General features: G+C 51.2%; 194 protein-coding genes, 1 tRNA gene, 4 pseudogenes and 2 riboswitches. Of the genes and pseudogenes, 111 read left to right on the top strand and 88 right to left on the bottom strand.

Annotated features, from left to right (window positions below; all coding sequences use genetic code 11):
* The first annotated feature begins 159 nt into the window (after positions 1 to 159).
* The 12 genes from tsaA to Dvar_RS05140 all read left to right on the top strand — a co-directional run bounded on the left by tsaA (position 160) and on the right by Dvar_RS05140 (position 11,160).
* Positions 160 to 702: a tRNA (N6-threonylcarbamoyladenosine(37)-N6)-methyltransferase TrmO gene (gene tsaA, locus Dvar_RS05085; RefSeq protein ID WP_419660621.1), complete on the top strand. Its 543-nt coding sequence runs from the start codon at positions 160 to 162 to the stop codon at positions 700 to 702.
* A 13-nt stretch (positions 703 to 715) separates the two neighbouring features.
* Positions 716 to 1,315 (top strand): FmdE family protein, encoded by a 600-nt coding sequence (locus tag Dvar_RS05090; protein WP_419660622.1) that lies wholly within the window; start codon positions 716 to 718, stop codon positions 1,313 to 1,315.
* Between the two features lie 632 nt (positions 1,316 to 1,947).
* Positions 1,948 to 3,102 (top strand): LbtU family siderophore porin, encoded by a 1,155-nt coding sequence (locus tag Dvar_RS05095; protein ID WP_419660623.1) that lies wholly within the window; start codon positions 1,948 to 1,950, stop codon positions 3,100 to 3,102.
* A 35-nt stretch (positions 3,103 to 3,137) separates the two neighbouring features.
* Entirely contained in the window at positions 3,138 to 3,944 is an 807-nt protein-coding gene (locus Dvar_RS05100; RefSeq protein ID WP_419660624.1) for a DUF4198 domain-containing protein, read from the top strand.
* 105 nt (positions 3,945 to 4,049) lie between these two features.
* Complete coding sequence (locus tag Dvar_RS05105; RefSeq protein WP_419660625.1) at positions 4,050 to 4,388, top strand: carboxypeptidase regulatory-like domain-containing protein; 339 nt, start codon at positions 4,050 to 4,052, stop codon at positions 4,386 to 4,388.
* Complete coding sequence (locus Dvar_RS05110; protein WP_419660626.1) at positions 4,385 to 4,702, top strand: hypothetical protein; 318 nt, start codon at positions 4,385 to 4,387, stop codon at positions 4,700 to 4,702. Before Dvar_RS05105 ends, Dvar_RS05110 begins: the two co-directional genes overlap by 4 nt.
* Before the next feature lie 45 nt (positions 4,703 to 4,747).
* The gene (cbiM, locus tag Dvar_RS05115; protein ID WP_419660627.1) at positions 4,748 to 5,365 is read left to right on the top strand and encodes a cobalt transporter CbiM; all 618 of its coding nucleotides are present in this window, start codon (positions 4,748 to 4,750) and stop codon (positions 5,363 to 5,365) included.
* Complete coding sequence (gene cbiQ / locus Dvar_RS05120; RefSeq protein WP_419660628.1) at positions 5,358 to 6,278, top strand: cobalt ECF transporter T component CbiQ; 921 nt, start codon at positions 5,358 to 5,360, stop codon at positions 6,276 to 6,278. Before cbiM ends, cbiQ begins: the two co-directional genes overlap by 8 nt.
* A gap of 10 nt (positions 6,279 to 6,288) precedes the next feature.
* Positions 6,289 to 8,160, top strand: coding sequence for an energy-coupling factor transporter ATPase (locus tag Dvar_RS05125; RefSeq protein ID WP_419660629.1), 1,872 nt, complete (start codon positions 6,289 to 6,291; stop codon positions 8,158 to 8,160).
* A gap of 185 nt (positions 8,161 to 8,345) precedes the next feature.
* On the top strand, positions 8,346 to 9,233 hold the full coding sequence (locus Dvar_RS05130) for a nicotianamine synthase family protein (protein WP_419660630.1): 888 nt from the start codon (positions 8,346 to 8,348) through the stop codon (positions 9,231 to 9,233).
* 3 nt (positions 9,234 to 9,236) lie between these two features.
* Positions 9,237 to 10,046 carry a nicotianamine synthase family protein gene (locus tag Dvar_RS05135; RefSeq protein WP_419660631.1) on the top strand — a complete coding sequence of 270 codons (810 nt, stop codon included), beginning with the start codon at positions 9,237 to 9,239 and terminating at the stop codon, positions 10,044 to 10,046.
* A gap of 1 nt (position 10,047) precedes the next feature.
* A complete protein-coding gene (locus Dvar_RS05140) occupies positions 10,048 to 11,160 on the top strand; it encodes an alanine racemase (protein ID WP_419660632.1) in 1,113 nt (370 codons plus the stop codon).
* A gap of 434 nt (positions 11,161 to 11,594) precedes the next feature.
* Here the strand turns inward: Dvar_RS05140 and Dvar_RS05145 are convergent, their stop codons facing one another.
* The 3 genes and pseudogenes from Dvar_RS05145 to Dvar_RS05155 all read right to left on the bottom strand — a co-directional run bounded on the left by Dvar_RS05145 (position 11,595) and on the right by Dvar_RS05155 (position 13,636).
* A complete protein-coding gene (locus Dvar_RS05145; protein WP_419664070.1) occupies positions 11,595 to 12,005 on the bottom strand; it encodes a transposase in 411 nt (136 codons plus the stop codon).
* Complete coding sequence (locus Dvar_RS05150; RefSeq protein ID WP_419660633.1) at positions 11,903 to 12,283, bottom strand: IS5 family transposase; 381 nt, start codon at positions 12,281 to 12,283, stop codon at positions 11,903 to 11,905. Before Dvar_RS05150 ends, Dvar_RS05145 begins: the two co-directional genes overlap by 103 nt.
* Before the next feature lie 164 nt (positions 12,284 to 12,447).
* Positions 12,448 to 13,636 (bottom strand): annotated as a pseudogene (locus tag Dvar_RS05155) (ISAzo13 family transposase).
* A gap of 596 nt (positions 13,637 to 14,232) precedes the next feature.
* On the opposite strand from Dvar_RS05155, the gene Dvar_RS05160 reads away from it, so the two are divergent.
* Positions 14,233 to 15,636: an IS1380 family transposase gene (locus Dvar_RS05160; protein ID WP_419660634.1), complete on the top strand. Its 1,404-nt coding sequence runs from the start codon at positions 14,233 to 14,235 to the stop codon at positions 15,634 to 15,636.
* A gap of 237 nt (positions 15,637 to 15,873) precedes the next feature.
* Here Dvar_RS05160 and Dvar_RS05165 read toward each other — a convergent pair whose 3' ends face one another.
* The 7 genes and pseudogenes from Dvar_RS05165 to Dvar_RS05195 form a co-directional block, all read right to left on the bottom strand.
* Positions 15,874 to 16,404: a hypothetical protein gene (locus Dvar_RS05165; protein WP_419660635.1), complete on the bottom strand. Its 531-nt coding sequence runs from the start codon at positions 16,402 to 16,404 to the stop codon at positions 15,874 to 15,876.
* A gap of 430 nt (positions 16,405 to 16,834) precedes the next feature.
* Complete coding sequence (locus Dvar_RS05170) at positions 16,835 to 17,161, bottom strand: hypothetical protein (protein ID WP_419660636.1); 327 nt, start codon at positions 17,159 to 17,161, stop codon at positions 16,835 to 16,837.
* Between the two features lie 144 nt (positions 17,162 to 17,305).
* Positions 17,306 to 18,475, bottom strand: coding sequence for a type II CAAX prenyl endopeptidase Rce1 family protein (locus Dvar_RS05175; protein ID WP_419660637.1), 1,170 nt, complete (start codon positions 18,473 to 18,475; stop codon positions 17,306 to 17,308).
* A 13-nt stretch (positions 18,476 to 18,488) separates the two neighbouring features.
* A complete protein-coding gene (locus tag Dvar_RS05180) occupies positions 18,489 to 19,733 on the bottom strand; it encodes a hypothetical protein (RefSeq protein ID WP_419660638.1) in 1,245 nt (414 codons plus the stop codon).
* Between the two features lie 755 nt (positions 19,734 to 20,488).
* Positions 20,489 to 20,719, bottom strand: a pseudogene (locus Dvar_RS05185) (hypothetical protein); the annotation flags it as partial.
* Positions 20,720 to 21,107: 388 nt separating this feature from the next.
* Positions 21,108 to 21,292: riboswitch (cobalamin riboswitch) on the bottom strand.
* 135 nt (positions 21,293 to 21,427) lie between these two features.
* Complete coding sequence (locus Dvar_RS05190; protein WP_419660639.1) at positions 21,428 to 23,089, bottom strand: IS1634 family transposase; 1,662 nt, start codon at positions 23,087 to 23,089, stop codon at positions 21,428 to 21,430.
* Positions 23,090 to 23,675: 586 nt separating this feature from the next.
* On the bottom strand, positions 23,676 to 24,497 hold the full coding sequence (locus Dvar_RS05195) for a CPBP family intramembrane glutamic endopeptidase (RefSeq protein ID WP_419660640.1): 822 nt from the start codon (positions 24,495 to 24,497) through the stop codon (positions 23,676 to 23,678).
* A gap of 368 nt (positions 24,498 to 24,865) precedes the next feature.
* Here Dvar_RS05195 and Dvar_RS05200 point away from each other — a divergent pair, with 368 nt between their 5' ends.
* The 10 genes from Dvar_RS05200 to Dvar_RS05245 all read left to right on the top strand — a co-directional run bounded on the left by Dvar_RS05200 (position 24,866) and on the right by Dvar_RS05245 (position 31,120).
* Entirely contained in the window at positions 24,866 to 25,486 is a 621-nt protein-coding gene (locus Dvar_RS05200) for a DUF3786 domain-containing protein (protein WP_419660641.1), read from the top strand.
* A 272-nt stretch (positions 25,487 to 25,758) separates the two neighbouring features.
* The gene (locus Dvar_RS05205; protein WP_419660642.1) at positions 25,759 to 26,553 is read left to right on the top strand and encodes a hypothetical protein; all 795 of its coding nucleotides are present in this window, start codon (positions 25,759 to 25,761) and stop codon (positions 26,551 to 26,553) included.
* A gap of 30 nt (positions 26,554 to 26,583) precedes the next feature.
* Positions 26,584 to 27,114 (top strand): hypothetical protein, encoded by a 531-nt coding sequence (locus Dvar_RS05210; protein ID WP_419660643.1) that lies wholly within the window; start codon positions 26,584 to 26,586, stop codon positions 27,112 to 27,114.
* A 73-nt stretch (positions 27,115 to 27,187) separates the two neighbouring features.
* Positions 27,188 to 27,376, top strand: a complete 189-nt coding sequence (locus Dvar_RS05215) for a CooT family nickel-binding protein (protein WP_419660644.1) — start codon at positions 27,188 to 27,190, stop codon at positions 27,374 to 27,376.
* Between the two features lie 12 nt (positions 27,377 to 27,388).
* Positions 27,389 to 27,733, top strand: a complete 345-nt coding sequence (locus Dvar_RS05220; RefSeq protein ID WP_419660645.1) for a hypothetical protein — start codon at positions 27,389 to 27,391, stop codon at positions 27,731 to 27,733.
* Between the two features lie 26 nt (positions 27,734 to 27,759).
* Complete coding sequence (locus Dvar_RS05225) at positions 27,760 to 28,383, top strand: FmdE family protein (protein WP_419660646.1); 624 nt, start codon at positions 27,760 to 27,762, stop codon at positions 28,381 to 28,383.
* 39 nt (positions 28,384 to 28,422) lie between these two features.
* Complete coding sequence (locus Dvar_RS05230) at positions 28,423 to 29,493, top strand: FmdE family protein (RefSeq protein WP_419660647.1); 1,071 nt, start codon at positions 28,423 to 28,425, stop codon at positions 29,491 to 29,493.
* 90 nt (positions 29,494 to 29,583) lie between these two features.
* Complete coding sequence (locus Dvar_RS05235) at positions 29,584 to 30,156, top strand: flavin reductase family protein (RefSeq protein WP_419660648.1); 573 nt, start codon at positions 29,584 to 29,586, stop codon at positions 30,154 to 30,156.
* Positions 30,157 to 30,181: 25 nt separating this feature from the next.
* Entirely contained in the window at positions 30,182 to 30,460 is a 279-nt protein-coding gene (locus Dvar_RS05240) for an HU family DNA-binding protein (RefSeq protein WP_419660649.1), read from the top strand.
* 108 nt (positions 30,461 to 30,568) lie between these two features.
* Complete coding sequence (locus Dvar_RS05245; RefSeq protein WP_419660650.1) at positions 30,569 to 31,120, top strand: DUF4136 domain-containing protein; 552 nt, start codon at positions 30,569 to 30,571, stop codon at positions 31,118 to 31,120.
* Between the two features lie 57 nt (positions 31,121 to 31,177).
* On the opposite strand, the gene Dvar_RS05250 is transcribed toward Dvar_RS05245, so the two are convergent.
* Together Dvar_RS05250 and Dvar_RS05255 are read right to left on the bottom strand one after the other, a co-directional pair.
* Positions 31,178 to 31,807: a class I SAM-dependent methyltransferase gene (locus Dvar_RS05250; RefSeq protein ID WP_419660651.1), complete on the bottom strand. Its 630-nt coding sequence runs from the start codon at positions 31,805 to 31,807 to the stop codon at positions 31,178 to 31,180.
* A 214-nt stretch (positions 31,808 to 32,021) separates the two neighbouring features.
* Positions 32,022 to 33,113: an ABC transporter substrate-binding protein gene (locus Dvar_RS05255; RefSeq protein WP_419660652.1), complete on the bottom strand. Its 1,092-nt coding sequence runs from the start codon at positions 33,111 to 33,113 to the stop codon at positions 32,022 to 32,024.
* Between the two features lie 689 nt (positions 33,114 to 33,802).
* On the opposite strand from Dvar_RS05255, the gene Dvar_RS05260 reads away from it, so the two are divergent.
* Positions 33,803 to 34,438 carry a class I SAM-dependent methyltransferase gene (locus tag Dvar_RS05260; RefSeq protein WP_419660653.1) on the top strand — a complete coding sequence of 212 codons (636 nt, stop codon included), beginning with the start codon at positions 33,803 to 33,805 and terminating at the stop codon, positions 34,436 to 34,438.
* Positions 34,439 to 34,699: 261 nt separating this feature from the next.
* Here Dvar_RS05260 and Dvar_RS05265 read toward each other — a convergent pair whose 3' ends face one another.
* Together Dvar_RS05265 and Dvar_RS05270 are read right to left on the bottom strand one after the other, a co-directional pair.
* The gene (locus Dvar_RS05265; RefSeq protein WP_419660654.1) at positions 34,700 to 35,185 is read right to left on the bottom strand and encodes a hypothetical protein; all 486 of its coding nucleotides are present in this window, start codon (positions 35,183 to 35,185) and stop codon (positions 34,700 to 34,702) included.
* Between the two features lie 392 nt (positions 35,186 to 35,577).
* Positions 35,578 to 36,420 carry a hypothetical protein gene (locus Dvar_RS05270; protein WP_419660655.1) on the bottom strand — a complete coding sequence of 281 codons (843 nt, stop codon included), beginning with the start codon at positions 36,418 to 36,420 and terminating at the stop codon, positions 35,578 to 35,580.
* Positions 36,421 to 36,941: 521 nt separating this feature from the next.
* On the opposite strand from Dvar_RS05270, the gene Dvar_RS05275 reads away from it, so the two are divergent.
* The 5 genes from Dvar_RS05275 (at position 36,942) to Dvar_RS05295 (ending at position 43,598) form a co-directional block, all read left to right on the top strand.
* Positions 36,942 to 38,033, top strand: a complete 1,092-nt coding sequence (locus Dvar_RS05275) for a class I SAM-dependent methyltransferase (protein ID WP_419660656.1) — start codon at positions 36,942 to 36,944, stop codon at positions 38,031 to 38,033.
* 161 nt (positions 38,034 to 38,194) lie between these two features.
* A complete protein-coding gene (locus Dvar_RS05280) occupies positions 38,195 to 38,389 on the top strand; it encodes a hypothetical protein (RefSeq protein ID WP_419660657.1) in 195 nt (64 codons plus the stop codon).
* Positions 38,390 to 38,484: 95 nt separating this feature from the next.
* Positions 38,485 to 39,102: a TetR/AcrR family transcriptional regulator gene (locus Dvar_RS05285; RefSeq protein WP_419660658.1), complete on the top strand. Its 618-nt coding sequence runs from the start codon at positions 38,485 to 38,487 to the stop codon at positions 39,100 to 39,102.
* Between the two features lie 330 nt (positions 39,103 to 39,432).
* Entirely contained in the window at positions 39,433 to 40,536 is a 1,104-nt protein-coding gene (locus tag Dvar_RS05290) for an efflux RND transporter periplasmic adaptor subunit (RefSeq protein ID WP_419660659.1), read from the top strand.
* 5 nt (positions 40,537 to 40,541) lie between these two features.
* Positions 40,542 to 43,598, top strand: a complete 3,057-nt coding sequence (locus tag Dvar_RS05295; RefSeq protein WP_419660660.1) for an efflux RND transporter permease subunit — start codon at positions 40,542 to 40,544, stop codon at positions 43,596 to 43,598.
* Here Dvar_RS05295 and ribB read toward each other — a convergent pair.
* Complete coding sequence (gene ribB / locus Dvar_RS05300; RefSeq protein WP_419660661.1) at positions 43,539 to 44,777, bottom strand: 3,4-dihydroxy-2-butanone-4-phosphate synthase; 1,239 nt, start codon at positions 44,775 to 44,777, stop codon at positions 43,539 to 43,541. The genes Dvar_RS05295 and ribB overlap by 60 nt on opposite strands.
* Positions 44,778 to 45,266: 489 nt before the next feature.
* A riboswitch (FMN riboswitch) is annotated at positions 45,267 to 45,451 on the bottom strand.
* A 361-nt stretch (positions 45,452 to 45,812) separates the two neighbouring features.
* On the opposite strand from ribB, the gene Dvar_RS05305 reads away from it, so the two are divergent.
* The 8 genes from Dvar_RS05305 to Dvar_RS05340 are packed head-to-tail and all read left to right on the top strand — an operon-like array spanning position 45,813 to position 55,143.
* Positions 45,813 to 47,663: a TonB-dependent receptor gene (locus Dvar_RS05305; RefSeq protein ID WP_419660662.1), complete on the top strand. Its 1,851-nt coding sequence runs from the start codon at positions 45,813 to 45,815 to the stop codon at positions 47,661 to 47,663.
* Between the two features lie 27 nt (positions 47,664 to 47,690).
* Positions 47,691 to 48,488, top strand: coding sequence for a DUF4198 domain-containing protein (locus Dvar_RS05310; protein ID WP_419660663.1), 798 nt, complete (start codon positions 47,691 to 47,693; stop codon positions 48,486 to 48,488).
* Positions 48,489 to 48,517: 29 nt separating this feature from the next.
* Positions 48,518 to 50,107: a nickel ABC transporter substrate-binding protein gene (nikA, locus tag Dvar_RS05315; RefSeq protein WP_419660664.1), complete on the top strand. Its 1,590-nt coding sequence runs from the start codon at positions 48,518 to 48,520 to the stop codon at positions 50,105 to 50,107.
* Positions 50,108 to 50,138: 31 nt separating this feature from the next.
* Positions 50,139 to 51,740: a nickel ABC transporter substrate-binding protein gene (gene nikA / locus Dvar_RS05320; protein WP_419660665.1), complete on the top strand. Its 1,602-nt coding sequence runs from the start codon at positions 50,139 to 50,141 to the stop codon at positions 51,738 to 51,740.
* Between the two features lie 8 nt (positions 51,741 to 51,748).
* Positions 51,749 to 52,687 (top strand): nickel ABC transporter permease subunit NikB, encoded by a 939-nt coding sequence (gene nikB / locus Dvar_RS05325; protein ID WP_419660666.1) that lies wholly within the window; start codon positions 51,749 to 51,751, stop codon positions 52,685 to 52,687.
* A gap of 1 nt (position 52,688) precedes the next feature.
* Positions 52,689 to 53,525 (top strand): nickel ABC transporter permease subunit NikC, encoded by an 837-nt coding sequence (nikC, locus tag Dvar_RS05330; RefSeq protein WP_419660667.1) that lies wholly within the window; start codon positions 52,689 to 52,691, stop codon positions 53,523 to 53,525.
* 1 nt (position 53,526) lies between these two features.
* Positions 53,527 to 54,345 (top strand): ABC transporter ATP-binding protein, encoded by an 819-nt coding sequence (locus tag Dvar_RS05335; protein WP_419660668.1) that lies wholly within the window; start codon positions 53,527 to 53,529, stop codon positions 54,343 to 54,345.
* A gap of 3 nt (positions 54,346 to 54,348) precedes the next feature.
* The gene (locus Dvar_RS05340) at positions 54,349 to 55,143 is read left to right on the top strand and encodes an ABC transporter ATP-binding protein (RefSeq protein WP_419660669.1); all 795 of its coding nucleotides are present in this window, start codon (positions 54,349 to 54,351) and stop codon (positions 55,141 to 55,143) included.
* On the opposite strand, the gene Dvar_RS05345 is transcribed toward Dvar_RS05340, so the two are convergent.
* The 3 genes from Dvar_RS05345 to Dvar_RS05355 all read right to left on the bottom strand — a co-directional run bounded on the left by Dvar_RS05345 (position 55,080) and on the right by Dvar_RS05355 (position 59,587).
* The gene (locus tag Dvar_RS05345) at positions 55,080 to 56,000 is read right to left on the bottom strand and encodes a hypothetical protein (protein ID WP_419660670.1); all 921 of its coding nucleotides are present in this window, start codon (positions 55,998 to 56,000) and stop codon (positions 55,080 to 55,082) included. The genes Dvar_RS05340 and Dvar_RS05345 overlap by 64 nt on opposite strands.
* A gap of 1,006 nt (positions 56,001 to 57,006) precedes the next feature.
* Positions 57,007 to 58,599, bottom strand: a complete 1,593-nt coding sequence (locus tag Dvar_RS05350) for a BTAD domain-containing putative transcriptional regulator (RefSeq protein ID WP_419660671.1) — start codon at positions 58,597 to 58,599, stop codon at positions 57,007 to 57,009.
* Positions 58,592 to 59,587 (bottom strand): hypothetical protein, encoded by a 996-nt coding sequence (locus tag Dvar_RS05355; protein WP_419660672.1) that lies wholly within the window; start codon positions 59,585 to 59,587, stop codon positions 58,592 to 58,594. The genes Dvar_RS05350 and Dvar_RS05355 overlap by 8 nt, the downstream gene beginning before the upstream one ends.
* Before the next feature lie 689 nt (positions 59,588 to 60,276).
* Between Dvar_RS05355 and Dvar_RS05360 the strand changes: the two genes are divergently transcribed.
* The gene (locus tag Dvar_RS05360) at positions 60,277 to 61,182 is read left to right on the top strand and encodes an alpha/beta hydrolase family protein (protein WP_419660673.1); all 906 of its coding nucleotides are present in this window, start codon (positions 60,277 to 60,279) and stop codon (positions 61,180 to 61,182) included.
* A 71-nt stretch (positions 61,183 to 61,253) separates the two neighbouring features.
* Here the strand turns inward: Dvar_RS05360 and Dvar_RS05365 are convergent, their stop codons facing one another.
* The 4 genes from Dvar_RS05365 to Dvar_RS05380 are packed head-to-tail and all read right to left on the bottom strand — an operon-like array spanning position 61,254 to position 65,559.
* Positions 61,254 to 62,075: a DUF2334 domain-containing protein gene (locus tag Dvar_RS05365; protein ID WP_419660674.1), complete on the bottom strand. Its 822-nt coding sequence runs from the start codon at positions 62,073 to 62,075 to the stop codon at positions 61,254 to 61,256.
* A gap of 27 nt (positions 62,076 to 62,102) precedes the next feature.
* The gene (locus Dvar_RS05370) at positions 62,103 to 62,858 is read right to left on the bottom strand and encodes an enoyl-CoA hydratase-related protein (RefSeq protein WP_419660675.1); all 756 of its coding nucleotides are present in this window, start codon (positions 62,856 to 62,858) and stop codon (positions 62,103 to 62,105) included.
* 11 nt (positions 62,859 to 62,869) lie between these two features.
* The gene (locus tag Dvar_RS05375) at positions 62,870 to 63,979 is read right to left on the bottom strand and encodes a zinc-dependent alcohol dehydrogenase (RefSeq protein ID WP_419660676.1); all 1,110 of its coding nucleotides are present in this window, start codon (positions 63,977 to 63,979) and stop codon (positions 62,870 to 62,872) included.
* Positions 63,973 to 65,559 (bottom strand): AMP-binding protein, encoded by a 1,587-nt coding sequence (locus tag Dvar_RS05380; RefSeq protein WP_419660677.1) that lies wholly within the window; start codon positions 65,557 to 65,559, stop codon positions 63,973 to 63,975. The genes Dvar_RS05375 and Dvar_RS05380 overlap by 7 nt, the downstream gene beginning before the upstream one ends.
* A gap of 141 nt (positions 65,560 to 65,700) precedes the next feature.
* Between Dvar_RS05380 and Dvar_RS05385 the strand changes: the two genes are divergently transcribed.
* The 8 genes from Dvar_RS05385 to Dvar_RS05420 all read left to right on the top strand — a co-directional run bounded on the left by Dvar_RS05385 (position 65,701) and on the right by Dvar_RS05420 (position 81,875).
* Complete coding sequence (locus Dvar_RS05385) at positions 65,701 to 66,291, top strand: methyltransferase domain-containing protein (protein ID WP_419660678.1); 591 nt, start codon at positions 65,701 to 65,703, stop codon at positions 66,289 to 66,291.
* A gap of 182 nt (positions 66,292 to 66,473) precedes the next feature.
* Positions 66,474 to 68,309, top strand: coding sequence for a MutS family DNA mismatch repair protein (locus Dvar_RS05390; protein WP_419660679.1), 1,836 nt, complete (start codon positions 66,474 to 66,476; stop codon positions 68,307 to 68,309).
* 710 nt (positions 68,310 to 69,019) lie between these two features.
* The gene (locus Dvar_RS05395) at positions 69,020 to 72,181 is read left to right on the top strand and encodes a S8 family serine peptidase (RefSeq protein WP_419660680.1); all 3,162 of its coding nucleotides are present in this window, start codon (positions 69,020 to 69,022) and stop codon (positions 72,179 to 72,181) included.
* Positions 72,182 to 72,430: 249 nt separating this feature from the next.
* Positions 72,431 to 73,015, top strand: a complete 585-nt coding sequence (locus Dvar_RS05400; protein ID WP_419660681.1) for a hypothetical protein — start codon at positions 72,431 to 72,433, stop codon at positions 73,013 to 73,015.
* Between the two features lie 118 nt (positions 73,016 to 73,133).
* Positions 73,134 to 73,868: a hypothetical protein gene (locus Dvar_RS05405; protein ID WP_419660682.1), complete on the top strand. Its 735-nt coding sequence runs from the start codon at positions 73,134 to 73,136 to the stop codon at positions 73,866 to 73,868.
* 20 nt (positions 73,869 to 73,888) lie between these two features.
* The gene (locus Dvar_RS05410) at positions 73,889 to 76,477 is read left to right on the top strand and encodes a hypothetical protein (RefSeq protein ID WP_419660683.1); all 2,589 of its coding nucleotides are present in this window, start codon (positions 73,889 to 73,891) and stop codon (positions 76,475 to 76,477) included.
* Between the two features lie 1,082 nt (positions 76,478 to 77,559).
* A complete protein-coding gene (locus Dvar_RS05415) occupies positions 77,560 to 79,629 on the top strand; it encodes a hypothetical protein (RefSeq protein WP_419660684.1) in 2,070 nt (689 codons plus the stop codon).
* Positions 79,630 to 80,315: 686 nt separating this feature from the next.
* The gene (locus Dvar_RS05420; RefSeq protein WP_419660685.1) at positions 80,316 to 81,875 is read left to right on the top strand and encodes a hypothetical protein; all 1,560 of its coding nucleotides are present in this window, start codon (positions 80,316 to 80,318) and stop codon (positions 81,873 to 81,875) included.
* Here Dvar_RS05420 and ercA read toward each other — a convergent pair.
* Entirely contained in the window at positions 81,866 to 84,772 is a 2,907-nt protein-coding gene (gene ercA, locus Dvar_RS05425; protein ID WP_419660686.1) for an alcohol dehydrogenase-like regulatory protein ErcA, read from the bottom strand. The two genes, Dvar_RS05420 and ercA, sit on opposite strands and share 10 nt — an antisense overlap.
* A gap of 997 nt (positions 84,773 to 85,769) precedes the next feature.
* Here ercA and Dvar_RS05430 point away from each other — a divergent pair.
* From Dvar_RS05430 to Dvar_RS05465, 8 genes are all read left to right on the top strand, one after another.
* The gene (locus Dvar_RS05430; RefSeq protein ID WP_419660687.1) at positions 85,770 to 87,779 is read left to right on the top strand and encodes a TonB-dependent receptor; all 2,010 of its coding nucleotides are present in this window, start codon (positions 85,770 to 85,772) and stop codon (positions 87,777 to 87,779) included.
* 16 nt (positions 87,780 to 87,795) lie between these two features.
* Entirely contained in the window at positions 87,796 to 89,487 is a 1,692-nt protein-coding gene (locus Dvar_RS05435) for an ABC transporter substrate-binding protein (protein ID WP_419660688.1), read from the top strand.
* Positions 89,488 to 89,571: 84 nt separating this feature from the next.
* Positions 89,572 to 90,537: an ABC transporter permease gene (locus tag Dvar_RS05440; protein ID WP_419660689.1), complete on the top strand. Its 966-nt coding sequence runs from the start codon at positions 89,572 to 89,574 to the stop codon at positions 90,535 to 90,537.
* Complete coding sequence (locus Dvar_RS05445; protein WP_419660690.1) at positions 90,530 to 92,332, top strand: oligopeptide/dipeptide ABC transporter ATP-binding protein; 1,803 nt, start codon at positions 90,530 to 90,532, stop codon at positions 92,330 to 92,332. The genes Dvar_RS05440 and Dvar_RS05445 overlap by 8 nt, the downstream gene beginning before the upstream one ends.
* The gene (locus tag Dvar_RS05450) at positions 92,322 to 93,017 is read left to right on the top strand and encodes an ABC transporter ATP-binding protein (protein ID WP_419660691.1); all 696 of its coding nucleotides are present in this window, start codon (positions 92,322 to 92,324) and stop codon (positions 93,015 to 93,017) included. Before Dvar_RS05445 ends, Dvar_RS05450 begins: the two co-directional genes overlap by 11 nt.
* A 169-nt stretch (positions 93,018 to 93,186) precedes the next feature.
* Positions 93,187 to 93,501, top strand: coding sequence for a helix-turn-helix domain-containing protein (locus Dvar_RS05455; protein WP_419660692.1), 315 nt, complete (start codon positions 93,187 to 93,189; stop codon positions 93,499 to 93,501).
* Complete coding sequence (locus Dvar_RS05460) at positions 93,494 to 94,720, top strand: type II toxin-antitoxin system HipA family toxin (RefSeq protein ID WP_419660693.1); 1,227 nt, start codon at positions 93,494 to 93,496, stop codon at positions 94,718 to 94,720. Before Dvar_RS05455 ends, Dvar_RS05460 begins: the two co-directional genes overlap by 8 nt.
* 132 nt (positions 94,721 to 94,852) lie before the next feature.
* Positions 94,853 to 95,512 (top strand): MBL fold metallo-hydrolase, encoded by a 660-nt coding sequence (locus Dvar_RS05465; RefSeq protein WP_419660694.1) that lies wholly within the window; start codon positions 94,853 to 94,855, stop codon positions 95,510 to 95,512.
* 2 nt (positions 95,513 to 95,514) lie between these two features.
* Here Dvar_RS05465 and Dvar_RS05470 read toward each other — a convergent pair whose 3' ends face one another.
* Positions 95,515 to 95,886 carry a hypothetical protein gene (locus tag Dvar_RS05470; RefSeq protein WP_419660695.1) on the bottom strand — a complete coding sequence of 124 codons (372 nt, stop codon included), beginning with the start codon at positions 95,884 to 95,886 and terminating at the stop codon, positions 95,515 to 95,517.
* A gap of 14 nt (positions 95,887 to 95,900) precedes the next feature.
* Positions 95,901 to 96,104 (bottom strand): hypothetical protein, encoded by a 204-nt coding sequence (locus tag Dvar_RS05475; RefSeq protein ID WP_419660696.1) that lies wholly within the window; start codon positions 96,102 to 96,104, stop codon positions 95,901 to 95,903.
* 381 nt (positions 96,105 to 96,485) lie between these two features.
* Between Dvar_RS05475 and Dvar_RS05480 the strand changes: the two genes are divergently transcribed.
* The 5 genes and pseudogenes from Dvar_RS05480 (at position 96,486) to Dvar_RS05500 (ending at position 101,992) form a co-directional block, all read left to right on the top strand.
* Positions 96,486 to 97,319, top strand: coding sequence for a hypothetical protein (locus Dvar_RS05480; RefSeq protein WP_419660697.1), 834 nt, complete (start codon positions 96,486 to 96,488; stop codon positions 97,317 to 97,319).
* A 2-nt stretch (positions 97,320 to 97,321) separates the two neighbouring features.
* Positions 97,322 to 97,528: a hypothetical protein gene (locus Dvar_RS05485; protein ID WP_419660698.1), complete on the top strand. Its 207-nt coding sequence runs from the start codon at positions 97,322 to 97,324 to the stop codon at positions 97,526 to 97,528.
* 391 nt (positions 97,529 to 97,919) lie between these two features.
* Positions 97,920 to 98,321, top strand: a complete 402-nt coding sequence (locus Dvar_RS05490; protein WP_419660699.1) for a hypothetical protein — start codon at positions 97,920 to 97,922, stop codon at positions 98,319 to 98,321.
* A 364-nt stretch (positions 98,322 to 98,685) separates the two neighbouring features.
* Positions 98,686 to 100,797, top strand: a pseudogene (locus Dvar_RS05495) (TonB-dependent receptor).
* 403 nt (positions 100,798 to 101,200) lie between these two features.
* Complete coding sequence (locus Dvar_RS05500; protein ID WP_419660700.1) at positions 101,201 to 101,992, top strand: SHOCT domain-containing protein; 792 nt, start codon at positions 101,201 to 101,203, stop codon at positions 101,990 to 101,992.
* Between the two features lie 21 nt (positions 101,993 to 102,013).
* On the opposite strand, the gene Dvar_RS05505 is transcribed toward Dvar_RS05500, so the two are convergent.
* Positions 102,014 to 102,463, bottom strand: coding sequence for a MarR family winged helix-turn-helix transcriptional regulator (locus tag Dvar_RS05505; protein WP_419660701.1), 450 nt, complete (start codon positions 102,461 to 102,463; stop codon positions 102,014 to 102,016).
* A gap of 292 nt (positions 102,464 to 102,755) precedes the next feature.
* Between Dvar_RS05505 and Dvar_RS05510 the strand changes: the two genes are divergently transcribed.
* The 4 genes from Dvar_RS05510 to Dvar_RS05525 all read left to right on the top strand — a co-directional run bounded on the left by Dvar_RS05510 (position 102,756) and on the right by Dvar_RS05525 (position 109,971).
* Entirely contained in the window at positions 102,756 to 104,291 is a 1,536-nt protein-coding gene (locus Dvar_RS05510; protein WP_419660702.1) for a YifB family Mg chelatase-like AAA ATPase, read from the top strand.
* A 137-nt stretch (positions 104,292 to 104,428) separates the two neighbouring features.
* A complete protein-coding gene (locus Dvar_RS05515; RefSeq protein WP_419660703.1) occupies positions 104,429 to 106,063 on the top strand; it encodes an ABC transporter substrate-binding protein in 1,635 nt (544 codons plus the stop codon).
* A 49-nt stretch (positions 106,064 to 106,112) separates the two neighbouring features.
* The gene (locus Dvar_RS05520) at positions 106,113 to 108,521 is read left to right on the top strand and encodes a PAS domain S-box protein (protein ID WP_419660704.1); all 2,409 of its coding nucleotides are present in this window, start codon (positions 106,113 to 106,115) and stop codon (positions 108,519 to 108,521) included.
* A gap of 40 nt (positions 108,522 to 108,561) precedes the next feature.
* Positions 108,562 to 109,971, top strand: coding sequence for an NAD(P)/FAD-dependent oxidoreductase (locus Dvar_RS05525; RefSeq protein ID WP_419660705.1), 1,410 nt, complete (start codon positions 108,562 to 108,564; stop codon positions 109,969 to 109,971).
* Positions 109,972 to 110,511: 540 nt separating this feature from the next.
* On the opposite strand, the gene Dvar_RS05530 is transcribed toward Dvar_RS05525, so the two are convergent.
* The 3 genes from Dvar_RS05530 to Dvar_RS05540 all read right to left on the bottom strand — a co-directional run bounded on the left by Dvar_RS05530 (position 110,512) and on the right by Dvar_RS05540 (position 114,661).
* Positions 110,512 to 110,952, bottom strand: coding sequence for a hypothetical protein (locus Dvar_RS05530; protein WP_419660706.1), 441 nt, complete (start codon positions 110,950 to 110,952; stop codon positions 110,512 to 110,514).
* 135 nt (positions 110,953 to 111,087) lie between these two features.
* Positions 111,088 to 113,847 (bottom strand): nitric oxide reductase activation protein NorD, encoded by a 2,760-nt coding sequence (locus Dvar_RS05535; protein WP_419660707.1) that lies wholly within the window; start codon positions 113,845 to 113,847, stop codon positions 111,088 to 111,090.
* 1 nt (position 113,848) lies between these two features.
* The gene (locus tag Dvar_RS05540) at positions 113,849 to 114,661 is read right to left on the bottom strand and encodes a CbbQ/NirQ/NorQ/GpvN family protein (RefSeq protein ID WP_419660708.1); all 813 of its coding nucleotides are present in this window, start codon (positions 114,659 to 114,661) and stop codon (positions 113,849 to 113,851) included.
* A gap of 181 nt (positions 114,662 to 114,842) precedes the next feature.
* On the opposite strand from Dvar_RS05540, the gene Dvar_RS05545 reads away from it, so the two are divergent.
* Positions 114,843 to 116,012 (top strand): TraB/GumN family protein, encoded by a 1,170-nt coding sequence (locus tag Dvar_RS05545; protein ID WP_419660709.1) that lies wholly within the window; start codon positions 114,843 to 114,845, stop codon positions 116,010 to 116,012.
* Between the two features lie 91 nt (positions 116,013 to 116,103).
* On the opposite strand, the gene purN is transcribed toward Dvar_RS05545, so the two are convergent.
* The gene (gene purN, locus Dvar_RS05550) at positions 116,104 to 116,904 is read right to left on the bottom strand and encodes a phosphoribosylglycinamide formyltransferase (protein ID WP_419660710.1); all 801 of its coding nucleotides are present in this window, start codon (positions 116,902 to 116,904) and stop codon (positions 116,104 to 116,106) included.
* Positions 116,905 to 117,149: 245 nt separating this feature from the next.
* On the opposite strand from purN, the gene Dvar_RS05555 reads away from it, so the two are divergent.
* From Dvar_RS05555 to rpmB, 4 genes are all read left to right on the top strand, one after another.
* Positions 117,150 to 118,367: an EAL and HDOD domain-containing protein gene (locus Dvar_RS05555; protein WP_419660711.1), complete on the top strand. Its 1,218-nt coding sequence runs from the start codon at positions 117,150 to 117,152 to the stop codon at positions 118,365 to 118,367.
* A gap of 186 nt (positions 118,368 to 118,553) precedes the next feature.
* Positions 118,554 to 118,883, top strand: a complete 330-nt coding sequence (trxA, locus tag Dvar_RS05560) for a thioredoxin (RefSeq protein WP_419660712.1) — start codon at positions 118,554 to 118,556, stop codon at positions 118,881 to 118,883.
* Between the two features lie 221 nt (positions 118,884 to 119,104).
* The gene (locus Dvar_RS05565; RefSeq protein WP_419660713.1) at positions 119,105 to 119,779 is read left to right on the top strand and encodes an outer membrane protein assembly factor BamD; all 675 of its coding nucleotides are present in this window, start codon (positions 119,105 to 119,107) and stop codon (positions 119,777 to 119,779) included.
* Between the two features lie 129 nt (positions 119,780 to 119,908).
* The gene (gene rpmB, locus Dvar_RS05570) at positions 119,909 to 120,100 is read left to right on the top strand and encodes a 50S ribosomal protein L28 (protein WP_419660714.1); all 192 of its coding nucleotides are present in this window, start codon (positions 119,909 to 119,911) and stop codon (positions 120,098 to 120,100) included.
* A 9-nt stretch (positions 120,101 to 120,109) separates the two neighbouring features.
* On the opposite strand, the gene Dvar_RS05575 is transcribed toward rpmB, so the two are convergent.
* The 18 genes from Dvar_RS05575 to rpmF form a co-directional block, all read right to left on the bottom strand.
* Positions 120,110 to 122,251: a RelA/SpoT family protein gene (locus tag Dvar_RS05575; protein ID WP_419660715.1), complete on the bottom strand. Its 2,142-nt coding sequence runs from the start codon at positions 122,249 to 122,251 to the stop codon at positions 120,110 to 120,112.
* 2 nt (positions 122,252 to 122,253) lie between these two features.
* The gene (gene proS, locus Dvar_RS05580) at positions 122,254 to 123,774 is read right to left on the bottom strand and encodes a proline--tRNA ligase (RefSeq protein WP_419660716.1); all 1,521 of its coding nucleotides are present in this window, start codon (positions 123,772 to 123,774) and stop codon (positions 122,254 to 122,256) included.
* Between the two features lie 93 nt (positions 123,775 to 123,867).
* Entirely contained in the window at positions 123,868 to 124,941 is a 1,074-nt protein-coding gene (ispG, locus tag Dvar_RS05585) for a flavodoxin-dependent (E)-4-hydroxy-3-methylbut-2-enyl-diphosphate synthase (protein ID WP_419660717.1), read from the bottom strand.
* Between the two features lie 24 nt (positions 124,942 to 124,965).
* Positions 124,966 to 125,619, bottom strand: coding sequence for an MBL fold metallo-hydrolase (locus Dvar_RS05590; protein ID WP_419660718.1), 654 nt, complete (start codon positions 125,617 to 125,619; stop codon positions 124,966 to 124,968).
* 161 nt (positions 125,620 to 125,780) lie between these two features.
* Entirely contained in the window at positions 125,781 to 126,221 is a 441-nt protein-coding gene (gene nusB, locus Dvar_RS05595) for a transcription antitermination factor NusB (protein WP_419660719.1), read from the bottom strand.
* Entirely contained in the window at positions 126,221 to 126,694 is a 474-nt protein-coding gene (ribE, locus tag Dvar_RS05600; RefSeq protein WP_419660720.1) for a 6,7-dimethyl-8-ribityllumazine synthase, read from the bottom strand. Before ribE ends, nusB begins: the two co-directional genes overlap by 1 nt.
* Positions 126,695 to 126,712: 18 nt before the next feature.
* Entirely contained in the window at positions 126,713 to 127,939 is a 1,227-nt protein-coding gene (locus tag Dvar_RS05605) for a bifunctional 3,4-dihydroxy-2-butanone-4-phosphate synthase/GTP cyclohydrolase II (RefSeq protein ID WP_419660721.1), read from the bottom strand.
* A 123-nt stretch (positions 127,940 to 128,062) separates the two neighbouring features.
* On the bottom strand, positions 128,063 to 128,728 hold the full coding sequence (locus Dvar_RS05610) for a riboflavin synthase (RefSeq protein WP_419660722.1): 666 nt from the start codon (positions 128,726 to 128,728) through the stop codon (positions 128,063 to 128,065).
* A 39-nt stretch (positions 128,729 to 128,767) separates the two neighbouring features.
* On the bottom strand, positions 128,768 to 129,871 hold the full coding sequence (gene ribD, locus Dvar_RS05615; RefSeq protein ID WP_419660723.1) for a bifunctional diaminohydroxyphosphoribosylaminopyrimidine deaminase/5-amino-6-(5-phosphoribosylamino)uracil reductase RibD: 1,104 nt from the start codon (positions 129,869 to 129,871) through the stop codon (positions 128,768 to 128,770).
* Between the two features lie 77 nt (positions 129,872 to 129,948).
* Positions 129,949 to 130,410, bottom strand: a complete 462-nt coding sequence (nrdR, locus tag Dvar_RS05620) for a transcriptional regulator NrdR (RefSeq protein WP_419660724.1) — start codon at positions 130,408 to 130,410, stop codon at positions 129,949 to 129,951.
* 51 nt (positions 130,411 to 130,461) lie between these two features.
* On the bottom strand, positions 130,462 to 130,971 hold the full coding sequence (locus Dvar_RS05625) for a deoxycytidylate deaminase (protein WP_419660725.1): 510 nt from the start codon (positions 130,969 to 130,971) through the stop codon (positions 130,462 to 130,464).
* 21 nt (positions 130,972 to 130,992) lie between these two features.
* A complete protein-coding gene (gene glyA, locus Dvar_RS05630; protein ID WP_419660726.1) occupies positions 130,993 to 132,246 on the bottom strand; it encodes a serine hydroxymethyltransferase in 1,254 nt (417 codons plus the stop codon).
* 67 nt (positions 132,247 to 132,313) lie between these two features.
* The gene (rpiB, locus tag Dvar_RS05635) at positions 132,314 to 132,766 is read right to left on the bottom strand and encodes a ribose 5-phosphate isomerase B (RefSeq protein WP_419660727.1); all 453 of its coding nucleotides are present in this window, start codon (positions 132,764 to 132,766) and stop codon (positions 132,314 to 132,316) included.
* 514 nt (positions 132,767 to 133,280) lie between these two features.
* Positions 133,281 to 134,522 carry a beta-ketoacyl-ACP synthase II gene (gene fabF / locus Dvar_RS05640; protein WP_419660728.1) on the bottom strand — a complete coding sequence of 414 codons (1,242 nt, stop codon included), beginning with the start codon at positions 134,520 to 134,522 and terminating at the stop codon, positions 133,281 to 133,283.
* A gap of 119 nt (positions 134,523 to 134,641) precedes the next feature.
* Positions 134,642 to 134,869 carry an acyl carrier protein gene (gene acpP, locus Dvar_RS05645; RefSeq protein WP_419660729.1) on the bottom strand — a complete coding sequence of 76 codons (228 nt, stop codon included), beginning with the start codon at positions 134,867 to 134,869 and terminating at the stop codon, positions 134,642 to 134,644.
* Positions 134,870 to 134,979: 110 nt separating this feature from the next.
* Positions 134,980 to 135,726: a 3-oxoacyl-[acyl-carrier-protein] reductase gene (gene fabG, locus Dvar_RS05650; protein ID WP_419660730.1), complete on the bottom strand. Its 747-nt coding sequence runs from the start codon at positions 135,724 to 135,726 to the stop codon at positions 134,980 to 134,982.
* On the bottom strand, positions 135,723 to 137,375 hold the full coding sequence (locus tag Dvar_RS05655; protein ID WP_419660731.1) for an acyl-CoA dehydrogenase: 1,653 nt from the start codon (positions 137,373 to 137,375) through the stop codon (positions 135,723 to 135,725). Before Dvar_RS05655 ends, fabG begins: the two co-directional genes overlap by 4 nt.
* A 185-nt stretch (positions 137,376 to 137,560) precedes the next feature.
* Entirely contained in the window at positions 137,561 to 137,743 is a 183-nt protein-coding gene (gene rpmF / locus Dvar_RS05660; protein WP_419660732.1) for a 50S ribosomal protein L32, read from the bottom strand.
* Positions 137,744 to 138,158: 415 nt separating this feature from the next.
* On the opposite strand from rpmF, the gene gltX reads away from it, so the two are divergent.
* The 7 genes from gltX to Dvar_RS05695 all read left to right on the top strand — a co-directional run bounded on the left by gltX (position 138,159) and on the right by Dvar_RS05695 (position 143,321).
* Positions 138,159 to 139,568, top strand: a complete 1,410-nt coding sequence (gene gltX, locus Dvar_RS05665) for a glutamate--tRNA ligase (protein WP_419664071.1) — start codon at positions 138,159 to 138,161, stop codon at positions 139,566 to 139,568.
* A 68-nt stretch (positions 139,569 to 139,636) separates the two neighbouring features.
* Positions 139,637 to 139,710: transfer RNA gene (locus tag Dvar_RS05670), tRNA-Gln, on the top strand.
* A gap of 358 nt (positions 139,711 to 140,068) precedes the next feature.
* A complete protein-coding gene (locus tag Dvar_RS05675; RefSeq protein ID WP_419660733.1) occupies positions 140,069 to 140,452 on the top strand; it encodes a type II toxin-antitoxin system RelE/ParE family toxin in 384 nt (127 codons plus the stop codon).
* The gene (locus Dvar_RS05680) at positions 140,445 to 140,873 is read left to right on the top strand and encodes a helix-turn-helix domain-containing protein (RefSeq protein ID WP_419660734.1); all 429 of its coding nucleotides are present in this window, start codon (positions 140,445 to 140,447) and stop codon (positions 140,871 to 140,873) included. The genes Dvar_RS05675 and Dvar_RS05680 overlap by 8 nt, the downstream gene beginning before the upstream one ends.
* Position 140,874: 1 nt before the next feature.
* Entirely contained in the window at positions 140,875 to 141,402 is a 528-nt protein-coding gene (locus tag Dvar_RS05685) for a hypothetical protein (RefSeq protein ID WP_419660735.1), read from the top strand.
* A 421-nt stretch (positions 141,403 to 141,823) separates the two neighbouring features.
* Positions 141,824 to 142,516, top strand: coding sequence for a hypothetical protein (locus tag Dvar_RS05690; protein ID WP_419660736.1), 693 nt, complete (start codon positions 141,824 to 141,826; stop codon positions 142,514 to 142,516).
* A 565-nt stretch (positions 142,517 to 143,081) separates the two neighbouring features.
* A complete protein-coding gene (locus tag Dvar_RS05695) occupies positions 143,082 to 143,321 on the top strand; it encodes a hypothetical protein (protein WP_419660737.1) in 240 nt (79 codons plus the stop codon).
* Between the two features lie 102 nt (positions 143,322 to 143,423).
* On the opposite strand, the gene Dvar_RS05700 is transcribed toward Dvar_RS05695, so the two are convergent.
* The 15 genes and pseudogenes from Dvar_RS05700 to Dvar_RS05770 all read right to left on the bottom strand — a co-directional run bounded on the left by Dvar_RS05700 (position 143,424) and on the right by Dvar_RS05770 (position 154,323).
* Positions 143,424 to 143,597 (bottom strand): hypothetical protein, encoded by a 174-nt coding sequence (locus tag Dvar_RS05700; RefSeq protein WP_419660738.1) that lies wholly within the window; start codon positions 143,595 to 143,597, stop codon positions 143,424 to 143,426.
* Positions 143,598 to 143,674: 77 nt separating this feature from the next.
* Positions 143,675 to 144,034: a hypothetical protein gene (locus Dvar_RS05705; RefSeq protein WP_419660739.1), complete on the bottom strand. Its 360-nt coding sequence runs from the start codon at positions 144,032 to 144,034 to the stop codon at positions 143,675 to 143,677.
* A complete protein-coding gene (locus Dvar_RS05710) occupies positions 144,031 to 144,408 on the bottom strand; it encodes a hypothetical protein (RefSeq protein WP_419660740.1) in 378 nt (125 codons plus the stop codon). Before Dvar_RS05710 ends, Dvar_RS05705 begins: the two co-directional genes overlap by 4 nt.
* Positions 144,398 to 144,685 (bottom strand): hypothetical protein, encoded by a 288-nt coding sequence (locus Dvar_RS05715; protein WP_419660741.1) that lies wholly within the window; start codon positions 144,683 to 144,685, stop codon positions 144,398 to 144,400. The genes Dvar_RS05710 and Dvar_RS05715 overlap by 11 nt, the downstream gene beginning before the upstream one ends.
* 478 nt (positions 144,686 to 145,163) lie before the next feature.
* Positions 145,164 to 146,312, bottom strand: a complete 1,149-nt coding sequence (locus Dvar_RS05720) for a hypothetical protein (protein ID WP_419660742.1) — start codon at positions 146,310 to 146,312, stop codon at positions 145,164 to 145,166.
* 13 nt (positions 146,313 to 146,325) lie between these two features.
* The gene (locus tag Dvar_RS05725; protein ID WP_419660743.1) at positions 146,326 to 146,877 is read right to left on the bottom strand and encodes a hypothetical protein; all 552 of its coding nucleotides are present in this window, start codon (positions 146,875 to 146,877) and stop codon (positions 146,326 to 146,328) included.
* Positions 146,878 to 147,012: 135 nt separating this feature from the next.
* Complete coding sequence (locus Dvar_RS05730; protein ID WP_419660744.1) at positions 147,013 to 147,846, bottom strand: hypothetical protein; 834 nt, start codon at positions 147,844 to 147,846, stop codon at positions 147,013 to 147,015.
* 55 nt (positions 147,847 to 147,901) lie between these two features.
* Entirely contained in the window at positions 147,902 to 148,717 is an 816-nt protein-coding gene (locus Dvar_RS05735; protein WP_419660745.1) for a hypothetical protein, read from the bottom strand.
* A 23-nt stretch (positions 148,718 to 148,740) separates the two neighbouring features.
* The gene (locus Dvar_RS05740) at positions 148,741 to 149,052 is read right to left on the bottom strand and encodes a hypothetical protein (RefSeq protein WP_419660746.1); all 312 of its coding nucleotides are present in this window, start codon (positions 149,050 to 149,052) and stop codon (positions 148,741 to 148,743) included.
* Positions 149,053 to 149,082: 30 nt separating this feature from the next.
* Positions 149,083 to 149,706, bottom strand: a complete 624-nt coding sequence (locus tag Dvar_RS05745; protein ID WP_419660747.1) for a hypothetical protein — start codon at positions 149,704 to 149,706, stop codon at positions 149,083 to 149,085.
* Between the two features lie 17 nt (positions 149,707 to 149,723).
* Positions 149,724 to 150,113 (bottom strand): hypothetical protein, encoded by a 390-nt coding sequence (locus Dvar_RS05750; RefSeq protein WP_419660748.1) that lies wholly within the window; start codon positions 150,111 to 150,113, stop codon positions 149,724 to 149,726.
* A gap of 447 nt (positions 150,114 to 150,560) precedes the next feature.
* Positions 150,561 to 152,078 carry a hypothetical protein gene (locus Dvar_RS05755; protein ID WP_419664255.1) on the bottom strand — a complete coding sequence of 506 codons (1,518 nt, stop codon included), beginning with the start codon at positions 152,076 to 152,078 and terminating at the stop codon, positions 150,561 to 150,563.
* Positions 152,079 to 152,252: 174 nt separating this feature from the next.
* Positions 152,253 to 152,441: pseudogene (locus Dvar_RS05760) on the bottom strand (CHC2 zinc finger domain-containing protein); the annotation flags it as partial.
* 20 nt (positions 152,442 to 152,461) lie between these two features.
* Positions 152,462 to 152,662, bottom strand: coding sequence for a hypothetical protein (locus Dvar_RS05765; RefSeq protein WP_419660749.1), 201 nt, complete (start codon positions 152,660 to 152,662; stop codon positions 152,462 to 152,464).
* A gap of 341 nt (positions 152,663 to 153,003) precedes the next feature.
* Positions 153,004 to 154,323 (bottom strand): tyrosine-type recombinase/integrase, encoded by a 1,320-nt coding sequence (locus Dvar_RS05770; protein WP_419660750.1) that lies wholly within the window; start codon positions 154,321 to 154,323, stop codon positions 153,004 to 153,006.
* Positions 154,324 to 154,784: 461 nt separating this feature from the next.
* Here Dvar_RS05770 and Dvar_RS05775 point away from each other — a divergent pair, with 461 nt between their 5' ends.
* From Dvar_RS05775 to Dvar_RS05785, 3 genes are all read left to right on the top strand, one after another.
* On the top strand, positions 154,785 to 155,237 hold the full coding sequence (locus Dvar_RS05775; protein WP_419660751.1) for a hypothetical protein: 453 nt from the start codon (positions 154,785 to 154,787) through the stop codon (positions 155,235 to 155,237).
* Positions 155,218 to 157,224: a B12-binding domain-containing radical SAM protein gene (locus tag Dvar_RS05780; RefSeq protein WP_419660752.1), complete on the top strand. Its 2,007-nt coding sequence runs from the start codon at positions 155,218 to 155,220 to the stop codon at positions 157,222 to 157,224. The genes Dvar_RS05775 and Dvar_RS05780 overlap by 20 nt, the downstream gene beginning before the upstream one ends.
* A gap of 679 nt (positions 157,225 to 157,903) precedes the next feature.
* Entirely contained in the window at positions 157,904 to 158,995 is a 1,092-nt protein-coding gene (locus Dvar_RS05785) for a hypothetical protein (protein ID WP_419660753.1), read from the top strand.
* 359 nt (positions 158,996 to 159,354) lie between these two features.
* On the opposite strand, the gene Dvar_RS05790 is transcribed toward Dvar_RS05785, so the two are convergent.
* Positions 159,355 to 161,094: an FG-GAP-like repeat-containing protein gene (locus Dvar_RS05790; protein ID WP_419660754.1), complete on the bottom strand. Its 1,740-nt coding sequence runs from the start codon at positions 161,092 to 161,094 to the stop codon at positions 159,355 to 159,357.
* Positions 161,095 to 161,257: 163 nt separating this feature from the next.
* On the bottom strand, positions 161,258 to 162,685 hold the full coding sequence (gatB, locus tag Dvar_RS05795) for an Asp-tRNA(Asn)/Glu-tRNA(Gln) amidotransferase subunit GatB (RefSeq protein WP_419660755.1): 1,428 nt from the start codon (positions 162,683 to 162,685) through the stop codon (positions 161,258 to 161,260).
* 555 nt (positions 162,686 to 163,240) lie between these two features.
* Here gatB and Dvar_RS05800 point away from each other — a divergent pair.
* The 15 genes from Dvar_RS05800 (at position 163,241) to Dvar_RS05870 (ending at position 176,277) form a co-directional block, all read left to right on the top strand.
* Positions 163,241 to 164,017, top strand: coding sequence for an enoyl-CoA hydratase/isomerase family protein (locus tag Dvar_RS05800; RefSeq protein ID WP_419660756.1), 777 nt, complete (start codon positions 163,241 to 163,243; stop codon positions 164,015 to 164,017).
* Positions 164,018 to 164,035: 18 nt separating this feature from the next.
* Complete coding sequence (locus Dvar_RS05805) at positions 164,036 to 164,320, top strand: antibiotic biosynthesis monooxygenase family protein (protein ID WP_419660757.1); 285 nt, start codon at positions 164,036 to 164,038, stop codon at positions 164,318 to 164,320.
* Positions 164,321 to 164,632: 312 nt separating this feature from the next.
* A complete protein-coding gene (locus tag Dvar_RS05810; RefSeq protein WP_419660758.1) occupies positions 164,633 to 165,016 on the top strand; it encodes an acyl-CoA thioesterase in 384 nt (127 codons plus the stop codon).
* Between the two features lies 1 nt (position 165,017).
* Complete coding sequence (locus Dvar_RS05815; RefSeq protein WP_419660759.1) at positions 165,018 to 166,736, top strand: DegV family protein; 1,719 nt, start codon at positions 165,018 to 165,020, stop codon at positions 166,734 to 166,736.
* A gap of 42 nt (positions 166,737 to 166,778) precedes the next feature.
* The gene (locus Dvar_RS05820; protein ID WP_419660760.1) at positions 166,779 to 167,081 is read left to right on the top strand and encodes a TRL-like family protein; all 303 of its coding nucleotides are present in this window, start codon (positions 166,779 to 166,781) and stop codon (positions 167,079 to 167,081) included.
* Positions 167,071 to 167,484, top strand: coding sequence for a hypothetical protein (locus tag Dvar_RS05825; RefSeq protein ID WP_419660761.1), 414 nt, complete (start codon positions 167,071 to 167,073; stop codon positions 167,482 to 167,484). Before Dvar_RS05820 ends, Dvar_RS05825 begins: the two co-directional genes overlap by 11 nt.
* Complete coding sequence (locus tag Dvar_RS05830; protein WP_419660762.1) at positions 167,481 to 168,218, top strand: glycosyltransferase family 2 protein; 738 nt, start codon at positions 167,481 to 167,483, stop codon at positions 168,216 to 168,218. The genes Dvar_RS05825 and Dvar_RS05830 overlap by 4 nt, the downstream gene beginning before the upstream one ends.
* 5 nt (positions 168,219 to 168,223) lie before the next feature.
* Positions 168,224 to 169,102 (top strand): lauroyl acyltransferase, encoded by an 879-nt coding sequence (locus tag Dvar_RS05835; RefSeq protein ID WP_419660763.1) that lies wholly within the window; start codon positions 168,224 to 168,226, stop codon positions 169,100 to 169,102.
* An 83-nt stretch (positions 169,103 to 169,185) separates the two neighbouring features.
* On the top strand, positions 169,186 to 169,446 hold the full coding sequence (locus tag Dvar_RS05840) for a phosphopantetheine-binding protein (RefSeq protein WP_419660764.1): 261 nt from the start codon (positions 169,186 to 169,188) through the stop codon (positions 169,444 to 169,446).
* Between the two features lie 120 nt (positions 169,447 to 169,566).
* Positions 169,567 to 170,805: a beta-ketoacyl synthase N-terminal-like domain-containing protein gene (locus Dvar_RS05845; protein WP_419660765.1), complete on the top strand. Its 1,239-nt coding sequence runs from the start codon at positions 169,567 to 169,569 to the stop codon at positions 170,803 to 170,805.
* Between the two features lie 60 nt (positions 170,806 to 170,865).
* Positions 170,866 to 171,645 carry a lysophospholipid acyltransferase family protein gene (locus Dvar_RS05850; RefSeq protein WP_419660766.1) on the top strand — a complete coding sequence of 260 codons (780 nt, stop codon included), beginning with the start codon at positions 170,866 to 170,868 and terminating at the stop codon, positions 171,643 to 171,645.
* Between the two features lie 184 nt (positions 171,646 to 171,829).
* Positions 171,830 to 173,320, top strand: a complete 1,491-nt coding sequence (locus Dvar_RS05855) for a B12-binding domain-containing radical SAM protein (RefSeq protein WP_419660767.1) — start codon at positions 171,830 to 171,832, stop codon at positions 173,318 to 173,320.
* A 96-nt stretch (positions 173,321 to 173,416) separates the two neighbouring features.
* A complete protein-coding gene (locus tag Dvar_RS05860) occupies positions 173,417 to 174,973 on the top strand; it encodes a class I adenylate-forming enzyme family protein (protein ID WP_419660768.1) in 1,557 nt (518 codons plus the stop codon).
* A gap of 38 nt (positions 174,974 to 175,011) precedes the next feature.
* The gene (locus tag Dvar_RS05865; protein ID WP_419660769.1) at positions 175,012 to 175,917 is read left to right on the top strand and encodes a DUF1186 domain-containing protein; all 906 of its coding nucleotides are present in this window, start codon (positions 175,012 to 175,014) and stop codon (positions 175,915 to 175,917) included.
* Positions 175,918 to 176,004: 87 nt separating this feature from the next.
* On the top strand, positions 176,005 to 176,277 hold the full coding sequence (locus Dvar_RS05870) for an antitoxin Xre-like helix-turn-helix domain-containing protein (RefSeq protein ID WP_419660770.1): 273 nt from the start codon (positions 176,005 to 176,007) through the stop codon (positions 176,275 to 176,277).
* Positions 176,278 to 177,020: 743 nt separating this feature from the next.
* Here the strand turns inward: Dvar_RS05870 and Dvar_RS05875 are convergent.
* Both Dvar_RS05875 and Dvar_RS05880 read right to left on the bottom strand, forming a co-directional pair.
* Complete coding sequence (locus tag Dvar_RS05875; protein ID WP_419660771.1) at positions 177,021 to 177,296, bottom strand: type II toxin-antitoxin system RelE/ParE family toxin; 276 nt, start codon at positions 177,294 to 177,296, stop codon at positions 177,021 to 177,023.
* Entirely contained in the window at positions 177,293 to 177,562 is a 270-nt protein-coding gene (locus Dvar_RS05880) for a hypothetical protein (RefSeq protein ID WP_419660772.1), read from the bottom strand. The genes Dvar_RS05875 and Dvar_RS05880 overlap by 4 nt, the downstream gene beginning before the upstream one ends.
* A 199-nt stretch (positions 177,563 to 177,761) precedes the next feature.
* Between Dvar_RS05880 and dnaK the strand changes: the two genes are divergently transcribed.
* Positions 177,762 to 179,666, top strand: coding sequence for a molecular chaperone DnaK (gene dnaK / locus Dvar_RS05885; RefSeq protein ID WP_419660773.1), 1,905 nt, complete (start codon positions 177,762 to 177,764; stop codon positions 179,664 to 179,666).
* Between the two features lie 458 nt (positions 179,667 to 180,124).
* Here the strand turns inward: dnaK and Dvar_RS05890 are convergent, their stop codons facing one another.
* The gene (locus Dvar_RS05890; protein WP_419660774.1) at positions 180,125 to 180,940 is read right to left on the bottom strand and encodes an ABC transporter permease; all 816 of its coding nucleotides are present in this window, start codon (positions 180,938 to 180,940) and stop codon (positions 180,125 to 180,127) included.
* Positions 180,933 to 181,634, bottom strand: a complete 702-nt coding sequence (locus Dvar_RS05895) for an ABC transporter ATP-binding protein (RefSeq protein ID WP_419660775.1) — start codon at positions 181,632 to 181,634, stop codon at positions 180,933 to 180,935. The genes Dvar_RS05890 and Dvar_RS05895 overlap by 8 nt, the downstream gene beginning before the upstream one ends.
* A 331-nt stretch (positions 181,635 to 181,965) precedes the next feature.
* Between Dvar_RS05895 and Dvar_RS05900 the strand changes: the two genes are divergently transcribed.
* From Dvar_RS05900 to Dvar_RS05925, 6 genes are all read left to right on the top strand, one after another.
* A complete protein-coding gene (locus Dvar_RS05900; RefSeq protein WP_419660776.1) occupies positions 181,966 to 184,017 on the top strand; it encodes a TonB-dependent receptor domain-containing protein in 2,052 nt (683 codons plus the stop codon).
* Positions 184,018 to 184,174: 157 nt separating this feature from the next.
* On the top strand, positions 184,175 to 185,272 hold the full coding sequence (locus Dvar_RS05905; RefSeq protein WP_419660777.1) for an ABC transporter substrate-binding protein: 1,098 nt from the start codon (positions 184,175 to 184,177) through the stop codon (positions 185,270 to 185,272).
* 2 nt (positions 185,273 to 185,274) lie between these two features.
* The gene (locus tag Dvar_RS05910; protein WP_419660778.1) at positions 185,275 to 187,431 is read left to right on the top strand and encodes a tetratricopeptide repeat protein; all 2,157 of its coding nucleotides are present in this window, start codon (positions 185,275 to 185,277) and stop codon (positions 187,429 to 187,431) included.
* A 16-nt stretch (positions 187,432 to 187,447) separates the two neighbouring features.
* On the top strand, positions 187,448 to 187,672 hold the full coding sequence (locus Dvar_RS05915; RefSeq protein WP_419660779.1) for a hypothetical protein: 225 nt from the start codon (positions 187,448 to 187,450) through the stop codon (positions 187,670 to 187,672).
* Positions 187,673 to 188,212 (top strand): peroxiredoxin family protein, encoded by a 540-nt coding sequence (locus Dvar_RS05920; protein ID WP_419660780.1) that lies wholly within the window; start codon positions 187,673 to 187,675, stop codon positions 188,210 to 188,212. It abuts the gene before it with no gap.
* Between the two features lie 17 nt (positions 188,213 to 188,229).
* On the top strand, positions 188,230 to 190,539 hold the full coding sequence (locus Dvar_RS05925; RefSeq protein ID WP_419660781.1) for a cytochrome c biogenesis protein CcdA: 2,310 nt from the start codon (positions 188,230 to 188,232) through the stop codon (positions 190,537 to 190,539).
* Between the two features lie 13 nt (positions 190,540 to 190,552).
* On the opposite strand, the gene Dvar_RS05930 is transcribed toward Dvar_RS05925, so the two are convergent.
* The 14 genes from Dvar_RS05930 to Dvar_RS05995 all read right to left on the bottom strand — a co-directional run bounded on the left by Dvar_RS05930 (position 190,553) and on the right by Dvar_RS05995 (position 213,776).
* Positions 190,553 to 191,173 (bottom strand): hypothetical protein, encoded by a 621-nt coding sequence (locus Dvar_RS05930; protein ID WP_419660782.1) that lies wholly within the window; start codon positions 191,171 to 191,173, stop codon positions 190,553 to 190,555.
* Between the two features lie 3 nt (positions 191,174 to 191,176).
* The gene (locus Dvar_RS05935; protein ID WP_419660783.1) at positions 191,177 to 192,484 is read right to left on the bottom strand and encodes a tetratricopeptide repeat protein; all 1,308 of its coding nucleotides are present in this window, start codon (positions 192,482 to 192,484) and stop codon (positions 191,177 to 191,179) included.
* Between the two features lie 3 nt (positions 192,485 to 192,487).
* The gene (locus Dvar_RS05940) at positions 192,488 to 192,700 is read right to left on the bottom strand and encodes a hypothetical protein (RefSeq protein WP_419660784.1); all 213 of its coding nucleotides are present in this window, start codon (positions 192,698 to 192,700) and stop codon (positions 192,488 to 192,490) included.
* Between the two features lie 113 nt (positions 192,701 to 192,813).
* Positions 192,814 to 196,368: a DNRLRE domain-containing protein gene (locus Dvar_RS05945; RefSeq protein WP_419660785.1), complete on the bottom strand. Its 3,555-nt coding sequence runs from the start codon at positions 196,366 to 196,368 to the stop codon at positions 192,814 to 192,816.
* A gap of 85 nt (positions 196,369 to 196,453) precedes the next feature.
* Complete coding sequence (locus tag Dvar_RS05950; protein WP_419660786.1) at positions 196,454 to 199,444, bottom strand: choice-of-anchor I family protein; 2,991 nt, start codon at positions 199,442 to 199,444, stop codon at positions 196,454 to 196,456.
* Positions 199,445 to 199,462: 18 nt separating this feature from the next.
* Positions 199,463 to 200,008 carry a hypothetical protein gene (locus Dvar_RS05955; protein ID WP_419660787.1) on the bottom strand — a complete coding sequence of 182 codons (546 nt, stop codon included), beginning with the start codon at positions 200,006 to 200,008 and terminating at the stop codon, positions 199,463 to 199,465.
* A 115-nt stretch (positions 200,009 to 200,123) separates the two neighbouring features.
* On the bottom strand, positions 200,124 to 205,307 hold the full coding sequence (locus Dvar_RS05960; protein WP_419660788.1) for a choice-of-anchor J domain-containing protein: 5,184 nt from the start codon (positions 205,305 to 205,307) through the stop codon (positions 200,124 to 200,126).
* A 465-nt stretch (positions 205,308 to 205,772) separates the two neighbouring features.
* Positions 205,773 to 206,414: a hypothetical protein gene (locus tag Dvar_RS05965; protein WP_419660789.1), complete on the bottom strand. Its 642-nt coding sequence runs from the start codon at positions 206,412 to 206,414 to the stop codon at positions 205,773 to 205,775.
* Entirely contained in the window at positions 206,407 to 207,585 is a 1,179-nt protein-coding gene (locus Dvar_RS05970; protein WP_419660790.1) for a radical SAM protein, read from the bottom strand. The genes Dvar_RS05965 and Dvar_RS05970 overlap by 8 nt, the downstream gene beginning before the upstream one ends.
* On the bottom strand, positions 207,582 to 208,733 hold the full coding sequence (locus tag Dvar_RS05975) for a hypothetical protein (protein ID WP_419660791.1): 1,152 nt from the start codon (positions 208,731 to 208,733) through the stop codon (positions 207,582 to 207,584). The genes Dvar_RS05970 and Dvar_RS05975 overlap by 4 nt, the downstream gene beginning before the upstream one ends.
* A gap of 229 nt (positions 208,734 to 208,962) precedes the next feature.
* Positions 208,963 to 209,217, bottom strand: a complete 255-nt coding sequence (locus tag Dvar_RS05980; protein WP_419660792.1) for a VPLPA-CTERM sorting domain-containing protein — start codon at positions 209,215 to 209,217, stop codon at positions 208,963 to 208,965.
* A gap of 243 nt (positions 209,218 to 209,460) precedes the next feature.
* The gene (locus tag Dvar_RS05985; RefSeq protein WP_419660793.1) at positions 209,461 to 209,763 is read right to left on the bottom strand and encodes a hypothetical protein; all 303 of its coding nucleotides are present in this window, start codon (positions 209,761 to 209,763) and stop codon (positions 209,461 to 209,463) included.
* 127 nt (positions 209,764 to 209,890) lie between these two features.
* Positions 209,891 to 212,335: a glycosyltransferase gene (locus tag Dvar_RS05990; protein ID WP_419660794.1), complete on the bottom strand. Its 2,445-nt coding sequence runs from the start codon at positions 212,333 to 212,335 to the stop codon at positions 209,891 to 209,893.
* A gap of 67 nt (positions 212,336 to 212,402) precedes the next feature.
* Positions 212,403 to 213,776 (bottom strand): radical SAM protein, encoded by a 1,374-nt coding sequence (locus Dvar_RS05995; protein WP_419664072.1) that lies wholly within the window; start codon positions 213,774 to 213,776, stop codon positions 212,403 to 212,405.
* 365 nt (positions 213,777 to 214,141) lie between these two features.
* Here Dvar_RS05995 and Dvar_RS06000 point away from each other — a divergent pair, with 365 nt between their 5' ends.
* The 4 genes from Dvar_RS06000 to Dvar_RS06015 all read left to right on the top strand — a co-directional run bounded on the left by Dvar_RS06000 (position 214,142) and on the right by Dvar_RS06015 (position 219,495).
* Positions 214,142 to 216,580 carry a hypothetical protein gene (locus Dvar_RS06000; protein WP_419660795.1) on the top strand — a complete coding sequence of 813 codons (2,439 nt, stop codon included), beginning with the start codon at positions 214,142 to 214,144 and terminating at the stop codon, positions 216,578 to 216,580.
* A 2-nt stretch (positions 216,581 to 216,582) separates the two neighbouring features.
* Positions 216,583 to 217,608, top strand: coding sequence for a phosphatidylserine decarboxylase (locus Dvar_RS06005; protein ID WP_419660796.1), 1,026 nt, complete (start codon positions 216,583 to 216,585; stop codon positions 217,606 to 217,608).
* 300 nt (positions 217,609 to 217,908) lie between these two features.
* Complete coding sequence (locus tag Dvar_RS06010; protein ID WP_419660797.1) at positions 217,909 to 218,958, top strand: prolipoprotein diacylglyceryl transferase family protein; 1,050 nt, start codon at positions 217,909 to 217,911, stop codon at positions 218,956 to 218,958.
* A gap of 24 nt (positions 218,959 to 218,982) precedes the next feature.
* The gene (locus tag Dvar_RS06015; RefSeq protein WP_419660798.1) at positions 218,983 to 219,495 is read left to right on the top strand and encodes a DUF2062 domain-containing protein; all 513 of its coding nucleotides are present in this window, start codon (positions 218,983 to 218,985) and stop codon (positions 219,493 to 219,495) included.
* On the opposite strand, the gene Dvar_RS06020 is transcribed toward Dvar_RS06015, so the two are convergent.
* Entirely contained in the window at positions 219,496 to 221,364 is a 1,869-nt protein-coding gene (locus tag Dvar_RS06020) for a lysophospholipid acyltransferase family protein (RefSeq protein ID WP_419660799.1), read from the bottom strand. It lies immediately after the preceding gene.
* Positions 221,365 to 221,774: 410 nt separating this feature from the next.
* Here Dvar_RS06020 and Dvar_RS06025 point away from each other — a divergent pair, with 410 nt between their 5' ends.
* Complete coding sequence (locus Dvar_RS06025; protein WP_419660800.1) at positions 221,775 to 222,839, top strand: 3-oxoacyl-ACP synthase III family protein; 1,065 nt, start codon at positions 221,775 to 221,777, stop codon at positions 222,837 to 222,839.
* On the opposite strand, the gene Dvar_RS06030 is transcribed toward Dvar_RS06025, so the two are convergent.
* Positions 222,836 to 224,950 carry an SDR family NAD(P)-dependent oxidoreductase gene (locus Dvar_RS06030; protein ID WP_419660801.1) on the bottom strand — a complete coding sequence of 705 codons (2,115 nt, stop codon included), beginning with the start codon at positions 224,948 to 224,950 and terminating at the stop codon, positions 222,836 to 222,838. The two genes, Dvar_RS06025 and Dvar_RS06030, sit on opposite strands and share 4 nt — an antisense overlap.
* 210 nt (positions 224,951 to 225,160) lie before the next feature.
* Between Dvar_RS06030 and Dvar_RS06035 the strand changes: the two genes are divergently transcribed.
* Both Dvar_RS06035 and Dvar_RS06040 read left to right on the top strand, forming a co-directional pair.
* Positions 225,161 to 225,490 (top strand): hypothetical protein, encoded by a 330-nt coding sequence (locus Dvar_RS06035; protein ID WP_419660802.1) that lies wholly within the window; start codon positions 225,161 to 225,163, stop codon positions 225,488 to 225,490.
* A gap of 126 nt (positions 225,491 to 225,616) precedes the next feature.
* The gene (locus Dvar_RS06040) at positions 225,617 to 226,483 is read left to right on the top strand and encodes a rhomboid family intramembrane serine protease (RefSeq protein WP_419660803.1); all 867 of its coding nucleotides are present in this window, start codon (positions 225,617 to 225,619) and stop codon (positions 226,481 to 226,483) included.
* 39 nt (positions 226,484 to 226,522) lie between these two features.
* On the opposite strand, the gene map is transcribed toward Dvar_RS06040, so the two are convergent.
* Positions 226,523 to 227,410, bottom strand: a complete 888-nt coding sequence (gene map / locus Dvar_RS06045; RefSeq protein WP_419664073.1) for a type I methionyl aminopeptidase — start codon at positions 227,408 to 227,410, stop codon at positions 226,523 to 226,525.
* Positions 227,411 to 227,824: 414 nt separating this feature from the next.
* Between map and Dvar_RS06050 the strand changes: the two genes are divergently transcribed.
* On the top strand, positions 227,825 to 228,193 hold the full coding sequence (locus Dvar_RS06050) for a hypothetical protein (protein WP_419660804.1): 369 nt from the start codon (positions 227,825 to 227,827) through the stop codon (positions 228,191 to 228,193).
* A 101-nt stretch (positions 228,194 to 228,294) separates the two neighbouring features.
* On the opposite strand, the gene Dvar_RS06055 is transcribed toward Dvar_RS06050, so the two are convergent.
* Complete coding sequence (locus Dvar_RS06055) at positions 228,295 to 228,690, bottom strand: phage holin family protein (RefSeq protein WP_419660805.1); 396 nt, start codon at positions 228,688 to 228,690, stop codon at positions 228,295 to 228,297.
* A gap of 46 nt (positions 228,691 to 228,736) precedes the next feature.
* Positions 228,737 to 229,015, bottom strand: a complete 279-nt coding sequence (locus Dvar_RS06060) for an integration host factor subunit alpha (protein ID WP_419660806.1) — start codon at positions 229,013 to 229,015, stop codon at positions 228,737 to 228,739.
* A 252-nt stretch (positions 229,016 to 229,267) separates the two neighbouring features.
* Here Dvar_RS06060 and Dvar_RS06065 point away from each other — a divergent pair, with 252 nt between their 5' ends.
* Genes Dvar_RS06065 through Dvar_RS06075 form a run of 3 tightly spaced genes read left to right on the top strand, consistent with a single transcriptional unit; the run spans position 229,268 to position 230,680 of the window.
* Positions 229,268 to 229,735 (top strand): RNA polymerase sigma factor, encoded by a 468-nt coding sequence (locus Dvar_RS06065; protein ID WP_419660807.1) that lies wholly within the window; start codon positions 229,268 to 229,270, stop codon positions 229,733 to 229,735.
* A 55-nt stretch (positions 229,736 to 229,790) separates the two neighbouring features.
* Positions 229,791 to 230,357: a glycogen-binding domain-containing protein gene (locus Dvar_RS06070; RefSeq protein ID WP_419660808.1), complete on the top strand. Its 567-nt coding sequence runs from the start codon at positions 229,791 to 229,793 to the stop codon at positions 230,355 to 230,357.
* On the top strand, positions 230,354 to 230,680 hold the full coding sequence (locus Dvar_RS06075) for a hypothetical protein (protein ID WP_419660809.1): 327 nt from the start codon (positions 230,354 to 230,356) through the stop codon (positions 230,678 to 230,680). The genes Dvar_RS06070 and Dvar_RS06075 overlap by 4 nt, the downstream gene beginning before the upstream one ends.
* Positions 230,681 to 230,686 lie beyond the last annotated feature (6 nt).

The raw sequence follows: 230,686 nt of genomic DNA on the forward strand, positions 1-230,686 counted from the left end.
ATAGACTATTGCACGTGTCGTTAACTTTAAGGAGCAAGGGGTATTTTTTTAATCGATCATCTTCCTTTTGGCCCTTCAGCCTTCAGACTAAAAACCTAAACACCTTGCAGTCGTTGTGGACAATCGGCACTTACGCTAACTGGATATTTGGAGATCATTATGGAAAACGATACAACTAAGACCATACCGATGCAATTGAACCCCGTAGGCGTTGTTAGAAGCGAGATCAAAACGCCCATGCTGTTGGCAGGGGAATCGGACCTATCTTTGGAAATGCGTATGGAAAAGGTCAAGGCGCATCACCGCGAGGTGGAATCCTCGATCAGCGAGCTGGTCATCGATCCCGACTGGGAGGAACTGCTCGATGGCATCGAAGGGTTTTCCCATGTGCTGGTGCTCTACTGGCCGCACCTGCTCGATCCGGCCCGGAGAAACCTAAGAAAAGTGCACCCCATGGGGCGCAAGGATATGCCCATGCAGGGTATTTTTGCCACCTGCAGTCCGGCCCGGCCCAATCCGGTGCTGGTATCGGCGGTTTCGCTGGTGGCCCGTAAAGGCAACATTCTCGAAGTCAAGGGGCTTGAAGCGGTGGACGGAAGTCCTATTGTTGATGTAAAGCCCTATTCCAGAAGCTACCTCCAAGTGGACGGAATGAAGATGCCGGACTGGATGGAGCAGCTTCACCGGGAAATGGAAATATAAAGAGGAGACCAACATGGACGCACAACAGATCATGCAAAGTGAGGATTTCAAACGCTGTGAAACGTTTCACGGCCACATTTGCGGCGGACTGGCCATCGGATATCTGGCCGCCACGGCCGGACTCGACTGGCTCAGGGAAAAAAGGGCCCTGGACGAAGAACTGGTGGCCATCGTGGAAACCGACGCCTGCTGCGTGGACGCCATTCAGGTGCTTACCGGGTGCACCTTTGGAAAAGGCAACCTTATCTACAAGGACTATGGCAAGATGGGGTTTACTTTTTTCAATCGCCGGTCCGGTCAGGGAGTACGGTTGTCCATGAATCCCGAGACATTTAGAGTCAATGAGCGCCAGATCGAATTGTTCAAAAAAACGCGGGATGGCAGTATCACCGAGGCCGAACAGGAGGAGCTGAAAACCTTGGGGTTGCAGCGAACCGTGGAAGTGTTGGATATCCGTCCCGAAGATCTGTTTTCCATGACTCCGGTAACCGCCGGTATGCCAGACAAGGCGCGTATCGAACCCTCCAAACCCTGCAGCCGTTGTGGTGAGCCCACCATGGCCTCCAAATTGGAAACCGTGGATGGATCGCTGGTGTGTCGGGGATGCGTGTGACAATAGGTTTATAGCAGTTTAGACTGAAGGCTGAAGGGCGGGTGGAATGATATCGGTTCCAGACCTTCCTCCATGCCCGAATTGTAGGAGCTGGCCATGCCTGCGACAAACACCCATCGATGTTTTTCCTCAGGTCGCGGCCATGGACCGCTCCTACAAAGAACAGTGCATGGACAAGCTGTTGCCGATATTTAAGATCGGGCCATGCCCGTGAAAAAAGGAAATCAATCCAAATGGGTTTGCCCTGACGCATTGAAAAATAACTTTGTACCATTTTATTTTGTGTGTTAAGCCTCGGCGTCAATGGGTGGGTCGAAACCTGCTATGCATTTCTACGAATGCGGTTGTATTGAGTCTGAATGTAAGCTGTTGGCACCTGTGGATCCATACCGCTAAAAAGTGCGGAAAAGTATCCATGGTATATTTGTGCTGTAATACCTGATTACAATTCCGGAACAACAAGGCCACGAAGGTCGCGTCAGGAATAGAATGCGACGTCGTGGCCTTTTTTATTGAACCGCGGGCGGCGGATTTGCCCGGGTATGACGGGTACCACGGTAAAGATGAATTATTAGGGGTGTGGCACCCGTAGAGCAATATTCCATTTAAGTAGTGATAGGAGGAAAGAAAAGATGAAGGTTAGGAAACTCAGAACGGCAATTCTTGTTGTGCTGACACTTGCTTGGGTGAGTGGGGCGGGTCTGCTTTACGCTGCCGAAACACAAGATCCAACAGAACCAAAGGCAGGTGGGGTCATCAGTATCCCGGACCGCATGGAAGCTGAGGAGCAGGCTGTGACCCGGACGGTGGAGGGGGACGCCTGGTATGACCGGTTGCAGTTCAGTGGCGTGGTCGAAGTTGAGGCGGCCCACCAAAAGGTCGAGTATGACGACCCCGAGCAGGAAAACACCAAGGAGAACGATGTAGACCTGGCTACCGTGGAGTTGGCGGTGGATGCCCGGATCATCGATCACGTGGACGGCCATGTACTGTTCAAGTATGAAGATGATGAGGTTTTTGTGGACGAAGGCTTTATTACGCTTTCCGGCACCGAAGCCTTTCCCGGTTACCTGATCGCTGGTCGCCATTACATCCCGTTCGGTTATTTTGACAGTCATTTTGTTTCTGACCCCACCACCCTGGTGCTGGGTGAAACCTGCGAAGGGTCGGTTGTGGCCGGTTACCGCATCGGCGATGACCTGGTCGATATTTCCGTGGGCGCGTTCAACGGCCGCGTCAATAAAGCCGGGGATGACGACACCGTCGACAGTTTCGTGGCTGCCGTTGTGGCCCAGCCAATATCCTTTCTCACGCTCGGCGCTTCCTTTACCTCCAACCTGACCTCCTCGGATGCGTTGTCCGAGGTTGTTGTCGATGCCGATGAAGATGAAGAGGTGGATCCCATCGCCGATCGGGTCGGCGGCTGGAGCGCGTTTGTCACGCTTGAAATCATGGAACGCTTCAAACTGATCGGTGAGTATTTGGCCGCGTTCGACTCGTTCAATGCCGGTGAAATTTACGATGTTGAGGACACCAAAGAACGAAAACCGTCGGCCTGGAACATCGAATTCGGCGCAGTGGTTGTCGACAGCCTGGAACTGGCCGTGCGGTACGGTGGATCCGATGATGGGGGCGCAGACTTCCTGCCGGAAACCCAATATGGCGCTGTGGCGAATTGGGGATTTTTCGATAACACCAATTTGGCCTTTGAATATCTGCACGATGAGTATGAAGACGATGCCATGGAGGCGGATACGTTTACCGCTCAGTTGGCCGTTGAATTCTAAAAAAACTTGTTACCATGTGAGAGGAGACAACGACGATGCAGACCAAACGTTTTATGCTGTTTATTATGATGGTGGCAGTGATGATGATGGCGGCCAGTCCGGTGTCGGCCCATTTCGGTGCAGTCATTCCATCCGATGATATCGTGACCCAGGATGACGACAAAACGCTGAACGTCGAACTCAAGTTTATTCATCCCCTGGAAGGCCATTACATGGAGATGGTCAAGCCCAAACAGTTCGGCGTCATGCATGGCGGGAAAAAGACCGACCTGCTGGGCAGCCTTCAGGAAGCAAAACACGAAAGCCCGGATCAGAACGAATCGTTTACCTTTTGGAAAACCGACTATAAGATTCGCCGCCCTGGCGACTATACCTTTTTTGTCGAGCCCACGCCGTATTGGGAACCTGCCGAGGACTGTTTTATCATCCATTACACCAAGGTTTGCGTGGATGCGCTGGGCATGGAGGAAGGCTGGGACCAGCATGTGGGACTGGAAACCGAGATCATCCCCTTCACGCGGCCCTACGGCTTGTGGACCGGCAATCTCTTTACCGGTCAGGTGCTGCTCAAGGGCAAACCGGTGCCCTTTGCCGAGGTGGAGGTCGAGTACCTGAACGATTCGCCCGGCAACACCAGCAAGGTTGTCCCGCCGGCCGATCCTTACGTGACCCAGGTGGTCAAGGCCGATGCCAATGGGGTATTCAGCTATGCCATGCCCAAGGCGGGCTGGTGGGGATTTGCCGCCCTCAACGAAGCAGATTGGACGATCAAGCACGATGGCCAGGAAAAAGGTGTGGAAATCGGTGCGGTTTATTGGGTGCATACTCGTGACATGAAATAGCGCCAATACAGAAATGGCCAAGCAAACTTCAGGATGTAGGGGCGAAAAATTTTTTGCCCTTACACAATCATTACGATTTTGTCAGATGATGATAGGGAAATCCATATGAAAACTATGAAACTCACGGTATTTTTGTTTGTGGCGGCTGCGATACTGCTGGTTGGCGGACCTGCGCTAGCCCACAAAGTCAACCTGTTTGCCTATGCCGAGGGCGGTAAAATTTACACGGAAAGTTATTTTTCAGACGGAAAAGCCGTAGCCGGTGGCAAGGTAATGGTGTATGACAGCCAGGAGCAGCTGATTTTGGAAGGCACTACCGACAGCGAGGGGCTCTTCAGCTTCGACATCCCCAAGATCGATGATCTTAAGATCGTGATCAATGCGAGCATGGGACACAAGAATAGTTTCAAGCTGAAAAAGACCGAGGTGGAGGAAGGCAAATGAAAACCCTTCGAAGGGGCCTTATGGTCGGTGTCGTGGGCTTTTTCCTGCTCATTCCGCCCGTTGGAAGTTGGGCGCAGGAAAAGGTCGAAGCGGACCCTCAGGCGGTGATCACCCTGCTGAAGGAACAAAACAGGAAAATGTCCAGCGATCTCAGGCGGATTCATCGCGAAATCGCGGCGTTGCGGTCGGATTTGGGCGAGCCTGGCATCAAAGATGTGGCTGCCGGTGTCGGCTATATTTTCGGACTGTTCGGGGTGGCGGCGTATGTTGCTTCACGAAAAAAGAATTCCGATTCTCCGGAAAGTTCCAGCTGACATCTGTTCCAGCATAGTAACATGAAAAAGAATTAAGGAGTAAATATGCATATATCCGACGGTGTTCTACCCGTTTCCGTGGCCGTCGGTGGATACGCGGTCAGTTTAGGCCTGACCGTGTGGAGCGCACGCAAGACCCGCAATGAGGACATGCCCAAGCTGGCGGTCATGACCGCTGCGTTCTTTGTGGCCTCCCTGATCCACGTTCCCTTTGGTCCAACCAGCGTTCATCTGATCATCCCCGGGTTGACCGGTGCGCTTTTAGGGCCGTCGGCCTTTCTCTCCATCGGCCTCGGCCTGCTGTTGCAGAGTCTGCTGTTCCAATTCGGCGGGCTGACGGCCCTGGGCGTCAACGCCTTGATGATGGGGGTGCCGGCAATCGCGTGTGGCTGGGTTTTCCAGACCTTCAAGGGGCAGACCCCCTCGCGTCAGGCTTTGGTCGGCGGGGTGGTCGGTGCCGTGGGAACGGTTCTGGCCGCCATCATCCTGGCCGGCTTTTTGATGACCGGCGGGGAGGATTTTTTGGGTGTGGCCAAGATCGCTCTGGCGGCCCATGTGCCGGTGATTATCATCGAAGGGGCGGTGAGTGCCCTGACGGTCGGTTTTTTAGCGAGGGTCAAACCGGCCTTGTTGCTGCATCCCTCGAGGCAGGCCCATGGATAACATTACCTTCATCCAGATGCCGCTGTGGCAATTGGCCGCCGTGGTGATTCTGCCGCTTGGGGTGCTGGGCGCCGGGGTGGTGCTGTTGCGGCGGCTGGCCCGGGCGCGCAGTATTGGAAAGGACGAGCCGGACTGGTCGGTGCCGCAACTGGAAGGCAGTGCCGGCAACTCGCCGCTGCACCGCTGGGATGTGCGCTGCAAGATTGTCACCATCCTGGTTTACAGCTTCATGATTACGGCCATCCAGCAGATGACGACAGCGTTCGTGGCCATCGGTCTGTCGTGCCTGGTGCTGGTGGTGGCGCGGGTGTCACTCGTCAAAGTACTCATGCGGCTTTTGGCCATCGTCGGATTCATTACCATGTTCTTGCTGGTCATGCCCTTTACCGTACCGCTTAAAGCTGGTGACACCGTGATTGTTTTCGGCGGGCTGGAATGGCTGCATTTCAGCATGCGCGGATTCTACTTGGCGGGGACCATTGCCGCCAAGGCCGTGGCCATCACCCTGCTCATGGAACCGCTTCTTGCCACTGCACCGTTGCCGACGACCCTGCAGGGGCTCTCCCGTCTCGGCGTGCCGGAGATGGCCGGCCAGATGGTGCTGCTCAGCTATCGATATCTGAACGTATTTCGCCACGAGGCCCGGCGTATGTCGACGGGCATGCAGGTGCGCGGTTTTCGCAAACGCACCGGCCTGGCCACCGTCCAGGCTGTGGCCAATTTTCTGGGCATGTTGTTTGTGCGCAGCTTCGAGCGAACCGAACGCGTATTTGACGCCATGCGCGCACGCGGCTACAAAGGGCGTTTTCCACAGCAGGCCGAGTTGCACCTGCGCACCGTGGATCTTGTGGGTGCCGGTCTGTGGTTGATTGTCGGCGTGGTCCTGCTCGTTTACGATCGCCTGGCTTTTTAGGAGAGGTTCAATGCAGGACGCTGCAGCTACTCAAATACCGTCACCTGAGCTGGAAGGCCCGTTGTTTCAGCTAACGGATCTGAATTATCGGTATGTGAACGGCTCCCGTGCCTTAAATGGGGTCAACCTTGAGATTGCCGCGGGCGATCGTATCGCCCTGGTCGGGCAAAACGGGTCGGGCAAGACCACCCTGATCAAACAGCTCTGCGGGCTGCTGTTGCCTGAAAAAGGAGAAGTATGTTTCAAGGGCGAGCCTTTAAGCGGCGACCACCTGGACCGCAGCCGGCTGGAAATCGGCCTGCTGTTTCAGGATCCCGACGATCAGCTTTTCGGGCATACCCTGATTGATGATGTGGCCTTTGGTCCCTCCAATCAAGGCCTTTCCCGTGACCAGGCCCGCAAGGCCTCACTCCGGGCGCTGGATCGGGTCCATCTGGTGGACAGGGCCTATAAGCCGCCCCATCATCTCAGTTTCGGCCAGAAAAAGCGGGCCGCCCTGGCCGGGTTGCTGGCCATGCAGCCGGCCGTGCTGCTGCTCGACGAACCCACCGCCAACCTGGATCCCAGCCAGGAGCAGGTTTTCCTCGATCTGCTCATGGACTACAAGGGAACCCTGGTGTGCATCAGCCATGACCTGCTTTTTCTCTATGAGTTGTGCCAGCGGGCCGTGGTCGTGAAGAAAGGGCGGATTGCCCACGACTACACCATGAACGATCTGGTGGCCCAGCGCAATGAATTACGGGCCCATGGCCTGGATTTCTCCTTTCGCCTGGAGTCCGGCACCAAAGGTATGGATAAAGGGCCGTCGGCATCTGTTTGCCAGGTTGAGGCGCCGTCAGAGACCGCCGGCCAGCCGCTTATGCTTGAAATGCGTGACTATGATTTCCGCTATGCGGATGGCACCCAGGCATTGTCCGGGGTGGATTTTTGTGTGGCGCCCGGCGAACGGATGGCATTGGTCGGTGAAAACGGGGCCGGTAAAACCACGCTGCTCTCGTGCCTGCTCGGGCTGCAGCAAGGAGAGGGAACTTACCTTTTCGAAGATAAACCCGTCACCCGGCGACTGCGCAAACACTTATGGCGCAACATCGGCATGGTATTTCAGGATAGCGCCGATCAGCTGTTTTGCCCGAGTGTCGGTGAGGAAATCGCCTTTGGCTTGAAGCAGATGGGCGCTCCCAAAAAAGAAATTCAACAGCGTACCGCAGAAGCGCTTTCCCTGGTTCGATTGGAAGGGTTTGAACCGCGCGTTCCCCTGCACATGTCCGGCGGCGAGCGCAAGCGCCTGGCCCTGGCTTGCGTGCTGGCCATGTCCCCCAAACTGCTGATTCTGGACGAACCCTCGGCCGGGCTTGATCCCCAGGGGGAGGAATTGCTCTTGTCCATCTTGAGTGAACTGGACGTGACCCTGCTGCTGGTCAGCCATGACATGTTTTTTGTCAGTGCCCTTACCCACCGGACGGTAGTCATGCATCAGGGCTCGATTTGCCAAAACCTTTCCACCGACGCTTTTTTCGATGATCCCGGGCTGGGTAATCTCAACGGCTTGGCCTATACGTTCCGTCAGCGCTGCGGTGAGGCCATCCAGACCTTGCAGCATGAACACGAGCACAGCCATTTTCACCGGCATGTTCACAGCCATCCCCATGCACACGAGCAAGGGGCGCACGACCATGCGCACGAGTACATCCACGGGCATCCTCATGGTTTTGCGCACAACCATCCCGGTGGAGACCAACCGCACCACCATGCAAGGCGGCGATATCACGACCATGCGCATGACGGTGAGCATGGCTCCCATGACCATGGGCACGCGCTGCCGGACGATCACTCCATACCCCCTGCCAAGGGACGTGGCTCAAGAACAGAAAAAGGAAGCTAACACTGATGAACTCGTAAAAAGAAACTGACTCGTCATGCCGGACTTGATAAGCCTGCCCCGGGCTCGATCCGGGGGCATCCAGAAAATATTGAAAAGACTGGATTCCTGCCTACGCCGGAATGACGCCAAATTGGAATTCTCGACATTTTACGGAACTGTCAACATTCAAGTCAGGCAACCATCCCATGCATGATGTAAACTACCATCACCATCACGAATTGAATCAACATGAGTTTTTGGGCTGCTGCAAAGATTGCCGGCGGAGCCTGGAAATCATCAAACCCCATATCATGGCCTTTGCCAGAAAAATAAAAGAATATGACGACGCAGCGCTAAGGGCCCTTCATCCTGACGATCTTTACCGGCTTTTCCTGATTCTCGACGATCTGGCCCACATGGATGCCGGCGAGCACCTGGCCGGGCTGATTCTGGACGAGCCCGAGATAAAAGAGACGCTGCCGATGATTCGCGGCTATTACGACACCTTTTTCAGCATCCATGAAGTCCATCTGGCTGAGAAATTACTCCAGACCAGTGCGCCCTGGGCGACCTTGAAGTCCTTTCCGCTTTATCCGCGTTACGAAGCCCTGGTGAAGAATCAGATCGAACTCAACAAACTCAAGCGCGGCAGCCGGCTGGCATTCATCGGCTGTGGGCCTGTGCCGTCGAGCATTATTCTCCTTAATCACCTGGCCGGTATCCGGGCCGTTGGGCTGGACATTTCCCGGGATTCGGTTGCCCTGTCCCGGCAGGTGGTTCGCCGGCTCGGACTAGAGAAGGAAATAGAGATCGTCCATGGCGATGAAACCCTTCTTACGGAGATGGACTGGGACACGATCCTGGTGGCGGCCATGGCCATGCCCAAAAAGAGGATTTTCGGCAACTTGCGGCGTATCATGCAGGAAAAGGGAAAAACCGATGCAAGGGTGTTTTACCGAACTTACACCGGCATGCGGGCCATCCTCCATGCACCGGTGACCGACGACGAGATCGAAGGGTTTACTATTGTCGGGCGGTTTTTCCCCATGGGGCGGGTCAATAACACCGTCGTCGTTGCTAAACTGGAAGAATAAGCGATGCTGAAAAACATCAAAGAACAGTTGCTGGCGATCTTCGCGGATTGCCGGGAGATTTCCGAACAGCAGATTCTCGACCTGCCGGAAGACCCGTTTTATCGGCAGATGGAAACATTGAACCAAATGGCCACCCTGGATGTCGATGACAATCAGGTCGATGCGCTCGTTGCCGATACGTCCCTGCAGCCGGCCATCGCGCACATCGCCCGGCTCAAGCGGATTCACGGGCTGCGCCTGGAACGGCAGCGGGCCAGGACCATTATCGACAGCCCTGACCCCTGGAAAGAACTCAAGGGATTCGTCTATTACCCCAACTATCTCCAGCTGGCACAAATGGAGTCCGAGGGCGCCGAATTGAAAACCGATGACCGGGTGGTGTTTCTGGGCAGCGGCCCGGTGCCCCTGAGCCTGATTGCCCTGGTCAAGCGATGCGGGATTCAGGGGGTGGGCATTGAAAAAGACCCCACCAACGCCGATCTGGCACGCCGGATGCTGGCGGCCCTGGCCCTGGACAAAGAGATCGAGGTCATTCTCGGCGATCATTTTTCGTTGCCGTTATCCGGGGATTGCCAATTGGTCATGGTGGGCGCCGATGCTGTTCCCAAGGAAGAAATTTTCTCTCATCTGGCCGCAACGCTGCCCGGCGGGACAAGGCTTTCCTACCGCATCTACGAAAAAGGATGGAGGCGGCTTTTCGAAATGGATCATCAAGTCGGCGAGCTTCCGCGGCCCTTGAAAGAGTACCGGCGCATCCGTCCCCAGCCGCCGGTGAATAATACCTCGGTTTTCCTATTCAAGGAGCGCACCTGACATGCCTGACGACCTGGACAATCTCACCGAATCGATACCAACGCCTTTTCTCATGGTTGACGAGGCCATTGCTGAGAAAAATATCCGCCGGATCCAGGATTATGCCGACCGTAACGGATTTGCCGTGCGCCCCCATATCAAGACCCACAAATCCCTGCGCCTGACCCGTATGCAACTTTCCGCCGGTGCCGTTGGCGTGTCCGTGGCCAAAGTCGGGGAAGCCGAGGTCATGGCCGCCATCGACGGCCTTGATATTCTGGTGGCCTATCCGGCCGTGGGGGCGGCACGTGCCGACGCTCTGGCCAGGCTGGCAGCCAGCCACAATATCCGTGTGGCCGTCGACACGACCTATCTGATCGATCAGCTGGCCCATGCCATCAGTGAGCATGACACCACCATCGGCATTCTGGTCATGTTTGACGCGGGCCTTCACCGCTGCGGTGTGTCCGATCCCGAAAGTCTCACCCGGCTTGCCGAATATGCCGCCGGCCGCAAGGGCCTTCGCTATGACGGCGTTCAAATTTATCTGGGCCATTTGTATGGCGATGCGGCCAATTCAGCCGAGAGTTTCGAGACGGTCAACCGCCTGTGGGAGCCCGCCTATGAAGCATTGGTTAAGGCCGGTTTCAAGCCAACCCTGGTTTCCTCCGGCTCGACCCCGTCGATCTTCAATTCCCACCGGGTTCGGCACGTAAACGAGATCCGGGTCGGAACAGCGGTCTACCAGGACTATTTCAGTTTGAAATTTGGCCATTGCACACTTGAAGAATGTGCAGCACGGGTGGTGGTCACCGTTGTTTCGGACGTCGTTCCGGGGCAGGTGATTATCGATGCCGGTGCCAAGGCCCTGTCCGCCAAGCAGCTATTGCGCAGCGAGGCTCTCGAGATGGGTTTTATTCCCGAATACCCCGAGGCCCGTATTTTCCGTCTCCACGAGGAACACGGCTGGGTCGACGTCAGCCGTTGCAAGCAGCCCCCCCGGATCGGACAACGACTCAGCATCGTTCCTGTGGCCGTGAGTCATTGTGTCAACCAGTATGATGACTTCTATTTGCTTACTAAAAACGGGACACTGGAAAAAGAGCGCGTGGATGCCAGGGGGTGTTATGTATAATTCTTTCAGTCACTAATTCTGTACCATTTCGGTTCTATCTTTCTTACTTTTGGCCGCCTGTTAATGTGGCTCCATTCCAATGGGTTGTCATCGCTTCGATAAAGAAATCCGGAATGCTTTACCGGAAAACCTCTTCCAGTCAAAAATTCTACCATTCAAGATTTTGTAATGAATGGGGCTGTTTCTGTAAAAATCACTCTAACCAAACCAAGAAATCAGCTATCATGACAACGGCCTTAAATGTTAGGGTCAATTTTTCATAACGAGTGGCAACACGACGGCATTGTTTAATCCATGCCTATCCGGATGTTGCCCATACAAGGTTAAAAATGCTGTTATCATACATGAATTTTATAGTATACCATTTGGACATCAATCCTATTAATGCCTGTATTTACAGTAAATTATTACCTATTCAAGAATCGCTTTGTGCGTTAAGCGGATAGGCATGGTTTAATCTTGGCAAAAAAGCATTCCACCAGATGCCGATTTTTGTAAATATGGCGGTCGTAATTCCTCAATTCACGTCTGTTGCTTTTGGGCGGAATTACAACCTCTATCCCCTGAGAGTGCACCTGAGCAATGAACTGATCTGCGTCATAGGCTTTGTCCCCAAGAAGATTATCAGCCGATTGACTGGAAACCAAATCCGGAGCTGGAACAATGTCGTGAACGTTTCCACCGGTCAAACCAATACGCAAAGGATTGCCCAATGCGTCTACCAAAGCATGGACTTTAGTTGTCAGGCCACCCGCGCTTCGGCCGATCTCCTGATTGAAGTGCCCCCTTTTGCGCCGGTCCCATGCTGGTGGACCTTTACATAAGAAGCGTCGATCATGATCGATTCTAAGTCGGCATCCTTCGATACCACCAAGAGGATGTCATCCCAAATGGCCAATTTGGCCCACATGGCAAACCGTTTGTAAACGGTCTGCCATGGGCCGAACGATTCAGGCAAATCGCGCCAAGGAGCTCCTGTTTTCATGATCCAAAGAATTCCGTTAAACCTTAATCGGTCGTCTTTAGGCGGTCTGCCACGCGGATCCTTTTTTTCACGAACCAGCAAAGGGCCTATAATTTTCCACTTCTCATCTGATATCTCATTTCTTCTAATCCTCAGCATATCAGAATAACTGGTTAAAAATGTTAGGGCTTTTTTTAGAAACAGCCCCTAATCATATTGTCTGTATCCTGGAAATTTGAACAATTTTTTCTTGGACAAAAATGGGGTAAATCGGTATTTACTAAGGCTCATAGAAAAAATAAAATACACCAACAGTTAGCGATTCAGTAATGTGGAATTTCTACGGCCCATTTTTCAATTCCAGGTAATCGATCAATCACGTTTTTTATTTTCTGAATCGCTTTTTGGGTTAACTTAATGCCGGTTTCATAAGCTTGACTGACTAATTTTACCACAGGATGTTTGCCTTTGTATGTCATGGTTCTGGCCAGACCTAATGTCTTTTCCACGGTATCCAGCTGTTGGCCTTTCCAGTGATTTTCGAGTACACCCCAGACTCTTTCAATGGGATTGTACTTGCTGTGATAAGGAGGATAATAGATCAGACTCAGACTGACTTTGTGTTCAGCGGCAAACTCGACCAACCGCTTCATGAGCTGTGTCCGGCGGCTATGGGTTTCAGGACCATTGTCGGCATTGATGGCGATCGTATGAGGATTGAACCTGGCTTTTATAACCGGCCATAGATCTTCCAGTGCATCGGCCATAAAGTCAGCGGTCACATTGCTGTTGGAAAAGTAAAAGTAGATTTCATCAACAGCGGGCAGATAAATTCCAAAGGGTTTAAGTACGGTGTCAGGTTTAAAATCATGATCGCAGGCAAGGACCTCCTGACGACTGTATCCTCCCCGGGAGAAAGGTCCAACGTTGACATTTGCCTTGGTATCAATGGAAAGGCGTAGGACGCCGTCGAATTCATCGGCAACCCGATTGGCCAGATGTACATGTGAAGAGATAGCGTCTGTTTCAGCTATTTTTTTTGAGGCTTGCATTTGCTTACTTTTGTGAGACGAAAATCCAGCTGTTTGAGTTTGGTACTGATGGTGCGTTCGGTTGGCAACTGCTCATCAGTGTATTTTTTGGTTTCAATTAACCGGCGTAGGACCTCTTTTGCGGTAATTGGCGAATACAAAGCGGTTGAACGAAAAGTTGGGTCACACTGGCTGATGGGGCTGACAATCTTTTTGATATCGTCCAGTAAATCCGTCAAGATAGACTCGATAGGGCGTCGTCCCTGGCCGGAAAGGTTGTCGACGCAGTCGAAGCCGGAGATCAGTTCTTTAGTTCCTTTAATAATGGTTTTGCGGTTCCATCCTAATTCTCGTTCTGCCTTTTTTTGACCACCTTTTTCCAAGAGACGAACGACATTGGCCATAAATTTCTCCGTTTAGAACCCTGGAGATTAGATCGAGTTTCGTTGAGAAATGTTTTCATTTCGGGTGTTAACTCAATTGCATCTGGCATATTTGACGGATCAATCATGGAGCCTCCTTTTTTCCATGTCGACCCTAAATGATGTGAGAACATTTGTCATGGGTAAAAATGTAAAGTATGTGACGACACCTCATTAATGGTGTATTTTAATTTTTCCGGCGGCCTAAACTCATGGTTTCCTCAGAGGTTTGAAATTTCAGGTTGGAGAACCTGAATCTTTTGCCTCAAGAAACCGCTTAAACGAAGACCTCCATTATTTTTTAGGCATTTTACCCGGAAGCGAGTAACCGCCTCCGGCCTCATGGTATATTATTGTTGAGGCTACTTTCTATTTTTTAGTGGATTTGTAAAAATTAAATAGTTCTCTTACCTAATCAAGAGAATCCCAAGTCCAACGAATTTATAATTTTTGATTATCATACAACTTAAATTGCCAGATGGGCAATAATCGTAATCCAAACGATGGAATCTATTGTGAAGATGTTCTTTATTACCTAAAGTAGGCGATTTAAATAAAAAAAGAGTCCTCAAAAGTTTGATAACATGCTATAATGATTGCTAAAAATCACCAAATTGACAACAAGCCAAAGCGCACCCAACAGGTGGGGCACGCTATGAGTAAACATAGCAAAAACTACCGGCAAAATGAACTCAAAATCCGACGTATCGAAGCCACCACTGACCGATTGACCGGCAGGGCAGGATTGTCCCTGTTCGTAGCCTATATGCACGGTATCCAAGTTTTCAGTTGGTTGGATCGCTGGTTCGGTTCCATCCAGAAGAGCAAAAAAGGCCTCAATATTAAAGAGCTTTTCAAGCAAGTGCTCTGTTTCTTTGTTGACGCTACCAGTCGACGACTGACCTACTTTGATCAGATTTCTCACGATGAAGGTTATGCTGGTAGCATCGAGACGCCAATAGAAAACATGGCTTCTTCGGATCAAATGAAGCGTTTCTTCAAAGCATTTGCCTGGACACGGGTATTTTTGTTCCGGCGTCTTCTGCAGACCCTTTTTATCTGGCGTTTGCGGATCAAGCAACCCGATGTCATCGAATTGGGCATCGACACGATGGTCATGGACAATGATGATGCAAAATGCCGGCATGGCGTCAAACCCACCTACAAAAAGAAAAAAGGTTTCCAACCGCTGCAGATGAATTGGGGGCGCTTCATCGTTGATGCGGTATTTCGAAGTGGTAACAAGCATTCCAATCATGGTGATGAAGTGCAGAATATGATCAAGCACATGGTCTTGAAAATCAGATTCGAGTATCGGGGTGACGTTCCGATCATTATCCGAATGGACAGCGGGTTTTTCGACCAGAAAATCTTTACGCTTTGTGAATTGCTTCACATCGGCTACATCTGTGGCGGTAAAGTCTACAAAGACATCAAACAAATGGCAGACAACTGGGACAAGTCCAAATGGAAACGGTTTGAATGCGGTAAGAACAAGGCATGGCAATATGTTGAGTTCGGTTGCAAACAGGGCAACTGGCATAAATTCCGCCGAGCGATCTTTTGCCGGTTGATGCATGACGACAGCAAGCAACTCTATCTTCCCGGGTTCCGGCCTGATATCGTCATTATCACCAATATCGGTCTGGGCCAGGCAATTGATGGTATGCTGAAAAAGGCCAGGGCGATGGATTACATGGCGACCCAAGGGCTCGTTGCCTGCTATCATGAACGCGGCAGCGATGAATTGGCCAACCGGGCGTTGAAGGACTTTGAGCACGAGCAATTGCCCTTCAAACGATATGCCCCCAACGCTGCCTGGTATTATACAATGCTGGTTGGACATTTTCTGCTTGAATTCTTTAAAGAGGACGTTAGCACTCCTGTTTTACCGATTGGTTCCTATGCCTCCACAGTACGCCGGCGCCTAATCGATATAGCCGGCAAGATTGTCTTTCACGGTAAAGAAACAGTCCTGAAAGTATCCAAGGCCTACTTGGAAAGCCTTCGCTTACCGGAGTTCTTCAGGAGGTGTGAAGAAGTTCCGATTATCGCATAACTGTTAAACAAGGCAGAGTGCATAGCAGAACCGATGGTGAGGTCCGTGCGAAATCTGGATTAAAAAGCATATGATCATATGCTTTGAGTTCGTCAACGGTTCCAGTGAGAATTTAAGCCCGGAAATTGCTTGTTCTCACTTTTCTGCCATGTTTTTTCTTGAGATACGGCTATTAAAAAACAGAATCGCCTACTTTAGGTATTATTGTTTTAGAAAATGAAGAAGCAAAATAATATATTATATTTGGTCAGAATACCCTTCAAAATTTTCAAGATACCAATTTGAAAATTCATATTCAATGTCCAAATCAAGGTCCAAATCAAGGTCAAATTGAAGATCAATGCCGAGATCGAGATCAAGGCCAGTATTCATATCAAGGCTGGTGTCGGGGGGATCAAGGCTGATGTCGAGGTTGGGTTGAACGTCAGCGGCACAATTGACGTCTCCGCTGTTATCCACCGAGGTGCTTTCTCCAGCGCCTGAATTATTCACATCATTATCAAATAGTCCGCTCATGCCGTTATCGTATGGAACTTGGCAAGGATTATCAGGCGAACAATTACCCTCATAAAAGTTAATCCCAGTATAATTAGTCATTATTACATCTTCCATAGAACTACCTGCCTCGCCGGGACTAACAATATCTGTAACAACGTCCCAAATACCATCTACAATACCGCCTACCGGCCCTCCTAAAAGTACTGGAGCTTGAGCATTAACAATATGTTCCATTTCCATAATTTCCAAATTCAACGTTTTCTTTTGCATATTCATTTATTCCTTTCGATTTTTATGGACTAAAATTGCCAATACTTATTAATCTGACTATATCATTATTACCGGAGCTTCATTCCCTGTTGTATCGATTAAGGAAAATTGTTCATTGGAATCACCCCCGCTAAAGGGCTTGGTTCTAGCTTCGTCCACTTACCACTCGTTCCCGCGCTCTGCGTGGGAACGAGTGGTAAATTCGATCTTTAATGCTCTTTGCATTGTATAGATCAACATTTTGAATCTTCTTCCGGAAGAGTTTAAACACTCAATTCGAAAGAAGATTCAAAATGCATTTTTTATCTCTATGTTACGCTATTTATTGAAATAACTTTCGACTCATGAGTTAACTAACAAGTGTCGTAATCCAGTTATAAAAAATTTTTTAATGATATATTAAAGTCCCCAAATATATTGATGCATGTATTCAGTTTCCTCCTCCTCCCCAAACATATTGTTGCATGTATTCAGTATCCTCTTCCATATCAAATAGTCCGCTCATGCCATTATCGTATGGAACTTGGCAAGGATTATCAGGCGAACAATTACCCTCATAAAAGGTATACCCAGTATAATTAGTCATTATTACATCTTCCATAGAACATCCTGCTTCGCCAGGACTAACAAAATCTGTAACAACGTCCCAAATACCATCTACAATACCGCCTACCGGCCCTCCTAAAAGTACTGGAGCTTGAGCATTAACAATATGTTCCATTTCCATAATTTCCAAATTCAACGTTTTCTTTTGCATATTCATTTATTCCTTTCGATTTTTATGGACTAAAATTGCCAATACTTATTAATCTGACTATATCATTATTACCGGAGCTTCATTCCCTGTTGTATCGATTAAGGGAAACTGTTCATTGGAATCACCCCCTTTCTTCAATTATTATTAAAGAACAAATAGTGATCTAATGATTAGATTATGCATTGTATGAATAATGGTCGGAAGCCAAATTGTACCTGATTTATAAAAAAGGAAGCCAAAAAGCATGCCGAGTACAGTACGCTGAATAAAGAAACCTAAATTAGAATTATGATGGCCTAAGGAAAAGATAATTGAGCTTATAAAAATGCCTATTAAATTTGGATATTTTTTTATAATTGGTATTTTTTTTCCAATGCGGCAAAAATAATTTTGTATTATTTCGCGATAGGTGATTTCTTCATATATTGATCCCATAAAACAATCGTAGAACACTCTTATCATTTGAATAACTGGTGGAAACGTCGTTTTATCAAATAAATATGCTTTTAGTATGTATCCTCCGTCCAAGGCTAATAACGATATTGTTATCCATACAATAGCTTTTTCTTTCTTGATTTTTAAATCGCCAAATCCTATTTCTTTTCTATAAATGATACACGGCAATATAAAAACAATAGGTAAAAGATATAGCCAATTGTACAGTATGAAGTTTATTTTATTATAACCAATTGTTGTTTTAATGCACGCTACTTTTTCAAAACCAAAAGCGTGGCCATAATTAGGAAACAATATATGGTATAGTTTTAAAAAAAAGTGACTCACGGTGGGAATAGTATAAAATTCTAGCCACCGTAGAAACCTGCAAATGATCAGCGCCAAAACCATCAAACCGTTTGGTGAATTTATCCTTTTTTCGGTGCGCAATAATAAAATTTTTAAAACCAATAATGTCAGCAGAGGAATGAAGGCGATATCAAGGATGAAAACGATATATACCACAAGCACATTAATTGATTTAATAAAACCGTAATCGACTTTTGAAAAAGTGAATCTAATATGGTAAAAACAATATAAGGCCGTTACAAATACAATGTAGAATAGTGTTTTAAGTGTGTTTTTGTTTGTGCAAGAAAATTTGCGAAAATAATCAAACCCTCTACGTGATATAAAAAGTAGTAAAGGAATAAAAACTAAATACATTATTATTAATTTGCCAAGCGTCCATAGACAGATATTGTAGTGCGTTGCATCCAACCAAAACAAAGTTATACTGAAAATGATAATTACAATAAGATAGTCTTCGAATGAGAGTTCGAATATTCTTTTTAATCGGCAATTACCTATTAAGTTCATGCTTTAAAAAACCTTAATCAATTAATGATATAAGCTGTGAAAACCATGCCTGTTCCATTTCATCCAGTTTTTTCCCGAACATTTCGTAAAATTTTTCCGAGGTCTCTGAATTTATCCCTATACTGTCAATCCATCCAATAAACGCAGGCTCTCCAATAGCGCTACAAAGATAGCGAACGAAACTATGCGCCTGATGGTAACAAATATTGTCATCGGTTATTGAATTATCGATATCCAGCAAGGTGTGGATCGCTTTAGTCTCCAATTCTTTATACGTGAGCAGTTCTTTTTTCTTTATCAAATTCAGTAATTTCCTGTTCGGGTCGGGTCTGGAAAAATATTCGCATACTCCCTCCTCAAGCCATAGAGGAAGACAAATATTGTGATTGCTCAAAAGCATATGTACGATTTCGTGAGCCATTCCGGCCTTGAACCGAAGACTTTCCCAGTTCTCATACCTTATCTGGTTATGATCAATGACGAGGACACGACGCAAAGCCACGAAGCAACTTATCCAGGGTGGGCAAAAAGAGTTGAACCAAAATTGAGTAAGCTCATCTCTTTTATCAGCAACATAAACTATCATTTTTTGACGTAGCGGTTTGAACTTCTCTTTAAGCTTTGTTGAATAGAGATTTTGACTCATTTGGGCTAATTTTTTCGCCGGCTTGCGGTTTTTAGGTGAGCATAAGCATATAAAATTTTCGGTCTCGTATCTTTCTTTGAGAGATACGGATATATTTTGATTGAGATATTCGAGCTCTTCATCTCTTGTTGCCGGAATTAGGATATAATTTCTCTGTAATTTTTGTATAATCTGCAAAATATTTGAAATATGGTAATCTTTTAAAAGTGAAATTGGTTTGGTAACATGTCTGAATGCGTCAATAAACTCTATCATATCCGGCGATACTTCAGCAGTCTTACCAGATAAAAAATGAATAATCCTGTGTCTATTTGAATTTCTTTCAACCTTAAGTTGCCGCGAATGGATAAGTGGTTTTTCAAGAATTTTTTTGTCAGACGTTGAAATGTTGGAAACTGTATGCGTTGACTTTTGTATTGCAAGAGTTCGTAAATACTTATCAAATGCTGATTTTGCTACCTTATATTCTATTTCAGGACTGCACAATGCCCCGTTATCATAAGGTTTTATCCCTTTTAAATTTCCTGCAAAAGCACTTTTCAATTTGCCTTTGCGGTAACTTGGTTGAACAAAATTTAACTTTTCTTTCATATCAATAATATGCTGGGACATTCTATAATCCTCATTTCAACAAAGATAATATGGTAGTCCTTCGCATGTAGAGGTCATACCTGCGAAACCTTATTTCTAAGCTCATTGTTATAGTGGTGAATAAATTCCAGGATCGCCCCAATGTGATTCTCTTTATTTTGAAAATAAAAACGTTTTTCGGAAGAGACGTGAGGCATGTTACCTCCCGGTACAATTGAATCTTTCGATAGAACTCGTTTTTCCACTATTTATGCTAACGGGTTGATGCCTTTTATCAATGACAATTTCTTCTAAAGGCATCTCACAAGAGCTGTTGGTTTAGGCTTAGTTTAATAGAATAGTAACTTCGAAGAACTAATCTATAGAACAGACGGCCGTTTAATGAAAATAACACACGAAAGTAAGGAAAACGCAGTATTGAGGACAAGTCAGAAAGTAGAAAGCAAGACAATACTTAAAAAAGTATACTGCTAATGTTTAGTTTCTCATTTACAAATAATTCATTTTCTCAAGAAGAGCTAAATAACAAGAACCCCGAACTACTATAATTATGAAGTGGTTTGAGATCTTTTTCTTCTTTAGAAGCTATCCATTAAATGTTAGGAATTCAGAAATCCTGGTCATTTCCTATATCGATCAGGCAGGTTTTCTGACTTTTGGATCATTATGCCGGTTGACTGGAAACCAAATCCGGAGCTAGAACAAGATCATGAACATTTCCTTCGGTCAGACAAATACGCAAAGGATTTCCCAATGCGTCTACAAAAGCATGGACTTTAGCTGTCAGGCACCCGCGCTTCGACCGAATTCCTGATTGAAGTGCCACCTTTTGCCCCGGTCCCATCCTGGTGGACCTTTGCATGGGAATCGTCGATCATGATCGATTCTAAGTCGGCATCCTTCGATACCACCAAGAGGATGTCATCCCAAATGGCCAATTTGGCCCACATGGCAAACCGTTTGTAAACGGTCTGCCATGGACCGAACGATTCAGGCCAATCGCCCCAAAAAGCTCCTTTTTTTTACGCACCAGCAAGGGGGCCTATAATTTTCAATTTCTCATCTGATATCTCATGACTACTCATGCTGAGAATATCAACATAACTGATTAAAAATGTTAAGGCTTTTTTAGAAATAGCCCCTATATTTATGGATAAAACATTAAAAATGCAGTATTGAAGACGGCTCAGAGGAAATAAAACTAATAGAATGTCATTTAAGAGATACTGCAATTTAACTTCTTTGTTAGCTTTTCACCTATCAATTCTCTATGAAAAATGAGACAAACCAAAAAAATCTCGAACTACAATAATTATAATTATAAATAGTACGAGATATCCAGCACTCCTCAATAATAAAATAGTGAAAATGAGGAATGAAGACATCCACGCGAGACATTCCCTATATCGATCAGGCAGGTCTTCTGACTTTCGGATCATCCTACCGGCTGCGCCTTCCCAGCCTTAACGACCAGTGGCGTCCTGCAGCTTTCGTCCCCGATCACAGCGGCGGGTCCATCCCCGATTCTCACAGGGTTCTCTTTTATGCTTTAAAAAAGCGCCTGATCAAATATTGTTAGATAAGAGACAAATGTTAAAATGTTAAGAGACGATTTTGAAAATTACCTTAATACGAAATTAAATGAGAAGAAAAATTTATTGATAACGTACATTCAGCACCCCAACGGACACCTATTTGACTAATTTTTATGTTCTTTAGGGGGCGGTAAACACGTCTGCAGTGACGCCCAGCGCCTTCAAATACTCCAGCTGGAATGATTTTAAAGGTTTTGCCAACTGCCTGTGGTTGCCGATGGTGATGACCATGATGGAAGTAAACTTGGTAGTCATCATGAAAGCGGTCGGTTTTCGGGTTTTCCGGCGAACCCAGCCGGGCAGTTCACAATCGTTGGTTTCGACATATTGGCGCATGGAACGCTCCATCAAGCGCCAAATCAAAAGAGAGATCAACAACACCAGACCCAATACTTCGATCCTACGGGCCTTCTTCAAAAAGATACTGTTTACGATGGCAGGATCTTTCAGAAAGCTGAAGTTTTGCTCAATACCAATTTGGCTTTTGTACAACGAAAGCAGCGCTTCGGCGGGCCAAGCCGCCTGCTGATCCAAAAGGTTGGTCAACAGGACAAAACAACCGGCTTCTTCCCTGATAGGGGCGACCTTGTCCGGGGCTTCGGTAACGGTTGTTGTCACACAATATTCATAGCGCAAGACCTTTCTGGGTTTGTCGAGGGCAGGCCGGCCGCGACCATATTTGGGCATTTCTTGAACATCCGTCTGAAGGTGGTGGTAACTGGGGTCGGATTGCCGGATCAGTCTGTCTGCCGCGGCCTGAGCATCTGCTCGGCAATAGTACACGGTATCCGTGACTTTCTTGCAGTCGGTGTCGAGTTTTTTGCGGTCCTGCTTAAGCATGCGGTCGATACGTTTGTGACGCCTTTTGTCATGAGCGCTGGAATGGACGACGATTGCCCGGTAGGGTTTCCCATAAAGCTCCACGGTACCGTCATAGGCCCGGTAGTGAGCAACGGGTCGATTGGGACGATCGTGTTCTTCAGCCAGAGGACCGATATCGATCCAGTCATCTTCGAGCACGGCTTCACGAATGATTCGGCTGCATTCGTTGTAGGTCGCCGGCAACCGGGATAAAAACCAAGTCTGGTCACTGCATTTGGCAAGATTGTTCTCGGTGACGAAGGCTGAATCGGCCACATAAACATAGGCTCCCGGCTCAAGCCCATGCTTGGCCATGTATTTCGAGATGTTGGTCAATAGTTCATTGTTCAAGGTCTTGTCCGAGGCGTTGCCGTGGGTGGTGGTACCCAAAATAGGGATGTTGCGGTCGACACACAGCATCGACACTAAAAACTGTTTGAGATCTGGACGTTTATCCTTGCTATAACCGTAGGTAATGTCAAAGGGCGGACCCGCCAGAACGAAATCACCGTAAACACTAACGGAAGTGGTGTCGAAGTGAAGCCGACGAGGATCGACGGCAAAGACGGTTAGGGCATTCTGTGCAATCTGAGAAAAGATCTTCTGGGTGCCGGTCTCGAAAATTTGATCCATGGATCGCCCAAGATTGTAATCGCAGAACCGTTCCGGTTCGATGTCACTGCCCAGGAGCAATGCCGTGTCTTTTTCTTCGAAGAACTCTGTCAATCGGTAAAGCGGGGTACGACCAGACAGCGTGTCGAGGACCATGGCGAATACCGCCATGCCTGGGCTCAATTCCATCTGTGAGTCGACCATTTGATCGATGGTTTCAACCAAACCGATTTTCTGAGCATATGCTTTGACGATGGGCAAATGCCTGGCATCGGTGATGGTCATATTTTCGGTATCGAACGGTGGCATCTGCCCCTCCTTTTTGAGCGCGATGGTAAAGGTTCGGGCAGTGTAGCAGCAACTACTTGAAATGTCTAGATATTTTTTATTTCATGTAAATACAATACGTTATATTTGATATGGTGTTGTTTTTGCTGAGTAATAAATTGTTTAAAACCTATGCGTAATGGGTGCGGAATGTAAGTGATAAGACGAGAAATTAAATTTTTTTGAGAATTATTCAGTTGCTGTATTCCAGGACAATCTGCAGGCAAAGTAAGTGATCTTTGGCGACGGTGCTAACGAATAACGATACATCCTGTATCTCAATCCCAAGGAGGGAATCCAAGCGCCGGCGAAAGAACCGAGAGGAAGTCGTAACATGCCTTGAACATGAGTTGGCCAAGTATCCCAAAGACGATACCATCAGCCTGGAGGACGGCGCCAAAGGCTGCAAAGGGTTGATGGTCATCGAGCGCTGATTTTGATCTTTCAAAAGGCCCAGATCAAAATTTCAACGATGTATCACTGGCTATCCCGCCGGATCAAGGCACATCTCATACATTACTCCAACTCGGATGGTCGATCTTTTAGATCAACTTGAACTCCATCCATTTTACCAAGAAAGTACAATTGTTATAAGAATACTGCTATTCCAGACAATGTGCATGAACATCGATGGGAAAAGACTTTTCGAATGCCTTCGTAGGTAGACCAAGGCAATTGCGCCAATTAAGGGAATAAAAAAACTTATTGGTAAATGTAAGACGGCAAAAAATAGGCACACAGAAGCATCTAACGTGTACCGTACCCATTTTTTTCTGAGTTGATCGTGAGCTTCTTCCAATAAAAGACCGCGAAAAATAATTTCTTCAAAAATTGGTCCCAAAAAACCAATCGTAAGAAACCCGGCGAATATACATAGAAAATCGCGATTTTTCAATGAGGCAGTAAAAGCAATGACCAAAGGATGTATCTTTTCGCCGGAATCACTTAAGCAAGTTTCAGGAATAAAAAATAGAACAAGAGGCATAAAGGATAGCAACAATATTAAGGTGATGGTTTTATCTAACCTAAATGGACGCAGTGGGATAAATGAATTTGGCCAATCCTGGTTTCTGAAAACCAAGATAATTAAACCTAAACCACCGGTGGTTAAAAATAACTGAAAAAATAAAACAAGGCCGCAAAATGCCTGATTCTTTAAGGCATCAGCAATTGTACTTATCAAACCTAAAGGGAAATTAAGACCCGTACTAAAGAGAAGAAGGCCCAAAATCCATAAGATATAATCGGTCGAGGTTGGCACGACACCTTTAATTGCAGGCTTTATGATTGAATATGTCAAGACTAAAAATATTGCAGGAGGAAAAAATCCCCAAAATAAAGCCAAGATAATTATTTTTGATCTGCCGCACCATTTTTGAGGATAATTCATTTAATACTATTTTTTCTGGTTTTTTACTGCCCACTTAAAAGTAGGGGACCGGCCGGCCGCCCCTACACACCATGCCTGCTACCATATTTTTACATAACTCGGTTCCAAATGCGGTTGCCCTGATCAAAACAATCCGAACCATTGACAGATAACGCATTTTGTTTTACATAAAGCAAGTCCTTTCATTAGGAAAATGATCGGATTAAAAGAATCAAAAAATTAAATCACACAATAATACAATAACTTAAGCCATGAAGGCCTTCCTCACATTGTTAACGGTTGGTCATTATGGCTTTTTTTATGGCGGTATATAAGGAAGTTGCATGGTAACCATTTTTTAAGAAAGGGAACCGAAATATCGGATGTGAATGACACAACACGAATCGGTATATGAAAAAAATTATGAGATTTACCGTTCCCGCATTGGCGCTGTCGATTTTGCATCCGCCGCTTCCACGCTCGGATTGTTATCAGCGGGAGACGGCTACAAAATAGACTTTTTCGGTCAGACCTATTTCGTTTCTCAGGACGGCATTCAGGATGAATGTGGAAAGACGCCGGATTACATGCTCTGCGTAATTCTTGCCAAATATCTGATTCTGTGTCCTGATCAAGTATATCTGGATGAGGCTTGGTGTGCCTTCAGGGATTTCAAGAAGGAATCCCATTTTTTAAACGTCAATTATTTTAGAAGTGACACAGAAAAAGTCATTGCTGATACATTTTCCGGGAAAATTGATAAACTGGAACGCATCTGCGAGCAATTGGACGGTCAAAAAGAGAATGAAGGGTTTAGCTATGATCTGGTGATGCGATTCAAGGTATTGCCACGCATTTCGTTGCTTTTGCTGTTCAATGATGGCGACGATGATTTCGAGGCTTACGGCACGGTTCTTTTCCAGAAACAGGCCGAGTACTATCTGGATCCGGAAAGCCTGGCCATGACAAGCGCCTATTTGGCGCAACAGCTGAGAGCATTCGAAAAGTAACAAAAAAGGTATTTACAGCTTACGCATTTTAATCTAAAAGAAATGTGCTCTGCCATTAGAAAATGGCATTTCACTTAACACCCATATTTTCTCTATTTTCAAGTAAAGCCACGAAGGCCCAACGATCAATTATCAAGCGGCCGTCGTGGCTTTTTTAATCCTCTCGGCTGTATTCGATATTAGAAACGTTCCATTGATTTAAGATAATGACGCTATATTTCCGTGGCCTGCGGGAAGGATTCGTTCTGAACCATAAATATAAAGAGAAAAAAATGAGAATTCCTGAAAGCTTTTTTGTGATCTACCAACCCAAATACACGGTTCCTTGTGTTTTTGATCTTAATGAACGCGGCACATTCCCAAATCATCCATCCGTAACCGGAACCTGGGGATTCCGTGTGCTTGCTGACACCGATTTAAAAGCCAGTGTCCAGTTCGCTCATCTGGTTCACCGTCCCGGAAAAGATCCGCAAACTGGAAAAGCCTATGAGTGGATGGTGGAAGAAACGTCGATCGATCTGGATGATCAATTGACTCTGGATTCAGCTGCGGTTGAAAAGAAAATCACGGATTCGGAAATTCGTTCGGCATTGATGGACGCATTTAACGAATGGCATGACAACTTTGTCCCCATGAAGAAAAAAAAGGTGGATATTGAAGAGTTGAAACAAAAGCTCGGCAATGTGGTAGATGAGTGTAAAGAGCGCATTCGTAAGGAACTGGTGCGTAAAAACCAGCATTGGGTTTCTTCCAACATTCCCCGTCGTATCCATGATTTCAAGTATGGGCTGTACAACCACGTCAAGGAAAGGCTTTATCAGGAATACCAGAGCAATGGAGGGGAAGATTCGGAGCCGAACCTATTAAAAAAGATCGCCTTGTTTAATCGCGTGCTGGATAATTTTGATCATGAGGACCTGATGAAACCGGATGGGACTGTCTGGAGAAACGAAGACGAAATATGGCAATGCTGGATCGGATTCGCAGGTTCCGAAGATGAGGCATATCGGATTTGTCGAACAATGGATGCCGTATTTAAAGACCTTGAATTGGATGAGGTCGGTTGAAATGCATAAATTAACAGATAGGTGAAGATAATGAAAAAGGTTGTCATCCTCGGACTGGGTGATGTGCTTCAAGGGGATCGTGGCGCGGCCTGCCGTGTTTTGGAATCCGTGGCCAAGGAGACAGCCGGCAAATCTGTTCATATCTCCTACCTGGGTGGCAACCCCAGTTTTGCTGGCGGATTGATGTACAAAGCGGATTTGGCCATAATTGTCGGTACACTCAGCCTGTCCGGTGTCCCCGGCGGATTGCATGTGTGGAATGGTAGTGTTTTCAAACAGCATGCGGATTGGATTGCCGAAGAAGATCCGGCCGTCTATCGTTTACTTACTGCTTTGGCAAGGGCTGATCTGGCCGACGGCTTTCCCGAAAAGCTGATTTTCATCTGGATCGAGCCCAAGTCGATGCAAGGTTACCAAATTTCTAAGCCGGTCCGTGGGGCGATTGACATGGCTGCCCGAAGAATCCGTAGAGAACTCTTGGTGCTGGGGTGGGAGGAAATGGAACAACAGCAAGAATCGTCAAATGCACCCTTGGCGGTGGCTTGTATGGATTCCTGGTAGGTGACCGCGGCGTCAAATAATGCATTCCATTTTTTAATTTATTGAGAACGCATGACATAAGGAGGTCCCATATATGTGCGAAGCCAATGCATATCTGATCGTTAATGGTAAGGAGCACCTGATCATGGAGGCCGTAGACTTGGTAGAACCAATAGGAAAGAACGAGTGGGTTCTGGTCAGCATGTTCGGAGAGAAAAAGACGGTAAGCGGGCGTATCAAGAGCATGGAGCTTGTGGATCATCGTGTGTTGTTCGAACACTGATGCAGGTGGAATATGGAAACCCAGACCCAGCAAAAAATGGTCAAACGGGCCGCCCCGCGCAGCCCCACCGAAACGGCCATTACCTGCCGGCCCTACGTTAGCCACCGTACGGTGCAAACAGCAGATGGTGTCATGCGCAATTTTTCGAGTTATGGATCCTATGTGGAAACCTCTGGTCAGTATAAATCCGGAACCATTCTGATTGTGCGGATGCTCCGGTATCCATCGGTGATTTCCACGATGCAATGCGATAGTCAACCACGCACCATTTGTCTGGCGGAAGTAAAATGGTGCCGTAAGTTGATAGAGGGAAATAGTAATCGTCGGTATGGCATGGGATTGAAGTATCTGGACTGATGGCCTTTTACAGGAGGGAACGCAAAATGATCGTAAACATGGCCCTCAAGCGAATTGCAGATTTTCACGGACACCTGTGCCCGGATCTCGTTATCGGCGGCAAGTTGTGCGAGTACATTCAGCAGACGCTGCCAACCGACGAGCCGGCCAATGGTATTTCAACGATTATCGCTGAAAACTGCACGTCCGCCTTGGATGCGATTCAGGTTATTCTTGGCACGACCATGGGCAACCAGCGCTTGAAAGTCATGGATCTTGGCAAACACAGTTATACCATTATCCCAAAATCGATTTCTAATAGCTTCCGGTTGGTGCTGAACAATCAGGAATATAAAGATGAAGACGCTTTCAAGCACTTGTCGCAGAAAGTGCTGAAGAATACCATTTTGATGGATGAAGTGGTGAACCTGCAAATGATGATTGATGAGCGAGTGAAATATTTGCTCAAGCAGCCGCCGGAAAGCCTTTTCAAAACCGAGATGATTGAGCGGGAACAAGAACTGCCGGAAGTACCCAGCATTTTTCTGACCTGCTGCCAATGTAACGAACAGGTGCTTAGCAGCCATGCCGTTGAGTACGGAAATCAGATCTATTGCTTATCATGTTTGCGACTCATGAAATCCGGGAATCAGTGTTATCGACTACAATGAGAACTTGATTCGTTGAACAATGCGAAAAGGAGTCGGAAAATGAAAGAAAAAAGAAAGTGGATTATCGTCTGGTGCATGGTCTGTCTGGTCTTTTCGGTCACGCATACATGGGCTGGCATAGATTCACTGCGAAGCGAAACTGCAAAAGCACTGAAGCAGGCCATGGCCAAATTGCAATATCCGAAGGACACTGAAAATCTGGTATGTTTGACCAATGCAGGCTACGCCTTGGTCCAAGGTGAAGGCACCCGGGGGTTTTGCAAAACGGTTCGTGATATTTGCGGTGTTTCGGCGGATACCGGCACGATCCTGTGCGTGCACACGGACCTGGACGCTCCCTTGTATTTTGCCCTGGCCCACAAAACCAGCCCTGATACCCTGCCTCTGGTACTCATTTCTCAAACGGGCGACACCTTTGATGTTTCCGGGCCCATAGACGTCTACGTAAAGAAAGGCAAATCCTTCGAGGAATTCAAATCCCTTGGCCGACGTGCCTTTTCCGTGGTGAGTATTGTAAACGGCTGGGCCAATGATTTCCCGGAAGATCTGATTCAGGGCGCATTGTATCATGACCATTTATGCGGTGGTGTGTCCACGGGGTTTTTGACGGTAAGTTACATTAAAAAACACCTGCCACTGTCGGAAAACCAGCGCTATACCTACATTGGTGCACCCGCATGGTGCCAGGACGATTACATCGTAACAGCCATGAATCTGACACCGGGTAAAAGAGGTTATCTTTCCATGCAGTTTCAATGGGATGACGTTTGGAAAACCGCAAAAAAGGAATATGCCGGTATGGGGGGGCTGGTGATCCGCTACGATGAAAAAGCGCAAAAAGGTGATGCAACACTGCTTAAATTTGACTGGCGTCGTGATGATTTACTCAAGTTTATCAATGATCCGGAGTTTGATTTAAAGGACAGAAGCAACCCCCTGATGCATGTTTACTTTTCACGATTTTTTTTGGCGAACAAAGCACATCCCGAGAAATTTCTTTCCGTGATGGCCAGAAAAGCGATTAACAATAAGGCTGATTTGGCCCGTTTGGTGGCCATGGGTGCAAACCCACTTGAGGAGATGCTGGGGAAACGGGTTGCCCAACCTTGAATGGCAAAAAATGAAGACCTTGATTATCTGTTTTTCTCAGACCGGCAATACCTGGAAAATTGCTGAGTTAAAATAAAAAAGGAAGCGACAGTGGAACTGAAAAGTGCACAATTTAAAATGTTTCTGCCAATTCCCGTTACCCTGATTACGACCGTAAATTCGCAAGGTGTCTATAACGGCGCGCCATACAGTTGCGTAATGCCTGTGCTTGGGCCGTTGAATCTTATTTCGATTGCATCCGCATTGCCGCGCGACACTCTGAAAAACATTCGTGAAACCAATGAATTCGTGGTCAACGTGATCGGAAAGCCGGAGTTTCGCAAAGCCATGTCCTGCGCCAAGACCTACCCGCCTGATGTGAACGAGATGAAAGAAGTCGGCCTTGAAACCATATCGTCCAAGAAGGTTGCGCCACCTCGGATTGTGGATGCTGTGGGATGGATCGAAGCGGTGGTGGAAAAAGAAGTTGTCGGCGAAAATTATTCGGTCATTATCGGGCGGGTCTTGTGTTCGGAAGTTAGTGACATTTACTGGGAGAAAGGAAGACTCACAGAGGATCCACTAATCTTACTCGCTCCTCACTTCAGAACATTAGGCGATAGAATCGCCAAGGGTGAGGAGTTTATCGATCATTCGACCCACCCGGAGATGAAACCCTCCTGAACCTGCCCTCGGAAAGGTGTTTGGAATGAACAAACTTGAATTAATTGATAAATTGCGAATGTCTACCAGCATTGCCAAACCCCAGGCTAAAAAGGTGGTAGACGTTTTTTTTAACTCGATGACCAATGCGCTTGCTGAAGGGGAACGGGTCGAGATCCGGGGCTTGTGCACTTTCTTCCCAAAAAGTTATCCAAGCTATGTTGGCAGAAATCCGAAAACAGGCCAACGTGTGACCATTAAGCCGAAGAAACTGCCATTTTTCAAATCCGGTAAAGCGCTTAGAGACCGGATCAATGAAGAATAAGGTTTTACAAGTCATCCTTGAAATGCATCCATGGTTGATTGACAGCTTTGTTAAATGTGCATAATTTGCACTCATTAAAACAACAGACGGAAAATAGGAGGTTAGTATATGAAGAAAAAGATGACAATTTTCTGTTTGCTTGTTTGTTGCCTTGGCATCATCGCCGGCTGCTCGCCAATTTATGGTGTCAAATACGACTACAACCGGCAGATAGACTTCAGCATGTACAATACGGATGACTGGATGCCAGCACCCGATAAAGCCGTCATCAATGATCTCGTTATCGATCGAATAAAAAAGGCCGTTGATTCAGAACTCAGTGCCAAAGGCCTGAAGAAAACCTCACAAGACCCGGACTTCCTGATTGCCGAGCATATTGGCAAAAAGGATAAAAACGAGGCTGATCGCTGGGGCTATGGCTACTATGGTCCGATACTGGTTTATCGAGGTGGATTCTGGGGGGTGGATGATGTTTCAGCTTACCATTATGAAGAAGGCGTGCTTATTCTGGATTTTATCGATGCCGGAACGAAAAAGCTGTTTTGGCGGGGGATCGCCAAGGCGCATGTACAAAATATCGACACGCCGGAGAAAAGCGAGAAGCTGATTAATGAAGCGGTTAAAAAAATCCTGGAGAAATATCCACCGCCTATAAAATAGCAGGCAGGCATCACAAGCTTCCAAAATCCTGGAATCTGAGAATGCTCTAAAATATCTTCAGATCAGATTGGCCTTGAGCAAGTATCCATCGGAGTCATCCGCCCAATATTCGATTTCGAAGCCGCATTGCTCAATCATCGTTTGCATGGTTTGCGGCGGCGGCATCAAATCGTTTGCCACGGCTGAACCGGCCCTGCTGTGCATTTTCTTGATCTCGGCAGAGGAAATAAAATTTGAGATTACTATCCGTCCCCCTGGTTTGAGCATGTTGCTGATTTTGGTGAGGGCGTTTTCCTGATCCTCAAAATGTGGAAAAACCTGATGACAAATCACCACGTCAAAATAATTTTCAAACCCGATTATTTCTTCTACTGGACCCAAATGGATTTCCACCTTTTCATAATCCGAAAGGTTAATGCGGGCATGGGCAACCATGCGCGGGCTGATGTCCACTGCCACAATATACCCGAGCCGGCCGACTTCCGCCACAAGCCGTTCGGTCAACCTTCCGGTACCGCAACCCGGTTCCAGCACCCTTAAGCCTGCCAGTGGACCGGTCACGGCAAATAATCGATCGAACTTTTTCATTTCATCGGGGCCAGAATTCTTGACGGCCCAAGCCTCTCTGGCTTGGGCATCAAAAAAAGCCGCTTTTATGGCATAAGGATCATTTTTTTGTCGTAACATATCTTAGTATTCAAACCGGGTCGGAGGAATTAAAAAAGCCACGTCGGCCGCCTGGTAATCAATGGGTTGGCCTTCATGGCTTTCTTGGAAATGGTATGAACGAGAGTAATGCTGTTTGGCAACTATAGAGTGAAAATGCCATTTTCATAATGGCAAGACATCTTCTTTTTAGAGGAAAACAAATTGGCTGTAAAGACTTTTTTAGATAACTGCATCAGTCAACAAACGGCACCACTCGGCCGATGGGTCCATAGTCAGCCTTCATCTTTTCGTATACCGGCCTGCCGACCAGTTCGCTGTAAATTTCATCTGCCTTATGTTCCGGATCGATGTCCTTAAAGCAGTCTGGGTAGAGGATTTTTCCCATGGCATATGCATCCGTCAATGCCGTATCGATATTGGTGGTGTACCAGTTGAAAGGGTGCAGGACGTAAAACCGATGGTTGGCAAAAGCGGTCAATGCTTTGTAGAATTCTGGTTTTTTCGCCGCATCGGCGGCAACTAATTCTATCCCACCGCCATCGATGAAAATGAATGGTGGATCGAGTTTGAGCAGCATTTCTCTTGCCATGACAACATGACTGCCCGCACGGGTTGCGATCCGCTGGGCCAGATTTTCGGCATGAATCCATTCCAGCGGTGGATAGTGGTGTTGGGTGCTTTCGATGCCTTGTACTTTTCTAAAGCCGATTCCGCCGACATAAGCTTTCGGGCATTTTTTCTCAGCAGTACTCATGGTCCGCCGGGAAAGGTCTGCGCGCCAGGTCTCGATCGAATGGATCACGGCCTCGGCCCGGTCTATCCGGTCCAAAATGGTTCCGGCAATGCGCATGGCATCGTAGACCACCTCGTCGAAAGTGGAAAAATCGCCGTAGCTTAGGACTACCACCGGTACGTTCAACAAGGCCTCGACATCATTGGCCAAAGCCGCATCCATATAGGTAACGAAGATGACCTGGGGCGACAGTTTCAGCACTGTTTCCAGGTCAGGCTTCTGGTTGATCGACGCAACCCCTCCAGGACCACAGGTGGGAAGTTTCGACAGCTCCGGATGGGCCAGCCAGTAAGGTCGGCCGCCGGGATAGTTTTTTTCTAAATTCTCGACACCAACAACTTTATTTTCAGCTTGAAGATAGACGATCAACCGCAGTGTTCCAGGACCAAGGCATATGATGCGTTGCGGATTTGCGGAAAGGCTTACCTGTCGTCCAGCCATATCGGTGATAGTCATGGATTGGGCGATGGTCGTAACAGAGCCGGATAAGAGCATGATCAAAACGATCCACAGTGACCTTTTTCCTCTCATTTTAATATCCTTGATTAATGGAAGATAATGTTTTTCATGCAAGACTCAGCCAATAAAAAAGGCCACAACTCCGCAGGGGGCAACCCTGCAGCCTTCGTGGCCTTACTCACATTCAAATATTATCTATACCGCCAAGGTCTCATTGTCAATGGATAAACAAGCCTGCTGCAGGGCGGGCATGGTTGGGTCGATCATCATCCCCATGTTGCGGCCATGGAGCGCACCTGCAAGAAAGGCAGCATTGTGGGGCGGTTTGAACGTAGGGTAACCCGACAATAGGCGGTAATTCCGATTGTTGGGTATAGTTCCACAACCCAACATACAATCCAAGCCTCAAACAAACCTCGATTTGTAGGAGCTGGCCATGCCTGCGACCAACCGCAACCGCAATCTATTCTCGTGTCGCGGCCATGGACCGCTCCTAAAAGTAAACTGGGTAGCTATGCCGTCGTTTGGAAAAGAGATTGACAATCAGAGATCCAAAAGCTATTGAAACTATATCTTCAATAGCCGGTTAGAAAATTGGCGAATCAAATCCTTTGTTAAAATCTATAATCTCGTAAGACGAGCCACGAAGGCCTTGACCCGCTCTTGGTAAGACAGGGAAGGGGCATGGCCTCTTTCTCTTTTTCAAGTCGCGAAAAAAAACTTTTCGAGCACGGCGCCTTGGGCGCCGATGGAACAGGCATATGATAACCAGCCATCAAAACGATCCCTATTGGGCTAAAGCAGCCTTTTTTGATGCCCAGGTTCAGGCGGATTGGGCTGCCGAGACCTATGGCCCGGATGAAAAAGAAAAACTGGAACAGCTATTTGCCGCCACCGGACCCCTTACCGGGTTAAGGCTGCTGGAACCCGGATGCGGCACCGGTCGGCTAACCGAGGTGCTGGCCGAGAAAGTCGGTCCCAGCGGCCGAGTGGTGGCCATGGACATCAGTCCACGCATGGTGGCGGCAGCACTTCAGCGTCTGGTCCGGTTTGCCAATGTGGATCTTCATCTTGGCTCAGTGGAGGCAATGGCTAAGCGATTGGGCGTATTTGATCAAATTATCTGTCACCAGGTGTTTCCCCACTTTGTTGACCGGGCTGCGGCCTTGGAAATCCTCGTGCGTTTGCTCAAACCCGGTGGTCGGTTAATTATTTCCCATTTTATACCCGTTGCCGAAATCAACGATGTTCACCGCAAGGCAGGCACTGCTGTTGAAAATGATCTGATGCCGCCTTCAGATATCATGAGATCCTGGTGTAGGCGTTTCCGGCTGACCATCGAGCAATACAAGGATGATGCGAATGGATATCTGTTGAGTGCCAATTTCAATGGATGAACTCTACTCCACAGAGTGAATTGTTCTCCATGTTAAATTTAGAATGCACAAAAAAAAATGTCCGTTGTTTATGCCCCCGATGCGGTGCATTCCACAAGGTGCAAATGCTATGGACCGGCCGAGGAATACCTCGTAAATACTGCCCATTGTGCAGACCCGTAATTGCCGTCTATGATGATACGGTCTGCCATGATGCACCCAACCCCTATTCCCCAGCCCAGAATAAAAAAACAGGTCAGCAGTAGAGCCTTTATTGAAGAATTAGTTCCCATCGATTAGTTCTCTCACCTCACCAACAGTGGTAGGTTTGTTCGTTGGCTTGTTGTGTCTACGTTTAAGCCAAAAAATATCCCAGCCTTTGATTGAAAAATTGTTTTTAATCGAAGGTGGCGAATCAATCGTTTCCCAGATCCCTTTAATCTTATAATCTATATTTTTTACATTGTTCCGTTGAATATCAAAATTAAAATTCATATCATAAAAAAAGTAATTTTCTTTTATCTTTTTTATACTGGCGTCTAATTCCCATGAAGGTCCAAAAAGTCCGGAAGATCTCATTGTCGCTACCTTTATTCCATGATTTTTTCCCTTTATTACAACATTATTCATAGAGGAAGTCGCTAAAGGCCTATTAGGGAACGCCTGTTCCAGTAATGAATAAACCACTTGAAACATAAGAACCGGGCGATCAAGATAGTCAATCCAGTGACGTTTATCAATTTTATGACCTTTTGTCTTTGTTAGCATCGCAGCCCCGAATATTAAAAGGATAGAGACTGAATAATCTCGGCCTTCGACTTCTGAAGAAACATCGATTCGCGCTTCTTTGTTATTGGTGAATTTGAATAGGTAGTTGTCTATCTTTTTGGCTTTAGGAACGTTAATTTCAAATTTTACTATATTTGCTTTTGCCCATTTGGATGTAGCAGCGCAAATTTCTTTATCAGTATTGTAGGCGTTGACTTGGCCTAATGAAATAAAAAGAAAATAGGTTAAGGGCAGGGCTGTTAGAAACTTTTTTGGGTGGGTAAGTTACATTTTCCAAATCCTTCGTATAATGTAAGCTTTTACCTTTAGGTTAAAATCCTAGTGTTGCATGTTGAACAATATTACGGGATGTAACTATGTCGGGGAGTCCATCATTTTGTATGACTGAGTTCAGTATTTACTGATTGAATGATTTCTTTCAGTTCATCTGCAATTTCTACTGGTTGTTCGTCGATTTGTTCAATACAAATTTTTAAGACTCTCTCATGCTGTTTAGAATTTGAAATAAGAGACCATTTAGCTGCAGCTGCTATCTTTAAAAGTTTTCGATGTAGTCGTATATCAAACAAAGACAAGGCCGTTATAATTCTTGCTACAGGTTGTGAACTACCCGTGGCCATAAAATTCCCCCATAGTGTATCTAACACCCACGGTCCCTGCTCAAGTGGAATTTGAGTAATTGAACATGGAAAACATTTTGACAAGATACAATCTTTGTAGGTTTGTTTAAGGACATTGTCTCGGTCAAATATTGAAAATACTTTCTGTTTTGCATCAGGTAGTTCTGAATACCAGACACCCATAATCAATATTCTCTTATGTTTGACCGGAAGGTCGGATAAAACCTCAATCCAGGATTCCGCTTTATCGGGGTTGTTTTTTAATACGCCGGCAAGAAAGCCCGCAAAGGGTGGTATATCGCTATCTTTATTGATTTCTCCACTCTGGCTCATGTATATGAAAGCCTCTGGAATTTTAACAGGTTCTGGGTCGTTGTAATAGTATGTCACCCATTTCGCGACTTCTTCAACTGATAGGAATGATATGATTTCTTTGTTTAGGGTGGTAGTATTAAAAGTAGCTGTATTTTTACTATGTTTTGGGATATCATGATAGTAGGCCATCCACTTCGAGACTTCTTCGACTGATTGGAATGAGGCGATACCATCATCACTGAATATAATAAGCAAGATGAGACTTAATAAGAAATGCATAAGTACTCCTCAAAGATAAAAGCATCTTTCATGATAAATCAGAAAAGGCAGACAAATGTCAACCTTTCATTCTATTATTGGGCCAGGGATGCTTATTTTCTTGTTGGAATTGCAGGTTGTCAACACTATGACGGAGAAATTGAAAAGTGTTTGACAATTCCGGGTTCAATCGCTATTGAGATTATACTCTAAAGCGCCGGTTAGAAAATCGGCAAACCATTGTTACAATCAATGATTCCACAACATGAGCCACGAAGGCCTTGAATCGTTTCTATAGCATTCAAGATAATGTTTTTGGTCTGCGTTATCGGTCGAGAGCGGTATTGATTACAGCTTCCTCCCTATAGCCTTGCGAAAAACATTATCTTAAAAACCAACTATGGAAGAGACAGGGGGTGTGGCTTGTTGTCTCTCCACGTTAGATCTTAAAAAATATTCGTATAGTCAAAAGGTTATATGGGGAACGATGTGATTAAAACCATTGCTTCGTTGAAGCTACTTTCCATTGGAGTGCAAACCGGATGACTGGAAAGCCATATGATTTCAATAGAAAAGCCCTTTCACAGCTGCCTCACATGGCTGCTGAGCCGCTTTATGGTCCTTGGGAACAGGTGGTGCGTGGCTACAAGCAATTCTGCGCCATGGCTGCAGCCGTTCGATTGAGGATCTTCGATCATCTGGTTGAATTGCGACAACCGATGGATCTGGCGGATCAATTAAATGCCGATCCGAAGATGATCACGGATCTCTGCGATTTGTTGGCGGATATGGAATTATTGGTTCGTTATCAGGACGGGTTTTTAGTGTCGGCGCTTAGTCGAACCTATCTGTGCAGTGATTCAGCCTGGTTCCAGGAAGAAGTGATAAAAAATATCTTCTCGGGATTTGGTCTATGGCAGCAATTGGATCGGATCTGCATCGAGGGGCCGGTAAAGGTCGACGAGGCCGATTTTTTTGAAAATAATCTTATCGACAGCCTGGCTTCTGAAATCCTGACCGGTGAGCTTCAGCAGACCGTGGCGGCGGTCACCCGTCAACCGGAGTTTGCAGCGGCGCAGAGAATGCTTGATCTTGGCGGGGGGCATGGATTGTATGCCATGGCGCTTGCAGCCCAAAAACAGGATCTCGAGGCCATCGTCTATGATTTCAATCCGGTTGAAAAGGATTTCAAACGCTATAAAGAAAAGTTTAAGGCCAATGGCGTGCGATTTGTTGCGGGGAATTTATTTGCCGATGATTTAGGAAATGGTTTTGATCTGGTGCTTTTCTCCTACAATCCCGGCGGGAAGAATGAACGCATCCTCGAGAAAATTCACCAATGCCTCAACCCAGGCGGGCTGTTTGTCACCAAACATGCCTTATACAGGGAAGCGGAAGCGGCAAAAAGTACACTGCTCGACATCGAATGGCAGCTTACTGCTTTTCGCGGCGTGGCAAAGGGCCGCAATGTGTATGCCTTTGAGCAGGATCTGAGCGAGGAGGCCTATATGGAACGGCTGCAGCAGGATTTTGAAATCATCGAAACCATTGATGCAAAGGAATTCGCCACACCGCCGCTGGCAAAATTCGGCGACCGGTTGGACTCAATAATCATTATTAGCCGTAAGCGGTGACAGCAAGGTCAGTCGCTTTTTATATAAGATAGCAGAGAACAATCCGTTATTGTTTTTGATATCTGAATCACTTGTGGGAAGGTTGTGGATCATGAAAATCATGTGGATGAGGTTGATCTTACATGTTCATGATTTCAGGAAAAAAACATGGAGAATGAGGCATGGAAACATGTAAACAATGCAAAAAGCGTCTTCAAGATAAAGAGAAGCAGGTACTCCATGGAAAGGTATTATGCGATGATTGTTATATCGATGCGGTTATGCCGAAAATGCCCAAGGCGCACTATGATAATGATGCAGAATTTATGAACAGACTAAAAGATTCCTATTCGGTTCGAAAACAACAGTTCCATTGATATCCGCTATTGACAGTCAAACCTGTTCAGTTTAATTAATTGATCGGTCGGCCAATTAATTAATTTCAACGGGTCGATCTTGAAAGGACTGTTCAATGGCACCAAAGCAACAAAGGGACCCCGAAGCTACGCGTGCCGCCCTTTTGGAGGCTGCGGAAACGCTTTTTCTGGAAAAAGGCTTCGGCAATACCTCACTCAGTGAAATTGGCCGACAGGCGGGGATCACCAAAAGCCTGATTCATCACTATTTCGGCTCAAAAGAAGGGCTTTGGCGGGAAGTTAAAACACGCCGGTTCATGCAATATGCCCAAGAGCAGATGAATATGATCAACGGGGCGGAGCCGACGGCAGAGCTGCTGAAAGAGTCGATTACGCTGTATTTCAATTTTCTGCATCGCAACCCGCAAATTGTAAAGATGTTGGCCTGGATGTTTCTGGAGCAGGACCAGAATGAATGTTTGGATATGGATCGCGAGCTGATCCATTCGGGGGTCGAGAAAGTCAGGGCTTCCCAGGGTGAAGGGCAGCTGCGTGACGATATTGATGCGCGTTTTATTCTTTTTGTTTTTATCGGGCTTTGCGAGCATTGGTTCCACAATAAGGATCATTTCCTGAACAGTTTCGGTCTTGACGATATCCCTGGAAATTTAGACCAGGCGTACCTTGAGGCAATAACCAAAATTTTTTTCGAGGGTGTTCGTCCAGCGTCTTAAAAAAAAGCGACCTGTGCAGTTAGCTTTTAGCCGTTAGCAATTTTTTTTTGAATAAAGCGACTAAAGTAGGTTTTTTCACTGGTTTATGGATTCAATACGCTAAAAATGTAATATTTCCGTAATTTTTTTTAGGCTAACAGCTAACAGCTAAATGCTAATGGCTAATGGCACAGCTTGAAAAAAAGGACATAGTAGTCTAGTGTCCATCCGGAAATAGCCAAATTAACATCACTTGGTGTGGGTTCAGAAACAGAGTTAATTGTGATTATTAGTTGATCGGTCGACCAATTAATTGGGCGGCGATAGGAGCGTTTAAGCGCGGGAGGGGCCATGCAAAAGGTCAGACGATATATCAATTTCATTGTTGGATTTTCCTTGTTGGGCGTTGCCGTTGGTCTATGGGCCATGCCGACCGACCCTGATTCCACCGCTTCTGGACAACAATTGCGTGATAACAACCTGCGCGTTGTTCTTGATTCAGTTCAGAGGATCAACGGTCAACGCAGTGTGCGTTTTGCGGGAACCACTCAGGCCAAAGATCGGGCGGTTTTGTCTTTTGCCGTCCCTGCGCGGGTGGCGGCGCGTGATGTTGAATCCGGCTCCAGGGTTCATGCCGGTGATGTGCTGGCCCGCCTGGATGATCGGGAATACCGCAATGCCCGCAAACTGGCTCAGGCGTCGCTCAACGAACTCATAGCCAATTGGCAACAGGCCCGCCGTGACCGGCGGCGCATCAAAAAGCTCACCACCGAACAGGTCGCCACGGTCGCGGATCTTGAAAAAGCCACAACGCAGGAAGATGCCTTGCAAGCGTCCGTCCAGGCGGCCGAGGCCCGTCTTGCAGAAGCGGATCGGCTGTTGCAGGAGACGGTGCTAAAAGCCCCCTTTGACGGTACCGTAACCGATCTTAACATCCAAGCCGGTGAATGGGCGGTGCCGGGGCAACCGGCTGTGGAGCTGACCGGCGACGGTCCGGTGGAACTGGTGGTGGAAGTACCCGAATCCGTGGTTTTTCATATGGAGCCCGGACAACAGGTGATAGTGGTGCTGCCGTTTGAAGACAACCGCAAGGTCTCCGGACGAATCGTTACCGTGGCCAAGGCAGCCATTTCCGCGGGCCGGCTGTTTCCGGTCAAGGCCCTGCTGGATGAGACTCAACCCGCTGTGCGGGCCGGCATGACGGCTCAATTGCTGGTCGACCTGCCCATGGAAAATGCCTTGACTGTGCCCCTTGCCGCGGTCGTCAATCCGGGCGCCAGCCGGCCTTTTCTTTTCACTTACAAGGATGGTCAGATCACGAAAAAAAAGGTCCGTGTGGATCGCATTGTCGGGGATCGGGTTGTGGTCAACGGTGCGCTGGTGGAAGGCGAGAAAGTGGTGATTTCCGGTCAGAGTCAGCTATCTGATGGTGATGGGGTGGAGGTGGCCCTGTGAGCATCATGGCGTGGATTTTAGGCAACCGGCGCTTGGTTTTGACCGCGGCCTTGTTGCTCTCGGCCACCGGCGCAATTCTCTGGATGACCATGGTACGTCAGGAAGATCCCCGTCTGCCGGATTTCTGGGGTCAGGTGGTGGCGCCCTATCCGGGTGCGGATGCGCTGACCGTGGAGCGGCTGGTGCTTGAGCCCATCGAAGATGCCCTGGCAGAGGTCAGTGAAATCAAATCCGTCGAAGCCACGGCTTTTGAAGAGGTGGCCGTGATGCAGATCGAACTGCGCGACGGGATCAGGGATTTCAATGCTGCCTGGGATGAGGTCCGCGAGGCGTTGGAAGACGCCCGCCAGGAGTTTCCCGCAGGTGCCGGCCAACCGGTCCTGGACGAAAACCTGGTGGACCAGGATGCCGTTGTGCTGGCGATCACCGGTAGTGCCGACAACCAGCGCCTTCTGGCTGGTGCGCGCAAAATTAAAGACCATTTGCAGAGCATGCCCACAGTCAAACGCGCCCATCTGATTGCCGATCCAGGCGAACAGGTCACCATCGCCTTGAATGATGCCGCGGCCCGCCGTTTGGGCCTGACCACCCAGCAGATTGTCAATCAGCTTAGTGCCCGAAACGCCATCTTGTCGGGCGGCTCGCTATTGCTGGCGGGAAAATCCGTGCGCTTGCGGCCGTTATCCGAATTCGCCTCGGTCGAGGAAATAGCCCGGACCACACTGACCCTGGCAGACGGCGGATCGGTTCCGCTCAAAGAGGTGGCCAGCATCCGCCTGGGGCCCACCGAACCGGTCGAGGCCCGCATGCGTCTCAACAAACAGATGGCTGTCGGCATTGCCGTGGTACCGCGTGAAGCGATCAACCTGGTCACTTTTGGCCGGGACGTGAAGGATGAGATCGACTTTCTGTCCCGTGAGATCGCCCCCTTGAAGATCCAGGTGGTCACCTTCCAGCCGGACCGTACCCATGCCCGACTGAACGAGTTGAATTTGTCGCTGCTGTTCGGTGTTCTGATCGTGGCCGGAATTCTGATTATGGTGATGGGCATGCGTTTGGGGCTGGTTGTCGCCTCGGTGGTGCCGCTGGTCACCATGTCCAGTGTGACGATTTTTGCCTGGGGCGGGGGGGTGTTGCACCAGATATCCATTGCCGCCCTGGTGCTGGCGCTGGGCATGCTGGTGGATAACGCCATTGTAATGGCTGAAAATGTTCAATGGCGCCTGGAGCGAAAAGAAACTTCTCGTCAGGCTGCCTTGGGCGCCGTGGGAGAATTGCGTACCCCATTGCTGGCCGCGACTTTGACCACCATGGCGGCATTCGTGCCCATGTTGATCGCCTCAGGGCCCACGGCTGATTTCACGCGCAGCATTCCCGTGATCATCATGCTGACGCTTCTCGTCAGCTACCTGTATGCCCTGGCTGTAACGCCGACCCTGTCGCAACTGTTTTTAAAACCCGGAGATTCGCGGAACCTCAAGTGGCTGGAACAGATCGGCCGCAATCTTGCCGGTTTCGCCGTGCGTCATGCCGCCCTGGTGCTGGTGCTTGCCGGCGGACTGCTGGTGGCTTCCGTGTTGCTGGCCAAGAATATCCAGCAGCAGTTTTTCCCGTCTGCAGACCGTAATCAGGTACTGGTGGATGTTAAATTGGCCGAAGGCGCGCATCTGGATGCCACGGACATCATCGTGCGCCAGGTTGAGAAGACGCTTCTGGATCGGCCGGAAGTGACTCAGGTGGCCAGTTTCATCGGTCGCAGTGCGCCTAAATTTTATTATAACGTGCCGAATGTTCCTTTCAGCCCCCATTTTGCCCAGTTGATTGTCGAGACCCGCAGCGTGGCCGATACGATATCCGTCATCGCTTATATCCGCGAGAAATTGCAGCCCAATCTTCCCCTGGCCGAGTTGGTGACCCGCAAACTGGAGCAGGGGCCGCCGGTTCAGGCACCCGTGGAAATACGCCTGCGATCCCATGCTTTGGATGACCTCAATCAGGCGGCCGCCCTCATGAGCACCGCCATCAAAGCGATTCCCGGTACGCTCGATGTGCGTCATGATATGAGTCCGGGAGCGCCGACCTTACGTTTTCGCATCGACGATGCCGTGGCGGCCCGCTACGGCATTTCCCGAGTAGACATCGCCCGTGCCATATACGGTCGCACCCGAGGGCAATCGATTGGTGAGCTTTATACCGGTGAAGATCCCATTCCCGTGCTGGTTCGATCGGAAGCAGGAGAAACCATGGCGGTGTCCGAGCTGGAGGCGGTCGATGTGCCCACGTCCGATGGCCGCATGATTCCCCTGGGCCAGGTGGCGCACGTCGAACCGGTATGGCAGCCGGCGGCCATTAAACACCGCAATGGACAACGATTGACGACCGTCTCGGCTCAATTGCAGGAGGGTGCCAGTTTTTCTCAGGTGCTGCCGGTGCTCAAGGCGAAACTGGCAATCCTGAAACTGCCCGAAAGTGTTAAGGTAGACTTTGGCGGTGATGCCGAAGGCTCGGGTGAGGCCAACAGCGCGATCATGCGTAATCTGCCCATCGGTATTTTACTTCTGCTGGGGGTCCTTTTGGCCGAGTTCAACTCCTTTCGCCGGGTGATGATTATCCTGACCACGGTTCCCCTGGCCGCCGCCGGGGTCGTGCCTGGACTGCTGATCGGCAATCAGCCCTTTGGGTTCATGTCGCTATTAGGAGTGATCGCCCTGGTCGGAATTGTGGTCAACAACGCCATCGTGCTGCTGGAGGTGGTTGAAAACCGCCGAACAGATGGCGCGGACGTGCCCACGGCGCTTGAAGAGGCCGTGGCCCGGCGCATCCGCCCCATTTTGCTGACCACGGCCACCACGGTTGCCGGGCTGCTGCCGCTGGCCGTGTCGTCTTCCACCCTGTGGCCGCCACTGGCATCGGCCATGATTTCCGGCCTGATCTCATCCACGCTGTTGACCCTGGTGGTGGTGCCGGCGTTGTACCGGGTGCTTCTGCATTCTGCAAATACCTCACCCTGCATACGACAGCATATGATTCAGCCGCCGGGCCTTGGTGCGAAGATACTTTAGATTGTCCGCCTGCGGGCGAATTTCATGGGGAACGCGTTCAACAATATCGATTCCCAGATTCGACAGCGACTCGACCTTGTGAGGGTTGTTGGTCATCAAACGCAGGCGCGTGATGCCAAGATCTCTTAAAATGGCCGCTGCCTGGTTGTAGGTACGATCGTCGGCCGGAAAGCCCAGTTTGAGATTGGCGTCAACCGTATCATGCCCCTGATCCTGAAGTGCATAAGCGCGAATTTTATTGGCCAGCCCGATACCCCGTCCTTCCTGTTTCAGGTAAATCAAAACTCCGCGTTGTTCTTCTGAAATACGCCGTAGCGCCAATTCTAATTGTTTTCCACAATCGCACCGGTGGGATCCAAAAAGATCGCCGGTCAAACAGGCGGAATGCATACGTACCAGGGGCGGCTGGCCGCTTAGGTCTCCCATGGTCAGCACCAGATGATCGTTGTTGAATTGCAGGTCACGGTAGGCAATCGTGGAAAATTCTCCATAGTCGGTGGGCAGTACTGATTCGCCTCCCCGGACAATGCCGGCGTTCAGGGGGGATTGTTTTTCTCCATAGGGAATGATCTTCTGCCGGTATTCCACCAATGCTTCCACGGAAACAATCTTGATACCGTGCTCGCGACCGAATACAGCCAGCTCAGGTAGCCGGGCCATGGAGCCGTCGGCGGACATGATTTCGCAGATCACGCCGGACGGTGTCAACCCGGCCAGACGCGCCAGATCCACGCTGGCCTCGGTTTGGCCGCCTCGGACCAGTACTCCGCCGGGCTGGGCGCGCAAAGGGAAAATATGGCCGGGCATCACCAGGTCATCCGGCCGGCTGTTGGGATCGGCCAGCACCTGGATCGTTCGGGCACGGTCAAAGGCGGAAATCCCAGTGGTAACGCCCTCCCGAGCCTCTACCGATATGGTGAATCCGGTGCCAAATCCGGATTTGTTGCGGCTGGGCGGGACCATCATCGGCAGTTCGAGCCGGTCGACCATGCGGTGGTCCATGGATACGCAGATCAACCCCCTGGCATGCTGGGTCATGAAATTAATCGACTCAGGGGTTGCAAATTGAGAAGCAATAACCAGATCGCCTTCATTTTCGCGATCTTCATCATCCACGATAATAACGAATTTTCCGGCTTTGAGATCTTCAACGGCTTGGTTCACACTGCACAGGCACATATGCTCTCCTTCATCAGTAGATCAAATAGATAGTATCGAGAGAGTATTCGTGCACGCAACGGTAACTGCCGTTTAGAGCCTCATAGAGAAAAGGCAGAGCAGCCCTTTATTGTCTCCTAAACTGGGCGATTGCCGAGCTTGCCGCATATACAGGGCAGATGTCTTTGCGCTATAGTCGCCTATGCGGGAAGACATCTAACGCCGTAGATGCGGTGAGATCGGCAACCCCGCCAGGGGTTCAAATTTTGGGAGGTAATAATGACCTGTCGTATTACCCTGTTTGCCCATTTTCATGTATGCCAAAATTTGAGTCGCCCAGTTTAGGTGTCCATAAACAAAAACACCCCTGCAAATAAATGCAGGGGTGTGTGCTGTCATGGAAAACAATAAACAGAATCAATGGTAATCCGCACTACGCTAATGCACCAAAAAAACCGGTAGCACCAAGCTAGTGCATGGTTCAATAACCATCGACCGTTAATCGCAGCACCGAATTTTCTCCCATCCGGACTATACCGTCGGCTTCGGCTTTGCACCGAATCAGCGTTGTCGCCAATCACTTTACGTCTTCGTGGCAACGCAGCTCGCGGGCTCATGCATTATTTGCACTTACCGCCGGTCGGGAATTGGTCGGGCCTTATCCAGCCTGACCTCACCACACCCCGAAAATTTGGTTGCTAAATTTTCTCCTTTGGTAATAGCCTTAAGAATAAATGTCAAGACAAAAAAATACTACCGGTCTGATCGACCATAATTTTATGACTATGATTTATCTATATTCTCAAAAGCCAATCGCTTCATACTATCTGTGGAATGCGCCGGCATACATAAGGCAAAGTAAAAAACTTGACATACAAAGCAGCAGTATGACACATAGCCAGCCTAAGCAGGTGTCAGAAGACGCGCGGTGATGAGTTTCTCATCAACAAATTCTCTATCAGTCACACAATCAGAAAACAAATGCCGCTGGGTTTGGCGGTATGCAATAAATCAAGGCCATGAAGGTCTCTATCTCTGCAAAGAGAGGGATCCCTTATGGCCTTTTTCATTTATATGGAAATGCTGAAAAAGGTGCCCGGCGCCTATTATGGTGACTGGAACCAGGGCGTTGTCTCAGGAACCATTTCATTGCGGGGTTTCGATGCGAATCACGATGCTCCTTTAACCTTGATTGTAGACGGCATTCCGCACAATTTTGGCTACGGCAAGATGGATATCCAGCCTTTCTTCCCGCTGGAAATTGATCGTATTGAGGTTGTCAAGGGAACCAGTGACCCACGGTATGGGCTGCTCAATATTGCCGGAAACGTCAATCTGCATACCAAACAAGGCGGCAACTTTTCCGATACACGCCTTTTGGCAGGCAGTTACAGTACCTATGACGCAGGGTTGGCGGCCGGTCACGATGATGGCAATTTCAGTCAGAGCTACTTTGCCGGTTACCGGCAGACCGATGGATATCGAGAACATTCGGACCTGAAAAAGGGCGCTGCATCGGGAAAATGGTTTTACACCACCAATGACCAGAAGCTTTCCATTGGGGCCATTGCCCGCTTTTTCGGCATGGACGCCAATGCACCGGGCTACCTGAGCAAGGCCGAGGCGGACACGGATCCCCAGCAGGCCGCTGCATTCGCCTTTTCAGACGGCGGGGAACAGGAAAACCAGCACATCAGCGGCCACGTGGATTACGCCTTTACGGATCGGCTGACGTGGTCCGTTAAGTCCTATTATCAGCATCTGGAACGTACTCGCTGGTGTCGGTGGAGCCTCGGCGGCGACCAGCAGGAGCGTGTCAACGATGATGACCAGTATGGCGCCATTTCCACACTGACCTATGAAATAAGCGATGGCTTCATTCCCCGTTTGAAATTTGATTGGGGGGTCGACTATCAGCATCAGGATAATCTGACACAGCGGTGGAAGACCGATAACCGGGTCCATGACGGAAACCCAACTCGTGATTGGGACTCATCCTATCATTACTGGGGAAGTTATGTGCAGGCCGATGGCGATGTTACCGAATGGCTGCGCCTGATTGCAGCAATGCGCGTTGATACTTTTGATGGAGACATGACCAGCCGGGTGTACGATGACGAGGCCGGAACCATCAGCACCTTGACCACCGATATGGTCGATATGGATTATATCTGGCAACCCAAGGCAGGGATTATTATCGCGCCATGGGACGGCTATAATCTTTACGGAAATTACGGCCGTACCTTTCAAACACCAGCATCACCGACACTTTACGGCCAGAATTCAAGTGGCAGTGCGATTTCCAGCGATATTGACTACTCAAAAAACGATGGATGGGAACTGGGCCTCAAGGCGTCGCCCTATAACTGGGTGTCTGCACGCGTCGATTATTGGCAGATGATCGCCACCGATGAGGTCAGGGAAAAAAATGATGGCTCAGGCGATTACATCAACGCTGGTGAAACGACCCGTAAAGGGTGGGATTTCTCGCTGAGCGTTCGTCCCCATGATTGGATATCGCTTTGGGGCTCTTACTCCGTGATCGATGCCAAGTACACGGATCCCGGTCCGGGATTGGAAAGTCGGAAGGATAACGACATCGAGAATATTCCCGAGTTTGCATCAAAGGCGGGAATCGATTTTTCCCATCCCATCGGTCTTTATTCAAACCTTTGGGTTGAAATTCAGGGGGATTACGAAATTGATCCGGACAACATCAGAGAACGTGATGGCGCCTATACGGTCTGGAACTGGTCGTTGGGATACAAATGGGAAACGGCGACATTAGGGTTCGAAATAAAGAACCTTTTTGATGAATCTTACTACAGTTTCATCTGGGATAGTGACCAGGGATTCAATCCTGGTGATGAAAGAAGTTATTACGTCTGGGTTTCATTGAATTACTGATTCATTTCAACGTTAAGGAGAAAGAAAATGCGTGTATTTTCGAGTAAAATGGGTTCGGGTGTGATGGGCGGCCTTTGTCTTTTTGTTTTTTGTTTGTCAATGATACCCGCAGTGTATGCCCATGAATTGTGGATAAATGCCGAAGCGCCTAAAAACGGATTGTTCAGAGCGGATATCGGTTACGGCCATGCCTTTCCCAAACCGGAGCCTATCGCCGCCGACAGAGTTCATATTTTCGAGCCACTTCAATTGGTTACTCCCGATGGGGTGACGACCCTTGAGCAGTCTGGAGAAAATTACGCCTACCAGAAAAAAGGGAACCTGAAAAAGGGCAGCTATATGGTTATCGGCTTTTACAAACCCACATTCTGGTCCAACGGCCCTGATGGATGGGCTCAGACCGACCGTACCCAGCGTCCCGATGCGGTCTATGTGGAGGAAGCAATCATGTGTGCCAAGACGATCGTCAATGTTCAAGGCGGTACGGACGACAACCTGATTACCAAGCCGGTCGGGCAGCGGCTCGAGATCGTTCCCATGATCAACCCCGCCAAGGTAAAGGCCGAAGAAAAATTTCCCATGCAGGTGCTGTGTGACGGCAAGCCGGCCAAGGCCGTAAACATCGTGGCAACCTTTGCCGGCTTTTCCGACAAGAATTACAACGCATTTCAAGGACAAACCGATCTGAAAGGTCATGTCGACTTTATCCCGCTGAAAGACGGCTACTGGGTCGTCAAAGCAAAACATGCTTTTGAGCATCCGGACAAAGCCAAAGCCGATGAGGTTGTGCTGATGTCAACGTTTACCTTCCAGATAAACGGATAGATACAACGCTGCGTAAGAAAGAAATAAAAATGCCTGAACGAAAGCCTTTTTGGGGAAACAGATGTGTGCTGATTGCTTTGATGATCATTTTTATGCTCACAGCAGCGTCAGCTTCTGCAAAACCGGAAATATTAACTTATTCCTGGCCTGGTAATGTCGGCCCGCTGAACCCGCATCTTTACTCACCGAACCAGATGTTTGCCCAGGCCATGGTTTATGAGCCGCTGGTTCGTTATATGGGGAAGGGAAAAGTAGCGCCGTGGTTGGCCGAGTCCTGGGATATTTCTTCTGATCAGCTCACATATACGTTTCATCTGAGAAAGAACGTTGTCTTTTCCGACGGTACGCCTTTTGATGCACGGGCGGTCAAACTCAATTTTGATGCGATTCTTGCAAATGCCGAGCGACATGCCTGGTTGGGGCTGATTTCTTTGATCCAAGGTATCCAGGTGGTTGATGATTATACGATTGCCGTAGTACTGAAGGAACCGTACTATGCCATACTCCAGGATTTAACGCTGGTCCGGCCTTTCCGTTTCCTGTCTCCGAAGGCTTTCCCTGCCGGTGGAAATACTGCCAAGGGATTGACGGCTGCGATTGGAACGGGTCCATGGAAACTGGTCGAGTCAAAGCTGGGAGAGCATGACTTTTTTGAGCGAAACGAGAAGTACTGGGGACGACAGCCGCTGCTGCAAGGCATCGATGTTAAGGTAATTTCCGATCCCAATACTCGCGCCGTAGCTTTGGAGACCGGTGAGATTGATCTGATTTATGGAGATGATCAGATCAGTCCGGATCTGTTTCAACGGTTTCGTGGCAACCCGGCCTTTACGTCAGGGCGCTCAGCCCCGTTGGCGACACGAGCGGTGGCTGTAAACAGCAACCGCGGCGCAACAAAGGAAATCGAGGTTCGCCAGGCAATTTTGCATGCCGTCAACAAGGATGCCATCATCAAAGGCATTTTTTGGGAAACGGAAGAAAAAGCGGATACATTGCTTCATCCTGACAATCCATACTGTGATTTGGCCCTGCCACCGTATTCATACAACCCGCAAAAGGCAAATGCGATTCTTGATCGGGCCGGCTGGAAACGTCCGACCAACAGCCAGTATCGGAGTAAAAATGGGCAAAGGCTGATTGTGGAATTCCTTTATGTCGGCAATCATTCCATCGAAAAATCCATGGCCGAGGTGATTCAATCCGATCTGTTGAAGATCGGAATCCAGGTGCAGTTGAAGGGACTTGAAGAGGATATGTTTATTAATGAGCAAAAAACGGGTGGCTTTCATTTAACGTTCAATAACACTTGGGGACCTCCTTATGAACCTCATGCGTACTTGGGTTCCATGCGTAAGCCTTCCCATGCCGATTACCAGGCTCAAGCAGGTTTAACAATGAAAAGCGATATCGATGATGCAATCTCCAAAGTACTCAAATCTGTGGATGAAGAGCGCAGAATCGAACTTTATCGATATATTTTAAACACGCTTCACGATCAGGCGATTTACCTGCCGATAAGCTATGCTTGCGGGGTTTTTATTCATGGCTCAGGGCTAAAGAATGTTACCTATGGAACCACTAAAAATGAGATCCCGTTTGAGACCATAAGCAAACCTTAAACTGCGTCCTGCAGTTGATTTGGATTACTTTATGAAACGTCCTATTCTCGCCACCATTAAGGCGATGGCTATTTTATCATTAATCTTTTGGGCAACGGATGGAAGTGACCTTTCGGTCGGCAATGTCTGGGCATTGTCCAAAACGCTCAATTACTCGTGGATGTGCAATGTCGGCCCGCTCAATCCGCATGACTATTCGCCAAACCAGATGTTTGCCCAGGCCATGGTTTACGATCCATTGGTCAAGTACGGTGGCAATGGTGAGATTTTGCCGTGTCTGGCCGAAAGCTGGGATATTTCACCCGATGGGCGGGAATATTTGTTTCATCTCAGAAAAGATGTTTTTTTTTCGGATGGGACACCGTTCAACGCCGGTGTTATCAAGAAAAACCATGATGCCATTTTCAAAAATACAAAAGCGCATAGCTGGCTTGGTCTGATTCACCAATTAAAGGATACGGTTGTTGTCGACGACCATACCGTCAAACTGGTGTTGAAGACGCCTTATTATCCGGTACTTGAGGACCTGACACTGGTCCGGCCATTTCGCTACCTGAGTCCAGCTGCCTTTCCTGAAAGTGGCAACACTTCTGACGGAATCGTCGACCCCATCGGTACCGGGCCTTGGAAGCTGGTTGAATCCAAATTGGGCGAGTATGAGATCTTTGATCGAAACGAACGGTACTGGGGACCAAAGCCGGATATCGACAGGATTGTTGTTAAGATTATCTCCGATCCAAACACAAGAGCTGTGGCGTTCGAAACCGGAGATATCGATCTCATCTATGGCGATGACCAAGTCAATCTGGACACCTTTGATCGGTTGCGCGCCAATCGCCGCTATACCACTAAAATGTCCGCTCCCCTCTCCACGCGGGCCATCGCTCTAAATAGCAATCGCGGCCCCACCCGGGACATTGCGGTGCGTCGCGCCATTTTGCACGCCGTCAACAAAGATGCCATCGTCAAGGGTATTTTTCTCAACACGGAGCTTAAAGCAGATTCTATTTTTTCTTCCCAGGTGCCTTATTGTGATCTAAAGCTTGTGCCATACGCCTATGATCCGAAGACGGCGGATGCCATTTTAACCGCTGCCGGATGGACGAAGACTATGAATTCCCCATTCAGAAAAAAGAGCGGCAAGCTGTTGAGCGTTGATCTTTGCTTTGTCGGCAACAACATCATCGAAAAATCCATCGCCGAGGTGGTGCAGGCCGACCTGCGCAAAATCGGCATATGGGTCAGGCTGAACGGCGTGGAAGAGGATATGTACTATCACAAACGCAAAGAAGGCGATTTTGACCTGATCTTCAACGATACCTGGGGACCGCCTTATGAGCCCCATGCCTATTGCAGCGCCATGTGCTCGTCCTCAATTGCCGATTATCAGGCCCAGGCTGGTTTGCTGATGAAAAAGGACATCGATGCCAAGATCCGCCGTGCGATTGTCAGTGTCGATAAGAACGAGCGCCGTGATTTATTTCACGATGTCATCACCACGCTGCATGATCAGGCCGTTTATCTGGCCATCAGTCATACGACCGGGCTGCTGGCCCATGGTCCGCATTTGTCCGGTGTGGTCTATGGCCCAACGAAATATGAAATACCGTTTGAGAAAATAAATATTCAATAGGCAAAATTATGCTTAAATTTGTTTTTCGACGCTTATTGACGTTGATTCCATTGTTGCTGGTGGTTTCTATTCTCGTTTTCCTGATCCTGCGTCTCGGTGAGAATGATCCGGCCATGGCCTACCTGCGGTTGTCACAGATTCCGCCCACAGACGATGCCCTTGCCACGGCAAGGGAGACCCTGGGGCTTAACCGCCCGTGGACGGTACAATATTTCGATTGGCTGTGGCGGGCGTTTCATCTTGATTTCGGGAATTCCTATGTCACCGGTACACCGGTGCTTGAGCGGATTCTCTATTACCTTCCCAATACGCTGTATCTTGCCAGCGTAGCGTTTTTGATTACCATCGTTTTAAGCCTGCCCCTGGGCGTTCTGGCGGCGCTGAAAAAAGATCGAATCCCCGATCATCTGACACGGGTGCTGGCCTTTATCGGCGTGTCCACACCCAACTTCTGGCTGGGCTTTATGTTGGTATTTCTCTTTTCAGTGCATTTGGGCTGGCTGCCGCCCATGGGCAAAGGCGGCATCGCCCATGTGATCATGCCGGCCTTTTCACTGGCCTTGATGTCTCTTTGTATCAACATCCGTTTGGTGCGAGCCAGCATGCTGGAGCAGATGAACAGCCGTTCGGTGCTGTACGCCAGGGTCCGGGGAATTTTCGAGAAATGGGTGGTCGGCCGCCATATTTTTAAAAATTCGATGATTCCGGTAATTACGGCCATTGGTATGCATATTGGTGAGATGCTGGGCGGTGCGGTTGTTGTGGAGATGATTTTTGCCTGGCCGGGCGTTGGTCGATTTGCCGTTTCATCCATTTACAACCGCGATTTTCCGGTCATGCAATGTTTTATTCTGATGATGACCGTGATTTTTGTCTGCTCCAACCTGGCCGTCGACATTGTCAATGCATGGATTGATCCACGCATTCGCTACGAGGGGAACAACTGATATGAAGGTAATCAAAACCATACTCAAACGCAAACTAAACTGGGTGGCATTACCACTGGTGGTGCTGTTTTTGATTACGGCTACCTTTGCCCCGCTGTTGGCGCCGGCCGACCCCAGCACCGTGGATCTTGAACAAAAATTATCACCGCCCAGCCATAGTCACCTTTTAGGTACGGATCACCTGGGGCGGGATATTCTTTCCCGGCTGATTTGGGGTGCGCGCACGTCTATGGGATCAGTATTTTTGATCATCAACCTGGTGATGATCACCAGCCTGGTCGTGGGTAGCATATCAGGCTATATCGGTGGCAAGGTGGATTCGCTATTTATGCGGATTTGTGAAATATTTCTCACGTTTCCGACATTTATCCTGGCCATGTTTTTGATTGGTGTGCTGGGAACCGGGATGACCAATGTGGTATTGGCCATCGCCCTGACCCACTGGGCCTGGTATGCGCGGATAATTCGCTCGTTGGTGCTCAGCATGAAAAACCGGGAGTATATCCTGGCGGCCCGGGTCGTCGGCACGAGTCATTGGCAGATTTTCGTGAAACACCTGGCTCCACCGGTTCTGGCCCAGCTTGTCATCCTGGCCACCCTGGATATCGGCCATATGATGCTGCACGTTTCCGGGCTGTCGTTTCTGGGATTGGGGGTTCAACCGCCCATGCCTGAATGGGGCGTCATGATCAACGATGCCCGGCAGTATATATGGACCCAGCCGGAGCTGATCATGTATCCGGGACTCATGATATTTCTCGCTGTGCTGGCCTTCAATATCCTCGGCGACACCTTTCGGGACAGCCTGGATCCGGATATCCTGGCCGAGGAGGCGTAACGTGAAAGACACACATCTGTTAAAAGTCGATGGCCTGTCGCTTTGTCTTAAAACTGGTCAGCAAGCGCGTCAAGTCGTGGATAACCTGAGTTTTACCCTCCAGGCAAACCGAATTTTAGGGCTGATCGGAGAGAGCGGGTGTGGGAAGTCCCTCACATGCCTGGCCGTAATGAGGCTTTTGCCACGGGCCATCCAACAGACCTGTGGGACGATTGAGTTCGATGAGCAATCCATCGATGCATTGCCATTTTCGCGCATGCGCACGATCAGGGGCAGGGCCTTGGCCATGATCATGCAAAACCCCATGAGCTGTTTTGATGCGGTATTTACCGTTGGTGAGCATTTCAAGGAAACCCTGGCTTCTCATCCAGACAAAGACTCCCGTGGTGATGAGGAGAGAATCCATGATTCCCTTCACGCCGTGGGATTTAATGACCCACAGAGCATTTTGGGCCTCTATCCCTTCCAGATGAGTGGGGGCATGCTTCAGCGGGCGATGGTGGCGCTGGCCCTGATGATGAATGTCAAACTGCTGATTGCCGATGAGCCCACCACCGACCTGGACGTGATCGCCCAGGCAAAGGTGCTGGACCTGTTGGATACAATAAGGGATGCCCATGGCATGGCCATCCTTCTGGTTACCCACGATCTGGGAGTTATCGCACGGCTGGCCGACGATGTGGCGGTGATGCAGGAAGGGCAAATTATTGAAACCGGGATTGCAGCGGAAATTTTCGAAACGAGTCGTCATCCCTACACAAGGGAACTGATTAACGCCCATCTTGAATTATACGATCATCGGTTGAATACTATAAGGTGATGCATGACGCTATTATCGTTAAAAGGAATCGGAAAGAGCTACCAGCGTGGTAGTATGTGGGACTCGTCAAACCGGGTCGATGTACTTAAAAATGTCAACCTGAGCATTGCGCCGGGGGCCTGCCTGGGCCTCATCGGCCGCAGCGGAGCCGGTAAAAGCACGCTGAGCCGAATCGTGTTGGGATTGGAGCGTCCGGATACAGGTGAAGTTGATTATGATGGCGTTTCACTAACAAAGATGACACGTGAGCAGTCAAGGGGCTATCGGCGAAATTGCCAGGTGGTCTTCCAAAATTCCCTGGGCTCGGTGAACCCGCGTTTCACAGCCGGCCAGGTGATTGCCGAGCCGCTGCACAATTTTGAATCCATGGAAAGGAAACAAGTCAAACAAAGGATCGACGATTTGCTGGAAAAGGTTGGCCTGCATCCATCCGATGCCGATAAATATCCACACCAATTCAGTGGCGGAGAACTTCAGCGGGTTTGCATCGCGCGGGCAATTGCCTTGAATCCGCGTCTGATTGTTTTGGATGAAGCAGTCAGCAGCCTGGACATGGTTATCCAATCCAAAATTATCACCCTGCTAAAATCACTGCAAAAGACAATGGGGATCGCCTACCTATTTATTTCCCATGACATCCGGGTTCTTTTGAAAATGGCCGATACGCTGGCGGTGCTGCATGAGGGCACAGTGGTTGAGACCGTCGACTTGAAAAAGAGTGAGAAGCGCAGCTATCATCCGGCGCTTACTGAATTGGTGGCCGCGGTGCTGCCGCCGGTGCCGGTTGTCTGTAACTGACTTAACGGCAATTCAGAAACAATCAGATCGAAAAACCGGTTGGTGCTCATCTCGTTCTCCGCGTCAGGCATAATACTGGCGCTAAAGCTCAATGAACCATCATAGCTACTGCACCCAAAAAAGAACAGCGGTAAATTACACCCCGGCGGCAAGAGCAAGGCGCGAGACGGTTTGCCGCCGAAGTTGACTTGTTCCACGGAGATATTTCCCATATTGGTGAACCAGTCAAAGGCATTGGGAGAATTGGCCTTGGATTCCCAGCCTTTTTTTGTCATTAGCGTTAGCCCTGCATAGGGAAACGCCCAAAGAACCAAGTATAGCGATATAAAAGCGCTCAGGCCCAACCACGATGATTTTCTTTTATTCACCATTTCAACGATACGCGCCAATGTCGCTTCAAAGTCATCTTCCATAGCGGTTCCATAAGTCAAAATTTCCATGGATGAAAAATTGGAAATGGATTCTGCTTTCTTTTCCGGCAGATATCTGCGCAAATCAATGGTCATGGCCATTCTCAACGCCGCTTTTCCGTCCCATCCTCCCATCCTTGAATACGCGCGGAAAATGGCGGCAAGCAGGACATCGTTAATGGTTGCATTACGATTTTTTGCATATTGAATCATATTTGTGAGTTCTTCTTTTTCAATATGCCTTGTGATATATTTCCCGGCATTTTCCGATGTGTTTTTAACCGGGACACCATGAGTTTTGTTAGGAATAACACTTTTAATCGTTTCATGCAGATAATTAAAAACGATTCGCGGCCGGACAGCCCAGGGAACATGCTTGGTGATCTGCCGAAAACTCCTGGAATCGCAGTGATTGGGATCTGGGTGAAAACCCGGTTCTTCATCCAACCGGTTATAAATGGTTGACAATGTGGCCGTAATGTCCTTGACACCGGCCGCATCGGAAACCAGATGAGATATTTTTATTGTCAGTCTGTCTGCCGATTCCGAGCGATAAAGACATGCAAGAATCTGAGGCGCGGAAAGAAAATCAATCCCTTTTTTCTTGAATGCTTCGTATTCAATTTCATTTTTTGTCAGCGTAAAAACGTTTGATTTATCTTTTTCAACGCTTTTCCAGTACGGCCTTAATATACGGCGGACAAACCTGCAGCCCAATATGGGTTCGGCTTCCAGGAGCAAGGAGACAGCCTTGGCCAATCGGTGTTCATCCAATAGAAAATCAAACTCCATTTCGAGTTGAATGATTGGAATAAACAGAGCATCCATGGCTGCAAGCGCCCGATCCATTGTCCTTGTTGGAAATTTTTGCGCTGTGTAATTCATGAGCAATTTTTTCCTCCACCATGTTTCAATTTGCCCTATTAACCAACTCAAGCATAGTTTTGGTTGTTATATTTGACGATTCCGTAAAAATTCGAGAATTCCAATTTGGCGTCATTCCGGCGCAGGCCGGAATCCAGTGTTTCCAATAATTTCTGGATGCCGGATCAAGTCCGGCATGACGAGCCTGGTGCCTTTTTACAAGGTTATCAAATTCCGGGGAAATATAATTCCGGGGACTAAATTTTGACTAAGGGCTCGCGCAAAAATAACTTCACATTTTCAGCGCCCATCCATCCCGCTCAGCGGCGTTGCGAAAACACGGAATATGCCTGATATTCCTTTGTCTTCGCGCCTTGCTGAGCGGGCGCCTGAACACTGACAATTTGTGAATTTATTTTTGCGCGAACCCTAAATTGGACCTTGGAGCCTGTTTGAGAAGTCTGGATCAGGCCCGATAACAAGGCGGAAAGTGGCTCGAAAGGGGAGCATATATGTAATATGTGAGCATTTTGAGACAGTTTCCAACGCCGGTAGCGGGCCTTAGACGGGTTTATCAAACAGGCTCTCATTATGTCAACCGCTTATACATCTCTGTTATTTCAGCACTCACAGGGCAATCCATCTCTTCAGCCGCCTTGATATGGTGCATATACATTTTCTTTAATTCCGTCAGGTTGCCGGACCCGGCATGCAAGGTCATCAGCTTTCTTAAGGAATTTTCATCAAACGGATCTGCCTTTAATATCTTTTGGCTGTAAAGCGCGGTGCTTTCATTATCTTTTTGTTCATCGTAAATAGCCTCGATCGCTTTGAGTATCATCAGATAGTCTGATGCAAAGCGCGCTCTTTTTTCCATACACCACTCCTCGTATGGGGCTTCTTCAAGAAACGGCCCCTGATAAAAGGATTCTGCCAAAAGATATCGTTCAAGCGCTTTTTGCAAATTGTTTTTTACCACCTTTGCAGATTTGAGGCTCTCGGAAAAGTGTTCCGCATCGATACTGATGGTTATGTCGCCATTGAGTCTGTACGTATCTTTTTTCCGCTCAATGTAGGCGGACGCTTTTTTGGGTGCAAGCTGCGGCTGCAGTGTTTTGCGCAAAACGCTCATGGCCATATTGAAACGGCTTCCGGTTTTTCGGATATCATCATCGGGCCAGAGCATTTCGATGAGCACCTCGCGCGGGATAAATCCTTTTTGCCTGTTTGCGGCAAGATATTTTAAAATCATCAGGGCTTTTGAACTTTTCCATCTGGAAGAGGGGATATCTTGGTTGCCGATTGTTAATTTGAACCGGCCTAAGAGAGAGATTTTCAGTCCTGGCGGCTTTTTGGGGATCTCCTTTTTAAAAAGCCTTTCCAGGCAGTCCAACGCTTTTGAGAAATATTTTTCAATCATCAAAAGGCCGGCAAGGCTGTTTCCAAGGGTGCCTTCGGTGGACAGCAATCCACAGCCGTCAATGACATGGATCGCTCTGTTCAAAAGCCGCCTGGCGGGTTCAATTTTTCCCTGTGCCAGATAAACCTTGTGCAAACAATCCCAGGCATTGGCAAGCCCCCAGCGGTTTCCCGGATCTTCAAAGTGCTCGACGGCGCGGTGGATCAATTCAGCGGCCTTATCCAGTTTTTCAAGGCCCAGACAGTTTTGCGCCCAGGCCAGGTAAACCCACCCCTTCTGATTGTCTGAAAGAAACATTTTATCACAGATTTCAATCCCCTTTGCAGCATATTCAACACCTTTGTCATATCCACCTGAAAAGAAACTGAGAACGCTGCGTTGGGAATAGACCATGGGCAGGCTGATTTTAATATTGAGTTCAATCAGGGTTTTGAGTACTTTTTCATTCAACCGCCGCGCCTGTTCAAGCTCTCCTTTGATAAAAAGGGTATAGGTGTAGGGGATGTCGATCAATGCCCCGGCGGCTTGGCGCCTATAATCAGACGAACCGTCGATCACCTCCCGGGCCGTTCGATAGTATCTCTCCGCAGTTTCAAATTCACACAAGGCCGTAGACAGCAGGGTCAGATAGTTCATGGCAATGATAAAGGTCGGCGCGTTTTCATCAACCTCATCAAGCACCTGTTCCATCAACAGCTTTGCCTCTTTGATATATCCTGTGGAGTAATACTGGGAGCCCAGCTCAACCAGGCATTTAATCATGTTTGCATCTGAATAAATGATGGAAATAAAAAATGGTTTCAGATTCATCGACCGGGAAGATCATCAAATGGTTTTCGACCATTCTTTTTAAAATAAGACCGGCGTTATCCACACCAAAAATCTGCTCGCAGCGACTCGTGTCTATTTCAGCAAAAAGGGCGGCTTTCATCATGAATGTTTGAATGGGGGCCGGCTGCACGTCAAAAAAATTTTCCTTCAGGTATGAGAAAATATAGCGGGGTGTTTGCTTGAACGATTCCAGGGCTCTGGCAATTGACGCCGGTTCTTTTTCATGGAGCGTGTATCGCAGAAGAACCAGGCTGGCTGCCCATCCCCCGGTACTTGAATGAATCTTTTTTATATGCGTGTCTGACGGCAAACGGGTATCAGCAAAAAACCGTTTGACTTCATCGGCCGTAAAAGCCAGATCCTTTTCACTGAATTCAATTAGTTGCTCTCTTGCCCGAATTGTCGACAGACGCAGGTCCGGGTCATGCCGGCCGATGATGACCAAGTGGATATATGCTGCCAGACGCTCAAGCATAAATTCAATCGCATTGTTGATTGGCCTGCTTTTCTGAACCAGATGATAGTCATCCAGAACGAGAACAGTCTCATGTGTGGTCGCTTTTTCCAAAAAAGCCAACCATTCAAGCAGGATGTCGGTCCGGCTTTTTAAATTCGTTTTTGGAATTACAGGCCTCTTCTCAAACGCATCGGGCTTGAGGAAATGCTGGCTGACGGCAGCGTAAAGATAGGCAACAAACACCTGGAAATCGCTATCCTGTTCATCCAGCCGACACCATACGGAAGCGGCATCGATGGCTTCCAGCGAATCAATTACAAGCGTGGTTTTACCGTATCCTGCTCCGGCAATGACAGTAACCAGTCTTTTTTGACGTACCTTTCCAAACAGTCGAACAAGCCGTCTGCGATGAAGGGGTTGATAGTACCTTGGGGGCTGGAGTTTGGACTGCAGCAGATTCATGATGTCATATCCTTTCTGGTCGAAACGTGCAAATTTCGAAAAGGCTGAGTGTAATTTATGTAAACGTGAGGTAACAAATTCTCAAGCTCTAATTGTGGAATGGAAAAAATTGAAGGATATTCTGACTCCTTATCTTTGATGCTCATAGAGCGATGAGGTTTGCATAATATTTGCAGATCGCCTTCCTTATTTACGAATTTATCAATTATCGCGTTTGCATTTTTTTTTCATCTCTTGGATGGTGAATGCATCGAGAGACATCTCCAGCGACGTTCCACTTACCAGTTGAGAAGGCTTAATGGCGTAGGGATAAAATAATTACTCCATTTTGCTTGTCCTTGTGCTCGTCTACGACGTTCCATCCGCCGGCACAAATTCCAACTATGCTCCGGCGGATGCGCCTTGCCTGATTGCATCACAATACGGGGCAATGCGGCCGGCTTTTCGGTATTTTGATGGCTTTTGCCCTCTGCAACGTGTAGTTCCTGCTTTCGGCAGACTGGTGCACCGATAGTTCCACAAGTACCAAATCAACAATGAAATAAATTGTGCAGAAACCAGAATTTGATCTGCTCGGCTTTTTAAAAAAACGTTGTTTACATGAAAGGACATAGTCCGTCTTGCTGAAGTGCGGTTCGCTTCATTATGCAAATTGCTATTTTAAATCTAACACTCAAAAAGGAGGAGAAATGAGGAGAATTTCAAGTCGACCGCTGGCAGCCATGATTTTGATCACTTTTGTACTCTTTGCATGCAAGGCAGTGGCAGTAGCTGCGGAACCTGATCAAGAAAATGACACGAGCGGCATGACCATTACGGCCTCGGACGATGATATGACCGAATCCAGTTGCCTGGATGGGATCACCGAATACGCCGAAACGGGACCATTTTCCTACGAGAGAAAAACAAGTGGTAGAGTAAAAATGTGGGTACCCGATGTGTCGGAAGGCTGTAAAGTTCCCGTCATTCATTTTGCCAATGGCACGGGGGCACGTTGCATCGCATATGCTGGTATTCTTCGTCATCTGGCCAGTCACGGTTTCCTGACGACCTGTTATGAAAGCACGAGCACAGGTAACGGAACGCAGTGTATCGAAGCGGTTGAAACAGCCATGGAGCAATATCCGGACATCGCCGATAACAAGTTGGGATTCACGGGGCATTCGCAGGGCGGTGGTGCGGCGTTTATCTGCACTTATCGTGCTGAACAGCAGTGGGGGGACGAAATGAGCATTGCTGGTCATGCCATTGAACCGGCCAGCGGCTTTGGCCAAGCGCCGATGAATTGGTCAAGCATGTACGCGCAGATTACATCGCCAATGTTCATGTTCAACGGCTCTGTGGACACCTTGGTTTCGGCGTTTTATGTCGGGATGGCCTTTATGCGACTCAGTGACGATGTAGAGGCCTATTGGTATGAAGCTCAGGGGGCTGCCCATATTCCGATTCCAACAAAGTGGTCCAAGGAATCGGCCGTTGCTTGGTTCAGATGGAAACTGTTGGGGGATTCCAATGCCTGCGAATACTTCAAGAGTATGCCCGATACATTTGACTGGCATTTTCAAAACTCGAAAAATGAAACATCATGTGATTAAGCAAGCCCGATTCGCTTTGGAAGGAAAACAAGAGGCCGATGGGATGACCATCGGCCTCTTCTTTTAAACGATTAGGGTAATTCGGACACTTGACGAATCGACCGCAGGCGAACATCCGGCTGGTTATCGATCCAAGCCACCAATGCTGAAAATTCCTGAAATGTGGTGCGTCCCCGACGCTCATCGATCTCCTTGAAATCATACTCATGAAACAGCATAACAACCACCGGTTGCCGGTCCAGGTCAGCCCGGGCCGTGTCAACGCAATCTCGAACTTGAGCAATGCTGCATGTGGCCGGAAGAAAATCAAGATTCGACTTTTCAGTCGAAATTCCCTTTAATTCAGCCGAAATGGTGGTAAAACCCGCCGTTTCAAGTGCCTTTAGGGTATTCAGATCGTATCGGTTCCACGGCGGCACAACAGTGGATACCGGCGCGTCCAGTATCTCTTCCAAATATGCCTTGCCTTTGTTCAGCTTGGCCAACTGACGGTCGTAATCCAGCCCTTCGAATTCCGAGTAATAATCCTTGCTGATGGTCTGGTGAGAATAGCCGTGCAGCCCCACATCCAGGATGCCATCGTCGTATGCGCTTTTAAGAAGGTCTATTTTGCTTGGATCCAGTGGGATCGTCTCCTGGGGAGCGGGATCATGAATATCATCCGCGCAGGCAAACGGAATAACCCCAAAGGTGATGGGTGCCTGATACCGGCTGAACAGATCGATGATGCGTCGTTCGAGAGCGGTCGCACTCGTGGAAGAATAATCATCAAACCGAAAGACCACAGTGACATAGTTTTGCGGAGCCGGTCTAAGTGCGCAACCGGCAATGGTGAGCGTAACGAAAAGAAAAAGGATGATCAGCGCTGTTCGATGAAATGAAATGGTTCGCATGTTCTTTCTTGGTTTGGAAAAGGGAGCTTATCGGCCGACAAAATTCGGCTTGCGTTTTTCCTTGAAGGCGGCAAACCCTTCCTTGCGATCCTCGGTTTGCCTCACAGTGGCGGCGCCCTGGGCCTCACACATAAGGCCCGGATCAAGCCCCTCGTAAAGGCCGGTAGCAAATGCGTCCAGCACGCAGCGCACGGCCACCGGCGGGCGAGCGGCCAACCGGCGCGCCATGTCCATGGCATCGTCAATAAGCTGATCCGGCGGGATCAGGCGATCAACCAGGCCGCAGGTAAACGCTTCACGAGCGCTCAATGTCCGGCTGTACAGGATCATATCCAGGGCTTTGGCCCGTCCCACCAGCCTGGGCAGACGCTGGGTGCCGCCCCAGCCTGGAATGATGCCGAGATTGAGCTCGGTCAGCCCCACTTTAAGTTTCGGATTATCGGCCAGCAGCCGAAAGTGGCAGGCCAGGGCCAGTTCCAGCCCGCCGCCCAGGGCGTAACCATTGATCGCCGCAATGGTGGGTTTGGGAAAACGATCGATCTGTCGCCACAGGTCCCGGCCCAGATTGCTGATGGCTTCGGTATTGGCGGCATCACTGACATCGAATCCGGCGGAAAAGAATTTCTCACCGGCACCGGTAATAATGACCACACGGACAGCTGGATCTGATTTTACTTGGTCGACAGCACGGCCAAAGGCCTGCATGGTCGTCAGGTCCCAGGCATTGGCCGGTGGGTGGTCGATGCGGATCAGGGCAATATGGTCTTTGATTTCTGGTTGCATTGGCTTCTCCTTCAAGCGGACATCGATGGATCAAGAACAACCTTCATGCAGGTTTCCCCGGGCAAATCACCACCCACCAGCGCCAGGGCGTGCCTGGCCTTCTCCAGGGGCAATCGGTGGCTGATCATGTCTTTGAATGGGTATCCTTTGCGTTTGACCATCTCGATGGCGGCGGTTACGGCGCGGCAGTCATGGGAGAAAACACCGATCAGGCGAATCTCGCGAAACACGGCCCGGTCCAAGAGCAGGGGAACTTCCGTCTGTGCGCCGTATAATCCCGGCAGGATCACCGACGCGCCCACGCCGGCCAGATCAAGGGCCAGCCGGGCGCCGTCCGGGTGGCCGCTGGCATCCATCACCAGGTCGGCCATGGTGCCGTGAGTGACGGCGGCAACCGTCTGCTGCGGATCATCCTGATCCATGTTGATGGTCACATCCGCGCCAAACTGCCTGGCCATTTCCAGTCGCTCGGTGTCAGACGCTCGCCCGACGACCACGATTGGTCCGGCACCGGCTTCCTTGGCCACGGCCACAGCCGCCAGCCCCTGCTGGCCCGGACCGACAATGGCCACCGGCTGGCCGATGGTCACCCCACCGATATGCCGCAGCCAGCGAACCCCGTTGCCCACCACTGCACAGATCAGCACCCCTTCTTCGGGCGAGAGGTCTTCGCCGATTTTATGCACCATGGCGCGTGGATGGATGTACAGATAATCCGCATACGCACCGAAAAGATGCGGCGGCGAAGCGCAGGAAATCATCGAACCATAATTGTAAAATCGTTCACACAGGGTGTAGCGACCCGTCAGGCAGGGTTTGCACATGCCGCAACCAAAAGCGTACTCGATGATGACCCGGTCGCCTTCCTTGACGCCGTGGCGTTGCTGGGCTGCTTTGCCCATGCGGTGGACGCGGCCCACAATTTCATGTCCGAGGATGATCGGCCAGGGGCGCGGCGCACGGGCTGACTTGCCCTTGAAGATGCCAGGGTCGCTGCCGCACACGCCGGCCAGTTCGACCTTCAGAATCCCGTCTTCATCACCGATTTCCGGCAGGGGATAGGTGCGCATTTCCAGCTTTCCGGGGCCGGTGGCCACAACGGCGCGGGTGCTGGTCAACATATGATATCCTTATCCCGATCATAGGTGCCTGGTGATAATTCGGGCGGATCGCCATCGATGAGGCGTTTTTTGATCACGCGATTCATCGCGTTTTTAGGCAGGCTGCGGATGCATTTCCAAAAACGGGGAACCTTGAATTCAGCCAGTTGATCCATGCAATGGGCGATAAGGGATTGCCAGTCAGGGGCTGAATTATCGACCGAAACGACAAAGGCCATGACTTCTTCCTCGCCGACTGCGCCAGCCGGGCGCACACCCACGACCGCGGTTTCGGCCACGGCCGGGTGAAGGGTGATCACCTGTTCAACCTGGACGGCACTAATGTTTTCGCCTTTTTTACGGATGACATCCTTGGCGCGCCCCAAAAACCGAATCCATCCGTCGGCATCCATGGTGCCCTGGTCGCCCGTCCGTAGCCAGCCGTCCACAATGGTTTTTGCCGTGGCTTCCGGATTCTTCAGGTAGGCCTTCATCAGCGCTGGATTGCGAATCACAATTTCTCCGGTTTTGCCGGCGGGAACCGTTTTAAAGCGCTTATCCACGATTCGGATCTCATTTGGCACATGATCGTCCGTGATCATGGGCAGGCCCACCGCACCAGGCCGGCAAGGCACATCCGGCGGGCTCATCACGGCCAGGGGGGCTTCGGTCAGGCTATACAGGGTTTGCAGCTTGACGCCAAAGCGATCTTGAAAATCCTCATAACACCCGGCTGGAACTCCGCCGGCCACCACCAGTTCCACCGGATTGTTGGCGTCATCGGGAAGGGGCGGGCGGTTGTAGAGGATCGTGGCCAGTGGCAGGAGCAGCACCAGCTTGTTGACCTGGTAAAGGCGGGTCCATGACCACAGTTGCGAGGCGCTGAATTTATCGGCCAGAATGAAGGTGGCGCCGGCAACCAGCGTTCCCATGCAAGAATAAAACTGGGCATTGACGTGAAAAAGGGCATTGGCGGTCAGCAACCGGTCCTTTTCAGACAGGCGGATCGTGCGGGCGAAGCTGTCGGCCGTGAGCAGATAGTCGCCATGGGTATGGATGACGCCTTTGGGGAAACCGGTCGTTCCCGATGTGTAAAGAACCAGGGCAGGATCGCCTGAAAGGATCGGGACATCGATATCGGACGGGTCGTCCCAACGCTCGAAAAATGTTTCTATTGATGCTTCATCATCGTTTTTACGAGCGCGCAGCCAATGCTCGACCATTGGACACTGGGGCTTGAGCATCTGTATGCTCTGGCCGAACAATTCTCCCAGGACAACGGCCTTGGCTTCGGCGTGGTTAATGATGTCGGCAATCTCTTTGCCGGTGAGTTTGAGGTTGATGGGAACCATGACGGCACCGATTCGAAGCAGCCCCCACCAGACAAAAATAAAGGCCGGGCGGTTGCCGATAACAACGGCGACCCGGTCCCCTTTTTTTATGCCAAGTTGGGTAAAGCCGCGGGCCACCTGGCGCGAGCGTCGGTCCAGCTTGGCGAAACTGAACGCTTCATCTTTCACCACCAGATATTCTCGATCACCGTATTTTGCCGCCTGCATCAGGATCAAATCACGAACATTGTGTACGGATGTCTTCCACATAACATTTAAATTTGCTACATATCGCTGGGTTACAGCCGAAAATATTAATCAATAGGAAAATATTGATTTCGAGTACGCCCATCCCAAAACGCTGTCAAGCTAAAAATGCAGGGTAACCGCTGTAAACGGATGAATACGATTTTGCCTATTCCTTCAATATTCAACCACCGTCGATGGAAATATTACTGGAGATACCTGCGTGGGCACACGCCTTGGGAAACAGGCCGGACGCCAGTCGAGGTGATCGAGTTCATCAACGCCCATCCGCCGGGCCGGGCCATTGACCTGGGGTGTGGAACCGGAACCAACGCCCTGACCCTGGCGCGGCGTGGATGGGAGGTCGTGGGGATTGATTTTGTTACCCATGCTGTTCGCCGTGCCCGTAAAAGAGCCGGCGCAAAAGGATTGACGGCCACCTTTGTGCAGGACGACATCGCCCGGCCAAACAACCTTCATGGGCGCTTTGATTATGCCTTGGATATCGGTTGTCTGTTTGCCTTGCGTGACCATGAACGTGAATGTTATGCCGCCAATTTGGCGTGTCTTTTAAAACCCGGTGCGTGGTATATGCTCTGCGCCTGGCTGCCATGGATGAAAAATGGAAAGCCGTGTGGAATCTCCTCCGATGCGGTCCAGCGGCTGCTTGGCGATTGTTTTACCCGATACCGCGTTGCCGTGGGTGAGGAAAAAGGGCATGCCATGGCTTGGTATTGGTACAGGCGCAAGGAATAGGTCGTGTTGATCCAGAAATGGCCAATTTGCCCGATATCGGCGTTGCGCGAAAAATTTAATCCTCGGAATATCAACTATATGCCTGTGGTTAAATTTTTCGGGCGCCTTGATCTCGACCAAATTTTCCTATTTCTGGACAAACACTCGTCCGTGTTGATTATCAAACAGGCTCGAAAGGAAACATGCACTCCGAATCCACATCCCGCCAAACCAAACGCACCCGCGCACTGCGCCGGACCATTGATCGCCTGGCGCGTCGCCTGCAGTGGATGCAGACCCGGAATCAACAAATTTCCAATGCCCGCCTGGTTGTTTTTATAGTAGCCATCGGACTTCTCTTTATCCCGCCGGCGACGATAAAATGGGTTTTTCTTTTTCTCGTTGGTGTCTTGTTTTTCTACCTGGTCATCCGTCATCATTTCCACGATCAGCGGATGAAGCGATACCAGGCATTGCACCACATTAAAAAAACGAATCTGGCACGGGCAACAGTAAAATGGGATGCGTTACCCCCACCGGCAATCAATAAAAAAGATGGTTACAGCGATATCGGGGATGCTCTGAATCTCGTTGGTGAAAAATCCTTGCATCACCTGATGGATATTTCGATTTCCGATCGGGGCAGCCTGCGGCTTGCCCAATGGCTTACGGCCGATGATCCCGAAATCGCGACCACCCTGGATCGACAGCGGATTGTTGAGGCACTGGCCGCGCAACCGCGTTTCCGCGAGCGATTGCTTCTCGAGTTTTATCAGACATCCAAAAAGAAGATGGATTCGAAACGGTTGGTCGAATGGCTGAGCATACCGATGCCGGAACGCCATGTTGCCATCGCAATGGGGGTGTCCTTTTTGCTGATCATTTTTTCCATTGCATTGTTTGGCGCCGGCCATGTTTATCCGTTGGCAAACCTTTGGCTGGTTCCCTACGCTTTGTACGGCATTCTTTTCCTTTCCAGAATCAGCTCACTTGTACCACTTCTCGATGCGGCGCAACACCTGGATGACGAGCTTGGCGTATTCAGGCGTGTGCTCCTGTTTATAGAGCGATACACTTTTCATCACCAGCCTCGGTTGACCGAACTGCTGGCGGTCTTCCAAGCACCGGGTAAAAGACCATCCAAAAGCATACGGCTTTTGAAAATCGGTGCGTTTTGTATCGGCCTGCGCAACAATCCCATCACTGCGTTGCTGTTAAACATGGTTTTTCCATGGGACATGGTTTTTGCCTGGTGGACGCTCAGACAGCGGAGCAGCCTCAGAAAAGCGTTTCCCATCTGGCTGGATACCCTGAGTACATTGGAATCCCTGAATTCTCTGGCTAATTTTGCATATCTGAATCCAGATTACCATTTTCCTCATCTGGTCGAGCAGCCGGTACCTGGATCGGCGGTTTTCAAGGCAAGGTCCCTGGGCCATCCGCTGATTGCCCCGAAAAATAAAGTGACCAACGATTTTGCCATCGAAAATATAGGCGACATTTGCCTGATCACCGGGTCCAATATGGCCGGGAAAAGCACGTTTTTGAAAACCGTCGGTATTAACTTGATGCTGGCCTATGCTGGTGCTCCGGTAAGCGCGAGCAGCCTGACAACAGGCTTTTTCAAAATTCGTACCTGTATTAATGTCGGGGATTCATTAACAGATGGTGTTTCCGCTTTCTATGCAGAGGTAAAACGCCTCAAAGAAATAATGAAACAAATCGAGCAGTCCGATGCCGTGCCCGTGCTGTATTTAATCGACGAAATCCTGCGGGGGACCAACAACCGTGAACGTTTGATCGGCAGCCAGGCCATGGTCGAGTGGCTGACCCAAACCCGATCCGTCGGCCTGATCTCGACCCACGATCTGGAACTTACCGCCCTTGAATCTGCATACGAACGAATTTTCAATTATCATTTTTCCGAAACGATTCAAGACGGCAAGATGCATTTTCTCTTTAAACTTCAGCATGGCCCCTGCCCAACGACCAATGCACTGGAAATTATGAAAGGCGAGGGTCTGCCTGTTTTTATTTAGTGCCTATCCAGAAATGGCCAATTTGTCCAATATCGGCGTTACACCAAAAATTTTATCCTCGGAATATCAACTATATATCTTTGGAGCCGATGAGATTAAATCCCGGCAATATGTGATCACACGTTGAATTCTTCACCCTTGTGGCTAACTGAAATTCGATATACTCAAATAAATTAGTGAGCGATGAGCATTGATTTATTTTCAAGCACTATGTTACAGACACGGAAAAAAACGTAACTCTCAATCTATAACTTTGTAAGTATTTGAAATTATAACCTTGAAAATTGTAAAAATAGTATTTTGCAGACTTCTCACGTATTCCTCACCCAGCGGATTGCATCATTTTAGTTCAAAAATAATTATCAGCAAAAATAACACATGATTACGCATTTTTCTCTTTTCAGACTGCTTCATTTTGAAGCAGCTTTTTATTTGGAAAAAAAATCTCATGATATATATCTGACTGCTATTGTAGGCAGAATTGGCTTTGGCGTTAAAATTGTACAGCCTTCTGGTGAAAAAAAATGTAACAATTGTGAGCACAAATAGGGCAAGATTCTTTGTCGGCAGCACTTTGCGGGTACACCTCCTTCATGACTTGAGCACTTTCACACTAGACTCTGAGTAAATACCTTGTATTTCCGTATAAGCAATCCAGCCGCAGGAAAGAATGGTGCGTGGTTAAGAAACCTATTAATTGAGGAATTTGAATGAATGTTAAATGCAGGAAAAAACTGGTTCCAGCCATTTTGTTCACTTTAATTTTCTATGCCAATTCGAACCAGCAAATATGGGCCAACGATGAAAGGCTGCAAGAGATCGATTCCATCGCAATGGAAACCAAAAATCAAGAATCAGAGAATATTAGTACGCATCAGGAAATAAATGAACCGAGTATCATGCTCCACATCGGAGCGTCCAGTTTTGATCCGCTTTGCAGCGATTCGCGCCTAACCGTAAAATCAATTGAACGCTATGAGGAAGGAGAACAAGGATATTACATCGTTCAATTCGATGGCCCCATTCAACCGGATTGGAAAACCGCGTTACAGGGTGTCGGGGCAGAGATATTTGATTATGTGCCGGATTTTTCCTTCATCTTGCGGATGTCCGCGGAAAATGAACAGATGGTGAGAGGATTGCCGCACGTCCGCTGGCTGGGTATCTATCAGTCGTCTTTTCGGGTCAGCAAGTCCGTTATGAGCAAGTTCTACAGCCAGGGGAAAAAATCAGGAAGTGCAATGGCAGGCCTGCGAATCAATTTGTTTCCCGGTAGCGATGTAGAGTCGGTTGAAGCCCGTATTGCCGCATTAGGTGGAATCGTAGAAGAAAGGCATGATACAGATCAGAAGACCACATTAAAAGTGACTGTCCCAGCCAGTGGCATACAGGATCTTCCTGCTATCGAAGGGATTAAATGGATTGAGCAGGCTCCGAAATGGCAGCTGTTTAACGATGTCTCAACCGATATTATGAACGTGCGATCGCCGCGTAACACATACGGACTGTACGGCTGGGGGCAGACCGTGGGGGTGGCCGATACGGGGTTGGACCAGGGGGATATATGCCCGGCCAATCTGCACGACGATTTTGAAGACGGTAACGGCACCTCCCGGGTATTGGAAATCATTGATCGTGTGGATGCGGACGAAACCGGCGTCGATGCAAGTGACGTGAATGGACATGGTACCCATGTGGCCGGATCGGTGCTGGGAAATGGCATCTTGTCCGGCAGTGATCCAGCCAATGAAATTTTTCCCTTTGATGCACACACCGGCATCGCGCCTGAGGCAAATCTAGTTTTTCAGGCCCTTCAAGACAACGATACTGGTGAGATGACCGGCATCCCAGCCGATTTGACCGAGCTGTTTGCCGATGCAGAAACCGCCGGTGCCGATCTGCATACCAATAGCTGGGGGGGGAGGACAGCAAGCATGTATACTGCAAGCTCACAAGATATAGATGAATACATGTGGAGCCATCCTGATTTTTTAATTCTATTTGCCGCTGGTAACGAAGGCGTTGATCTGGATGCCGATGGCGTGATCGATCTATACAGCATCGGCTCGCCAGCAACGGCAAAAAACTGTTTAACGGTGGGGGCCAGCGAAGGTGAACAACCCGCTGAGGCCGGGTATGACTATTCATGGGGGGAAATAGGAGAATTTATATTCCCGGTTGATCCAATAAGTAGTGATCACATTTCCGATAACGACCGTGGGATCGCCGCTTTCAGCAGCCGCGGCCCCGTATTGGATGGACGCTACAAGCCCGATATTGTGGCCCCTGGAACCAATATCCTTTCCACTCGAACGCAGGCGCTTAACGCCAGTGTGGATGTCGGCTGGGGCAATTATAACGAAAATTATGCCTGGTCTGGCGGCACCAGCATGGCGACCCCTCTGGCGGCTGGTGCGTCGGCTCTGATGCGTGAGTATCTGATGGCTGAGAAAGGATTTGAAAATCCATCGGCTGCCCTGATTAAAGCCGCACTACTCAACAGTGCCGAGGATATCAGTCCAGGGCAGTACTCCATCGATACAGCCCAGGAAATTCCGGATTCACCCGTGCCCAACAACATTGAAGGCTGGGGGCGGTTAAACCTGGGTGCCGGCTTATATCCGTCCGCACCATTTGATGTCCTTTTCCATGATCAAACAACGGGACTTGAAACCGGCGCTTACAAAGATTATGCAATTCATGTGACCGATGCCGGCTCACCTTTGAGAATAAACCTCACCTGGACCGATTACCCAGGTGCCCCTTTGGCCCATGGAGGGTTGGTCAACGATCTTGATCTACAGCTGACAAGTCCGTCAAACGATATCTATTACCCCGACCAGGCACTTCAAAAAACAACCATCAGTACCGTGTCTTATGATTCTGGTGATGTCTCTGGCTATGCTGCAAGCAATTACGCTGTCAGATTTACTCCTGAAAGTTTCCCCGCATACCTGGATAGTACAACTTTTTATTATGTGAACGAAGGTGCCACAACAGATGTTGATGTCGTGGTATACGGTGATAACGCAGGGCTTCCGGATACAGGCAATGAGCTGTTGCGAAAAACGCTGACTTTTATCCCCACTTCCCATAGGTTAATAACCATTCCATTAAATCTGACCATTAATAGTGGAGATGTCCATATTGCACTCGAACGTGCTGCGAACGACCAGATCGGAATGGCTGTCGCGGATGACGGGAACCCCGCCGGCCGAACATCTGTGAGACGACCATTTGATGGGGCGGATTGGGTGACATCAGGCTACACGGCGATTATCAGAGCCAATATTCGTTATTTGCCTGATATTACAACCTCCTTCGACCGTGTCAATAACGCTGTGGGCGTGACCATTGACACGCCGACCACTGGTACTTACACCGTCCGGGTAGCAGGCTACAATGTTCCTCACGGCCCGCAACCCTATGCATTGGTTGCAAGTGGCAACATCGAACCAACAACTTCCGGCGTCATCCAATTCGATAAAAGCACATACAGTTTAGATGAAAACAGCGGTGTAATAACGATTGCTGTTACGCGCAGTGGTAGCAGTGATGGTGCAGTCAGTGTGAAATTTTCGACTGTTAATGGAACCGCTTACGCAATGAGCGATTATATTCCTACCAACGGGAGGCTTTCTTGGGCCGACGGGGACAGCGGCGCAAAAACAATTTCCGTGACCGCCATGGACGATACGACAGCAGAGGCATCGGAAACGTTCAACCTGTCGTTGAGCAACGCCATGGGTGCCTCCCTTGGAACAACCGCAAACACGACTGTGACCATTGTCGACGACGACGATGACGACGACGACAATGTAAATGTTAGTGGCAGCGGTGGTGGGTGTTTCCTTTCTACCATAATTGAATAGTCCACTACGATTTACCCCCCTCACCCTGCCCCTCTCCCCCAAGGGGGCGAGGGGACGCTGTGATGCGAGGTCGGAGCGTATTGGAATTGAGGCGTGTTCTTTCACCAACTGTTAGGAACTTGCTGTTGGAATCGGGCTGTTATTGCCTCTCGTTCCCGCGCTCTGCGTGGGAACGTATAAGGTCGGGCGATAAACTACAGGATTAAAAGATCCCACTCTCATCCCAAACTCGGCCTGTAGGAGCTGGCCATGCCTGCGACCAATCAAATCGATCCTTTGTTGTTGGATTTTAGAGGAATTGTTATGAAAAGTATGCTTTCGAAGTGCTCTAATGGATTCATCAGGCTTTCCCTGATGCTCGTATTCATAGCGTTGCTCACGGCTTTTACAGCTTGTGGTAGTGATGATGATGCAATCAATAAAAATTATGATGATACTCAAGAAATCCAATATCATTATGGGGACAGCTCTGTGCCACCTCAGTATCATCGAAGCTACACGATAACTATATATAGAGATATGGTAAATATTGTTGTCGATAGCTATGGAAATATACTGGCAGAAGAAAATTATGAGATTTCAAACGAACAATTCGATGACATAATAAGTTCGATGAAAAACAATGAAATCAGGAACTGTGAGCTTGGTGAAGATGCAGGCTGCGATGGTGGGAATTCTGAAAGTGTTACTTACATAAACACAGGAGAAATAATATTAGACGGTGAGATTTATCATTGCGGCGGTGAGGATTATGGTGATCTCTGTGGCGATGTAACTACTTTCGCTAATGACGTTAAGAGGTTGATTCCAAATTTAACCGAATTGCTACAGTAAGTACGGGGTCAGAATCTCTCAAACAGGCTCTGAATACCGGAAAATATAATTTATGTTAATGTGTAGGTTCACCACCTTCCCCTTTTTTGTTTAAAAATCAATCATGGATATTAAATACATGAACGTAAAAATTACGATCATAATAATCTTTTTTTCCCTTTATTTTTTTATCCCAAATAAGGCCATTGCAGATGCAGGGCCTAAATTTGATTCTTTTAATTCTCACTATAAAGTTGCCGGCGGTATTGCGGCTGGCGCATTGCTTGGTTTTTGTGGTTATTTACTTTTTCGACACCTTAAGAAGGAAGAAAAGGTTGAGGTCACTACAATCCATTTTGAAAAGGAACATGTTGATATCATTTTGTCTGAAAATAAAATGCGTGTAGAGGCAACCTTTGAGTATATCAACACATCAGACAAAGAAATAATAATGGATCTCTATTTCCCATTTTCTTCTCCAATAGATACCTCCGTCAGCGACATAGCGTTGACTTTAAATTGCCCTGACAGACCGCATCCAAAACAAACCGATATAGATTATAAAAAACAGGACTGCGAGATTCTATTTAAATTCAAAATATTACCCTATGAAAGGGTTGAGCTTTCAGTTGGTTATGCTGAAAATATACAAAATAAGGCCACGTACATACTATCAAGCATAAAACAATGGAAAAGGCCTGTAGCCAAAGCAACATTTAAAGTAAGCCTTCCAGCATATATGGAAAAAACAAAATTTTCTTTTGAAGAAAATTTGACAGATAAAACAATTAATCCAACCAATCAATCGCTGGAATATTATTTTTCTCTCAATGATTTATATCCAGATAAAGATTTTGAGATTGAATGGGAATAAAAGAGACTATAGGAGAAGCTATGAGCAAAATCAAATCAGCCATACTATCTTTAATTGCGCTGCTCCTTTTTACAACAATCGCATCGGGTGCGGTATCCAAAAAGACCGACCCGGAGGTAATGACCAAAGCCAATCGGATAACGATTCCGTTCGTGGAAAACAAAGGTCAACTCGAGGATTCGAACGTATTATTTTACTCGAATACCTTTGTTGGCCGAGTGTCGGTAAACAAGGATGCAAGCATCGGCTATGATCTTGGGCCGGCCAGTGCCGCAAAAACGAAAAAGCACCAACAAATACGGGAAATGCTTCGCGGTGCATTGAAACCGTTACCCTCGGGCGGGCAAAAGGCAATCGCCAAGGTCAGTCATTTCAGGGGCAAGTATCCTGAAAAGTGGGTCAAGGATCTTTCCACCTTCAACACTGTTGATATGGGAGAAATCTACAAGGGAATCCGGCTGAACCTGCAGGCCCATGGCAACAATGTGGAGAAAATATTCCATGTTCAACCGGGTGCGGACCCGAAATCGATACAGTTGACCATCCAGGGAGCCGATTCTCTGAAACTGACGCCGCAAGGAGAACTGGAGGTCAACGCGGATACCCGTTCGATTCGTTTTACCCGGCCGGTGGCCTATCAACAGATTGATGGGGAAAAAACAGCGGTGGATGTGGCCTACACGGTCAACGGTAAGTCATATGGATTCAAGGTGGCCGCATACGATCAAACAAAGGAACTGATTATCGATCCGCTGATCAATGCGTATTTCATTGGCGAAACACTGGAAGCGACCCGACCGACCTGCATGGCTACGGACAGCGAAGGCAATGTTTATGTCGCTGGATTCTATGCTAACAGTTATACCGTGTTTAAACTTGATAGCCGTGTTGAGTCGGTACTAGGACAAGTGTCTTTCGGATCTTTATATTGGTTTAAGGATGGAGATCCCAATGTTTATGATATTGCTGTTGACAGCCAGAATAATATCTATCTTGTCGGAATTACAGACGATAGAGACTTCCCTGTTACAGATAACAGCTTTGACACGGTTTTTCATCAGAATTGGGGAGATGATGAAGGGTTTGTTATTAAATTCAATTGCGATCTGAATCAGATCCTGGCGTCCTCGTTTATCGGAGCGAGCAGCAATGATGGGGCCTATGGGGTGGCAATTAGCCAGGACGACACAGTGTATGTGATAGGTGAAACCTCGAACCCAGTTTCTAGTAGCACACCTGATCTACCCCCCTTTCCCACTACAACCGATGCGTACGACACGACTCCAGGACCATTTTTAAAAACAAAAGCATTTGTCATTCGACTGGACAGCGAATTGCAGACAATGTTGGCCGGCACTTTGCTCGGCTATGACGGTGATCTGGATGAAGACGACTATTTGCTGGATGACTGTGCCTATGGCGTAGCTATTGACGTCAGCGGGAATGTTGTTGTTACCGGAGTGACGGAATCCGAGCATTTCCCGGTGAGCGGCAACTGCGCTGATGAAGAATTTGAAGGTGAATCAGAAGTCTTCATATCAAAATTCGATCCGAATCTCCAGAGGCTTCTGGCGTCAACCTTTCTTGGAGGTTTCAATGATGAAAAGGCGAATGCGCTTGCAATTGACGCCGATAATGAGATTTTTGTTGTTGGGTGGACCATGTCCTCTAACTTTCCGGTTGTCCAGGGCAACTACGATGCCGAATATAACCAGTCTGAAGACGGTTTTGTCTGCAGATTGAACAGTGACCTCACTGAAATCACGGCTTCCACATTCATTGGCGGAGAAAGCCATGATCAGGTCAGCGATGTCGTGATCCATGAAGACGGTAGGGTCTTTCTTGCTGGAGGAACAGCGTCAGTAAATTTTCCCACCACTCCAGGTAGTTATGACGAGATTTTTAATGGGGGGAAGCTAAGCAATTTTAATAATGGAGATGGCTTTTTCATGGATTTAGACAATTCCCTGACCGCTTGTAATTCGTCTACTTTTTTAGGCGGGGAGGATAATGATTACATCAGTTCGATTTTGGTGAATGGTGACGACATCCTTGTCGCCGGAGCAACGTTTTCATCGAATTTTCCTTATGTAATAGAAAACAAGGGCGCTCCAGACGCTTTTATTTGCCGGTTCAATGAAAATGAAGACCCTTCTCCTCTACCTATAGCAGGTCCCGGGCATTGGAAATCGAACGGCACCGGCTCTTCATCCACTATTTATCTTGATATCAATATTTGTGCTGATGGTCCCTTCAGTGGAGTCTGGAGGATATACTATTGCAGTACTATTGACTGCCGTATTGATGACAGTTTTCCGCCAGAACCAATTTCCGGTAATATCGATTTTGAGAATAGTAGCGGAACAATGGATTTCAATGAAGAGTGTCAAGATATTCCTTTTAGGATTACAAAGCAGACACCGGAAAGAATGATTATTGACATCAACCCGGGAGATCAAATAGCCGGCAATTGTCTGGGATCGGTAAGATCCTATATCGACAGCAAAGGAGAATGTGAAGCCGGCACATGTGAAAATGATGATGTCGATGACGATAATGATGATGATGATGGTGGTGGTGGTGGATGTTTTATTTCAGCTTTATTTTGATCGGTACTCTTCCATTTTTACCCCCTCACCCTGTCCCTCTCCCCCAGGGGCGAGGGTACGCAATGATGCGAGATTTGAGTGGGTTGAAATTATGGTGGTGTCCTGGGAGGAATGAAATAATGTTCTCAGGTCAACTATCCAAAGCCAATAGCTGCCGGCTGGCGCTCCCTCGCCCTCGAGGGGAGAGGGTCGGGGTAGGGGCATAAGAGTTCGCGCCGACTTTGCCTCTCGTTTCCACGCTCTGCGCGGGAATGTATAAGGGATGACAGTAAACTACAGGATTTAAAGATCCCACCCCTCATCCAAACCTCGGCCTGTAGGAGCTGGCCATGCCTGCGACCTTTCCAGATCGATCCTCATCCCTATATCGCGTTCATGGACCACTCCTACAAGAAACGCAGTAAGCAGAGCCCTGCTGAGAAGGCTGAAAGGAAAACATATATCATTATCAATCTATAGCTCCAGCGACCCGTGAATAGAGGAGAAAATTGATGAGCCAACTGAAAGCAACAATCCTATTTGTTATTGCGTTATTTCTTTTTACAACAATGGCATCGGGAGCGGTATCAAGGAAAAACGACCCGGAGATAATGACCAAAGCCAATCGCATAACGATTCCGTTCGTGGAAAACAAAGGTCAGCTCGAGGATTCGAACGTTTTATTTTACTCGAACACGTTTGTTGGCCGAGTGTCGGTAAACAAGGATGCAAGCATCGGATATGAACTTGGGTCATCCAAGGCCGGCAAGGAGAAGCAACACCAGCAAATACAAGAAACGCTTGTCGGTGCATTGAAACCGTTGCCTTCGGGCGGGCAGAAGGCAACCGTCAAGGTCAGCCATTTCAGGGGTAAAGATCCTGCAAAATGGGTCAAGGATAGTTCCACCTTCAACACTGTAGATATGGGAGAAGTCTACAAGGGAATCGGGCTCAGCCTGCAAGCCCATGGCAACAATGTGGAGAAAATATTCAAAGTTCAACCAGGCGCGGACCCGCAATCGATCCAGTTGACCATCCAGGGGGCCGATTCTCTGAAACTGACGCCGCAAGGAGAGCTGGAGGTCAAAACCGGAAACGGTTCGATGCGTTTTACCCGGCCAGTGGCTTATCAACATGTCGATGGGAAAAAAGCACCGGTGGATGTGGCTTACTCAGTCAACGGCAAATCATATGGCTTCCAGGTGGCCGCGTACGATCGAACAAAGGAACTGATCATCGATCCGCTGATTACGGCGATTTTTCAGGGCACCACGGATAGATACACGAGGCCGAAATGCATGGCTGCCGACAGCCAGGGCAATATTTACGTGGCAGGAAACTCGGCCGAACAGTTGGCTGTTTTCAAGTTTGACAGCCATCTTGAGACATTGCTGGTTTCGGCGCTTATCGGTTCCGGAGGCTGGTCGAGGGATGATGATCCCAGTGTCTACGACATCAAAATTGACAGTCAGGATGCCGTTTATCTTGTCGGCAGCACTAATAATGAGGATTTTCCTGTTACCGAAGGAGCCTTTGACACTGTTTTCAACGGAGATGGATCTTTCTTCAATGGAGATGGATTTATCATCAAGTATAATACTGATTTAAACACGATCCTGGCATCGACGTTCATTGGTGAGGATGGGAATGACGTCGCCTATGGACTGGCAATTGACTCCAACAACGATGTATATGTGGTGGGAGGAACGATAAATCCGGTGATGAATACTCTTAGTGACAATATCCCTTTCCCAACCACACCTGGTGCCTATGATACCAACCCCGGTCCGTTTCAAAAATCGAAAGTATTTATAGCTCAATTGGACAGTGGGTTGCAGACCCTGCTGGCCTCGACCTTGCTTGGCGGTAATGGTGATGAGAATGGAGAGAACTATCACATAAATGACTGCGCCTATGACGTTGCCATCGATGCTGTTGGCAGCATCGTTGTGACGGGTAGAACCCATTCATCAGACTTCCCTGTAACCGATAACTGCGTGGACGCCGGTTTCCAGGGAAAATCAGAGGCCTTTGTTTCCAAATTTGATCCAAACCTTCAGCAACTGCTGGCATCGACCTTTCTTGGCGGCGCAAATGAGGAAAAGGCCAATGTACTGGCGATCGATGGGAACAACGAGATCGTTGTCGCCGGATGGACAAAGTCCTCTGATTTTCCGGTTGTCCAGGGCAATTACGATACAAGCTATAGTGCGTATGAAGACGGTTTCGTGAGTCGGCTGAACAGCGAGCTTACCGCAATCACGGCGTCCACCTTTATTGGGGGAAGCGGCACCGAACAAGTTCGCGATATGGTGATTCAGAGTGATGGCACGGTGCTTTTGTGCGGCGGCACAGGATCTTCCGATTTTCCGGTGACCGAGGACAGTCATAGTGGCATTTTCAATGGTGGCAATACGGATAGTTTTTATCAGGGTGATGGGTTTGTAACCCTTATGGATAAGGCGCTTACTACCTTAATCGAATCTACATATCTCGGCGGAAGCTGGCATGATCACGCCGCCGCAATTCTGGAAAACAATAATGATATTATCGTTGCCGGAGAAACCAACTCCGGCACTTTCCCTTATGTGATCGAAATCACCGGTTATTCCGATGCCTTTGTCTGCCGATTCAATGCCGATGAAACGCCGGAGCCCCTGCCATCTGGAGGGCCTGGGCATTGGTTGTCAAATGAGGTGGGCAGTGCATCTAAAATTTACCTAGATGTTAATTTCTGTAATGATGGCACTTTCAAGGGCATATGGCGAATGTACCTTTGCATTTCATCGACTATCTGCGGCATTGTAGAAGAAGACGCGCCAAACCCGGTAACCGGTACGATTGATTTTGAAAATTATATTGGAACCATTACTCTGGGCGATAACTGTATTGACACCCCCTTTGTTATTTATAAGCAAACAGCAGATCGATTAATTATTGATATTAATCAGGATGGGGTAGACGGTAATTGTAACATGGAGGATTTTAGATCATTTCTCTATTATCAAGGAGAATGCGAAGCTGGCACATGTGAAGATTCGGTTGATCCTGTTGACGATGATCCTGATCCAGGCGGTGAGGATGATCCCGACCCTGGTGATGAAGATGATCAGAGTGACGACGGTGGGGGCGGGGGGTGTTTTGTCTCGACTTCTGCAGCTTTTTGCCGTTAGAGGTTAGCTTTTAGATTGAAAGCGGAAAAATCCTATTTTTACCCCCTCACCCTGTCCCTCTCCCCCAGGAGCGAGGGGACGTAATGATGCGAGAATTGAGTAAGGTAGTGCCCATCCAGAAATAGGAAAATTTGGTTGAGATCAAGGCGCCTGAAAAATTTAACCACAGGCATATAGTTGATATTCCGACTTTCATCCAAACCTCGATCTGTAGGAGCTGGCCATGCCTGCGACCTTTTCTATATTGGTTCTCATCCCTATGTCGCGGTCATGGACCGCTCCTCCAAGAAACAGAGCTTCGTAGGTCGGGTTGAGTATAGCGATACCCGACAATAGACCGGAATTCCGATGATATCCGTCTCCAGGCGTTTACAATCCGTTGTTGGGTTTCGTTCCTCAACCCAACCTACGATCTGAGTTGATGCCAATATCGAACAATAATCTCTCACAGAGCCGCAGAGCACACAGAGAGGAACATCAGATTACAGGGGGGATAAACACCATATGATTCCCCATTGGGAAATCAACATTCTCTGTGTCTCTGCGCCCTCGAGCGAAGCGGGCGTGAGATAAATTTGTTTTTCATGAAAAATTTTCGCCTTGATCTCGTCTAAATATAAAACAGGCTCCAGGACTCTGGAACCTGTTTCGAAAATTTAAAATCCGATAAATAAAAGGAGAGGGATATGGAGACGAGAACGAGAAACATTAAAAAAAATTTGATAACAGGGATTGGATTTTTGATGACGGCGGCCCTGCTGAGCGGTTGTGGCGGCGGCGGTGGAGATGCGATTGATGACCCGGACGTGGGCGCCAGCGTCTCTACCGAAAGCCGCAGGATTTTTCTCCCTGACAGCGTGGAGGTCAACAAACAAGCCAGCGGCGATTTTGACGGCGCGATGGTCGCCGCCGGCCGAGCGGCGCTGGCAAGTGAGCCTGACGATGAGGTGGTGTTGGGGGACAGAGACGTAACCGGTTTTGTGGCCCAGGTGAACGCCCAAAATGAGGCGACCACCGTTGATGCCGTGGCCGAGGATGTCGACGACAGACTCAATGGCGGTTACGGCGATTTCAATCCCAGCCGAGTGACCTTGATTTCGCGTGAGGAACAGGACGGCGGCGACGCGATCTTTACCATCTACCGGCTTGACCTCTACAATGCCTTGACACCCACGGATTTGGGCAACGCCCTGGTGCAGTTATTAGGCGTCCGGACAGCGGAGGGTGTCCTCGAGAACCTGCCTGACTCTTTGGACAACGAAACCGCCCATGCCACCTATATGCTCTATCTGACCCTTGCCTATTGCTCAACGACAGACGTGTACATCAGCGCCGCGGTGAGTGCCAATGAATTGGCGGACAGTTATCAGCCGGTGCTGACCGGGGTTACCAGCTATACCAACCAGGGGGACGTGAACGCCCAGGTCCACAGCCACGAGATGTCAAAGACTGCCGAAGGCGGGGGCGGCCAGGCCGATTTTCTTTTCGTTATCGACAACTCCGGCTCCATGTCCGACGAACAGGAAGCCATCAGCCAGGCATCTACCGATTTTGAGACCGCCATGGCCGGCTCGGGCCTCGACTATTCAATGGCGGTGATCACCACGGACAGTGACGAGCTGCGCGACAGCAATGCGGACGGCGGGTTCACCAGCAGCATCGAAGAGTTTCAGACGGATGTGGTCGTTGGCTCACGGGGGAACGGCTATAGCGAGTCAGGCATCTGGTTCGGAGAGCAGGCCCTGTTGCCCGAGGGGAGCGTAGCCGAAGATGGGTTTCCACGCCAAGGGGCGAGCCTCAGCGTGGTGATCATGAGTGATGAGGTGGACCAGTATGCCAGCCACAGCTCGGAGGGAGATTTTGACGTAAACTACAACCTTTTTTATGAAAACGGTTATCGCGTTTACACCATCGTGGATACCGATCCCACATCGTGGAATTATGGTCAGACCTATATCGACCTGGCCAAGGCCACCGGTGGCAGCTACGCCTCCATCGATGATTTGAGCGCCTTTGAGGAGATCATGACCCAGATTGCCAACAACGCCGGTGGAGCCTCGAGTATCTATCAACTGGACTACTATCCCCTCACCGGTTCTATCGTTGTGACGGTGAATGGCACACCAGTACAAAACCATGCACACAATGGGTGGACCTATAACATCGGCAGCAACGCCATCGTCTTTCATGGCGAAGCCATTCCAGCGGACGGACAAACGGTGACCATCGCGTACAATTATTTATAGTGGGGCTTGGGCAAACGAACAACAAAACAGGTCCCGCCGCCTTCGACGGTGTGAACGCGCATTTCTCCCTTATGGTCTTCCGTGACGATGAAATAGGAAACCGACAGGCCCAGCCCCGTGCCTTTGCCCACGGGTTTGGTGGTAAAAAACGGCTCGAAAATGCGCCGGCGGGTTTTTTCATCCATGCCCGGCCCGTTGTCTTCGATCTCCACCCGCACCCATGTGTCATCGTCTTGCACGCGCAGGACAAACGTGGGCGGTGCTGATGGCTGATCCATTTCGGTCATTGCTTCGGCGCCATTTTTGAGGATGTTCATGAACACCTGCTGAAGTTTGCTGGCTTCGCAGGGCACAGGACCAACAGCTTGATCATATTCCCGGATGATTTGGATCTGCTTGAAGTCGTAATGCTTTTTCATGTTGTAATCGGTTTTGAGCAGTTCCAATGTCTGGTCCAGAAGGGGACCAAGGTCCTGGTTGGAGACCAGGCTTTCACTCTTGCGGGCAAAACTGAGCATATTTTTGACGATGGTGGCAGCCAGGCTGCCGGAAGTGCGGATGTTTTCCAGCATGTCGGGCAGCTTGCGCAACTTTAAATATTGGTTGATGGCCGCCATGGTGGTACCGGCGGCTTCGGCAGCCTTATGATTGGCCGGCAGATCACCGCTCAAGCGGTTGATCAAAACAGAGGTGTTCTGCAGGATGCCGGCAAGTGGGTTGTTGATCTCATGGGCCATGCCGGCGGCCAGACCGCCTACGGAAAGCATTTTTTCGCTTTGCACCATCATCTCTTCCAGGCGCACCCGCTCGGTGACATCGTCCACCCGGATCACCGCACCTTCCACACCATTGGTGACCAGCGGGAAAATGGTCAGGTCTTCGAACCGGGGTTCATCCTGGTTGTACCGGGGTACTTTAAGCTCCTTGAGTACCCGGCGGTCTCGGATCGACATCTTTATCCGGTTCATCTCACTTTTCAGGTTGGGAAACACCTTGGCCAGGGGCTGGGCGTGGGCCTTTTCAGCGTTCAAGCCGGTCACTTGCTCCGCCTGGCGATTCCATTGGGTGACCTTTCCATCATTGTCCACGCCGATGATCACTGACGGCATCGAATCGATAATGTTGGACAGATAGTTGCGCAGCCGCCGAAGTTCTTCCTCAACCTGTTTACGCTTGGTTACATCCCGGGTGAGGTCGTAGAATCCGACAATCCTGCCGTTTGCACCGACATAAGGGACAAAATTGACCTCCAGCCAGATCTGTTGCCCCGCGTCATTCCTGACGGCCATCTCAAAATGGGTTTGCATACCGGCCAGGGCCCGATGAACAAAGGTTTCGATTTTTGCATAATTTTCAGGGCCGACGATATCCTGCATACGATGTCCGACAATCTTTTCCCGGGGCAGGCCAAACACCTTTTCATAGGCATGGTTGACGAACCGATAGTACAATCGGGCGTCCACATACGAAATCCGGGCCGGTAGATTGTCGGTCAGCAGGCGCAGGCGTTTTTCGCTTTCCCGCAGGGCATTCAACTGCTCCTGAAGTTGGGGATAGTAGCTTTTGCGCGTGGCCTGAAGGCTGAAGCCGAGGAACTGCTCCCGTTTTTGTTCCAAGGGGGATGACGATTCGGTGTCCGAGATTGTCGGGACTCCTTGTTGGCCTTTTTTTTCAGAAGGCGCAGGCGGTTCCGATGGGGCCGGTGGCATCTTTTCTCTCGGCACTTCGCCCTTGGCGGTCATCTGGTAGGCTCCCCTGAAGATGGCTTCGATCTCTGCCAATGTGGCTTTCCTCGGATTCGTTGCCAGGCATGGATCCATGCCGGCCGTACGAGAAAAACCGGGCAGATCTTCCAATTGTACCCCCATCTCTTTCAACCCGAAGGTGATTCCCACCTGCTGGCGCAACCAGGCAATCTTTTCGGACAGTGCACCTGCAATCACAGCGTCGCTCAGTCCACGAGTGTCGATGCCCATGGCCTGGGCCAGCTGCGCATACTTGTCCGGGGCGGACGAAAAATTAAAGTGTACTACCCGTTCCAGTAAAAGGGCGTTACATTCACCATGGGGCAGGTCTTTTGCCCCTCCTAAACTGTGGGCCATGGCATGCACAAGCCCCAGGCTGGCATTGGAAAATGCCATTCCGGCCATCAGACTGGCCATCATCATGTTGTTGCGGTAGACCAAATCGTCAGGGTGCTGGTAAGCACCAATCAGGTTTTTGCTGATCAACGCGACCGACTTGAGGGCCGCCATATCGGTCAGTGCAAAGGCGGCGCTGGAGACAAAGGCCTCGAATGCATGGCAAAGCGCATCCATCCCTGTGGCGGCGGTCAGCGCCGGCGGCATGGTCACGGTTGTTTCCGGATCCACCAGGGCAATATCGGGAATGACCATTTTGCTGATGATGGCGATTTTGACCTGACGCGTGGTGTCGGAAATAATGGCGAACTGGGACACATCTGCCGATGACCCGGCGGTCGTGGGAATAAAAATCAACGGTGGACCGGGTTTTGTCACCCGGTCGACCCCCTCAACGTCCAAAATGTGGCGATTATTCCCAACAACAACGCCGATTCCCTTGGCACCGTCCATGGGGCTGCCGCCGCCCACGGCAAGAATCAGGTCGCAGTTTTCCTGTCGGTAAACCGCCGCCCCAGCCATGACTTCATGATCTTTGGGATTTTCCGAAATGTCGCTGAATCGTGCATAGGCAATGTTTGCTGCCCTTAGGCTGGCCTCGATTTTGGCGCACCATCCCGCATTGATTACCCCGCCATCGGTCACAACCAATACCCGGCTCGCCCCGAAGTTGCCGGCATGCCGACCGGCCAGGTGCAGTGAACCCTGACCATATACAATCTCGGGCATTAAAAATTTGTGAAGGCCTGGTATCATCCGATGATCCAAGTGCGGTGCGGGTTAACGGGTTAAGGACCGTGGTAAAACAGGAGAATCCATTGCCATGAGCACTTTCACATCGACTGGCCATCAAGCGACGGCAAAAGAGGCCACAGGGACGGGAACATGATTGTTTAAATAGTAGACCAGAATCGGCTTGTTTACCACCTGAATTTTGCATGACAATCTGCATCGTACTGAAAAAAGCATTGATTACCAATAATATATGGGAAATCAGAAAGTAGACCAGAAATATCTAACAGGTAAAATTCGTGGAAGTCATTCCCTCTATTGGATTTTCACCCTTCGGGCGAGTCGGAGGCTTCCATCTGCGGCGTTATTAAGTGCTTTCGGATGAAACCCGTTGACTCGTGCAAGATTCAGGTGCCATCCTTATCGTATCACTATAGGGATCGAATCCCAAAGTTATAGGATTCAAGATAATGTTTTTGGGCTGCGTTATCGGTCGTCGCAGTATTAATTATACCGCTTCCTCCCTTAAGGCCTTGCCAAAAACATTATCTTAAACACTATAGATTGCGAGTAGTTGTCGGAGCGGGCGATGCCCATGAAACATACAAATCGATCCACCCTGCTTAAAACAGTGCTAACGCTTGACAGTTTTTCGATCACCATGTAACAAGTTATCTTCAAATTGCATCCGAAGATGTTGTTGATTGATGAATCATGAATTGATGTCCGGTTAGAGCCTGTTTGAGAAGTCTGGATCAGGCCCGATAACAAGGCGGAACGTGGCTCAAAAGCGGAGCATATATATGATATGTGAGCATTTTGAGACACTTTACAACGCCGTTAGCGGGCCTTAGACGGATTTATCAAACAGGCGCTTAGAGCAGATTACGCGTTCACCATGTGTGTAAGGCCACGAAGGCCATGCCTCAACAAAATGAGGCAACCCCTTCGTGGCCTTTTTTTGTGCTTGCACGGCAATGGTACGGATACTCATGGACAGTTGAAGAGAGGAGAGGAAGCGATGAGAAGAGGGATGCGGGAAATGCAATGGTCATTGTGGATGGCCTTGGTGCTGTCTTTCATGACGGTGGGCCAGGGGATGGCTGAACAGGCTCGTACGCTTGACGATGTGGTGGTCACGGCCACCAAATACGAGACCGCCATCAAGGATGTGCCGGCATCGGTGACGGTGATTTCGGGCACTGATCTGGCGGATCAGAACCTGCCCAGCAGCGATATCGGCGATGCTCTGCGATCGGTGCCGGGGGTGAGTATACGCCGGGCCTATGCACCGTTTCCGTCGGCGGCCAATATCCGCGGTGCCGGCTCTGACGGCACTGTCTATTTAGTCAACGGCATCCCTACCGACTCGCAGATTTCCCAGACCATTGCCGTGGAACTGGTCGAGCGGGTGGAGATCATCCGGGGGCCGGCCTCGGCCCTGTATGGTGCCAATGCCACCGGTGGGGTGATCAATATCATTCTCAAATCCGGTGAAGACACACCCACGGCGACCATCGGCGGCGGCGTGGGTAGCTTCGGCCGCTATCGCGCGGCGGTATCGTCCGATGGCCGGTTGGACCGCTTCAGTTATGCCCTGGCTGGGTATTATGAGGAGGCCGACGGTACCAATGTGGTGGAGAACAATATCAACCCCAGCATTCACATGATCGACGACTGCGAGTACGACAAGCGTGGGGCCGGGGTGAACAGTGGGTACCGGTTTTCCGATAGCGCGGGTCTGCGCCTTTTCTACAATTATTTCAACGATCAGTACACCCGCGGCCGGCCCCATGTGGGCGGCGATTGGGACTACCACCTGGCCGGCCTTTTATACGACCAGAAGATCGGCCAGCGGCTGACCATCAATGCCTATCTGGGCTTTCGCAGCGACGACTACCTGCACCTTTACGATCAGGGCCGCACCAATTACGATCCGCGCCAGAAACGCTATACGGATTATACCGAGATGCCCGCGGAACTGCGGACCACAGTGGCCCTGGGCGGGCATACACTGACCCTGGGGGCCTACTACAACAATCAGGATCTCGCCCAGGAATATAATGACTGGATCAGCGGCGACTTGCTGAGTCAAAACGAGTACAGCGTGCGCACCATGGCCGGCTATGTCCAGGATGTGTGGACCATAACCGAGGCCATGATTCTGACGGCGGGCCTGCGCTATGACCATTGGGAGAATTACGATAACTATTTCAGCAGTTACACCGACCAGACCCTGGAGGATCGCACCGACGATCACCTGAGCCCGAAGATCGGTCTGCGTTGCAATTTCGCCGACAGCACGTCCATCTGGGGCAACTACAGCACCGGGTTCAAACCGCCCACCTCGGAACAGCTCTACGACGACCGGACCTCCGGGGGTAACACCCGCATTCCCAACCCCGACCTGGATCCGGAGACCACCCAATCCTTTGAACTGGGTCTGCAGCGTTGGTTTGGCGACCGATTCCAGGCCGGCCTGGTCGGTTTTTACACGTATACGGACGACAAAATTCTTTCCTGGTTCAATGCCGACAATGTGGTGACCAACCAGAACATCGGCCGCACTGAATCCTATGGTGCGGAACTGGATCTGGCCTGGTACCTGACCGAGAACTGGTCCGTGGCGGCCAACTACACCTACAACAAGGCCACCGTTGATGAAAATCCCCAGAATCCGGATCTCGTCGGCAACGATCTGCCTTTCAGCCCCGAGCACAAGGCCAACCTCGGCGTCACGTACAGCCGCCCGGATAATTTCACCATCAGTCTTTTTACCCGCTACCTGAGCAAGCAATACTGTGACGATGCCAATACGGATTATACCGATGATGGAGAAGAACTGGCCATGAAAGAATCCCTGGTCTTCGATCTCAAGGGCACCAAGCATTTCCAGGTTGCCTGGGGACCACTGAAAACCATCGATCTTTCCCTTGCCATCGACAACATTTTCGATGAGGAATACCGAAGCATGTACATGTACGAAGATCCCGGCACCACCTATTTTGGTGAAGTGGCCTTTGTCTTCTGATGGTGGGCGCTTAACGATGAATCAGCTCTCAAATGGTCCCAAGGCGGCAACTGTGCCGTTGAAACGGATAGATGGTCTGACTTGTCGGATGGTCTCATGTTGTCGGATTCTGCTTGTGGCAGGGGTGTTGCTCTGGGGGCTGGCTGGATGCTGGAGGGATGGGCGGTCCGCAGGCGCCCCATCGCCCGACCGGCTGCGCATCGGCACGTCCATGCAGGTGCGGGTGGCCAATCCCCTGGTCGACTACAGCTACAATATTTTCGCCATGCTGGCCACCCACGATACATTGGTGCGTTTTGATGCGGATCTGCAGCCCCTGCCTCAACTGGCCCTGGCCTGGGATGCGTCTGCGGACGGGCGCCAGTGGCGGTTCCGGTTGCGAGACGATGCCCGCTGGCACGACGGCCGGCCGGTCACCGCCGCGGACGTGAAGTTTACCTTCGACTATCTCACCGCCCATCACAGTGCCTCGGCCTGGATGCGGTCGCTGATCAAGCGCATCCAGGTCGATGGCCGGGTGCTGACCTTTGATCTGGTCAAACCGCACAGCCGTTTTTTGATCAACTGCGGTTTCATTGTGCGAATCCTGCCCCGGCATGTCTGGGAGAATGTTGCCGATCCGTTCAAGCCCGGTGACGCAAAGGTCACGCTGGGGTGTGGCCCCTTTGTTTTCGAGCATTTCGACACACGCACCGGCCGCCTGCAGTTCAGGCGTAACGATGCCTACCATGGCACGCCGCCGGCGGTTGCACGGCTTGACCTTTTTCTCAATCATTCATTCGATGCCCTGGCGCTGGCCCTGGAGCGGGGGGACCTGGATTTTTTCTACAAATACGCATCCGGATTTCCATCCATGCACCTGGCGACCCTGGCAGGCAGGGAAGATCTGCGGCTGCCAAAAGCCGATGCCATGGGCGTGCCGGCGGCCCTGGGATTCAATCTCAAGCACCGGCCGACGGACAGCAGAGAATTCAGGTCAGCCATCAGCAACGCGCTGGATTATAAACGGATTGCCGCCAGCTTGCTGGGCCATTGCGAGAAAATACCGGATACCGGTTTCATACCGCCGGCATTTGGCGATCGGCAAGCCGGTGCGGTGCTGACCTATGCACCGGAGGAGAGTTCGCGCCGGCTTGATCAGGCCGGGTATGTGGATACGGACGGGGACGGGCTGCGCAATCTGCCCGGCGGCGACAACATCGTGCTGACCCTGTTGACCCGCGCGGATCTGGCGGGCATCGAAGCCTTGCTGCCCATTCTCACTTATAATTTAAGGGCCGTGGGGATTGCCCTTTCCATAGAACGGGTGGACCTATCCACCTGGATCGAACGGGTGGGCGCAGAGCAGTTCGATCTGGTGCTGTTTCGCACCACGCCGTGGGGGATGGTCATGGATGCCGGTGTTGCCAGCGGATATTTTGATTCCCGAAGAAAAGGCGGGGGCACCCTGGCCAATGTCACTGATCCGGTCTTTCATGACCGGTGCGACCGGCTGCTGGCCACCACCGATGCGGCCTGCCAGGCGCGGCTGGGCCATGCTATCGGGCAATACTACGCTGACTATCTGCCGGCATTGGCCCTGTGCTGGTCGGTCAACACGTATCCGGTGCAGCGGTCATGGCAGAACCTGGCCATCAACCAGATCGGGGGGGGACTGCTCAACCGGCAGACCCTGGTGAACATTCAGCTTGGTGGTAGCAGTAAATAGATTCACAAGGTGAGCGGTTAGCTTTTAGCAATTAGCTGTTAATCCTTATCTGCTGACTATTTATCAATGATACAGGAAGCAATCATGGTGGCCAAACCGAGTGGAAAATTCGGCCTTTATCTTCTTACGTTGCTCATGGTGCTCTCCCTTAATTTTGCCCTGGTGCACCTGATGCCGGGAGATCCGCTGGTGCACCTGCTGGGAGAAGAGGGATACGCCAGACTAACCAACGATACGGCCGCGGCCATGCGTGAGGAACTGGGGCTGGACGGATCACTGGCCGGGCAGTACGGGCGCTACCTGGCCAAGATCCTCACCGGTAACTGGGGGTGGTCCCACCGTTTCGGGCAGCCGGTGCGGCACGTCATTGGCCTGCGGCTGCAATGGACCCTGATGCTTTTGGTGCCTGCCCTGGTCGTGAGCACGCTTGCCGGCGGGTGGCTGGGGGCCGTGGCCGGATGGCGAAAAAGGGATCGGCGCTATCTGTTGCTGAGCCATTTTATGCTCTGCCTTTACTCCCTTCCGGCCTATTGTATCGGCCTGCTGGCGCTGGTGGCGGTGTCCCGCTGGATCCCCTTGCCTCTGGCCGGTATGGCCATCGCAGGAGATGGAACCTGGGCCGTATTGGGGCAGTGGCTGCTGCCCTTTGCCGTCGTGGTCCTGCATGGGACGGCCTACAAGACCATGATCATGCGTCATCTGGTGGGCCTTGAGATTCAGCATGCCTATGTCATCACCGCTTTGTCCAAAGGGCTTACCGATCGTCAGGTGCTCTACGGCCATATTTTGCCCAATACCATGCCGGCGTTCGTTGCCGTTGTGGGTCTGAATCTGGGATTCATGGTGGGCGGCACCCTGCTGGTGGAGGTGGTTTTCTCCTGGCAGGGCATGGGCACGCTGGTCTATCAGGCGGTCCTGGCCCGGGATTATCCCATGCTGTCGGGCGCCCTGACCGCCCTGGCCGTGAGTGTTCTGGTTGCCAATGCATTGGCCGACCTGGTGGGCGGACGGATCGATCCACGAATTGCCGAAGGAGTACCGGTTGAATAGAGACGCGCACAGACCATGGCAGGCCGCCGTGTTGACCGCTTTGGCACTTGTCGCGGCGATCGTCTTATTCTGGCACATCGAGGCTGTGCCGGTTTATCTGCCTTACCAGCCGCCTGGTCCCGGGCACCTTTTGGGAACGGACAGTTCGGGGCGTGATCTGCTGAGGTTGCTTTTACGATCCACGGCAACCTCTCTGACCCTGGGGATGGGGGCCGCCCTGGTGGCCACCCTGATCGGCGCGGTGGTTGGTTGCGTGGCCGGTTACCGACGCTCGCTGGCCGGTAGTCTCTTGATGCGTACAACCGACATGGTCATGCTGATTCCCAGCCTGCCGCTGGTGATCGTCCTGGCGGCATATTTAGGATCAGGCATCGAAAATGTGTTTCTGGTGATCGCCCTTACCGTCTGGCCGTCCACGGCGCGTGTGGTTTATGCCCGGGTGCTGTCCCTTCGCGAGCAACCCTTTATTGTCAATGCCCGCAGCATGGGGGCCGGCACCGTTTACCTGATTCGCTGTCATATTTTGCCTAACTGCGCTGATCTGCTTTTGGCCAAGGCTGCACTCACCGTGGCGGCTGCCATGCTGGCCGAGGCGGGGATCAGCTTTTTGGGCCTCGGTGATCCGCTCAATCCATCCTGGGGCAGTATGCTGCACGCGGCCTTTACGGGTGCGGCCATGCTCAGGGGCGCCTGGTGGTGGATGCTCCCGCCCTTGGCGGGTATTTCCCTGTCGGTGATACTTTTTTACATGCTTGGCCATTTTCTCACCCACCGGGGATCGATTGGCGGTCCGCCCTCAGTGCCGCGACGATCCGCAGCCGTGGATGATCCTCAGGCAATCCCCCGCAACAACGGTTCGCTGCTCAGCGTAAAGGATCTGACCATCACTTTTCCCCGTGCCGCAAATGGCCGTTCGCGGGTCGTGGATCAGCTGAACATGACCGTCGATGCGGGTGAGAAAATTGCTATTGTCGGTGCCACGGGCAGCGGCAAGAGTTTATTGCTGCTGTCCCTTTTGGGACTGCTGCCGCCGGATGCCCGGACCCGGGGACACATATGCATTTCCGGGGAGGAGTTGGGAGGCATGGGCCGCGATCGGCTTCTTGTTCACCGGGGGACAACCATCGGTTATATCCCCCAAAATGGCGGTGAGGCCCTGAACCCTGTTCTCAGCATCGCCCGCCAGGTGGGGGAACGGGCCATGGTCAATCAAAAATGCAGTCACAGTCAGGCGTACCGGTTGGCGTGCAAACGATTGATCGCGGTGGGGCTTCCCAAAAGGCGGGGATACACGCGGACCTATCCCCACCAGTTGTCCGGCGGTATGCGCCAACGGGTGTTGTTGGCCATGGCGCTGGTCGGCAAGCCGCGCCTGCTGCTGGCCGACGAGCCGACCAAAGGTCTCGATCCCGATGCCGTGCAGGCGATCACCAGCCTGCTCAAGGCCCTGACCGATGAAACCCTGCTGGTGGTCACCCATGACCTGGCATTTGCCCAGGCCCTGGATGGGTGGATCATGGTAATGATGAACGGTTTGGTGGTTGAATTGGCACCCGCGGCCGTGTTTTCGGTTGCGCCGTTGCATCCTTATTCTCATGCGCTGGTTGCAGCCCAGCCCTCCCGGCGAATGGATATCAACGGCATCAATGGCAACGGGTGGCATGACCATCCGGGAGATCGCGACGGATGTCCGTACCGCCCCCTGTGCCGCCAGGCCGACGAGCGTTGCCGACGCAAACCGCCCCTGGAGACATTGCGGGGCCATCAGGTGAGGTGCTGGCAGTATGCGCGTTGAGGCGGACCACATATCCAAAGCCTATGGCACGGGGTGGATGCATCGCCACCTGCGACCCGTGTTCGAAAACGTTAATCTTTCGCTTCGAAAGGGACAGCGCGTGGGTATCGTGGGGCGCAGCGGGGCGGGTAAAACCACCCTGGGATTGATCCTGGCCGGTATCCTGAAACCGGACCAGGGGTGGCTTCGCCTCGGTGATGTGGACCTGTGGGCGGCCAAACCCAGAATACGCCGACGTCTGGGGCAGCAATTACAGATGGTTTTTCAGCACCCGGAAAGTACGTTTGATCCGCGCTGGACCCTGGCCCGCAGCCTTGCCGAGCCGTTCTTGCTGCAAGGCCGGCGGCCGGCATCGTCGGATTTGGCGGCCATGCTGGATGCCGTGGATTTGGACGCATCCCTGCTGGCCCGCCGACCGGCGCAACTTTCCGGTGGAGAACTGCAGCGCATGGCCATTGCCAGGGCCCTTTGCATGCAGCCCAAACTGCTCGTTCTGGACGAGCCCACGGCCATGCTGGACGCCCTGACCCAGGCGCAAATTATCCGGCTGCTGGAGAAACTTCAAAAAGAACGGGATATCTGCATGGTGCTGATCAGCCATGACCCGGCGTTGGTGGGTGCGTTTTGTGATACGCTGTATCGGCTGAAAGTGATGCGACTCAATGCAACTGAGTATCAACGTTGATGAAGAACAATACTTCGGCCGTATTTTTTATAACCAATAGATTTTAAACAAAAAACTTTCCTATCCATTGTTAGGACAGTGTTGTCCTATTGTCAGTCGACTTGACGAAAAGGCTATGTTGATATAGTTTAGAGTATCAAAAATTAGCTTTGATATATTTTGAGATATCATGAAATACATTTTAGAACATTTGACAAAATCCTTGCAAGCGGCCCGCAAAGCTAAGGGAATGAGCCAACGTGCGCTCAGCCGAAGAACCGGTATGCCCCAGGCGCAGATATCGAAAATCGAAAACGCGGCCGTCGACTTAAAAACGTCCAGTCTAGTATCGCTGGCCCGTGCGCTTGAACTGGAAGTCATGCTAATACCACGGACACACATACCCGCCGTGAATGGTCTGCTGCGCATGGTAAAACAGACGGACGACGACGAATCAACGGCAAAACCGCTTTACGCACTCGACGATACGGATAACGATGAATGATCTAACCGTCCTTGAGGTGAACCTTTATGGAAGGCGGGTGGGGACTTTGACCCGATTGCCCGGCGATCAAACCCTGTTTGCTTTTGATCAGGCTTATCTCGATGATCCGAACCGTTCGATCCTTAGCCTGTCTTTCAAAGATGCCAGTGGCGGTATCATTGACCATCTGCGTCCAACCCGCACCCGGCTACCACCGTTTTTCTCCAATTTGCTGCCCGAAGGGCCGATGCGTGACTACCTGGCCAGACGCGCTGGGATTCATCCCAACCGGGAATTTTTTCTCCTTTGGGTCTTGGGACAGGATCTTCCCGGCGCCATTACCGTTACTTCGACAGACGAGAGCCCCTTGCACGCCTCCACAAACAATGCAGTATCATCGACAAACAAGTCAGATGATGCCCCCTTACGCTTCTCGCTTGCAGGTGTGCAGTTTAAATTCTCCGCTGTCATGGAGGCTGTCGGCGGCCTGACCATCCCTGCTAAAGGGATTGGTGGATCGTGGATTTTAAAATTACCATCGATGAAATACGAAGGTGTGCCGGAAAATGAGTTTTTCATGATGGAATTGGCCCGTGAAATCGGTATCGATATACCGGAGGTTCGGCTGGTTCCCTTGAATCAGATTGAAGGACTGCCAGAAGACCTTGCCCGCTTTGAAGGCAATGCCTTGGCTGTCAGGCGTTTCGATCGTTCGGAAGATGGCCGGCTGGTCCATATGGAAGATATGGCTCAGGTTTTTGGATTGTATCCGGAGAAAAAATACGAGCGTGCAAGCTATAAAAATATTGCCGACGTCCTTTGGGCCGAAACCGGCGAACCGGGAATAGCGGAATTCGTCCGCCGGCTGGTCTTCAACGCCTTGATCGGTAACGCAGACATGAATCTGAAAAACTGGTCACTGATTTATCCCGGTGGAAAGAAGGTAGCTCTTGCGCCCGGTTACGATTTTTTATCGACCATCGCCTATATCCCGGACACAAAAATGGCACTGACCTTGGGCCGTTCGAAACAGATGACGGATCTGTCGCTGGATCAATTGTCCTATTTTGCCGGCAAGGCACACCTGTCTGAAAAACTCGTCCACGATACCGGGCGGGAAACCGTACATCGATTCATGACGACGTGGGAAAAATGGCGCAAGTCAAAAAGGATCGGAAGATATGTAGCCGAGCCGATCGACCAACTGCTGACACGCATTCCTCTGGTTCATGAATTGTAGAATGGGGGAAAGTTATGAGGGGGGGAGGGGGAGACGCGGTGACCGGTTATCGGTATCTGTTGGGTTGAGCATAGCGAAACCCAACACCTTCTATTGGAAATTCGGAGTCAATGCCTATCCAGGAGACGAAACATGCAGATCACCAGTGAAATCTGGCAGGTGGGGGGAGAGGGCTTCACGTCGTCGCAGGACGCGGCGATCTACCTGCTTTGTGTTGAGGGGTGGGCGGCCATCGTGGATGCCGGTTGCGGCGGGCAGGTTGATCGCCTGGCGGCCAACATTCGCGCCTGTGGTGTAAAAAGCGATCAGGTGGATTACCTGCTCTTGACCCATTGCCATTACGACCATGTGGGCGGTGCAGAGGCCGTTCGTACCCGTTTCGATTGTGCCATTGTGGCCCACGAAGCCGATGCGACGGCATTGGAATCCGGTGACAGCCGCCTCACGGCGGCCACTTGGTACGCAGCGACCATGTCACCGCTCACCGTGGACGTGAAGCTTGCCGGAGCGCGCAGTACGATATACCTCGGTACTCGGTCCATCGAGGCCATCCACACACCCGGTCACACACCGGGTTCCGTGGTTTACCTGATGGAATCGGAAGGACAGCGGGTACTTTTCGGTCAGGATGTGCACGGTCCCCTCAGCGAGGATTTCGGTTCCGACAGCCGCGCCTACAAGAAGTCGCTGGAGCACATGCTCGACCTGGAGGCGGATATCCTCTGCGAAGGGCATTTCGGGGTTTACCGGGGCAAGGATGAGGTGAGGCGGTTTATCGGTTCGTTTCTATAGTGTCAGCCAGATGGGCCTTGAGGTCCGGAGTGTTTTAATGTTTTTGCCTGCGCCTTAAGGGAGGAATCTGTACAATCAATACCGCTTTCGACCGATAATGAAAGCCCAAAAACATTTTTCGAAAGCGAGCGCAAAACATCGCTTAGAGGTGTGTAGTACGGTTTCCAATCGGAGCGCCAGACATAGCGATTGTTGATTTCAATCAGGCATTCGGGGGGCACCCGATTCAGGTTGGTAGAAAATGCCATGGGATGGGCGATGATCACCGGGTAGACGGTTTTTAAGAGATGCTCCAGGGCCTTGTAATCCGACGCTGGTCCCGGCAGTGAACGATGTAGTACTCCACCGGGTAATCGGCGGCCTCGGATGACCATGCGTGTCCGTCCACCTATACCCCGAGTTTGAGTCCCGCGCTTTGAACCTCCTCGGCATAGCGTTTAAACGCACCACTAACCAAATTTTCGAAATGGTCGCTGATACCCACTACCCGGGCATGGCGGACTGCCGCCACCAGCTCAATGGTCTGTTCGGGAACAATGACACTATCAGTGGCCGAATAGGTGGTATGGATGTGCAGGTCTTGGTTAAGCATAAACAGGTCTTCCCAGAGATAAGAATTTGCTTTTTCCGTAGAGAAGTATCGTTAGCCGCTCCTTGTAAGTCAAGCGAAACTTGGGCATGTCCATTTATTACCCCTCTGGTGCCGTACCATGCAAAGGCGTTGGCCGGGCGAAGGCAGAAACCGGAAAACATGGATCACAGCAAATGATTAAACCGATCCTGGACATCATTTGCTCCACCGTACACACGCCGCGCCGTCGTCGTAGGGGCGGACCTATGTGTCCGCCCTTGACCTATGTGTCCGCCCTTGACCTATGTGTCCATGTCCACCCTATGCGTATCAGAAATGTATGTGTCCGCCATGTACCATAATGCATACCACGATAAATTGCAGATAAATGGATGAAATCAGATGACTGAAAATAAACCGCACATCCCTCAACGCCGATCCATCCGGTTGAAAGGATATGATTATTCCCAAAAGGGGTATTATTTCGTCACCATCTGTACCCAAAACAAGATCTGCTTGCTTGGTGACGTGGTAAATGATGAAATCCAATTAAATGATGCGGGCAGAATGATTTTGCATTGGTATTCGGAATTGGAATCCAAATTCCCGGAAATTCAATGTGATGCGTCCGTCTGTATGCCTAATCACATCCATTTCATCGTGCAAATCGTTGCCGCCGACATCCACCCTGATTGGGCACAGCAAACAGTAGGGGCGGACCTGCGTGTCCGCCCTGATATCGCAGCCGACATCGATCCTGATGAAACACGGGAAACAGGGCGGACACATTTAAACGGGCGGACACATTTAAACGGGCGGACACATTTAAACGGGCGGACACATTTAAACGGGCGGACACATTTAAACGGGCGGACACATTTAAACGGGCAGACACATTTAAACGGGCAGACACATTTAAACGGGCAGACACATAGGTCTGCCCCTACACCACCACCACCACCGCCACCGCCGATGACGCCGATGACGCCGATGACGCCGATGACGCCGATGACGACGATCGGGGATGTTGTGCGGTGGTTTAAAACAATGACCACCAATGCATATATTCATGGCGTTAAACAAAACGGGTGGCCGTCGTTTCCAGGAAAATTATGGCAACGCAACTATTGGGAACGCATTGTACGCAATGATGATGAATTACAAAAGATTCGAAATTATATCATCAATAACCCGCGTAACTGGCTATATGACCAATTAAAAGGCGGGTTTGATTAAAAATGATTCCAATGCGCCGGATTCAAAACGATGCGCCGAATCACATCCAATTCATCCTGCAAATCGCCCGCCGCCGCTGCCGCCGTAGGGGCGGACCTATGTGTCCGCCCTTGACCTATGTGTCCGCCCTCGCCCTATGCGTGTCCGCCCTGATATCACCGCCAGCATCCACCCTCATGAAACACGGCAAACAGGGGGGATACATTTAAACGGGCGGACACATTTAAACGGGCAGACACATAGGTCTGCCCCTACACCACCACCACCACCACCACCACCACCGCCGCCGCCGCCGACGATGACGATCGGGGATGTTGTGCGGTGGCTTAAAACAATGACCACCAATGCATATATAAAATTTGGAGATGTCCATTGATATATTGGTTTACGAATTTTTGCCAATGAACCAATGAATGTTACCCCAAATTACCCCTTTGTTTCGTCTGATTGGATAATATAAAAACGGCGGTTCAGAAGAAAATCCTCTTCTCGAACTGCCGTCCTCAGCCTATATCGTGATTTTTGAGGCTGAAAATCGCAAAATAGGCTCCGAATAGAACATATTTTTTGATATTTTTACCTTAATTGCAGATGGTTGGCGTGGCCCGCACTTTAATGGGCGTCCTTCACCCGTCCAAGATTCTGGGCACGGAACAGATCCTGGCCCTTGCGCCCGATGCCATTGTACTGCCCACCGCCTATGGCTACCATCCGCCGAACGAATTATACGAGGCCCCGTATTATGCCGATTTAAGGCAGCTGGCGGCGGTGAAGAATCGCCGCGTCGCCGCGCTGCCCTGGCTGCCGTGCAATTGCGACAAACGCCTGGAGTATCCCATCGAGATCATGGTCATGGCCAAGACGGCCTACCCGGACCGGTTTGCCGACATCGCCCTGGCCGACTGGCTGATCGACTTCTACCGCAATCTTTATGGCGTGGATGAGAAAACAGCGAAAAGACTGCGCACCGGGCAGTGGATGGATTGGACAGTGACCAATTAATGACATTTGCTCAAAAAATGCTTTACAAAGAAAAACTTTTCTTATAAGAGGAGACCACGATTGCCATTAGAATAATGGTATTTTTCTCAACGCTTATTTTATAGTGTAGTTTTTATTAGCAACCAAAGCCATGAAGGCGGTCATCCGATAGCGGGTGAAATGCCTTCGTGGCTTTTGTATTTCTGAACGCTGGAGAAATTATGTTTTGCAGCGATAACTAGTTTTCTATACTAGAAAAGGAGCTCATGCTATGAGAAAAGTTGACTTGATTGCCGTATTCCTCGCACTATTGATACTTGTCACCTCGCAGCACAGTATCGCCCAGGAAACGGAAAGGGAAACAAGTGTCACCCAAGAAGCAGCCATGGAAGAGACAGAGCCGAAACCGCTAAAGCTGGAGGACGTCCGGGTGACGGCTCCCCGGCAAAACGATGGTATCGTGGTTTCCCCTTCAACGACGGCCATTCATGTTGAAGACTATAAAACGCCCGGCACGGCGAATAATATCGTGGATCTTTTAAAGGATCGGGCAATCATCGATTTTCGCGGGCAAAGCGACCTGGTGCCGGAAGAAGATGACGTCTTTATGCGAGGCTTTGATGCCCACCGCTATGCCATTGCCATGGATGGGATGACGATTGATTACGGTCGATCAGCCGCTAGTGGTACGCGGACGATGGTCGTGGACTTCGCCACGTTACCTATCGGCCAGATAGAAAGCATTGAAATCATGCCCGGCCCGCATTCAGCCCTGTACGGAGGAAAAAGCATCGGGGGTGCGATTAACCTAAAAACCAAGCGACCAAAACGATATACTAGCTTGAAACCGGATTTCAGGGCGACAACCAGTTACCGGTCCTACAATACCCAGAACCACGGTATTAATATCGATGGTGGAGCCGGCGTGTTTGTCTATGGATTCTCATATCAATATTACCACACCGATGGATACCTCAGACACAACAGTGCGGAAATAGACAACTATTTTGCTAGAGTCGGCTATATCCTGCCTTCCGATGGGTATATTGGTTTTAACATCGCCTATACCGATAAGGACAAGGAGGACGTTGCCAAAAATGTGGTGGGTGGCGTGGATTATGACAGTGATTATCCGGAAACGACCACAACAAGCAACTACGGCTGGAATGATCGCAAACAAGATATTTATGAATATACATACCGCCTGAACTACGAGCAGCCAAGTCCAATCGGGTTTTGGACCCTTGCCGCGTATTATGGGAACCAGGATTGGGAAAATAGTTATTTTCAAGAAAAAGATACAGGAAAACGGCCGGAAGTAAAGCCGGATGAAATTGAGTATTATTCGAGTGGTACCAGGAGGAACAGGCAGGTGGGCTTTAAGGTCCAGGATGAAATAGCGCTTTTCAAAGATAACACATTTATCGTCGGTTTCGATAGGGTCCAGATGTGGCAGGAGCCAGAGTACTACTACTACGAAGATAATCGGTATCAGCTTGAAAAGCATGATATCTATTATTGTAATGCCGGGTATCTTCAAGACAAATGGGCAATTGTGCCAAGACTTACCCTAACCGCCGGTCTGCGGTATGAAGATGTAAGTTACTGGCGCAGAAATTGGAATACAAGTGAGAATAAACCTTATATAACGGGTGAGGACAGTTGGGTAAGAAGGAACAATAATCAATGGATACCAAAATCTTTTCTTACCTATGATTTCGATGGCCTGGCCAATGTGCTGAGCGATACATCCGCATCCATTGGGGTAAGCAAGATATGGAATCCGACACCTTTCTGCTATGGTTGATACCCCTGTTGCGCACAGGTTTGGGTCAAACCTGAACACGGCATCGGGTACGATTTTATACTCGCTAAAAAATTCTGGAACCATATTAACCTGAAGATAGATTATTCATATTACATTATTAAAGACTATGTGACATCGAATTGGAACTATGCGGAATATTTTCCGCGAACAGCAGACTATGTTCCGCCAGGCCTGGAATGCAGTGATGTACTGATTAATCTCGAGGAAATGCGTCGTCAGGGCGTGGAAGTGGAAATCGATGGGCGTATTTTAGACAATCTGTCGTTTTATGCCAATTACGCCTATACGGACCTTAAAAGTATGGGGGGCGAACCCGCAGGCAAGGAAGCAGAGGATGAACGTGCCAGACATCGGGTGAATGCCGGCTTGCGGTATAACCTTTTTCAAAATACTCTTTTGATTCTCAATTACAAATACCAGGACAAGCAGCTTTCGCAGGTTTCCGAAGAGGTCGCCGATAACGAATATGATTGGTATACCATTGAAATGGATGCGTACCATGTATTTGATTTTGCAATTGAACAGACGCTTTTCAATAAGTATGGTTTTGTCGAGGATGCCGTACTGAAATTATATATCAACAACCTTTTCGATGAGGAATATGAAAATAGCCGCGGCTATCCAATGACCGATCGGACCTATGGTGCGGCCTTAAGTTTAAGATTTTGAGATGGAATGCAGGGTTCTTACGCGCCAGCGTGGGAACCCAGACTCGTCAACAGTTATGTTGCAGTGTGTTTTGAATTGCATTGGAAAACCAACCCCCACTCACAACATCCACGTTCCGTAAAAATAATTCTTTAGCATTCCAACGGCTTCCTCAGGTGCCTATTGATCGTTTTTTTTACCATGACCCTATAGCGTCGCCCCAAATTTTTTTTATTCTATTTTTCCGGGAAATTAAAGCTCATCCGCTGCAGGATGTCGTTATTTTATTTTGGGATTCGAAATCAGCATGTTATATCTGCGCGCCTTGATCTCGAAAAAAAAGTTCCTATTTCTAAACGGACACTGAATAATTGCACACCATCATGCAGCAAATACCATTTTTATGTGACAAAAAGGAGACATCATGCAACACCTTACGATAGAAGGGCAGAACCTGGTCAATGACATTTCTTCCCGTTACCAACTCAGCCAGGATGCCGTCATTCATATGCTCATCGCCGTTAATAATGGTGGTGGAAGCATGGCCCAGTTCAATTGTCCGGAATTGGGCGGATCAGGACAATGGATGCGCGGCGGGATGACGATGGTGGGCGATATGTTCAATCATGGATTGAAAAATACCGTAGATAATTTATGTAATGAGCTTTCCAATGCCTTGGCCGCGATTCAGGTTTTTCCACCGGCATCATCGTCATTTCCTTCCGCCAATCAATGGTGGCCCCAGGAATTGGGCAGCCCATTTAGCAGTGGCGCCCAGAATGATATCCGCTATGCTGTATTTCCACAGCGATTGGCTATTGAACGCAATGGAAATATCACGGTGTACGACACCTTGGATCACCAGATTGGCGGGGTGAGTCAACAGCAAGGTGGAGATACATCGCTTTCCTTCAGCAGCCAATACGGTACAATCTCGGTATCCAGTCTTCCGATTGTCTCTGGGCCGGGTGTGCAGGCCGATCAGCAAACGAATTTTGCAACACCGCCGGAAACAGAGATGACCGCGACAGCCCAAGATTTCCAGAATCCTTCGTCGAATCAATCCATGGAAGATATACCGGCGTCCCATGCAGATGCATCATCTTCGGATGAGATTTTGAATCTGATCGAAAAACTCGCCCGTCTGCGGGATAACGGCGTAATTTCTGATGAGGAATTTAACACCAAAAAGAGCGAGCTTTTAAGTCGGTTGTAAAAGAATCACTCGGCTGTCTGTTCAGTCCAGGTTAAGAATTCCATTGAGTATCGATAAGATTTCAACTTTTGTTTCGGCTGAGCAATCCTTGAGATAGCGCTTTACGTTACGTTCGTTTTCATCGGTGATATCTTTGAGCACGGTTTTCCCTTTGGGAGTAATCTCAAGCCATTTCAGCCGATCGTCATCGGGATCACTTTTTCTGATAATAAATCCGGTTTTTTCCATCCGTTTGGTGATGCCGGTCATGTTGGCGCCGGAGACCAGCATGATCCGATTGATATCTCTGACCATGTTCTGGCCATTTTTTGAGGCCTGCAGAACCCGGAGCACATTGTACTGCGGGAAGGTGAGTCCGTAATTTTTAAAGATCGCGGCGGATTCTTTCTTGAATCGTTCCGCCACCCGGACAATGGCCATCATGACCCGTTCATCGACATTCATATTGTTTTTATATTCACTTTTGGGCACGCTGCTGCCCCTCCTCTATATAACTAACAGAAAAAATAATTAATAATTAATGTTTACGTGTCAAAAGCGAAAGATCAGGACGGCGTATTGCCACCTGTGACTTCTTCAGTCAGTTGATAGTTAATACATTTACAATTAAAAGTAAAATAATTAGCGTATAAACAATGAGGCATTTTCAAAAGATGAAAAAATGTGCTTGGCCTTTGGCCCTGGTATAGGTTAACCTCCATGGGTGGGTTGCTAAGAGAGCGCCTATTTTTTTCCTGCGCCCTTATAAGGGGGAGATGGTATTGTGTTGGCCAGGGTTTTAAGCAGTGCCGTAATCGGCATTGACGCCTATCTGGTAGAGGTGGAAGTGGATATTGCCCAGGGGCTGCCGACCTTTACCACTGTGGGGCTTCCTGAGGCGGCAGTCAAAGAGAGCCGCGAACGGGTAAAATCCGCCATTGCCAACTCCGGCTACCGTTTCCCGGCGGATCGGATCACCGTTAATTTGGCGCCGGCCAACATAAAAAAGGAGGGAACCGGCTTTGATCTGCCCATGGCCCTGGGGATCCTTGCCGCCACAAACATTATTCCCGAAAGTGCGCTGGCCGGCTATCTTTTTCTGGGTGAATTGTCCCTGGATGGCCGTGTAAAGGCCGTCAACGGTTCCCTGCCCATGGCCATTGCCGCCCAAAAGGCGGGGTACCGAGGGATTATTGTTCCCACCGATAATGGCCAAGAAGCCGCCGTGGTTGAGAAACTGGCTGTCTATCCTGTCCGTACCCTGGGGCAGGTGGTTGATTTTCTAAACGGATTCGAATCTATCCTGCCGGAGAGAACCGATCTTGAAGCCATGTTTGCCGCTCCCGATGCCACTGGGGCCGATTTTTCCGAAGTGATGGGCCAGGAAGATGCCAAGCGTGCCCTGGAAATCGCTGCCGCCGGCGGGCACAATGTCTTGATGGTCGGTCCGCCCGGATCGGGCAAAACCATGTTGGCCCGGCGTATCCCCACGATTCTGCCTGCCATGTCCTTTGCCGAGGCCATCGAGACCACCAAGATTTTCAGTGTGGTCGGCATGCTCAATCGCACGCAGCCGCTTGTGACCCAGCGGCCGTTTCGCTCTCCCCATCACACCATCTCGGATGCCGGGCTGATCGGCGGCGGTCACATCCCCAGACCGGGTGAGGTCAGTCTGGCCCATAATGGGGTCCTGTTTCTTGACGAATTGCCCGAATACAAAAAAAATGTGCTCGAAGTATTGCGCCAACCGCTGGAAGATCTGCAGGTGACCATTTCGCGGGCCGCCTCCACCTTGACCTATCCGTCCAGCTTCATGCTTATTGCAGCCATGAATCCCTGTCCGTGCGGTTATTTCGCCGATCCGCGCCATGCCTGCCGCTGCACTGCCCATCAGATCCGTCGTTACCGATCCAAAATTTCCGGGCCACTGTTGGATCGCATTGATATTCATGTGGAGGTGCCGGCCGTGGCCTACAAGGATTTGATGGGCCAGACCCGTGCCGAAGCATCGGAATCCATCCGCAGACGTGTGGTGGCAGCTCGCCGAATCCAGTTCCAGCGTTTCAAACGAACCAAAATTTACTGTAACGCCCAGATGGCCAGCCGGCATATTCGCACCCATTGCCGGATCGGGGAGGACGCCAACCAAGTGTTGGAGTCGGCCATTGATCGACTGGGCCTGTCGGCCAGGGCTTACAATCGCATACTGAAAATATCACGCACCATCGCCGACCTGGAGGCTGCCGCCGACATTCAGGTCGACCATGTAACCGAGGCCGTGCAATACCGGAGCCTGGACCGTAGCAGACAGAATATGTAATGTTTTTTTTCAATTCCATAGCACTTTTAAACGTTCCTGCTTGTAATTTTGGGTAACCTGTCATTTATATAGGTAATAACTATCATTATGGGTATTGATGTCAACAGCCCATGACCAACGCTGGCTGGGTGTTTTCCATGAAGATCCGGACCCTGAAATCAACGCTTTTCTATTTTTGGTTGACGGCCTTTGGGTTTCTTTTCGCAAATCCGCTGGGCATCGTTGGGGTTGCTTTGGGTGAACCCGCCCATTTCTTGCGCTTTGGTGTGCATGTGAGCGAAATGGGGAACCTGGACCCTCATTTTGCCGCGGGTTCCCAGGACCGCGCGCTGGCTGATATGGTCTTCAACGGCCTGCTGCGGTATCAGCCGGGGAACGCACCGGTGATTGAACCTGATCTGGCCGAAGCGATTCCCCATTTTAAAATGGTTGACGACCATCAGGTCTGGACCGTCAAATTGCGCAAGGGGGTTTGGTTTCATGCCGGACCAGGCGTTGCCGCCCATGAACTGACCGCCGACGATGTTGTTTTTTCCCTTCAGAAATCCGCTGATCCTGATTTTTGTGCCTATGCCGGCGAGTATGCGGGATTGACCGTGATGGCGGTCGACCGTTACACGGTTCGCATTACCCTTGATCGGCCCCTGTCCGCGATTTTGTTTTTACCCAAGCTGACCAATTATGCCGGTGGGTTTATTGTCAGTCGAAAAGCCATCAAAACAATGGGATATCAAGGTTTCAAGAAACATCCCATAGGGACCGGACCATTTTTTTTTGAGGATTACAAGCCCGGTCAAAACTTGGTGTTAAAGGCCCATCAACGCTATTTCCGTGGACGGCCGCTGCTGGCCGGTGTTGAATTTTCCTTTATCCCGGAGGTCGACCAGCGCGAGGCAGGCCTAAACGCCGGGACCCTGGATGTGATCATGGGGTCCGGAGAGAAGGGCTGGCTGGAGAAGATGGCTGCTCAACCGGGGGTTCTCATCGACACCCATGGGGTTGGCGAGGTGGCCACCCTTTATCTGAACACCTGCCAAAAACCCCTCGATGATATCCGTGTGCGCCGCGCCATTGCCTTTGCCCTGAACCGGCAGGCATTTCTGGATACCGTGAGCGATCAACTGGCCGGCGAAGTGTATTCTCCGGTGCCGGACCCGTTTTTGCCCGGCGGTATTTCCAAAGCGGACGCCGAGAAATTGTTTCTGTTTTATCGGAATGATCTCGAACGGGCCCGGCAACTGATGCGCGCCGCCGGGTATGCAAACGGGTTTGCGCTTGATCTGGTGACCAGCGAAAAACGGCTGTATCGCGTGTATTACGAGGAAATGCGCAGACAACTGGCCAGGATCGATATCCGCTGCCACATTTCAGTCGTGAGCCATTCAAAGATGCATGCGCTAATTCGTCAGACGGCCCTGCCCATGGTGATTTACGTGGCCTGGCGTCCCAACGCGGATGCCTACTTAAGCCGTTTCTTTCATTCCAATGCCATTATCATCACCGGCGCCAGGCCGGATACCAATTTTTCTCACTACCGCAACATTGACCCGCTGATTGAAGCCGCACGCATTGAAATCGATCCGAAACGGCAGATCCAGTTGTGGGAACAGGCCCAGATACGGATCCTGGATGATATGGCGGCTTATCCGATCATGTATACCAAGCAGTGCTATGCCCGCCGGGCAGGGGTAAAATACGGGCATACGTTGGTATCCACAATGGCCTTGTACCCTCAGTTTACCGAACGAACGTGTCTGCAATCGGTTCCCTGAACCTTGATCTATTCGTAAACAGATACGGTTCGGACGGCTTCGATAATCAATGAAACAGCGACATGCCATGAAGATTTACTCCAAGATTCTGTTAACCACGTTGCCCCTGGTTTTTGGCCTGCTGTTGGCGACTGTTGGCACGGCGTATTATTTTTCGCGTACCGCATTGACAGAACTTGCCGAGACCTGGCTCGAAACACGGCTGGACGAAGCGCTGACCGTTGCCGGTAATCAAGTGGACATGCTCAAACGCTATCGCCTGGAGACGATTCCAGCCAGTGTTGCCAAAGCCCAACTGGATGCCGGACAAGCGATGTGCGCCATTACGGTGGGGGACACCGGATGCATTTTTTCCGTCGATCATCAAGGCATCATTGCTGCGCATCCGAATCAAGCGATGGTGGGCACGGATGTGAGCCAACAGCCGTGGTTCGACCTGCTCAAATCGGAGCGGGGGCGACTGGTTTATGAGACCGACACCGGTAAACATCTGGCCATGGTGGACTATTTTGCCCCCTGGCAATGGTACATCCTGGCCAGTGATCCCGAGCACGAGGTTTACGGCGTGGCCAATGGCATGAAACCCTATCTGATGGGGCTGGGGATCATCGGGTTCCTGGTTATGTCTGTTGTGCTGATGCTGTTGGCCCTGCGTCTGATCGAACCGTTGCGGTGGTTGACCCGGGGGGCTGAACAGATCGGTGAAGGGGATCTGGGCACCCGCATTGATATCCCCGCAAGGGATGAATTCGGTCGTCTGGCCCTGGTGTTCAATCAGATGGCCCAACAGCTCCAGACGTCGCTGACCGAACTGCAGCACCGCGAAGCCCATTTTCGGTCCCTGATTGAAAATACGTCTGACCTGATCGCCATCCTGGACGCCCGGGGCCATGTGACCTTCCTCAGCCCCTCGATTGAGCGCATTCTGGGGTATTGCCGGGAGTCGGTGATGGGTCAATTGATCTACGATTATGTCCATCCGCAGGATCGCACGCAGGCTGAAACTCTGTTTGGCGAACGACCCGAGTCAGGCCTCCTTGATACACGGACCGAGATTCGCTTTTTGCATGAGCAGGGATCCTGGCAAACCATGGAGGTGGTCACCAATAACCTGCTCGATCATCCCGCGGTCAAGGGGCTTGTCGTCAATGCCCATAACATTACCAAACGAAAAGTTGCCGAAAAGGCGCTTCAACGGTCCCACAACCGGCTGGAAGAGCGGGTGGCGGAACGCACCGCCGAATTGTTCCGGGCCAATGCCAAACTGCACCAGGAGATTGCGGAGCGTGAAGCGGTGAATCGGGAGAAGAATCGGCTGCAAGACCAGTTGCTCCAAGCTCAGAAAATGGAGGCCATCGGTACCTTGGCCGGAGGTATTGCGCATGACTTCAATAATTTGCTTATGAGCATTCAGGGGAATGTGGATCTGTTGGGACTGGACCCTGAAACCCGCCATACTCATGGCCGGAAACTCGATACCATGCGGGACTGCATCCAAAGCGGCGCCCGTCTCACCCGACAGTTGCTGGGGTTTGCGCGGCTGGGAAAATATGAGGTCAAAGCCACCGATCCCAATGCCATAGTCAACAAGAGTATCGAGATATTCGGCCGCACCCACCAGGAGCTTCGGATTACCACCAACTGTCAAGCGGATGCATGGACCGTGAGTGTGGATCGCGGTCAGATAGAGCAGGTCTTGCTCAATCTGTTGATCAATGCCTGGCAGGCCATGCCCGATGGGGGGGCCATTGATCTGGAAACCGCCAATGAGACGTTGGATGATCAGTGTGGGGCGGCGCATGCGGTGAGCCCGGGGAATTATGTACGAGTTTCCATCGCTGATTCGGGGATCGGTATGGACAAAGCCACCTTGGAACGGATTTTTGATCCTTTTTTTACCACTAAAACCATTAGGCGGGGAACCGGTTTGGGGCTGGCGTCCGCTTATGGTATCATCCGCAACCACGGCGGTTTCATTGACGTGCATAGCGAGCTTGGCCATGGCAGCACATTCCACATTTATCTCAAAGCCCACGACCAGCCGGTCGCCGAAGCGTTACCCGCACCCAAAAAGACCCATAGGGGAAACGAAACCATTCTGCTCGTCGATGATGATGAGTTAATCCTTGATGTCGGCAAGGCAATGCTGGGCACCCTGGGATACGATGTGCTTACGGCAAGTGGTGGAGATATGGCCATTTCCCTTTGTCGTCGCTATCAGGGTCAAATCGCTTTGGTCATCCTGGACATGATCATGCCCGATATGGGCGGTGGCAGGGCATACGATCGACTCAAATCATTAGACCCGGAACTCAGGGTCCTTTTGTCCAGCGGATACAGTATCAATGGGCAGGCCACGGATATTTTGGCGCGGGGATGTAACGGTTTCATTCAAAAACCCTTCAGCCTGCAAGTGCTTTCAGAAAAAGTGCGAGAAATTATTGACGGTGAATTTTAATATAAATCAGTTTATTATACAGGAATAGCGACTATTGCCCATGACCTTAACAAGCAACGATGATTACGATGTGATTATTGTCGGCGGTGGGCCTGCCGGCCTGTTTGGTGCGTATTATCTGAGTACTGCCAGTGACCTTCGGGTGCTATTGGTGGAGCAAGGCAAGGGGCCGCTCAGGCGTTCCTGTCCGGTGGCAGACCGGCAGTATTGCAGCCAGTGCCGGCCTTGCAATATCCTGTGCGGTATTGGTGGGGCAGGGCTTTTTTCCGATGGCAAGCTAAATTTTATTCACAAACTGGGCAAGACCGACCTGACCCAGTTTTTATCGATTGCCGATGCCGAGGCCCTGATCGATGATACCGAGGCGATTTTCAACCGTTTCGGCATGGATGGTCCCATTTACCCCACGGATATGACCCAGGCCAAGACGATTCGCAAGCAGGCCAAGCGGTTTGGGATTGATCTGTTGTTGATCCGGCAAAAACATTTGGGCAGCGATCGCCTGCCGGCTTACATCGCTGCCATGAGTGATTACATCACATCAAAAGGGGTAACGATTCATACGTCGGAAACAGTCAAGGATGTGATTGTCCAAGCGGATCGGGTTACCGGTGTGCTGACCAACCGGGGGCAGTATGCATGCGAGCATGTGATCCTGGCACCGGGGCGCATCGGGGCCGAATGGGTGGCTCGGCTGGCCCAGCGTTATGGCATCGGTCTGACCCAGCGCGGCATCGAGGTTGGGGTGCGTGTGGAAGTCCACAACGATATCATGCAGGATTTGTGTGATGTGATCTATGATCCCACTTTTTTCATCCAGACCGGTAAATACGATGATCAGACCCGGACTTTTTGCACCAACCAGGGCGGCTTTGTTTCATTAGAGAGCTACAGCGACTTTGTATGCGTCAACGGCCATGCCTATCATGACCGTAAATCCAGCAACACCAATTTCGCCTTTTTATCCAAGGTGGTCCTCACCGAACCGGTGACCGACAATCAGGCTTATGGCGAAGCCATCGGACGCCTGGCCACCCTGATCGGGGGCGGCAAACCCATCCTGCAGCGTTTTGGCGATCTGAAACGCGGCCGCCGCAGCACGTGGAACCGTATCCACAAAGGGTATATCGAACCGACCCTGACCAATGTGGTCTGCGGTGATATTGCCATGGCGCTTCCGGAACGTATTCTGACCAATATCATTGACGGACTGGATCAACTCAACAGCGTGGTGCCGGGCGTGTCCAACGCTGAAACCCTGCTTTATGCACCAGAGATCAAATTTTTCGCCACCCAGGTAGAATCCTCGCACAGCCTGGAAACCCGGATTCAGGGGCTTTACATTGCCGGTGATGGTCCCGGCGTGGCCGGCAACATTGTTTCCGCCGCTGCCACTGGATTGATTCCGGCCAAGGCCATTGTGAAAAAAAATCAAGGGGGCCACGATTAGATGATCATCGATAGTAGTGCTTTATTTTGTTGCAAGTCTGATCAATGGCCTATCATTGCTGATTGTTTGGCAAATGACCGCCCTTTAATCGCTTCATTTTAAAGCAACCGTTTAGGCGTGAGTCGTCCTTGTTACTCCATCGATTTACCTCTTCCTTCGGTTTGAATCTGTTGCCCGCCTTGAATTGGGGCAAGATTCACCATTTCTAAACGAACTCTATATATAATGTTTTGGCATGTTCGTTGCTTTTTTACCAAATTGGGTAACGCTGGATTTTATCCCAATCCAAGAATCGAATACGGTAAAGATGAGGGTCAATTATGAAGACGACATGTGAAATTTTAGATCTCCGGTTAATTAAGCAACAGACGGTAAGTAAATGCTGCCAAAATTGTGGTCGGCCAAGTTATGTTCTGTATTTCACGCAAGACAGCGGAATCATTTGTCCAGAATGCAATGCCGTTCGACGAAATTGGCACAAAGGTGCAAAATTCCAGAGTATCCAATTATCTTCATAATCTGGCATTGGTTGGCAATCGGCTACGGATTGCTAACCACCAATTCACGCACCGTTTCCAGCATGGGAGACGGCAATGGGCGCCAGTTGGGGAACAGCGCCTTGTCGCCGTGCCATTTCAGATCCACCACCTCGAACTTTTCGGGGATGACTTTTTCAGATTGTTGGCCATACGTTGCCCTGGGATAGTACTCGACGATTAGCATGCGGTTATGATCCAGCTTGAAGCGGTGCACGATGGTCGTCGCCACATGGCTGATGCATGCCCGCAGGGTAACCTTTTTCATCTCTGCCGGATTGTCACCGGGCAGGTCATTCACCACGGCGATGATGGGTTTGAGTTGGGCCACCGTGGTATCCGTGTCCTTTGAAAGATCGAACAGCCGTAAACGGCAACGACCGGCAGCCAGGTTAAACTTTCCGCCATACCCTTCCCAGTGCAGAACGTCGTCGAATAGTTTCACCACATCTCCTTTAAAAATCGTCATCATTGTCGTAATCGTAATCGCGTTGCATGGATGCCCCGATTTCGATTACCAACCATAACCGAATTTCTCCGCTCTGCAAGAAACCGTATTTTGCGGAGGCAATAACTTATTCTAGTGCCGGGTCAGCGCGCTGTAAACCCTAACCAACTTGTCGGGTAGATCCTGCACGTTGCCGATAAGGGTATGATGAGTGTGTCCGTAAAGCCGGTCCAGCTGACCGTTATCACTGACATTGACGGTAATGGCCTTTACATGGATGTTTGCGGCGCGGGCCTCCATCACCGCTCGGCGGGTATCTTCCACCGCATAGGTGCCTTTGTACTCCAGATCGTTGGGAAACCCATCCCCCAGAATGAGAATCAACCGGACACGGGCCTGTTGCCGGGCAAGCTGGGCCGTGGCATGACGGATGGCCGCCCCCATGCGCGTGCTGCGTTGAGGGCGCATGGCGCTGATGCGTCCCTTGATCGAGTCGTCAAAGGGGGCATCCAGATCTTTGATTCGGTAATAATCCACTCCCAGCGGTCCAGTGCCGGAAAAGCCGGCGATGGCAAACCGGTCACCCACCACCTGCAGTGCCTCGCAAAGCAGAACGATGGCTTGTTTTTCCACATCAAGAACCCGCGTGCCATGCCGGTCCACGGCATTGGCCGTGGAGCGGGAGAGATCAACCAGCAGCAGGGCGGCAACATCCCGGATGCGTTTCATGCGTTTGATGAACAACCGGTCCGAAGGCATCAAGCCTGCCTTTTTGTCCAGGGCATAGTCCAAGAGGGCACGGTAATCAAAGGCATCGCCTTCTCGCCATTGGCGCAGGATGGTCATTTCCTCGGGGCGCAGCAGTTCGAAAGCGTAGCGGATGCGTCGGACCAGCCCGTGGAAGCGGTCGAGGGTGGTCTGGTAAAAGTGAGGATCATCGGGGGTGATCTCGCGCTCCAGCACGCGAACCCGGTCGGGAAAATAGTCCCCCATACAGATGTCCCATTCCCGGTAGCGGAAGGCATTGGCTGTATCGTCGCTGGCATCCGGCAACGCCAACCCGTGTTCACACAAAAGGGACGTCAGATCGAGGCCTGCCAGATCGCAGGTGCCGGTCGCATCATTGGGTTGCGACGATGGCCTGATCATCAACGCCACCAGGTCTGTCGATGATATCTGACCATTTTCGCGAACCAGCAGATCGTGGATGTCCGAACGATAGACCTTGATCTGGTGCTTTGCCAGATGATGGCGAAGGTCCACGGCCAGGCGGTGGTAGGCGGCGTGAAACGGGCCGAAAAAATTGGGATCCAGCCGGCGACCAAAGGGCAGGCGCAGCGGCTCATAAAGGACCGCTGCATCTGCTGCGCAAAGATCCGCCAACGGGCCGTAGAAGGCCTTGGTCAGGCGGGCACTGGTTGCCACGGTATCGTGGCCTGCGGACTGTTCCTGGTCAAAGCGGTCGGCCATTTGACTGAAAAAGGGGGGCCACGAAGGAAAATGGTCCCGCTTCATCTGGCAAACCAGGTGATGGTACAGGGGGAGCAGGGTTCCCCCGGTGGCATAGCCTGCTTTGGCTTGGAGTTGGCTGTCGGTGAGGGCCTTGCTGAGGCGACGGGACAGGCCCGGATAGCGCCCATGCACCTGCCGGGCGACGCGCGCATGCTCAAAGAGGGTAAACAGGTCCAGGGCCGGTTGGGAAAACTCGAAACCATTGATCAGCCGTTGCAGGTCGGATCGCCCCCCATCGGTTCCAGGGGGGGCCGATTGGGGGCCAATGAAATCGGTGCTCAGCGCTTTTTCCACATCCAGATCATAGGTGCCGAACTCGATGCCACCGGCTTCCAGACGCACCAGCAATTTGAACAAGGCGGCGTTGTCAGCTTTATCCTCAAGCAGATCCATCTCCTCCGCAAGATAGATGGTGTGTCCGTCACAGTGCACCAGAGGCGAATCAGACAGCTGATCGACCTTGTCATGCGTCCCGGTTGAATGGGGACGTACGGCCACGGCCAGGCCGGTGCGTGCCTGCAGGTAGCGCTCCAGCGAAGATCGGACCGCCGCAAGGGGCACCGCCACCTGCAGCGTTTGGCACACGGTTTTCGCCTGGTGGGAATCCAAGGCCAGGAATCGGGCACCCGCCTCCGCGTCGTGTCGGTAACGGACGATGGCCTGATCCAAAAAATCTCCCAGTGCCGGCTCCGTCAGTAAGTGCAGGCCCGCGGCCAGTCCCTGCAGATAGTCATCGGCCAGATGTTCGTCTTCGCCGATAATCCGCGTCAATCCCCGGATCTGCCACCAGCGGCGTCGACGGTCGAATCCGGTGACCGCCCGGGGAAGGGTATGGGTCAGATACAAGGATCGGTTATAGGTAATGTCCAATCCATAGGTGACGGTAAGCAACGCCAGAAAGGCATGGGCACTGGCCAGATCGTTTTCTTCGATCAGCTTGTCCAGGGCTTCCAGGGGGGCTTTTAAGGTGTAAGTACCCTTTTGGAGCATGATCTGGGTGGTTTTTTCGAAGTCGCCAACCACCCGGGCATCGTTGCAGAGCATTACGGGGACCAGATGGCGGGCGAAAAGCGTCCCCAGGGTAGGGCCCCGGGTTGCCGCTTGTTTCACCCATGCCAGGTAGCGGTCCTGATCGGCCCGAGTGCCGCCGGCCAGCATGTGTCCCAGGCCATCGGCCAGGGTGCGCCCATAAGAGACCTCCTCGGCCAGGGCGAGGATGAGCGTGTCGACAAAGTCACCCAGGCGGTGGATGTCTGCTGGTGCCTCCATACCGCCCAGATGTTCCCGAAAGCATTCGGCGGCCTGCGGGTCGGCAACCGCCAGATGGTCCATCAGTGCGGCAAATGACTGATGAGGCTTTGGGGGCAGGGGGGCGTCCATATTACAGCAGATCGTCGATGAGGTCGTTCAAGGTTTCCTGCAGACGGTCGTCGTCGGTCAGGGGCTGGCACAGTGCGGCGATGCAGGCCTGTTTGAAATCAATCCCCTGGCGCACCAGGCTGGCTGCATAGATCAAGAGCCGGGTCGATGCTCCCTCGGTCAGACCGTGTTCCCTGATATGACGGATTTTACCGGCCAGGGTCACCAGCCGGCTGGCCGTGTCATGATCCACCTTGCCTTCGGTGATGACGATGCGTGTTTCGTCCTCTGCTTCAGGGTAGTCGAAGGTCAGCGCCATAAAGCGCTGGCGGGTGCTTTGCTTGAGGTCCTTGAGCACCGATTGATAGCCGGGATTATAGGAAATGACCATGAGGAAATCGTCATGGGCCTGGATCACTTCACCTTTTTTATCGATGGACAGCACCCGGCGGTTATCGGTCAGTGGATGGATCACCACGGTTGTGTCTTTGCGCGCTTCCACCACTTCGTCCAGATAGCAAATGGCACCCATACGCACCGCCCGGGTCAAGGGACCGTCTACCCATACGGTTTGATCATCTTTCAGCAGATAACGACCGATCAGGTCCGAGGCGAAGAGGTCTTCATGGCAGGCAACCGTGATCAGCGGGCGTTTCAGGCAGTAGGCCATGTGTTCGACAAAACGGGTCTTTCCGCATCCTGTGGGACCTTTGAGCATAACCGGCAAGCGAGCTGCGGCCGCGGCTTCGAACAGATTGATTTCATCGCCGGTGCTCAAGTAAAACGGTTTGGTGTCGATGGTATAAGCAGCTTTTGATTGATGATTGTCCAACATGCGATTGTCCAGTTTATTGTCGTCTCCACCCTTGTGATCAAATACGATCGGCGAGTTGCCGTGAAAGCGTTCCGGGCGAACATCATTTGACAACACAGGTAGAGCGTATATATTGGCTGAGCTCCAACTGATCTTCTACATTGGCATTTAATGCGACATCAAGGAGAGTAACATACATTCGATGAACGATAAACTCAACAGCGAGATGCTACATCACCTCGAATACGAGGGCAAAACGGTCACCCTGGTGGGCACCGCCCACGTATCCAAAGATAGTGTGGATTTGGTCAAGTCCGTTATCGAAGCGGTCAACCCCGATACGGTTTGTGTGGAGCTTTGCGAGAGCCGGGCCCAATCCATTCGCCAGAAGCAGCGTTGGCAGGAGATGGATATCATGAAGGTGATCAAGGAAAAAAAGGCCTTCCTCCTGCTTTCCAACCTGATGCTGGCCTCTTTTCAAAAGCGTATTGCCGAGCGACTGGAAGTCGCCCCGGGCCAGGAAATGATCGAGGCCATGGCCTCGGCCGAGGCGGTGGGGGCAACGGTCTGTATGGCGGATCGGGATATTCGTACCACCCTGTCACGGACCTGGCGCAGCATGGGGCTGTGGGGCAAAGCCAAGCTGATTTTCCAGTTGATTCTGAGCCTGGGGGAGGTGGATGAAATCAGTGAAGAAGATGTGGAAAAAATGAAACAGCAGGATATGCTGGCCTCGATCCTGGACGAGGTGGGCAAGTCCATGCCTCAGGTCAGAGCCACACTCATCGATGAGCGCGACCGGTATTTGACGGAAAAGATCCGCACCGCCCCCGGACAGTCCATCGTGGCTGTGGTCGGTGCCGGGCACGTGCCGGGCATCAAGGCCACCTGGAATCAGTCGATCGATCTTGCTGCATTGGATGCCATGCCGCCCAAAAGCCAGACCGCCGGTTTTTTGAAGTGGTTCATCCCCTTTTGCATTTGTGCCATGATTATCTACGGCTTTTTTAGAGGCGGAACAGCGGCCGGAACCGACATGGTAACCTGGTGGGTGCTGGCCAACGGTATCCTGGCCGGTCTGGGGGCGTTGATTGCCCTGGGCCATCCGCTGACGATTCTGTCCTCGATTCTGGCTGCGCCGCTTACCTCGCTAAACCCGATGATTGCCGCCGGTTGGGTGTCCGGGCTGGTGGAGGCGTTCTCCCGCAAACCCAAGGTGATCGATTTCGAAAATCTGCCTACCGATATTCTGTCAGTCAAGGGGTTCTGGCGCAACAAAGTGACCCGGGTATTGCTGGTGGTGGTGTTCACCAACCTGGGCAGCGCCGTCGGTACCTTCATTGCCATCCCCATGATGATGAAATTTATTTAGCCGTTTTAAAGCGTTGAATGCCTGTTTAGATCGTGTCCGTCCAGAAATAGGCAAATGGGTCATTTCTGGATGGGCACGATAATGTCTGGCTTCAGGCTGGCTGCGCAATGGCCACAATGGTACGCTGAAAGATCTGGCCGTTGTCCAGATGATGCGTCATTTTCATGGTTTTCAGACGGCCATGGGCAAAATGTTGGATACACTCCGGATAGAGCTGCCACTCCTGTTCCAACCCTTTGCGTTTTACATCGTCCAGTGTATCGGTTTCCAATATGGGAAAGGTGCGCTGGCCGACGATGGGGCCGGAATCTTCGCCGTAGTCGATGAAATGGACCGTGCATCCGCCGACCTTGCATCCATACCGGAATGTATCGCCATAGCCGTCGACACCTGGAAAAGACGGCAATATCGCCGGATGAATGTTCATGATGCGCGGGTTTGCCGGGTCCCGATTAAAGCGGTTGATAAAATAGGGGGTCAGGTTGCGCATGAAGCCGGCCAGGACCAACAGATCTATGTGGCCGAAAGCGTCCATTTCGCTCAGCAGCCGGTGTTCGGCTACAGCTCGCGTACAAAGAAACGCATGAACCCTTTCTTCCGATGCCGATGCCGGAAACAGATGCTGTTTGGCCATTATTTCATCGAGATCAAAATCATCAGGCAGGGCAACCTCGGCGGGATCACGACGAAAGGATTGGATGATGGGGCCGTATTCCACGACAAAGCTTGGAATGTTGTGCGTTTTTGCCCGCTCCAGCCCCTTTACGCCAGGCTGATCCGATCCGACAAACACCATTTTCCCGTCAATCGTGCCGTTTTCACAGGCATCGATGATGGCTTGAAGATTGGTCCCGCCGCCTGAAATCAATGCCCCGATGCATATTTTCTCCATGGTATTCCCCTTATTCTTGTCCTTGTATTGATTTGGATCATTGAGTATTGATGGTCGGGTAGGGTGCTATCCTTGTGGTACCAGAGATGCCCGATGCATGTCAATTTGCACTCGGTGGTTGAGCCGTTAAAGTTATGCTGCTAAAGTTCGATATTGAATCATGTGGATGCCTTGTTGCATCCAAAAGTCATACGGGCAACCTCCTTGTAATTTTCAACGTCATCTTTAGGCTGGAATAAATCGATATGGAAGATGTTTACGTTGCCAGGCAACCCATCTTTGACCAGGCGAAGAATATTTACGCCTACGAGCTGCTATTCCGTAACGGCACGGCAAACTATGTGCCTGACATCGACGGTGATGTCGCTACCACCAGTTTGCTATCCAACACGTTTTTTACCATCGGGATGAAAGCCCTGACCGCAGGGAGAAAGACGTTCATCAACTTTACGCAGAACCTGCTTGAAAAGCAGGTCCCCCTGCTGTTGCCCAAAGAAACCACGGTCATTGAAATCCTCGAAGACGTCAAACCCGGTCATGCCTTGATCGAGGCATGTCAGAACATGGCATCCCGAGGATATATCATCGCGCTGGACGATTTTGTGTACAGCCAGGAGTTGGAACCGCTGATTGCAATGGCCGACATCATTAAATTTGATTTCCGCCTCACCCCCCGGGAGGAGATCGATACCTATCTAAAAAAATTGTCAAGCAACCCGTTGCGTCTTTTAGCTGAAAAAGTGGAAACCAACGACGAATTCGAAGCCGCGCGCCAAATGGGCTTTGAATTGTTTCAGGGATACTTTTTTTGTAAGCCGGAGATTATCCAGGGACGCGAAGTCAAAGGCTCTCAGGTCAATCTGATGCGCATTATGGCGCAGGTCAACAATGACGATTTCAGCCTGGATGAATTGGAACAACTGATGGCCCGGGACATGGGCATTTCTTATAAATTGTTTAAATATCTCAATTCAGCGTTTTTTTCACGTGCCAGCAAGGTTTCTTCGGTGAAAGAAGCCCTGGTGTATCTGGGGGAAAAAGAAATCCGCCGTTTTGTTTCCCTGATTGCCATGTCTCGTCTGGCCGCCGGTAAACCCAGCGAATTGATTCGTGCCGCATGTATTCGCGGCAAGTTCTGTGAGCTTTTGGGCCTTGACGCCAAGGAACCGGTTGCCGCCTCGGAGATGTTTACCTTGGGTATGTTCTCGCTGATTGACGCCGCCATCGATCAGCCCATGGAAAAGATATTGGACGACCTTCCCCTGTCCAGCCCCATTAAACTTGCCCTGATCCATGCCAAGGGGCGCCTTGCCGGATACATCGAATTGGTACGGTCTTATGAGGCGGGGCGATGGCAGCCTGTGTCCCGCCTGGCCACAGCCTTGAAACTCAATCTGGCAACCCTGCCTTCCCTCTATTTAAAGGCCTGTGAGTGGAGTGATCTTACCACCAAAGCCGCTTGAAAAAAGAACCCTTAAATTGTGAACAATCGCTGTGATTATGGTGCTGCTGGCATACGCTGACGGTTGACAAGATAGGTGCATGTTATTATGTTAAATTGAATTTTTTATAACAAAAACCGCGTCAGAAACTAATACTTGATCTATCAAATTGTTGATCCTAACATATACTTGAAAGGAAATTCCATCATGGCAGCAGGCATCAAGGAAATAGAAGACAGCAGTTTTGATACAGAAGTGATGAAGAGCGACAAACCCGTTGTCGTTGATTTTTGGGCGCCCTGGTGCGGTCCCTGTAAAGCCATTGGCCCGATTCTTGACGAATTGGCCACCACTTATGGCGAAAAGGTCAAATTCACCAAATGTAATGTGGACGACAATCCGATAACGCCTGGTAAATTTGGCATCAAAGCCATCCCGACCCTGATTTTTTTCAAGGATGGTGAAGTGACGGACCAGATTACCGGCATGGTGGCCAAAGGCAAGCTGGAGGAGGCCCTGAATAACGTGCTTTCCTGATAACGAACGGCCATTGCACCAAGGTCGATCAATTACCGGCGATGACCCACCCACCATTGCAGGGACATCGCCGGTAGTGGTTGTATGGGCGGGAAGGACCATATCATCTGTGTCTGTGCCATGGGTCGGGGGATGACCACCGCCCCGAAAGTCTGCCTGTTCCTCCGAGGGATCCTAAAAATTTAAAACCGGTGCCTACAAAAAAGAGAGTGTTGTTGACCATGAAACGGTTGCTTCTGGTTTGCATGAGTGCATTGATTCTGCTGCTCGCTTGCGCGGGATCCGAACCCAAAGAAGAAAAAACCGCCCAAGAGCTGGTTCAAGATGGCGTTGCTTTCTTCGAAGAAGGGAAATACAAAAAGGCCATTGAAGAATTTGAAACCTTAAGGGATTGGTACCCCTTTTCCAAATACGCGATTCTGGCGGAACTGAAAATCGCGGATGGATACTTTAATTTGGAGTCTTATGCGGATGCCATTTTTGCCTACGAGGAGTTTGAACAGCTGCATCCCCGAAATGAAGCGGTTCCCTATGTCATTTTCCGCATTGGCAGATCCTATTTCAACCAGATCGATACCATTGATCGGGACCAGACCAATGCCGAAAAGGCCCTTGAAACTTACCGCCGCCTGGTTCAGCAATATCCCACGGATGTTTATGCCGGGATGGCCCGGAGCGATATGCTGGCCTGTTATCAAAGTCTTGCCGGCCATGAGTATTATGTGGGGGTATTTTATTACAAGAACAAGAATTACAAGGCCGCCAAGATTCGCTTTACCAGTGTGATAAACAACTATCCGGATGTGGGCTTCCATCAACCGTCCCTGACCTATCTGGCCAATTGCGAGACCTGGATTCAATCCCAAGGGCAGCCCTCGGCCAATCAAACAGATTAAGGTTTTTGGCAAACCATCATAAAATCGCTTTACATAGGGGATGAATTAATGTAACAAAACCAAGTTTGAAAAGCATCTATTCAGTATTTCCATAAAGGTAACAACGTTAAAGAACGGAGAAAAACAGTCATGTCAAAGATGTGTGAAATATGCGGGAAAAAACCCATGGTGGGAAGCAATATCAGCCACGCCCATAATATCACCAAACGTCGTTTCAACCCCAATTTGCAAAGTGTCCGTGCACTGCATAACGGGCAGGTGAAACGGATGGTGGTCTGCACCCAGTGCATCAAGTCGGGTAATGTGGTCAAGGCACCTTAATGGCGTGCCTCAACCCAGTCGTTTCACTTCCAACACCTGCTTCACTTGTTTGAGTGCCTCCACGACACGGTTCAGATGATCCGTGCCTTGCACGGACACCGTAAAGTAGCCGTCAACGGTTTGATTTTCCTGGGTTTCGGTGTGAGCGCTCAAGATATTGGCGCCACTTTTACTGATGTTGGCCGCCACATCCGCCAATAACCCTACCCGGTCGATGGATCGCACGAGGATTTTGACCGGGTAGGCGTCTGTGGTTTCTTGATTCCACTCTACTTCGATCTGACGTTCCGGACTCATCTTCATGGCATTGATGCAACCGGTGCGGTGGACCGTTACCCCGTAACCACGCGTAATATAGCCGGTAATGGGGTCACCGGGAACCGGTTGGCAGCATTTGCCAAAACGCACCAGGATATCGTCCATCCCCTTGACCACCACCCCGCCTTTTTCCCTTTTTTTCTTAACTTTGGCGACGATTTTATTGAAGATGGATTCGGTGTTATCGATTTCTTCACGGGGGGTGATTTTGCGGATGATCTGCAGCGGAGTGATCTTACCATAGCCCACACTGGCGATGAGATCTTCGGTCTGCTTGAATCCGAAGCTTTCCACCACCTTTTCCATCTCTTCGGATTTGAGCATGGTATTGAAATTCAGCCGGAACTTGCGGAATGCCTTTTCGCACATTTCCCGGCCCAGTGAGATGCTGCGCTCTTTTTCCTGGGTTTTGATCCATTGGCGGATGCGCGAACGCGCCTTGACCGTTTTGACGAAGTTGAGCCAATCCTTGGATGGATGGTTGCCTTTGCTGGTGATGACCTCGACGATTTCACCGGTTTGAAGTTCATATTTGAGGGGTACCATGCGTCCGTTGACCTTGGCCCCGACGCACTGGGCCCCGACTTCGGAGTGGATCAAATAGGCAAAATCCACCGGCGTCGCGCCTTTGGGGAGCGACTTGATTTCTCCTTGGGGGGTAAACACATAGACTTCATCGGGAAACAGATCGATGCGGACGTTTTCCAGAAATTCATTGGGATCCCGGAACGCCTCCTGGTTTTCCACCAGATTCTGCACCCAGGCAAAGGTTTTAGAGACATTTTCGTCAATGACCTTGCCCTCTTTGTAGCTCCAATGCGCGGCAATGCCCGATTTGGCCACCCGGTCCATCTCAACGGTGCGAATCTGGATCTCGATCCGCTCGCCAAAAGGACCGATGACGGTGGTATGCAGGCTCTGGTACATGTTCGGCTTGGGCATGCCGATGTAGTCTTTGAATTTTTTGGCGATGGGACGCCACAGGCTGTGCATGAGCCCCAGGGCTTCGTAGCATTGGGGAATGGTATCCAGAATGATCCGGAAGGCGATGATATCATAGACTTCTTCAAAGGGCAGGTTCTGACTCAGCATTTTTTGGTGAATACTGTAAAAATGCTTGTAACGGCCCATGACATCGGCTTTTAAATTGTTTTTTTCCAGTTCTTTTTCGATGTAGCGTTTTACGGTCGCGACATACTTTTCCCGGTCTTCCTTGTCCTTGGCCACCCGCCGTCGAAGCTCTTCATGGGCCTCGGGATTGAGAAACGCAAACGATCGGTTTTCCAACTCGTTTTTTATCCAGTAGATACCGAGCCGTGCGGCAATGGGTGCGTAGATGTCGATGGTTTCCTTGGCGATCTTTTTCTTTTTGGCCTCACTTTTATGATACTGAAGGGTGCGCATGTTGTGCAGGCGATCGGCCAGTTTGATCAGGATGACCCGGATATCATCGGCCATGGCCAGGAGCATTTTACGAATGCTTTCCGCCTCCCGGGCCTGGGCACTGTTGAAGGGCAGTTTACTTAATTTGGTGACGCCGGCGACGATGTGAAGGACGTCGTGCCCGAAGATCTCGCCGATTTCCTCTTCCGTGGCGTGCGTGTCCTCGATGACGTCGTGGAGCAATCCCGCGGCGATACTCACCGAATCCAGCTTCATATCGGCCAGGATGCCGGCCACTTCCAGGGGGTGGGAAAGATACGGCTCACCAGACAGTCGCATCTGGCCGTCATGGACCCGGGCCGAGAAAATATAGGCCCGGTCAATGATATCCACATCCGCATCGGGATGATTTTCGGTGACCTTATCGAGGATGTCGGTGATTCGAATCATGGTCAATAGGCTTTGGCAAAGACCACCCGTGTATCACTGGGCTTACCACAGCAAATACAGGCACCTTTTTCTTTGGTGGCCTCAAGGGGAATGCAACGAATGGTGACGTTCAGATCCTCCTTGATTTTCGCCTCACACGCCGGGTCTCCGCACCAATGGGACATGGCAAAGCCGCCGTGGATCTCCGGTTTTTCAGCGTTTTGTGGGGTGAACCAGTCGTAAAAAACCTTGCGATCGTCTACCTCACGGGTATTTGCATCCCTGAACTCGCAGGCCCGTTCAAACAGGTTGGTCTGAATTTCGTCCAGAATCGTGGTCAACTGACCAATGAACGCTTCGCGCTGCATGGCGGTTTTGTCCCGGTGGGATTTGTCGCGACGACCCACGAATACGCAGTCCTGGGCAATATCCCGGGGACCGATCTCCACGCGAACAGGAATTCCTTTTTTGATCCAGTCCCATCCCCGGGCACCCCCGATCTGGCGGTCGTCGATCTCCACAACCACATCTTTGTCCGCGTAGCGGATGTCTCTCAGTGCGGAGGCCAGGCCATTGACATACTCCATCACTGTCTGCCGGTCTTCCGGGCTTCGGTAAATGGGCAGCAGGACCACATGCGCCGGTGCGACCCGGGGCGGCATGATGATGCCGTCATCGTCACCGTGGGTCATGATCAGGCCGCCAATCATGCGGGTGGACGTTCCCCAGGAGGTGGTCCAGGCATAGCTTTCAGTTTCGTTTTCGGTCTGGAAGCGGATGTCTGAGGCTTTGGCGAAGTTTTGACCCAGAAAATGAGACGTTCCGGCCTGCAGGGCCTTGCGGTCCTGCATCATGGCTTCGATGCAAAGGGTATCCACGGCACCGGGGAACCGCTCGGCAGCGGTTTTTCTTCCCTGGATGACCGGCATCGCCAAATAGTCCTGAACCATACGCGTGTAAACATCCAGCATCATTTGGGTGCGTTCGATCGCTTCGGTATCTGTGGCGTGGGCTGTGTGTCCCTCCTGCCACAGAAACTCACTGGTGCGCAGGAAAATCCGTGTGCGCATCTCCCAGCGCACAACATTGGCCCATTGGTTGATCAGCAGGGGCAGATCCCGATAGCTGCTGACCCACTTGGAAAAGGAGTCGCCAATGATGGTTTCGGAGGTGGGACGCACCACCAGAGGCTCGGTAAGCGCACCGCCAGGCGCCAGTTTGCCCTCCGCGGTTTGCTCCAGCCGATGATGGGTGACCACGGCGCATTCCTTGGCAAAGCCTTCCACATGCTCGGCTTCTTTTTCCAGGAAGCTTACGGGAATAAAGAGCGGGAAGTAGGCGTTTTTAACCCCGGTGGATTTGAACATGCGGTCCATCTGAGCCACGATATTTTCCCACAGCGTATAGCCCCAGGGCTTGATCACCATACAACCTCTAACCGGGGAGCGTTCGGCCATGTCAGAGGCTTTAATGACTTGTTGATACCATTCCGGATAGTCATCCGCCCGTGAAGGCGAGATGGCGTTTTTTGGCTGTTTTCCCATGCCTACCTCTCTATCATCTATCGATCGTGTTGGTCACCGGCCACTTTTTACGAGTTTCTCAGTTTTATCGACCAGGAAAAATGTCAACGCGGCTTAAGTTTGCTGTTCAAATTCGTCCACCGCTTCCAGTACCACATCCACCAGCTGGGCTTGAGGAAACTTTTTGACCACCTGCCCTTTTTTGAATAAAATCCCCACCCCATTGCCACCGGCAACGCCGATATCCGCTTCACGGGCTTCACCCGGTCCGTTGACCACACATCCCATGATTGCCAATTTGACCGGCACGGTGCGGGTCAACAGGGCTTTTTCCACCCGGTCGACAATATCGAATAGGGGAATGTCGCATCGTCCGCAGGTGGGACAGGAAATGATTTCCGGCCCCCGATGCCGAATGTCCAGGGCCCGCAGAATCTCATATCCCACACGGATTTCCTCCACCGGGTCCCGCGTGAGTGACACACGCAAGGTGTCGCCAATCCCCTCGGCCAAAAGGGTTCCGATGCCCAGGGCCGATTTAACGATGCCCGAATACAGTGATCCCGCTTCGGTAACCCCCACATGCAGGGGCAGGTCGGTCTGTTGGGACAGCAGCCGGTACGCCTCAAGGGTTCGGGGAACATCGGAGGCTTTGATGGAGATTTTAATATCGTGGAAATCCAGGTCCTGCAGCAGTGCCGCGTGACGCAGGGCACTTTCCACCATGCCGGCGGCAGTGACACCTTTATATCGGTCCAGGATGTCCTTTTCCAACGAGCCGGCATTGACGCCAATGCGGATGGGAATACCGTGGTCCTTGGCGCAATCCACCAGGGCGCGAACGTTTTTACGGCTGCCGATATTGCCCGGATTGAATCGCAGCCCGTCGGCGCCATGCCGGGCTGCGGCAATGGCCAGGCGATAATCAAAATGGATGTCCGCGATCAGGGGAATGGTGATCGCTTGCTTGATGCGATCAATTGCGGCCGCTGCTGATTGATCCGGCACGGCCACGCGGATGATCTCACACCCGGCGGCGGTCAACTGTTGAATCTGCCTGATCGTGGCAGACACATCATCGGTTTTCGTGTTGGTCATGGACTGAACACTGATGGGGGCGCCACCGCCAACAGCAACATTACCAACCATGATCCGGCGGGTTTTTTTTCGAGCGATAGATATTGGCATCTTGCGTTGAAACTCCTGCATGCGTCAGGCACCGACTCCGCAGAAAGGATTACTGCGCTTTTCCACGCCAATGGTGGTATTGCCCATATGTCCCGGATAAACTTTAACACTTTCATCCAGTGCAAAAAGTTTGGTTCGGATGCTGTTGATCAGGGCCTCGAAACTGCCCCCGGGAAAGTCGGTTCGGCCAATGGAGCCGGCAAAGAGCGTGTCACCGACAAATACCGCCTTTTGATTGGCACCGTTTTTTTCGTACTCCGTATACAGGCAAATGCCTCCGGGGGTATGACCGGGGGTGTGTAGAACGGTCAAGGTGTGGGTGCCGAAGGTGATCGTATCCCCATCTTCCAGCAGCCGGTCGGCTGCCGGAGAATTCTCCGCCCGCATCCCCCATGCGGCGGCCGAGGCGGCGAGTTGGCTCAGCATGGGCGCATCCGCGCTATGAATTTGGATATCGGCACCGGTCACGTCTTTGAGTTTTTTATTGGCGCCCACATGATCGAAATGACCATGGGTGTTGATGATATGCTCGACGGTCAATTGATCACCTGCCAGCGTGGTCAGAATCCGATCCGAATCATCGCCGGGATCGATTACCACAGCCTTGCGGGTTTCTTCACAACCGAGAATAAAACAGTTTGCCTGAATGGGGCCTAAAGGCATTTGACGAATAATCAAGACAATCCTCCCTGAATATGAGGTGGCGTCACTTACCTTCTCGTGACGCAATCTCATCTTATAACCAGTTTACGATTTGTATCCCTAAATCATTCCAGTCAGCGTTTTACCGTGCAAAGTATTGAAGGTGGCCGGAAATCGACAGTTGATGGATGGAATCGCTATTCATCGGTTTTTGGAATGCGTTGAAGCTTGTCTGCTTCCATGGCCAAGCGAATGCTATCCAGGATACCGTTGATGAATGCACCGGACTCTTCCGTGCCAAATCGTTTTCCCACATCAATGGCCTCGTTGATGGAGACTTTGGGGGGGATATCGGCACAATAGAGCAATTCATAGACGGCAATGCGCAGGATATTTCGATCCACGCAAGACATGCGTGAGATCTTCCAGTTGCTGGAGAACTGCTCGATCACTGCGTCAATGGTTTCACGATTTTCTCTGACGCCATCCACCAGCCGATGAAAAAAAGGGCCGGCCGGCTTGTCTTGGGTAAAACAGCTACAAAATAGTTCGACGGGATCTTCTTCCGGATCCCTGTGCATGTCCATGTAAAACAGGGCCTGCAGGGCCTGTTCTCTGGATATTCGACGGGTTCCCATTATCCCTTTCCCACGACCTCCATCAGATTGGCCATCTCGACAGCGGCCACGGCGGCATCCCACCCCTTGTTACCGGCTTTGGTGCCGGCCCGTTCAATGGCCTGCTCGATGGTATCGGTGGTGAGAATGCCGAAAATAATAGGCAATCCGCTCTCCATGCTTGCCTGAGCAATCCCTTTGGACGCCTCGGCGCAAACATAATCAAAATGGGGGGTGGCCCCGCGGATCACAGCACCCAGACAAATCACTCCATGGTACTTTTTACTTCTGGCCATTTTTTGGGCTAACAGTGGAATTTCAAACGCACCGGGGACCTTGACAATGTCGATGTCTGCATCTTTGGCACCGCTACGGGTCAGGGCATCCACGGCCCCCCCAACGAGCCTGTCGGTAATAAAATCGTTGAAACGGCTGGCAATAATGCCAAATCGTTTTCCTTTGGCCACCAAGCCGGCTTCGATAATATTTGGCATGGGACGGTTTTCCTCTCCTTATTGATGCGTTACGGTTTCTTCAAAACTCAGGGTGTGACCCATCTTCAACTTTTTACATTCCAGATAACAGCGGTTGTATTCGTTGGGTTCAACTTCGATGGGAACCTGTTCCACCACGCTAAGGCCGTAACCTTCAAGCCCGATCATTTTCTTGGGGTTGTTGGTCAACAGGCGCATTTTGCGGACACCGACATTGACCAGCATCTGAGCACCGATGCCATAATCGCGCAGGTCATCCTTAAACCCCAGCTTCAGGTTGGCTTCCACCGTGTCCATGCCTTTGCAGCGTTGCAACTCATACGCCTTGAGCTTGTTGATCAGGCCGATCCCGCGACCTTCCTGGCGCAGGTAAAGAATCACGCCGGCCCCCTCTTCGTTGATCATTGCCATGGCCTTGTGGAGCTGGTCGCCGCAGTCACAGCGCAGACTGCCGAAGATGTCACCGGTCATGCATTCCGAGTGGACCCGGACCATGGTGGGAGTATCGGCATCGATGTCTCCCTTGACCAATGCGATATGAGTAAGATCGTCGACATCGTTTTCAAAAGCGATCATTTTGAAATCACCGCCGTGGAGGGTGGGGATCACGGTTTCCGCTGCCCGATGCACAAAACTTTCCGTGCGAATGCGATACTCTACCAGATCAGCGATGGTGCAGATACCAATCCCATGTTCTTCACTGAAGGTTTCCAACGTGGGCATGCGGGCCATGGTGCCGTCATCGTCCATGATTTCACAGATCACCCCAGCGGGTTTGAGGCCGGCCAGCCGTGCCAGATCCACACTGCCCTCGGTCTGTCCCACCCGTACCATGACCCCGCCGTCACGGGCACGCAACGGAAAAATGTGGCCCGGGCGGGTCAGGTCGCCGGCCTTGGCATCGTCAGCCACGGCGGCAAGAACCGTCGTTGCCCGATCGGCGGCCGAGATGCCGGTGGTGACACCGCATTTGGCCTCGATCGATACGGTAAAACCGGTTTCAAAGGGGCTGGTATTGTTTTCTACCATCATCGGCAGGTTCAGCCGGGCACAGCGCTCTTTGGTGAGCGACAGACAGATCAGACCTCTACCGTACTTGGCCATGAAATTGATGGCTTCGGGAGTTACTTTTTCAGCGGCCATGGTCAGGTCACCTTCGTTTTCCCGATCTTCATCGTCAACGAGAATGACCATCTTGCCGTTTTTAATGTCTTCTATGGCCTGTTCGATGGAAATTTTTGGCATGGTGGACGTTATCTCCTAAAATCATTTAAAGATGGTCCATGTTAATGACGGGGGCTATGCAATGGGACCATCCTTGTATCACCAACACCCCCTGTGGATTTGCTACACCCCTGTGGGTCTTTATCAGATAAATCCGGACTTGGCCAGAAGAGCCATATCGACACTGCCACCAGGCTTTGCCTCGGCTTGATTGGCCGGTGCCGGGTTGAGGACGAACCGCTCGACATATTTGCCGATCATATCCGTTTCAATATTGACGGCATCACCCACTTTTTTGAGGCCGATGGTGGTCAGGCCGGCTGTGTGGGGAATGATGCTGACGTCGAAGGAGGATGAATCGCAGCGGTTGATGGTCAGGCTGGTCCCGTCAACAGCCACGGAGCCTTTCTCGATCATATAGCGGGCCAGCTGGGAAGGAACCGTATAGGTGATAATGATGGCATTGGCCAGGCTCTTTCTTTTCTTTAGCATGCCCATTCCATCCACATGGCCGGAAACCAGATGGCCATCCAACCGATCGGATAGCTTTAAGGCCCGTTCCAGATTGACCCGGTCGCCGATTTTGATTTTCCCCAACACGCTACGATTTAAAGTTTCAGGGGATACATCCACGGTAAACCGCCGGCCTTGGAGGGTGACCGCTGTCAGGCAGGCACCATTGACGGCAATACTGTCGCCAATTCGGGTGCCATCCAGATCAAAATCAGCAGCAATGGTCATGCGGCTGCCCTGGCCGGAATTGGCAATGGCCGAAATGGTGCCCAACCCTTCGATAATTCCTGTAAACATGGTCTTTAAAATAAGGTGTAAACGGTTGTTGTCAATTGATTAGCGGGGGGTGAGATAGCCCTGAAGCATCACATCCGGCCCCACTTGCGATACGGTCAAATCGTTAACGGCAATGCTTTCCTGCATGGTTTCCGGACCCTTGCCCCGGCAAATGGGAATCCCGTCGTCACCGCCCAGGATCTTTGGGGCATAAAAGAAACAAATCTTATCCACGATACCTGCGGTAAGTGCCGAGCCCATGACCGTGCCTCCGCCTTCGATGAGCAGGCTGGTAATTCCTTCACTGCCCAACTGATCCATCAGCAGGGCAAGATCGATGCGATTCGCGTTCACTGCCCCTGTGATTACCCGGGCACCGGCGGTTTCCAATGCCGCTCGTCGATCCGCCGGGGCCTCCGGTCCACAGATCACCCAGGTGGACGCGCTGGATGCCTGGTGCAGCATTTTTGCCGTGGGAGGCATGCTTAAACGGGTATCCAGAATGATACGTGTCGGATCTGATCCAGGCTCATCACCAGTAAGGCGCGTGGTCAGGCTGGGGTTGTCGGCAATGGCGGTTTGCACGCCCACCATGATGCCGTCCACCGCATGGCGGAGTTGATGCACCACCCCACGGGCCGCCGGACCGGTGACCCATTTGGAATCCCCATTTTTCGTGGCGATCCGTCCGTCCAGGGTGGCGGCACATTTGGCAATCACGAATGGCCGGCCGGTGGTGACCCAGGTGACAAAGCCTTCATTTAACCGCCGGGCGTCTTTCTCACAAACGCCGGTGGTCACTTCCAGACCCTGATCCTGAAGGTATTGATTGCCACCGCCGGTGACGCCCGGATTGGGATCCGGCATGGCCACGACCACACGTTTTATCCCGGCGTCCAGAATTTTGCGGGTACATGGCGGGGTGCGGCCGAAATGATTGCATGGTTCCAGGGTGACATAAATGGTGGCCCCATCGGCCTTATCGCCGGCGTCATCAATGGCGTTGACTTCGGCGTGCGGACCACCGGCGCGCCGGTGGTAACCGCGGCCGACAATTGTTCCGTTTTTAACCACAACGGCACCAACCATGGGGTTGGGCGATGTCCATCCGCGCCCTTTTTCAGCCAGGGCCAGGGCCTGTTGCATGAATGTTTGGTCGTCCATGGGGTGTTAATCTTAACGCAAGAAGGTGTTTATAATCATTGTCTGCCTCAACTGAAAGGACGAATAATGGTTCGCTCCTACTTGTTGACAGGGCTCAGCAGCCGCTTGAGTTCCGATACAAAATCTTCCACATCTTTGAATTCACGGTAAACCGAGGCAAAACGAACATAAGCGATATCGCTAAGCTCGTGCAATTTCGCCATGACCCGTTCACCGATAACGTGGGAAGGGATTTCCTTTTCGCCGGTCTCACGCAAATCCCGTTCTAGTTCATCGATAAACTCTTCTATTACGTTCATGCTGATGTCCAATTTTTGGCACGCTTTACGGATGCCCGATCCGACCTTTTCCCGGCTGAAGACTTCCCGCCGACCATCTTTTTTGATGATCATGATGGGAATTTCTTCGATGTGCTCGTAGGTCGTGAAACGCCTGGTGCAGTCGATGCATTCCCGACGGCGGCGGATCGCGGTACCGTCTTTGCTGACCCGTGAATCGATCACTTTGTTATCAAGCTCACCGCAAAATGGACATTTCATACAATTAGCCCTCCCGCTGACTATCCTTTATATGATCCAACGAATCACACTTCATGCACCTTCCGTTAAGGTGATGGTGACCATCGACGTGGATGGAGACAATTGCCGACAGGCAACGCCCGCTTGATCGAACATGGTCCTGGCGGCGCGAACCGAATCCGTGTCGACATATTTGTTGGACAGGTAGACCACTTCCTGGATGCCTGCCTGAATAATGACTTTGGCGCATTCATTACAGGGAAACAGCGCCGTATACAGGATGCAGTTCGTCAGGTTGCCGGGCACGCTGTTTAAAACCGCGTTGAGCTCTGCATGACAGACATAGGGGTACTTGGTGTCAAGAAAATCTCCCTCACGGCACCAGGGTAGGGTGTCGTCGGAACAACCGGTGGGAAAGCCGTTGTAGCCCACACCGACAATCCGCTTCTGGCGGTTGACGATGCAGGCCCCGACCTGGGTGTTGGGATCCTTGCTGCGCTTAGCCGACAGAAGGGCCACGGCCATGAAATAGTCGTCCCAGGAGAGATAATCTGATCGTTTACCGCTTGCTGCTGGTTTCATGGGGTCAATTCCTGATCGTCCCTAATCGTCTGACGGGGGATAAAGTGGAAAGGCATCGCAAAGCGATTGCACTTGATCGCGTGTCTTTTTCAGCACCGTTTCATTTTGAGGATCACGCAGCACATCACTGATCAGATTGGCGATGATTTTCATTTCGTCAGCTTTCATTCCCCGGCTGGTCACATAGGGCGTGCCCAGGCGGATTCCGCTGGTGATGTTGGGCTTGCGGGTATCAAAGGGAATGGCATTCTTGTTGACCGTGAGGCCGGCACGACCCAAGGCCACTTCTGCATCCCGCCCGGTAACATTCAGCCGGGTCAGGTTGACCAGCATCAGATGATTATCGGTGCCACCGGAAACAAGATCGACCCCATTCGCCAGGAGTGTTTCGGCCAGGGTGGCGGCGTTGGTGACAATATCTTTTTGGTACTGACGAAAAGGAGCACTCAACGCTTCCTTGAAGGCGACGGCTTTGGCGGCGATAACGTGCATCAGGGGGCCGCCCTGGATGCCGGGAAACACCTGGCTGTTGATTTTCTTGCCAAAGGCTTCACGGGCCAGAATCAGCCCGCCCCGGGGGCCGCGCAGGGTTTTATGCGTGGTGGAGGTGACCACATCGCAATGCGGAATCGGAGAGGGATGAACCTCGGCGGCCACCAGACCGGCGATATGGGCCATGTCCACCATTAAAAAGGCATCCACGGCGCGGGCGATTTCAGCCAGGGCCGCGAAATCGAAGAGCCGCGGATAAGCACTGGCACCGGCCACGATCATTTTGGGACGGTGCTGCTGGGCCAGTTGTTTGACCTGATCGTAATCGATGGTTTCCGTTTCCCGACTCACGCCATAATGCACAAAATTGAATAGGCGCCCGGAAAAACTGACCTTGGATCCATGGGTCAGGTGACCGCCATGGGCCAGGTCCATGCCCAGGATGGTGTCTCCGGGATTGAGCAGTGCAAAATAGACCGCCATATTGGCCTGAGAGCCGGAGTGGGGCTGGACATTGGCGCTGTCTGCCCCAAACAGGGCCAGGGCCCGGTCGATGGCCAGCTGTTCCGCCTGGTCAACGAATTCACAGCCGCCGTAATAGCGTTTTTCAGGATAGCCTTCTGCGTATTTATTGGTCAGAACGCTGCCCTGCGCTGCCATGACCGCCCGGCTGGCGATGTTTTCCGAGGCAATCAGTTCCAGGTGGGAGTGCTGGCGCGCGGCTTCATCTTCGATGACCCGGGCAATTTCAGGATCGACTTTTCGAATTAACTCTGTATTCAACGGTGGTTCTCTCTTTCTAATATTCACGGCTTCGGTATGAACCCGATATCTGCGTCTTGAATCGTTCTTAAATCGTGTCAAACATGTCCAGCCGGCGCTGATGCCGACCGGCCTCAAAAGGCGTTTCCAGCCAGGTCTGCAGGATTTCCAGGGCCAGAATATCGCCGATGACCCGGCCGCCCATGACCAGGATGTTGGCATTGTTATGGCGCCGGCTCATGGCAGCCGAAAACAGGTCATTGCAAAGGGCGGCGCGGACATGGGGAAATTTGTTGGCCACCATGGACATGCCCAGCCCCGTGCCGCAGATCAGAATTCCGCGCTCGAATTCACCCGACGACACTTTTTCGGCAACGATTTTACCGGTTTCCGGGTAGTCCATCGAGGTTTCACTGTGGGTGCCGACGTCGGTAACGTCGATGCCTTGGTCGGCCATCGCTGATTTGATTGTTTCTTTAAGCCGATAGGCTGCATGGTCGCAACCGATGATGATCCGTTTTGGGGCGGATGATTCGGTCATGATACTGGCTTCCTTTCAATGACAAAGTATCAACAAAATAGTTAACATGTCTACATATCCAGAACGTGGAGGCATCGCAAGGAAAAAAATGGCCTGCGTCTGCATCCGAGCGATGAAATGTTGATGATTCTGACTGGCTTGGACCGATGAGATGGGATTTGGGTTGCGATAAAAAATGTGCCCGATTTTGTCAGACTTAAGCGTATCGACAAGGCGTATGGATGGTTATAGAACCATTTTGAACAATTAATGCCGTACGATTACTTCTTTCGACGTTGCATACTCCATTTCCAATCCAACGAGAGAAGGAGGAGCCCTGCTGATGGCCTTCGATAGTTTGGTTCTATTGTTTGTCAGCTAATTCTGCGGAGAATGCGCTTTAATTAATTTTTCCATATGCCCGTATGAATACTCTTCGGCATAATAAACCGGCGTATGGTTGTACTTATCGGTGATCGTTGGATCGGCACCGTATCGTAGCAAGATTTCGGCAACATTTTAACATTCCAATGAACTATGGCTCGTAGCGTTTCAATATCAGGCTTGCGTTGGTCCCCCCGAAACCGAAAGAGTTGGACATGGCATAGGTAATATCCGCCTTGCGGGCAACATTGGGAACATAATCCAAATCGCATTCATCACCTGGGTTTTCCAGATTGATGGTGGGCGGAATGATTCCGTTTTGCAAGGCCAGCACGGTAAAGACGCCTTCAATACCACCGGCACCGCCCAGCAGATGACCGGTCATGGATTTGGTGGAGGAGATGGGGACTTTTGTGGCCGATTCTCCGAACACCTTTTTAATCGCCCGGGTTTCGTAAAGGTCGTTAAGCGGTGTGGAGGTACCATGGGCATTGATGTAGTCGATGGTATCGCAGGTGATGCCGGCACTGTCGATCGCCGCCTGCATGCACCGAATCATCCCATCCCCATCCGGGCTGGGAGAGGTCATATGATAGCCGTCGCCGCTTTGGCCGTAACCGACCATCTCCGCCAGAATGGGCGCGCCCCGCTCCAGGGCATGGTCCAGCGCTTCCAGAACCAATATCCCCGATCCCTCGCCGACCACGAATCCGTCTCGATCACGGTCAAAAGGCCGCGATGCGTGCTGGGGATCGTCATTGCGTGTGGACAGGGCTTTCATGGAATTGAACCCGGCGATACAGGTTGGGGTGATGACCGATTCCACCCCACCGGTAATCATGGCATCCGCCTGCCCGCGCAAAATCGTATTACAGGCATCGCCAATGGCATGGGCGCCGGCGGCACAGGCCGTGGCCACGGAAATATTGGGCCCCTTGGCGCCCAAATGAATCGAAATCATGCCCGGGGCCATATTGCCGATGAGCATGGGAATGAAAAATGGGCTGCAGCGTTTAGGCCCTTTTTCCTGGACCGTGCGGGCGGTCAACTCCAGCATCGCCAGCCCTCCCAACCCGCACCCGGTGATCACACCGATACGCGGCCCGTTTTTTTCATCGATGGTCAGACGGGCGCTTTCAACGGCCATCCGGGAGGCTGCCACGGCATAGGCAATGAACTTTTCCGTACGCTTGGCCTCTTTTTTGGGGAGAAAGTCCTCGGGGTTGAATCCCTTTACTTCACCCGCAATTTTGGTGATAAACCCGGTCGTGTCGAAACTGGTGATTTCGCCAATTCCCGAGCGTCCCTCACACAGGGCCGGCCAGGTTTCATCGATGCCGATACCCAGCGGTGTAATAAGCCCCAATCCGGTAATGACAACCCGTCTGCTCAACGATTCGTTCCCTTCTGGTACAATTGTGAATTACCAATACTTGAGTTTGAATGAAAGAATGATGCCACTTTGTGGTGGTACACCATTCATCCACTCGACAGTCTCATCTTAAAACTATTTTAATGTTCCTTGATGTAATCAAAGGCATCTTTGACGGTGACCATTTTTTCAGCGTCTTCGTCTGAAATATCCACGTCGAACTCCTCTTCCATGGACATGATCAGCTCCACCAGGTCGAGGCTGTCGGCGCCGAGATCATCGACAAAAGATGCTTCCGGAACCACCTCGGAAATATCGACACTCAGTTTCTCAGCGATGATTTTTTTGACTTTATCTTCTACAGACATGTGTTTCTCCTTTCATGGATTGAGAAAAATGCGAAATTGTAAAAAATCGGAAAGGACGCATCACGGCATCTAACCATGGGCAGCCCCTCCTCTATTTTATGCTCAATGGGTTACATATACATGCCACCACTGACATTGATCACCTGACCGGTAATATAATCCGCCGCCGGAGAGGCGAGAAAAGCGACCACCCCGGCAACTTCCTCGGGCGTTCCGATGCGACCCATGGGAATCTGGTCGAGCATGGCCTCCTTGGCTTTATCCCCCAGGCGGTCGGTCATTTCGGTGTCAATATAGCCGGGGGCCACGGCATTGACGGTGATGTTGCGGCTGGCCAGTTCGCGAGCGACGGCTTTGGTCAGGCCGATGATACCTGCTTTTGCGGCGGCGTAATTGGCCTGGCCGGGATTGCCGGACACGCCCACGATCGATGAAATATTGATGATGCGGCCATAGCGCTTTTTCATCATGGCTTTGGCCACCACCTTCATACAGTTGAAGGTGCCTTTCAGGTTGATATCGATCACCGCGTCCCAGTCGGCTTCTTTCATGCGCACCAACAGGCCATCGCGGGTGATGCCGGCATTGTTGACCAAGATATCAATGCGCCCGGCTTCTTTAAGGATCATTCCCAGATAGTCCGCCACCGCTGCTTCCGATGAGACATCTACCTGGTGGGTGTACGCCTTGCCGCCGGCCGCCTCGATACTGGCAATGGTGGATTGCGCCGCCTCGGCATTGCTGTTGAAGTTGAAATAGATGGTGGTTCCCGGTGCACTCAGCGTTGTGCAGATCGTGCGTCCGATGCCTCGTGATCCACCGGTGACCACGACAATCCGATCGGTTGATTCACTCATGACGCCCTCTCGAAAATGTGGTCGGCAATACGGTCCATGTCATCGATGACGCCACGTACACTGCCCTCTAATACGGTCAGATCAAGTGACTGCACAAAATCGTCTACGGCAGCGGTATCGATCCCCTGGCTGCCCCATGCAATCAATCGGGATTTTTCGGCTACCAAGCGGGCACAGGTACTGGCGAAAACACGCGCGGTGGCCAGGGTAATGTCGTCGGCCTGACTGGCAGCCCTGAGACCCATGGCATGACCGACCTCAACGTAGGTCATCATTTCGGATAGGGCGAACATCACCTGCTGATGGCGGGTGAGGCGGTTGACGTGAGCAAAATCGATGGTGCGATTCAGCGCCCGGGCACAGGCGGCGATGGTCTGACAACCGGCCTGGTCGCAATCGCCATGGCACTTGTCCATGTCCGTGGCGATGGTTTCGTAATAAGCGCCTTTGCTTTTACGGGTTTTTTTCCAGCGGAAGGTGGAAATGATATTTTGCTGAATTTCGCTGGTACCTTCATAGATGCAGGTGATTTTAACGTCCCGCTTGATCTTTTCCACACCGAATTCCGTAATATAACCATAGCCACCCAACGCCTGCATGGCATCGTCGGCCGCCCGGTTGGCCGACTCGGTGGTGAATAATTTGGCGATGGAGCCTTCCACCTGCAGATCGTCGTCTTCCGTGTCCAGACGCCGGGCAATGGCCTCGATATAGGCGGCCGCGGCCTTCATATTGACCCAGTGGGGAACGATCAATTTGTTGGTATAGCCTTTTTTCTCGGAAAGCGGGGAACCGAATTGCACCCTTTCATTGGCATACGGAATGGCGATCTCAAGGGCGGCTTCACCGGCGCCCAGGGCCATGGCAGCGACCATCAGCCGCGTATAACCAAACACCTGGTTGGCCTGCTTGAGTCCTTTGCCGGGCGTCTCGCCGATCATGTTCTCAACCGGCACCACCACATCCGAGAATGTCAAGGGTGAGGTGTTGGATGCCCGGATGCCATGCTTTTCCTCTCCCTTGTGCTGCTTGAATCCTTCGGTGCCTTTCTCCACAACGAAAAAGGTGGGGCCTTCCGGTGTATGGGCCAAGACGGTTACAAAATCAGCATAGCCGCCGGTGGAGATAAACTGTTTGGAGCCATTGATTTTATAACCGGTGATGGTGCCGGCATCATCGGTGATCGGCTCGGCCTTGGTTTTGAGTGATGCCAGGTTACTGCCGGCCTCCGGTTCGGTAACGGCATAAGCGACCAGGCTTTGGCCTTCGGCAACGGCGCCCAGCCATTTTTCCTTTTGCGCTTCAGTTCCGCCGACAATAATGGGATCCGAGCCCAGCTGAATAGCAAAAAAGGCTGTTCCCACGCCCAAGCAGATTTTGCTCATTTCACGCGTCACAACACAGCAGTCCATGGCACCGCCGCCCATGCCGCCATACGCTTCGGGAATAAAGAGCAATTGAAGTCCGACATCGGGGCTGAGCATTTCCCGAACCGCTTCCTCGGGGAAAATCTCATCCCGATCCCATTCTAGGACAGCTTGTTTGGTAAGCAGACGTTGGGACAACTGATGGACGGTATCGACCACCATTTGCCGAGTTTCTTCATCCAAACCACCACCTTGCGGACGATGGGTTCCGGTTTCAGTCATATTGGTTTTTCCTCTTGGAAATTCAGTGAGTCAGGCAGCTTCGTAAGAAGCCCGATTCCAGTCGATACAGCTATCCCTCACACCGTAATTTCGGGGGATCGACAATTCTAATTGTCAGGGATATGCAACGATTGATTTCGACCTTCTTACGAAACCGGTTATGCATGTGGTGTTTTTCGTTGTTATCAATCTTCGTCTTTGGTGATGACACTTTTCCCGTTGTATTCGCCACACTCGGGACAAGCATGGTGGGGAAGTTTGGCTTCGCCGCATTCCGGACACACACCCACGGCTGGTGCATCGATTTTTTTGTGAGTCCGTCGTTTATCTCGTTTTGACTTGGATGTCTTGTGCTTTGGTACTGCCATCAGTAATCTCCTAATATTTTGAAATAATTCTCTATTATCCAGAATCAGCACGCTTTTAGAAGCGTTGCGCCAGTAGTAATTAAAATGCCAAAGAATGTCAAGGGTTTTCCTGAAATTCTTTTCCAGCCTGCTCTTGTTCCCCTATATAGGATGTGCTATTTAGGTGCCGACTGTTGGTCGATGTCTGGTTGGCTTTTTATAATTATAAATAATTACAGATTATTATATGCATTTTTGCTGAGCATTGACAATCCGCCGGGACAACAATCGATAGGATCGGGGATGATCAAGCGGCGCGGCCAAAGAAGCAATAGAACGCATCACGAATCGTTAAAAATATCTTATTGCTTTACTAGATGTGAAGTCTTTCATATCTAATAACTAACTGATAACTAACTGAACAAGGCAAATTATGATGAATTCCATTATTACTCGATTCCCCCCAAGTCCAACGGGTTATCTTCATGTTGGGGGTGCCCGTACGGCTTTGTTTAACTGGTTGTATGCTCGCAATAAAAAAGGCAAGTTTGTCTTGCGTATCGAGGATACCGATACCGTCCGATCCACCCAGGCGTCGGTGGATGCGATTTTCGAAGCCATGCAATGGCTGGAACTGGACTGGGACGAAGGACCTTTTTTCCAGACGCAGCGTTTTGATCTGTACCGGGAATATCTGCAAAAATTGTTGGATTCGGGCGATGCGTATTACTGTACCTGCACACCCGAAGAAGTGGATGCCATGCGTCAGAAGGCCAAGGCTGAAGGTGGCAAACCCAAATACGACGGACGCTGCCGTGATCGTGGCCTGCCCAAATCGGACAATGCCGTGATTCGGTTCAAGTCCCCGCTATCGGGCACAACGGTGGTGGAGGATGTCATCAAAGGAAATATCGTTTTCCAAAACAGCGAGCAGGATGATTTCGTGATTTGCCGCAGTGACGGTACCCCCACCTATAACTTTGTGGTGGTTGTGGATGATATCACCATGGGCATCAACACGATCATCCGGGGGGATGACCATGTGATGAACACGCCCAAACAGATTCTGCTCTACAAGGCGTTGAAGGCGTCGCTGCCAGTGTTCGGCCATGTCCCCATGGTGCTGGGGAAAGACAAAACCCGACTTAGCAAACGTCATGGCGCCATGTCGGTGACCGCCTATCGTGACATGGGCTTTCTGCCCGATGCGTTCATCAACTATCTGGTTCGGTTAGGGTGGTCCCATGGTGACCAGGAATTTTTTACCCGTGAAGAACTGGTCGAGAAATTCAATCTGGAGAGTATCGGTAAATCCGCCAGCGTTTTTGATATGGATAAGCTGACCGCGCTCAATGCCGATCATATCCGGGCGGCATCGGTTTCCGAGTTAGCGCCCCGGCTCCTGCCGTTTTTGCAGGCCAAGGGCTATGACGCGGTTGATGATCAATACCTGAAAGGTGTGATCGAAACGTTGCACAATCGCAGCAAGACCCTTGTGGAAATGGCCGAGGGTGCACATTTCTATTACCGCGAGGATGTTCGCCCGTATGACGCAAAGGCGGCCAAAAAATTTTTCAAACCGGAGATGGCCAAGGTTTTAGCGTCTCTGGCCGACCAATTGGAGACCCTGGAGGATATGTCCGAAAAAAAACAGGAGGCCGTCTTCAAGGACCTTATGGAGCAAACGGGATTGGGGTTTGGCAAAATCGCCCAACCGGTGCGCGTGGCGCTTACCGGCACAACAGTCAGCCCCGGCATTTTTGAAATGATCACCGCTTTAGGAAAGAAACGAGTCGTCGACCGACTCAAGTTAGCCGTTGAATTTATTGAATCAATGGGAAGCTGATTGATCATACCGGCAATTTAAGCTTGACTCCGTTGACGCTTTTGTGTAAACGGGCACCTACCAGTTGCTGGGGGATCGTCTAATGGTAGGACAGCGGACTCTGACTCCGTCAATCAAGGTTCGAATCCTTGTCCCTCAGCCAAAACGAAATCAAGGGGTTACAAATCAACGATTTGTGGCCCCTTTTGCTTTTTAGGGTGCCGTGTAAGCAGGGTGTAAGCAAATTCGGTCAGTGCGTTGGGAGTAAGGTAAGGACTGATTCTATTGTAATAGAGCACAATTTTGTGTTATTTTAATTTATTGATGGACGAATGAAAAATGGTTGTCGGCATGTAGGTAATTGCGACCTTTACCAGATAGAATCCTTCTGCACATATTCACTTATAACTCTTTGTTGTGGTCCGTAAATTTGTGGCTACTGCATATTGGTGTGTCTTTTTTTTCCTATTGACAGGAGCTTTTAATTGTTTAGATATATGTAAACTACTTCCTAATGCTATATGACTATTGAGCCGATAATATTCTACAAGGGCAAAAAATTCACTGTTGAATGTGCCATAGAAGCGAATGGAGATTCTCCGAGTGAAATTTTTTTCGATGGAATAGACAAAAATCAACGGGCCAAAATCACATCGGTAATCAAGAGATATGCAAATTTTGGGAAAATATCAGATAGAAGGAAATTTAAAAAAGTTGAAGGAGACTTGTGGGAGTTCAAACACTATCAAATACGGGTAATAATGTTTCATACCGAGCGTGGTCACATTGCCCTGGCAAACGGATTCATTAAAAAGCAAGACAAAATCCCTAAACGCGAAATTGATCGAGCGAAGCGCATTAAAAGCGAATATGAAAAAATCAGAGAGGAGATGCGCCATGAGTAACAAAACTATTAATGAGCAATGGATGGAAGATCCTGAATTTGAACGTCTCATGGCTCAAGAAGATTTTATTATGGAGGTCACGGAGTCTTTTTGTGACATCTTGCAGGACGAAAACGTTAAAAAAAACAAGCTTGCGGTAATGCTTGGAAAAACGAAAGGGTACATTTCCCAAATTTTAGGTGGTGGACGCAATCTGACTCTGAGAACCATGGCTGATATTGCATTCGTTCTCGGATATGAAATTGAAATTAAATTTGTCAAAAAAGCTAAAAGTACCCGCAAAGATACTTTCAATTTCCCTTGGGACGTTGGTAAAAAAGAACGTGTCCACGTCGGTGCTTGCGACACGCCGATCGGTAATTGTTTTGCCTCTGATGATTACATTAGTTTACCTCAACAATTACCGAGAATTGCGTCATAATATGGAAATTACTAGAACAAAAGACGAATTGAAATCCCTTACGCGGGTTGTAAATAAGTCTCTGCTATCACGCATCTTTCTTATTCAATCTAATGTTGAAAGGTCTATTGATGCCGAAACTTATGATCGTGTAAATGGAGAAGTTCAATTTGAAGGAGACTTGATCGATTGTAGTGATGAATATTTTAATTCAAAGGTTTCTCTAACCGTAAAAGGATTAAATGGCGATGGCGTGGTAATTGTCAAAGTGTGCTGTGATTATATGCTTACCTACAAGATGAAGGCCAACGCTGAATTGTCAAAAGAAGATTTGAAAAACTTTAGCAATACCAATGCATTATATAACGCATGGCCATATGTTCGTGAATTCGTACAGGCAATGTGCAACAGAATGGAAATCCCACCGATGACATTGCCGTTGTTAAGGATTGTCCCTGAAAGAACTGTTGCCAAAGCAAAAAAAGCGATCCCCCAAAAAAAACCAATAAAAAAATCGGCACCCACTAAAAAAGCTACGGCCCCTAAATGAGGGGCCGTTTTTATTTCAAATGATGGTCCGGCTGGTAAGTTAAACGGGGCAACTCTAATTGATTGTCACTGAAATGGCATTGGGAATCTCTGCCTTGGCTATGTTTATAGGGCACCCCAATGTGGCTAAGTGGACCGTCGCACCACAGTTGTAAGGCTCGCAGGCATCTATATCATTAGCCTATTTATCAAAAAATAAAAGCCCCCCGGTCCCCAAGGTTTTTTGGATCCACAGGTTCCTATGCAACAGATTCTATCGTTGCTTATAACTTAAGATGCCACCAATGATGGGTTAATTAGCTTGCTTTTCAATGAAAAACTATAATGACATTGTGTGCAATGGTGGCCTTGGTATTATACAGAATGTTTTAATAAATTTATTTACAATATCAATACTTTTGACAAGGCTATTGGAGAACACATTGGAAATGCCAACATTTTGCTTGTCTTCTACTAGTGAGGTGGCACAATTCGAGTCAATGCTCAACAAATACGTAGAGAATCAGACTCAAAATCCACTTAATCATATCTCATTAGTCAAGGTATTTGAGCAGCTGCAGTCTCGAAAAGACGGCGGACGAATATTCACGGCGCTTCTTGATGTTCAGATTAACTTTTCCCTTCTTTATTTAGACTTAATCAAGGTTGGACGAACGTGGAATTCTTTTTTCAGTAAAGGTAAACTTGAAGGTGGTTCTATTCTAGATTCTCCTGTTAAATTTTTCGGGAAAATGGATATTCATCGTTTCAGCACGTCTTATATCCTCAGGTATCGGGCATTGTGGGATAAGGTCATGGGATTGTTAGTGATGGCAATAATACCAAAAAAATATGATCATTTTGTTACTTCTAAGAGCAGGAAAAAGGAGTTCAAGAAGATATTTCTTGAGTCTAATATCTTAGATGAAAAGACACTTAAAACAATCGAAGACCTTCTTACACAATTCGACAATACGTTCAGGACAGCAGAGGCACATGGAACTGGAAGACTAAGAAAATACTCACTTACAATGGAGTCTTTAGACAAAAACCCACAGATCGAACTTATCAAATTCTGGAATTCAATTAATGGTGTAATCGCCGGACTGCCAAAAATGTTTGAGTATCCGAAATAGTAAGTCGCTGGAAATCAGGGGGCAACCGAATCCGCCCCCGTTGTTTCACATTACGTCTTCAACCTCCGTCAAATCCCGGACAGCCGCTGGGAATTCCGTAATGATATGACCTCAGCTCTTTTCAACTGGCGGTGCCGCTGATCCTGGAAAGGGCGAGTGATTCAGATGCCAATTACCGATCTTGCTTTTTATTGTTTTGGAAAGCGCCTCTTCAGAAAGTCTGGTTTCTATAGCCTGGGTGACCTATATGTTGACCTCTTCAAGAAAGCTGTATCACCTTTTCAGCGATGTCTTAACGGCTGTTAATACTAATTGTGCAGTTGATCAACTGCCGGCAAAGACGTTTTGATCTTGATGATCTTTTACAATTTTACCTAGTTGACAAATGGCACCCATAGACTACCGTCAAGCGTAAACCCAAATTGACTTGATAATCTGACCTGATTATGGTGTTTTTAACCATACCCTTCTATTAAAGCTTGGAGAAAAAATGGACAAGGAATCAATCCGTAAAAAATTCCTACCGGAGAATGTTCGATAGGACAGGGATCGAAAGGAATCAGATATGCCCCAATCAAGATCCAAGACACTCTTCGTTATTTTCGTTGGGCCTGAACAGCATGCCGGACCAGGTAATAGATACTACACGAATGATGGAGAGGTAACCGGCATCAAGGGCAAAGCAGCTAAATTCTATACATTTGGTGATGCAAAAGACTTTGCTGCGGAAAACAATATTGATCTCACTGCCAGAACCCATATTGGTCGCGAAGATTTCACAGAATTCGAACTTGCGAATGATTAGAAATGTTTGTCGGCCATTCCCGAGCCAACCTGGGTGTCTATAGAAAAAGCCCCAGGTACAACATCCGAGAGCCAGCGATAATGTAACGAAGACCGCTGAAACCTATCCAGCCTCGAAACAACCGAACTCATTAATCTTCAACCGCGGTCTACCATCAACTGGATACGTTTTAGTCTTGGCCGGTATTCGAACCGGTACCTCATCGCCGAAAATATCGGTAAAAATGGGATCGATACCGATGTCAATAAATTGGTCCTTCTCGTGGTTCTCATTCATTCTGCACCTCTCAAAAATGACCCTCGAATTAAACAGTGTTGCATGCATTCAAGCTGTTACGACAAATGGCTTCAACATCACCAAGTCACCAAAACGGCATCCATTGGCTTAAGCAGAGTCACCTGAAAATATTTCAACAGATCGTAATATTCGTCAAATCCACAATCCTTAACAATTTCAGACTTTTTCTTCTTGCTAACAGGCTTATTGTTTACGAAAATTCCGCTTTCCGTGATCACCAGCCGGGTAACCGACTTGCATTTGCCGTGGAACAATTCTCCATCGGTATCACCGATGGAGCCAAAAATAACGAGTTCCCCACCCTTAACCGGGTTGGCTTTGGGAAATTGATGGTTATAAAACGTGATTGTCGATGTGACACCATCCAAAATCCATTCTGCCATGTCCATGCCGACTGAAATCACCGCCTTTTTCATCGTGCCTCCTTGGCTGTTTCCCTTCGGCGCCGCACAAATAGGGACCTGGCAAATGCCATCAACCGCTTAAACGGGCTGTCACCGTCATCGTAACAGAGCCAGTCAAACAAATAGATGTCGCGGGAATCGAGCCAACCCACCAGGCGCCAACGCCACATGTACCACCGGCGGGAACCGAAGCACTGATCGAAATAATATTCATGGGCGTAGTCGCGGCCGGCTACCAATAGGGCCTTTTTGGGGTTCATTCCCCGGGAAAGATAAAAATCAAAGCCGCTCACGAACAGGCCGACACGTTTTTGGAATTCGTCTTTGTCTTTGAGGTGCAGATATGCATCAGCATCGTCATAATCGGTGATTGGTTCATCCGTCATGGTCAGCCCCCCTTTCCCGGCCCAGGTCCATGGCATCCGAAGCAAGATCGGCCAAGTGGGTGCCGCGGATCAGGGAAAATTCATGCAGGCGTTGCTGGGCCATTACAACACCCTCCTTGGCCATGGCTAAAAGTGCCTGCAGTTGCGCTTCCGTAATGTCCACCTCACGGCTTTCGATCACATCAATTACGGTGCCCAGGATCTCGCGGGCCTCGATGGCATCGGTCATCGCTTTGCCGATCCAGGATTCTGTATCAATAGCTTGTTCGTTTTGCATGGTGTTTTACTCCTCTTTTGGGTTGATTTGATGTCATGGCCGTGACATCATAACCATTACATATGGATCGCTCTCTGTCAATGATAAACTTTTTACAAATAATTGATTTTATAGTAAATTTATAAAGCTTTCTTTATTTAAAGCTATCTTTATTTCTTCATTGTTTTACTTCTTAATTTTCTCACTTAAAGACATTTTTCAGTTCGGGGAATCATAACCCACTGAAATAACAGCCGACATCACTTTAGGCTATATCGTTTATGATTGCGGATAATTATTTGGCCATGTTGATGGAATCGTGATATTCCTTTGACGGCCGACAGCCGGTACTTTTCGATAAGATTATCGCAAAGTCATTTTCTTCTATAATATCTACTATTTATTTTTAAGTAATCGATATCTATACATTAAATCGGATGTAACGATTCGTTACCTCTAAGGGCTTTCGCTAAAACTTGCAAAAAACGGCACCTTGACATCATACAGTGATGTTTTTTGCCATTTCTTTGACGTCGGCAACCTTCATGTTGTTGTCCTTGGCAAAGGAAGATATTGCCTGGTTCTTGGTCAGCTTGTCCCGGTAGATGGATGCCATCATGTGCCCATGAAATTTGGCCAATACGACATCGCGTTCAGCTTTCTCGCGTCCCTGCCGTTCCTTTCGGGCGATCTTTTCCATGGTGGCCGCCTTCAACTGTGCCTTTTTCGTTGCTTCTTCAAGTGATTTCATCGTCTTTGGCTCCTTGAGTTTCTTTTTGAAGGCTTTCTGGGCCTTCAGATAATCATCGAAAGCCTTCTCGGACTTCATGGCCCGGGCCGACCGCTCAACAGTGGATAGCTCTTTCTGGTTCAGAAATCGGTTGGCCGAGGACCGGTCACCGCCGAACCCGATTTTTTCGGCATCCTTTTTCATCTCGGCCATGATCAGCCGTTGCACCGCCGGTCCCCGCATCGTGACGAACACCTTTAAAACGTGCTTGCAGCATGCTCCGGTCAGTTTCGGATTGCGAATTTTTGGATAGCTGTACTCAAGCGGTTTCACGGCAAAACCGCCGATGGTTGCCAAGTATCGGTACCAGTATTGATGCCGGCCGCAATCACAATCGAAGGATATGCGGCCGTTGAGGATGCGTTGGGCAGCCTGATTAAATGGTAAGGTGCTGGTCAACCAGTCGCCCCATTCGTCCAACCTGACTATCACCTGGTGGTGCGTGTATTGGCTGCCAGGGCTGGCTGAAGTTTGAAAATGAAGTTTGACACCATCAGTGCTGTTAAAGATTCGGTAAAATCGAGCTGTCCGAAGGTCGGTCTTGCACCTCTCAATATCCACTGACTTGGACGCCTTAATCAGCTGGTCTATGCGGACACCACGCTTACCGGCGCCATACTTTTTTCGGGTGGCCTGTGCCTTTTTATCGAACTTTTTCAGATCATCAACGGTGAATGCGGTCCCATCACGGTTGACACCATAAAGAAGGTCCAACGGGGCACCTGACGCCAAATGCTTGCGCATCACTGCTGGCGTCAAGGTGCCGACCGCTGACCGCCGCTTCTCGGCCTTGGCCCGGCGGATTTTATTGAATAGCCGTTCAAAGGCCTTGAATTCCGATTGGGTTTGCCTTGCCATGGATTACTCCTGATCAGTCGGTCATCGGCTCGAGCGTTACCGGATCCAGGTGATTGCCACGCAAATGCCTTCTGGCCTTTACGAACGCGGCATGGGCAACACCTAACTTGTTTATGGCATCATCTAACATCACCGAGGATTCTTCAGCGCATTGGGCCTGCAATCGAATCCGGTCGATATCGGATTCGTCATCGCCAGTATCGGCGTTGATATGCCCTTGGACCAAATGAGATAAGGCTGCCAGCAAATAGCCATGGACATCATTCAGAAGGGGGCCAAGGGCCTCATCCTCCACGGGTAGCTCGTCATTTTGAATTTCTAACAGCGTGACGGCATCGGCTACTTGCCGGTATGCTTTTTTAGCGGATTGAGCTTGCAGGAGAAGCCGGTCTATAGGTGGCATCCCGTCTCCATTTTTTGAGGTGAAAAAGAATTTGTCGATCAGGCACCTCCACGCGGTGGACAGATCTCCCGATAACTTGGTCGGCGTCGGACCGCCCATGGCATCGAGTTCTCCAATGGTTAGTTCAAGAATTTCAACTATGTCGAGAAGTGTGTCTTTCATGTCTTAATTCCCTCAATTAATTGTTCTTTTATTATCTTCAGCGGCTTGGGCAGCAAAAGAGTCGTTGCCCTTTAAGCGCTCCTTGAGATCGGCAACATACTTGGTCCGTTCGGTCACGATCGTTTTTCGCTCTTGTTAGATTTCCGACAAAAGCTCCTGGCGTCTGGCGAGAATAGTGTCATCCGAAATGAGATCGCCATCATTCGGTTCCGGTTCAGTCGGTTGCTGCTTGCTGAGCATGATCTCCATTGGGCGGGGTAAATTGATTCCCAAACGCATGAACTCGATGGCCGCTCTTGTGATATCGATTTTTTCGTTGGCAAGCTGGTCAAACAGGCGATTGACCTCAGCGAGCTTTTCCAGGCCGCGGATTGCCGGCAGGATACGTTCAATGGCCCGTTGCATTTCGCTAACAAATTTGGCAGCTTCCAAGGCTTCGGCGGGGCCTTGGATCGGCTCCCAGTTGGCCGAAGATTTGGCAAGGGATTCCAACAGCTCAAAAAGTTGCAAGTGGAAAATAAGGGCCTTGGCATATATGTCCTGATATCGTTCGGCCACCTGTTCGTCTATCAGCATATCTCGGGTTTTAGAGTCAAAAACGTGCCTCATCCGTGCCTTCTCAGCACGCCATCCCCGCGTTGCTTTTTTGAATCCATGGGCGTTGGGGTTCATGCCATGTTTACGACCGAATTCCGTAGCTGAAGCGTAATCGCCGGCAATAAATTCGGTCTTGAGCGCACCCCAATCATGCCGCTGATTCTTGGGTTTATTTTTGGGTGCACTCTTGGATTTTTTCTGGGGTTTGTTTTTAAGCTTGGAGAGCACTTTTCTGAAATACGCCAATGACACTGGAGCACCGAGTTCCTTGGACCGCATGGCGCAGAAATCGGTTTGTGAAATCTTGTCGCCATCTGATTTCAGTTTCAGAAAAATGCGGGCCTCATCTTGATATTTTAATTTGTCCGACATTTTGACACCTCTTTGTTGTGGGCCGGCCGATCACCGGCACCGGCCCGGGTATTGTTTATCGCCGTCCGAAAAAATCTCGCAGGCGTCCTGTGACGGTGCTGCGTAGGATTTTTATGTTTGCATCTTCTCGCCCAAGGAATTTCAGAGAAACGTTTTTGGATGGCTGAGGCATCTGCCATCGGCAAATGGCGTCGATCAATTTGGGACTGGGAAGTACCGGCGTCATCAAATACAAAACGTCCAAGCGCTCAGGGTCGACCAGCTCCAGCTCAAAAACCGATCTGGTGGTGATCAACACCTGGACCTTACCGGTTTCGGCACGGGCCAAGATGCCATCACGAATATCGCCCGGGGTTTCCTCGGTCAGCACCGCCGTGGTGAGGCTTTTGTTGAGGGCCTTGGTAACGGTCTGGCAATACTCGGCCGACTCGCTGAGCGCCACGACAAGGCCACCGCCGGCCAGTCCTGTGAGGTCCCTGGCAATGGTTTCCGTTCGGGCTTTGTCGCTATAAAGCTTTTGCATTTTAGCATGATATGCGGCCCGCTTCCCGGCCATGACATCGGCTTCAGAGGCCTTTCCGGATGCGTTGGCGTATAGATCAGACATCGTTTGGTTCCGTGCTGTATTTTGTTTCGCAAGCGCCTCACGGCGTTTTTTGGCCCATGCGGGGGCCATCGGGCGGGAGGGTACTGCTGTTGTTTCGGGTGGCTGGTTACCGCTGGTCACATGAGGTGGTGTGGGTTGGCTGCCTGAAACCATGGGAAGGCCAAATTCAGATGACCGTAGCTGTTTGACGCTCTTTTCCAGGGAGGCCAGCCGAGAATTTATTTGGTCAAGGTTTTCGTAAATTTGTTGCAGGTTTGTTTCCATTTTTAAACACCTGATATTTTGAGTTATTTGAATGAGAAGTTCTTGTCCAGGTCCAGGCGGACATCCCTCGAAGTTTGCCGCATGGTTCGTTCAAGCATCACGTCCTCGTGCTCAACCTGTTCGGCGATGCTGCGCGATTCTTGGTTGGCAGCCATGATGGCACCCAAAAGCTTGGGTGCACGGTCCGCAATGCAGTTGAAACAAAGCGGTTTTTCAATGTCTGGGTAATCAAAAAACCACCACGGTGTTTCGGGTCTGTCAGTACGCCCGCAAATGGGGCATTTTTGGCTGTCGGTGTTTTCGTTTTTGGCTACGATAAGTTGGTATTTTCTCATTTTTTACCTCTTGATTTTTGTTGTGAATTATTACCCATAAGTTCGATCAATCTCACTCCGATTAAGCATGCGAGATGTTTCAATTTGCAGGTTCACCTCACACCGAACAAGGTGTCCGTCCTTGGTTTTTTCTTTGTCCAGTGGTTGCGTCATGCCGGCAATCAAACACGGTGTGTATAGGGCAGTGCGGCCAATGTTGATGGACACTGGGGCGGGCCTTCTGCCAAATTTGAGCCCGCCGGCATGGATTTCGAAGGGGGCCATTTCGTTCACGTTCGGTGATGCAAACTTCTCGAGATACCGCAATGCGTCCATAACCTCTTTCTTGGCGTCGGCCAGGGCATAAAGCTTGAGCACCAGGTTGAACACATGCGGGCGGTTGCCTTCCCATATCTGAGCCGACGAAAGAAGGGTCTTGCTTGTGGCGTCGGTTTTTTCTTGAATCAGGCCGCCAATTTTTTCGAATTTTCCACCGATGGTATCGTTTTCGAACGGGCTGTTCCAGTTGGCTTGCACCTCTTTGCTGGTACCCTCGCCGATCACACCGACCACACAGGTGTTGCCCTGCTTGATCCAGGCCTTTAGGTAGGGGCTGATATTCTTGTCGGCATTGCCAACAATCGTCACACCCCCTTGGTTCCAGATATATGTCATTTTTTTAGTCTCCTTCATTAAAACGGGATGTTTTCATCGTCATTTGGATCCAGGTAATATTCACTAAGGTCCTCACCCTCGGGTGTGACATGAGTACGCTTCCCATTTGATGGTTTTGAGTCCGATCTCTTTTTGGACGATGCCTCAACGTGGCCCTGTGAGCGTAGGTCAGCAGTTACCAGCTTGCGAACATGTTCCATTTCAGGTGGGCTCAAAAACATCAGATCGTAATATTTTGTCTCGCCGTTTTCCTCGCCTCTCTGTTGTGGCATCGCGATCCACAAACCGCCATTTTTACCATTCATTAAACGGCATCCCTTGACGGTCAGGCCGTGGTATCTCAAATCAAAGAATCCTTTGATGGCGCCGCGGTCGTATGGTTTAAAATTGAGTGCTGATACGGTCATCCCTCATCTCCGTTTGGGTTTTGGGGCCACCTGTCGCCCAAAGGAGTAAAAGCGACAGACGGCCCCGTATTCCGGGATGTCTAAGGTCCCGGGTTAACACTCACGAGCCGTGCCGTTTAACTCGCGAGTGGGAAGTGGTGAGGAGCACCCGGCGCAGGCCGTTGAACCGGGTGCCCCGATTGCCGTCGGCGGGGGTGACGGCAAAAGCAAAATCAGTTTTTCATTCTCGTCTGTGCACAGGGTTGAATAACTGAATAACTGAATAACGTCTCACTGTCTCAAAATTTTTTAACGCTTCAATATTATTGTGTTATTCAGTTATTCAGTTATTCAGTTTGTCAGTTCTATTAGTTCACCGCAGAACCCCACGGGGAAAACTGTGAATAACTGTTTTTCAGCCTGTTTTCTTGCCCGAATAACTGAATAACGTCTCAAGTGTCTCATGTTTTAATCCACTACACTGTATGCCTTGGAGTTATGTGGCCCAACTGAGTAAAATATCTGCCCTGCTTGTGAGGCATCGTTTTCATGGACCGCAGATACGGCCAATACTCTTCGGAGGCCATGATCCGAAACTCCTGATATGCTTTTAAATCCTTTAATAATGTCGAGTTGTTTGACATGCCCCTGGCGTCCCTGAAGGAACTGACGGACAAGATCTTCGATCTCTTCGTCGGTGAGTTTTCCCTTGGCCCCTGGTGTCCAATCCGGGACTTCAACGGCTTCTTCATGCTGAGTGACAATTCGGGTTCCACGCTCAATATGGAATGAAATTGGTTCATATAATCCGCGGACCTTCGCTCCTCGATCTGGATCCACGACTGTGGTAACGTCGATCCCATCTGGCGTACTCACAGCCTCGAAAAATATCAAAGCGTCAGTATCGCTCTGGATGTCGCCGACGCCTTCAAAAATTAGATTCCCGTCAGGTGATCGGTATTTGTTCGCATGTCCCAGCAGTACTATTGTTGCCCCGAGTGATATGAGTTGCCGCATCAGCTCGAAGAATGGTTTAACGGACCGTTTGTCCATCACATTCAGGAATTTTTTTAATGTATCGAAAAAAAGAATGGTGTCATCGAATCGCTGCTTTTCGACAACGGCTTGTCTGAGCGTTCCGATGATATCGTCAGGCCCTTTCCCATGGGTCAGGGGGTTAATCCAATGGAACTTGTCGCCGATCTCTTCAGCGCGTTCGAACATACGCTTATGGTCCGAAGCAGGGCTGTCACAATCCAGATATAGACATTTGACTCCATGGCATTTGATCACCCACGGTGCTACAAACTCGAACATTATTGCCGTCTTACCGCCGCCTGCTTTGGCGATAATAACAACTATCTGATTTTTTATGATTAAATTGGGAAGGTACCACTCCTCTTGTCCAAGCATGACGGTGTACTCCTTTTCAACTCTCAGCCCGGTCAAACATTTAAGGGCATTGTTCCGCCCATTGCATGGGGTGGGGCGCTTCTCGGGAGGAATGTAAGGCGGGCAGCCATCGATCATGACAGAAAGCCGTTCAGTCGCTTCTGTGGGGTCATCGAACCGGCTGATGAAGTCGTAGACGTCCTCTTTTGGGGAAAGGCCTGGCAAGATCAGCATTTTTAATTCAGCCACCATGCTATTTAACGACGTTGCCACCTTTGTCATATGGTTTTTGCCGGGATCATCATTGTCGGGGATGAGCACAACTTGTTTTCCGCTCAAATATCTCGAATAGCTATCTACCCATTTCCCAGCACCCATAGGACTTGTGGTTGAAGCGAATCCATGATTTCGAAGTATCTCAACGCACTTTTCCCCTTCGACCACCAAAACCAGGGGTGCCCCGATCACTTCAGGGAGACGATACAGAACCCGCTCAATGCCCTTGAGGTTCCAGATCCATTTGCCATCTTTCCCCCGCCGGCGTTGCCGGAAATCCTTCTTTTTGCCATTTTTGCCCGGTTCGATGCGGACCACCTGGAACAAGTCTCTGCCGTTGGCGTCAACATAATCAAAAGTGGCCGTGATTTGTCCCTTGGGTGTCTTGGCGTCGAAAATCCCGAAATCGCGGGCAATGCCATTGAGGATTTTTGTAAAATCTGAGGTGATGTGAAAGCCTTTGAACTTTCCGAAAAAATGAAAGATGTCGCCTTGGGCTCCGCATCCATGGCAAAACCATTGGCCCGTCTCGGAATCAAAGTTCAGACTTGGGTCCGTGTCATCATGGAAAGGACAGATGGCGCGATATTCGTGACCGTTTATTTTTTCGCACTTTGAAAGATACTTTTCGAAAAATGGGACAAAGCTGTTTGAGAAGTGTTCTACGATTTTCGCCTTCATGGCCCCCGCCCGGCTTGTTGTTATTCTTCCACAGACTCACGGACCCCGAACACTCGTTCGAAGGCGTCTGCCGGCCACCAAAGATAGCCGTTCGGCGCTTTGATCGGTTTGAACCCCTGGTAATGACCTTTTTTGCTGTGACTCCGATGGACAGTACGGGTTTTTACTCCAAGGGCTTCGGCAAACTCTGCTGTTCTAACGTATTTTTTTTGGGGTTCCATAACTGCCTCTACTTTTTGAGTGTTTTTGCATCGCATTGGTTGAAAGAGTTCGAATCTTGTTGATCTGTAACCATATTAGGATTTTTTGAAATCGTGTCAACTATTTGATATTATTATAAAAAAACTATAACAAATAGTTATAGTGGCAATGGAAGGTTTTGGAATTGTTCGTTATTTTTTCGGCGGGATGGCGGGTTGAATTGTGTGAAAGGTTATTGTGTACTGAAATTACAGGAAATAAATTTTAAAAAAAAATCTCGGAATACAAGTTTTTGTTATAATTTTTTTTTGGTGAGTGAGGTGGAATAGGATAGGTGGGTCGGGATGGACCCTTTTAAAATCTACGATTTTACCAATTTCAGTTCGGGTTCCTCGGCAAAAGGTTGAGGAATGCCGGCTTGCTCAAGTATCCATTTTTCGATTTTTTCATGCCATAGCCTTAACAGGTCCAGCGGCCGGCGCCGGTAATGTTTCTCGGCGATTACCGATGGCTTATGGCCCATTATCTGAGCGACGATACCAACTGGCACCTCAACCCACTCGGAAAGTGTACCAAATGACCGACGCAGCCCATGGACGGTCAGCCGATCAATTCCGGCCTTGGCAAGGCAAAGGTTGTGCGTTCGTCGAGGTTCCTCGATCCTTCCAGACTTGGCCTTGGGGCTCGAAAACACCCACTCATTTTGCCGCGGTAAGGGATTGAGCAGGGCGGACACATATGGTGTTAATGGGATGGTTCGCTCACCTTCGACCTTGTCATGGATGGTAAGGGATTGCCATTTAAAGTCGACATCGTCCCACCTTAAAGTTGCCAGCTCATTACGGCGAGCGCCGGTTAATAGCAATGTTTGAAGGTATGCCGATATGATGGGGTTTTTATAATCGCGGACGGCTTTGAACCATACCTTTAGCTGTTCACGTTGAAGGCAATCGTTTCGTGGTTCCTGTTTTGGGACATATTCGTTTTTAATTCGCGGGCTACAGGCATCCGGTGACGCCAGCCCCTTGTAATCAGGATGGACGTTGCACCAATTAATAAAGGTCCGAAGTAGGTTGAATGATAGGCGGGTACGGGCCGGATGTTTGGGCGATTCTTTTTTTAACCAGGATTCGATATTTTCGGGCGTCAATTCATTCAATTTCAAGGTCATCAACTGTGCCAGGGGGCCTGGTTTGATCTTTTTATTTTTACCACGCTTGGCATCTTGGCCACCTTTTTGCGAAAGGACCTGGTGGTCTCTGAGGTGGCGGGCGCTCCATTTACCTTTGCGGTCATCAATATATTCGTCCCAAGCCTCGGCAACGGTCACCTCCTGGCGGGTGGCTTCAGCCTGTTTTGCCACATGCTCGGCCAAACGCTTGATTTTTTCCTCTCTAGGGTCGATTCCTTGATCAAGCATTGCCTGCAGGCGTCGGGCTTCTTGGCGCGCTCCTGGCACTTCGGGGTCGTTGCTGTCAATGGCCCATGTTCTAACATCACCAATTTTGAGTCGTATCGTCGAACCAGAAAAAAGCCGACCTTGGAAAATATAGACTTTTGAGTTTTTCGTGGCCCTGACACCCAGGCCAGGCACTTCAGAGTCCCAAAGGAAAGTTTGTTTTGCACCTTCAGCAACTTGAAAATCTTGCACCCGACCGGCCGTCAGCTTAACACGGGCCATATTGCCCCCTTGATTTCATGATCCGAAGGTTATCGTGTAAGCACAATGTAAGCAAATTTCATCAATAATTGTCAAGATCTCTCAACATCTTTCAACATAAATAAAATGAGAATTAACCCATAAAATGTGATAATATAAAGATTTTATTGGTAATAATATTTTTTTTACCAACACTCTTCGACACCTTTCAACATACGTCACACTGCCAGTTTTGCGGACTCTGACTCCGTCAATCAAGGTTCGAATCCTTGTCCCTCAGCCAAAACGAAATCAAGGGGTTACAAATCAACGATTTGTGGCCCCTTTTTTTATATCCATTATCTTTACCCATCCAGTTTAATGCGCCTTCTTGTACGTCCTACGGTGGTGACGATTCCCCACGGGCGATTGTTTGCGTGCCTATTCATGATTATAGTGGTTGCATGGATTGTATGACAAACGATATGAATGGAGGGAGTATCATGCGTCTGCATAAAACAATAACAGTCGTTGCTGTTTTAATAACCATACTGGTGTCGGCCGCTTGCACGACAAATTATGGCCGTTTATCCGTCGCTTCCGAGGTCGCGCGGGATTTCCAAACCGGTGTTATTCAGCCGGATTTTCAGTACTACTATTCGGGAAGAGAAAACATCCCCTATGCCATCATCGGCATTGATCGTAAGTACAGCGTGCCGTCACGGTATTGGATCCCCATCCAACCTGATGCGGATCAGCTCCGGAAAATGAGCGGGAACATTTTTCAGAAGGTGCGGGTTGATCCTTATGGGGCTGTCATCATGGGCCCCGATGGGAAAAAGATTGGGGTCTGGTACTCGAATGTGTATAATTATACAGTACGCGTCGACCAACAAGCGCAAACCGTTCAAATCCTCTTTGCCAATCCGGAGAACGATGACCAGCCTATGTGGTAATGTGAAAAAGCCGATGAAATCGATCTTTTTTCTCAGCATCAACATGATTTCGTTCGTCCCTTATGCCTACGGCCTATTGAAGAGTTTTGCCGAGCAGGACCCCGCAATCGCTTCGGCATATCGCTGGCATCCTCCGCTGACCGATCCGGAACCCGTCGATGCGCTTGTTTCTAAAATCAAGGATCCCAACATTTTATGTCTGTCCTGTTATGTCTGGAACCGTAATCAGCACATGGCGGTGGCCCGGCATGTCAAGGCAAGCTACCCGGATTGTTTGGTGGTTTGCGGGGGGCCCCATGTCCCGGATCATGTCGCTGACTTTTTTTCACAGTTTCCCTTTGTGGATATTCTCGTTCACGGTGAGGGGGAAATCCCCTTTGCCATGCTCCTTCGTGAACTTTTGGTCCGAGAACCCGATTTTACCCGATTGAAAGGCATTTCGTTCAACCAGGCGGGCAATCCCGTGTTTACGCCAAAGGGGGAGCGCTTGGGCAAAACGCTGCCGGTTCCCAGTCCCTATCTGAACGGAAATCTGGATGCATTTCTCGGCGCAGATAACGGCAACCGCATCGCGTTGTGGGAAACCAACCGGGGATGCCCGTTTGGCTGCTGCTTTTGTGATTGGGGGGTGCGTACAAAAAACAAGGTTCGCCTGCATTCCATGCAAAGGGTGGCGCGGGAAATCGACACGATGGCGGCCAAAGGCGTCGAGGATATCTATGTCACCGACTCCAATTTCGGTTTTTTCAAGCGCGATTTGGACATCGCCACCCTGTTGGTCGACGCGCATAGCCGAACCGGATTTCCCAAACGGGTTCGGATACAATTTGCCAAGACATCCAATGCAACGGTATTTGCCATCAGCCGTTTATTGGTCGAAAACGACATGCTGTGGGGCACCACCTTGTCAATGCAAAGTGTGGATGAATCCGTCCTTGACGCGGTGGCCCGTCCGCATGTGGACATCAGCGTTTACGCACACCTGAAAAAACGATACCAGTACCATCATATCCCAACCTACACAGAACTTATTTTGGGGCTGCCGCGGGAGACCCGCGAGTCTTTTATCAACGGCATCAGCAGCCTTCTGGAAATTGGGATGCACGATGACATCCGTGTGTTCGAACTGGCACTGCTCCCCAATGCCCCATTGAGCCAACCCGCCATGCGGCGGCGCCACGGTCTAAAGACACGATTCAAACCGATCCGGTTGACCGATAAAGGTATCGAACGTGAATTCGTGGAGTTGGTGTTCGGCACAAATACGATGCCCTATGAAGACTGGGCATATTGCCTGCTATTTGCCGAAATGGTGCAGGCGTTGCATAATGGGGCCTATACGCGATTTATCGCCATCTACCTGCATCGCGAAGGGCTGCTTACCTATCGGCGGTTTTATGATGGGCTTCTAAAATATTTTCTGAATACTCCCCAAGGCGCCGGCGCAGCGTTTCAACGCTTAAAGACGCTCATCGATGATTACCATGCGGATCCGGACATGCCCCAGGTCAACCGAATCCTGACCCAGTCGGATATGCTAACCCTGCTGCGGGATTATCATCCGACCCGCAGAGGCTGGGCCTTGTGGGGCTGGTTATGGTTAAGTCTCTGTGAAGTCAGACAGTCGTTTTACCATTCGGTGGCTGAGTTTCTGTCAGGCATGGGGATTCCCATGTCTGAAACGCTTCAGGATCTTTTTCATTATCAGCAGGAAATCATGCTTACCCCCGATTACGATCCCAAGAAAGGCAAAATCGTTGACTGTGGATTCAACTGGCACAATTATTTTTTTGAAAATGCCGAGTTGTCATCGGGGAAAATAACGCTGACATACTCGGATACCCACATGGGGCCAGGCCATCAATATCCATTGAATCCCGAAGATCGGCGGGCCTTTGTATCCGCCGCGATTGGCTTTTCTTACCCTTACTCGAAATTCCGACATTTTTTTCACCAGCCGGATCAATCGACGATAATGGTGAAATGAAGATTGTGTGCTTGCCGTATTAACCCGTTTCGTTGACCGGCGCAAACAATCGCTTGATGGACTAGTTTGATATCAATATGCTGAAATTATAGTATAATATAACTTTTCCCGGGTCTTAACAGGGTAGTAACGGTCCTTTACCCCGAAAAATATCATTAATGGTAATTATGCATAATTGAATATAGAAATATTTATTTGAATACTACTTGTTGGATTTGGGAGAAAAACCGACCTAATAGATTTCGGGAAAAACAAAAAAACGATGTTATATTAAAATCTTAAGCGTGTGGTTGAATATCTCGAATTTTCATCAAACGGAATGTATTACTTCTGAGGAAAGAGAAAAGTTCTTGACAGGGGTGCCGGCCATTGGTAGAAAATCCATAAATTATTAGGTTTATATGTATTAAGCGAATTTTTTTTCTACTATTTAAGGGAGTTGACAAGCGAGTCAATTGCTCTTTTTTAGAAAGACCACCGAATTACCCAACGATTTTATCGTTCCAGGGTATCCTACCTTCGCTATTATCCTGGAGCTGTAAAATAAATTTCCATGCAAAGGAGGTGGTGAAAAAGCAGTTCGCAGTACCTGTTGTACAAGATGAAAATTAGCAGAATTATTAGGTTATTAGGTTGCAGTAAAGAAGTCCTGATTAATTTCGTTAAGGAGGAAATTAAGATGAAAAAACTGTTTATTATCTTTGCCGTATTGTGCCTTGCCGCTCCGGTAATGGCAGCCGAGTGGGATTTTTATGGTAGTGCTCGTATGACAACCTTCCGCGTTGATGTTGATGAGGATGTGCCGGGTCAAGACAGTGACACGGATACCACATGGACACAGCAGGGCAACAGCCGTATCGGCGCTACCGTCAAGTTTAATGATCAGATCGGTGGCGCGTTCGAGATGAGCGATAGCTTCGGCAAACGTAAACTTTATGGTACCTATAGTTTCGGCGGCAGCGAATTGCTGCTTGGCCAGACCTACACCCCTACCAGCACCCAGTTCTACTCGAACAGTGTATATGCTGATGACGGCGACCTGCTGGGCTTTGGTCAGTTCTACGTTGGCCGTCTACCGATGATCCAGTGGTCCATTGCCGGATTCAAACTGGCCTTTATTCAGCCGAATGTGGTCGATTACGAGCTTACTGCTGAATCGGTTGTAGCTGATACGACGACAGGCGTAGTTACCACCACGGCTGCCACAAATTATGATACGGACGTAGACCTGCCAAAGATCGAAATTGGTTACAAGTTTAAAACCGATATGTTCTTTGCTGAAGCCGCTGCAGGTTATCAGACCTATTCCCTGGATGGCGGAGCCTACGAATACGACATTGATTCTTATGTAGTGGAAATCGGTGGCGGATTAACATTGGGTCCGGTTTTCTTCAACCTGGCCGGCCATATGGGGCAGAACCTGGGCAACTATGGCATTTACAATGCTCGGGGTGGATTTGATAACGAAGCCGACCTCATTGCCGGTAGAAGCGACACCAATGACGTGGACGGATTGGGTTACTTGGCTGTTTTGGGATTCAATATTTCCGAAATGTTCACTGTCGAAGTCGGTTACGGGCATGAAGAGAGCGAAATCGACAATTCCAACAATACCGAAGAAGGCGACCAATACTACCTGAACTGCCAAGTTAACATCGCTCCCAACTTCTTTATCGTTCCGGAAATTGGCATGATTACCACATCTGACGATGTTACCACGACTGAGCCCGAAACCTTCTACTGGGGCGCCAAATGGCAGATCAACTTCTAGTCATTTGCTAACGTAGATAGAAGACGATAGAAATATTCTGATAAAAACCCGGGGCGATTGCCCCGGGTTTTTTTGTCGGTAGATGGGATCTGCTGGCATGGCTTAACAAAATGCGGTTTTCCACAAAGCTCAATTTGGTTAGATTCTATATATAAATCGATAAGATACAATTGTTTGCGCGATGCTGCCAAGCTGAAACAGATGTCATCCCCGATTCTTAGCTGTGCGGTATAGGAAACCAGCGGCCGGCGCTTCATCCTTCATCATAGGACGAGCAAAAAAAACAGCCCCTTATTGAAGTGATTTGAGTTGGGGGCTGTTTAAATAATTTATGAAATCAGTCCGCTTAACGTCAAATTTTATTGTGCATAAAGGTCAAAAGCGATGATTCTGCTCGCTGCATCGGTCAGTATCATTGATCCTTCTTTGGCGATGACAGCAACAACCAGCTCATCCATTCCATCATTATCGACGTCACCTAAGACAAAATCACTGGCGCGTCCATCGAATTCTTGAGTCTTCCATTTAGACTCGAGAGACAAGCCGTTCCACTCTTTGCATTCAATTACCGCCTTGCTAAATTTCCTGAAATTTTTAAGCATATTTCTGGCGAGTTCTTTGTGAAAAGCAACGAGAACCTCCGGCTTCCCGTTTCGGTCAGTGTCTGCAATCTGTACCCTCAAAGGGAAAAATTGCTTATTGTCGTGTCCTGGTTCCACTTTTGGGAGACTAAAGTAAGCCATATTCCCGCCGGTCCGCTCGGAATCCTCCCAAATTTGGTCTCCTGTGGCGTTGTATATCCGTAAATGATCCGACTCAGAGTAAGCGATCATCATGCTTTGCCCGGATTCCGTAACATCGCCATAATTCGCACCGATCAGGTTGGCTTTGTTACCTTTTAGCATTTGGACGGCAGGAACCAGATCATTCCCTTGCCATCGCATTTCCTGAATCGGGTTGTAGAAAATTGAATCTTCGGCAGAGCGCATCCGTTGCCCCATTAAAATAATGCCTCGATCCACGGTTTTTGCCACGCGATAGAACCAGTTCGTCCTGCCGTGGATGGTTTTATAGTCTGTCCCATCGAATTCCATTACAAAGGAATCCACATTGGCTTTTTTGGCACCCAAACTCGAGACATAAATTTCGGGGGTGCCATTTCCATTGATATCAGCCGCATCAACGCCAACATAAAAGCTAGTGCGAGTCTCTGCAGTTTCAGCGACCTTTATCAACCGGCCTTTTTCCAAACGGTAAATGGAGAGGCTTTTGTCGGAGGCGATTACGGTCTCCTGGCGTCCGTCATTGTCCACATCGGCAATGGCAAGGCCATTGATCAGCGCCTTGAAACTGCGACTTTTCCAGTATGTAGGCGTGCTATCATTTGTGCTCGCCGCAGGCGTGGCGGCCTTGAATGCCGGATTTGGTGGCTGTTGAGGTTCAGCCGCGGGCTGAACTGTCGTTTGAGTCGGCGTTGCCCGTGCACCTTTTGACTGCAACAGTTTTTCAGGATGCATGCGCGGATCGACAACCGGTGCTGGCTGAACCGGTGTTGACGGGGCGCTTTTTACAGACGGTGCGGCCACGGTGGCGCGCTGAGGCGCACTGCGGCCGAAAACCGTTTCATTGATATTGGCGGCAAACTGGTTGATTTGGGGAATGACGTCGCCCATCCCACGGGTTTGTGCAAAAAATGGTAATAGTGATTGCTGGCCGCTTACATCCATCATTTTGGCATCAATGCTCACACTTTCGCCAAACATGGTAATACTGCCGAACAGCACATAATCGGCTTTAAGCTTGCCGCCGACCTGCAGGGCACGGTTTTCTCCTTCGAGCCCCTCCTCAACCGATGCCAAGGCCGATCGGGTTTCAGGTTTGCTGATCACTTGGACCTGGTCCCTGTATGCAATGCGTGAGCTCAGCATGTCCATGATGCCTTCCTGGAGGAAGGTCAAATCTTTTTCAGCGTGCATCTCAAAGGGAATGATGGCCACCCGGGTCGGCGCTGCCAGCGCTGGAACGGTGTTGCAGAAAATCAGCAGAGCAAAAAGCATAAATATGGTCTTATGGGACAGGCTGCAAGGATGCTTTTTCAATGGGTGCTCCTGTATATGTGTGGAAATTACAAATTACAATATCCAAATTACAAATAAATTCCAATTTACAATATCGAAATTTCAAACCAGAAAGATTTACAGTAACTATTTGGATATTGTGATTTATCATTCTTTATTAAGCGTTATGCCCATAATCCAACAGTTAACCCAATTTATTTCGCAAAATTTCATTGACCACCTTCGGGTTGGCCTTGCCCTTGGTGGCTTTCATGACCTGGCCGACGAAAAAGCCCATCAGCTTTTTCTGACCGCCACGATAGCGGCCGACTTCATCGGGATGATCGGCTATGATGGCATCCACAATGGGGTCGATGGCCGATGTGTCGGAAACCTGCACCAGCCCTTTTTCTTCTACAATCACCTTGGCGGATTTGCCGGTCTCGGCCATGGTTTCGAAAACGGTCTTGGCAATTTTCCCGCTGATCACATCGTCGCCGAGCAGTTTCAAAAGCCCTGCCAGGTCATCCGGAGAAACCGGTGATTGATCGATGTCCAGGCCTTTGGCATTGAGCAGTCCCAGCAGATCGCCCATGATCCAGTTGGCCACGGTCTTGGGTTGATCAAAGGCGGACAGGCAGGCCTCGAAATAGTCGGAAAGCTCTCGGCTGCCGGTCAAAACTGTTGCATCGGCCGAGGGTAGTTCATAATCACTGATATACCGGGCTTTGCGTTGGGCCGGCAATTCAGGCATGTCCGAACGCATGCGCTCGATCCACGCGTCGTCGATGACCAGCGGCAAAAGGTCTGGATCGGGAAAATAGCGGTAGTCGTGGGCGTCCTCCTTGCCCCGCATGGATACGGTCTGACCTTTGTCCGGCTGCCACAGACGCGTTTCCTGAACCACCTGGCCGCCGTCGAGCAGCAGTTCCTTTTGGCGGGCGATTTCGTAGTACAGTGCCTTTTCCACATGCTTGAACGAATTAAGATTTTTTACTTCGGTGCGCGTTCCAAATGTGGTTGATCCCAAAGGCATAATGGAAACATTGGCATCGCAGCGAAAACTACCTTCTTCCATGTTTCCGTCACTAATATCCAGGTAGCGCAAAATGGTCCGTAGTTGACGCAGATATTCGCCGGCCACTTCAGGGCTGCGGATATCCGGCTCACTGACAATTTCCATTAGCGGGGTGCCGGTGCGGTTCAAGTCCACACGGCTGATGGGGCGGTCCGGGTCGTGGATCAGTTTACCAGCATCTTCTTCCATGTGAATGCGGGTGATGCCAATGCGCTGGGTTTGGCCGCCGGTTTCAATGTCAAGATAACCGCCTGTGGCAATGGGCAGTTCGTATTGGGAAATCTGATAGCCTTTGGGCAAATCGGGGTAAAAGTAATTTTTTCGGGCAAACCGGCTTTCCGGCTGGACCGTGCAGTTGGTTGCCAGGGCCATTTTGATGGTGTAGTCCACCACCTTTTTATTCAGAACCGGCAGTACGCCGGGCATCCCCAGGCATACCGGACAGGTATGGGTATTGGGAGGCGCGCCGAATGCCGTTGAACAGCTGCAAAAAATTTTGGTTTTGGTTTTCAGTTGCGCATGCACTTCAAGGCCGATAACGGGGGTGAATTCCATCTGTCATCTTCCATATCGCCATTAGACGGGTTTTTTAATGGAATGCGTTTTCACTTTCCATCGGGGTTGTCTATTACTCGGCAAAGGTAGCTTCATAAAAATCTCCTTTAGCCTATCCATTTTTACTATAAACGCAAGCAATATCACCAACCGTAGGGATTGTAAAGGTGGGCATCTGCCAGCTTAAGGTAACCGCATGGGGACTTATCCTATTAATGCGGTTACCCTGTTACCGACCAGTCAGGCCATTGCACTTCACAAGGTGATGCGCTATGATAAATATCTTCCGTTCAAACGCCGTTAGAGGATCTAAGAGCCTGTTTGGTAAATCCGTCTAAGGCCCGCTAACGGCGTTGGAAAGTGTCTCAAAATGCTCACATATTACATATATGCTCCGCTTTTGAGCCACTTTCCGCCTTGTTATCGGGCCTGATCCAGACTTCTCAAACAGGCTCTAAGCCAATGGGGGCAAACCGACGCATGACGCCACGCCTCCATTATACTTGTTTGCGCCACCTTCGTTCAACTTCATCATTACTCGTAAGGAGGACTGGAATGGCTGATTCTGTCATCGTTGCCACGCTGGACAATCACATCGCTGAAATTTCGCTCAACCGACCGGATAGTCTCAACACCTTTACATTGGACCTGGCCTCGGAATTAAACCGCGCATTGCTTGAGTTGGACGCTGATTCGGCGGTGCGGGTCATCATTGTCAAGGGGGCTGGTAAGGCCTTTTGCGCGGGAATCGACGTGGGTGATTTTTTTGATAAGAGTACCATGGAATATCGGGAATGGATCGAGTGTATGGAAACCCCTTTGGTAACCATCAGCCGGTTAAAAAAGCCGGTCATTGCCCAGGTGCACGGCGTGGCTGCGGCCAATGGTGCGGGCTTGGTGGCTGCCGCAGACTTGGCTGTGATGGCCGAGAATGCAAAAATGGGGTTGACGGCCATTAACGTGGGGCTCAATTGCGTGGGGCCGGTGATTCCGGTATCCAGGTCGGTGGGGCGTAAACGCGCCATGGAACTTTTGCTCTACGGTGAGTTGATCAAGGCACCCATGGCACTTGAAATGGGGCTGATCAACAAAATTGTTGCGGCTGACGATCTGGAGGCTGAAACCCGCCACTGGGCATCAATTTTGGCCGCCAAAAGCCCCGTTGCCGTCCAGATTGCAAAATCGGCTTTTTATGCGGCGGCTGATCTGGAATACGAGAAAGCCTTTGCCCACATGAATGAAGCGTTTGCGCGGCTTTGTTCCACTGCCGATGCAAAGGAGGGGGTCTCGGCATTTTTGGAAAAGCGCAAGCCGCAGTGGCAGGAAAAATGACCATAAGGAGATTTGCAAATGATAAAAGTGCTGATTCGACGAAAGGTACCTGATGATCAACACGATGCGTTGATCGCGCTGATCAATCAGCTGCGGTCGGCCATTATTGGCCAGACCGGCTATCTGTCCAGTGAAACGCTGAAACGCATCGATGCACCCGGTGAGATTCTGGTGATTTCCAAGTGGCAATCCCATTTTTACTGGAATGCGTGGTACGAGAGCGATGCGCGCACCCAGATTCAGGAAAAAATCGATCAGCTACAGAATTCCCAGACTCAATATGAGATCTATGAATACGAGTAGCCGTCGCCCTTTAACTTTCAGTATTTGATGAACTCGTAAACAGTCGCCGTCCGTATTTGATGCCAGCAGTGCTGCTGGAAGACCAGCCGCTTTGTGGTGCACAGTGGGGTGATGCAGGAATTGATCGGATTGCTTGAGAATCGCAAAACTATTGCCCTGGAATGCAATTTCTTTTAAAAACAGTTCTATTATAAGTTGTCTTGACTCAAGTAACCTGTGATTTGAGCTGTAAAAGGACCCTAAATTAAGCGATCAGCCGTTTGATTGGAAAGTTTGGCATCAAAAATAATGACAGTAACTTACGATGTTGAAATGAAAGTGCCGTTCCACGATCTGGACCCCATGCAGGTGGTCTGGCACGGAAATTACTTTAAATACTTTGACGTGGCCCGTTTCGGTTTGTTCAGCTCGGTGGGGATTGATCTGTACAAGTACATGACGGACCGCCAGTTGGTGTTTCCCTTAACGCGGTCATCCATCAAGCATATCTTGCCGCTCAGGTTTGAAGATCGGTTTATCTGTCGTGCCACGGTGACCGAGGCGCGCTACAAAATTACCATGAATTTCGATATCATTCGTCCGGAAAACGGTGAGATCTGCACCCGGGGCACCGGAGAACAGGTGGCCGTCAAACTGCCGGACATGGCTCTGGAGTTCGAGATCCCGGCGGAAATCACCCGGGCCCTGGGATTCTGACATGCAAGCACACCTTGCCGCGGCGCTTGTGGCCGGTAGTGAGCGGGTGGCTGCCTGGGCTGATCTACTGGATGAGATCAATGTTTTTCCCGTAGCCGATGGGGATACGGGGCGCAACCTGAAAATCAGCCTGGCCCCGCTGATCAGTGCCGATGGGTCGACGGCCAATTGGTGCCGGCAGCTGGTTTCGGTGGCCACCGGCAACTCGGGCAATATCTGCGCCGCCTTTTTATCCGGGTTTTTGCCGGCCGTTGACGACGGTCCACTTGGCCCGGCGATTTCAAAGGGAAGGGCAGCCGCCTGGAGCGCTGTGGCCGATCCCAAGCCTGGAACCATGCTGACCCTTTTCGACGTACTGGACGATGCGCTGCGCGTTTGGCCGGCAACACCGCAAAAGGATGATGGTGATCGGGTGGTCGACATCCTTGACCTGGCCGTGCGATCAACGCCGGAACAATTGCCGACGCTGAAGGCGGCCGGGGTGGTCGATGCCGGCGCCCTGGGGATGTTCATTTTTTTTGAGGGTTTTTTTCGACGCTTGCTGGCCGATGAAGCGCGGCTGGTAACGGTTACCGGCCGTTTCAACGGATTGTTGCAGGTGGCGTTTGACAACAAAACCGATGGGCCTTGCGGCTATTGCGTGAACACGATCCTGACCCCATTATCGGATTTCGCGGCCGGTGATATTACCGCCGAGCTAGGCGAAAGTGTGGTTACGGTTGCCGATGGCAACCGTTTGCGTGTTCATCTGCACACCACTGATCAGGCGCGCACCCGGGATCGGTTGGCATGCCTGGGGCAGGTGGTGGCATGGCAGGCCGACCCGCTGGCCGCTGATATACCGCTTGGCCAGGGGGCGGGGCAAAACCAACCCGTTCGGGTGATGACCGATGCGGCCGGATCATTGAATCGCAGCCAGGCCAAGGCCCTGGGTGCCATTTTACTCGACAGCTATCTGATTGTGGATGGCGCAAGGATTCCGGAAACCCTTGCCGACCCCAGCCGGCTGTACGCGGCCATGAACGCCGGTAGGCCGGTTTCCACAGCCCAAGCCTCGGTGTATGGGCGGTGCCAGGCCTATGAGAGCGCCCTGGCAAGATACGACCACGTTTTATATCTGGCCGTTGGATCGGTGTATACCGGCAATGTCGCCACGGCCGGCAGGTGGCGGGAAACCTGTGACCAGCCCGACCGTTTCGCGATAATGGATACCGGGGCGGCGTCGGGACGATTGGGCCTGATTGTCCGCCTGGTGGCTGAATATGCCCGCTCGGCGGATTCCATGGCTCCGGTCAAGGGCTTTGCCGCAACAGCCATTCAGGCCTGCGGGGAATTATTGTTTTTGGATCAACTCAAATTTCTGGTCGCTGGGGGCCGGCTTTCCCGTTCTAAAGGCTTTATTGGAAATTTATTGGGTATCAAGCCGATTATTTCGCCTCGGCCCGAAGGGGCGGTCAAGGTCGGCAGTGTACACCAGGCTTCCCAGCAGGTGGGATTTGCCCTGGATTACTTGAAAAAGCGATTTTCCCGGACGGATCACCCGACCTTTTTGCTGCAGTACACCGATAACCAAACGCGGGTCACGGAAAAGATCCGGCCGGCCTTTGAAAATCAGTTTCCCCATGCACGAATCATGGTTGCCCCCCTTTCCCTGACCACTGGTGCACACACTGGCCCGGGAACATGGGGCGTGGCGTTTTGTCCGGATCTGTCCGGTTAATAAAATTGTCATGAAAGATCAACTCATAGCGGAGTGATTATTATGCAAGTTTTTCGACCCTTCGTCGTCCTGACTCTGGCCATCGGCCTGCTGGCTCTGTCCGGCTGTGCCTATGTGAACACCAAGACGCCCCTGGATGTGGATCTTGATCAAACCACCCTGGGACAAAAGTCCGGCGTGGCCGAGGCCCGCAGCATATTGTGGATGGTTGCCTGGGGCGATGCCAGCTATGCCACGGCTGCCAAAAACGGGGGCATCACCACCATGCGACACGCGGATCAGGAAGTGTTCACCGTCTTGTTTGGCCTTTATTCACGCTACCGGGTGGTGGTTTATGGCGACTGATAGCCCGGCTTTCGTCACCCGGCGATGGACCGTGATGCTCGTGGCCATGATGCTGATCGGTTGTTTGACCGGCTGTGGTACGGGGCCCTTGATCGGCATGGTGTACACCAACGTGAAACTGCCGCTCACCGAGGATCTGAACGCCACGCCGGTGCCGGACACACCACCGGATACGGATCGTGTCGTCGAGATCAAGGAGCCTATTAGCGGGGCCGGTATGTACGCTCGGGTGAGTGTCAATGCCATCGGCGAAATTGCGCTCCAGAACGGTGTGGAAACGCTTTATTTTGCCGATCAGGAGGTTTTCAGCATCCTGGGGGTCTGGAAAACCCATCGGGTCTACCTTTACGGTGATCCGCCCAGCCGCCCCCCGCCATCTGACGTTGACGTGCCGGCCCAATGAATCGATCTTCCGCTGTTCGTTTCGCGGTGATCATTCCCACGTACAACCACGGATCACGTATCACTGATGTCGTGCGGGAGGCGCGGATGCTGGGATGGCCCATATTTGTCGTTGATGACGGTTCCACCGATACCACCGCCCGTATGCTGGACGATCTTGACGGCATCCATCTGCTTTGCCATCCGGCTAACCAGGGCAAAGGGGCGGCCTTGATCACCGGCATGCGGGCGGCGGCCGACATGGCCGATTATGCCATTACCATGGATGCTGACGGGCAGCATGATCCGGCTGATGCGCGGCGTTTGATGGCGGCGATCGGTGACCACCGGCGGGCCATTGTGGTTGGCCGGCGGCAAATGGATGACGCACCGTGGACCAGCCGCAAAGGACGGGCCTTTTCCAATTTTTGGGTATGGGCCGCAGGTGGCGGGCGACTGATGGATTCCCAGAGCGGTTTTCGTATTTATCCGATTTCAGAAACCCTGGGCCTGAAGGTCGCAGCCCGGCGCTACCAGTTTGAAGTGGAGGTGCTGGTCCGAGCCGCCTGGCAGGGGATCCCCATCGTGGAGGCACCCATCTCCGCCGCATACGGATCAACATTGCCCCGGATTTCTCACTTTAGGCCCTTTATCGACTTTCTGCGTAATTCTAAAACATTCAGCCGCCTGATCATCAAACGGGTGTTCACCCCGGCCTTGTGGTCACCGGGCATGCAAAACCGCCGTCTGCACTGATCCTTATGAGAACCATTTTTTATCGTATCCTCACCGTATTGACACGATGCCTGGGACTGTGGTTTTTCAGCCTGATCGCCGGTGGCATCGCCACCGGCTATTTTCTCTTTTTTCCCCGACGGGTCGGCGTGGGCCTGCGCTTTTATCAGACCCTTTTTCCCCACAGACACTGGTTTTACCATCTGTGGTGCACGTTTCGGCAGTTTATTGATTTTACTCACGTATTCCGGGATCGATTGGTGCTGGGCGACGATGGGGCGTTGACCAGTGACTTTGACGGATGGGAAAGGTTGCGGGACGCCATGGGAGGCAGTGGCGGCATTCTGCTCATGTCCCACATGGGCAATTGGGAGGTGGCGGCAAGGCTCCTGAAAAAGACGCTGCCGGAGCTGAGATTGTTGCTTTATATGGGCGTCAAACAAAAAGAGCAGATCGAAAATCTTCAAAAAGAGGCAGTTCGCCAGAGTAATATTCGGATTCAAGGCGTGGACGCATCCGGCGGGTCGGCACTGGACATTGTCGAGGGAATCCATTTTTTACGCAGCGGGGGGCTGGTTTCGCTCACCGGCGATCGTATCTGGCAGGCCGATCAGCGGACGCTGCCCGTACGATTCTTGGGCCAACAGATCCGGTTGCCGGCTGCACCCTATGTGCTCTCCATGACATCCGGGGCACCCTTATTTGTCTTTTTCGCCCTGCGAACCGGGCCGAGCCATTATCATTTCTCGGCCTCCCCCCCCATTGTTGTATCGCCTGCCGATCGCAGCGACCGGGACGCGGCCATGAACCGGGCCGCCCAGCAGTACGCCGACCTGCTGGAAACGGCGGTGCGCAACTATCCGTTTCAATGGCACCATTTTGAACCCTTTTTGGACGAACACTAAATATATTCGCTATGGCTTTGAAATCTGGACTGTTTTATAGTAGAAAACGGTTTTACTGATTTTGAGCACAGGATATTATACGAATGACAAAAGATGAGATAGAAAAGAAAATCATCCATATTTTCGAAGATCAGTTCGAGATCCAAGATCCGAAAACAGACGATGATTTGCGTGAAGTGTACGAGTTTGACAGTATCGATGCCATCGAACTGCTAAGGGAAATCGAGCTTCTATTAGGGGTTCAGCTGACGCGCGACGAGAAAAAGGCCGCCATGGATATCCGTACCATTGACGATATCGTTAAATATGTGATGGCCATGGACAAAAATCATTGCAAGAATTGACAATTTTTTAGCCGCTCTTACGATCAATCCCATGCCAAATACGGCTTTACCAAAACAATCGATAAATGGTAGTGCTGGTGATAACCAAATTATTTCATATGTATTGTGGTGCATAAGACTATGCCGCGACGAGTAGTTATTACCGGTGTGTCGGCCATCACCCCGATCGGTAACACCCGGTCTGAGATTATCAGGCATCTGACCGAAGGTCGTTCCGGCGTCATGCCCATGCGCGACGACGAGCTTCTGGTGGAGCATATCCACTGCAAGGTGTTTGGTACGGTGGCAGAGCCACCGGTGTTTGAGTTTGCCCGGCGGGACCGTAAAACCATGGGGCCGGTTTCCTATTATGCCTGTCAGGTGGCCAAGGATGTGCTTGCCGAATCGGGGCTTTCCGATGAATTCATTCGTAGCGGCCGGCTTGGCGTGGCCTTTGGATCGACCCACGGCAGCCCGACGGTGCAGCGGGATATCTATCGCACCTTTTTTAGTGATGAAGCCACGAAACTGAACAATGTGGGGGCGGTGGATTACCTCAAATCCATGGTCCACACCACCGCGGTCAACATCACCAAGATGTTTGGGATCAGGGGCCGGGTGATCAGTTCCTCCACGGCCTGCACCACGTCGAGTCAGTCCATCGGGTTTGGATACGAGGCCGTGAAGTATGGGCTCCAGGACGCCATGCTGTGCGGCGGGGCCGACGAATATGATACCACCACTGTGGCCGTGTTTGACAACCTGTTGGCCTGCTCAACCGATTTCAACGATACCCCGCATCTTACCCCACGGCCTTTTGACAGGCGGCGCGACGGCCTGGTGGTGGGGGAGGGCGCCGGCGCCGTATTGCTTGAAGACCTGGACATGGCCCGTAAGCGGGGCGCCCCCATTCTGGGCGAAGTGATCGGTTTCTCCTGCTATAACAACGGCGGTGATTTGATCCTGCCCAATCGCGACGGGATTACCCTGGCCATCGAGGCGGGGCTGGAAAATGCCCAGATCCAGGCCCAGGATGTGGACTGGATCAGTGCCCACGCCACGGCCACCAAAATGGGCGATGTCATCGAAGCCCAGGCCATTGGGACGGTTTACGGTGATCGGCCATGGATCACGGGGCTGAAAAGTTACATGGGGCATACCATGGGCTCGTGCGGAGCCATCGAAACCTTTATCGCCCTGATTCAGATGGCCGAAGGGTTCATCGCGCCCACACTCAACCTTGAGGAGGTAGACCCGCGCTGTGCCATGCTGAAGCATGCGACCCAGCTGGTTGAGGTGCCCGTTGAAACCGTCTCGGTGCAGAATTTTGCATTCGGTGGCGTCAATACCTGTCTGTTTATTAAAAAATTCAGCGATTAGCGGCAACGTAAAACCCACGGTGGCGGTTCGCCAATCGCTTGATAATCAATCGATATGATCATGAACTCCGCTCCACATCTCAAGTGGCTCCAATTCTTCAAGGACGTCGTGATCACCGTGACCTTGTGGGCCTTTGAAACGATCGGGTTCGTGATCCTGTTCGCCCCGTTTTATTGCCTGGCCTGGATTTTTTCCCGGGATGTGGCCCGGTCCTTTCAGCGGCTGAACTCCGGTTTTTACCGGTGGTTTTTTGCCCTTGTGCGCGCATTGGTGCCGGCCTGTCGGTGGCAGATTGACGATGCTGTCAAGGCCATCCGTGGGTCGGTGGTTGTCGCCAATCATATTTCCTATTTGGATCCGATTCTGCTGTTCTCTCTTTTCCCGCGTCATACGACAATTGCCAAACGACGTCTGTTTCATATCCCCATTTTTGGTTGGATGCTGCGGCTTTCCGGCTATCTGCCGTCATCGTCGGATCGGTTACTGGCTGACCTGGTGTTGTTACGCATCGAACAACTGCCGACGCTTCTGGACGATGGAGGAAATCTGGTGGTGTTTCCCGAAGGCACCCGAAGCCGGGATGGACGTATCGGTTCGTTCAACACGGGGCCGTTTAAAATTGCCAGGCTGTGCAACGCCCCGATTGATGTGCTATATTTAGAAGGCACCGCGCGTCTTTTCAAGCCGGGCCGGTTTCTGTTTGATACCGGATCACCCAACACCATTTACGCCAGACACCTGGCGCGCCTCGAACCCTGCTATGATGATCCTGATTTTTCCTTACGGGCGTTGATGGCCAAGGTGAAGAATATACTGGAAATGCGTCAAAGCAATCAATGACGGATTCGTCGGCCAGATTTCCAAGAGACGAGTTAACGAAAATCATTTATACTATTTTTCAGTATTTCATTTTTTCAATAAAAAACTTTTTCCGCGTTTTTTTTCGACCAGCTAAATAATGAATGTTTTTGATGAGGTCACCTACTCTTGCGTGGCCTTGAATCGTTTTTTATTTGGAGCGTGAATGAAGATTTTACTGTTTTCCATGCCGGATGTGGCGCCGGTTATCATGCACGAGTCGGCATTTCACATGCCCAGCCTTGGGATTGCCAGTATCGGTGGCAACATCGATGAGGGTCACGATGTGTATGTCGTCGATCTGATCCGCCAACGCCGAGGAATTAAAAAACACCTGGTACGCCGGCTGACCGCCATTCAGCCCGATCTGGTCGGGCTGTCGACCATGACCTGGCAATATCCCACTTGCGTCAGGATCATCCGGCTGATCAAGACGGTCCTGCCCAAGGCACGTATTGCCATCGGCGGCTACCACGCCACACTCATGGCCGAGGAGATTGCCGAATCACAGGAGGCCCGAGACATTGACTTCATGGTTCGGGGAGAGGGCGAAGAATCCTTCCGGCGGTTGGTCAACGCCCTTTGCGGGGAAGATCGACTGGCGGATATTCCCTCCCTGTCCTACAAGGATGGTGGACGCTTTGTACACAATCCCAAGGGCGAACTGCTGGATTTGTCACGGCTGAAATTGCCCATCCGCGATGAGCGCCGCCTTACCTGGGGCTACCACATCATGAACCAACACATAGAAGTGATGGAAACGTCCCGGGGCTGCACCCGGAATTGCAATTTTTGCAGCATCCGGCATATGTACGGCAGGGCTTTCCGGCCTTTTCCCATCGCGCGCATCCTGGCCGACATCGATGACATCTACTACAATTGCAAGGCGCGCTGGATCTTCGTTTCCGATGATAATCTGGTGCTGGACACTGACCGGGTGATAAGGATGTGCGATGCCATTATCGCCAAGGGATATCGAAATCTGAATTTGGTGGTGCAGGCCGATTGCGTGACCATCTCCCGCAATGAGCCGATGGTAGCCAAAATGGCCGAGGCCGGTTTCAGGTCAATGTTTCTGGGTATTGAGAGTGCATCCAAAAAGAACCTGGTGGCCGCCAAAAAAGGTGACATCATCAATGCCTCCCGTAAAGCAGTGGAGATTTGCCACAAATACGGCATCATGATTGTCGGCGGAATGATTTTCGGTTTTCCCAACGACGGAGAAGAAGAGATTATCGAAAATTACCGGTTCCTCAAATCCATCGGGGCGGACACCGCCTATTGTCAGATACTCACGCCTTACCCCAAAACGGGCATCCGTCAGGAGTTGCTCGACCAGGGACTGGTCACCAACCCGGATGACTACTCCCGTTATAATGGGATGTGGGCGAATGTGCGCACCCATAAACTTTCGTCTGATGAGCTGCAGTATTTGTTCTGGTATCACAACGAAAACGTCATGGGCTGGTGGAACCCTTCCGAACGCATCCGGTCCCAGGGCCGCCTGTGGACTTCCATCTGGATGTATGTGTTCAAACCACTGCTTAAAAAAATCCTGGCCCGGCAGCAGAAACGACTCGGCTGGCGGGGGCGCTTCGAAGAGGCCATCAAGGACCGCGCGGCGGTCAATCGTTTTCCGGATCTGGATGAGATCTAATTTGGGACCTTTGAACCACAGTGGACAAGTTTTTACGTAATATGTTATTTTGCAGCGCTCTTAACCAATGCAAATGACGAGACAAGGAGGAACGCTGTGGCTCAATGGATGAATCTGGGACAGCAGGTGAAGGTCAACGCCAGACACTATGCCGACAAACTGGCGCTCAAGGACCATGCACGTAGTTTTACCTACGCTGAAACCAACCGACGCGTCAATCAATTGGCCCACGGGCTGATGGGATTAGGATTGGCCAAAGGCGATAAAATCGCTGTATTCATGGACAACTGCATCGAGCTGGTGGAGCTTTTTCTGGCCACGGCCAAAACCGGCATCATCATCGTGCCGATCAATTTCCGGCTGGTCGGCAGTGAGGTCGTATATATCGTGAACAACGCCGACGCCAAGGCCCTGGCGGTGCAGGCACACCTCTCTAACGTTATCGATCCGATCAAAAAAAACCTGTCTCAGATCCCGGTGCAAAATTACCTGATCGCCGGTGGCCAGTCCGACGGTTACAAGGAGTACGAGCAGTTTATCGCCGGCCAGCCGGACACCGAGCCGGAAGACCACATGACCCCCAAAGACACATGGATTCTGATGTACACCTCCGGTACCACGGGCCACCCCAAAGGGGTGATCCGCTCCCACGAATCCCACATCGCCTTTTACCTGACCAACGGCCTGGATATGGGATTTGGCAACACCGATTACTGCATGAATGTCATGCCGCTTTGCCATATCAACTCGACCTTTTATACCTTCATGTTCCTTTATATCGGTGGATCGGTGTATGTCCACCCGGCCCTGGGTGTTCGTGCGCCGGATCTGCTGCGAATTATCGAGGCCGAGCGGATCACCTTTGTTTCGCTGATTCCGACCCATTACAACCTGATTTTGAACGTGGAGGAGCCGCACCGCAGCCGGGATGTGGGTTCCATCCGCAAGCTGCTTTGCTCGTCGGCTCCGGTGCGGCGCAAGATGAAACGTGAGATCATGGCATTTTTCCCCAACGCCGAGTTCTATGAGGGCTATGGCTCCACCGAGGCCGGTTCGGTCACGGTGCTCAATCCCGAGGACCAGATGGCCAAGACCGGCTCCATTGGACGGGAACTGCTCGGAACCGATTTCATCAAAATCCTGGATGATGAGGGCAACGAGGTCCCCACCGGTGAGGTGGGTGAGATCTACTCGCGCGGTCCCACGCTGTTTGACGAATACTACAAACTGCCCGAGAAAACCGCTGCCTCGTTCAGGGATGGGTGGTTTTCCGCCGGCGACATGGGCATGCGGGACGCCGACGGATATTACTATATCGTAGACCGCAAGGACAACATGATCATCACCGGCGGGGAGAACGTCTACCCCAGCGAGGTGGAAGAGGTTGTGGGCAGCAACGAATGCGTGTATGACTGCGCCTGCATCGGGGTGCCGGACGAGAAGTGGGGCGAAAAGATCGTGGCCGTGGTGACCCTCAAGGCGGGGGTGGATGACCCTAAGGTCACCGAGACAGAGATACAGGCCTGCTGCAAGGATAAACTGGCCGGCTACAAGCGCCCCAAAGAAGTGATTTTCATTAAAAGCGATGAAATGCCGCGCACGACCACCGGTAAAATTCTGCATCGCAAGCTTAAGGAACGGTTCAACCATTAGTGTCCATCCATTGAGGCCGAATTGAAGGGGGTATAAAATTGACTATTACTGAAATACTTGAATCATTCAAAAAATTTGATGGTATCTATAAACGTGAACAAGTCGATGCAGCCATAAATCTTAAAGATGAAATCACTCCGCATCTTATAAAAGTACTTGAAAACGTTCTTGCTAACCCTGAAAAATACGCTGAAAATGAAGATTTGTATGACCATATCTATGCAGTGATGCTGCTCGGACATTTTAAAGAAGCCAAGGCACATAAAGTTATCGTTGACCTGTTCAGTCTACCAGGTGATTTAACGGATAAAATATTCGGTGATATCAAAACATCAAACCTTCCCGTCATTTTATTGAATACCTGTGATGGTTCTATTGAACTTATCAAATCCATAATTAATAACAGAGACGCCGACGATTACTGTAGAGCATCTGCTTGTAACGCATTGGCATATGCTGTTTTTAAAGGATATGTCTCAAGGGAATCCGTGATTGAATTCTTTGGAACATTGTTTACCAGAGAAGAAGCAGATAGGATGTCAGATTTCTGGGGGCTGCTGGCGACAACTGCCTATAATTTATATCCAGAAGAAATCATCGGGATAATCAAACAGGCTTATGATGATGAGTTAATAGCGCCCGGGATGATCCATTACAGTGAGTTTGAAGAAGCTCTGAAATTTGGTAAAGATAAGTGCTTTGCGAGATTGAAATTTGATATGGAACGGGACGGTTTGGATGATATTCACGCTGCCATGTCCTGGTGGGCCTGTTTCAATGAAGAAAGAAAAACGTTTTCATTTTCACCTGGGATTACAAAGGATTTTTTGCCTGGATATTCTAAACGTTCCTCTGGTCAACCCCAGAGAAAGAAAACCAATAAGAAAGCCAAAAAGAAAAAACGAAAACAAGCCAAGGCTTCAAAAAAGAAAAACCGTCGTTAATGAAAAGTTGTAAGCATTGATGCATTGGTTTTATTTGGGTATTTTAAAAATGTCAAATAAAATCATTGGATTGAAAGGTTATGAACAATGGAACAAGCTTGCCTGTCATCGCTTGGAGCAGTAACTACGCAAAACCTCATTGCCCTGTGCAAATCTGGTTTGAGCGCCAAGATATTTGATGAAGTGGCCGAATGTTTACAGGTGCCGGATGTCCGCCTATCCAACATCATCAATATAAAAAAAAGCACACTTATCAGGCGGAAACGCGAGGGGCGGCTTAGTTTCGAAGAGTTGGAAAGGCTTTACCGTATAGTCCGTGTTTTCAATATGGCTATTTTCAGAGGGGAACATGCTGAATAATTCGTTTGAAACCTACAGACTATCGTTGATAACCTGTCGTTTTTAAGGCGACTATTTCCTCGGATAAACTATTCAAATCTTTATGGTCGGTCATCCCGTCCAAAATAAGTGGTGAAGTTTATCACAATATTGCGGTCAAGTCGCCCACCTTAAATGGTATAGGGAGGAAATCAAGTCCGGCAAGGTCCACGAAGAAACCGTCAGCCTGATCACCAGTCTATCGCCCACAAAGGCCAATCCAGATCGCCTTTTTTGTCTTGCTCGCGGACATTGGGGCATTGAAAATAGAAGCCATTATGTTCGTGACTTTACCTTCGATGAGGATCGGTCGCAGGTTCGCAGAAACTCCGGTCCGCGCGTGATGGCCACTTTGCGTAATCTTGGCATTGGCATATTGCGCTTCATTGGGTACAAAAATATTGCCAGTGCATTACGGGACATGGCAGCAAATCCGCATATGGCCTTACGGCTGATCGGTATATATCCAATCAACGTTTCTCAGTTATCCAACTGAGCCCCGGTCTCGCAAAGGATTCTTGTGGCGAAATTCCCCTAAATTCCATAAAATTGTTCAATATGTTCGGATGACTATTGTTGGCCTTCCCATTTGTAAGTCAAATCATCTGCCGGCAATTTGCCGGCCTAACAAGTGAGGGCCAACTTTGACGTTGGCCCTGGGCTGCCCGGAACATCAGGCGTTTTCAACGCCGTTTCCTACTCAAACAAGGCAGGCAGACAGGAAATTACACGCGGTGTTCCCGTTGATGCCAAATCCGAAGAATGCATAGTACATCCTGCGTGATTGCATATCTGACAGTATACATCCCAAAGTGCATTTCTCTTATCTCTCCTGGCAGGTGGGATAGCCATTTGCCTAATTGGGGAGCGGATTCAATTTTTCCGATCATGGACAGAATCTGTTTAGCAATGTGCGCCGCTTTTTCAGGCTGATACGCTGCTACAAACGCTCTCAGCCGCTCCAAGTCCGCTAGGGATGCCTCTGTAAATATCAGATTCACCGAGGGTGCTCCAGTTCATCCGCATTGCCCCAAGATGCGATCCAGTCCTTGACCCGGGCCCCGTCAACCACCAATCCGGCTTCCATATCGGTCAATGCTTCCATTGTTTCCGTGTCCCGCTTTTTCCGTTCCTGTTCCTTTTCCACAAATTGTTGGACCAAATGGGATACGGCAGCACTTTCAGTCAGTCCTTTGTCTGCTGCAATTGCTAAAAACGCTTTTTTTACCTCGGCGGGTACACGCCCTCGAATAATTTCACTCCCCATGAATACCTCCTGTTTGTAGCCGTTTGTAGCTCATTGTAGCACTTAGACGCCTTGTGTCAATTTGCCATTTAATATTACAAAAATAAAAATTTATAAAAAGTAATGCAAAAAAATTGACACAACCAAAATAGGAATTAAAGTTTGCCCATAGACAACCACGGGTGTCACACGGTACCCGACAAACAGGAGGTAAAGAGCTATGAGCAAAACTATCGGAATCGATCTTGGAACAACCAATTCATGTGTTTCCATCATGGAGAGCGGCGACGCCAAGGTGATACCCAATGCTGACGGTGGACGGACAACCCCTTCCATGGTGGCTATTTCCACGGGCGGAGAACGGCTGGTGGGCCAGGTGGCCAAACGGCAGGCGGTGACCAACCCGGAAAATACGGTGTTCGGTGTCAAACGGCTGATCGGCCGCAAATACGACTCAACCGAGGTGCAGACGGACAAGAAGAATCTGCCCTATGAAATCACCAAGGCCGAGAACGGAGACGTGCGCATTGCCATCAAGGATCGCCAGCACAGCCCGGCGGAAATCTCTTCCTTTATTCTCGCGGACCTTAAAAAATCCGCTGAAGCGTACCTGGGAGAAACGGTCACTGATGCGGTCATTACCGTACCGGCGTACTTCAACGACAGCCAGCGCCAAGCGACCAAGGATGCAGGCAAGATTGCCGGATTGAACGTCAAGCGCATCATCAACGAGCCAACGGCGGCATCCCTGGCTTACGGGCTGGACAAGAAAAAAGAAGAGAAGATCGCGGTCTTCGACCTGGGCGGCGGTACCTTTGATATATCGATCCTGGATATTGGTGACGGGGTCTTTGAAGTCAAGGCCACCAATGGCGATACCCATCTGGGCGGTGAAGACTTCGACCTGCGCCTGATCGACTACCTGGCCGATGAATTCAAGCGTGAGCAGGGGATTGACCTGCGCGGTGACAAGATGGCTCTGCAGCGTCTCAAAGAGGCGGCCGAAAAGGCCAAGATGGAGCTGTCCAGCAGCATGGAAACGGACGTCAATCTGCCGTTCGTCACCGCTGACGCCAGCGGTCCAAAGCACCTGAACATCAAACTGACGCGGGCCAAACTGGAATCCACCGTGGATGATCTGCTGGATCGCCTGGAAGGGCCCTGTCAGACCGCCCTCAAAGATGCCGGTTATTCGGCCGGTGATATTAACGAGGTGATCCTCGTGGGCGGCATGACCCGCATGCCGGCGGTTCAGGCACGGGTGAAAAAGATATTCGGCAAGGACCCCAACAGGAGTGTCAACCCCGATGAAGTGGTGGCCCTGGGGGCGGCCATTCAGGGCGCGGTGCTGGAAGGGGATGTCAGCGATGTGCTGCTCCTGGACGTCACGCCGCTGTCGCTGGGGATCGAGACCCTGGGCGGGGTGATGACCAAGCTGATCCAGAAGAACACCACCATCCCTACCCGGCAGAGCCAGGTCTTCTCTACGGCCGAAGACAATCAGCCGGCCGTGACCGTGCATGTGCTGCAGGGCGAGCGGGAAATGGCAGCCGACAACAAGACCCTGGGCCGTTTCGAGTTGACCGGGATTGCGCCGGCGCCGCGGGGCATGCCCCAGATCGAGGTGACCTTTGACATCGACGCCAACGGCATTGTGGAGGTCTCGGCCAAGGACCAGGCCACGGGCAAGGCCCAGAGTATCCGCATTACCTCTAGTTCCGGGCTTTCCAAGGAGGAGATCGACCGGCTGGTCAAGGATGCCGAACTGCACGCGGATGCGGACACGCGCAAGAAGGAACTCGTGGAGGCCAAAAACGCCGCTGACGCGCTGATTTACTCGACCGAGAAATCCCTGAACGAAATGGGGGCCAATGTGGATGGCGGTGTGCGCATGGAAATCGACGATGCCATCAGCAACCTGAAAAATGCCCTCAAGGGTGAGGATGCGGCCCAGATCAGGCAACTGACCGAGGTGCTCACCCGTGCATCTCACAAGCTGGCTGAGTCCATGTATCAGCAGCAGGCAGGTCCCCAGCCGGGACAGGCTCCTGGCAATAACGCCCGGGCCGGTCAGGCATCGGCCAATGAGGATGTGGTTGATGCGGAATACGAGGAAGTGGCCTAAGTGCCTTTGTATAAGCCCGTCTAAGCCCCCCTAACGGCGTTGGGAATCGGCTTGAAATGCTCACATACTAAAATGTATGCTCCGCTTTCGAAGCCGATTCCCGCCTTGTTATGGGGCCTGATCCAGGCTTTTACAAAGGCGCTAAGCGATCTGGAAATTCTCCCCCCTTTTTTCATTTCTATGCAGGACGAAAAATCAGCCGGACCATTTTTATCTTCGCGGTTCTCCAGAAAACTCAAGTTCGAGACGAAAGGCCTCCGACAAGGTTGTTTTGGAAAAGTGTTAAGTTTCAAGTGTTAAGTGTTAAGTGGTGGATCGGATCTAATTTTATATAGGAATCGATAGGATGCCTTTCCTTAACACTTTAAACTTAACACTTAACACTGGCCCCTGGATCAGTTAAATTCATGCTACTTTGCTGGAACAGGTGTCAGCTGGAGCTTTACGGAGAACCGGATTTATCTTTTCGTTGAATGAATTAGCTGGTGGTTGAGTTGGTGCCTGGCATTGAACAGGCGCTTATACATTAAAAAAGCAATCAACAGGCTGCCCATGGCCGTCGACGCGGCGATCATGAACATTACCACGATCTGATACTTGACGGCGCTGACGGGATTGGCCCCCTCCAATATCTGGCCGGTCATCATGCCGGGCAGCGAGACAATTCCCACCACCATCATGGAGTTGATCGTCGGCATCATGCCCCGCCGCACCGCCTCGGCCAACGGCCGCTGGGCGGCTTCCCACCTGGAGGCACCCAGACTCAGCTCCATCTCCACCTCACGCCAGCCCGCAGACAGGGACTCGAGCATGGAATCGATGCACAAAGAGAGTCCATTTAAGCTGTTACCCAGGATCATCCCCAGCAGTGGAATGGCATATTGGGCCTTATACCAGGGATCGACGCCGATAATGATGGCGGTGACCGAGAATGTGGTGACAAATCCCACCAGGCTCAAAGCGCCCATGGCCAGCCAGTTCATTCCGGCAACGGTTCGCTTGGGTCTTGCCACGGCAGCTCTGCCGGCCATGACGACCATGATCACACTGAGCACCAGGATGGCCCAGATGTTCTCCATCATGAATATCTTCTTGAGCACAAATCCGATCAGCAGCAACTGAACGACGGTGCGCAAGGCGGCGATGCGCAGTTGTCTTTCCAGCCCAAGGCGCATTCTATAACTGATCAGGGCGGCTACCAGAACCAGAGCCGAAGCGATGCAAAGATCGAAAAAACCAAGATTGATGGCATGGTTGCTCAATGGATCACTCATTTTCACACCCGCTGGCGTTAATTAACCTGCATGTCAGACGCGCTTTTTCCGTGAGTAGTGGTCTGATATCGATAATGGACGAGCAGATTCTATTGGCCTGGGCCGCATTGTGGGTTGCCAGCATACAGGCTCCCCCGTCTTGTCTGGCATACTGCATGATGATCCTTTCCGCGGCCTGTACGGTATCCGCGTCCAGATTGCTGGTGGGTTCATCCAGAAGCATGATGGCGGGTTTGATCAACAGGGCTCGCAACAGGCTGATCCGCTGCATTTGACCGCCGGAAAGCTTGCCGGCATGTTGATCGAGCAGGCCGTGATCCAGATTGAGTGCATCCATGGATTTCAGCGCCGCTTCCGGGTCATAGGCAGCGTCTGCGCTGGCGTAAGTAAACGGTAGTTCCAGGTTCTCTCGCACACTCATGTTGAGCATGATGGGAGTCTGGTCCACATAAGTCACCAGGCGGCGATAGGTGGGCATCGGGATACGGTGAAACGTTCTTCCCAGGAACGTGATCCGGCCGGCAACGGCATCGATCAATCCGGCCAATGTTTTCAGAAGGGTGGTCTTGCCGCAGCCGGATGGTCCCAGAACGCCTATGATATCACCCGGATTCAAGGTCAGGTCGAATCCGCTGATCAGCGGCCCGTCTGCGTTGCCAACCGACAGCGCGTTAACATCGAGCAAGTGTGTCACGTCATTTTTGCCTCGGAAATGGGGGCGTGTTTTATCTCATCGGCTACATTTAAAGTTTACTATATTGGGCATCATCAGGCAACGCCAGGGTATCGGTTTCTTGCCGGTACCCTCATCCAAACGTCCCCTCGCCCCATTGGGGAGAGGGACAGGGTGAGGGGGAGATCGATCCATTTCCGAAGACGGATTTATCAAACAGGCGCTAACAAATCCTGAGGCTTAATACACCCCTAACACAATCCTGTTAACCATCCGAAGATTTGCATGATCGTGTTGTATTCTTATTGCGGCGAACGAACAGCAACCTGTAGCGGAATCGGACGTGGAGCGCATGGCCAGTCGAATCACTTTTTCTCTATTTTTATTTCTTTCTGTTTTTTGGGTCGTTTCGACCGCCTTCGCGGGTGACGCTTATGTTCTCGATCCCATGCTGGTGACTTCTTCCGCCGCCGCTTCGGGAAACGTGAAAAAACCGCCGTACGCCCCCGGCAGCGTGACTGTGATCACGGGAGCGGAACTGGAGTCCAAGGATGTCATTTCGCTGGCTGATGCGGTGCAAGGTGTCGAGGGCGTCAGCATCGTCGGCGGCCGCAAATCCGGTAGCATTTCGATTCGGGGAATGGATTCCGGTGCCACATTGATACTGATTGACGGCAGACGGCTCAACTCGGGATTTTCCGACAAAGCCAACGGAATGAGCGAAGGGCTCCAGGTCAACCATATCCCGCCCGTGTCGGCCATCGAGCGCATTGAAATCATTCGCGGCCCCATGTCTGCCGTCTACGGCTCCGACGCCCTTGGCGGCGTCATCAACATCATCACCAAAAAGAACCTTTCCCAGTGGGTGGGGTCCCTGGGGGTTGGCGTCTCCGTGATGGAAAACGACGACTCCGGCAACACCTATCAAGCCGATGCCTATCTTTCCGGCCCCCTATGGCAAGATAAGTTGTCGGCGCGCATCTGGGGGTTTAAAAAATACCACGAGGAAGATGATTTCATCGACGGTTTTTACGAGTCGGACCGACAGGATGTTTCACTGGCCCTGACCTTCACGCCAAATCAAGCGAACGAATTCTACGCGCATGTGGAGCATATCGATCAGGACATGGACAGCACGGCAGGCAAATCGTCCGATACGTCCCAGTCGGTTGATTACGACTACGGCGATCAATGCATCGGCCACAAGGGAACCTACGACCTTTTTAAATCGGAGATCAACCTGTATCGGCATGCGACCGAGCGCGACGGCACCAACGAGACCTGGCATCCGGAAACGGAGAACCGGGTGGCCGACGCCAAGATATCGGCCCCGCTGAAAAACCATCTCGCCACGGTGGGTGGCCAATGGAAAGCGGATGAGACCAAAACCGCGGCCGGATATAAATCCCTGGATGGAACCTATGGACGCAAATCCGAAATGTGGGAGTACGCGATTTTCGTCGAAGACGAATGGGCCATGCTAAAAAAGTTCACCCTGACAGCGGGACTGCGCTATCAGGATAACGAGTATTACGCAGACCACTGGACGGGGCGCCTTTACGGCGTTTACGCCATCGACGACGCCTGGACGATCAAGGGCGGGTATGCCGGCGGCTACAAGAACCCCACCTTGCGGGAAACGGATCCGAATATCGGCAACCCCCAGTCCTGGCGGAACCCGGTTGCCTACACGTGGGGAAATCCTGACTTGGAGCCGGAGGAGTCCGATAACTACGAAATTGCCCTGTACTATGCCCCCATGTCAAATTTTTCCGTCAATGCCACGGTTTTCGACACGGAGTACGAAAATAAAATCATCAACACCGGGCGCACCGAGTTTTACGATGCCGACGGAAACCTGATCACCGATGACGAAGGCAACATCTGGGGGACTTATCTCAATATCGGCGAAGCAACGGTGCGGGGTCTGGAATTCGCGTTTTTCTATCTGCCGGTTCCGGAGGTCACGATCCGGGGAAACTACACGTACCTCGATTCGAAAATGGACGCCTCCGATGCCGTGGTATACGCAGACAACGGCGATCTGATCGTCGATTGGCGCTTTCTCAACGGCAAACCATTGGTGGGAACGCCCGAAAATAAAATCTACCTGTACACAGAGTGGCGCTTCCATCCCAGGTTTTCGGTCAATGCAGCGCTGAACTGGCAGGACGGTGAATCCAATGTGAAATGGTCCCGGACCATTTCCAAGGCGTCCGATTACAAAATATGGGACGATGAACTTCTCACCGTCGATTTGGGCGTGTCGTGCCAGGTGACCGAATTTTTGAAAGTAAACGCCAAAGTTTACAATGTCGGCGACGAGACGCGGGATGCGCATGCCGACTATACTTATCTGGAAGAGGGAAGGCGGTACTGGTTGGGTCTGCGGGCCGAATTCTAAGAGCCTGTTTGATAAGTCCGTCTAAGGCCCGCTAACGGCGTTGGAAAGTGGCTCAAAATGCTCACATATTACATATATGCTCCGCTTTCGAGCCACTTTCCGCCTTGTTATCAGGCCTGATTCAGACTTCTCAAACAGGCTCTGAAGAGAGGATAAGATGGACAGAAAATGGCCGGTGTTTCTGGCTGCAATGCTGGTTTTGTTGTTTTCCGGCTTTGCAGCGGCGGAAAAAACGATTACCGACATGGCGGGACGCAGCGTGACTGTTCCGGATGAAATCCACCGTGTCTTTCCGGTCGGACACGCGATGCCCATCGCCCTGGCGCTCGCCCCGGAAAAGGTGGCCGTGGTCAACCGCACGGGAGAAGATTTCCAGCGATTCACACCTAAATCGTTCAGGCAGAACAAGATGGGGGTCGGATCGGCGTCGCCCGAACGAATCAGGAATCCGAATCTGCCGCGTAAGAAAGGCATTCCCCAGGAGGATGCCGAGCGGGTCAAGCCCGATCTGATCTTGATGGAGGGAACGGAAAAATCCGCCCAATGCGCCGACGCCGTGCAAAAAAGAACCCACACGCCCGTCATCGTCGTGGATCAGGACATGCACCGCTACGAAGAGGCGTTCACGCTTCTCGGCTACGTACTGGACGCCGACAATCAGGCCGGCCGGATGATCGGCTATCTCATGAAATATCTGTATCCGGTGCATCAGAAAACCAGCGCCTTGTCACCGGAGCAACAGGTGAAAATCTACTACGCCCACGGCCCCGAGGCCTTGAACACCGAACCGATGGGCAACAAGCACGTGCAGCCCCTGTCCTATATCCACGCCGTCAATATTTTTCCCAAGGCAACATCTTTGAAAATCGAGAACAAAAGCTACACAACCACGCTGGACGAAATCATCCGACTCACCCCCGATGTGATCCTGATCGCCACCATGCGCGCCGAGAAGCGCCAGACATGGAACGCCATCCACGACAACAGCCAGTGGCGCCAGGTAAAAGCCGTGCAGACCAACCACGTCTATCAGATACCATGGCTTCCTTACAGCTGGTTCGACCGCCCGCCGGGAAGCAACCGCATTTTAGGCACCGTCTGGCTGGCCAAGACCGTCTATCCGGAAATGTTCGCCGACCTGGATATGACCGAAGCCATCCAGGACTATTTCCAAGTGTTTTACCATCTGTCCATCACCGATAAGGATGTATCGGATCTGTTGTCGATGAAGGGCCAGGGCGAAGATAAAGGTTGAGCATGCATTCATCCAGAACAAAGCGTAAGATCCTTTTTTTTATCATTTTATTTCTCCTGCTGATCGGCGGCGGCTACTATTTCTTCGGCAAAAACACCAACCAACGATCCGTCACGCCGGAACTGGCGAGTGTCGGTAAATTCGATGCGACCGTTGCCTGGCAAAGCGCCGACGTGGGCAAGGGACGGGTCTCCTACCGCCGCGCCGGCGTGGATGAAAAGCCCATGACCGCTTCGGACGAGATTGTTGGCTCGCCATATCATCGGGTCCTGCTCAAGGGATTAAGACCCAATACGCGATACAGCTACAGCATCGAAGGGGTGCCGGACCGTTTTCAGTTCCAGACCCAGCCCTTGACCAGCAGCCCGTTTTCCTTCCTGATATTGGACGCCGCCGACGCCGGTGCAATCGAAAAGCGTGTCGCCGCCGAACTGCCCGATTTTATCCTGGTTCTGGAAAACACCGCGGTTTCCCTGTCCGGGATCGACGCCATCAGGCCGTCCTTGCCGGTTTTCAATATGAAAGGGCCCGATTCTCCTTTTCTGCGGGCCGTGGAAAAAATACCCGGGAAACAGCCGCTTTGGACCTTGGATTGGGGCGGGCTGCGTTGTGTGTTCATCAACGACTATCAAGATGCCCTGCCTCGCCTGAAAGACCGGATCGGTTCCTATGCGCATCACACCATTGGTATTTTCCTCACGCCGACATCCCTTGCGGGCGGAAACCATCCGGACATGGCCGCGCTGACGGATCCGAGCGGCGCCTTGGTTTCCGCGACCGATCTGCACAAACGGCTTACGGCCCATAACGCCGACCAGCCCCAAAACCCGGTCGCGTTTGTCGCTTTGATCGATGCCGACGGCAAAAGCGACACGTCTTTGGAGCTGGATACGGACGATATCCATTATTTTTCGCTGGCGTCATCCAGCCGGGGAAAATCCATGCGTGTGGACGTGGAACCGGAGTCCGTGCGCGCCTTTTTCCTCGACCAGTCCCGTGAAATCGCACTGAAATCGCCGCCGCATAAAAAGAAGATCACCTGTGAGGAATGCCGCCGTCTGGCCGACAAAGGAGCGTATGAAGCGAGTATTCAGGCGTACAAGGATTTCATCGCCGCCAACAAGGTCCACTACCAGATCGAAGACGCCATCTTCGCCATCGCCAAAATCAACGATGAAAAGCTGTTTGCCTTTCAAAAGGCCTTGCATTGGTATCAGCGGCTGATCGACCAATTTCCCGAAAGCACGCTGGCCGCCATCGCCAGGCAACGCACCGACTATCTGGTCGCTCATGGGGATTATGGGTTCGAGCCCCTGAAACAGTTCGAACAGATCAAAAAGGTGGAATTCGCCAGAAAAAAAGACGATCCCGCGCATTTGACAAAAATTTTGGAAGAGGTTCGTGCGCTGGTCGCCAGATACCCGGACTCGGCCCTGGCGCCCGACATGCAGCACTGGCTGGCCTATCAATACCGCGCCGTGGATACGCAAAAGGCTGTGGACGCCTACGATGACTTGAAAAAGGCCTATCCGGACAGTCCCAACGCCCGGGAAGTGATGCTGGAAATCGGCAACACCTATTATCGCGCCGGACACTATCGAACCGCCGCGCGAATTTTTCGCCAGGCCCGCGCGCAGCTTTCCGAGCTGACGGACACCATCGATGCAAAAATAAAACGCAGCCAGCGCAACCAGCGGCGGGTCGTGTTCCAATGGGTCAGTCTGACCGTTGTTTTGTTTGGTGCGGCCCTGCTGGGCCTCTGTCGCCGGGTCGTTGACGGGAAAAGCATGCGCAAAGGCGTTGCGCTCTTTTTCTTAACGGCCGCTGTCTTTTTTCTGGGTGCCTATTTTATCCGGGAACAATTCAATTCCATGCAGGAGATGATTCTGATTGCGCTCTTTTTCTCGGCCAGCGCGGCCATATCGGCTATGGCCGGAACCCTCTTCTCGCGGCGGATCGAAACGACAGCAGGCGGCGCATCCAATGACGCTCCGAACGATATACCAAAAGACGCACCAGCCCAAGCCAATCCCGGTGTGTCGAGAATCGTTCTCGCGCGCGTCTCCGGCTCCATGGGCGCGCTGATCCTTTTCACGGCGTTATGCTATTTGAGCATTTACCACATATACATTCACTACCTGATCATATTCAAGCTATAGCGAGGAAATTTCCATCATGAACACAGCAACGCGGCAACGCGGTCCTGGCTCCCGTCCCAAAGGGCGCATTCTGAAAATCAAATCGGGGTTCAACCCCAATTCCAGCTCCGTGGGAAGCGATATCCCCGCCTTTTTTTTCGCGGCGTTGGGATCGGGCGCGCTGGGGATCATGGTTCTACAAATGATAGACGTTTACGACCGCTATCTTCGCAACCAGCATGGCGAACAAAGCGACAAATAAATGGGATCGGTTCGGTTTTTCGTTGTTTTCGTCCTTGTCGTCCTTTGCGTTTTTTCCGCAAGCTGCTTTGACCGGGGAAAATCAGCATCGATCCAGGCAGGCGATCGCCTCGGCGATTTCAGGCTCGAGACCCTGGCCCATGACCGTTTTTACCTCAACGCGCAGCGCGGCAAAATCGTGGTGCTTGTGTTCTGGTCCACCGACTGCAAGCACTGTAAAAAAGAGATGCTGGATCTGAACGATGCATGGAATACAAAGTGGAAAAAAAGCGGCGTGGTCCTGGCCGCGCCCTGTGTGAATCCGGAAGATGTGGACGAGATCAGGCAGTTTGCGGAAAACGGCTCGGTTGTGTATCCCATCCTTCTGGATGAGAACATGGGCGTATTTCGCAAATACGGCTTCCACTTTAAGCCGACGACCATCGTGATCGATGGCCAGGGCGTCGCCCGCCTGGTTCGATTCGGATATAGCGACGTGATCGCCGGACACATTGAGGACGCCGTGCGCAATCTGCTGACCGGCACCCCTTTCGATTCATAGAAGAAGAACCAAAAGTTATGCGAAGCCCGTTTCGAATCTTTATCTTTTTGGCCCTGCTTTTTGCAGCAACGACTGCCGGTGCATCGACTCAAGGCAAGTCCTCCTTTTTAATACCGCCCTATCTTCTCGACGTCACAACCGAGAGCGCCACGGTTGCATTCAAACTGTCCGCACCCGGATCCGCTGCAGTCATTGTCGAAAAGGAGAACGAATCATCCTGTTTTCAATCCGACGCATCCGGGCAATATCATTTCGTTCCCATCGACGGTCTTGTGCCCGGCAGGGTCTATCCGTATCGAATCGTCCTCGGCACCCCTGGCGATAAAAACGATGCTATCGATGATGGACAGGCGATACGGACCGCCACGTTGCCGGGGAAATCATTCTCGTTCGCGGTGTTCGGCGATCCCCGGCCCGGCGATTCCGGTACCAATCGAAACCATCGTGACATTGTAGAGGCCATCGGCATGGTCGATCCGGAATTTGCCATCATCCTCGGCGACATGGTCGACGACGGTGCCAGCCATATGCTTTGGCACGATTTTTTCGATATCGAAAAGGATCTCTTGAAACGCACCGCCGTATTTCCAGTGGTCGGTGACAACGACGTCGCGGAGGGAAAAGGCGTCTACGGCGCCTATTTCCCTCGTTTGAAAAACGGCTGCTACCGGTTCGAATGGGGCGGGATTCAATTCTATGCCCTGAACGTCTGGGGTGCCAGAGGCGGACAGAAGAAAAGGGCGTTTGATGAGACCAGCGAGCAGTATCGCTGGTTCGTTCGCGAGCTGGAAAAACCGGAGTCAAAGCAGGCGCCGTTTCGTATTGTGTTCATGCATGATCCGGTCAAGATTTCACGGGGCAGATCTTCTCAGGTCCTTGAGGGGGTCTGGGCGCCGGCCTTTGAAAAATACCATATCGACGTTGCCTTCGCCAGCTGGCACCTTTACGAACGGTCCCATGACCAGGGCGTCAATTACATCATCAGCGGCGGCGCCGGTGCGGAAATCATCTGGCTCAATGCGGATCCCGCCTATCCGTCGCAAGCCGAGGCGAATGTCCATCATTTCTGCAAAGTCGATGTCTCCCCCGGAGCCATGGACATCCAGGCCATCGCCATCGACGGAACCGTTCTGGACGCGATTACGCTGACGCCCCAGAACCGATCCCGGACAAGCGTCAACGATGTCAATGATATCGCCCTGACCGCCAAAAGAGTGCAGAAAGAAATTCTCATCAGCCCTGGCGAAAACCTGCCCCAGATACCCCTGTGGCTTTTTTCCACGGACTGCGATTTTTGCAGGCGCATCCTTCGTCGATTGCTTCCCCAACTCGCCGAAATCCATCAGGTCGCTTTCAAGGTGCATTACTTCGATCTGGCTCTGGAAGCCTCCTACGATCTCTTTTTAAACGCCGGTGCGGAATTCGGCCGCCAGGATGCGGATCTCCCCGCCATTTTTATCGGTGACAGCGTTCTTGGCGGGAAATCGGAAATCACCGGCAAGCTGCCGACTGAAATCCGAGAATTTCTGCGAAACCCCGCCCAATACCAAAGCCGAGCCATCGTTCCGTTTCAGCAGACCCTCGATACAAAGCGCTTGAGCGAAAATACATTCAATGCGCTGACCGTTGGACTGATCCTTGGCGCCGGACTTCTGGACGGTTTGAATCCCTGCGCCTTTACCACCATCATTTTCCTTATCTCCTACCTGACCCTTCTGGGCGCGTCGGAACGAAAAATCGTCTACACCGGCGGTCTCTTCAGTCTTTCGGTATTCGTCACCTATCTTCTGATCGGACTTTTTTTCCACCAATCCATCGCCTGGATGGTCAATCACGAGGGCATCGCCCGAGGCGTTCATCTGATTCTGCTTCTGATTGTCATCGGGTTGGCCGTCTTCTCCCTGATGGACCTGCTGAACGCCCTGTCGGGAAAACCGGACCGGTCTGTTCTCCGCCTTCCCCACAGCCTGCGGCAATCTATCGAGAATAGAATCCGGATTTTCGCTGATAACCAGACGGCCTTGACCCTGTCGACCATTGTCCTGGGCGTCGTCATTTCCGGCATGGAACTGTCCTGCACCGGCCAGGTCTACATCCCCATCATTGCCATGCTGGCACAGCCGCAATATCGCATCACGGCCTTTTCCTACCTTATTCTGTACAACATCGCCTTCATCGCGCCGCTGGTCACGGTATTCATCCTCGCCTTTTTCGGCAAGGTCTCGGCCAGATGGAACCGGACAAAATCATACCGGGTCTACATCAAGCTGGGGTATGTAGTTTTTTTCGCGGCGATGATTGTGATCATGTCGGCAAATGGATTGTGAGTGATGACAACTATTACTGCAGGCGTGACAACGCCTCGCGGCCTGGCAGTTCCACCCATCCGTCGGCCGCCGGGTCCATCGGATAGAGCGAGGAGAAGGTGCTTACCGGTCTGGCGAAGATCGCAGCGGTCTGGTCGACCATGAAGACCAGGCTGCCGGTGCGGCCGGTCTGCTGGGGGATGGCGGCCACGGTCCACTGGCGTTGATAATCGATGGGTTGAAAATCCCGCCGGGGCAGTTCCACCCGCTCGCGCACATCGACAAAATAGTACCCGCTGGTGGCTTTGGTCGTGCCGATGGCAACGGCCAGGTGTTCTGGAATCAGGTCTATTCTGACCGGTTTTCCGGCCGGGTCCACGGCCGTCCACAGGTGGGTGATGAATGCCGCGTAGCGGTGTTCTCCGAAAAGCGATTGGCTCTTGTCGAAATAGACGCGTTGGGCGTCGACGATCCGCTCAAGATGATCAAATGCCCGCATCTCGTTTTGACACAGCCTGGCCAGTGACGGTGTATGGTCACCTGGCCGCTTTGCCCACCACCATGTTGCGGCCAACAAAACAAAGGCAACCAGCAAAGTAGTGAAGACAATACCAGATGGGGTGATGCGTCCCATATGGCGTTTGGCAGATGGCATGGCTCAGTGCTCCCCACTGGCAATCGCATAGGATCGGAGCCAGTCGATCAATACCGGGTCGTCGATGGATGACAGGTCGAGCCCCTGGTAGTAGTGCGGGTTGGTCAACAGGTAGGGTTCCGGATCATTAATCGGATAGGCCAGATAACCCGATGGGACCGCCGTCGATGCTGTTGCCCTGGGGTAACGCCTTGCATCGGTATCGCAGTGATCGAGGGTGTAGATCGTGGCCAGGGTGCTGGAAACAAGGATCGCGAACACTGCGCCCAGCACCGTTGCCAGCATCCTGCGGCGGATCCTGCCGAGGGCGACTGAAAAAAGGAAAATCCCGGTCACGGCGGCCAGCCCGTAGCCGAAAAGATATGCCGCCACCTCCGATCCGGGGCTGCCCAATGCCATGTGGACGAAGACCGGCGTGGGATAGACATTGTCGCTGTTGATCAGAACACTGGCGGCGTCGGTATCGGCAAGGCCGCGGTGGGTAAGGTAAAACAGCCCGCACCAGAAAGCGATCACGACCAGTCCCGTGATCAGGTGGCCGAGACGCAGCCACTGCCAGGGCCTGGCGCATATCCCGCCGATGCCGACAGCCGCAAGCAGCAGGCCCAGCGTCGTCCAGGCGATCTGCCGGCTCAGCCGGCGGATCCATTGGGCCCGGCTTTTAACCGACAACCGGGAGACGGGTTGCGCCAGGGACATGGCCGGCTTGGCGTCCAGGGCGCGGCCGAATGCCCGATATGCCCGGTAAGGGTGCTGCAGGGCCAGATGGGTCAACCCGAGCGTGTAATACACATCGTGGATGCGGTAATACCGGGGGTGGTCAGCAATGATTGCCTGCAACCAGTAGACATTCTGGTGAAGGGTTTCGAGGGCTTCGGTGTCGCCCAGCTCAATGCGTTTGAACGAATCCGCTTTCATGCGGCGGATCCGGGTATTCAGCGACCGGTGGGTTTTTTCCAGGCGGATCAGATGGTCCAGTTCGGTCCAGGCTTGAGCGCTGGCTGGGGCGATCCGTCGGGCGTCCGATTTACCGTCAAGTATTTTCAGGGCGCGGCGGTAGCTGGCCATGGCCCTTGCCACGTCCCCCACCTGGCTGGCATAGAAACGGGCCAGCGACACCATGGCCGTCAGCCGATCACCGGTGGTCAGGGTGCGGTCACCGGCAGCCTGTTTGAGGATGCGGACCCCTTCCTGATATTCGCCTTTGGCGAACTGCTCCTGTGCCGTGTCTGAGGCATTCACGTTGGCTGCAGTTGCGGCCATTGGCCAGAAGGAAAGAGCGCAGATGAGACAAAAGAGTGGACGTCTCACGGATCAACTTTCTTTCTGCTTGGAATCCTTTTTAGATTCGTCGGATTTCTGAGTGGAGTGGTCGTCCTTGATGAAATAGGGCAGAATCACACCGGATACCGCCGCCAGTGTGAAAGAGACCGCAATCAGGGATACGGGCAGGGCAAAGATGATCGAGCCCATGGAAGATGAATTGGGGTTGAACCCCTGTTTGACTCTGAGAATTTTACCGTTCATGTGGTTCTCGTTTATGTCGTTGCTTACACGCAGGCGCGTGGGAGCGGGATGTAAGGGGTGACCCCCATCGGGCCACCCCCTATTTATGTAAAATAAAAAGTCATATTGACTTTTTATGGGCAGACGCACCGGCTGCAGGTACACAATTGCATGAGCTTGCGCGCATCCATTACCGTGATGGAGCCGTCATCGTCGATGTCGCATTGCGGGCATTCAGAGGCCGGTTCCCGAAGGTGCGATTGAATGATGCTGACGTCTTCCCGGTCGACCATGCCATCCTGGTTCAAATCGCCGGCGATGGTATAGTAGACGGTCAGCTTGGGCCGCTCTTCGAGCACGTCATTCTCGGCGGTGTTAAAATCCCAGCCATCGGTGGAGGAGTTGATGATTCCCCACCCGTAATTGGGGGCGCCGGCCACCCATGCAGCAATGGATTCGGTCACGTCGATGTAGGTGAATTCACCGGAAACCGGGCTGCTGACGGTGGCCTCCGCATTGGCGGTGGCTTCCACATCATCCGGCGTTATCCCATTACCGGACAGATCGTTCCATGTGCAGGCGTCCGGCCAGTCGGTTAACATCCGGTAAAAGGACTGGGTGCCGTCCGAGCTGCTGGACGTGAGCACCTGTAGTTCGGCACCGACAATTTCGGCATCCGCCGGGATGGCATCAATGATATCCCTGAAACGCATCATACCCTGCACCACGCCGCCGTCGCTCATGTCCACGGACATGCTTGCGGTGCCGTCGAAAACGGTATCCGGCGATGCATCCCGGATCTCCAGGTCGATCGTGCCGTCATAGCCATCCAGGTCCTGTTGGAACACCACCTTCAAGCGGGGGTCTGCCGGCGTTGCAACCGTCAGCACGTCGGTATATTCCGAATAACCGAAGATGTTGCGCGCGCGCATCCGGAAAGAATACGCAACCCCATCCTGCAGGGCGGTCAGGGTGTAGCGGGTGAGTGCCGGCTGGATCTGGGAACTGAGGATTTCCCAGTCGCCGTCGCCGATTTTACGTTCCAGTTCGATCTTCTGGACCGGCTGCGTGGCGGTGTTCTCCCAAGTCAATACAATCTCGGTGTAGGATATTGCTTCGCCCGCCAGGTCTGCCGGGGCGCTGGGAACGGCACCCGTATATTCGTTGAGGGTGAAGGGAATCTTGATCACATTGCCGAAGTAAGGCGTATCGGACAGCAGAATATTTTCCGGAACCGCCGTGTATTTATTCTCTTCGGTGAGCGCTTCGACATCCTCCACCTGAGACTCGGTATCCCCCATCTCGACACCGTCCGGACAATCGTCGTAGTAGCAGTTGCGCTTGCCGGTGATCACCGTGCGAATGTCAAGATAGGCATCACTGGTATCGGTGACCGGGTGGACGTGGATCCATTTGAACTGGTTGAAGGAGTCACTGTGAAGGGTCCAGGGTTTGTCGTCGTCATGACGGCGCGGGGAGGCGCCCCAGCTGCCTTCTCCGAGGAAGAAGGTGCCGAACTGCTCGTCGACTCTGAAATTCTGGAAACAGTCGGCCTCATTGTCGTCACACGGGGCCAGTGGAAAGGTGTATTTGTGCATGTGTGAATCCGCATCGCAGGAGACATCCAGGCCGTAATTGTAAAACAGATCGGCCCAGGATTCGATCAGTCCCAGGTTCTCGGCCTTGCCGGCCGTGTGCGGCCGCAGGGGCTTGTGATAACCCGCGGTGAGAAAGTCGATGTCCTGGCTGTTTGCCAGTTCTTCGGCCAGCCACAGGTTCTGACGCTCGAATGCCGCCGCCCAGGTGTCTGTGTTTTGCAGCTCGGAGTTGAGGGCAAAGACCTTGAGCAGATTGCCACCAAAGGTCAGCGCATAGTAATTGTATGGGTCTCCATTGGTGGCCGGTGTGTCGAAGAGATGGTGCAGCACTTCGTAGTCACCATTTTCATGATTGCCATGCACGGCGATGTGGGGAATCAGCCGGCCGTCGGCGGTGGTGGTCTGGGCCGACCAATTGCTCAGCCAGTTTTTCCATGCATCGGCATCCGTGCCGTCACCGCTGTTGTAGTCGCCGCTGAACAACACGAACAAGGGGCGCAGTTTGGCCACCATTTTATTGGAATACTGTCCGGCCGCGTAAGGATCACCGCTGCTCTTGGTGTCGCCGCCGGCAATGTAGGCAAACGGCTGGGGGGTATCCGGGGCGGTGAGAAAACTGAACCGTTTGCTGACTCCCTGACTGTCCTCGATGACGAAGTAATGCATGGTGTCGGGGGTAAGGCCGGTGAACCTGGCAAAATGGGTATGCATGTCCAGCACGGTATTGGATCGATACGGTGCCAGGGTATTGGGGTAGGCCGATGCGTTGCGGCCATGGTCGGTGGTATCCCATTTGACGACCGGGTCGGTGCCATCCAGCTGATCCCAGCCGATGACCATGGTCGTGGCCGGATCGTCGTTCCAAGAGGCACGCACCTTGCCGACGCTGGGAGACTCCTCGTCGCCGACGAAGGTCACCACCAGTGTGGGACGCTGGTCGGTGCTCTCGCCGGCGCCGTCAAAGGACTCGGCAACCCGCTTTCCCTCACCGTCGAAGATAAGGGCCAGGTTGTTACCGCCGTACCAGTCGGCACGATCCACGATTTCCTGGACGATGGCGGTCAGGTCCGGGGTTTGCTGGGCTTCACCGGCTTCCTGCTCGGTGGTCCACTGTGGGGCATCCGTCCAACTGACCGCCGCCGTGGTGCGCGTCCGGGAGGAAATGTTGTAGGTGGTCGCATTAAAGGCATCGGGGTAGGCGTTGGCCTCGCCGGTGATGGTTACGCTGAAGGCATCGGTATTGTCGGTTTCGTCCACGCAGAACTGAACATACGCGCTGAGCATCTGTGCGCCCTGGGGGATGGAGACATTGCGAAAACGGATGCCCACGGTCTGGTTCCGTGAAGGATCGTCTTCGTGGTCCTGGACAATCTCCAGATCCGAGCTGTCGATGTCCAGTACACCGGGGCCGTCATCGCCTTCCTCGGCGTCGTCATCACTGCTTTGGGGTTGATAAGCGGCCTGACTGGGTGTCACGACGACCAGTCTGGGTGCGTACGCCTCGCCGCCGCCGTCGTAGGACTCGGCCGTCCGTGTACCGGTGGCCTCGATGATAAAGGCCATGGCGTTGCCGTTGACCCAGCCGTCATTGGCCGTGATTTCATCAATAAGGGTCATCAGGTCGGGCGTCTGCTGGCCATTTCCCTGTTCGTGTTCGGTGGTCCATTGGGGAATTGCCGCCCAGGTGACCGACGCACTGGTCCTGGTGCGGCTGGACACAGCATTCGTCACTTCTGCAAACAGCTCGGCGTTGGCTGTGTCCTCGCCCCAGATGGTGGCACTGAAAGGATCGAGGTTCTTATCCTCGTCCTGGGTGAACTGGATGTAGGCCTTGACGATCGTCTCGTCTTCCGGAATGGTCACGCCTGGAAAACGCACCCCGATGATCTGTTGTTTCTGATCTTCTTCATCCGGTTTTTCGTAGCCGATTTCCAGATCGCTGCTGCCGGCATCCCAGGTGCCGTCCGTTGCATATTCTTCGATATTGTCGAGAACCTGCATGGATGGAAATTCGTAGGTGGCCGACCATGCCGGCACCGCCAACAGGGTCGCCAGGCACAGGAACACCAAACATAGTCGTATCATTTTCATACGATCCTCCTCTATCGTTTCAGATCAGTATTGTTGATGCGTTACGATGGATGCCCTCCCGGTCAGGGGAGGGCATCCGGATGGGCTATTGCGGGCAGACACACCGCGGGCAGGAACAAAGGCATACGATCTTGCGGGCATCGCGTACCGTGATTGTGCCGTCGCCGTCAATGTCGGCCGCCGGGAACACTTCGGCTGGCTGGTTGCGGTGAAAGTTGATCAGGGCGATGTCGTCGCGGTCGATTGTCCCGCTTGCATCCAGATCACCTGCGGGCGGCGTTGCGGCCGCGTCGATGGTGTAGAGCGTTGTGGTCCCGCTGATTTCATTGGCTGCGGCCAGCAGGTTCTGGCCGGTGGGGCTGTCGTCAGCAGAAATGAAGTGCAGTCCCTCCGGTCCGAGGTCGCCGGCCGTACCGGCCTCGGCATCGCCTGTGAAATTGCGGTTGTTGATGTATTGGACGAACAGTGGCGCCCCTGGATCGCTGACATCGTAAACCATGATGCCGCCGACCCGTTCCAGGCCTATAAAGGCATAGGTGCTGCCGTCGATGACGCCCACGGTGACCGCTTCCGGTTCAGGCCCCTTGGCATCGCTGCGGCTGTCGAAGGAGTCGTTTTCGTCGTTGGCAGCGTTGAAATCGTTGGGCAGCATGACTGCGGTGAGCCGTTCGATCTGACTGCCGCTGTCGAAAATCATGTCCAGCCCGTCAACCGAAGGCGTCAGGATGGAAAAGGAGCGCGTGCCAAAGGCATACAGCGCCTCGAATCCGGTTGCACCCGTATCACCCATGGTGGTGGTCACGGTCAACCGGCCCAGCACCTCGTCCGCCTGCAGCGTGGCGGCATCGGGAAAGGCCGCGTCATCCAGGGTCAGGTCCTTGACCCGTTCTTCTTCGGAATACTCATCGTAGTCCCTGGCATCGCCTTCGTTGGCCGTGATCAGATAATTTGCACCGTCGATTTCAAAGGCCTTGATGGCGTCGGGCTGATACATGCCGAAAAGATTGGCATAGGGCGTGATTTTGATCATATCGTCACGATCCGACACGTCCAGGGCATTTTCGTCCAGGCTGTGGTCCTTGAAGCCCAGGGGATAGATACCGGTGATCGTTGCGCTGGCGATATCCAAAACAGCAACGGCATTGTTCTCCTGGCAGGTGATCCAGGCCGTGGTGTTATCGCCGGATACGGCAATGTACTCAGGCTCCAGATCCTGGGCCACCGTGGCCCCGGGCCCGAAAATACGCACGCCGGCATCTTTCAAAATTGTTTCATCGTCATTGAATTCAGAAAAATCAGCTGTGGCCACCGCTGCCGAACCAACGCCGTTGCTGACATCAATAACGCTCACCGATCCTTCCGGATCGTTGTCGTATTCATCATTGGGCTCACCTTCATTGGCCACGAGCACGTTGCTGCCGTCGGGGGTGAAAATCAGCATGTCGGGCAGGGCGCCCACGGTCACCTGGTTGAGAAAGCCACCGTCAGTATCGAAAAAGACCACCTTGCCCGGATCCTGCTTGGGATCGGCCTGTACGGCAGCGGCCACGATGCCGTCTTTCACGGCCACGCTGTTGACACCGTCACCATAAGTGTCCAGGGAAATGTCGAAGAGCTTGACTGGATTTTCAGGATCGGCGGCATCCAGCACATCGATGGCGTTGGCATCGCCGTTGACTACGAAAAGACGCTGGGTGGCCGGATCGTAATCCACGATCTCGGCGGCGCCTTCGTCAAATGCACCGGTCGCGTAGGTACCGGCCACGTTCAGGTGGATCGGCCAGCCGAGATCAAGGAACGTGTTGGCATCCGCCGGCGGTAGGTCGGTCCACAGGCTATACAGGGATTGCCCCAGAAATTGAACGGTTGCATCTGAATCGGACAGCAACCCCTGGATGAATGCCAGGGTTGCCGCATCGGGAGTTTCGTCACCAATATAATGGGCGGCAAAGGCATCGGCTACGTAAGGCGCCAGAGCGGTGGTCTGGGCTTCGGGCAGACCGTACTGGTTCGTTAGCGTATACTGGGCGATGCCCAAAAGACCCTCGTAGAGAAAATTCTCGGCGTATTCCGGGAAGGAAACATCGCCGGTGTCGTAGTCGATTTTACTGATGTATTCGGTGTGGATGGCGGCACCGGTTTGTGTCACGGAGACAAAGCGAACCGGGCAGGGGTAGGTGACCAGCGACCCGGTCTCGATATCAAAGAGCGTGGGCAGGCCGTCATCCGTTGTGGTCTCGGTGATGTCGTTGGCGTGGTAGTGGCCGGTGAAAACCATTTGCAGACCGGCATTGGCCAGGGTGGCTGAAACCGTCTGCCAGTCGTCGATGACGTAGTCGGCAAAAGCGGTGCTCTGGCCGGTGTAGTGCTCGGTGATGCCGTGGTGCTCGATGGCAATCACCTGTTTGCCCATGGTTCTGGCTTCTGCCAGTTTCTCCAGTGCCCAGGTCAGGGTTTCCGGGCGGAAGGCCCCCCCGGTTTCCGGGGTGCCGTTGCTAAGATTGTCTTCATAGATGGCCACATCCAGGGCCAGCACCCACAGTCCTGGAACCGGTTCGGCCAGGTAGCTGAGCGAGGCCGGATCACGCTCGATGGCTTCACCATAACCGTATTCATTGTAAATGTCGGCAAACTCGATTGGTGTGACCGTGGGCACCGATGCAGTAGTGTCACCGTTAAATGATACGGCGTGGGGGTTATTGATATCGTGGTTACCCGGGCAGACCAGTACCTGGATGTCGCTGGCTTCCAGATCGGCCAGGTAGGCGGCGAACTTCTCATGGCTGGAACGTTCACCGTCTTTGGTCAAGTCCCCGGGGACCAGTACGATGTCGGGTTGTTTGGCTTTGATCATGTGAACGGCCGATGCTAAAATGGCCTCGCTTTGCACCAGCATCTTGCGGTCCTGGGCAAGGTACGCCTCAAAGGCCGCGCCTTGGGTCCCCAGATCGGTATCGTAAAAATGCGGATCGGCGATAACGGCGATTCTGGCCGTCTGAGCGGCCGCCGATCCAGCGGCTGAGACGGCGATCAGGAAAATCGCCGTCAGCAGTACGGATAATCTGATCCTGCACATGGTTTTATATTCCTCCATTTATTGGTTAGTGCGCCGGCGGACACCGATGATTCCCAGAAGACCGGGAAGCGCCATCCAGATCGCGCCGGGAATGGGGACGACGTTGATGTGGGTGCCGTTCACGGAAACGGGGATCGGATCACCGAAATCATCGGAGAGATCAAGATAGGAGATGCTGATGGCATCCAGGGCGGATTCGTCACCGGAAAAACTCAAGGTTGCCAGGGTGAAGGTATCCGGTTGGCTGCTCAAATCATCAAGGTAAGAAACCACCGCCAGGTTGACGGTACCCAGCGCATAGTCACCCCAACTCCAATCTTCGGCATCCGGAGAAATTGGATCCGGTCCTGTAAAACTGCCCAGTTCCTCGGTCAATGTATAGTCTGAAAAGGTCAGCAGGCTGGAATCATACGTGACGTCCAGATCAAAGCTCGCTAAATTAAAGTCGCCTAAATTGGATATGGTGATATCGACTGAATAACTATCCGCCATTGCAGGTGCGGTGGTGAAAACCGCGCTAACGATCAAAAGAGTGGCCATTACCGCTTTTTTAACTGAAAACATGCTACCATTCCTTTCTTCTAAAATAACCAACGGATTATTGTAGGTTGCCCGGCGGCCGGACATCCGGCCGCCGGGCAGGTTGACTGGTTTTTACATGCGCACGCCAACGGCTGATCTACATAAGGGCGATCAGTTTGCGCACATCCTTCATGGTGATGGTGCCATCACCGTCCAGGTCGCATGCCGGACAAACCGATGCATCCTGGCGCAGATGACTGCGGATGATGACCAGATCGTCACGATCCACATCTCCGTCTCCATCCAGGTCGCCATCCGCGGCATCGGGGATCACCGACAGATCCATCCATACCATGCGGTGATCGGAGCTGCCGTCGGCCTCGACCAGGTAGAACAGATCGTCGGTGCTGGTGGGCCAGAAGACCTGTCCCTGCCGTGGCTCCAAACCGTAGACGGATGGCAGGTTGTAGTCAGCGCGCATGCCCCAGGAGGCGGTGTCGTCGTCGTCGATGCCGTAGTCCACTGCCCCATCGCTTAAGGGCACGTAGGCGCTATTGATATTGGCGTTGGTCAGTAACTGCGTGATGGCGTTCTGGTAAGAATCACCCTCGTCCGGATCGGCATTCTGGTCGCCCAGGATGACGAAACGGGTATCGGCGCCAAGACCGCCGTAGGTGTTGGTGTCATCGTAGATGTAGCTGTCGCTGCCCGGGGTGACGTAATCGGCCCAGAAGCGGATTTCATCGTGGTTGCGTTTGCCGTTCCAGTCCACCAGGCTTTCGTCCTCATCCGCGTCCCCGTCGTCAAAGGTCGGCGGTGTCGGGTGGTTGCAGAGCAGATGTACCGTCTCGCCGCCAACGGTGACGGGGATATCCCAGTGGCTCTTGGAGCTGAGGCGGAAAATATCCTGCTCGTCGGTATCGTAGTAATCCGTGGGCATGACATTGTCCGGCATGTCCTTCCACAGGAACTTCTGAAAGGTGCGGATGTTCTCCGTGTCAATGGGCAGTTTGGAGAGCACAGCCATGCCGTACTGACCGCAGAAATCACCATAACCGTAGCAATCGTCCCCGCCGCTTTCGGTGCTGCCGTCGTTATTGAGGTCATAGCCGGTGGCAATACCGGTGTTGGATTCGGCGATGTAGTCATAGGGGAAACGGATCGGCGTGGCGCCGTTCTGGCTCACTTCCAGGTAGTTCTGCTTGAGCAGTTCCACGGCGCTGCCATCGGCCACATAGTCGAACTCGTTGAGCAGGATCACGTCCGGATCGACGCGCTGGATGATCTCGGCCACCTTCTGGATCTGCTCATCCGTACCCGATTGAAGATCGGTTACGATCTCGCCTTCACTGCTGCGGTTGAGATAGCAGTTGAACGTGGCCACACGCAGCGTGCCCATCTTCACCGGAACGCTGCAGACCGTGGCCTGTTCAATGGTGATCAGGTCGGTTTTTTCGCTGCACACCTCAACACCATCGGCGTCGGTCACGCAAAGCTCGACCGTGTAGGAGCCGGCCGCCGGATAGGTATAGACCGGGCTGGCTTCGGTGGCGCTTTCACCGTTACCGAAATCCCACACGTAGCTGTATGGTTCGGCACCACCGGCGCCATAGGCGGTAAAGGTGATGGGGTCGGTGGTGGTGGCGGTGGTCGGGCTGGCCGTGAAATCAACGGTCAGTCCGGTGACCGCCTTGCGCACCACCTGGACGTTGTCCACACCGATGCGGGCGCCGTCACCCGATCCCGTGCCAGTGGAGGTGTAGCGAAAGGCCACGTAGACCGTACCCGAGTAATCGCACAGGTCCAGGGTGCGGGTGGCCCAGCTGTCATCGATGTCGTCGTGGGCGATGGTATAACTGTCCCAGGTGAAGGCGGCATCCGTGGGATCGCTGCTGCCGTCGTAGTTGGTGGAGACCATGACCTGCAACGCCGGTCCGTCGTACCTGCGGTAGTGGTCGAAGACCAGCTCGGCACATTCGCCGGGCGCGAGAAGCATGGCCGGTGAGATCAACCAGTCGTCACTGGGGCCGTCGGCACCATAACCATTGGCGATGGCGCCCTTTTGGTCGGCACGCTCTTCAATGATCCAGTCGGCGCTGCTGGCCGAACTGTAACTGGTGAAGGTGGTATCGGAGATGAGGTCTTCGTTGAAGTCCTCAGCGGCATAGGAAACACGGCTGCCGCGCAGTTCAATGTTATCCACTTCCCAGACCCGGCCGTCGCCGCCGGCAGTGCCGGTGGAAATATAATGGAAAGCAACCCGGGCCGTGGTCGGCTGGATGACCACATCATCCACCCCCAGGCGGGCGCCGTCGCCGGACGCGGTACCGGTGGTGGTATAACGAAAGGCCACATAGGCCGTGGCATCGGTGTCGAACGTGTGGGTGACGGAGACGTATTTCCAGGCATCGGAAATATTGTCATGAGAGATGCTGTAACTTGTCCAGTTTGCCGCGGTGGGATCACCACTGCCGGCGTAGTCGCTGGAGACCATCACCTGCAGCTCGGGGCCGCCGTAGTTGCGATAGAGGTTGAAGGCGATTTCGATCTCGGCGCCGGCCCCCACTTCCATGGCCGGCGAGATCAGCCAATCGTCGCTGGGGCCATCCGCCCCATAACCGTTGGCCACGGCGCCGATTTTATCGGCGCGTTCTTCGATGACCCAGTCCGCACTGCTGGCTGCACTGAAAGGAACGAAGGCACCAAAGGTGGTATCATCGAAATCGACCGCAGCCAGATTGAAACTCAACTCGCCGGTGGTTTCAAAGGTGTAGCTGCCGGTGCTGGGCATGGCGGCACCCATGTCGATCCAGTGGGCATCGTTGGGATCGGTATGCACACTCGGGTCGTAGTTGTCGGAAACCAGCACTTCAATCTCGGGTCCATCATAGTTGTAGGCCAAATCGGCGGTCAAGTATTCGCCATTGTAAGCGTAAAGGTTGAGTTCAGGAGAAATCAACCAATCGTCACTCTCCATGTCGGCGCCGTAGCCGTTGATGCGGGCGAACCACTCACCGCTGCCCGTGGGGTACTCATAAGGCTCCCATTCGGCAGTGCTGGTGACGCTAACGGTTGAGAACTGACCGACGCTGCCCGTGTTGAAATCCTCACTGTAAATCAGCGGGGTGGACGCGGTGAGGGTCGTGACGGTCAACTCATCGCTGAAGTCAGACAGGCCGGCGGCATTGTAGGCGCGTACCTTGTAAGTGTACGCGGTGCCTTCGGAGAGCATGGTGTCACCGTAAGCAGCAGTATCAGCGGCCAGGCTCGGTTCAAGCATTTCCCAGGCACCGTCGGCTTCCTTGCGCCACAGCTCAACGCCCACTTCATCGTCGGCATTGTCCGTCCAGGTCAGATCGATGGTGGTGGTGGTCACGTCCCCTTGAGCCAGGGCTGTGGGGGCAGCCGGAGCGTCGCCATCCACATTGGATTCGATACCGATCAGTACCATATCGAAGCTGGTGTCCGAACTGGTGGGGCCGGACTGATGAACCTCCACGGCGATGGTGTTGTCGCCGGTCGTCAGCAGCGCCGGATCGATGTTGTAGGCGTAGTATGTGGTCTCGCTGCCGGCGTCATTGGCCGGGGTGGTGTAGGTGATCTCCCCGTCAGGCATGCTCGTACGAAAAGCTTCCGTACCGTTGATGTAGACCACGGCGCCGTCGTCGCGCAGGATCATGGCTTTGAGCTTGATCACCTGGGTGGCGTCGGCCACGGTGAAGTCTTTGCGGAAGTAGGCGGTGATGTGTTTGTTGTCCGCATCGTCGCCGTAGCTGATTTCGGTGACTTCGTCGCCGTCACCATAGCCCAGCTGGGCATCGCCGCTGTTCCAGCTATCATCGTCAAAGTCAGAAGCGGTCCAGGCCGTGCCCTGGTCGGATCCGTCGTCCAGATATTTCCAGTTTGCACCGGTTGCGACATACTCCACATTGTCCACGTCCGCGCCGGTGAACAGGTCGCCACTGGCGTTGAGGGTGATCACACTACCGGCCAGGGGTTTCCAGAGGATGGCGTCCAGGCCGGCGGGCATGGCGAACGCATCGGCATCCTGTTCCGCCTGGGTCAAATCGCTTACGCTGGACATGTCATAGCCCAGTGCAGGGCTGCCGGTTTCGTCGTATTCACCGAAGCGCACGGTACGAATGAAAAGGTTGTCCGCATTCGCCTGGATCAGCTTGAACTGCCAGAAGCTGTCCGAAGACAGGGTCCAGGGCTTGTCGTCGTCATTGGCCCGGTGGGGCGCCCCCCAGGAGCCTTCACCGATAAACATGGTGCCGTTAGCGTCGTCGCGCACGAAACTCTCAAAGGCGCCTGCATCTTCACTGGGAGCAACGGGAAAGGTGTACTTCACCATGTGAGAATCGCAGTCGATGACCAGGTCCATGCCGTTGTCGACCATGGTCTGGGCCCAAGCCTCGATGCGGCCCAGGCCTTCGGGCTTGCCGGCCTGATGAGGCCGCATGGGACGATGAAACTGACCGATCTTCCAGGTGAAATCCGGGTTGGCGGCCAAGTCCATGGCCAGCCAGTCGGCCTGTTCATTCCACTTGGTGTCATCCTGATCGGCAAAGGCCCCGTAGCCCACGCCCGGCTCCAGCTCGGAGTTGAGCGCATAAAGCCGCATCATGGTGCCGCCCACGGTGGCCGCATAGTAGGCGTCCGGATTGGGCATGTTGAAGATCAGCTCCACGAAATGGGTCATGTCGTTCTCGTGGTTGCCGTGGGCCGGAATGATTGGATACATGCGGTTGTCCGAACTGATGGTCAACTGCCAGTCGTCCAGCCACTCGCGCATCTCGTCGTTGGTGCAGTCGTCATGGTAGTCGCCGCCAAAGGCCACGAACAGCGGCCGCAGCTTGGACACCAGCTGGTTGCCCCACTGGCGCGGTTCCTGGTGGGTCCGCGAATCGCCGCCGGCAATGAAGGTGAAGGCTTCCGGTGTATTGGGTGATGTTTTGAACCAGTAGATAGTGCTGTCATCCTCGGAATCGCCGATGCTGAAATAGTAAGCGGTATTCGGTGTCAAATCGGTCAGTTCGACGAAGTAGCTGACCAGGGCCGAACCTTCCGGATGAAGGGTGTTGTCATAGGTTTGGGTGGTAATGTCGGTTGCTGTGGTAAAGGTGGTCAGGGCCGGATCGGTGCCATACTTGACGCCGGTTGGCGGCCCGCTGACCTGACACCAGCCGATGGTCATGGTTGTGGCCGGATCACCCGTCCACACCAGGCGGTATTTGTCGCTTGCGGCCTGGACCGAAATGGCAAAAAGGCCCACTAAAAACAGGGCCAGTGTTGCCGCCATCAGGGTCGTCAGGCGTTTATTCCATAAGTTGCCGTGCATGTAGCCTCCGTTGTCAATTGATTATTCGTCCTGTTGCCAGATACATTCCAGATGCAGTAGTAGAGAAAAAGGGCTCCGTGTTTTCAACTGCGGGACCGCGACACCACCACCTCCTTTCCAACTGTCAGAGAAATCAGATGCGTTTGCTATACATAATGGGGGAACATGATCCGGTCTCTCAATTTCTCCAGATTCAGCCGATGAATAAAAAAAGCCCGCAGGCGCAAAGGCAACTCGCGCATGAAGGCTTGCTGATCTTTGCAGAACGAGAAAGATCACATTCCCACGCTATGAAGCAGTGTTATCCAGGTTTTTACTCAGGGCCAATACAGTTGTGTGGCATGCTCTCGTACAGAAAATTACCTTTGCTTTGTCAGGGAACGATTGGAGAGATGTTAGAATTTTGTTAGCAATAAGGTGAGATTTTAATTGAGATGATTTAACAATATTCCTATTTTATATTTCTCAGTGCAGCAGTACCTTCAGGTCGTTTTTCGTATCAACAACAATCCATCCAGCAGCGACCGGATCATCCGGATAGTGCGTCGGCGGCCGGGGCGGCATCGTGGCATAGCGCCGGCCGGTCTGATCAGCCAGAAAGACGATGCGGCCGGTTCGGCCGAAGCCGGCCGGCAGCGCGGCCACGGCCCACTGGTGATTATAATCGATCGCCTGTTCTCCGGCTTGACCCGCACCGGTCCGGCTGCGGATGTCGACGAAATAGTATCCGTCAACGGCCGTCGTCGCCCCCATGGCCATGGCCAGACGGCGGGGGATCAGATCAAGGCGCACAGGCGTGCCCCGTGGATCGACCCATTGCCAGAGATGGGGTACGAATCGGGCATATTCTCCCCTGGGATGCCGGTCGCAAAAAGCGTGTTGAGCAGATTGAATGCGTTTGAGGTGTGCCAGTGCCCGGTTTTCATTGGAGGCTTTGACATCCCGCCCCATCGGGCGGTTTTGCAATAAGGCGCAGCCAGCATACCAGGCCCCGAAACCAAGCAAGCCAAGGGCGATGATGGTCACCAGTATCCCGGGAAGGGTTGCTGTCCGCTCATTTTTTCGACGCACACACGTCGTCGGAGCTGGCACCGACGACTCAGGCATGCCGGTTTTCCTGGGCATTCCAGGCGGCGACCCGCGGACAGGCTGGATCAGGGGCATCGATGCATCCGGTGACTGCCAGGGCCACGGCCCGGCAACCGCCCCGGCAAAGGTTCAAGTACTCACAACTGCGGCAGGGTTCCGGAGCGCGATGGGGCCAGGTGGTCAGATTGAGGAAACTCGGCTGGATGATGCTGGGGCTTTGGGCCAGCTCCATCACGGATCGGCCGATGGTCTCCAGGAAAGAGCAGCCGGCCACGTCACCGTTGCTGCGTACCCCCCATAAAACATTACCTGCCTCGCAACCATAGGTGCCCAGGGATTCCAGAACCTCCACCGGCGGGCGGTGGTGGCAGAACATGGGAATGAAGGAACAGTCGATCTTGGCGGTGACGTGCCAGCGCTCGGACAGCTCGGCCAGCAGCGGAGTTAGGGCGATATTCTGCTCGGCTGTGGTGGCAAGCTTGAGAAATGCGTCACGGTCTTTGGCCCGGCCGGCGGGTTTGTAGCGCAGAAATTCGATTTCGTTCAGTCCTCTTTCACGGGCATAGGTAAACAAGGCGGCAATCTGATCGAAGTTACGGTGTCCGACCACACAATTGATGCCGGTGGGGACACCGGCAGCCACCAACCGCATCACTGCCCGGTCGGCCAGCTTGAAATCATTTTGTCCGCGAAACACAGCATAGGCCTCACCCACACCGTCCATGGAGACATTGACCTGGCCGAAAACCCGCATACGCCTGGCTACGGTCTCCGTAATGCCTCGTCCGCTTACGGTCAGGTTGGGCACCAGGCCGACCTGACGGGCAAAATCGGCCAACTCGAAAAGATCCGGCCGCTCCAGGGCCTCGCCGCCGCCCAGGGCCACATGAAATACGCCCAGGTCGGCCAGGGCCTTAAAGGCCTTGCGCATGCCGGCCGTATCCAGTTCTTCTGCATCGGCGCTGCCCGCATCCATGTAACAATGGGGGCAACCGGCCGAACAGCGGTTGGTCAAGGCCATGTGAACTTCCACTGGTGCCGACAACCGGTTGATGCTGGCATCTTCGGTTTGCCATAGCGCAGAGGGACCCAGTCCCAGACTGCGCATGTAATCGCGGTCCACAAAGGCCAAAAAGGGTGGGGTCTCTCCCGCAATGATGCCGCCAAAATTCTCAAAGCGATGTTTCAATCGATGTTCTCCTTATTGGTGACGCGCCGGGCATTGGGCACGTGCTGTTCGAGCCAGTCGACCAGAAGCGGGTCACTGATGGAGGCCAGTTCGACCCCTGGATAGGCTCGCGGTTCGGTCAACAGGTAAGGTTCTGGTTCGCTGGCGCGAAAGGCCAGTTGAGCCGACAACCAGGCTGCGGGTGAATCATTGCGCCGATAAAACCGGCTAAGGTTATCACAGTGGGCGTAGAAAAACTGCGTGGCCAGGGCCAGGCCAAGGCAAAGCCCGCCTACACCGCCGATCCATTGGCGCAGGCGTTGCCGCCGCAGTCTTGCGGTAATTAAAGTCAGCAGGAAGGTTCCACCGACAGCTGTGAGTCCATAATACAGCAGCTTTTGGGCCACCGCTGACTCCGGTGACCCCAGGCGGGTATGCACATAGGTCGGTGTGGGATAGAATCCGTCACGGTTGACGAATTCTGAGGCCTGACCCTGCCTGTCGGGCCAGTGAAGCATGATTTGAAATCCGGCGATCCAGATCAGGGCTGCAACCATGCCGGCCCCTACATGACGCCAGCGCAACCAATGCCAGGGCCGAGACCACGCCATACCGATGGCTACGATCAACCAGAAGGCCGCCAGCACAGCCCAGGACGCCCGCTGGGCCAGGCAACGAATCCAGGCCTGGCGCGCCGTTTTGCGCAGTCGTTCGATGGGCTGTTGGAATCCAAAGGCCGGGCGATGGGTTAGGACCCGGCCAAACGCCCAGTCGGCACGAAAGGAATGCCCCAGCGCCAGATGGGTCAATCCCAGGGTATAGTCGATGTCTGCAGCCAGTTCGGGATGGTTGGCCATTTGTTCGAGCTGTTTGCGCTGACGCGCCATTTTTTTCAAAAAGGCCGGCTCCTCCCGGTGGCCCGGTTGCACGGCGGCCATGCGCAGACCGTTCAACTGGTGCTTGACGTGGGCCAGACGATGTTGGCGATCCTCGATTCGTGTGATGGCCCGCTGTGCGCTGATGCGTTGGGAGGCGGCGGGCGCTTTGCTCAGGAGTTGTTGCCATAGCTTCAAGGCGTGATGGTCGTCACCCACCAGATTCTCATAGAAACCAGCCAACTCAGCCAGGATGGGCAAGTGATCGGCGGTTTGCATTTCCCGATTTCGCATGGCTTTATCAAGTAACCGATGCGCCTCGTGAAAATTTCCATCCGCGATTTTCTCCCTGGCCAAGATCAATGGACCGGGGGTGGCCTTTGCAGGTTCAAATGGAGCGGCCGGCAAGCAAATCATGATAAGCAGATAAATTGTTATCTTTGCGTAACACATCAGTTGAGGATTTCGGCCACGGCATTATAAGTCAATTTGGAGGAAGGCAAGTTAGCTTTTGGTTAGGGGACTATCGGCGGTTATTTCTATTGATCGCGACCAGCCCAATCAAACCGGAACCCAAAAGCCAGGCTGTGGCAGGGACGGGAACGGCGTTAATTTCAGTCCCTGATACCTGGTAGGCGATTGGATTACCCAAGATGTCAGCATTCTCGAGCTCATTAATGTATATGCTTAATGAATTTACGGCATCTACCATAACTGGCACGGTCCCTGAGAGAAAGACGGAAAACAGTATGAGGGTAATAACAACAAGTATTCTCATCTATCACCTCCTGTGTAAATTGTTTTAAGGGAATTGATTTCAAGATGCTAGTCATTGCCAATGATTGTCAGACTGAAATCGGCAATATGCTATAGTGTTTAAGATAATGTTTTTGGCAAGGCCAGAGGGAGGAAACTGTATATTCAATACCGCGACGACCGATAACGCAGCCCAAAAACATTATCTTAAATGCTATATAAATCGGTTAGCGCAGTGCCCAATCATATTATGAACATCTGGTAACTATTCACTTTCGATGCTTTTCCCTTTTCTTCGGGTATGACCCGAGGTGGAAATGGCTGCTTCGTAAAAGGCTGCTTCATCATAGCCTGAAACCAGCGGTTTACAATTTACACAGTACTTGCGCGGCATCCCGCGACCGGTCCACAGCATGTAAACATTATGTAGAACATTACACTTCGGGCAAAGGCAGCGGACGAATGCCTTGCCATTTTTATACCGCCTTTCCTCCTCTTTCGGAGGGAAACTGAGTTTGGGTGCTTTTTCACGAACCGTGATCCCTATTCCTCCACCGTTGGAATACATTATTTGTTCTCCTTATTAGATGGAATTTTTGGTTTTTTATATCCTTTGATTTTTAATTACAGAACAAGGATTTAGATACCATTAGGAACCGGCTAGAATTATATCAGCTCGAAGAGAAGTTTGCTCTTTAGGCAACTGCCTGTTTTGTCGTGTTCACATTGCCAAACATTTCCCAGGTTTTGTCAAACGCCGCTTCAAAGGATCGGTTTTCCATGTATTGCCGCGCGGCCTGTCCCATGCGTCGGCGTTTGGCGTCATCTGTAATCAAGGTCTGCATGGCGGCGGTCAGGGACTCGACGCAATCCCCTTTTACTGCCAGTCCTGTGGTTTGAGCAATCATATTCTCTGCCGGTCCGCCCTGATCGGTAACAATGACCGGTAGCCCGGATGCCTGGGCCTCCAATACCACGTTGCCGAAGGTATCCGTTGTGCTGGGAAAAACAAAGATATCGCTGGAAGCATAGGCCTCAGCCAGCGCTTCGCCCTCCAGGCGTCCCGTAAAAAGACAGGGCAGATCAGCGGTCACCGTTTTCATTTCTTCAATATACGGGCCGTCACCCACAATGGTCAGCATGACTCTTGACGTGTGTTTAAGGAGCTGACGATAGGCATCCACCAGCAAATGCAGATTTTTTTCTTTGGACACCCGTCCCACATAAATAATCTTAATGATGTCTTCTTCAAGGTTCCATTGGGTAAAAAAGCCATTGCGTTTGGATGGATCAAAGCGTTTGGTATCAATCCCGCGAGGGTAAATTTTGATTTTCTCCGGATTGATTCCTTTGCTGATCAGTTCATCGCGTGTGCTTTGCGAAGGGGCATAAATGAGATCCATTTGGTCGTAGTACCAGAGAACGAACTTCCATGCCAATTCTTCCATGAACCCACTTCCGGTCAGGATTTGCACATACTGTGGGATTTCCGTGTGGTAGGTTCCGGAAATGGGGATTTTTAAAAATCGGGCAATGGCCAGTGCCGCCAGACCGATGGGACCGGGGGTAGCGGTATGGATATGATTGAACCCTTGGTTGTGGCAGTAATCGAGCATTTCCAGAATCGGGGGGTAGAAAATTTTCTGTTCTTCATATTCAGGAAGGTCGTAGGTGCCGATGGGCGCGAAATGGGCGACCCCTTTTTCAGAGGGCCGGTTTTGGTCATCGCAAGTGATCAATGTGTAACGACGGTTGGTGCTGATGGCCAATTCAACCTGTTGACGCAAGGTCAATGCGACACCGTTGATTTCGTAAAACGTGTCCGTAAAATGGGCCACATGGATGTTTTCTTTTTGTGCCGTTGCTTTCGCATCCTCCACGCGGCCAAAGCGTTGGGCAATCTGTCGGCCCAAGTCGCGTCCCATGGTGAACTGAGAAAAGGCAACGAAATACGGTGCCAGCAGGGTGTATAATCCGCCGGCGGACCCAATGGTGTGAAAGATGTTGAACACGTTGGCACCGGAAAGATGGTCCAGCAAATGATTGCCGAAATGGACCATGACGCGGTTGGAGAGCCGGTCAACGAATTCAAACCATTGCTCCTCACGTCCATTGAAGGATTTGCCGTCTCCGCGATTGGCCGCAACCAGATCCGGGTTTTCGTCAATGAGCTTTTGGGTTTCATGGCGCAACAAGGTTGCCAGTGAATCGGATAGGGGATGTTTGACGTGTTTTCGTTTCCGAGCGCTGATAAAAAAGTAAACCTTTGACAGCATACCCAGTTCAGGCGCGGGTTCAGGGCTAAGCGAATTGTCAAGGAAGCGGATCAAGGAATCCTTAGTGGCATAGCGACCTAAGTTAAACTTGCGGCGGAAAAACTGCCAGGCGATACCGTATAAATTGTGCGCCATGGTCTGGGGGGTGGGATCGATGGCGTGCACGCTGACGCGGCTGTTTTCCAGAGTCGCTAGCGAGGTTACCGGCTCTTGATGACCAATCAGTTCGGTATAGGTTCTGGCGATATTCAAGGCACTGTGGTCGTCCGATCCGCCGAACAGACGTTTTTGATGCGCATTTTCGCAACAGGGTGCCAAATCATATTGATCGGTCAGTCGCTGGATATCCCCAGGAGAAAGGCTGTTTACGATCGTCTTAAGCGTCTGGTTCTCACGTGCATTGCGCGCACCATTGAGCTCAAAATTTTGAAAGAGCAGGAGCAATCGTTCCAGGTGGTCGATTCTTAATCGGTCATTGACCGCGTATAGCGGATGGGCCACAATGTGAAAGATGTTCTCCTGCCTGAAATAACTGCTGAGCTCGTAGACATTTTTTCGCAGCTCTTGAATCGTTCGATGTTGGGCTTCATTGATGTCCAGGGCTAAAATGTGAAGTTTGCAGCCATCTTCCGGAAAATAGCTGGTGACCTCTTCACTGACAAACGTGTTGGGTAAATGGGCGATCTCCAGAGCACCGTCAATGCTGTTGTGGTCGGTGATGGTAACATGCGTCATGCCCCGGCGTTTGGTGATATCGTAGATCTGGAGTGGTTCGGTGAAACTTTCCGGGCATCCGATTTTTTTTAAGATCCACTGGGAAGGTCTCTTGGAGTGCTTGGAATGGACATGCAAATCAATCCGCATCTTTTCTTCCTTTCGATTACTTATCATTATATTAGGCTCTTAATGAGCACGATAAGTTAGTATATGATTAAGAAACGAAGAGTTTTTGGTTAGCGAAGCGATGGTCCAAAGCGTAGTTTTTTCTATCTTTATCTGGATAGACACCCTCTTTTGTGGTGGAAGCAAATTGAGAAAGCTTTTTATAGTTAGGCGGCCGGCGCCCGTCGAAAAAATTACATGCCCGGTAATATCTAAGATCCACAGCCCATGTGCCAAATTGCTTCGGTTTCATGACGATCCGGCGCATTGTCGATAAAGGATTGGAGAATATCTCAAGTAGAGGGCCGAACATCTCGGACGGATCACGAAAACATTCCCAATCGCATTGCCGGCATGCCTCAGACTCAGCCGATGGTCTCAGCTGCTGCAAGTCGAGGGCTTCAAGGCGGCCAAAATCTTCATTGCCCCGGTATCCACACGGATACACGTGGCCATCAGCGGCATTGACAAAAAAGAAGTCAACCCCGCCCCGACAGCCAAACGTCTCACCCCCTAGCATATCGCTGCTGTATTGACGAACCAAGGCTTCCAGCGAACTTAGCGGAGAAAAAATGCGTATTTTTGATCGAAAGCGCTTGATGGTTGTAATCAATGCCTTGAAGAGCATCCGCTTTTCATCTGGCGTGAAGCGTACGATATCGTCTGCCGTGGTCGCTGCATACACGGCGCTCAGGCCTTGACTGTTCTCGGGAATATCGATGCTCATGGGATAGCAGGTGTTGGCCATGGTAAAACCAAGATCGATGACCTTTTGGTAAAATCGTTCGAATGCCCGTCGATAGCGGTGGTAAAATGTATCCAGATAAGCATCGCTCGTTGCCGCTTCGACTCGCCGAAAATAACGCGTTGACACGCCACCCACGTTGCGATTGATCCCCAGGTTGACCGCCGGATAAATGCCAGCCTGATGAAAAATGGGCAGGGCTTTGGCGATTCCGGCCACGACCTCTGGAAATCCACGCATTTCTTCATGGATGTCGTCCACGCTGGAATCCAGGCTGATCCAGAAATTGCGCAGCGGTGTGTCTGCCAGCATCTCCACCATGCGGGATACCCGGTCATAAAAATCGCTTTTTTGCGGATTTTTGAACATGAATCCATTGGTTCCGGTTCGCGTATACCGCAAGCCGGCATCACCGGCATAGCGAATGAGTTCGACCAGGCGGGGCAGATCCAGAAGCGGTTCGCCGCCGGTAAATGAAATCGCCTGGAAACCGCGCCTGGCGGCGGCATCGATGAGTTTTTTGATTTGATCGGTGGCCAGTGTGGAGCGGGAAAATGACTCCGTGACCCGCATTCCGCATTGGGGACAGCGGGCGTTGCATCGATCAGTGATCTGAACGACAAGTTGGCCGGGAATACGGTTGTTGACAAGGGATCGGAGTAAAGCAGTAATCGGTATACCTCATTTGTTCAGGTTGATGGATTTTCATTTACGATCATACGTCAATTACCACACTCTTTGTTTGTGCTGTGTTAGCGGCGTATTTGTTTTCCATTTGGATTACTCGATAACAAGAATGAACAAGCGATTTAATCAATTTCTAATCGTTCGATAACATCAGGCTAATTCTCGACAACTATGAATGCCATCAGACAGGAATCAATAAATCTCATTTGTGATTTAGTAGAGGGTTTCCAATGCTTACACAACTTTTTGATTGGGTAAGGTTGACCATGTCCATTACCTGCATTTTACTGGCGATTTATTTTTCTTTCTTTTGATCTGCAACTTACAAACGGATCAAAAGAAATGTGAAGGAGTTTATGGCAACATTGACCAGACCGACAGGCCCCTATCAGCCGCTCGGCGACATCCCGTTTGCTGCATCCTCTCCAAAACCGGCGAACCTTTTAAAACTCATCCATGTTTTAGGTGTTCATCCGGCGACACCCGATGGACTTGCGCGGTCTCTTCCCTACACGCCGGAGGATGCCACAGCCGGGGCGGAAAATGAATACCAGACCGCTGTGCTGGGAAATCGGCGGGACGTGGATCTGGCGCGGGAAATTGAGGAATCAAGGTATTACCGGAATCTCAAAAAACAAGCGCTGCGCGGTGATACCCCCCGGTCAAAACGGGTTGCCCTGGAACGATTCCTGGACGGAAATATGGACGATGTCTGGGAAAACAGCTGGGTTCGATTGCCGATGGCATCACTGAGCCAATATGCTAGGTCCGTGTTCAGAAAGGATTTACGCGCTGACAAAGGCTGCCATGACAGCCCATTGCGAAGTGACACATGCCGGTTCTCTTTGACACTCAACGGTCATGATTATTTGCGTATTCCCATCAGCTATCTGTTGAAACTATCCCTTGCCGATGCCATCGGCAAACCACAGCTGCATGCCACCATCCGGGAAACGGGCCTGTCGGCCATGGATCATTTTCTGTCTGATAACACCTCTCCGGAGACCTTTTCATTCCATCCGGTTCGCAAAGATTCAAGTAATGGGGTCGGAGAAAATCTCGCCCGGGAAACCGCGTTCCGTTTTCTGCTTTCTCAATTGTTGATTCAGTATGCCAACCATCAGTTTGGTCTCATTGAAAGCGGCCAGCGGGCACTGCTCTATTTCGCTCCCCATCCACCGATACGCCAGAAGACGCTCAACAATCTCATATCGGACAGTTTCTATCGATCCCTGTTTATGAGCCCCTGTCTGTCCGGCTGGAATGATGGGGAAGCCAAACATCGATACATGCACCTGTGTCACACGGTGCTGTCACGCAGTCAACTCAATGCGGTGATTAAGCTCAGAGAAGCGGGGATCATCGCCAATAATCTGATTGTCCTGCCCAATCCATCCAATATCAGCCTGGCCAACAACGGCACGCACATCAGCCTCGGCAGCCGGATGCTCACCGGCCTGATGCAAGATCCAAAATCAGGCTATGGTGCCTTGGAAGAAAAACATTACGGTGATCTGGCGATTAAAGTCGTTGAGCATTTTCTGCCCCTATTTGTAGGAACTTACTCAGCCGCCCCGTACCGTATCGACTTCATGGACTTTCATCCTGAACGGGTGTTGGGATTTTTGCCCCATGAGCTGGATTTCACGCATCTGAGAATGCTGTGGCGACGATGGAAGAAAAAAGCGCACCTGAAAATCATGGGGCGCAGTTTTACGCCCTTCGGCCCCGAGTGGCTGGATCGCGGGCTATCCCGATGCTTCGGGCTAAAAGGGGATTTCGTCCCGGATTTTCGGCTGATCGATTATCTGGTGGCCCTGATGGCCACCGACGAAAGTCCGGCCCTGGATGGACAACTGGGCAATGATAGCCGGCTCAAAAAAGACCTTGGCGACATGGGGGTGTTCGATCCTTGCATGCCCCTTTACATGCTGTACAGAGCGCGAAGTTTCGATACCATGGGATTTACCGGTTTTGAAGGCCGGCATTACAGCCTTTTTGAAAGTCTCACCCGGGATATGGCCCAGGCCACCAATTTACAGATGCTGATAACGGCCCTGGCCTACAAATATATCGTTACCGGAGTGGTGAACCACAACGATATTCCTGATCACCCCTTTGTTGAAAGTGAGCGACGGCAGATCTTTTTCGGCGCAGCTGCCGGCATCCCGACATTTTATGTCCGCGTGGATACACCCAACCGGATGCTGGCGAAGATGGTCAAATCGACCGCCAATACCCGATCGAGCCGGCGCTATTCCGGCTATACACGGGTTCAGATCGCTGATTTTCAGTGCATGCTGGTCAAAACACTTCGCAAGGATGCGCCGGAATTAATAGAGATGACCGGTCTTGCGTCCACCATCGAAGACTTGGAGGCGCGGTTTCTTTCCAAGGACCAGGATACGGCTGCCGGCCGACTCACCCGTCGTATTTGCGAAACCGCCGGGGCGTCCTCCCCCATGCGCCTGGCCGGCGATAGTTTCAACTCAGCAGCCGAATCCTTTTACCGCAACCAGCTGAAGAAGGAGCAGTTGGGAGAGGCCATCGATCTGTGGTGTGAATCACTTCAACTCCTGGACGGGATGGCTGCCTGGCGCAACGGCACATACAACCAGGCCCTGTTATCCATTTTAAAAGGTAAAGATGCCGCAGCGTTGATCAGGACTTTGAAACCCGTGATTATTGGGGAGGAATTGCCTCTTGCCACAGTGACCCGGCTGATTCACCTCATGCTACTGACCCTTAATTATATGCGTCGGCAGACACAGACCAAACCTTCGGAGAAACAATAACATTGACAGCAGATCCAATTCCTCATCAATACATCGACCGCGAAACAGATAACGTGACCACTGAAAAGCTGATTGCCGATACCTTGATCCACCGGCTTTACTCCCGCGCCAAGGAGAGCCCTTCGCTCTTGTTCAAGGCGGCGACATCAAAACGCATGTCATCAATTTTAGGCTTTCTCAATTACGATATGTCCCTGAACGGCCATCATCAGAAAAATGGCGATCGTTTGAAAGCCATGGGCATAAACACGGATGAATGCCTGGATGATCCCGCCTCCCTGAACACAGCGCGCAAGATCTTCGAACGTAAAATCCGCTTTTGGCAGTGCCGTCCGCTTCCCGAAACCGAAGACCGCATTGTCTCTCCGGCAGATGCCCGAATGATTGTGGGGTCATTGGACTGCCACGACTCGCTTTATCTAAAAGAAAAATTTTTCAGCTTTGAAGAACTCCTTGGTATCGATAAACCCGCCTGGCTGGAAGCGTTTGCCGACGGCGATTTCGCTCTTTTCAGGCTGACGCCGGACAAGTACCATTACAACCACGTACCCGTATCCGGACGGGTAAAGGACATCTACGAGATCGATGGCTGTTGTCATTCGTGTAACCCCGGCGCCGTTGTTTCGCTGGTGACGCCGTATTCCAAAAATCACCGCGTGGTGACCATCATCGACACGGATGTCCCCGGTGGTACACATATCGGTCTGGTCGCCATGATCGAGGTCGTGGCCATGATGATTGGTGATATTGTCCAGTGTTACAGCCTCCATGCCTATGATGATCCCATTGACATCCAACCGGGGTTGTTTTTGGAGCGCGGATGTCCCAAAAGTCTATATCGACCGGGCAGCAGCGTCGACGTATTGATTTTTCAAAAAGACCGCGTGGCCTTTTCCGTGGATATCCTGGCCAATATGCTCCGCAAGGATGTGTCCAGCCGGTATACCCTGCATTTCCAGTCGCCGCTGGTGGAAACGGATGTGAAGGTGCGATCTGAGATTGGGCGGCGGGTGAATGGTGGTCGGTGATTGGTGATTGGTGAACAGTGATCGGTGATCGGTAATCGGTAATCGGTGATCGGTGATTAGTGAGGATTAGCATTTAGGGGTCGAGGATTCGAGTGATCGAGGAATCAAGGGGCAAGGGAATGACCAAAAAAAGAAACGATGTCGGCGTAGGGGCGAAAAATTTTTCGCCCTTACCATCGAAAGCGATCGTCTCTCGTTCAATTGATAGATTCTCTCAGAAAATCTGCTTTCACTCGACCCCTGGACCCCTTGAATCCTATACCCCTAAAAAAAATATCAACCCCCAACAGGACCACGATCATGGCAAACTGGCTTTTTGTGGCAGCCCTGGCACTTTTTCTCGCACCCGTTTATCTATGGAGTTTCAAATCCTTGCCAGGAGAACGCTGGCAAATCCTCTGCAGCGTGCCTATCCATAAAGATGGAAATGGTGCCTGGGAAGGACTCAATCTTACGTATTACGGTTTTTTCAATGCACTGGCTTTATGTGCCGGCGTGGCCCTGGTGTTTATTCTGACTGCATCCGCCGGCATTGATTTCAAGGTATTTGCCGCAACGATTATCATTGTGCTCGGCATCTGCCTGCCGGCATCGCGTGCCATTGCCCGGTGGGTAGAGAAAAAACCGCATACGTTCAGTGTGGGAGCGGCTTCATTTTTAGGGATTGTCGCTGGTCCGTGGCTGGTTTTATTGGTGGCGAGTATTGCCCGCAAATGGTTGGGCATTCAAATTGAAACCATGGCGGTGGTATCGGCGTTGATCATCGGTTATACCTTGGGAGAAGGCGTTGGTCGCCTGGCCTGCGTCAGTTTCGGATGCTGTTATGGCAGACCCATCGATCAAATGCACCCATTGGTCAAACGCTATTTCTCATGGGTCACCTTTACCTATATCGGCCAGACCAAAAAAATTGCCTATGCCCATCAACTGGATGGGGAAAAAATTTTTGCCGTGCAGGCGGTCACCGTTGTCCTCTATACCCTGTGTGCGCTGATGGCGACACTGCTTTATCTCTACGGGGCGTATGCCTGGGCATTTTTTCTATGTCTTTTCGTTACCCAGGCATGGCGTTTTGCCTCTGAGTTTCTGCGGGCGGATTATCGGGGAAAGCGAAAAATCAGTGTCTATCAGTTAATGAGCCTGTTGACGATTCCTTACGGTCTGATGATGCCGGTTGTGTTTCCGTCGACCGGTCCGATCGCGAATGTGCTGGCCGGCTTGCAATCCCTGTGGGATCCGAGTGTTATTTTATTTCTCCAGGTTCTGGGGCTGGTCATGTTTTTCAGGACAGGAAGAAGCCAGACCACCGGGGCGGGGATCCGGTTTCACGTGAATCAGGACCGGATATAGCAGGCGCGGGTAGAAAATGGGCAAATGATCATCGGTCGGCTACAAAATGTAGTGCAACAAATCTATCACCGCTTCATCAAACTCAAGGGAGAGCCCCGTCAGATTGCGCTGGGTTTTTCTCTGGGAATGCTGATCGGCATGACCCCCTTTTTTGGCATCCACATCCTATCCGCTTTGGTTATCGCATCCTTTCTTGGATGGAGCAAAATTTCAGCATTGATCGGAGTCAACATTACCAACGTCCTGACCATACCGATCATCTATCCACTCAATTACTGGGTGGGGGCAACATTGCTAGGCACTTCACAGCCGTTCAAATGGCCGGACAGTGAAGGTGCAACAGCAATTTATGAACTGATCAAACAATCGCCAATAGTGCTGATGAACCTGTTTGTCGGTGGGTTGGTGCTTGGCATCCCTTTGGCGGTTGGTGGATATTTTTTTGCAATGAGGGCGGTTTGTCTTTATCGGAGCAAGAGAAAAAATAAGCCTCCCAAACACCTGAGTGGCGGATTGAAATCATTGGATAGGCACTAACTATGATGCCCTAGACGCATGACGGTATCCTTTCCCCGACCAATACTCACAATAGGTTCTGGCACCTTCTGGCCCCATAAAACGGTTGAGCAATTTGGTCTCCGTCTTCATCAAATCAACGACCACCAACCCATCGACAGCGTCACAAAATTCCCGATCAACATTAAAGGCGATAAACTGCCCGTTCAGCTTAAGGTAATGCCGGATAAGCACCGGTACACGCTTACCATCATTTTCAATTTCGGAAATCAGCATTGAAATATCATCGATTGAACCGACAGCTTGCCGGTGATTCAAATCATCCAGCGACCGAGGTGAGCGCATTCGAAATGGGCAACGGGGGCTCACATAAGCACTTAATTCTCTGGATGAACAGTTGCGCTTTAGAAATTGGATCATGAGCTGCTTGGAAATGCGCTGATAACTGTTGCTGATGCTTACCGGGCCGAAAAGAATTCGGTAGTTGGGGTGCTTTACCAGGTATCCACCGATGCCCTTCCACAATAAGGCCAGGCAGTTGGGGTGCCGCTGATATTCCGATCGGATGAACGATCGACCCAACTCAAGGGAATGGGTCAGGTGGCGCATCAGACCGCTTTTAAATCGGAACAGAGAATGGGTGTAAAGCCCTTTTCTTCCGAACCGGGCCAGAATGTCCGCTGTATCACCGATACGATAGGCACCGATCACCTCGGCGGTATGCGTATTTAAGAGAATCAAATGGCGATAATAGCTGTCAACAATGTCGACGTCCATGGATTTGCCGGTGCCTTCACCTACCTCCCGAAAGGTTTTTTCGCGCAGTCTGCCGATTTCTCTCAGCATATGGGGGATCTGTTCGCTGTCAGCGATAACCACCGCCATCTGTTTATGCGTGATCAAGCGACAGTGATCGGGCAGTGCTGAAAATTCAGCGCTCAAAAGGCCTGGGGATACTGCTGGAATCAAATCCTGAGTCTTTTTTCCCGCTTTTGGAAACGAATAAAAGAGTCGTTCCAGATGACCCTTTTGACCTTTTTGTGATAGACGGTTGGCCATAAAATAGGTATTGAATCGCAACCAGCGCATAAGGCTTTTGTCGTCTTCGAAAAATCGCATCCGGTCAGAGGAAATACTTTTACCAATATGCAGGGGGATGCGCGTTGACTGCCGTGCCAGCATCTCTCGGGGCAGCATCAATGTCCGCAACCGGGGATGAATCAGCCCCAAGAGGTTAAATAAAAGGCTGTTACGCCCAGGAAAAAAGACCGGCAGTACCTGGGCGCCGCTCAAGCGCACCAGCCTGGCGATATGCGGGCTCCACACCGGGTCGGTGATTCGGCCCTGGCGATAGTCGATGTGCGAAACCTCACCGGCAGGAAACGTGATCAGGCAATTGCCTTGTTTCAGCCATCGCAGGCAGGCTCGAAACATTTTGGCATTGGATTGCACAGATGACTTACGACCAAACGGATCGACGGGGATAATGGTCTCACGAATCGGTTCAATATATTGAAGAAGATAGTTGCCCAGTACTTTTGTATCCGGACGGATACGCATGAAAAGATCTGCCAAAATAATACCTTCAATGCCACCAAAGGGGTGGTTGGCGACAACCACAAGGGGGCCTTGATTGGGAATTTTAGCCAGGTCGTCGGAAAAAACCTGGTAGCTGATGTTCAGCAGGCGAAGAATTGCGCCAAAAGGCTTCACAGAGGATGCGTTGAGCAGTTCCGCGTACATCCTGTTAATTCGGCTGATTCCTATTGACGGGTCCATCAATCGGCAGGTCAGTCTGAATGCATTGCGCAAAAAGGGGTTGCTGCAATGTCGCTCGATTTGGATGAGCCTTTCCGGGCGTCTCACGCGTAAAGGGTTGTCCTGTTTCATTGCTCCATTTCCTTCTTGGAACCATTGACTTGAGTATAACGCTGTTAACCCTAATACGTGGCGAATATCTGTTTGGAGGTTGTTATTATCTGGTTAAAATTTGATTAGCGCGAGAAACAACGGTCAAGCGTTGGCAAGGCCGGGTGGCATACGGGGGCAGGCAGAAATGAATTCAATCGGTTTATGCCGATTCATCGAAGCGAAGGACTCTTTTCATTTTTGTTGATTCTCTCTCCACCCAACCGTTCTTCTCCATTTGTCGAGCCGTTGAAGGTATGGTAGGCTAATACCCAAGATGGGATAATGGATCGTTTACAAATTTATTACGTATCTAAAATCCCACTATCCCTTGTGCATCGGTTTATCTTGGTTTATATCCTTGCCTTTAAAAACAACAAGTTGGTGGAAACATGCCCAATTCGATCATTATTGCCACGGGAAGTGATATCCCAAAAGAACGAATCCCGAATTCACATTTTCTGGACCGCGAATTTTATTCGCCCGATGGTCAGAAGATGGAAAAATCCAATGCGGAAATTGTACAAACATTACATAATATCACAGGGATAAAGGAAAGACGGTATGCCAGCGACGATTTGACCACAACCGATGTTGCCTACCAAGCGGCTGTGGCCGCCCTGGAGGGGCTTGACCGGGAGAGCTTGGATTACATTATTGTCGCCCAGAATTTTGGTGATGTGCGTGCCGGAAACCTGCGTACCGATATGGTGCCGACGATCGCCTCACGGGTCAAACACCTGCTGAAAATAAAAAATCCTTACTGTGTTGCCTACGATATTCCTTTTGGTTGTCCTGGCTGGCTTCAGGGAATGATCATGGCCGACTACTATATCCGTTCTGGCGATGCCAAGCGCATTCTTGTCATTGGCGCCGAGATTCTTTCCCGGGTAGCGGATCCACACGATATCGACTGTATGATTTTTGCCGATGGTGCCGGAGCAACGGTGGTCGAGGCCTCGGACGGGGCAGATGGTATCCTATCCCACGTCACCCGGACCGATGCAGAGAAAAATGCCTGGATGCTGCGGCTGGAAAAAACCTACCACCCCCATCGAAAGGGGGACGAGCTATACATTAAGATGGATGGCCACGACATTTATCGGTACGCGCTGAAAACCGTGCCCCTGGTTGTCAAGCAGGCTCTGGAAAAGGCCGGACTGGTCCTTACGGATGTAAAAAAGCTGCTTATGCATCAGGCCAACGCCAAAATGGACGATGCGATTCTGGCGCGTCTGTTCAGGCTTTACGGTATTAAAGAGGTCCCTGCGGAAATCATGCCCATGATCATCCATTGGGCGGGCAACAGTTCCGTGGCCACGATCCCCACTATGCTGGATCTGCTGTTAAGGAATCAGATCGACGGCCACCGCCTGTCCTCCGGCGATATCGCCGTATTTGCTTCGGTGGGGGCGGGAATGAATATTAATGCCATGGTCTATCGCATGCCTATTTAGAATCTGAACAATTGGCCGATCAGCTGGGCTTTCATGATGTCACCCGAGATTTTCAACTTGCCTGAGGTATAGGCCTCCATGGGCAAAAGGGTCCCATTGATCATGGCCAAAAAGTCGTCCTCGGCGATTTCAAGGGTGCACGTCGGTTCAGGGTGGCGGCCGCTGCTGACGTTGCAAGCGCCGGAGCGAATATCACAAATCCACGCTCCCGCCCCGGCAATGAGATACTGAAATGTCACTGTCAGGCCGGTCGCCGTATCGGCTGCAAAACAGTCGGGCATGGCCGTAAATACCTGGGCTGCCGTTTTATACCTCCCTGGCGCATCAGCGGAAGAATCCGCCGTTGTCGGTTGCAGGAACTGAAGGCGATCGGCCATTTGATCGTTTAAATCCCAATAAAACTTTCCGCCGGACAGATCCGAGATTTCATCCATATGTGCCATGATCGTCTCGGGCGTGGGCACTTGACCATCCTTGGCCAATACTTGTCCCGGGCCGGTGATCATCGCGGCCCGGCTATAGTACCCCATGCCGGCGATATAAATATTACCGCTGACCACGCTGCGTTCCGAGCAAAGGCTGAGCACCAGTGGGGCGACGAATTCGGGTTTGGATTGATTGAACAGCTCCGGCGGCATGATGTCTGCTGTGAGCCGGGACGCGGCAAAAGGTGCCAGTGTATTGACGCAGATGTTATGGTTGGCCCCTTCCAGTTTGATCGTATTCATCAACCCCACCACACCCATCTTGGCCGCTGAATAGTTGGACTGGCCGAAGTTGCCGTACAGACCGGACCCGGAAGTGGTCATGATGATGCGACCGTACCGGTTTTCCTTCATCACGCGAAAGGCAGGCCGGGTGACGTTGTAAGCCCCGCTAAGGTGGACATCAAGGACCGCCTGCCAGTTTTCAGGCGCCATTTTGGCAAAGGTCTTGTCGCGGAGGATACCGGCATTGTTGATCAGAATGTCCACCGTGCCATAGGTGTCCAGGGCGGTTTGGACAATATTTTCTCCGCCTTTGGCGCTTGCCACATTGTCGTAATTGGCCACGGCCTGGCCACCGGCCGAGCAGATTTCGGCCACCACCTGATCGGCCGCCGAGGTTGAACCCTCCCCGGCACCGTCACGGGCCCCCCCCAAATCATTGACCACGACCCGGGCACCCCGTTTGGCCAGCTCAAGGGCATAGGTCCGCCCCAGTCCGGCCCCGGCCCCGGTGATAATGGCCACCTTACCGTCAAAACGGATTTCATCCGCCTTGTCCTCAACAATGTCGCCATACTCAAATTCGCCGTTGTCAATCACCACCTGCCCGTTATTGGCATTCACGGTTCGCCAAAGGGCCTTGCCGTCGGCGGTTTTCCAGATCAACGTGCGGATGGGCTCTCCCGGATAGAGTGTTTTTGAGAACCGGCAGGTCATCCGGCGCACCTGTTCGGGATGACCCGGAACAAAGGAATCGATCAGGGCCCGGCAGGCAAACCCGTGGGTGCACAACCCGTGCATGATGGGTTTGTCGAATCCAGAGCGTTTGGCAAATTCCGGATCCACGTGCAGATGAAAAATATCACCCGAAAGCCGATAGATAAGCGGTTGGTCCGGGGACGGGGTCTGTTCGACGACAAAGTCGGGCTCGCGGTCGGGAAAGACCACGGGGACTGTTTTACGGTCCTGTCCACCGAACCCACCGTCCAGTCGGCCGAATAAGGTGACGATACTGGTAAACAGGTGCTGCCCATTATTATGCACCGTTTCACTCTGAAAAACAGCCAACGCACCTTTATCTTTGCCTTTGTCAAAATAGCCGGTAATTTTACCGGTGGTGGTCAGCGTCCCCTGGGGGGGGATGGGGTTGTGGAATATCAGTTCTTGCTCACCGTGCAAAAGCCCCTTTAGGTTGATACCGGAGTCGATCGCCGCCTGGGACAGTGCGTCGAAAATCAGCGCAATGGCAAAGCTGGGGATCACTTTCAGATTTTTTTCAAAACAATAATCCAGTTCGGAAAAACCCGCGCCAACGCCCAGTGCATAAAGGACAACATCCTTCCATGTGTAATCCTTGTGCAAGGGGCCGACGGGCTTGCCGATGGCATCCATATTAAGCGCCATAATGGCTCCTTTTTGTTTGTTTTTCGTGGATTGAGCAAACTAAAATCAAACATCTTTAAAAGTCAATGGCTTTCCGTTAATGAGATGCCGTCAGCGGTCGATACTGTTTAGTGTCCAGCCAGAAATGTACAAGTCATTGCTGAAATGCTTTACTTTTTAAACAGTGGACTTATAATGCAGCCACAAAAGAACCAACGCAAGGAGATATTAATGGTGAACACGATTGAAATTCCCCAACGGCTCATGGGGTCATTCAAACGCATTGCGCGACGCATTCCTGTGGATTTGAAAAAAGACGAGCAGTTGGTCAGAACCCTTGTGGCCTATCTTCAACTGGGTGGTGAAAAACTGGCCCGTCAGGCTGTTGATACCGCCAAGCAGACATTAGCGCTTGAAATTATTCAGCGTAAGAAAAAGGCCCGTGAAGAAGCACTCATTCGCGCCGCCGAAGCGCGGTTGGCGGCATCCGATGACGACGACGAGCATGACGACGACGATGATGATGACGATGACAACGACGATGATATCAAAGATTATTAGATCGATTAAAAATTCCCGCCCTTTTCAGGCGGCAATTTGTTCCGCAAACAGTTTTTCCAGCCTTTGATCTAGCCCACACATCCATAAACCGGCAACTTTTTGCCAGTACCCGATTGCAGGTGGCCGATGGTTACGCTTTTTGAGCACCTCAACCGAGAAGACGCGGAAACGTTCAGCTTGGTGCTCAATGCCGTGGGGATCGGCCACCGGGTGGTCGGCACACCCCACCGGTTTCGTATCGATGTACCGGAACCGCTCACCGAGGCCGCCCTTACGGCGATTCATCGCTATCAGTCTGAAAATGCAGTTCCTTTGACAGAACCCACGCCTGCCCGCCATCAGCCGGTGTCGTTGCCCCTTTCCGGCATTTTTATCGCCCTGGCACTATTGACCGTTTATTTGGCTGTTGAGGGCAGTCAGGCGCCCCATGATTACGATAAGGTCTTCGGTGCGGATGCCCGTCGTATTCTGAGAGGGGAATTTTATCGTTGTGCCACCGCCCTGTTGCTTCACGCCGATGCCACCCACATTACTGCCAACATGGCGGGGATCGCCCTGTTTGGCAGTGCGGTCTGCACCATTACCGGTACTGGGGTGGGATGGTTGATGATCCTGTCCAGCGGGATTTTGGGTAACCTGATGAACGCCTTGGCCTACCAGCGGGATCACTTGTCCGTGGGGGCATCCACAGCTATTTTTGGTGCGATTGGCGTGCTGTGTGCGGTCCAGGGACTGAGCGCCATACGAACCGGCAAAGGCTGGAAACAGGTGGCGCTGATTGCCGGTGCAGGCATCGCATTGCTGGCTTTTTTGGGCACCGGTGTACGCAGTGACATTGGTGCCCATCTATTCGGATGGTTTGCAGGCGTGCTTTTCGGGGGAATCCACGGGGTATTCTTCAATTCACCATTGGGGAAAAAATGGCAGGTGACGGGTGCGGCGATCGCCGTGGTTACACTCGTGGCGGCCTGGATCCGGGGGGTGGTCGGTTGAAACGGTCGACTCATTGTGACTTTTCTGGAAATGTAACATTCAGGTCAACGGGTAGGGGGTCAGGCTTTCCACCCCGGACTCGGTAACCAGAAGGGTTTGTTCAAACTGGGCCGACAGGGAACCGTCCTTGGTTACCGCCGTCCAGCCATCATCCAAAATCACCAGCTCCTTTTTCCCTATATTGATCATGGGTTCAATGGTAAAAACCATCCCCGGGATCAGTCGAATTCCTGCTCCAGGCGCGCCATAGTGGGGAATTTGGGGGGCTTCATGAAAGTCGATGCCTACGCCATGACCGACAAATTCGCGTACCACCGAACATCCCTGACCCTCGGCATATCTCTGGATGGCGTAACCAATATCACCTACCGTATTGCCAGGCTTGACCATTGCCATGCCCCTGGCAAGGCTTTCCCGGGCAACGGCGACAATTTTTCTGGCATCAGCACTCGGGGTGCCAACAAAAAACGTTTTGTTGGCATCAGCATAATATCCGTTTAAAATCGGTGTGACATCCACATTGACAATGTCGCCATCGTTGATCGTCTGATTGCCGGGAATACCGTGGCAGATGACCTCGTTGATACTCGTGCAGACGCTTTTGGGGAACCCACGGTAATTCAGGGGGGCGGGGATCGCTCCATTGCGGATGGTGAAATCGTGAACGATCGTATTGATTTCTTCGGTGGTCATGCCGGGGCGGATATGCGATTCCACGAGATTCAGTGTCTCGATAACCAGCTTGCCCGCCTGGCGGATGCCTTCGATTTGTTGCGGTGTCTTAATCAGGATGCGGTGCTTTTTGGCGTATTGCATATCTGAATTGGGTTGGGTGGTCGTTTTGCCCAGACAACAACGTTTATATTTTTTCCCGCTACCGCAGGGACAAGGGGCGTTACGACTGATTTTTGTGGTATCTTTTTTAATTTTCACAAGCCATTTCCTTTTTTATGCACATGTATCGAATATGGTCCATGGCTGTCAAACCATTATATGAACAAATTCGCAAAAAGCCGTTCACTGGATTGTCATATTGGGGGAAAATCCTGCGATATTTGGCAAACAAGGCTGAATCCAATTAAAAAAGGCGGCCATTTGGCCGCCTTTTTTAAAGGAAGAGGAGCGGAAAGGAGTTTAGCGCACTCGTTGTTCGCGCTTGAAACTCTTATCGGCACTCATGTGAAGGACTTTAATTTTTTTTGCTTTATTTGAGAACTGTCATTGCTTGTGCTATTAGAAACATCAGACGCAAACAACAAACGCATGAAATAGACACGGACCGATTCCGTTGTATTATTCGAGTGATATTTTTAGCATGCGTATGGTTTCAGGAGGCGGATCATGACCATTTCGAACGATGAATGGGAACGACGGATTTTGTGCAGCGATGGCAATTGCATTGGTGTTATCGGCGCCGATGGCTGCTGCAAAGTGTGCGGCAAACCGTATGAGGGCGATTTACCGCTGACAGCAACCAGCTCTGAAACAATCTTAGAGGACGTGGACAGCGAACCGTCGGAGACGGATCAAATAACGGATCAAGCCATTGACCCTGTTTTAAGCCAAGCCTTGGCGCGTGTTGCCGATTTTGTCACTCAGGTAACCGGTGCAGAGCCAACCCCAGCGGAAATTGCCGATGCCTTGTCCCGCTATTTTGTACTCAATGAAATTAAAGATCATATTTTAATGGTTAGGCAAAATAAGGAATGATAATAAAAAAATACGATTGTCCTTGAAGGGTGCAGTCAGGGGCGCGATTGCCAATGGGCTGCGATGGCGGCGGTGTCGGACTTTTTCTGGATCCGATGATTTCACTCCCAGCGGTTTGCGCCTTTATGCCGTAAATCGATATATTGAACCGTGCCATGTTCATTGATAAACGAAGTCAGCAGCCAACTGACAAGGCTGATAAGCAACGCACCCAATAGGGCGGTTCCAAATCCATCCACTGAAAATCCGCCAATCACGCCGGATGCCATCATTAAAAGGATGGCATTGATAACAAAGGTGAACAGGCCCAAGGTAAGAATGTTAAGCGGAAGGGTCAGAATTAAAAGGACGGGGCGAAGGAACGCGTTGAGTACCCCCAGTACCGCAGCGGCCATCACAGCCGACATAAAACCGGCAACGCGAATGCCATCAATCATGTAAGCTGCTACAAAGATAGCAATCGCCAGCAAAAGCCATCGCACAAGAATGCCTCTCATGGGTTGTCTCCATCGATCGGACGGCGCTGCAGTGAAGGGGACGGCATCAGTTTATTTTTTCCCGCAATTTGCCTGAACATTTGAATGTCACCACCCGGCGTTCATCCAGCATCATCTCTTCACCCGTGGCTGGGTTTCTACCTTTACGTTGTTGTTTGGCTTTGACACAAAATTTGCCAAACCCACTGACCAAAACGTTTTCACCGTCAGCCAGGGATGATTTGATGATCTCCAATAGGGTCTCAACGGTGTCGGTTGCTTTGATTTTGGTGAGTCCGGTTTCATTTTGAATATTTTCTACGATTTGCGCTTTTGTCAGACTCATGCGGCTTGCTCCCTTTATCTTTGGATAACGGCATGTTCTCTAAATTGATGGCGGCCGTGCCTTTGGTTGCAAATGGATCTGAAAGTGTTGCCGAATTGCTGCTAACCATCTAAATTGTAAATAATAAATCCAATCTATGTGCCTATTTTGATGTCAGGAGTTCGCTCATTTGTCAAGAAAATATAGGAAAAATCGTTATTTGGGACATTTTTTCGCGTAACCTCTGACCGTCGAACCCGTTATGATGATAACGTGGATGCTTACAGTCAATTTTATTCTGATAACAAAGATCGGCTTTACGCTTATCTTTTACGGATGACTGGCGACGCCCCACTGGCCGTCGACCTGGTGCAGGATAGTTTTGTCCGTTACCTTAAACGCTACGGGTGCCAGGATGCCGGCAGCCGTGCGCTGCTGTTCACCATCGCACGCAATGCGGCGTTGGACGCCATTCGCAAACGAAAGGCGGTTTCGGCTGAGGTAGACGATTGCATTGATCCGGGACACACCCCGGAAGAGCAGGTCATCCAGCGCCAGACCGTGTCGCGGTTGTTGAAAGCCATCGACCAATTGGAGCCTCAGGATCGTGAGCTGATCTCATTGGTTGCCACTGCCGATCTGACCTATCGGGAGATTGCAGGCATATTCAACATCAGCGAGGCCAATGTTAAAGTAAGGGTGCATCGGGCGCGCTTAAAACTTCGAGATATTATGGCCTAAACTGGGCGATTGTCGAGCTTGCCGCATGTACAAGGTATGGGATAGGAGATGACCGATGAAATACCTGTCAAGCATGTATATAGACAACGAGATGAACCTGGACGAAAAAATCCAGTTTGTCGACAAGATTCATTCCAAGCCGGTCTTTTATCAAGATACCCGGGCGTTGCTGCTTCAGGAAAAGCTGCTTCGGGTGCCAACGCCCACAAACCGGTTGCCGGCCCGGCCACCCCAACCATCGAAATCCATTGCATGGGTTAAATCCATTTTCAACCCCCTGATTTATGCCGCCGGTGGATTTGCGCTCGCAGGTCTGCTGCTTTTCAGCCTGGTGCCCCCCCATCGCGTGCCAACCCAATCGGTCAACCGCTTTGTGATCTATGAACCGGCTGCCCGCCAGGTGGAATTGACCGGTTCATTTACCGACTGGCAGCGGACCCCACTTCAGCGGGTCGGAACCAGTGGGTATTGGGAACTGACCCTCGCGGTCCCTTTTGGCGAGCACCGCTTTGCCTATATCCTGGATGGCGACCGGCAGATGGCGGATCCGACTGTTCCCAGACGTGAAAAAGATGATTTCGGTGGAGAGAATTCAATTCTTAACGTGGAGGCCAGGGTTTGAAACCAACTGTATTGATGCTTTTGCTGACTATGTTTTTTATATCTGCTTGTGCTGCAAGCCATTTTTATCGGATCCAGGAGCAGGAGGTCACACTGGTTCTGCGATGGCCTGAAGCCAGGAGTGTGATGCTGGCGACCTCTCTGGATGGATTCTTTCTGCGGCCGGCCACGCCGGTGTCTGACGCATGGGAGATGACGGTGCCGGCAGGTAAGAGTTTTCGTTATTTTTACCAGGTTGATGGAAAGATTGTCGTGCCTGATTGCGCAATGAAGGAGACCGATGATTTTGGATCCGAAAACTGCATTTTTGAGCCGTCGTTGTAACGGTTG

The sequence above is a fragment of the Desulfosarcina variabilis str. Montpellier genome (assembly GCF_048565275.1).
GTDB classification, from domain to species: domain Bacteria; phylum Desulfobacterota; class Desulfobacteria; order Desulfobacterales; family Desulfosarcinaceae; genus Desulfosarcina; species Desulfosarcina variabilis.

Excerpts from the sequence above, each read along its gene's own strand:
- gltX (WP_419664071.1), top strand. The coding sequence starts at position 138,159 with ATGAATTCCATTATTACTCGATTCCCCCCAAGTCCAACGGGTTATCTT.
- Dvar_RS05990 (WP_419660794.1), bottom strand. The coding sequence starts at position 212,335 with ATGCGGATTGATTTGCATGTCCATTCCAAGCACTCCAAGAGACCTTCC.
- Dvar_RS05230 (WP_419660647.1), top strand. The coding sequence starts at position 28,423 with ATGAAAGAAAAAAGAAAGTGGATTATCGTCTGGTGCATGGTCTGTCTG.
- Dvar_RS05200 (WP_419660641.1), top strand. The coding sequence starts at position 24,866 with ATGACACAACACGAATCGGTATATGAAAAAAATTATGAGATTTACCGT.
- Dvar_RS05470 (WP_419660695.1), bottom strand. The coding sequence starts at position 95,886 with ATGGTCATCCGAGGCCGCCGATTACCCGGTGGAGTACTACATCGTTCA.
- Dvar_RS05140 (WP_419660632.1), top strand. The coding sequence starts at position 10,048 with ATGCCTGACGACCTGGACAATCTCACCGAATCGATACCAACGCCTTTT.
- Dvar_RS05515 (WP_419660703.1), top strand. The coding sequence starts at position 104,429 with ATGAAGATCCGGACCCTGAAATCAACGCTTTTCTATTTTTGGTTGACG.
- Dvar_RS06060 (WP_419660806.1), bottom strand. The coding sequence starts at position 229,015 with ATGAGTCTGACAAAAGCGCAAATCGTAGAAAATATTCAAAATGAAACC.
- Dvar_RS05825 (WP_419660761.1), top strand. The coding sequence starts at position 167,071 with ATGGCGACTGATAGCCCGGCTTTCGTCACCCGGCGATGGACCGTGATG.
- gatB (WP_419660755.1), bottom strand. The coding sequence starts at position 162,685 with ATGGAATTCACCCCCGTTATCGGCCTTGAAGTGCATGCGCAACTGAAA.
- Dvar_RS05740 (WP_419660746.1), bottom strand. The coding sequence starts at position 149,052 with ATGAGAAAATACCAACTTATCGTAGCCAAAAACGAAAACACCGACAGC.
- Dvar_RS05830 (WP_419660762.1), top strand. The coding sequence starts at position 167,481 with ATGAATCGATCTTCCGCTGTTCGTTTCGCGGTGATCATTCCCACGTAC.
- Dvar_RS05535 (WP_419660707.1), bottom strand. The coding sequence starts at position 113,847 with ATGGACGCCCCCCTGCCCCCAAAGCCTCATCAGTCATTTGCCGCACTG.
- Dvar_RS05305 (WP_419660662.1), top strand. The coding sequence starts at position 45,813 with ATGGCCTTTTTCATTTATATGGAAATGCTGAAAAAGGTGCCCGGCGCC.
- Dvar_RS05170 (WP_419660636.1), bottom strand. The coding sequence starts at position 17,161 with ATGCAAAAGAAAACGTTGAATTTGGAAATTATGGAAATGGAACATATT.
- ribD (WP_419660723.1), bottom strand. The coding sequence starts at position 129,871 with ATGGACGACCAAACATTCATGCAACAGGCCCTGGCCCTGGCTGAAAAA.
- Dvar_RS05770 (WP_419660750.1), bottom strand. The coding sequence starts at position 154,323 with ATGGCCCGTGTTAAGCTGACGGCCGGTCGGGTGCAAGATTTTCAAGTT.
- Dvar_RS05905 (WP_419660777.1), top strand. The coding sequence starts at position 184,175 with ATGGACAGAAAATGGCCGGTGTTTCTGGCTGCAATGCTGGTTTTGTTG.
- Dvar_RS05775 (WP_419660751.1), top strand. The coding sequence starts at position 154,785 with ATGCGTCTGCATAAAACAATAACAGTCGTTGCTGTTTTAATAACCATA.
- Dvar_RS05090 (WP_419660622.1), top strand. The coding sequence starts at position 716 with ATGGACGCACAACAGATCATGCAAAGTGAGGATTTCAAACGCTGTGAA.
- Dvar_RS05450 (WP_419660691.1), top strand. The coding sequence starts at position 92,322 with ATGCGCGTTGAGGCGGACCACATATCCAAAGCCTATGGCACGGGGTGG.
- Dvar_RS05975 (WP_419660791.1), bottom strand. The coding sequence starts at position 208,733 with ATGCGAAATCGGGAAATGCAAACCGCCGATCACTTGCCCATCCTGGCT.
- Dvar_RS05455 (WP_419660692.1), top strand. The coding sequence starts at position 93,187 with ATGAAATACATTTTAGAACATTTGACAAAATCCTTGCAAGCGGCCCGC.
- Dvar_RS05930 (WP_419660782.1), bottom strand. The coding sequence starts at position 191,173 with ATGCCATCTGCCAAACGCCATATGGGACGCATCACCCCATCTGGTATT.
- tsaA (WP_419660621.1), top strand. The coding sequence starts at position 160 with ATGGAAAACGATACAACTAAGACCATACCGATGCAATTGAACCCCGTA.
- Dvar_RS05765 (WP_419660749.1), bottom strand. The coding sequence starts at position 152,662 with ATGGAACCCCAAAAAAAATACGTTAGAACAGCAGAGTTTGCCGAAGCC.
- dnaK (WP_419660773.1), top strand. The coding sequence starts at position 177,762 with ATGAGCAAAACTATCGGAATCGATCTTGGAACAACCAATTCATGTGTT.
- Dvar_RS05520 (WP_419660704.1), top strand. The coding sequence starts at position 106,113 with ATGAAACAGCGACATGCCATGAAGATTTACTCCAAGATTCTGTTAACC.
- Dvar_RS05780 (WP_419660752.1), top strand. The coding sequence starts at position 155,218 with ATGACCAGCCTATGTGGTAATGTGAAAAAGCCGATGAAATCGATCTTT.
- Dvar_RS05540 (WP_419660708.1), bottom strand. The coding sequence starts at position 114,661 with ATGTTGGACAATCATCAATCAAAAGCTGCTTATACCATCGACACCAAA.
- Dvar_RS05710 (WP_419660740.1), bottom strand. The coding sequence starts at position 144,408 with ATGACGGATGAACCAATCACCGATTATGACGATGCTGATGCATATCTG.
- Dvar_RS05255 (WP_419660652.1), bottom strand. The coding sequence starts at position 33,113 with ATGAGAGGAAAAAGGTCACTGTGGATCGTTTTGATCATGCTCTTATCC.
- Dvar_RS05800 (WP_419660756.1), top strand. The coding sequence starts at position 163,241 with ATGGCTGATTCTGTCATCGTTGCCACGCTGGACAATCACATCGCTGAA.
- Dvar_RS05415 (WP_419660684.1), top strand. The coding sequence starts at position 77,560 with ATGCGTTTTACCCGGCCAGTGGCTTATCAACATGTCGATGGGAAAAAA.
- nikA (WP_419660665.1), top strand. The coding sequence starts at position 50,139 with ATGAAACGTCCTATTCTCGCCACCATTAAGGCGATGGCTATTTTATCA.
- Dvar_RS05265 (WP_419660654.1), bottom strand. The coding sequence starts at position 35,185 with ATGCTAACAAAGACAAAAGGTCATAAAATTGATAAACGTCACTGGATT.
- Dvar_RS05205 (WP_419660642.1), top strand. The coding sequence starts at position 25,759 with ATGAGAATTCCTGAAAGCTTTTTTGTGATCTACCAACCCAAATACACG.
- Dvar_RS05420 (WP_419660685.1), top strand. The coding sequence starts at position 80,316 with ATGGAGACGAGAACGAGAAACATTAAAAAAAATTTGATAACAGGGATT.
- Dvar_RS05310 (WP_419660663.1), top strand. The coding sequence starts at position 47,691 with ATGCGTGTATTTTCGAGTAAAATGGGTTCGGGTGTGATGGGCGGCCTT.
- Dvar_RS05285 (WP_419660658.1), top strand. The coding sequence starts at position 38,485 with ATGGCACCAAAGCAACAAAGGGACCCCGAAGCTACGCGTGCCGCCCTT.
- Dvar_RS05245 (WP_419660650.1), top strand. The coding sequence starts at position 30,569 with ATGAAGAAAAAGATGACAATTTTCTGTTTGCTTGTTTGTTGCCTTGGC.
- Dvar_RS05565 (WP_419660713.1), top strand. The coding sequence starts at position 119,105 with ATGAAACGGTTGCTTCTGGTTTGCATGAGTGCATTGATTCTGCTGCTC.
- Dvar_RS06010 (WP_419660797.1), top strand. The coding sequence starts at position 217,909 with ATGGCAAACTGGCTTTTTGTGGCAGCCCTGGCACTTTTTCTCGCACCC.
- Dvar_RS05815 (WP_419660759.1), top strand. The coding sequence starts at position 165,018 with ATGCAAGCACACCTTGCCGCGGCGCTTGTGGCCGGTAGTGAGCGGGTG.
- Dvar_RS05295 (WP_419660660.1), top strand. The coding sequence starts at position 40,542 with ATGGCGTGGATTTTAGGCAACCGGCGCTTGGTTTTGACCGCGGCCTTG.
- Dvar_RS05555 (WP_419660711.1), top strand. The coding sequence starts at position 117,150 with ATGGAAGATGTTTACGTTGCCAGGCAACCCATCTTTGACCAGGCGAAG.
- Dvar_RS05735 (WP_419660745.1), bottom strand. The coding sequence starts at position 148,717 with ATGGAAACAAACCTGCAACAAATTTACGAAAACCTTGACCAAATAAAT.
- acpP (WP_419660729.1), bottom strand. The coding sequence starts at position 134,869 with ATGTCTGTAGAAGATAAAGTCAAAAAAATCATCGCTGAGAAACTGAGT.
- Dvar_RS05340 (WP_419660669.1), top strand. The coding sequence starts at position 54,349 with ATGACGCTATTATCGTTAAAAGGAATCGGAAAGAGCTACCAGCGTGGT.
- Dvar_RS05700 (WP_419660738.1), bottom strand. The coding sequence starts at position 143,597 with ATGAATGAGAACCACGAGAAGGACCAATTTATTGACATCGGTATCGAT.
- trxA (WP_419660712.1), top strand. The coding sequence starts at position 118,554 with ATGGCAGCAGGCATCAAGGAAATAGAAGACAGCAGTTTTGATACAGAA.
- Dvar_RS05405 (WP_419660682.1), top strand. The coding sequence starts at position 73,134 with ATGAACGTAAAAATTACGATCATAATAATCTTTTTTTCCCTTTATTTT.
- Dvar_RS05890 (WP_419660774.1), bottom strand. The coding sequence starts at position 180,940 with ATGAGTGATCCATTGAGCAACCATGCCATCAATCTTGGTTTTTTCGAT.
- Dvar_RS05810 (WP_419660758.1), top strand. The coding sequence starts at position 164,633 with ATGAAAGTGCCGTTCCACGATCTGGACCCCATGCAGGTGGTCTGGCAC.
- Dvar_RS05920 (WP_419660780.1), top strand. The coding sequence starts at position 187,673 with ATGGGATCGGTTCGGTTTTTCGTTGTTTTCGTCCTTGTCGTCCTTTGC.
- Dvar_RS05215 (WP_419660644.1), top strand. The coding sequence starts at position 27,188 with ATGTGCGAAGCCAATGCATATCTGATCGTTAATGGTAAGGAGCACCTG.
- Dvar_RS05625 (WP_419660725.1), bottom strand. The coding sequence starts at position 130,971 with ATGAAACCAGCAGCAAGCGGTAAACGATCAGATTATCTCTCCTGGGAC.
- Dvar_RS05525 (WP_419660705.1), top strand. The coding sequence starts at position 108,562 with ATGACCTTAACAAGCAACGATGATTACGATGTGATTATTGTCGGCGGT.
- fabG (WP_419660730.1), bottom strand. The coding sequence starts at position 135,726 with ATGAGTGAATCAACCGATCGGATTGTCGTGGTCACCGGTGGATCACGA.
- Dvar_RS06000 (WP_419660795.1), top strand. The coding sequence starts at position 214,142 with ATGGCAACATTGACCAGACCGACAGGCCCCTATCAGCCGCTCGGCGAC.
- Dvar_RS05655 (WP_419660731.1), bottom strand. The coding sequence starts at position 137,375 with ATGACTGAAACCGGAACCCATCGTCCGCAAGGTGGTGGTTTGGATGAA.
- Dvar_RS05250 (WP_419660651.1), bottom strand. The coding sequence starts at position 31,807 with ATGTTACGACAAAAAAATGATCCTTATGCCATAAAAGCGGCTTTTTTT.
- Dvar_RS05360 (WP_419660673.1), top strand. The coding sequence starts at position 60,277 with ATGAGGAGAATTTCAAGTCGACCGCTGGCAGCCATGATTTTGATCACT.
- nikB (WP_419660666.1), top strand. The coding sequence starts at position 51,749 with ATGCTTAAATTTGTTTTTCGACGCTTATTGACGTTGATTCCATTGTTG.
- Dvar_RS05440 (WP_419660689.1), top strand. The coding sequence starts at position 89,572 with ATGGTGGCCAAACCGAGTGGAAAATTCGGCCTTTATCTTCTTACGTTG.
- Dvar_RS05270 (WP_419660655.1), bottom strand. The coding sequence starts at position 36,420 with ATGCATTTCTTATTAAGTCTCATCTTGCTTATTATATTCAGTGATGAT.
- nusB (WP_419660719.1), bottom strand. The coding sequence starts at position 126,221 with ATGGGAACCCGTCGAATATCCAGAGAACAGGCCCTGCAGGCCCTGTTT.
- Dvar_RS05675 (WP_419660733.1), top strand. The coding sequence starts at position 140,069 with ATGACTATTGAGCCGATAATATTCTACAAGGGCAAAAAATTCACTGTT.
- Dvar_RS05750 (WP_419660748.1), bottom strand. The coding sequence starts at position 150,113 with ATGACCGTATCAGCACTCAATTTTAAACCATACGACCGCGGCGCCATC.
- Dvar_RS05730 (WP_419660744.1), bottom strand. The coding sequence starts at position 147,846 with ATGTCGGACAAATTAAAATATCAAGATGAGGCCCGCATTTTTCTGAAA.
- Dvar_RS05500 (WP_419660700.1), top strand. The coding sequence starts at position 101,201 with ATGCAACACCTTACGATAGAAGGGCAGAACCTGGTCAATGACATTTCT.
- Dvar_RS06035 (WP_419660802.1), top strand. The coding sequence starts at position 225,161 with ATGGTGAACACGATTGAAATTCCCCAACGGCTCATGGGGTCATTCAAA.
- ercA (WP_419660686.1), bottom strand. The coding sequence starts at position 84,772 with ATGATACCAGGCCTTCACAAATTTTTAATGCCCGAGATTGTATATGGT.
- Dvar_RS05210 (WP_419660643.1), top strand. The coding sequence starts at position 26,584 with ATGAAAAAGGTTGTCATCCTCGGACTGGGTGATGTGCTTCAAGGGGAT.
- Dvar_RS05175 (WP_419660637.1), bottom strand. The coding sequence starts at position 18,475 with ATGAACTTAATAGGTAATTGCCGATTAAAAAGAATATTCGAACTCTCA.
- Dvar_RS05105 (WP_419660625.1), top strand. The coding sequence starts at position 4,050 with ATGAAAACTATGAAACTCACGGTATTTTTGTTTGTGGCGGCTGCGATA.
- Dvar_RS05545 (WP_419660709.1), top strand. The coding sequence starts at position 114,843 with ATGAACGATAAACTCAACAGCGAGATGCTACATCACCTCGAATACGAG.
- Dvar_RS05715 (WP_419660741.1), bottom strand. The coding sequence starts at position 144,685 with ATGCAAAACGAACAAGCTATTGATACAGAATCCTGGATCGGCAAAGCG.
- Dvar_RS05910 (WP_419660778.1), top strand. The coding sequence starts at position 185,275 with ATGCATTCATCCAGAACAAAGCGTAAGATCCTTTTTTTTATCATTTTA.
- Dvar_RS06055 (WP_419660805.1), bottom strand. The coding sequence starts at position 228,690 with ATGAGAGGCATTCTTGTGCGATGGCTTTTGCTGGCGATTGCTATCTTT.
- Dvar_RS05980 (WP_419660792.1), bottom strand. The coding sequence starts at position 209,217 with ATGAGAATACTTGTTGTTATTACCCTCATACTGTTTTCCGTCTTTCTC.
- Dvar_RS05095 (WP_419660623.1), top strand. The coding sequence starts at position 1,948 with ATGAAGGTTAGGAAACTCAGAACGGCAATTCTTGTTGTGCTGACACTT.
- nrdR (WP_419660724.1), bottom strand. The coding sequence starts at position 130,410 with ATGAAATGTCCATTTTGCGGTGAGCTTGATAACAAAGTGATCGATTCA.
- Dvar_RS05465 (WP_419660694.1), top strand. The coding sequence starts at position 94,853 with ATGCAGATCACCAGTGAAATCTGGCAGGTGGGGGGAGAGGGCTTCACG.
- Dvar_RS05160 (WP_419660634.1), top strand. The coding sequence starts at position 14,233 with ATGAGTAAACATAGCAAAAACTACCGGCAAAATGAACTCAAAATCCGA.
- Dvar_RS06040 (WP_419660803.1), top strand. The coding sequence starts at position 225,617 with ATGGTTACGCTTTTTGAGCACCTCAACCGAGAAGACGCGGAAACGTTC.
- Dvar_RS06070 (WP_419660808.1), top strand. The coding sequence starts at position 229,791 with ATGAAATACCTGTCAAGCATGTATATAGACAACGAGATGAACCTGGAC.
- Dvar_RS06050 (WP_419660804.1), top strand. The coding sequence starts at position 227,825 with ATGACCATTTCGAACGATGAATGGGAACGACGGATTTTGTGCAGCGAT.
- Dvar_RS05575 (WP_419660715.1), bottom strand. The coding sequence starts at position 122,251 with ATGATTCGAATCACCGACATCCTCGATAAGGTCACCGAAAATCATCCC.
- ribB (WP_419660661.1), bottom strand. The coding sequence starts at position 44,777 with ATGTGCCTGTGCAGTGTGAACCAAGCCGTTGAAGATCTCAAAGCCGGA.
- Dvar_RS05785 (WP_419660753.1), top strand. The coding sequence starts at position 157,904 with ATGAAAAAACTGTTTATTATCTTTGCCGTATTGTGCCTTGCCGCTCCG.
- Dvar_RS05480 (WP_419660697.1), top strand. The coding sequence starts at position 96,486 with ATGACTGAAAATAAACCGCACATCCCTCAACGCCGATCCATCCGGTTG.
- Dvar_RS05900 (WP_419660776.1), top strand. The coding sequence starts at position 181,966 with ATGGCCAGTCGAATCACTTTTTCTCTATTTTTATTTCTTTCTGTTTTT.
- Dvar_RS05720 (WP_419660742.1), bottom strand. The coding sequence starts at position 146,312 with ATGGCAAGGCAAACCCAATCGGAATTCAAGGCCTTTGAACGGCTATTC.
- Dvar_RS05820 (WP_419660760.1), top strand. The coding sequence starts at position 166,779 with ATGCAAGTTTTTCGACCCTTCGTCGTCCTGACTCTGGCCATCGGCCTG.
- Dvar_RS05610 (WP_419660722.1), bottom strand. The coding sequence starts at position 128,728 with ATGTTTACAGGAATTATCGAAGGGTTGGGCACCATTTCGGCCATTGCC.
- Dvar_RS05960 (WP_419660788.1), bottom strand. The coding sequence starts at position 205,307 with ATGCACGGCAACTTATGGAATAAACGCCTGACGACCCTGATGGCGGCA.
- Dvar_RS05845 (WP_419660765.1), top strand. The coding sequence starts at position 169,567 with ATGCCGCGACGAGTAGTTATTACCGGTGTGTCGGCCATCACCCCGATC.
- nikC (WP_419660667.1), top strand. The coding sequence starts at position 52,689 with ATGAAGGTAATCAAAACCATACTCAAACGCAAACTAAACTGGGTGGCA.
- Dvar_RS05220 (WP_419660645.1), top strand. The coding sequence starts at position 27,389 with ATGGAAACCCAGACCCAGCAAAAAATGGTCAAACGGGCCGCCCCGCGC.
- Dvar_RS05460 (WP_419660693.1), top strand. The coding sequence starts at position 93,494 with ATGAATGATCTAACCGTCCTTGAGGTGAACCTTTATGGAAGGCGGGTG.
- Dvar_RS05725 (WP_419660743.1), bottom strand. The coding sequence starts at position 146,877 with ATGAAAGACACACTTCTCGACATAGTTGAAATTCTTGAACTAACCATT.
- Dvar_RS05380 (WP_419660677.1), bottom strand. The coding sequence starts at position 65,559 with ATGTGGAAGACATCCGTACACAATGTTCGTGATTTGATCCTGATGCAG.
- Dvar_RS05400 (WP_419660681.1), top strand. The coding sequence starts at position 72,431 with ATGCCTGCGACCAATCAAATCGATCCTTTGTTGTTGGATTTTAGAGGA.
- Dvar_RS05940 (WP_419660784.1), bottom strand. The coding sequence starts at position 192,700 with ATGAACGGTAAAATTCTCAGAGTCAAACAGGGGTTCAACCCCAATTCA.
- Dvar_RS06025 (WP_419660800.1), top strand. The coding sequence starts at position 221,775 with ATGCCCAATTCGATCATTATTGCCACGGGAAGTGATATCCCAAAAGAA.
- Dvar_RS06030 (WP_419660801.1), bottom strand. The coding sequence starts at position 224,950 with ATGGCGCTTAATATGGATGCCATCGGCAAGCCCGTCGGCCCCTTGCAC.
- Dvar_RS06015 (WP_419660798.1), top strand. The coding sequence starts at position 218,983 with ATGATCATCGGTCGGCTACAAAATGTAGTGCAACAAATCTATCACCGC.
- Dvar_RS05870 (WP_419660770.1), top strand. The coding sequence starts at position 176,005 with ATGGAACAAGCTTGCCTGTCATCGCTTGGAGCAGTAACTACGCAAAAC.
- Dvar_RS05225 (WP_419660646.1), top strand. The coding sequence starts at position 27,760 with ATGATCGTAAACATGGCCCTCAAGCGAATTGCAGATTTTCACGGACAC.
- Dvar_RS05430 (WP_419660687.1), top strand. The coding sequence starts at position 85,770 with ATGAGAAGAGGGATGCGGGAAATGCAATGGTCATTGTGGATGGCCTTG.
- Dvar_RS05955 (WP_419660787.1), bottom strand. The coding sequence starts at position 200,008 with ATGTTTTCAGTTAAAAAAGCGGTAATGGCCACTCTTTTGATCGTTAGC.
- cbiM (WP_419660627.1), top strand. The coding sequence starts at position 4,748 with ATGCATATATCCGACGGTGTTCTACCCGTTTCCGTGGCCGTCGGTGGA.
- Dvar_RS05475 (WP_419660696.1), bottom strand. The coding sequence starts at position 96,104 with ATGCTTAACCAAGACCTGCACATCCATACCACCTATTCGGCCACTGAT.
- Dvar_RS05290 (WP_419660659.1), top strand. The coding sequence starts at position 39,433 with ATGCAAAAGGTCAGACGATATATCAATTTCATTGTTGGATTTTCCTTG.
- Dvar_RS05950 (WP_419660786.1), bottom strand. The coding sequence starts at position 199,444 with ATGTGCAGGATCAGATTATCCGTACTGCTGACGGCGATTTTCCTGATC.
- Dvar_RS05850 (WP_419660766.1), top strand. The coding sequence starts at position 170,866 with ATGAACTCCGCTCCACATCTCAAGTGGCTCCAATTCTTCAAGGACGTC.
- nikA (WP_419660664.1), top strand. The coding sequence starts at position 48,518 with ATGCCTGAACGAAAGCCTTTTTGGGGAAACAGATGTGTGCTGATTGCT.
- ispG (WP_419660717.1), bottom strand. The coding sequence starts at position 124,941 with ATGCCAATATCTATCGCTCGAAAAAAAACCCGCCGGATCATGGTTGGT.
- Dvar_RS05485 (WP_419660698.1), top strand. The coding sequence starts at position 97,322 with ATGATTCCAATGCGCCGGATTCAAAACGATGCGCCGAATCACATCCAA.
- Dvar_RS05110 (WP_419660626.1), top strand. The coding sequence starts at position 4,385 with ATGAAAACCCTTCGAAGGGGCCTTATGGTCGGTGTCGTGGGCTTTTTC.
- Dvar_RS05985 (WP_419660793.1), bottom strand. The coding sequence starts at position 209,763 with ATGTATTCCAACGGTGGAGGAATAGGGATCACGGTTCGTGAAAAAGCA.
- Dvar_RS05180 (WP_419660638.1), bottom strand. The coding sequence starts at position 19,733 with ATGTCCCAGCATATTATTGATATGAAAGAAAAGTTAAATTTTGTTCAA.
- Dvar_RS05100 (WP_419660624.1), top strand. The coding sequence starts at position 3,138 with ATGCAGACCAAACGTTTTATGCTGTTTATTATGATGGTGGCAGTGATG.
- Dvar_RS05680 (WP_419660734.1), top strand. The coding sequence starts at position 140,445 with ATGAGTAACAAAACTATTAATGAGCAATGGATGGAAGATCCTGAATTT.
- Dvar_RS05435 (WP_419660688.1), top strand. The coding sequence starts at position 87,796 with ATGAATCAGCTCTCAAATGGTCCCAAGGCGGCAACTGTGCCGTTGAAA.
- Dvar_RS05125 (WP_419660629.1), top strand. The coding sequence starts at position 6,289 with ATGCAGGACGCTGCAGCTACTCAAATACCGTCACCTGAGCTGGAAGGC.
- Dvar_RS05355 (WP_419660672.1), bottom strand. The coding sequence starts at position 59,587 with ATGAATCTGCTGCAGTCCAAACTCCAGCCCCCAAGGTACTATCAACCC.
- Dvar_RS05880 (WP_419660772.1), bottom strand. The coding sequence starts at position 177,562 with ATGGGGAGTGAAATTATTCGAGGGCGTGTACCCGCCGAGGTAAAAAAA.
- Dvar_RS05705 (WP_419660739.1), bottom strand. The coding sequence starts at position 144,034 with ATGAAAAAGGCGGTGATTTCAGTCGGCATGGACATGGCAGAATGGATT.
- Dvar_RS06020 (WP_419660799.1), bottom strand. The coding sequence starts at position 221,364 with ATGAAACAGGACAACCCTTTACGCGTGAGACGCCCGGAAAGGCTCATC.
- Dvar_RS05605 (WP_419660721.1), bottom strand. The coding sequence starts at position 127,939 with ATGCCAAAAATTTCCATCGAACAGGCCATAGAAGACATTAAAAACGGC.
- Dvar_RS05260 (WP_419660653.1), top strand. The coding sequence starts at position 33,803 with ATGATAACCAGCCATCAAAACGATCCCTATTGGGCTAAAGCAGCCTTT.
- Dvar_RS05945 (WP_419660785.1), bottom strand. The coding sequence starts at position 196,368 with ATGAAAATGATACGACTATGTTTGGTGTTCCTGTGCCTGGCGACCCTG.
- Dvar_RS05965 (WP_419660789.1), bottom strand. The coding sequence starts at position 206,414 with ATGCCTGAGTCGTCGGTGCCAGCTCCGACGACGTGTGTGCGTCGAAAA.
- cbiQ (WP_419660628.1), top strand. The coding sequence starts at position 5,358 with ATGGATAACATTACCTTCATCCAGATGCCGCTGTGGCAATTGGCCGCC.
- Dvar_RS05165 (WP_419660635.1), bottom strand. The coding sequence starts at position 16,404 with ATGCAAAAGAAAACGTTGAATTTGGAAATTATGGAAATGGAACATATT.
- Dvar_RS05195 (WP_419660640.1), bottom strand. The coding sequence starts at position 24,497 with ATGAATTATCCTCAAAAATGGTGCGGCAGATCAAAAATAATTATCTTG.
- Dvar_RS05855 (WP_419660767.1), top strand. The coding sequence starts at position 171,830 with ATGAAGATTTTACTGTTTTCCATGCCGGATGTGGCGCCGGTTATCATG.
- Dvar_RS05375 (WP_419660676.1), bottom strand. The coding sequence starts at position 63,979 with ATGTTGACCAGCACCCGCGCCGTTGTGGCCACCGGCCCCGGAAAGCTG.
- rpiB (WP_419660727.1), bottom strand. The coding sequence starts at position 132,766 with ATGACCGAATCATCCGCCCCAAAACGGATCATCATCGGTTGCGACCAT.
- Dvar_RS05275 (WP_419660656.1), top strand. The coding sequence starts at position 36,942 with ATGACTGGAAAGCCATATGATTTCAATAGAAAAGCCCTTTCACAGCTG.
- Dvar_RS05390 (WP_419660679.1), top strand. The coding sequence starts at position 66,474 with ATGCACTCCGAATCCACATCCCGCCAAACCAAACGCACCCGCGCACTG.
- rpmF (WP_419660732.1), bottom strand. The coding sequence starts at position 137,743 with ATGGCAGTACCAAAGCACAAGACATCCAAGTCAAAACGAGATAAACGA.
- Dvar_RS05150 (WP_419660633.1), bottom strand. The coding sequence starts at position 12,283 with ATGCTGAGGATTAGAAGAAATGAGATATCAGATGAGAAGTGGAAAATT.
- Dvar_RS05240 (WP_419660649.1), top strand. The coding sequence starts at position 30,182 with ATGAACAAACTTGAATTAATTGATAAATTGCGAATGTCTACCAGCATT.
- Dvar_RS05350 (WP_419660671.1), bottom strand. The coding sequence starts at position 58,599 with ATGATTAAATGCCTGGTTGAGCTGGGCTCCCAGTATTACTCCACAGGA.
- Dvar_RS05745 (WP_419660747.1), bottom strand. The coding sequence starts at position 149,706 with ATGACATATATCTGGAACCAAGGGGGTGTGACGATTGTTGGCAATGCC.
- proS (WP_419660716.1), bottom strand. The coding sequence starts at position 123,774 with ATGGGAAAACAGCCAAAAAACGCCATCTCGCCTTCACGGGCGGATGAC.
- ribE (WP_419660720.1), bottom strand. The coding sequence starts at position 126,694 with ATGCCAAATATTATCGAAGCCGGCTTGGTGGCCAAAGGAAAACGATTT.
- Dvar_RS05280 (WP_419660657.1), top strand. The coding sequence starts at position 38,195 with ATGGAAACATGTAAACAATGCAAAAAGCGTCTTCAAGATAAAGAGAAG.
- Dvar_RS05925 (WP_419660781.1), top strand. The coding sequence starts at position 188,230 with ATGCGAAGCCCGTTTCGAATCTTTATCTTTTTGGCCCTGCTTTTTGCA.
- purN (WP_419660710.1), bottom strand. The coding sequence starts at position 116,904 with ATGGAGAAAATATGCATCGGGGCATTGATTTCAGGCGGCGGGACCAAT.
- Dvar_RS05805 (WP_419660757.1), top strand. The coding sequence starts at position 164,036 with ATGATAAAAGTGCTGATTCGACGAAAGGTACCTGATGATCAACACGAT.
- Dvar_RS05915 (WP_419660779.1), top strand. The coding sequence starts at position 187,448 with ATGAACACAGCAACGCGGCAACGCGGTCCTGGCTCCCGTCCCAAAGGG.
- Dvar_RS05410 (WP_419660683.1), top strand. The coding sequence starts at position 73,889 with ATGAGCAAAATCAAATCAGCCATACTATCTTTAATTGCGCTGCTCCTT.
- Dvar_RS05135 (WP_419660631.1), top strand. The coding sequence starts at position 9,237 with ATGCTGAAAAACATCAAAGAACAGTTGCTGGCGATCTTCGCGGATTGC.
- Dvar_RS05395 (WP_419660680.1), top strand. The coding sequence starts at position 69,020 with ATGAATGTTAAATGCAGGAAAAAACTGGTTCCAGCCATTTTGTTCACT.
- Dvar_RS05695 (WP_419660737.1), top strand. The coding sequence starts at position 143,082 with ATGCCCCAATCAAGATCCAAGACACTCTTCGTTATTTTCGTTGGGCCT.
- Dvar_RS05840 (WP_419660764.1), top strand. The coding sequence starts at position 169,186 with ATGACAAAAGATGAGATAGAAAAGAAAATCATCCATATTTTCGAAGAT.
- Dvar_RS05190 (WP_419660639.1), bottom strand. The coding sequence starts at position 23,089 with ATGCCACCGTTCGATACCGAAAATATGACCATCACCGATGCCAGGCAT.
- Dvar_RS05370 (WP_419660675.1), bottom strand. The coding sequence starts at position 62,858 with ATGCAACCAGAAATCAAAGACCATATTGCCCTGATCCGCATCGACCAC.
- Dvar_RS05685 (WP_419660735.1), top strand. The coding sequence starts at position 140,875 with ATGGAAATTACTAGAACAAAAGACGAATTGAAATCCCTTACGCGGGTT.
- Dvar_RS05130 (WP_419660630.1), top strand. The coding sequence starts at position 8,346 with ATGCATGATGTAAACTACCATCACCATCACGAATTGAATCAACATGAG.
- rpmB (WP_419660714.1), top strand. The coding sequence starts at position 119,909 with ATGTCAAAGATGTGTGAAATATGCGGGAAAAAACCCATGGTGGGAAGC.
- Dvar_RS05365 (WP_419660674.1), bottom strand. The coding sequence starts at position 62,075 with ATGCGAACCATTTCATTTCATCGAACAGCGCTGATCATCCTTTTTCTT.
- Dvar_RS05835 (WP_419660763.1), top strand. The coding sequence starts at position 168,224 with ATGAGAACCATTTTTTATCGTATCCTCACCGTATTGACACGATGCCTG.